196 protein-coding genes and 1 pseudogene (1 of these 197 cut by a window edge) are annotated in these 230,686 nt (G+C 34.9%); 112 read left to right on the top strand and 85 right to left on the bottom strand.

Annotation, left to right across the window (positions count from 1 at the left end; translation table 11 throughout):
- From AB674_RS08640 to AB674_RS08605, 8 genes are all read right to left on the bottom strand, one after another.
- On the bottom strand, nt 1-319 hold the 5' end (the start) of the coding sequence (locus tag AB674_RS08640) for a carboxypeptidase regulatory-like domain-containing protein (protein ID WP_047775673.1). Its footprint begins 1,166 nt before the window's first position; 319 of the gene's 1,485 nt are visible here — the first part of the coding sequence; the start codon lies at nt 317-319; its stop codon lies off the left edge, out of view.
- A 97-nt stretch (nt 320-416) separates the two neighbouring features.
- The gene (locus tag AB674_RS08635; RefSeq protein ID WP_047775671.1) at nt 417-1,796 is read right to left on the bottom strand and encodes a CsgG/HfaB family protein; all 1,380 of its coding nucleotides are present in this window, start codon (nt 1,794-1,796) and stop codon (nt 417-419) included.
- Between the two features lies 1 nt (nt 1,797).
- A complete protein-coding gene (locus tag AB674_RS08630; protein WP_047775799.1) occupies nt 1,798-2,205 on the bottom strand; it encodes a curli production assembly/transport component CsgF in 408 nt (135 codons plus the stop codon).
- Between the two features lie 16 nt (nt 2,206-2,221).
- Nucleotides 2,222-2,551 carry a curli production assembly/transport protein CsgE gene (locus tag AB674_RS08625; RefSeq protein WP_230005111.1) on the bottom strand — a complete coding sequence of 110 codons (330 nt, stop codon included), beginning with the start codon at nt 2,549-2,551 and terminating at the stop codon, nt 2,222-2,224.
- The gene (gene csgH, locus AB674_RS08620; protein WP_047775670.1) at nt 2,548-2,952 is read right to left on the bottom strand and encodes a curli-like amyloid fiber formation chaperone CsgH; all 405 of its coding nucleotides are present in this window, start codon (nt 2,950-2,952) and stop codon (nt 2,548-2,550) included. Before csgH ends, AB674_RS08625 begins: the two co-directional genes overlap by 4 nt.
- A gap of 2 nt (nt 2,953-2,954) precedes the next feature.
- Entirely contained in the window at nt 2,955-3,476 is a 522-nt protein-coding gene (locus AB674_RS08615) for a hypothetical protein (RefSeq protein WP_047775668.1), read from the bottom strand.
- Nucleotides 3,477-3,540: 64 nt separating this feature from the next.
- Nucleotides 3,541-4,389, bottom strand: a complete 849-nt coding sequence (locus AB674_RS08610; RefSeq protein WP_047775666.1) for a hypothetical protein — start codon at nt 4,387-4,389, stop codon at nt 3,541-3,543.
- Nucleotides 4,390-4,785: 396 nt separating this feature from the next.
- Nucleotides 4,786-6,975 carry a glutamine synthetase III gene (locus tag AB674_RS08605; protein WP_047775665.1) on the bottom strand — a complete coding sequence of 730 codons (2,190 nt, stop codon included), beginning with the start codon at nt 6,973-6,975 and terminating at the stop codon, nt 4,786-4,788.
- 428 nt (nt 6,976-7,403) lie between these two features.
- Between AB674_RS08605 and AB674_RS08600 the strand changes: the two genes are divergently transcribed.
- The 3 genes from AB674_RS08600 (at nt 7,404) to AB674_RS08590 (ending at nt 11,710) form a co-directional block, all read left to right on the top strand.
- Complete coding sequence (locus AB674_RS08600; protein ID WP_047775796.1) at nt 7,404-8,420, top strand: glutamine synthetase beta-grasp domain-containing protein; 1,017 nt, start codon at nt 7,404-7,406, stop codon at nt 8,418-8,420.
- A gap of 267 nt (nt 8,421-8,687) precedes the next feature.
- The gene (locus AB674_RS08595) at nt 8,688-9,653 is read left to right on the top strand and encodes a TerC family protein (RefSeq protein WP_047775663.1); all 966 of its coding nucleotides are present in this window, start codon (nt 8,688-8,690) and stop codon (nt 9,651-9,653) included.
- Nucleotides 9,654-9,847: 194 nt separating this feature from the next.
- On the top strand, nt 9,848-11,710 hold the full coding sequence (locus AB674_RS08590; RefSeq protein ID WP_047775661.1) for a T9SS type A sorting domain-containing protein: 1,863 nt from the start codon (nt 9,848-9,850) through the stop codon (nt 11,708-11,710).
- A gap of 46 nt (nt 11,711-11,756) precedes the next feature.
- Here AB674_RS08590 and AB674_RS08585 read toward each other — a convergent pair whose 3' ends face one another.
- The 3 genes from AB674_RS08585 to AB674_RS08575 all read right to left on the bottom strand — a co-directional run bounded on the left by AB674_RS08585 (nt 11,757) and on the right by AB674_RS08575 (nt 14,431).
- Entirely contained in the window at nt 11,757-12,272 is a 516-nt protein-coding gene (locus AB674_RS08585; protein WP_047775660.1) for a hypothetical protein, read from the bottom strand.
- A gap of 102 nt (nt 12,273-12,374) precedes the next feature.
- Nucleotides 12,375-13,244, bottom strand: a complete 870-nt coding sequence (locus tag AB674_RS08580) for an alpha/beta hydrolase (RefSeq protein WP_047775659.1) — start codon at nt 13,242-13,244, stop codon at nt 12,375-12,377.
- Between the two features lie 314 nt (nt 13,245-13,558).
- A complete protein-coding gene (locus AB674_RS08575; RefSeq protein ID WP_047775658.1) occupies nt 13,559-14,431 on the bottom strand; it encodes an AraC family transcriptional regulator in 873 nt (290 codons plus the stop codon).
- 908 nt (nt 14,432-15,339) lie between these two features.
- Here AB674_RS08575 and AB674_RS08570 point away from each other — a divergent pair.
- Nucleotides 15,340-15,747, top strand: a complete 408-nt coding sequence (locus tag AB674_RS08570) for a hypothetical protein (RefSeq protein WP_047775657.1) — start codon at nt 15,340-15,342, stop codon at nt 15,745-15,747.
- An 892-nt stretch (nt 15,748-16,639) separates the two neighbouring features.
- Nucleotides 16,640-17,026 carry a T9SS type A sorting domain-containing protein gene (locus tag AB674_RS08565; protein WP_047775656.1) on the top strand — a complete coding sequence of 129 codons (387 nt, stop codon included), beginning with the start codon at nt 16,640-16,642 and terminating at the stop codon, nt 17,024-17,026.
- Between the two features lie 64 nt (nt 17,027-17,090).
- On the opposite strand, the gene AB674_RS08560 is transcribed toward AB674_RS08565, so the two are convergent.
- The 8 genes from AB674_RS08560 to AB674_RS08525 all read right to left on the bottom strand — a co-directional run bounded on the left by AB674_RS08560 (nt 17,091) and on the right by AB674_RS08525 (nt 23,905).
- Complete coding sequence (locus tag AB674_RS08560) at nt 17,091-18,032, bottom strand: hypothetical protein (protein WP_047775655.1); 942 nt, start codon at nt 18,030-18,032, stop codon at nt 17,091-17,093.
- Between the two features lie 6 nt (nt 18,033-18,038).
- A complete protein-coding gene (locus AB674_RS08555; RefSeq protein WP_047775793.1) occupies nt 18,039-18,944 on the bottom strand; it encodes a DUF6175 family protein in 906 nt (301 codons plus the stop codon).
- 10 nt (nt 18,945-18,954) lie between these two features.
- Nucleotides 18,955-19,425, bottom strand: coding sequence for a hypothetical protein (locus tag AB674_RS08550; protein WP_047775654.1), 471 nt, complete (start codon nt 19,423-19,425; stop codon nt 18,955-18,957).
- A 7-nt stretch (nt 19,426-19,432) separates the two neighbouring features.
- Nucleotides 19,433-20,260 carry a hypothetical protein gene (locus AB674_RS08545; protein ID WP_047775653.1) on the bottom strand — a complete coding sequence of 276 codons (828 nt, stop codon included), beginning with the start codon at nt 20,258-20,260 and terminating at the stop codon, nt 19,433-19,435.
- 4 nt (nt 20,261-20,264) lie between these two features.
- Complete coding sequence (locus tag AB674_RS08540) at nt 20,265-20,855, bottom strand: hypothetical protein (protein WP_047775651.1); 591 nt, start codon at nt 20,853-20,855, stop codon at nt 20,265-20,267.
- A gap of 629 nt (nt 20,856-21,484) precedes the next feature.
- On the bottom strand, nt 21,485-22,315 hold the full coding sequence (locus AB674_RS08535; protein ID WP_047775650.1) for a Bro-N domain-containing protein: 831 nt from the start codon (nt 22,313-22,315) through the stop codon (nt 21,485-21,487).
- Between the two features lie 101 nt (nt 22,316-22,416).
- A complete protein-coding gene (locus AB674_RS08530) occupies nt 22,417-23,082 on the bottom strand; it encodes a hypothetical protein (RefSeq protein WP_047775649.1) in 666 nt (221 codons plus the stop codon).
- Between the two features lie 211 nt (nt 23,083-23,293).
- Entirely contained in the window at nt 23,294-23,905 is a 612-nt protein-coding gene (locus tag AB674_RS08525) for a murein L,D-transpeptidase catalytic domain-containing protein (protein WP_047775647.1), read from the bottom strand.
- 269 nt (nt 23,906-24,174) lie between these two features.
- On the opposite strand from AB674_RS08525, the gene AB674_RS08520 reads away from it, so the two are divergent.
- Nucleotides 24,175-24,561 (top strand): hypothetical protein, encoded by a 387-nt coding sequence (locus AB674_RS08520; RefSeq protein WP_047775645.1) that lies wholly within the window; start codon nt 24,175-24,177, stop codon nt 24,559-24,561.
- A 227-nt stretch (nt 24,562-24,788) separates the two neighbouring features.
- Here the strand turns inward: AB674_RS08520 and AB674_RS23065 are convergent.
- The 4 genes and pseudogenes from AB674_RS23065 to AB674_RS08505 all read right to left on the bottom strand — a co-directional run.
- Nucleotides 24,789-24,884, bottom strand: a pseudogene (locus AB674_RS23065) (transcriptional regulator); the annotation flags it as partial.
- A gap of 7 nt (nt 24,885-24,891) precedes the next feature.
- Nucleotides 24,892-26,094 (bottom strand): hypothetical protein, encoded by a 1,203-nt coding sequence (locus AB674_RS08515; protein WP_131701530.1) that lies wholly within the window; start codon nt 26,092-26,094, stop codon nt 24,892-24,894.
- A gap of 259 nt (nt 26,095-26,353) precedes the next feature.
- Nucleotides 26,354-27,949: a T9SS type A sorting domain-containing protein gene (locus tag AB674_RS08510; RefSeq protein WP_047775642.1), complete on the bottom strand. Its 1,596-nt coding sequence runs from the start codon at nt 27,947-27,949 to the stop codon at nt 26,354-26,356.
- A gap of 139 nt (nt 27,950-28,088) precedes the next feature.
- Nucleotides 28,089-31,529, bottom strand: a complete 3,441-nt coding sequence (locus tag AB674_RS08505; RefSeq protein WP_047775640.1) for a methylmalonyl-CoA mutase family protein — start codon at nt 31,527-31,529, stop codon at nt 28,089-28,091.
- A 291-nt stretch (nt 31,530-31,820) separates the two neighbouring features.
- Here AB674_RS08505 and AB674_RS08500 point away from each other — a divergent pair, with 291 nt between their 5' ends.
- The 5 genes from AB674_RS08500 to purU all read left to right on the top strand — a co-directional run bounded on the left by AB674_RS08500 (nt 31,821) and on the right by purU (nt 36,655).
- A complete protein-coding gene (locus AB674_RS08500; RefSeq protein WP_047775638.1) occupies nt 31,821-33,431 on the top strand; it encodes a murein L,D-transpeptidase in 1,611 nt (536 codons plus the stop codon).
- Between the two features lie 129 nt (nt 33,432-33,560).
- Nucleotides 33,561-33,980: a cytochrome c oxidase assembly factor Coa1 family protein gene (locus AB674_RS08495; RefSeq protein WP_047775792.1), complete on the top strand. Its 420-nt coding sequence runs from the start codon at nt 33,561-33,563 to the stop codon at nt 33,978-33,980.
- A gap of 25 nt (nt 33,981-34,005) precedes the next feature.
- Nucleotides 34,006-34,626 (top strand): hypothetical protein, encoded by a 621-nt coding sequence (locus AB674_RS08490; protein ID WP_047775637.1) that lies wholly within the window; start codon nt 34,006-34,008, stop codon nt 34,624-34,626.
- 318 nt (nt 34,627-34,944) lie between these two features.
- The gene (locus AB674_RS08485; protein WP_047775635.1) at nt 34,945-35,664 is read left to right on the top strand and encodes a DUF4197 domain-containing protein; all 720 of its coding nucleotides are present in this window, start codon (nt 34,945-34,947) and stop codon (nt 35,662-35,664) included.
- Between the two features lie 136 nt (nt 35,665-35,800).
- The gene (gene purU / locus AB674_RS08480) at nt 35,801-36,655 is read left to right on the top strand and encodes a formyltetrahydrofolate deformylase (protein WP_047775634.1); all 855 of its coding nucleotides are present in this window, start codon (nt 35,801-35,803) and stop codon (nt 36,653-36,655) included.
- Nucleotides 36,656-36,974: 319 nt separating this feature from the next.
- Here the strand turns inward: purU and katG are convergent, their stop codons facing one another.
- The 4 genes from katG to AB674_RS08460 all read right to left on the bottom strand — a co-directional run bounded on the left by katG (nt 36,975) and on the right by AB674_RS08460 (nt 43,908).
- The gene (katG, locus tag AB674_RS08475; protein ID WP_047775789.1) at nt 36,975-39,179 is read right to left on the bottom strand and encodes a catalase/peroxidase HPI; all 2,205 of its coding nucleotides are present in this window, start codon (nt 39,177-39,179) and stop codon (nt 36,975-36,977) included.
- A 626-nt stretch (nt 39,180-39,805) separates the two neighbouring features.
- Complete coding sequence (locus tag AB674_RS08470; RefSeq protein WP_047775633.1) at nt 39,806-40,606, bottom strand: ABC transporter substrate-binding protein; 801 nt, start codon at nt 40,604-40,606, stop codon at nt 39,806-39,808.
- 185 nt (nt 40,607-40,791) lie between these two features.
- Nucleotides 40,792-41,610: an orotidine-5'-phosphate decarboxylase gene (gene pyrF, locus AB674_RS08465; protein ID WP_047775788.1), complete on the bottom strand. Its 819-nt coding sequence runs from the start codon at nt 41,608-41,610 to the stop codon at nt 40,792-40,794.
- A 114-nt stretch (nt 41,611-41,724) separates the two neighbouring features.
- Nucleotides 41,725-43,908 (bottom strand): DUF5723 family protein, encoded by a 2,184-nt coding sequence (locus tag AB674_RS08460; protein ID WP_047775631.1) that lies wholly within the window; start codon nt 43,906-43,908, stop codon nt 41,725-41,727.
- A gap of 159 nt (nt 43,909-44,067) precedes the next feature.
- Here AB674_RS08460 and AB674_RS08455 point away from each other — a divergent pair, with 159 nt between their 5' ends.
- The 11 genes from AB674_RS08455 (at nt 44,068) to AB674_RS08410 (ending at nt 50,493) form a co-directional block, all read left to right on the top strand.
- Nucleotides 44,068-44,541 carry a Dps family protein gene (locus AB674_RS08455; protein ID WP_047775629.1) on the top strand — a complete coding sequence of 158 codons (474 nt, stop codon included), beginning with the start codon at nt 44,068-44,070 and terminating at the stop codon, nt 44,539-44,541.
- A gap of 106 nt (nt 44,542-44,647) precedes the next feature.
- A complete protein-coding gene (locus AB674_RS08450; protein ID WP_047775628.1) occupies nt 44,648-44,833 on the top strand; it encodes a CsbD family protein in 186 nt (61 codons plus the stop codon).
- Nucleotides 44,834-44,995: 162 nt separating this feature from the next.
- Nucleotides 44,996-45,547, top strand: coding sequence for a helix-turn-helix domain-containing protein (locus tag AB674_RS08445; protein WP_047775626.1), 552 nt, complete (start codon nt 44,996-44,998; stop codon nt 45,545-45,547).
- 21 nt (nt 45,548-45,568) lie between these two features.
- The gene (locus AB674_RS08440) at nt 45,569-46,018 is read left to right on the top strand and encodes a response regulator (protein ID WP_047775625.1); all 450 of its coding nucleotides are present in this window, start codon (nt 45,569-45,571) and stop codon (nt 46,016-46,018) included.
- Between the two features lie 9 nt (nt 46,019-46,027).
- The gene (locus tag AB674_RS08435) at nt 46,028-47,812 is read left to right on the top strand and encodes a CHASE3 domain-containing protein (protein ID WP_047775623.1); all 1,785 of its coding nucleotides are present in this window, start codon (nt 46,028-46,030) and stop codon (nt 47,810-47,812) included.
- Between the two features lie 133 nt (nt 47,813-47,945).
- A complete protein-coding gene (locus AB674_RS08430) occupies nt 47,946-48,515 on the top strand; it encodes a DUF4142 domain-containing protein (RefSeq protein WP_047775622.1) in 570 nt (189 codons plus the stop codon).
- Nucleotides 48,516-48,559: 44 nt separating this feature from the next.
- A complete protein-coding gene (locus tag AB674_RS08425; RefSeq protein ID WP_047775620.1) occupies nt 48,560-49,207 on the top strand; it encodes a porin family protein in 648 nt (215 codons plus the stop codon).
- Between the two features lie 37 nt (nt 49,208-49,244).
- A complete protein-coding gene (locus tag AB674_RS22540) occupies nt 49,245-49,397 on the top strand; it encodes a lmo0937 family membrane protein (RefSeq protein ID WP_117610295.1) in 153 nt (50 codons plus the stop codon).
- Nucleotides 49,398-49,433: 36 nt separating this feature from the next.
- Nucleotides 49,434-49,718 carry a YtxH domain-containing protein gene (locus AB674_RS08420; protein ID WP_047775618.1) on the top strand — a complete coding sequence of 95 codons (285 nt, stop codon included), beginning with the start codon at nt 49,434-49,436 and terminating at the stop codon, nt 49,716-49,718.
- 36 nt (nt 49,719-49,754) lie between these two features.
- On the top strand, nt 49,755-50,135 hold the full coding sequence (locus AB674_RS08415) for a hypothetical protein (protein ID WP_047775616.1): 381 nt from the start codon (nt 49,755-49,757) through the stop codon (nt 50,133-50,135).
- 22 nt (nt 50,136-50,157) lie between these two features.
- A complete protein-coding gene (locus AB674_RS08410) occupies nt 50,158-50,493 on the top strand; it encodes a hypothetical protein (protein WP_047775614.1) in 336 nt (111 codons plus the stop codon).
- Between the two features lie 833 nt (nt 50,494-51,326).
- Here the strand turns inward: AB674_RS08410 and prfA are convergent.
- Nucleotides 51,327-52,403 carry a peptide chain release factor 1 gene (gene prfA / locus AB674_RS08405; RefSeq protein ID WP_047775612.1) on the bottom strand — a complete coding sequence of 359 codons (1,077 nt, stop codon included), beginning with the start codon at nt 52,401-52,403 and terminating at the stop codon, nt 51,327-51,329.
- A 407-nt stretch (nt 52,404-52,810) separates the two neighbouring features.
- Here prfA and AB674_RS21850 point away from each other — a divergent pair, with 407 nt between their 5' ends.
- The 13 genes from AB674_RS21850 to AB674_RS08340 all read left to right on the top strand — a co-directional run bounded on the left by AB674_RS21850 (nt 52,811) and on the right by AB674_RS08340 (nt 64,775).
- The gene (locus AB674_RS21850) at nt 52,811-53,641 is read left to right on the top strand and encodes a hypothetical protein (protein WP_053004225.1); all 831 of its coding nucleotides are present in this window, start codon (nt 52,811-52,813) and stop codon (nt 53,639-53,641) included.
- Between the two features lie 318 nt (nt 53,642-53,959).
- Entirely contained in the window at nt 53,960-54,823 is an 864-nt protein-coding gene (locus tag AB674_RS21845) for a TIR domain-containing protein (RefSeq protein ID WP_053004224.1), read from the top strand.
- 124 nt (nt 54,824-54,947) lie between these two features.
- Nucleotides 54,948-56,042 (top strand): PIN domain-containing protein, encoded by a 1,095-nt coding sequence (locus tag AB674_RS08390; RefSeq protein ID WP_131701529.1) that lies wholly within the window; start codon nt 54,948-54,950, stop codon nt 56,040-56,042.
- 150 nt (nt 56,043-56,192) lie between these two features.
- The gene (locus AB674_RS08385) at nt 56,193-57,068 is read left to right on the top strand and encodes a hypothetical protein (RefSeq protein WP_047775608.1); all 876 of its coding nucleotides are present in this window, start codon (nt 56,193-56,195) and stop codon (nt 57,066-57,068) included.
- Nucleotides 57,069-57,092: 24 nt separating this feature from the next.
- Entirely contained in the window at nt 57,093-58,133 is a 1,041-nt protein-coding gene (locus AB674_RS08380) for a hypothetical protein (RefSeq protein WP_047775606.1), read from the top strand.
- A 206-nt stretch (nt 58,134-58,339) separates the two neighbouring features.
- A complete protein-coding gene (locus AB674_RS08375; protein ID WP_047775605.1) occupies nt 58,340-58,774 on the top strand; it encodes a RidA family protein in 435 nt (144 codons plus the stop codon).
- Nucleotides 58,775-59,084: 310 nt separating this feature from the next.
- Nucleotides 59,085-59,414: a hypothetical protein gene (locus AB674_RS08370; protein WP_047775603.1), complete on the top strand. Its 330-nt coding sequence runs from the start codon at nt 59,085-59,087 to the stop codon at nt 59,412-59,414.
- Nucleotides 59,415-59,587: 173 nt separating this feature from the next.
- Complete coding sequence (locus tag AB674_RS08365; RefSeq protein ID WP_047775601.1) at nt 59,588-60,022, top strand: hypothetical protein; 435 nt, start codon at nt 59,588-59,590, stop codon at nt 60,020-60,022.
- Nucleotides 60,023-60,257: 235 nt separating this feature from the next.
- Nucleotides 60,258-60,728, top strand: coding sequence for a hypothetical protein (locus AB674_RS08360; RefSeq protein WP_047775599.1), 471 nt, complete (start codon nt 60,258-60,260; stop codon nt 60,726-60,728).
- Nucleotides 60,729-60,753: 25 nt separating this feature from the next.
- Nucleotides 60,754-61,716, top strand: coding sequence for a S41 family peptidase (locus tag AB674_RS08355; protein WP_165579364.1), 963 nt, complete (start codon nt 60,754-60,756; stop codon nt 61,714-61,716).
- A gap of 497 nt (nt 61,717-62,213) precedes the next feature.
- Nucleotides 62,214-63,011, top strand: a complete 798-nt coding sequence (locus tag AB674_RS08350; protein WP_047775595.1) for a DUF5694 domain-containing protein — start codon at nt 62,214-62,216, stop codon at nt 63,009-63,011.
- A gap of 184 nt (nt 63,012-63,195) precedes the next feature.
- Nucleotides 63,196-63,903 carry a DUF6090 family protein gene (locus AB674_RS08345; RefSeq protein ID WP_047775593.1) on the top strand — a complete coding sequence of 236 codons (708 nt, stop codon included), beginning with the start codon at nt 63,196-63,198 and terminating at the stop codon, nt 63,901-63,903.
- Nucleotides 63,904-64,013: 110 nt separating this feature from the next.
- On the top strand, nt 64,014-64,775 hold the full coding sequence (locus AB674_RS08340) for a class I SAM-dependent methyltransferase (RefSeq protein ID WP_047775591.1): 762 nt from the start codon (nt 64,014-64,016) through the stop codon (nt 64,773-64,775).
- Between the two features lie 574 nt (nt 64,776-65,349).
- Here AB674_RS08340 and AB674_RS08335 read toward each other — a convergent pair.
- Nucleotides 65,350-65,655, bottom strand: a complete 306-nt coding sequence (locus AB674_RS08335; RefSeq protein ID WP_047775589.1) for a toxin-antitoxin system YwqK family antitoxin — start codon at nt 65,653-65,655, stop codon at nt 65,350-65,352.
- 102 nt (nt 65,656-65,757) lie between these two features.
- Nucleotides 65,758-66,024 (bottom strand): hypothetical protein, encoded by a 267-nt coding sequence (locus AB674_RS08330; protein ID WP_047775782.1) that lies wholly within the window; start codon nt 66,022-66,024, stop codon nt 65,758-65,760.
- A 161-nt stretch (nt 66,025-66,185) separates the two neighbouring features.
- Here AB674_RS08330 and AB674_RS08325 point away from each other — a divergent pair, with 161 nt between their 5' ends.
- Nucleotides 66,186-66,422 (top strand): helix-turn-helix domain-containing protein, encoded by a 237-nt coding sequence (locus tag AB674_RS08325; RefSeq protein ID WP_047775585.1) that lies wholly within the window; start codon nt 66,186-66,188, stop codon nt 66,420-66,422.
- 133 nt (nt 66,423-66,555) lie between these two features.
- Here AB674_RS08325 and AB674_RS08320 read toward each other — a convergent pair whose 3' ends face one another.
- Entirely contained in the window at nt 66,556-67,347 is a 792-nt protein-coding gene (locus AB674_RS08320; RefSeq protein WP_047775583.1) for a DUF5995 family protein, read from the bottom strand.
- Nucleotides 67,348-67,622: 275 nt separating this feature from the next.
- Between AB674_RS08320 and AB674_RS08315 the strand changes: the two genes are divergently transcribed.
- The 4 genes from AB674_RS08315 to AB674_RS08300 all read left to right on the top strand — a co-directional run bounded on the left by AB674_RS08315 (nt 67,623) and on the right by AB674_RS08300 (nt 73,029).
- Nucleotides 67,623-68,378: a helix-turn-helix domain-containing protein gene (locus AB674_RS08315; RefSeq protein ID WP_047775581.1), complete on the top strand. Its 756-nt coding sequence runs from the start codon at nt 67,623-67,625 to the stop codon at nt 68,376-68,378.
- Between the two features lie 60 nt (nt 68,379-68,438).
- Nucleotides 68,439-69,602, top strand: a complete 1,164-nt coding sequence (locus AB674_RS08310; RefSeq protein WP_047775579.1) for an FAD-dependent oxidoreductase — start codon at nt 68,439-68,441, stop codon at nt 69,600-69,602.
- A 239-nt stretch (nt 69,603-69,841) separates the two neighbouring features.
- The gene (locus AB674_RS08305) at nt 69,842-72,145 is read left to right on the top strand and encodes a type IA DNA topoisomerase (RefSeq protein WP_047775577.1); all 2,304 of its coding nucleotides are present in this window, start codon (nt 69,842-69,844) and stop codon (nt 72,143-72,145) included.
- A gap of 407 nt (nt 72,146-72,552) precedes the next feature.
- Nucleotides 72,553-73,029, top strand: coding sequence for a DUF6265 family protein (locus AB674_RS08300; protein ID WP_047775575.1), 477 nt, complete (start codon nt 72,553-72,555; stop codon nt 73,027-73,029).
- Between the two features lie 151 nt (nt 73,030-73,180).
- On the opposite strand, the gene AB674_RS08295 is transcribed toward AB674_RS08300, so the two are convergent.
- Nucleotides 73,181-74,344: an MFS transporter gene (locus tag AB674_RS08295; protein ID WP_047775573.1), complete on the bottom strand. Its 1,164-nt coding sequence runs from the start codon at nt 74,342-74,344 to the stop codon at nt 73,181-73,183.
- A 222-nt stretch (nt 74,345-74,566) separates the two neighbouring features.
- On the opposite strand from AB674_RS08295, the gene AB674_RS08290 reads away from it, so the two are divergent.
- The gene (locus AB674_RS08290; RefSeq protein WP_047775571.1) at nt 74,567-76,993 is read left to right on the top strand and encodes a TonB-dependent siderophore receptor; all 2,427 of its coding nucleotides are present in this window, start codon (nt 74,567-74,569) and stop codon (nt 76,991-76,993) included.
- An 83-nt stretch (nt 76,994-77,076) separates the two neighbouring features.
- Here AB674_RS08290 and AB674_RS08285 read toward each other — a convergent pair whose 3' ends face one another.
- On the bottom strand, nt 77,077-78,066 hold the full coding sequence (locus AB674_RS08285; protein WP_047775569.1) for an AraC family transcriptional regulator: 990 nt from the start codon (nt 78,064-78,066) through the stop codon (nt 77,077-77,079).
- A 229-nt stretch (nt 78,067-78,295) separates the two neighbouring features.
- On the opposite strand from AB674_RS08285, the gene AB674_RS08280 reads away from it, so the two are divergent.
- From AB674_RS08280 to AB674_RS08250, 7 genes are all read left to right on the top strand, one after another.
- A complete protein-coding gene (locus AB674_RS08280) occupies nt 78,296-80,668 on the top strand; it encodes a TonB-dependent receptor (RefSeq protein WP_240478071.1) in 2,373 nt (790 codons plus the stop codon).
- Nucleotides 80,669-80,744: 76 nt separating this feature from the next.
- Nucleotides 80,745-81,914 carry a PepSY-associated TM helix domain-containing protein gene (locus tag AB674_RS08275; protein WP_047775780.1) on the top strand — a complete coding sequence of 390 codons (1,170 nt, stop codon included), beginning with the start codon at nt 80,745-80,747 and terminating at the stop codon, nt 81,912-81,914.
- 7 nt (nt 81,915-81,921) lie between these two features.
- Nucleotides 81,922-83,025 (top strand): alpha/beta hydrolase, encoded by a 1,104-nt coding sequence (locus AB674_RS08270; RefSeq protein ID WP_053004222.1) that lies wholly within the window; start codon nt 81,922-81,924, stop codon nt 83,023-83,025.
- Between the two features lie 164 nt (nt 83,026-83,189).
- Nucleotides 83,190-85,562, top strand: coding sequence for a TonB-dependent receptor (locus tag AB674_RS08265; protein WP_047775564.1), 2,373 nt, complete (start codon nt 83,190-83,192; stop codon nt 85,560-85,562).
- A 76-nt stretch (nt 85,563-85,638) separates the two neighbouring features.
- Nucleotides 85,639-86,364: a DUF4198 domain-containing protein gene (locus AB674_RS08260; RefSeq protein ID WP_047775562.1), complete on the top strand. Its 726-nt coding sequence runs from the start codon at nt 85,639-85,641 to the stop codon at nt 86,362-86,364.
- A 293-nt stretch (nt 86,365-86,657) separates the two neighbouring features.
- Nucleotides 86,658-88,976 (top strand): TonB-dependent siderophore receptor, encoded by a 2,319-nt coding sequence (locus AB674_RS08255; protein WP_047775560.1) that lies wholly within the window; start codon nt 86,658-86,660, stop codon nt 88,974-88,976.
- A gap of 200 nt (nt 88,977-89,176) precedes the next feature.
- The gene (locus AB674_RS08250; protein WP_047775776.1) at nt 89,177-90,496 is read left to right on the top strand and encodes an APC family permease; all 1,320 of its coding nucleotides are present in this window, start codon (nt 89,177-89,179) and stop codon (nt 90,494-90,496) included.
- Between the two features lie 85 nt (nt 90,497-90,581).
- On the opposite strand, the gene AB674_RS08245 is transcribed toward AB674_RS08250, so the two are convergent.
- The gene (locus AB674_RS08245; protein ID WP_047775558.1) at nt 90,582-93,215 is read right to left on the bottom strand and encodes a valine--tRNA ligase; all 2,634 of its coding nucleotides are present in this window, start codon (nt 93,213-93,215) and stop codon (nt 90,582-90,584) included.
- A 232-nt stretch (nt 93,216-93,447) separates the two neighbouring features.
- Here AB674_RS08245 and AB674_RS08240 point away from each other — a divergent pair, with 232 nt between their 5' ends.
- A complete protein-coding gene (locus tag AB674_RS08240; RefSeq protein WP_047775556.1) occupies nt 93,448-93,828 on the top strand; it encodes a DUF1573 domain-containing protein in 381 nt (126 codons plus the stop codon).
- 82 nt (nt 93,829-93,910) lie between these two features.
- Here the strand turns inward: AB674_RS08240 and AB674_RS08235 are convergent, their stop codons facing one another.
- The 5 genes from AB674_RS08235 to AB674_RS08215 form a co-directional block, all read right to left on the bottom strand.
- Nucleotides 93,911-94,399, bottom strand: a complete 489-nt coding sequence (locus tag AB674_RS08235) for a hypothetical protein (protein WP_047775554.1) — start codon at nt 94,397-94,399, stop codon at nt 93,911-93,913.
- A 138-nt stretch (nt 94,400-94,537) separates the two neighbouring features.
- The gene (locus tag AB674_RS08230; protein WP_047775774.1) at nt 94,538-96,664 is read right to left on the bottom strand and encodes an OmpA family protein; all 2,127 of its coding nucleotides are present in this window, start codon (nt 96,662-96,664) and stop codon (nt 94,538-94,540) included.
- A gap of 10 nt (nt 96,665-96,674) precedes the next feature.
- The gene (locus AB674_RS08225; RefSeq protein WP_047775553.1) at nt 96,675-97,610 is read right to left on the bottom strand and encodes a type IX secretion system membrane protein PorP/SprF; all 936 of its coding nucleotides are present in this window, start codon (nt 97,608-97,610) and stop codon (nt 96,675-96,677) included.
- 32 nt (nt 97,611-97,642) lie between these two features.
- Nucleotides 97,643-100,273, bottom strand: coding sequence for a gliding motility-associated C-terminal domain-containing protein (locus tag AB674_RS08220; RefSeq protein ID WP_047775551.1), 2,631 nt, complete (start codon nt 100,271-100,273; stop codon nt 97,643-97,645).
- A gap of 139 nt (nt 100,274-100,412) precedes the next feature.
- Complete coding sequence (locus AB674_RS08215; protein WP_047775550.1) at nt 100,413-101,738, bottom strand: PDZ domain-containing protein; 1,326 nt, start codon at nt 101,736-101,738, stop codon at nt 100,413-100,415.
- Between the two features lie 123 nt (nt 101,739-101,861).
- On the opposite strand from AB674_RS08215, the gene AB674_RS08210 reads away from it, so the two are divergent.
- The 6 genes from AB674_RS08210 (at nt 101,862) to lgt (ending at nt 107,176) form a co-directional block, all read left to right on the top strand.
- A complete protein-coding gene (locus tag AB674_RS08210) occupies nt 101,862-103,061 on the top strand; it encodes a pyridoxal phosphate-dependent aminotransferase (protein WP_047775548.1) in 1,200 nt (399 codons plus the stop codon).
- 205 nt (nt 103,062-103,266) lie between these two features.
- On the top strand, nt 103,267-103,938 hold the full coding sequence (folE, locus tag AB674_RS08205; protein ID WP_047775547.1) for a GTP cyclohydrolase I FolE: 672 nt from the start codon (nt 103,267-103,269) through the stop codon (nt 103,936-103,938).
- A 71-nt stretch (nt 103,939-104,009) separates the two neighbouring features.
- Nucleotides 104,010-104,357: a four helix bundle protein gene (locus AB674_RS08200; RefSeq protein WP_047775545.1), complete on the top strand. Its 348-nt coding sequence runs from the start codon at nt 104,010-104,012 to the stop codon at nt 104,355-104,357.
- 83 nt (nt 104,358-104,440) lie between these two features.
- Nucleotides 104,441-105,916: a cysteine--tRNA ligase gene (gene cysS, locus AB674_RS08195; RefSeq protein WP_047775543.1), complete on the top strand. Its 1,476-nt coding sequence runs from the start codon at nt 104,441-104,443 to the stop codon at nt 105,914-105,916.
- Between the two features lie 21 nt (nt 105,917-105,937).
- Complete coding sequence (yidD, locus tag AB674_RS08190) at nt 105,938-106,177, top strand: membrane protein insertion efficiency factor YidD (RefSeq protein WP_047775542.1); 240 nt, start codon at nt 105,938-105,940, stop codon at nt 106,175-106,177.
- A 66-nt stretch (nt 106,178-106,243) separates the two neighbouring features.
- Entirely contained in the window at nt 106,244-107,176 is a 933-nt protein-coding gene (gene lgt, locus AB674_RS08185; RefSeq protein WP_047775540.1) for a prolipoprotein diacylglyceryl transferase, read from the top strand.
- 244 nt (nt 107,177-107,420) lie between these two features.
- On the opposite strand, the gene AB674_RS08180 is transcribed toward lgt, so the two are convergent.
- The 11 genes from AB674_RS08180 to AB674_RS08130 all read right to left on the bottom strand — a co-directional run bounded on the left by AB674_RS08180 (nt 107,421) and on the right by AB674_RS08130 (nt 128,253).
- Nucleotides 107,421-108,044, bottom strand: coding sequence for an acyloxyacyl hydrolase (locus AB674_RS08180; protein WP_047775539.1), 624 nt, complete (start codon nt 108,042-108,044; stop codon nt 107,421-107,423).
- Nucleotides 108,045-108,126: 82 nt separating this feature from the next.
- On the bottom strand, nt 108,127-111,102 hold the full coding sequence (gene secDF, locus AB674_RS08175) for a protein translocase subunit SecDF (RefSeq protein ID WP_047775538.1): 2,976 nt from the start codon (nt 111,100-111,102) through the stop codon (nt 108,127-108,129).
- Between the two features lie 227 nt (nt 111,103-111,329).
- Complete coding sequence (gene mdh, locus AB674_RS08170) at nt 111,330-112,265, bottom strand: malate dehydrogenase (protein WP_047775537.1); 936 nt, start codon at nt 112,263-112,265, stop codon at nt 111,330-111,332.
- Between the two features lie 111 nt (nt 112,266-112,376).
- On the bottom strand, nt 112,377-114,317 hold the full coding sequence (gyrB, locus tag AB674_RS08165) for a DNA topoisomerase (ATP-hydrolyzing) subunit B (protein WP_047775536.1): 1,941 nt from the start codon (nt 114,315-114,317) through the stop codon (nt 112,377-112,379).
- 304 nt (nt 114,318-114,621) lie between these two features.
- Entirely contained in the window at nt 114,622-117,354 is a 2,733-nt protein-coding gene (locus AB674_RS08160) for a M16 family metallopeptidase (protein WP_047775534.1), read from the bottom strand.
- A gap of 200 nt (nt 117,355-117,554) precedes the next feature.
- Nucleotides 117,555-119,171 (bottom strand): asparagine synthase B, encoded by a 1,617-nt coding sequence (asnB, locus tag AB674_RS08155; protein WP_047775533.1) that lies wholly within the window; start codon nt 119,169-119,171, stop codon nt 117,555-117,557.
- Nucleotides 119,172-119,412: 241 nt separating this feature from the next.
- The gene (gene asnB, locus AB674_RS08150; protein ID WP_047775528.1) at nt 119,413-121,089 is read right to left on the bottom strand and encodes an asparagine synthase B; all 1,677 of its coding nucleotides are present in this window, start codon (nt 121,087-121,089) and stop codon (nt 119,413-119,415) included.
- Between the two features lie 625 nt (nt 121,090-121,714).
- On the bottom strand, nt 121,715-122,164 hold the full coding sequence (locus AB674_RS08145) for a hypothetical protein (RefSeq protein ID WP_047775527.1): 450 nt from the start codon (nt 122,162-122,164) through the stop codon (nt 121,715-121,717).
- Nucleotides 122,165-122,373: 209 nt separating this feature from the next.
- Nucleotides 122,374-124,128, bottom strand: coding sequence for a TonB-dependent receptor (locus tag AB674_RS08140; protein WP_047775772.1), 1,755 nt, complete (start codon nt 124,126-124,128; stop codon nt 122,374-122,376).
- Nucleotides 124,129-124,249: 121 nt separating this feature from the next.
- A complete protein-coding gene (locus AB674_RS08135) occupies nt 124,250-125,113 on the bottom strand; it encodes a PhzF family phenazine biosynthesis protein (RefSeq protein WP_047775525.1) in 864 nt (287 codons plus the stop codon).
- A gap of 125 nt (nt 125,114-125,238) precedes the next feature.
- Nucleotides 125,239-128,253: a tetratricopeptide repeat protein gene (locus AB674_RS08130; protein WP_047775524.1), complete on the bottom strand. Its 3,015-nt coding sequence runs from the start codon at nt 128,251-128,253 to the stop codon at nt 125,239-125,241.
- 239 nt (nt 128,254-128,492) lie between these two features.
- On the opposite strand from AB674_RS08130, the gene AB674_RS08125 reads away from it, so the two are divergent.
- Nucleotides 128,493-129,176, top strand: a complete 684-nt coding sequence (locus tag AB674_RS08125; protein WP_047775522.1) for a cell division ATP-binding protein FtsE — start codon at nt 128,493-128,495, stop codon at nt 129,174-129,176.
- Nucleotides 129,176-130,057, top strand: coding sequence for a glycosyltransferase family 2 protein (locus AB674_RS08120; RefSeq protein ID WP_047775521.1), 882 nt, complete (start codon nt 129,176-129,178; stop codon nt 130,055-130,057). Before AB674_RS08125 ends, AB674_RS08120 begins: the two co-directional genes overlap by 1 nt.
- Here the strand turns inward: AB674_RS08120 and AB674_RS08115 are convergent.
- Both AB674_RS08115 and AB674_RS08110 read right to left on the bottom strand, forming a co-directional pair.
- Complete coding sequence (locus AB674_RS08115) at nt 130,054-131,145, bottom strand: glycosyltransferase family 4 protein (RefSeq protein WP_047775519.1); 1,092 nt, start codon at nt 131,143-131,145, stop codon at nt 130,054-130,056. The genes AB674_RS08120 and AB674_RS08115 overlap by 4 nt on opposite strands.
- Nucleotides 131,142-131,534: a sugar 3,4-ketoisomerase gene (locus AB674_RS08110; RefSeq protein WP_047775517.1), complete on the bottom strand. Its 393-nt coding sequence runs from the start codon at nt 131,532-131,534 to the stop codon at nt 131,142-131,144. Before AB674_RS08110 ends, AB674_RS08115 begins: the two co-directional genes overlap by 4 nt.
- A gap of 85 nt (nt 131,535-131,619) precedes the next feature.
- Between AB674_RS08110 and AB674_RS08105 the strand changes: the two genes are divergently transcribed.
- On the top strand, nt 131,620-132,531 hold the full coding sequence (locus AB674_RS08105; RefSeq protein WP_047775516.1) for a glycosyltransferase family 2 protein: 912 nt from the start codon (nt 131,620-131,622) through the stop codon (nt 132,529-132,531).
- A 92-nt stretch (nt 132,532-132,623) separates the two neighbouring features.
- On the opposite strand, the gene AB674_RS08100 is transcribed toward AB674_RS08105, so the two are convergent.
- Nucleotides 132,624-132,920: a hypothetical protein gene (locus tag AB674_RS08100; RefSeq protein WP_131701528.1), complete on the bottom strand. Its 297-nt coding sequence runs from the start codon at nt 132,918-132,920 to the stop codon at nt 132,624-132,626.
- On the opposite strand from AB674_RS08100, the gene AB674_RS08095 reads away from it, so the two are divergent.
- Entirely contained in the window at nt 132,921-133,109 is a 189-nt protein-coding gene (locus tag AB674_RS08095) for a hypothetical protein (protein ID WP_047775513.1), read from the top strand.
- A 172-nt stretch (nt 133,110-133,281) separates the two neighbouring features.
- Here the strand turns inward: AB674_RS08095 and AB674_RS08090 are convergent, their stop codons facing one another.
- The 8 genes from AB674_RS08090 to AB674_RS08055 all read right to left on the bottom strand — a co-directional run bounded on the left by AB674_RS08090 (nt 133,282) and on the right by AB674_RS08055 (nt 142,063).
- Nucleotides 133,282-133,686, bottom strand: coding sequence for a hypothetical protein (locus AB674_RS08090; protein ID WP_131701527.1), 405 nt, complete (start codon nt 133,684-133,686; stop codon nt 133,282-133,284).
- Between the two features lie 646 nt (nt 133,687-134,332).
- Nucleotides 134,333-135,778 (bottom strand): lipopolysaccharide biosynthesis protein, encoded by a 1,446-nt coding sequence (locus AB674_RS08085; RefSeq protein WP_047775510.1) that lies wholly within the window; start codon nt 135,776-135,778, stop codon nt 134,333-134,335.
- 103 nt (nt 135,779-135,881) lie between these two features.
- Nucleotides 135,882-137,198, bottom strand: a complete 1,317-nt coding sequence (locus AB674_RS08080; RefSeq protein WP_047775509.1) for a CDP-glycerol--glycerophosphate glycerophosphotransferase — start codon at nt 137,196-137,198, stop codon at nt 135,882-135,884.
- Nucleotides 137,199-137,214: 16 nt separating this feature from the next.
- On the bottom strand, nt 137,215-138,357 hold the full coding sequence (locus tag AB674_RS08075) for a DegT/DnrJ/EryC1/StrS family aminotransferase (RefSeq protein WP_047775508.1): 1,143 nt from the start codon (nt 138,355-138,357) through the stop codon (nt 137,215-137,217).
- Nucleotides 138,354-139,331 (bottom strand): hypothetical protein, encoded by a 978-nt coding sequence (locus tag AB674_RS08070; protein WP_047775507.1) that lies wholly within the window; start codon nt 139,329-139,331, stop codon nt 138,354-138,356. The genes AB674_RS08075 and AB674_RS08070 overlap by 4 nt, the downstream gene beginning before the upstream one ends.
- An 11-nt stretch (nt 139,332-139,342) precedes the next feature.
- Nucleotides 139,343-139,945 carry a trimeric intracellular cation channel family protein gene (locus tag AB674_RS08065; RefSeq protein ID WP_047775506.1) on the bottom strand — a complete coding sequence of 201 codons (603 nt, stop codon included), beginning with the start codon at nt 139,943-139,945 and terminating at the stop codon, nt 139,343-139,345.
- A 96-nt stretch (nt 139,946-140,041) separates the two neighbouring features.
- The gene (locus AB674_RS08060; protein WP_047775504.1) at nt 140,042-140,908 is read right to left on the bottom strand and encodes a hypothetical protein; all 867 of its coding nucleotides are present in this window, start codon (nt 140,906-140,908) and stop codon (nt 140,042-140,044) included.
- Nucleotides 140,909-141,319: 411 nt separating this feature from the next.
- Nucleotides 141,320-142,063 carry an RDD family protein gene (locus AB674_RS08055; RefSeq protein WP_047775503.1) on the bottom strand — a complete coding sequence of 248 codons (744 nt, stop codon included), beginning with the start codon at nt 142,061-142,063 and terminating at the stop codon, nt 141,320-141,322.
- A 20-nt stretch (nt 142,064-142,083) separates the two neighbouring features.
- On the opposite strand from AB674_RS08055, the gene AB674_RS08050 reads away from it, so the two are divergent.
- The 16 genes from AB674_RS08050 (at nt 142,084) to AB674_RS07970 (ending at nt 159,746) form a co-directional block, all read left to right on the top strand.
- Nucleotides 142,084-143,064 (top strand): stage II sporulation protein M, encoded by a 981-nt coding sequence (locus tag AB674_RS08050; protein WP_047775501.1) that lies wholly within the window; start codon nt 142,084-142,086, stop codon nt 143,062-143,064.
- 12 nt (nt 143,065-143,076) lie between these two features.
- On the top strand, nt 143,077-143,850 hold the full coding sequence (locus AB674_RS08045) for a hypothetical protein (RefSeq protein ID WP_047775499.1): 774 nt from the start codon (nt 143,077-143,079) through the stop codon (nt 143,848-143,850).
- The gene (locus AB674_RS08040) at nt 143,843-145,048 is read left to right on the top strand and encodes a DUF4350 domain-containing protein (protein ID WP_047775498.1); all 1,206 of its coding nucleotides are present in this window, start codon (nt 143,843-143,845) and stop codon (nt 145,046-145,048) included. Before AB674_RS08045 ends, AB674_RS08040 begins: the two co-directional genes overlap by 8 nt.
- A gap of 42 nt (nt 145,049-145,090) precedes the next feature.
- Nucleotides 145,091-146,104 carry an AAA family ATPase gene (locus tag AB674_RS08035; protein ID WP_047775496.1) on the top strand — a complete coding sequence of 338 codons (1,014 nt, stop codon included), beginning with the start codon at nt 145,091-145,093 and terminating at the stop codon, nt 146,102-146,104.
- Between the two features lie 114 nt (nt 146,105-146,218).
- Nucleotides 146,219-147,550, top strand: coding sequence for a DUF58 domain-containing protein (locus AB674_RS08030; protein WP_047775495.1), 1,332 nt, complete (start codon nt 146,219-146,221; stop codon nt 147,548-147,550).
- Nucleotides 147,551-147,608: 58 nt separating this feature from the next.
- The gene (locus AB674_RS22535; RefSeq protein WP_117610293.1) at nt 147,609-148,505 is read left to right on the top strand and encodes a hypothetical protein; all 897 of its coding nucleotides are present in this window, start codon (nt 147,609-147,611) and stop codon (nt 148,503-148,505) included.
- A gap of 62 nt (nt 148,506-148,567) precedes the next feature.
- The gene (locus AB674_RS08020; RefSeq protein ID WP_047775494.1) at nt 148,568-149,653 is read left to right on the top strand and encodes a phosphoglyceromutase; all 1,086 of its coding nucleotides are present in this window, start codon (nt 148,568-148,570) and stop codon (nt 149,651-149,653) included.
- Between the two features lie 302 nt (nt 149,654-149,955).
- Nucleotides 149,956-150,747, top strand: coding sequence for a TrmH family RNA methyltransferase (locus tag AB674_RS08015; RefSeq protein WP_047775492.1), 792 nt, complete (start codon nt 149,956-149,958; stop codon nt 150,745-150,747).
- Between the two features lie 19 nt (nt 150,748-150,766).
- The gene (locus AB674_RS08010; RefSeq protein WP_047775490.1) at nt 150,767-152,302 is read left to right on the top strand and encodes a serine hydrolase; all 1,536 of its coding nucleotides are present in this window, start codon (nt 150,767-150,769) and stop codon (nt 152,300-152,302) included.
- 350 nt (nt 152,303-152,652) lie between these two features.
- On the top strand, nt 152,653-154,872 hold the full coding sequence (locus AB674_RS08000) for a RelA/SpoT family protein (protein WP_047775487.1): 2,220 nt from the start codon (nt 152,653-152,655) through the stop codon (nt 154,870-154,872).
- A gap of 38 nt (nt 154,873-154,910) precedes the next feature.
- Nucleotides 154,911-155,453 (top strand): hypothetical protein, encoded by a 543-nt coding sequence (locus AB674_RS22120; RefSeq protein WP_082210612.1) that lies wholly within the window; start codon nt 154,911-154,913, stop codon nt 155,451-155,453.
- Between the two features lie 184 nt (nt 155,454-155,637).
- Nucleotides 155,638-156,096 (top strand): Fur family transcriptional regulator, encoded by a 459-nt coding sequence (locus AB674_RS07990; RefSeq protein WP_047775485.1) that lies wholly within the window; start codon nt 155,638-155,640, stop codon nt 156,094-156,096.
- A 92-nt stretch (nt 156,097-156,188) separates the two neighbouring features.
- On the top strand, nt 156,189-157,460 hold the full coding sequence (locus AB674_RS07985; RefSeq protein ID WP_047775483.1) for an adenylosuccinate synthase: 1,272 nt from the start codon (nt 156,189-156,191) through the stop codon (nt 157,458-157,460).
- A 57-nt stretch (nt 157,461-157,517) separates the two neighbouring features.
- Nucleotides 157,518-158,099 carry an NUDIX domain-containing protein gene (locus AB674_RS07980; protein ID WP_047775482.1) on the top strand — a complete coding sequence of 194 codons (582 nt, stop codon included), beginning with the start codon at nt 157,518-157,520 and terminating at the stop codon, nt 158,097-158,099.
- Nucleotides 158,100-158,226: 127 nt separating this feature from the next.
- Complete coding sequence (locus AB674_RS07975; protein ID WP_131701526.1) at nt 158,227-158,796, top strand: hypothetical protein; 570 nt, start codon at nt 158,227-158,229, stop codon at nt 158,794-158,796.
- 86 nt (nt 158,797-158,882) lie between these two features.
- Nucleotides 158,883-159,746, top strand: a complete 864-nt coding sequence (locus AB674_RS07970) for a L,D-transpeptidase (RefSeq protein ID WP_047775479.1) — start codon at nt 158,883-158,885, stop codon at nt 159,744-159,746.
- A 405-nt stretch (nt 159,747-160,151) separates the two neighbouring features.
- On the opposite strand, the gene guaB is transcribed toward AB674_RS07970, so the two are convergent.
- From guaB to AB674_RS07950, 4 genes are all read right to left on the bottom strand, one after another.
- Nucleotides 160,152-161,624: an IMP dehydrogenase gene (gene guaB, locus AB674_RS07965; protein WP_047775477.1), complete on the bottom strand. Its 1,473-nt coding sequence runs from the start codon at nt 161,622-161,624 to the stop codon at nt 160,152-160,154.
- Nucleotides 161,625-162,289: 665 nt separating this feature from the next.
- Nucleotides 162,290-163,690: a DUF5723 family protein gene (locus AB674_RS07960; protein ID WP_047775476.1), complete on the bottom strand. Its 1,401-nt coding sequence runs from the start codon at nt 163,688-163,690 to the stop codon at nt 162,290-162,292.
- On the bottom strand, nt 163,687-164,241 hold the full coding sequence (locus tag AB674_RS07955; RefSeq protein WP_047775474.1) for a hypothetical protein: 555 nt from the start codon (nt 164,239-164,241) through the stop codon (nt 163,687-163,689). Before AB674_RS07955 ends, AB674_RS07960 begins: the two co-directional genes overlap by 4 nt.
- 84 nt (nt 164,242-164,325) lie before the next feature.
- Nucleotides 164,326-165,192 carry a hydroxymethylglutaryl-CoA lyase gene (locus tag AB674_RS07950; RefSeq protein WP_047775472.1) on the bottom strand — a complete coding sequence of 289 codons (867 nt, stop codon included), beginning with the start codon at nt 165,190-165,192 and terminating at the stop codon, nt 164,326-164,328.
- 205 nt (nt 165,193-165,397) lie between these two features.
- Here AB674_RS07950 and AB674_RS07945 point away from each other — a divergent pair, with 205 nt between their 5' ends.
- Together AB674_RS07945 and AB674_RS07940 are read left to right on the top strand one after the other, a co-directional pair.
- Nucleotides 165,398-166,003, top strand: coding sequence for a hypothetical protein (locus AB674_RS07945; RefSeq protein WP_047775471.1), 606 nt, complete (start codon nt 165,398-165,400; stop codon nt 166,001-166,003).
- Nucleotides 166,004-166,007: 4 nt separating this feature from the next.
- A complete protein-coding gene (locus AB674_RS07940) occupies nt 166,008-166,724 on the top strand; it encodes a DUF3307 domain-containing protein (RefSeq protein WP_047775469.1) in 717 nt (238 codons plus the stop codon).
- Here AB674_RS07940 and AB674_RS07935 read toward each other — a convergent pair.
- The gene (locus AB674_RS07935) at nt 166,710-167,744 is read right to left on the bottom strand and encodes a quinone-dependent dihydroorotate dehydrogenase (RefSeq protein ID WP_047775467.1); all 1,035 of its coding nucleotides are present in this window, start codon (nt 167,742-167,744) and stop codon (nt 166,710-166,712) included. The genes AB674_RS07940 and AB674_RS07935 overlap by 15 nt on opposite strands.
- A gap of 193 nt (nt 167,745-167,937) precedes the next feature.
- On the opposite strand from AB674_RS07935, the gene AB674_RS07930 reads away from it, so the two are divergent.
- The 4 genes from AB674_RS07930 to AB674_RS07915 all read left to right on the top strand — a co-directional run bounded on the left by AB674_RS07930 (nt 167,938) and on the right by AB674_RS07915 (nt 172,241).
- Nucleotides 167,938-168,930 (top strand): DUF6515 family protein, encoded by a 993-nt coding sequence (locus AB674_RS07930; protein ID WP_047775465.1) that lies wholly within the window; start codon nt 167,938-167,940, stop codon nt 168,928-168,930.
- 190 nt (nt 168,931-169,120) lie between these two features.
- On the top strand, nt 169,121-170,257 hold the full coding sequence (locus AB674_RS07925; RefSeq protein ID WP_047775463.1) for a formylglycine-generating enzyme family protein: 1,137 nt from the start codon (nt 169,121-169,123) through the stop codon (nt 170,255-170,257).
- A gap of 118 nt (nt 170,258-170,375) precedes the next feature.
- Nucleotides 170,376-171,653 carry a peptidase T gene (gene pepT / locus AB674_RS07920; RefSeq protein WP_047775461.1) on the top strand — a complete coding sequence of 426 codons (1,278 nt, stop codon included), beginning with the start codon at nt 170,376-170,378 and terminating at the stop codon, nt 171,651-171,653.
- Nucleotides 171,654-172,241, top strand: coding sequence for a YdeI/OmpD-associated family protein (locus AB674_RS07915; protein WP_047775460.1), 588 nt, complete (start codon nt 171,654-171,656; stop codon nt 172,239-172,241).
- Between the two features lie 784 nt (nt 172,242-173,025).
- Here AB674_RS07915 and yajC read toward each other — a convergent pair.
- The 3 genes from yajC to AB674_RS07900 form a co-directional block, all read right to left on the bottom strand.
- A complete protein-coding gene (gene yajC / locus AB674_RS07910) occupies nt 173,026-173,301 on the bottom strand; it encodes a preprotein translocase subunit YajC (RefSeq protein WP_047775458.1) in 276 nt (91 codons plus the stop codon).
- A gap of 76 nt (nt 173,302-173,377) precedes the next feature.
- Nucleotides 173,378-174,289, bottom strand: coding sequence for a transcription antitermination factor NusB (gene nusB, locus AB674_RS07905; RefSeq protein ID WP_047775766.1), 912 nt, complete (start codon nt 174,287-174,289; stop codon nt 173,378-173,380).
- A gap of 504 nt (nt 174,290-174,793) precedes the next feature.
- Nucleotides 174,794-175,900 carry a Glu/Leu/Phe/Val family dehydrogenase gene (locus tag AB674_RS07900; RefSeq protein WP_047775457.1) on the bottom strand — a complete coding sequence of 369 codons (1,107 nt, stop codon included), beginning with the start codon at nt 175,898-175,900 and terminating at the stop codon, nt 174,794-174,796.
- Nucleotides 175,901-176,104: 204 nt separating this feature from the next.
- Here AB674_RS07900 and AB674_RS07895 point away from each other — a divergent pair, with 204 nt between their 5' ends.
- The 4 genes from AB674_RS07895 to AB674_RS07880 all read left to right on the top strand — a co-directional run bounded on the left by AB674_RS07895 (nt 176,105) and on the right by AB674_RS07880 (nt 179,822).
- Nucleotides 176,105-177,883, top strand: coding sequence for an ABC transporter ATP-binding protein (locus tag AB674_RS07895; RefSeq protein WP_047775455.1), 1,779 nt, complete (start codon nt 176,105-176,107; stop codon nt 177,881-177,883).
- Nucleotides 177,884-177,951: 68 nt separating this feature from the next.
- Complete coding sequence (locus AB674_RS07890; protein ID WP_029268690.1) at nt 177,952-178,320, top strand: PUR family DNA/RNA-binding protein; 369 nt, start codon at nt 177,952-177,954, stop codon at nt 178,318-178,320.
- A gap of 102 nt (nt 178,321-178,422) precedes the next feature.
- Nucleotides 178,423-179,247: an alpha/beta hydrolase gene (locus tag AB674_RS07885; protein ID WP_047775765.1), complete on the top strand. Its 825-nt coding sequence runs from the start codon at nt 178,423-178,425 to the stop codon at nt 179,245-179,247.
- Nucleotides 179,248-179,270: 23 nt separating this feature from the next.
- Entirely contained in the window at nt 179,271-179,822 is a 552-nt protein-coding gene (locus tag AB674_RS07880; RefSeq protein ID WP_047775453.1) for an RBBP9/YdeN family alpha/beta hydrolase, read from the top strand.
- Nucleotides 179,823-179,999: 177 nt separating this feature from the next.
- On the opposite strand, the gene AB674_RS07875 is transcribed toward AB674_RS07880, so the two are convergent.
- Entirely contained in the window at nt 180,000-180,335 is a 336-nt protein-coding gene (locus AB674_RS07875; protein ID WP_047775451.1) for a tRNA-binding protein, read from the bottom strand.
- 130 nt (nt 180,336-180,465) lie between these two features.
- On the opposite strand from AB674_RS07875, the gene AB674_RS07870 reads away from it, so the two are divergent.
- Nucleotides 180,466-181,365: an alpha/beta fold hydrolase gene (locus tag AB674_RS07870; protein ID WP_082210611.1), complete on the top strand. Its 900-nt coding sequence runs from the start codon at nt 180,466-180,468 to the stop codon at nt 181,363-181,365.
- A 59-nt stretch (nt 181,366-181,424) separates the two neighbouring features.
- Here AB674_RS07870 and AB674_RS07865 read toward each other — a convergent pair whose 3' ends face one another.
- A complete protein-coding gene (locus AB674_RS07865; protein ID WP_047775449.1) occupies nt 181,425-182,153 on the bottom strand; it encodes a hypothetical protein in 729 nt (242 codons plus the stop codon).
- Between the two features lie 248 nt (nt 182,154-182,401).
- Here AB674_RS07865 and AB674_RS07860 point away from each other — a divergent pair, with 248 nt between their 5' ends.
- Together AB674_RS07860 and AB674_RS07855 are read left to right on the top strand one after the other, a co-directional pair.
- On the top strand, nt 182,402-182,956 hold the full coding sequence (locus AB674_RS07860; protein WP_047775448.1) for a thioredoxin family protein: 555 nt from the start codon (nt 182,402-182,404) through the stop codon (nt 182,954-182,956).
- Nucleotides 182,957-183,334: 378 nt separating this feature from the next.
- A complete protein-coding gene (locus AB674_RS07855) occupies nt 183,335-183,715 on the top strand; it encodes a GreA/GreB family elongation factor (protein ID WP_047775446.1) in 381 nt (126 codons plus the stop codon).
- 92 nt (nt 183,716-183,807) lie between these two features.
- On the opposite strand, the gene AB674_RS07850 is transcribed toward AB674_RS07855, so the two are convergent.
- The 8 genes from AB674_RS07850 to AB674_RS07815 form a co-directional block, all read right to left on the bottom strand.
- Nucleotides 183,808-184,125 (bottom strand): c-type cytochrome, encoded by a 318-nt coding sequence (locus AB674_RS07850; protein ID WP_047775444.1) that lies wholly within the window; start codon nt 184,123-184,125, stop codon nt 183,808-183,810.
- Between the two features lie 100 nt (nt 184,126-184,225).
- On the bottom strand, nt 184,226-185,158 hold the full coding sequence (locus tag AB674_RS07845) for a peptidylprolyl isomerase (RefSeq protein WP_047775443.1): 933 nt from the start codon (nt 185,156-185,158) through the stop codon (nt 184,226-184,228).
- Nucleotides 185,159-185,219: 61 nt separating this feature from the next.
- Nucleotides 185,220-186,386: an MFS transporter gene (locus tag AB674_RS07840; RefSeq protein ID WP_047775440.1), complete on the bottom strand. Its 1,167-nt coding sequence runs from the start codon at nt 186,384-186,386 to the stop codon at nt 185,220-185,222.
- Nucleotides 186,387-186,755: 369 nt separating this feature from the next.
- The gene (locus tag AB674_RS07835; RefSeq protein ID WP_047775438.1) at nt 186,756-187,103 is read right to left on the bottom strand and encodes a cupin domain-containing protein; all 348 of its coding nucleotides are present in this window, start codon (nt 187,101-187,103) and stop codon (nt 186,756-186,758) included.
- A gap of 13 nt (nt 187,104-187,116) precedes the next feature.
- Nucleotides 187,117-187,659: an NADPH-dependent FMN reductase gene (locus tag AB674_RS07830; protein WP_047775435.1), complete on the bottom strand. Its 543-nt coding sequence runs from the start codon at nt 187,657-187,659 to the stop codon at nt 187,117-187,119.
- Between the two features lie 8 nt (nt 187,660-187,667).
- The gene (locus AB674_RS07825) at nt 187,668-188,366 is read right to left on the bottom strand and encodes an aspartate/glutamate racemase family protein (RefSeq protein ID WP_047775762.1); all 699 of its coding nucleotides are present in this window, start codon (nt 188,364-188,366) and stop codon (nt 187,668-187,670) included.
- A 37-nt stretch (nt 188,367-188,403) separates the two neighbouring features.
- Nucleotides 188,404-189,273, bottom strand: coding sequence for an archaemetzincin (locus tag AB674_RS07820; protein WP_047775434.1), 870 nt, complete (start codon nt 189,271-189,273; stop codon nt 188,404-188,406).
- Between the two features lie 168 nt (nt 189,274-189,441).
- Nucleotides 189,442-189,906 (bottom strand): nuclear transport factor 2 family protein, encoded by a 465-nt coding sequence (locus AB674_RS07815; RefSeq protein WP_047775760.1) that lies wholly within the window; start codon nt 189,904-189,906, stop codon nt 189,442-189,444.
- A gap of 196 nt (nt 189,907-190,102) precedes the next feature.
- On the opposite strand from AB674_RS07815, the gene trmD reads away from it, so the two are divergent.
- The 16 genes from trmD to uvrB all read left to right on the top strand — a co-directional run bounded on the left by trmD (nt 190,103) and on the right by uvrB (nt 208,727).
- On the top strand, nt 190,103-190,783 hold the full coding sequence (trmD, locus tag AB674_RS07810; RefSeq protein ID WP_047775433.1) for a tRNA (guanosine(37)-N1)-methyltransferase TrmD: 681 nt from the start codon (nt 190,103-190,105) through the stop codon (nt 190,781-190,783).
- Nucleotides 190,784-191,013: 230 nt separating this feature from the next.
- Entirely contained in the window at nt 191,014-191,385 is a 372-nt protein-coding gene (locus AB674_RS07805; RefSeq protein WP_131701525.1) for a hypothetical protein, read from the top strand.
- Nucleotides 191,386-191,647: 262 nt separating this feature from the next.
- Nucleotides 191,648-191,998, top strand: coding sequence for a 50S ribosomal protein L19 (gene rplS, locus AB674_RS07800; RefSeq protein ID WP_047775758.1), 351 nt, complete (start codon nt 191,648-191,650; stop codon nt 191,996-191,998).
- A 277-nt stretch (nt 191,999-192,275) separates the two neighbouring features.
- Nucleotides 192,276-194,501: an NADP-dependent isocitrate dehydrogenase gene (locus AB674_RS07795; RefSeq protein WP_047775430.1), complete on the top strand. Its 2,226-nt coding sequence runs from the start codon at nt 192,276-192,278 to the stop codon at nt 194,499-194,501.
- Nucleotides 194,502-194,633: 132 nt separating this feature from the next.
- Nucleotides 194,634-197,015, top strand: coding sequence for a TonB-dependent receptor (locus AB674_RS07790; protein ID WP_047775756.1), 2,382 nt, complete (start codon nt 194,634-194,636; stop codon nt 197,013-197,015).
- A gap of 37 nt (nt 197,016-197,052) precedes the next feature.
- The gene (locus tag AB674_RS07785) at nt 197,053-197,874 is read left to right on the top strand and encodes a DUF4249 domain-containing protein (RefSeq protein WP_047775428.1); all 822 of its coding nucleotides are present in this window, start codon (nt 197,053-197,055) and stop codon (nt 197,872-197,874) included.
- A gap of 11 nt (nt 197,875-197,885) precedes the next feature.
- Nucleotides 197,886-198,368, top strand: a complete 483-nt coding sequence (locus tag AB674_RS07780) for a GyrI-like domain-containing protein (RefSeq protein WP_047775426.1) — start codon at nt 197,886-197,888, stop codon at nt 198,366-198,368.
- A gap of 5 nt (nt 198,369-198,373) precedes the next feature.
- Complete coding sequence (locus tag AB674_RS07775; RefSeq protein ID WP_047775424.1) at nt 198,374-198,826, top strand: DinB family protein; 453 nt, start codon at nt 198,374-198,376, stop codon at nt 198,824-198,826.
- 100 nt (nt 198,827-198,926) lie between these two features.
- A complete protein-coding gene (locus AB674_RS07770; protein WP_047775423.1) occupies nt 198,927-199,385 on the top strand; it encodes a RidA family protein in 459 nt (152 codons plus the stop codon).
- A gap of 65 nt (nt 199,386-199,450) precedes the next feature.
- Complete coding sequence (locus AB674_RS07765) at nt 199,451-200,113, top strand: thiamine diphosphokinase (RefSeq protein ID WP_047775421.1); 663 nt, start codon at nt 199,451-199,453, stop codon at nt 200,111-200,113.
- A 449-nt stretch (nt 200,114-200,562) separates the two neighbouring features.
- Nucleotides 200,563-201,513, top strand: a complete 951-nt coding sequence (gene rlmF / locus AB674_RS07760) for a 23S rRNA (adenine(1618)-N(6))-methyltransferase RlmF (RefSeq protein ID WP_047775419.1) — start codon at nt 200,563-200,565, stop codon at nt 201,511-201,513.
- A gap of 57 nt (nt 201,514-201,570) precedes the next feature.
- Nucleotides 201,571-201,801: a hypothetical protein gene (locus AB674_RS07755; RefSeq protein WP_047775417.1), complete on the top strand. Its 231-nt coding sequence runs from the start codon at nt 201,571-201,573 to the stop codon at nt 201,799-201,801.
- Nucleotides 201,786-202,088 (top strand): type II toxin-antitoxin system RelE/ParE family toxin, encoded by a 303-nt coding sequence (locus AB674_RS07750; protein ID WP_047775416.1) that lies wholly within the window; start codon nt 201,786-201,788, stop codon nt 202,086-202,088. The genes AB674_RS07755 and AB674_RS07750 overlap by 16 nt, the downstream gene beginning before the upstream one ends.
- 79 nt (nt 202,089-202,167) lie before the next feature.
- Complete coding sequence (locus AB674_RS07745) at nt 202,168-203,130, top strand: alpha/beta fold hydrolase (protein ID WP_047775414.1); 963 nt, start codon at nt 202,168-202,170, stop codon at nt 203,128-203,130.
- A 350-nt stretch (nt 203,131-203,480) separates the two neighbouring features.
- Nucleotides 203,481-206,600, top strand: a complete 3,120-nt coding sequence (locus AB674_RS07740) for a TonB-dependent receptor (protein ID WP_082210610.1) — start codon at nt 203,481-203,483, stop codon at nt 206,598-206,600.
- Nucleotides 206,601-206,735: 135 nt separating this feature from the next.
- Nucleotides 206,736-208,727: an excinuclease ABC subunit UvrB gene (uvrB, locus tag AB674_RS07735; RefSeq protein WP_047775413.1), complete on the top strand. Its 1,992-nt coding sequence runs from the start codon at nt 206,736-206,738 to the stop codon at nt 208,725-208,727.
- On the opposite strand, the gene AB674_RS07730 is transcribed toward uvrB, so the two are convergent.
- The gene (locus tag AB674_RS07730; protein WP_047775411.1) at nt 208,724-209,125 is read right to left on the bottom strand and encodes a TerB family tellurite resistance protein; all 402 of its coding nucleotides are present in this window, start codon (nt 209,123-209,125) and stop codon (nt 208,724-208,726) included. The two genes, uvrB and AB674_RS07730, sit on opposite strands and share 4 nt — an antisense overlap.
- Nucleotides 209,126-209,181: 56 nt before the next feature.
- Between AB674_RS07730 and AB674_RS07725 the strand changes: the two genes are divergently transcribed.
- From AB674_RS07725 to AB674_RS07710, 4 genes are all read left to right on the top strand, one after another.
- Nucleotides 209,182-209,982 (top strand): alpha/beta hydrolase, encoded by an 801-nt coding sequence (locus AB674_RS07725; RefSeq protein WP_047775409.1) that lies wholly within the window; start codon nt 209,182-209,184, stop codon nt 209,980-209,982.
- Between the two features lie 13 nt (nt 209,983-209,995).
- Nucleotides 209,996-211,009, top strand: coding sequence for a dipeptide epimerase (locus AB674_RS07720; RefSeq protein ID WP_047775408.1), 1,014 nt, complete (start codon nt 209,996-209,998; stop codon nt 211,007-211,009).
- Between the two features lie 139 nt (nt 211,010-211,148).
- Entirely contained in the window at nt 211,149-212,186 is a 1,038-nt protein-coding gene (locus tag AB674_RS07715) for an aminotransferase class I/II-fold pyridoxal phosphate-dependent enzyme (protein ID WP_047775406.1), read from the top strand.
- 323 nt (nt 212,187-212,509) lie between these two features.
- A complete protein-coding gene (locus tag AB674_RS07710) occupies nt 212,510-212,974 on the top strand; it encodes a DUF1456 family protein (protein WP_047775405.1) in 465 nt (154 codons plus the stop codon).
- Between the two features lie 88 nt (nt 212,975-213,062).
- Here AB674_RS07710 and AB674_RS07705 read toward each other — a convergent pair whose 3' ends face one another.
- Nucleotides 213,063-213,767, bottom strand: a complete 705-nt coding sequence (locus AB674_RS07705; RefSeq protein WP_047775402.1) for a LytR/AlgR family response regulator transcription factor — start codon at nt 213,765-213,767, stop codon at nt 213,063-213,065.
- Between the two features lie 2 nt (nt 213,768-213,769).
- Complete coding sequence (locus AB674_RS07700; RefSeq protein WP_047775401.1) at nt 213,770-214,810, bottom strand: sensor histidine kinase; 1,041 nt, start codon at nt 214,808-214,810, stop codon at nt 213,770-213,772.
- Between the two features lie 220 nt (nt 214,811-215,030).
- On the opposite strand from AB674_RS07700, the gene AB674_RS07695 reads away from it, so the two are divergent.
- A complete protein-coding gene (locus AB674_RS07695) occupies nt 215,031-215,831 on the top strand; it encodes a DUF5694 domain-containing protein (RefSeq protein ID WP_047775400.1) in 801 nt (266 codons plus the stop codon).
- Nucleotides 215,832-216,186: 355 nt separating this feature from the next.
- On the opposite strand, the gene sucC is transcribed toward AB674_RS07695, so the two are convergent.
- A complete protein-coding gene (gene sucC / locus AB674_RS07690; protein WP_047775398.1) occupies nt 216,187-217,383 on the bottom strand; it encodes an ADP-forming succinate--CoA ligase subunit beta in 1,197 nt (398 codons plus the stop codon).
- A 414-nt stretch (nt 217,384-217,797) separates the two neighbouring features.
- On the opposite strand from sucC, the gene gltB reads away from it, so the two are divergent.
- A complete protein-coding gene (gltB, locus tag AB674_RS07685) occupies nt 217,798-222,315 on the top strand; it encodes a glutamate synthase large subunit (RefSeq protein ID WP_047775397.1) in 4,518 nt (1,505 codons plus the stop codon).
- A gap of 138 nt (nt 222,316-222,453) precedes the next feature.
- Nucleotides 222,454-223,908: a glutamate synthase subunit beta gene (locus tag AB674_RS07680; RefSeq protein WP_047775752.1), complete on the top strand. Its 1,455-nt coding sequence runs from the start codon at nt 222,454-222,456 to the stop codon at nt 223,906-223,908.
- A gap of 121 nt (nt 223,909-224,029) precedes the next feature.
- Here the strand turns inward: AB674_RS07680 and AB674_RS07675 are convergent, their stop codons facing one another.
- Nucleotides 224,030-226,582: a TonB-dependent receptor gene (locus AB674_RS07675; RefSeq protein WP_047775396.1), complete on the bottom strand. Its 2,553-nt coding sequence runs from the start codon at nt 226,580-226,582 to the stop codon at nt 224,030-224,032.
- A 274-nt stretch (nt 226,583-226,856) separates the two neighbouring features.
- Nucleotides 226,857-228,989, bottom strand: coding sequence for a TonB-dependent receptor (locus AB674_RS07670; RefSeq protein ID WP_047775394.1), 2,133 nt, complete (start codon nt 228,987-228,989; stop codon nt 226,857-226,859).
- A 133-nt stretch (nt 228,990-229,122) separates the two neighbouring features.
- On the opposite strand from AB674_RS07670, the gene lysA reads away from it, so the two are divergent.
- Nucleotides 229,123-230,403, top strand: a complete 1,281-nt coding sequence (lysA, locus tag AB674_RS07665; RefSeq protein ID WP_255663877.1) for a diaminopimelate decarboxylase — start codon at nt 229,123-229,125, stop codon at nt 230,401-230,403.
- Nucleotides 230,404-230,686 lie beyond the last annotated feature (283 nt).

Below are 230,686 nucleotides of genomic sequence, written 5' to 3'. Positions count from 1 at the left end.
GTTCGAATACAATTTCTGCCGCTTTATTAGCTCCAACCGTCACTGCTTCAAACTTGGCAATATACCCGTCTTTTTGAGCCTGAAAAGAATATTCACCCACTTTGACGTTTGGAATAGTAAATTTTCCATCAGCACCTGTAAATACAATACTGGAAGTTGGACTCGAAAATACTTTTACGTTTTCCATAGGGGTAAAAGTATCTGCTGAAACTACTCTTCCTGAAACCGTTCCAAACTGAGATTCGTCTATTTTTTCTTCACTGCATGCCGTCAAAAACAATAAAAAAAGTACGCTTGCTATTTTGTATAAATACTTCATTATTCATTTGTTTTTAAGTTTAAACTTCCTGCTGTCTCCTCCTTTATTTTAACGTATAGAGTACCCTCTTTTTTCGAATGCAACTCCATAGCTCCTTTTAGTTTTTCTTACTTGCTTTATTTTTATTTTTAGCAAAATAATAGGTCAGCCCTAATCCGAATTTATAATAGTAATCGTCTCGGGTTCCTGCTTTTATATAATCGACATTGTCGCTAAAATTTACATTTTGTTCTGCGAATACTTTTATTCCGATTCTTCTCGATGCTAAATATTCAAGACCTAAACCGTACTGAAATTTGCCGTAAACGTTTTCAAATTTTCGATTCATCGCATATCCGCCACCTCCGTAAACATAAGGCGTAAACCGGTCCCGGGGCAGTATAATCCATTCCAGATTAAGATCGAAGGTGATGTAACCAACGTCGAGTAAGTTTTTATTCGCAAGATTTACCACGTTTGTAGAAGCACTGATATCTAAACTGGGAGAAATAAAAAACTTCAACGCTCCTCTTCCAAAAGGTCTTACAACGGGATTGGCATAATCACCGTCCATTAATGTTCCTCCACCGGAAATTTCCATAGCAAATTTACTTCTGCGTTCTTCTAAAAGTCTTCCGTAAAGAGCCGTTGCTTCTGCCGTTTCTGTTTCTTTACTGTAGGCTTCTAACAAAGCATCTACTTTTTCTTTTGGTGCATCGGCCTGCCAGATATTGTCTTTAATCCCTTCTAAAACCAAAGATTCTACCGCTTTTTCTATCGCTTCTGTCACGGCCATATGAACGGGTTCATTAGTAGTATAACCGGTTTCTACTTCCAAAAGTCTTTTAAAATTCACATATCGAAATAAACTTTCATCAATTGCCTGCGATAAAATAGTTTTAGAAACATAAACTGATTTTAAAATTTTCCCATTAGAAGTTGAGATCATACGCAAATAAACCGTCACCCGATCCTGACGGTATTTAACCGAACCTCCGGCTCCAAAATAACGCGCCCCAAAACCTCCGGTAATAATATTCGAATCGTACGAAACGATACCGCCTTCCAATAAAACTCCGGCATACAGCAAAGGCGTTAATTGTGGTTCATTTGGATTTGCATTTTTAATATACTCCTGACGGGTTGCCCGAATTAGATTTCGTTCCTGAAGTAAGTTGCCTATATTCTCCCTTTCGATAGGAATAAACCATTTGGAATCTTCAAGTGCTTTAATCAAAATTGAAGTGGCGCCCTGAGTGACCGCTGTACTAAAACTGCTTCCGTTTTCCTGCGGTTTATATTGTCCGGTCTGGTCTCTGAACTTATAGACTCCTACTATGACTGGTTCTTTTGGCTTAGGCAATTCTTTTAATAAGGAGGTCGCAGGCGTGCTCTCACCTAAAGTAGCTTTTTCTACTCCTGTAGGCTGATTGAAATAGGCACCGCAACCGGTAAAAAGAATTCCGACTAGGATACATAAATAGTGATGCGATCTCATATTATTGATTTGGGATAATTACCTGAGTCTGCTCTCCTGTATTGGTATCTAAAATATTAAGTGTTAAACCATCTGCTGACGGGTAAACATCTATTGAAAAGCTCCCAAAAGTATAAGATCCTTCTTTGATTCCATCTGTACCAAATTGCTGTTTGTAGAGTGTACTGGAAATCTGACTCAATAATTGCGAATTTAAATTGGCTTTAAATCGCTCTAAATCGGTTTGTGGGGTGGCATCTACTGTTTTATCCTTTTGCTTATTTTGGGCTTCTGCACTACTTAAAAGCCATTGATAATTAAAGGTATCTCCTCCAAAAGCCGGATTGACAGGTTTATACACCAAGGCCTGGGCTCTTATAGACAGAGGGATCAGAAATACTACTATTGCGGTGGTTAAAATAAATTTCATATCGCTAATAATAAGGTTAATACTGAGTGAAATATTTGCTTTGTTTTTCTTTCTCTTTAAAATAGGCATAGGTCGCGTTTACAGATTCTTCTGCGACAGCATCTAAAAAATCATCATCGGGTCTGGCTAAAAATTCATAAATAACTTCATTATCAATAGTGATTGATATGGAGGTATTTCGTGCAAAACTATATTCTTCGCCTATTGTTACTATTTTTTCAGCATTTATTCCAATATCATTGTATCTGTAATAATAGCGATCGTAAAAATCCTTTCCTATTTTAGTTTTCGTATCGTCTGTAATGATACCTCTCAACTCAAACCCGTCTACAGGAAGAACTTTCACATCATCTTTTTTTTTTCATCCCCAATCACCACACGATCTTTTGCTATGATTTGTTTATTTTCATCATAAAACAATAACAAAACTATTACTTCATCATCGGGTTCCAGATTTACCTGGGCAGTAGACAATTTTTTAATTTCGCTTGGCTGGAGGGTAAAAATCCCTTCCTGAGAATTATTAGACTGATTATTACTTTTATTATTATTTTTTATAGCAGACAATCTATAACTGGCACTTCTAATTACTTCTGTGAGATTTTCAGCACTGGCGGTAATTTTTACGTTTCCTTCTATTTTTTCAATCTCTATTTTTGCCTTTATTTTATCCTGAGGAACCTGTCCATAGCATATCGCAGTAAAAACAAGTAATAAAAGGGTTATATGTCTGTATAAAAAATGCATACTTACTTATTTATAAGAATTAATGAAGCACCATTTCCGGTTTGGGTAATCTTCATGTTTTTTGACATGGAATTGGTTCCGATACTTTTAATATTTTGATTATCTCCATTCTGAATCATCTGCGTATTTACCTTATAATTGGTATGCAAAGTGAAGTCAGAAATAGCATTGTCATTCCCTTTTTGGATAATATTCTGCGTAATTGTTTTTGCATTTTTGTCTAAAAACAATTCGTTGTTATTCCCTTGCTGATTAACCGAAACTTTTACTTCTGTTGCTTTTAAATTGGCGTTTACGGTATTATAATCTCCAATCTGTTGGATCTGAACTCCCGATTGGATTCTTGCATATAAATCATTCTGCGCTTTTTTATCCAAAGAAGAAATCACACTCAGCGCCACTTCTTTTGTATTAAACACAGAAGAACTGTATGGTCTGAAATAAGGACTATCTTCTTTCTCCTGTGCATAAAATGCGGACGAAAAAAGCAAAAGCAAGACACTATTTAAAATGTAAGTTTTCATCTTTACTCTTTTAAAATTAAAAAATGAGATAGTCGTTCTACGACTATCTCATCTATTTTATTCCTTACATTCCTGATTGTGTCACCAAGATCGTATTTGAATTTCCTTTTGAGAAAGAAATACTACTGTGAGAAGCTCCTGTTTGAGTTACAGTTGCTTTGTTGTAATCTCCAATTTGTAGTGTGTTTTCAGTCAATTTAGTACCAGTTTGAGTACTTTTTGCTTCATTTTCATTTCCATATTGATAATGGTTGGAAACGTTTTTATCAGCTGCAGAAGTACCGGTTGGAGAAGTTTGAGTTTGCCAAGATTTGTTTTTAACTCCACCTTGACTAGCATAAGCTACATTGTTATCTCCATTTTGAGTTTGGGTTGCTTCGTTTTGGCTGTGAGGAGCAAACGGAACACTAACTGCTGCTGCATACCCTAATTGAGTAGCATTGAAAGGAAGTCCGGTTGGTTTTTCGTTTCCTGTTGTACCCTGATCTACGGTAGCTGAATTATAGTTTCCTGTTTGAGTTTGAGTTGCTTTATCCCATCCTCCAAGAGCTGAAGCCGGTGGTGCTATCTGATCTTGCCAGATAGTCGCGCCATTACTGTTTCCTGTTTGAGTTTGATACGCTTTGTTATCGTGATTACTTTGAGAAATAAATGCACCATTGTTGTCTCCTTTTTGTTTTACATCTGCCATATTACTTTTAGCATTGTAAACTCCCGGCATAATACCTTGATAAACTTCTGATTTATTGGTATTTCCTAATTGATCAATTGTAGAAGCATTCGTTTGTCCGTTTTGATTTACGATACCTTGGTCAGAGTTACCAACCTGATTCACAGAAGAAGTGTTTCCTTGAGCAAAAGCTGCTGCACCCACAAATAGCATCGCGGAGATGCTTAAAATTACTTTTTTCATAATAAATATATTTAATTGGTTATTAATACAACTTATTATGTAGGCTAAAGCGAATCTTGGGGTGAAATTCTTTAAGAATCTAACATCATTTGAAAACAAATTTTTGCACTTATTTTCTCTTTTCTGATTCAAAATTAAAAAAAGTTACCCAAACAAAAATCAAGTACAAATACCTATTTCACAATACATTAACGTCTTTTCGATGAAATGTAACACTATCTCGACGAACTACTATTTTTGTTATTTTAGGTCGTCAGAAATTAATTACTTATTGCAATTTCCTTACATTTAATCTAAAACATTTGTTAAAATTAAAAAATAATCGACTTAATTTTAACATAATCGCAAAAAAGCCTGTCTTTTTGAGACAGGCTTTAAATAAATGTTCAGCAAATGTTATTTTGTAAACAACAATTCTCTGTATTTCGTTAATGTCCAGCTTTCATCATCTACCAATAATTCTAATTTATCACAGTGATTACGAATATCTTCAAAATAAGGTTTTACTTTATCGCAGTAGGCTTCTGCCATTTTTTGCGCATCTGTTAACTGATTGGCTGTTTTTCTTTCGTTGGTCATCGCCTCAACTTTAGAATTAATTCCTTCAATGTGACCGGAGATTTCTTTAATCAAAACAATCTGCTCTTTTGCAATCGTTTCAAATTCTTTTCCGAAGATTTCTTTTAATCCTTTTACGTTTTCAATCAAGGTATTTTGATAACGAATTGCAGTAGGAATTACGTGGTTTCTTGAAATATCGCCCAAAACTCTTCCTTCAATCTGAATTTTTTTGGTGTATTCTTCCAATTCAATTTCGTAACGTGCTTCTGCTTCGATGTGATTTAAAATTCCCAATTCACTAAACAAATCCAATGCCTGCTTAGAGACTTTGGCTTTAATGGCTTCAGGTGTAGTTTTAAAATTACTTAAGCCTCTTTTTTTGGCTTCTTTTTCCCAGGCCTCGCTATAACCGTCCCCTTCAAAAAGTATTTTTTTAGACTGTTTGATGTATTCTCTTAAAACATTAAAAATAGCATCGTCTTTTTTCATGTCTTTTGAATCGATCAACGAATCTACTTCTTTTTTAAAGTCTATTAATTGTTTGGCAACAATAGCATTTAGTGTAGTCATCGCGTTCGAACAATTGGCAGTTGAACCCACCGCTCTGAACTCAAATTTATTTCCTGTAAAAGCAAATGGTGATGTTCGGTTTCTATCGGTATTGTCTAAAAGAACGTCCGGAATTTTCCCTACCACATTCAGTTTTAAATCGGTTTTTTCTTCCGGTGATAATTTACCAGTGGTTACACTTTCTAATTCGGATAATACCTTTGTCAATTGTGCTCCGATAAAAACAGAGATAATGGCCGGTGGTGCTTCATTGGCTCCTAATCTGTGGTCATTACTTGCTGTTGCGATTGAGGCTCTCAACAAAGTTTCATTATCATTTACCGCTTTAATAGTATTGATAAAGAAGGTTAAAAACTGCAAATTACTCATTGGCGTCTTACTCGGACTCAATAAGTTCACTCCCGTATCGGTTGCCAATGACCAGTTGTTGTGTTTTCCGGAACCGTTTACTCCTTTAAATGGCTTTTCGTGAAATAATACTTTAAAATCATGACGCTCTGCAACTTTTTGCATTACGTCCATCAATAAAGAGTTATGGTCTACGGCAAGATTGGTTTCTTCAAAAATAGGTGCTAACTCAAATTGGTTAGGTGCTACCTCATTGTGACGGGTTTTTACCGGAATTCCCAATAACATACATTCTTGCTCTAAATCTCTCATATAAGTTAAGGCACGAGTGGGGATAGAACCAAAATAATGATCGTCTAATTGTTGCCCTTTTGCCGAAGTATGTCCCAACAAAGTTCTTCCGGTCATCATTAAATCCGGACGGGAATTTGCCAATGCTTTATCTATAAGGAAGTATTCTTGTTCCCATCCTAAAGTAGCGGTTACTTTTTTGACATTTTTATCAAAATATTTACATACTTCTGTTGCAGCCTCATCCATAACAGACAACGCTCTTAACAATGGGATTTTATTATCTAAGGCTTCTCCTGTATAGGCTATAAAAACGGTTGGAATACATAAAGTGGTACCATATATAAAAGCGGGAGAAGTAGGATCCCAGGCAGTATACCCTCTGGCTTCAAATGTATTTCTGATTCCTCCGTTCGGAAAACTTGAGGCATCAGGTTCTTGTTGTACCAATTGTGCGCCTCCAAATTTTTCAACAGGATCACTGCCATCATAAGAAGTTTCAAAAAAAGCATCGTGTTTTTCTGCGGTTGTCCCCGTAAGTGGCTGAAACCAGTGTGTATAATGTGTTACTCCTTTGGCAAGTGCCCATTCTTTCATTCCCATGGCAATATAATCTGCCAGTTTTCTGTCTATTTTAGTTCCGTGCTGAACGGCGTCTCGTACACCTTTTAAAGCGTCTGAAGTTAAATATTGCTTCATTGCTTTCTCATTAAACACATTTGAACCAAAAATGTTAGACTTTCTGTCTATTTCCTCAAAATGTACCGGCTTTCTTGTAGAAGCTTCTTTTAAAGCTTGGAAACGTAATGTTGACATGTATATAATTTTAAAAATTCGTACTCATTTTCACTAAAAAAAAGAAAAACAAATATAACGAATTAAACCCCCTGTTTGAAACTTAAATCACAGAATTTTATCCAACGATTTATCAACAGAAAAAGCTTTTTACCAAGAATAATTAATTTGAATTGAATAAATATAACAAAACACCGCAGTATTCTTCATTAAACAAACATTTTTTCGCAATTCAGCAGACAGAAAATTCAATAAACAACCTCAATTTTTACGAATTTGCCTTTTTAAGCCTTTAAAAATGCTTTTTACAAAATACACCCCTATCAAAATTATGCTTTTCTAAAAAATTATAGTCATTCAAACAAAATAGCCCCCTAATTTTCAGGAGTAAAAAAATAAATATATCTTTGACCCAGCGAAAAAACAAAAAAACAAAAATTTATATTATTATGGCTAAAATTAAGTTAGAGTACATTTGGTTAGATGGATATGAACCAACTCAAAATCTAAGAAGTAAAACTAAAGTTGAAGAGCACGAAAATTTCAAAGGAACATTAGAAGAACTTGGAAACTGGTCATTTGATGGTTCGTCAACTAAACAAGCTGAGGGAGGTTCTTCAGATTGTCTTTTGGTTCCTGTTGCCATTTATCCAGATCCAACTCGTATTAATGGATACTTAGTTATGTCAGAAGTAATGTATGCTGACGGAAAGCCACACCCTTCTAACGGTAGAGCTACGATTGATGATGATAATGATGATTTTTGGTTTGGTTTTGAACAAGAGTATTTCATCATGGATACTAAAACTTTATTGCCATTAGGTTTCCCTGTTGGAGGTTATCCTGCTCCACAAGGTATGTACTACTGCTCTGTAGGTGGAAAAAACACACACGGAAGAAAATTAGTAGAAGAACATGCTGATTTATGTATTGCTGCGGGAATTAACTTTGAAGGTATTAACCAAGAGGTTGCTTGTGGACAATGGGAATTCCAATTATTCGCTAAAGGAGCTAAAAAAGCCGGTGACGAAATCTGGATTGCCAGATACTTACTGGATCGTTTGACTGAAAAATACGGTTACTATATCGAATACCACCCAAAACCACTTGGAGACACCGATTGGAATGGTTCTGGTATGCATGCTAACTTCTCTAACGAAGTTTTAAGAACATGTGGAGATCAGGCTACTTACGAAAGAATCTGTGAGGCTTTCAGACCTGTTACTGCTGAGCACATCGCGGTTTACGGAGCTTACAACGACTTACGTTTAACCGGTAAACACGAAACGGCTTCTATTCATGATTTCTCTTATGGAATTTCTGATAGAGGAGCTTCAATCAGAATCCCTTTAATTACAGTTCAAAAAGGCTGGAAAGGTTGGTTAGAAGACAGAAGACCTGCTTCAAATGGAGATCCATACAAAATCGCAGCAAGAATTATCAAAACTGTAAAATCAGCTTTGTAATTCATCGCTTAAATTATATTCAAAAGTGCCATCAAAATTGATGGCACTTTTTTTTTAGCCGCTTTTATTATCTAAACCTAACAGGTTTTAGAAACCTGTTAGGTTTTTAAAAACGATTCGTTGTCAGTTCGAGCGAAGTCAAGAACCTTTTCGTCTTAAACCTAACAGGTTTTAAAAACCTATTTGGTTTAATAAATAACTTTTGGATAATTACTTTTTAAGTTTAATATCAAAAACTATCTTTGTAAATCACTAATAAATAGCATCATGACAGTCTGGATTCTCTTCTTGTTAGCCGTAGTTTTTATTTTAGCTTTAGATTTAGGTGTTTTCAATAAAACACCACACATTATTAGTACTAAAGAAGCCAGCAAATGGACCCTGATCTGGGTAACGCTTTCTTTTCTGTTCTCCGGAGTAATATACTGGTTGTACACTACCGACTACATTTCAAATCCGGACAATCTGAAACCTGCTGTGGCTTCCATGAAATTCATCACAGGATATTTAATTGAGTTGTCCTTGAGTGTTGACAATATCTTTGTGATTGCTATTATTTTTGCTTCTTTCAAAATACCTCAAAAATACCAACACCGCGTTTTATTCTGGGGAATTTTGGGCGCGATCGTCTTCCGCGGACTAATGATTTTCTTTGGTGTACTATTAATTAATAAATTCACCTGGACGACTTATGTATTTGGTGCTTTCTTGCTTTTTACCGCCATCAAAATGTTATTCTCGGGTGAAGAGGAAGATTTCAACCCCAAAGATTCTTTCGTATACAAAACCTTAGGGAAGATTATTCCGATTACCTCACATATGGATCATGAGCGATTTTTCATCCTAACCGACAAAGGAAAAAAAGCCGCTACCCCCCTATTCGTTGCTTTGATCGTCATTGAAGTTATGGACGTACTTTTTGCCGTAGACAGTGTTCCGGCAATCCTGGCCATTACATCTGATCCCTTTTTAGTGTTTAGTTCTAATATTTTCGCGATTCTCGGATTGCGTTCAATGTACTTTTTCCTGGCCAATATGCTGGAAAAATTCAGTTATTTAGAATACAGTTTGGTGGCTATTTTAGCCTTTGTCGGATTAAAAATGCTGCTACACCATTATATCTACATTCCGGAATGGGCTTCTTTAGGGTTTATCGCACTCTCGCTTTTAGTTGGGATTTTGGTTTCTTTGAAGTATGGTAAAACCAAGGAGGCTGTAGAAAAAGAAAAATAAGCTTTACATCTCTATTTAAATATATACAAAAGGAAATCGCAATGATTTCCTTTTTTTATTTCTGAAAGTTTTTATTTTATCATAAAATATGATTTTAATCATAATAAACTTATTTACTATGTATTAATAGTAAGAAAAATAAACTATTTAGTTGTATTTTTACAACATTATTAATATCACACACCATATTTATTATGAAAAAAAATTACGCTTTTTTAGTCTTTCTTCTGCTTTCCTGTTCGTTTGCAGTGGCACAGAAGGTTACGCTTACGCCATTAGTCGTCAACGGCAAAAATGTAATCAGTACAAATCCAATAAATCTGGAATCCAAAAGCCAATCTAATGCATCCTTATCAGCAAAAATAGAATCTCCTGTCCCGGTCGGGGCTGAAGGTACTATCGCAATCTATTTCACAAAAGACCCTGCAATTAATCCTAAAGTTGTTTCAGGAGGACCTGAAAGAATTACAAGTTTTATACAAGGCAAAACTTCAACCAGTAATTTTGAGATTATTCTGAATTTAACCGATTTTAATACTACCGGAGGATATATATTCGCCCAATACAAAACGAATTCAGGTTTAACTTATAAAAGTAATAACGTATCTGTTGTAAAAGAAGGAACTCCACCTGTAACTCCGCCTGTAACCCCACCTGTGACTCCACCTGTTGTAAACTTAGAAAACACTATATGCTGCGATCAAATTGTAAGATACGGAGATAAACCAGCTCCAATTGTAGGATCTTATTTAGACCCCAAGATAGCTTATGGCGAATGGCACGATGTTACTGACGGTAAATCACCAAGCACAAGAAATTACATAGGGAATGATTCTGACTATAAAACTGAAAATAATATATTATTAGTCGATTATTTAATCAAAAATACAACCATAAAACGAAGATATGGTAATTATTATTTTGATAATATCAGCAATGCTGTTTACTTAACAATAATCCCATCACCAATAATAAATGAAATTTCTGTCCTTGAATCAGGGCCAAATAGTCAAGGATTTATAGAAATTATCGACACCAATCCAAAACTAATAGGTTCAGAAAGTGGCAGGGATGTTAATTTGAGTATTTTAAAAAATTCAAATCATATCCCACAAAGAGGAGATAGTTTTGACAATGTCGAACGATATGAATGGCAATATGCTGAAACAGACGAAAAAGATAGCTACCGTTATAAAAAATGGATCACGATCGAAAATGAAAACTCTTCATACTTAAATTTCTTTTACCCAAAAAACATTTCAAACGACACAAATAACTACTTTAGCATCAGAAGAATTTCAACGTACAAGGGCATTAGTAGGGTTAGCAATTTATTAAACGTAATACCCCGAAAAGTTAGTTTCAACAATATGATTTGTTGTGATCAAGTATTAGGTCAAGACGCATCGTTAAAAACAATTGAAAAACCTTCTACAATTACTGGCTCTACTCCATCAATTGAACACCTAAATCTTCCCGGCAAAAAACTTGAGCTTGCAAGCATTTCTTATCAATGGCAAAGTCAATCAATTAGCACTGGTAGACCAAACACATACGGTACTTGGTCAAACATTACTGGTGCAACATCTAAAGACTATCTTCCAAGTCCTTTAGAATTTAAAGTTGACCCCAGACGAGGATTAACAATTGAAACCACTTACAACTTCAGACGAGTTGCAACAATAAACTATGTAATTGAGAATATAGTCAATGGAGCCTTAACAAATGTTAGCACAAAATCTTACAGTAACGAAATAAATATGAAATCAGGACGAGTTTATGGTCCTGCAACATTAATTGCATATCCAAATCCTGCAAAATCAGTTATAAATATTGAAAACAAAGCTACCGATTATATTTTATCTAATACTAAAATAAGTATAACAAACACTATGGGGGCTATCGTAAATTCAAATAATTTTTCAATAATAAGCCCAAACTTAATAAGTATAGATGTTTCAAATTTAGCTATTGGAACATATTTTATCAATGTTGATCCTGGAACTGGCAGACGAGGCACAGGCATGGTCCAACTAACTTTTCTAAAAAGCAATTAAAAAAAAAGGAAATCTTACGATTTCCTTTTTTTTATATAAATTAAAATTAAAAATTAATTTTTTGAATTTCGCTTTCGTTTAATTTTGCTGCCTTCATCACTTCCAAATAACTATTTTTATTTACAGTTTTAGCTAACGTAGAAGGAATAACAACAACCCTAAAAGTTTGACTATTTATTAGACTTGGTTCTTCAGCCAAATTAAAAGAAGCTATTACTATAATATTAAAGTCTTCTTTACTGAAATCAAAGAAATAATCTGCAGTATCTCCATTATCAAAATTTATTGTTTTTGGTATTAACTGCCAAACTGGGGCACCAGAATTAGTTTGATCTGTCTTTCTATAAATCAAAACAGTTTCATCATTAAATAAAACAGGATTAAAATTAGCGCCAAATTGGTACTTGAAATTAGTAATCCTTGTTAAGTTCACATTATTAATTTGAAAAGCGGATGGTGCTAAACCATCATATCCATCTTGTCCCGGAGGCCCTTCAGGTCCTTCACAACTAGAAAACACAATTAATCCAACAACTGCAAATAAGGTAAGTATCTTTTTCATAATTTATATATTTTTAAGTTTCTATATATAAAGGTATTCCAAAAACCAAACCAAAAAAAACGATTGAGGGTATTTTACCTTAATATTTTTTGCTATTTCTCATTATTTCTTACTAACTACTTGATTTTTAAGTAGTATTTTATTAAAAAACAACACATGGTACGGCAATGAATTCTCCCAATAGTCCCAAGTGTGTGCTCCGGGGCGTTCGGTATAATCATGATCTACTTTATTGTAAACCAATCTGCGGTGTAATTCTCTATTGGGTTCAATCAGAAAATCGTTAACACCACAGTCTATAATTAAAGGTAGTTTATTGGCTTTTAGTTTATCTATCATCGCCAATACAGAATTCTGCTCGTACAATTCGGTATTACTGCTTTTATCACCAAAAACTGGCTGCATTAATTTTATCACCTGAGTAGAAGAATCTCTGTTGAGCATCGCGCTCATGTCTACTGCCCCACTCATGCTTCCGGCCGCACAAAACAAATCAGGATGTCTGCCGGAGAGATACAAAGCACCGTGTCCGCCCATAGAAAGCCCTGTAATGACACGACCATTTCTGTTGCTTATCGTCCGGTATGTTTTATCTACTTTCTGAATCACTTCCTGCGTGATAAAAGTCTCAAACTGACTTTCTTTATTCATAGGACTATCCAGATAGAAACTAAATGTTTCTCCTTCGGGCATTACAATAATCATATTGTATTGGTCCGACAAATTTTGGACTAGCTTTTTGTTCGGAGTATTTTTCAACCAGTCACTAAAATGACCGTAGGCACCATGCAATAAATACATAACGGGATAGGTCGACTTGCTTTTGGCATAGGTATTCGGCAATACAACCGCGGCTTTGTAGGTTTTGCCCATCGCTGTACTTGCAATTTGTAAAGTATCTACTTTTGCCGCATAACTCACTGAGGTGATGCCTATAAGAAATACTACTACTAGAGCTCTGATGTTTTTCATATTGGTGTTTTTTTTGATTAGGGATTGTAAATATAACTTTTTCCAGGTAAAAGATTATTTGTGTGCGTGTTTTTTAACCGCAAGGGTCGCAAAGGGTTAACGCAAAGTTCGCTGAGATTTTTTATTTTGGAAATGGTTGCTTTTTTTTAAACTACAAGGGTAGTAAAAGCATAATTTTAGCTCGTGGAATCGTAAAGTTTTTTCTCTGGCGAGCAGATTAAGCAGATTTATTTACCTTTTATCAACGCAACAAAAAAATCAGCCAAATCTGCCAAATCTGCGTGAAAAAAAAAATCAAGCACCTAAAAAAGTCTTTACTTGATAATTATCTTATGTTCATTACGGTACTGCGAGGCGCTTTTACCTGTATATTGCTTAAATGATTTGCTAAAGTGACTAAAGTTATTAAAACCACTTTCGTAGCAGACTTCATTTATGGTTATTGGTTTTTCCGCCAAAAGTTTTGAGGCATGAACCAAACGATATTCGTTTACAAATTCTGTAAATGTTTTGCTGGATATTTTCTTGAAATACCTGCAGAAAGAAGGCGTAGTCATACTCACTAAACTCGAAACTTCATCTATGGCAATCGATTCCTGGAAATGATCTTTAACGTAATTAAAAACCACATTTATCCGGTCACTGTCCTGCGCATTTAACTCAAGAGAGAAACCATTAGCATTAAGCACCGTATATTCCTCTGAAGATTCTAATTCATCCAAAATACTCAGGAGTGTTAATAAACGTTCGAAAGGAAGCTGATCCCCCATCATTTCTATCTTTTTGCCGATATTTTTTTTTGTATCCCCGCCAAATGCTATTCCAGCGTTGGCTTGGTTAATGACACTTAACACCTTTTTCATTTCGGGAGCGACAAAAAAATCATTCCCTAAAAATTCCGGTTTAAGATGAATCACGATTTCATTTTTATTTCCTGTTTGTTCATTAGTAAAACCACAATGAGGCATATTCGAACCGATTAAAAGCAAATCTCCATTTGTATAATACGAAATATGGCTCCCAATTTGCCTTTTTCCTGCTCCTCCGTTTATATAAACCAATTCAATTTCAGGATGATAATGCCATAAATGTGTTTTGCTATTGGTCTTTTCAGCATGTTTCGTATAGGTAAAAGAACTTCCGTATGAATTGGATATTATTTCAAGAGTCGGAACGATAGTCTTCATGCTAAGGATTTTAAAAAATAATAACAAATTTAACAAAAACGCCTAACATAATTCATATTTTAACCTATATCGGTTTCGTAAACAAGAATATAGTGCAAAAAATCAAAAATAGCTAAAACTGAATAATGACCTAAATAGTCATTTTTTTTGCATCTGATTTTTTATCACTACTTTTTTTTTACAAATCGTATTTAATCTGCCTATTTTATACAAATACGGTAATTTTTGTAAGAAAGTCGGAAGAAAAAACAAAACACTATATTCAATAAATAATTAAAAAATAATTACTCAATCAACCAAAACGCCTACAATACTTTAAATTTTAACCTATAACGGTTTCGTAAATGAGAATACAGCATACAAATCAGTCAATAGAGTTGTGCAAAAAAAATTAAAATCGAAGTACTTTAGCAATAGAAATACAAGCATGGTAACATGCTGGTAGAGTTTATACTGCATAGTATAAAACGAGGTTTGATAGTTAGTAAAGTTTAAAAACATTTAATTGTTTTTAAAAACAGCTCTTTGTGGTTACTGAGCTGTTTTTTTATGCCTTATTTGGATCAGCTTCAAAGATCAAAAAGGGACAAAGGTTAAAAAAGCAGACAAAGACTTGGTGGCTCTGCATTTTCCCGAACTACTATGTGACACAATAAAACGTCTTTTATTTCACTAGCACTTTTTTGTAAGAAGAACAGAAAAAGAAAAATCAATCCACCACACACAAACATTAAACAATAATATCATAATTAACAAAAACACCTAAAATAATTCAAATTTTAACCTATAACGGTTTCGTAAATGAGAATACAGCATCACAATTAGCCAATAGAGTTGTGAAAAATCATGTAAGACTGGAGTAATTTAGCACCATAGAATTAGAACTATTAATCTAAAAAACAACAGTCATGAAAAAGATTTTAAAATTAAGTTTAGTATGTGCAGTGCTTTTCACAGGAATGAGCTCTTATGCAATCGACGGGAATGAAGATTTTAATCTTCATGTATTAAAAGCAAACGGAAAACAAATTACGTTTGCATTGAATCAGGTTAAGAAAGCCCATCTGGCTATCTATGACAAAGAGAATACTCTTATTTATTCTGAAAATGCTTCGGGCACAGTTGGAATTTTGAGAACTTTTAACCTGGAAGAATTACCGCAAGGAACGTACTTCTTAGAAGTGGAAGATAATGCAAAAAAAGTAAGACATGAGATTACAATTACGGATGACACATCTGTTTTATCCCGAAAAGCACTTTCATCTGTTTACAAAACCGGTTTGTCTGCCAAAAACAGCAGCATAGCGGTACGTTAAAAAACATACCTATTATCTGGTATAAAAATGTTTTTATATTGTTAGTTATATAAAACGATTGTTTAAAAAACAGCTCCTTGTTAATCATTGAGCTGTTTTTTTATGCAGAACGTTATTGAATATTTCACAAGCCTTGTGTTTCATTTTTTAACTGCAAGGGGCGCGAAGTTTAATCATGGTATAGTAAATCCTTTTAAATTTTGCACCTATTTTTTTTCACACAGATTTAGCAGATTAGGCTGATCTGTTTACCTCTTATAAAAAATCTGTTCAATCTGCTAAATCTGCGTGAAAAAGAAAAACTTTGTAACTCTGAACCTCTAAGCCTGTTCCCAAAACCCTAACCCCTTGTACACTTAGCGTTCAACACAAATAAAAGCCTTTGCGGACTTTGCGATTAAACTTCCTAATCGCAAAACCCACAAAGGTTTCGCAAGAAATACAAAGGCCAATCTTAAATGAACTTTTATAACTTATATGGTTAAAAAAAATATCGCTGTTCTTTTTTGTATCCCGCCACAGATTAAAGGATTAAAACGATTCAATAATCTGTGCGAATCTTTCTAATCTGTGGCAGAAAATAATTCGTACCAATTCGATCAACGGAGCAGTTATTTTTGTCAGAAATTACATGATTTCAAAACATAATTCGTAGTGCTTTTTTTCATTTGAAAAATTATTCTTAATAATTTTTAAGATCCTGATTTGTACTGCATTAAAAAAAAGCACCTACAAAAACATCCGGAAATCCAGTAATGACGTACATAGTTCGTACAAAACACCGAAAGCGTTTTAATTCAGCACCTTATGTCTTTTAAAAAAATATTTTTTTTATATGAAATTCAATTTCTATTTGTAGTTTTGCGCGGTTCACGATTTAAATTTAAAAAAAATGACAAGATTTATCAAATTAGGCTTGGTTGTAGCCGTGTTTTTAACAACTGTGTTTACTTATGCAATTGATGGAAAAGGGGATTATATCTTGTATATAAAAACCGGAAATGGAAAGGTAGTAAGCTTTACTATAAACACCGTTGAGAAATCAAGTTTTTCAATCTTCGACGTAAATAATAATTTAGTCTATACAGGAACTTCTGCTACAGATGAATTAGAAATTTCAAAAACATTAAGTTTAGAAGCTTATCCAGCTGGAACTTATACCTTGGAAGTAACTGAAAATGGTAAAATCACAAAGCATGAAATTACGGTTTCAACAAAGAAAACAAAAACCGTTAAACTTGACGAATCTGTAAATAAAAGTCCAGCATTCCGTCGTTAATTTTTTGTCTCAAAAAGCAAAAGCAGCTCTTTACGGAGCTGCTTTTTTTGTTTACCACAGATTTTTATTTTACAATTACTGTATAATTAATGTCTGTTGTTTGACTTTTATAATAAGAAACAGCGATATCCTTAATGGCATTTACTCTTTGCTTTTCTAAACTAACTTCGTCGTTGTATTGTTTCATTTGAAAATCCCATTGTTTCTTTTCCTCCGCGTTCACTTTTGTTTCTACGGTTTTCGCCATAGTTTGTGACTCTTTAAAACAAGGGGAAGAAGGATCAATTTCAGCTAAAATATTCAACGCTCCAACATAATCGTTTGTTGCGATTGTTGTTCTCGCTAATTGCATTTGTTTCGCACAATTATTTTTCTGAAAACCTTTGTACGCTTCAATTGCTTTCACCTGAACTTGGCTATAGCAACTCACAGCGTCAGGAATTGACATCAGTAAACCTAAAGCTTGTTCATATTGCTGCGTTTTTACAAATCCATCCGATTTTTTAATAAGCTCAGTGCATTTGGTTTCGTAATATTGAAAAATTTTCTTTTTACTCTCCTCAATAAACTTTTTGTAGCCCGGATCGTTTGTTGCAATTTTAGAAATCGCATTGGTGATGGCCAATTCTTTACTACTTCCACTCCCTTTGATTGCTTTGGTAATAGTCGAAAACAAAATATTGCTGTCTACTTGTTTCACAAACAAACTAAAATCAATAGTAACAACTGTTATGTTTTGCATTCCGCCTTCCACAACATTAGTTTCGTTAACGGCAAATTTCGGATAAATCACAAAATTATTACCATAACCCGAATCCGACAAACCTGAACTTGTCACGATCTGAGAGATTTTTGTATCTAATTTTGAGAGTTGAGAATCGCCTAAATCCTCCATGTATTCAGGTACCACTACCGAAAGAGAAATTTTTCCGATATCATTGGTTGTTTGTGCTTTTGCCACTAATGAAAAAAGCCAAACAATTAGTATAAAGTAAATATTTTTCATCTCTATTTATTTAATTGTGATGTAAATCGTACTGCTTTTAACATCTTTTGCCGGTTGCAATCCTAATCCTTTGAAGAATTTAAAAAGCTCAAGCGCAAATTTATTTGGATTATAATTATTACCCGTTGCTTGATCCTTTAATGGGATTTTAACATCGTCAAGTATCATTTTCAAGTCAGTTGTTCCTTGAATATGATAGTTGTTTTTAAAGGCATTTTTTTCCATCCAGGCCTCGATTTGATCTGATAATGGTAAACCATCAGAACCAATTTCTGAAGCCATATTGTGCTGTGAACCTGCGTCAAAACTAATATCTACAATTACAGACTTACCATTATTTACAATGTCTGTAAATTTGGCTTGCATAACATTAAGAAAATCCTGAATACAACTTTCAACCGCTTTTGACGCTAATTTGTTGTAATCTTCAGTGTAAAATCTACCGCTTTCTCCAACTTTATTGGCCAATGAATTTCCGGTTGATGCTTCATAAGCCGTCAAAATTAACTTAACCGAATTTCCCGAACTTGTATTGTCAATAATAACTTCTGCCTGCACATAAACATCTGCACCGGACATTTGAATAATTTGCGACTTAATATCCGTTTGATTATCTGAAGTAAAAACGTGATTGTCTTTGGCAGCCTTTAATTTTGCAATAAAATCTACAGTTGTAAAACCTCTGCTGTCAAAACCTTCCTTTATTTTTGTTATGGCAATTCTTTTGTTTGGGTCATCTTCTAAAACAGTTCTCAAATCTTCCCCTTCTCTTGTATAAGGGATTACCATTATTTTAGGTTGAACTGTTACTACTTGCCCACCGCTATTTGTTGCAGGATTTTGACTAAATGCAAAATTTGTAACGCATAACGTTACAAATAAAACCATATAATTAATATATTTATATTTCATAAATTTTATTTTAAAATCCAAACTTGCGGATTATGTTGTTTTGTTCAAGGTCTGTTCGCAATGCCGCCAGATTGACTTTGACATCTAAAGTCAGACTTTTTGCACCTCCCTTTTGTTTTGCAAAATCGCTTACCGGAATACTCGACATAAAGAAAGTTTTATATCTTTTTTGAGTATAAAATTTTTCAAAATAGGTTTTATGCTTTTCTATCTCTTCTGACTCATTAGTTCCAACTAAGGCCGACTTCTGCTCTGATTCCGGAAGCCCTCTAAAAAGCAATACGTTAATCGCATTTTTTTCTGCTTCACTAATTGCTTCCATCTCATTTGAACCATTACCAATTGTTCGCATCGTAATCGTTCCTGCATTTCCTGAAACATAATTAACCTCAGAAGTTGGAAGTGTTTTTTGACTACAGCTATACGTGAATGAAATTAAAATCAGAAGAACTAAAACACCTATTCTTTTTAATAAAGTCATGTTGTACTTATTTTACGATTAGTTTACACGTCAATTTTTCTGCCGCATTAAATCTTGACAAAATTTCCTTTCCACCGTCAGAAACAGCACATTCAGAGAAATCATTTCCGGCCACTTTAACTACTTTTAATTCTCCGATCTGAGATGGATAAGGCTTACCGTCAATCAATTCGTTTTTTTCAACGATTAATTTGTCTCCTTCTTTAAAACCAAATTCTTTACCACCTGAAATTAAAACAACAGCTGCTGATTCTTTTTTTACGGTCAAGACTTTACTGATTTTAGTTGTTAAAGGAAAGGTTTTGATAAAATACTCGCTTAATTTAGGTTCAATAGACTTTAAAGCTTCGTTCACAGCACTTTCAGGTGATAACATCAACGGACTAACAGAGGTTTGAAAACTTTCTGCCTCAGTAGTTTGTCCTGTCTCTACTTCGTTTACTTTTAGCGTAAAAGCAACACTTGATTTGTAACCGTTTACAGTACCATCTGTATTTTTTATCGCGTAAACACTCATTTTTAGTATATTCCCAATAATCATATTTTGGGCAGCCAAAGCAACATCTTGTTTGGCTGTGTTTTTACTATCAAGAAAAGCTTCCGTTTTTTGAAACTCCAATTCCTCTTTTACTTTGTCATAACTTGTTCGGTCAACAACTGTAAAACGTCTTGTATTCGTAACAATCTGAACTACTTTTTCGGCAACTGCTCCCGAATATTTAGAATCGACTTCAGAAGTAAAAGCAGCAACACCTACAACCGGTTTCGTTGCTGCTTGTGAATAGCCCACAAGGCTATTCAAAAGCAGTACTAAAAGAAAATATAAATTTCTCATATAATTAATAGTTTCCTGATGATTTCAAAGTAGAAATTAAATTGTTTACCACTTTTAAGTTTAAGTTTAATTCCGGTAAAACCAAAGCCATTACATCTTTTGAAAAGTTTAATGATTTAGCTCCTTTTGGTGCTTGCATCATTCCGGCTCCTTTTAAATCTGTTGAAGCAGTAGCAACAGTTGCTGATGCCTCTGAAACTGTTTTGATTTGTGTAGCAATATTTAATCCTAAAGCATTAAGTTCATCTAAAGTTGGTTTTTTAACGGTTACATCTGCAACACCGTCAACAGATTCTCCAACTGTTCTTTTGTACATTTCAGGAATCAATACATTTAATTCTTTTGAAGAAGTTAACATTTGTGATGAATTTGCTGCAAGTCCATCAACGCTTGAGATACCTGAAGGTTTTGGTGCAGATAATTTTTCCAGTTTAGCTTTACGTTCTTCAGCATCTTTTGATTTCATTTCTGATTTCAAAACTTCACGTTCTGCTTTTAATTCATCTTTTGTTTTGGCCTGTGCAAAACAGTTTTGTTGCATTACTAAAATTAAACCTAGGCAAATTGCTGCTTTGTAAACTAATTTTGTTAACATAATTCTTTTGTTTTTTGTTTTGATTTCCTTACTCTTTAGGATTTTCAGTTACTCCCCGTTTATTTAAGTGGTGTCTGAACTCCACCCTTATTTTGGCTAAACTAGGTATTATCTTCGGAATTTTTTTACGGTTTTCCACATTCTGGCTGTTTTAAATTTTATTTTTTAATAAAACTTAACTTACCGCAACATAAACGACTATTTTTTTGAAAATAAGTGATCACTTTTATAAAGATCTGATTATCCGAAACTACCCATAACAAAGGGGCTCGAAGAGCTATTAGTGCGAGTTTAAGGTCTCTTAAAATTTTTTATTATCAATCGCACACTCTATCTAAGTAATCATTTGAAAAGAGCATTATATTTTGAAAATAAAAAAAACGAAAAAGTGATTCGTTTTACTTTGTACCATTGAAAAATGAGATTTCCTCTTTACAACGAAAACTATAATTTACTATAGACAGAAGGATTTGCTATAGTTAAATTATATATTGGAAAAATTATGGTCTTAAAAAAAAAACAAAAGCAGTTAAACTTGGCGAATCTGTAAATAAAAGTCCTGTATTTCATCGTTAGTTTTTTTGTTTTTCACCTCTAAAAAAGGGCTGTTCGTTTTGAACAACCCTTTTTTAGTTTCCTTTTAAATGACTCAAAGTATCTTTAGCATTTAATGTCGTTACTACTTTTCTTCCTGTTTTAGATTCCAATTCTGTTAAAGCAACTTTTGCAACATTACCGCCTTGTTTTGCAATTTCTTTACTTGAATCAAAATCCTCCGGCTGAACTGCAACTGAAATCTCTTTTGTTGAAGCTTCTGCCAGCATATTCAAAATCAATTCGGTATTAGTCATATTATCCCTCAAATTCTCTTTCTTTAATCCTTTAAAGGTTTTATATTCTTTAGTCGTTTTGCCGGACCATTCATTTGATATTATATCCGTTAAAATCGCGAATTGACCTCCCGATTTAATCCCGCGATGTTTCCATTCGTCTGTAAGTTCTTTTCTAATTTCGATACTTTTTAAACGCTGGTTGATCCAGCTTTCTGCGTATCCCATTTTTAAATATTGCTCTAAAGCCCGATCAATCGAAAGTTCAGGATCTTCCAATTCATCCAGCCTTTCTGCTCCGACCTGAGCGAGCCATAACTTAAAAGGTTCCGCTTTTGGCGACGGAACAGACTGAATTAATCGGAAAAGTTGTTCTGTATTGGCAACGTCAGCTAAGCGCATTTTACCATCAGCAGCTTTCATCTTCAAACTGTGACAATTCGTCACGGTTTCATTTCCTTCTTCTTTTAAACGCTGTTTTAATTTTCGCCAGTAAGCATTTGCATCAACACTTTCAGTTAATACACCAATAACATCAACGATAGAAAAATACCATTTCTCTTCCTCCTGGTTCCAAACGACTCTCACTTTCTTTTCTTCGAATAATTGAATGTTTTCTGAATGTTCCATAATCTGAATCTACAAAATTTTAATTCTCAAATTTAAGGTTATTTGTTGGCAATAACAATTAAATTGAAAGAAAAAACTTTCTTTTTTAAAACAATAGAGGATTAACGACTACTATTTACAATCGTAAATTGAATAAACAACAATCCACATACCACGATTAATAAATATATAAATCCCTTAATATCATTAATCTCTCTGTCTTCTTTCAGAATTAATTTTCTGAATTTTTCTGAAACTAAAACTAAAATCGAGCTAATCAAAACCAGACCAACAGCCAGGTTCATACCTATTCCAATTGGAAAACCTTCTGGCTTCTCTTGCAGAAAAAAAGGAACAATATCATATAAAAAAAGAAAATTCCAAGTCACAACAAAAAATAGAACAGCGCCTTTTTTTATTGGAAATCCTCGCTTGTTTTGTCTTTCTATAATTTCAAAATCATGTTCGCTTAGTTCTGAGTTTGAGTTTTCTAAAAACCCTGTTTTCTTAATTTCATTAAGTACCGTCTCTAGATTTTTAAAAGTCCAGAATATAACTTCTGAATTGTATTTTTCAACCCTGTGCTTAATTTTTATTCCATTTCCAATTATCGGAATCGAGGTATAGGCTTCTATAGAAATGATATCTTTTGGTAGAAAAACCAAATTCCCCACAATAGAAGCATTAATTTTTAAAACATCTTTATCAACATACAAATTAGCAAGGGGATAGCTTGCGTTTGCTTTACCTATTCTTGCTCCTCCGGTAAGGGTATATTTTTCGCTCATCAATTATTATTTTTATTTGTATCAATCTGTCGTTGGCGCGGGCACAATGTCACTAAGTTAAGATATTTTTTCACGCAGATTCTGCGGATTCTGCGGATTTTTTTTATTTTAATCTGCTAAAATCTGCGTGAGACTATTTTTGATAATCCATAATATAATGACATTGGGCACGAGCATCCCGCTCTTATACCGTTTATAGTGTCCGAAAAAATCAGTAATAAATATCTAAAATAATCTTTTTATCAGAAGCATCAATTAGCTTCTCGATTCGTTTATAAAACCTTTCATTGACCATTGGACAACCGTAACTGTTGCAAATCGGGGTATCTTGTTCCTCATACGGAACCTTACTATACTTATGCAAAACAATATTTCTTAAAAAGGCATTGTCATTTGTCTTGTCTAAACCATGTAATTTGTATGCCTTTCCGAAATCTCCGTTATAACTATACCCAATGTAATATTTTCCTAATGATGTAGAAAGTGAATTATTGACATTGCTAAATTTTAATTCTCCTTCAACTTTTGTTTCAGATCCCGAACCGTGAGCCACTAAACCTTTATCGATTACTTTATTATTTTGTAAATCATAAACAAAGAATCTGTTCTTTCCCGAACTAATTTTCATGTCGATAAAAAAGGCAGTTTTGTTACTGTATTTAGAATCACTCGCAACTAGTTTTTTTACTGCACTAACTCTTTTGGTAAATTTATCGTCAGCTTTTTTATCAAAAACTGTCTCTTCTTTAGGATTCTTTACAAATAATATTATACCAAATAGTACGATTATAAGAATTAGCAAAGAGAGGATTATTTTACGCATGATTTTATATTACAGAAGTCGAAATATACTATAAATTAACTTTATAAAAATAAAAAATTAGTCGCATAAACATTCTTCCCTTAAAAAAAATGTTCTGAAATTAACTGTAAATTATTTCTTATAACCGCTTTAAAAAATCGATAAAACGAAAAAAAATCAGCCAAAAAACAAGTTATACTACTGATTTAGATATATTTGTAAACATAAGAATACCAAAAAAAATATTCAATAAAAAATGAGAATCAAAACTACTATTTCAAATTAATACTATGCAAAAAAACCTTATTGTTTTACTGGTATTAATTGTATTTTCATTTCGTGCTGCTGCGCAAAATCAAACTGTTTATATCACGGATAAAGTAAGCGACAAATATGCTTATGTTGACGTCATAAAAACATATGAAAAAATCGCTGCAAAAGGCTATAAATCAATAGACTTATTTCAGAAATTAGGAGATTCATCTTATTCTCGCAATAAATTAGAAAAAGCTGCTGTGTGGTACGATCAATTATTTGCCATGACATCAGATTTAGAGGCTGAATATTATTACCGTTATGCAGAATCTCTAAGGTTTATTTGTCAAAATGAAAAAGCCGACGCTGTTATTAAAAAACTGCAAGGCAGATCTAAAACATCAATAAAAAAGAAGGTTTAATTTGTTTTTTTCAAATACGATTTCACGTTTAAAGCTTTTAAACCATATAAGTAATGTAAGTTCATATTATTTTAAGCATTTTCACTTTAATAAATTTAAATTACTTATTGGAATTATAACTTTTACTACCCCATAATTTTTGTCTAAAATTGGTACTTATTCAACATAACCAATAAAAAAACAGCTTTCTAAAAGCTGTCTTTATAAGTAAATCTCATTAGAGATTATTACTTTCCTTTTAGTAATTTTTCTAAATATTCGATTTTGTCTTCTTCAGATTGAAGCAAACGTTCGTAGAACTTTTTATTTTCTTCTACTGTCTCTTTTACCTCAATCAACTTCAGTAATAATTTTATACAATTCTTCGCAATAAGCAAATTTATCATTTTGTTGGTTTCTTTTACTTTCCTGCCCCGTTTCATAAACCGAAACCTGAAACCAATATAATACTCTAATAACCATATTCTGCGTTAAAGGATTTTTGTCGTCTGACTTCATCATCTTCAAATCTTTAATTTCAGATTTCCAAAACTTAAAATTAGCCTTACCCTTAGCCGATTTTAATTCCTGGTCAAAACGAAGCGAAAGTTTATCTAAAAGTTCATTTTCCAAAATATTTATCTTCTCCATTTTGGTGACTTCCTCCTTATATTCTCTGTTTTTTTTGATTTCGGCAATCTTAGCTCTTAGAAAATTGTCTTCATTGGTATTAAAAAAAGTAATGCCTTTTTCATAGGCATTCACCGAAGGGACCATTTCTTTATTGGTCTTTAAACTATCGGCGATTCGTACATCAGCATCATAAATTCTTTTAATAATGGTATCATTCTTTGGTCTTATATTTTTTCTATAAGCCTGAATTTCCAACCAGTCAAATGCGCGAAGCATTTCAGATTGTTTGGGCCAAACGTGCTCTTCATGAGAAATAAAAAGGGTGTTCACCATCTTTGCGTTATCCAGCCATTGTTTATTTCCTATCATTTCCTGATAATTCATATCCCGATCGCCAACCATGCCTACATAGGAGAATTTATTAGAAGGAGGTATAAACTTATCCATATTATTAAAAGAAGCACCACAAGCAATAACTCCTTGAAAAGCGCCCGTAGATATTCCGAAATAACTGGCCAATCTTGCACCACCCGAAAAACCTGCTATATAAAGTTGTGAAGTATCAATAGCATAAGTTTGCAATACATCCTCAAATAATCTATTGGCAACAGCGATATTATCTTGAATAGATCCATTTCTTAACGTATTAGAACATACCAAAATATAATGATACTCTTCTGCAGCCAGAATAAAGGGTTCAATCCCTATTTTGCCTCTCGCATCGGGTTCAAAAATAAAAACTAATGCCAATGGAGTTTTAGCATCGTATTTTTTAGGAAAATAGATGGCATACGATTCCGTTGGGGCACTTGCAATTTTCATCGAATCGATAATAACTCCCGTTGGTAACAATTGCTTCTCCTGAGTGTATCCAAAAACCGTAACAAAAAGAAACAGAATAGAATAGATAGTATTTTTCATAACACTAAAATAAAAAAAACCTCTCATTTCTGAGAAGTTTTCCAATATTAAAAAGATAACTATTTGAAGATAGTTCTTCTAAATGTTATTTAACACATAGAAACATAGTTACTCTCAACGGGTTGAAATAACTACATATTCCTTCTATACTGCCCGTCCACTTCAAACAACGCCGAAGTAATCTGACCTAAAGAACAAACTTTTGTAGCCTCCATTAAATGATCGAATTTTCGTTTTTTTATGAAAGCTTCATCTATTTCTAGTTTTTAATAATCTTTTTATTAATCAAAGTTCCATTCCTCTTTATTTGAGCGCTATAAATTCCTTTAGGTAACTTAGAAATATCAATTTGAGAAGAATTTGACAGGGTTTGAAGTAATCTACCATTTAAATCGAAAACACTTATATTTTCTATTTCATTACTATTCTCAACATTTAACTGCATGATATCAGATGATGGATTTGGGTAAAAACTAATTGAATGTTTTTTATCAAAATCAATTGTACTTAAATTATTAGCGTACTTCCAGAATTTAAAATTTTTAGAATAATATAAATTTTCCTTATAAACAAAAGGTTGTAGAATATTTTCTAAAGCACTAATATTTTGTACGGTTTGTGTACTAGAGTTGAAAATCCACCCTTTTCTGGCATCATTTTTATCTAGTCCTGAAAGAATAAAATATTCATTATTCTTTATTTTCATAATGGAACCAACCGCAACTTCATCAAAAAAATGAGGTGTTGTCAAATCTGTCGGTGCAGCTAATTGTTTAATATTTGAAACGGTATTATCAGTAAGATTTAATGATACTAATTCTGTACCTGCTGTTGCATTTGATGTGGTAAAAATCAGAGAATTATCTATCTTGACTAAGTTTGATGCAAAAAAATAATCGTTGGTATTTTTTTCATAAATGGTAGTAATGGTTTTATCTAATGTATTATATTTTAAAATTACTAAGTTATTACTAAAACCTGTGGCAGTAAAAAACATTAAATATAAGTCGTTATTTACCGCAATAATATCATCATATTGAACCAAATCACCCTGATTTCTAACCCTAGCAACATTTTTTGTGTTTTCGAGAGTTCCGTCTGTTTCAAACAAAAAATATCTGGTAGCAAAATACAGCTTCCCATTGGATTCAATAAATTGTGTTAGAATAGGAGTTCCCCCAGCCCCGTTATTAAAACCTGAACCATTACCATCATATTCCTCAGTTATCGGAAATGTACCCTCAGTTGTTCCATTGCTTCTCCATACTCTTGAATTATTAGTCCCAAATGGCTGAAATACAAATACAAAAGTGTTATTACAGCTTCCCTCAAAAGAAGGCCGATTCCAAATAGGTAGATTATCTTTTACTAAGACGGTCCCTACAGTTGTTCCGTCTGTTTTCCAAACCTCTAATTTATCATCTTCTTTTTTCAACAAAAAATAAATTAGATTCCCGACTGTCGTTAGTTTCGAAACTCTTCCGTTAATAAAATTAGTTACTTTCTCTGTCCCATTTTCAGTACCGTCTGTTTTCCATATTTCACCTAATGAATTTTCATCTTTTGATAGAAAGTAAAGCTTATTATTTAAAACTGAAGAACTTTGCTTTAACACACCAACTAATCCATTACCAATACCAGGATTAATATCCTTTAGTAAATTAGTATTTGATGTCGTTCCATCACTCTGCCAAACTTCTTTACCTGTACTCTCTTGATTACCTCCAAAAAAAATCTTATCATTAAATTGTACAAAGCCTCCTGGATGAGCTGAAGTAAAACTATAAATTTCTTGCTGTGCATGAGCTCCGATACACATAAAAGTTAAAAGTAGTAAGAGTAATTTTCTTTTCATTGATTTTTGATTTTAAAAATTTGATTCTATAGTAACACTAAAAAATTAGTACGTAAATATATACTAATAATTGAAAAGCATAAAAAAATAGAGGGTTAATTAAGAAACTAACCCTCTATTTTTCTATACTCTTTAATAACTACATATTCCTTCTATACTGCCCGCCCACTTCAAACAACGCCGAAGTAATCTGACCTAAAGAACAAACTTTTGTAGCCTCCATTAAATGATCGAATAAATTTTCGTTTTTAATGGCTGCTTCCTGTAGTTTGCTTAGATGCTCGTTTACTTTTGCTTCGTGAAACTGGTGTAAATTATCCAGCATTGTGATTTGATATTGTTTTTCCTCTTCGGTAGCGCGAATTACTTCTGCCGGAATAACGGTTGGTGAACCTTTTGAACTTAGGAAGGTGTTTACACCCACAATTGGGAAATCTCCGTTGTGTTTTAAGGTTTCGTAATACAAACTTTCTTCCTGAATTTTAGAACGTTGGTACATGGTTTCCATCGCACCTAAAACGCCTCCACGTTCTGTAATACGGTCGAATTCCTGTAAAACGGCTGCTTCCACTAAATCGGTTAATTCCTCGATGATGAACGAACCTTGAATCGGGTTTTCGTTTTTCGCTAAACCTAATTCTTTATTAATAATCAGCTGAATTGCCATAGCACGACGAACAGATTCTTCTGTTGGTGTTGTAATCGCTTCATCGTAAGCATTCGTATGCAACGAGTTACAGTTGTCGTAAATGGCATACAAAGCTTGCAATGTCGTACGGATATCATTGAAATCAATTTCCTGTGCGTGCAACGAACGTCCGGAAGTCTGAATGTGATATTTCAACATCTGCGCTCTTTCGTTTGCGCCGTATTTGTTTTTCATGGCTTTCGCCCAGATTTTACGCGCTACACGTCCGATTACAGCATATTCAGGATCAACTCCGTTAGAGAAGAAGAACGATAAATTCGGCCCAAAATCATTGATGTTCATTCCACGGCTCAAATAATATTCCACGTAAGTGAAACCATTTGAAAGCGTAAAAGCCAACTGCGTAATTGGATTGGCACCCGCTTCAGCAATATGATACCCTGAAATAGAAACTGAATAAAAGTTACGGACGTTTTTGGTAATAAAATATTCCTGAACGTCACCCATTAAACGCAAAGCAAATTCGGTAGAGAAAATACAGGTGTTTTGCGCCTGGTCTTCTTTTAGGATATCGGCCTGTACTGTTCCACGAACTTGTGACAGGGTTTTAACTTTGATTTCGTTGTATACTTCCAAAGGCAAAACCTGATCTCCGGTAACGCCTAAAAGCATTAATCCTAAACCATTATTTCCTTCCGGTAAATCGCCTTGGTATTTAGGACGCTCTACTCCTTTTCCTGCATATATTTTATTGATTTTAGCTTCAACTTCTTTTTCTAAAGCATTGGCTTTGATATAATGTTCGCATTGCTGATCGATCGCCGCGTTCATAAAAAAGCCTAATAGCATTGGCGCCGGTCCATTGATTGTCATACTTACCGAAGTCATCGCATGAACCAAATCGAAACCGGAATACAGTTTTTTAGCATCATCTAAACAACAGATCGAAACTCCTGCATTACCAATTTTTCCGTAAATATCGGGACGCAAATCAGGGTCATTTCCATATAAAGTCACACTGTCAAAAGCTGTCGAAAGCCTTTTTGCAGGCAATCCCGCACTTACATAGTGAAAACGTTTGTTGGTTCTTTCCGGTCCACCCTCGCCCGCAAACATTCTTGACGGATCTTCTCCCTCACGTTTAAACGGATACAATCCTGAAGCAAAAGGAAATTCTCCCGGAACATTTTCCTGCAAACTCCAACGCAAAATATCACCCCATGCCTCATATTTAGGCAAAGCAATTTTTGGAATTTGAAGGTGTGATAAACTCTCTGTATGTGTCGCGATTTTGATTTCTTTATCACGAACTTTAAACGAGTAAACCGGATTTTTGTATTTGTTTACTTTCTCGTCCCAATTCAGGATAATCTCCCAATTGTACGGATCTAAATCCATTTTTACTTTATCAAATTGATTGAGTAAAAGGTTTAAGAAAATACGGTTTTCGTCGTGTTCTGCAATTCCTGTTGGCAACACAGTAGCATCATCGATTCCCGCTTTATTGATTTGTGGAACTTTACCTGAAACAGATTCCAAAGTTTTAAAAATTCCGTATAATTTTTGCGCTACTTTTTGTTGTGAAAGTGCCGATTCATCATAACTTCTGTTGCTTTCTGCAATTTCAGATAAATAACGGGTTCTGTGTGGTGGAATCACGAAGATTTTCTCACTCATTTCACGTGTGATTTCAAAAGTCGAATGCAACTCTGAGGCTGTTTTTTCGACAATTTTATCCATAATCGCTTTGTAAAGCGTGTTCATTCCCGGATCATTAAACTGAGAAGCAATGGTTCCGAAAACCGGCATATCATCCGGATTTTTATCCCAAAGATTATGATTGCGCTGGTATTGTTTTTTTACATCACGAATCGCATCAAGCGCACCTCTTTTGTCAAATTTGTTTAAAGCAACTAAATCTGCAAAATCAAGCATGTCGATTTTCTCTAATTGTGTTGCAGCACCAAATTCAGGCGTCATCACATATAAAGAAACATCCGAATGGTCCATAATCTCGGTATCCGATTGTCCAATTCCAGAAGTTTCCAGAATAATCAAATCGTATTTTGCGGCTTTTAAAACCTGAATCGCTTCGGCTACATATTTAGACAATGCCAAATTAGACTGACGTGTCGCCAACGAACGCATATAAACACGAGGGTTATTAATGGCATTCATACGGATTCTGTCTCCTAAAAGTGCTCCTCCGGTTTTTCTTTTTGAAGGGTCAACTGATATTAATCCGATTGTTTTTTCAGGGAAATCAATTAGAAAACGACGTACTAATTCGTCAACCAAAGAGGACTTTCCTGCTCCACCCGTTCCCGTAATTCCTAAAACCGGAATCTTAGAATCGGCATTGTTTTCATGAATCTGATCAAAAACAGGTTTTGCAATTTCAGGGAAATTTTCTGCGGCAGAAATCAAACGTGCAATTGCGGTTGGATTTTTGCTTTCGATATGATCAATTTCTCCGTTTAGTTTATCTCCAATTGGAAAATCTGCTTGTTGCACCAAATCATTAATCATTCCTTGTAGTCCCAAAGAACGGCCATCATCCGGAGCATAGATTCTTGTAATTCCATATTCATGTAATTCTGAAATTTCACTTGGCAGAATTACACCTCCACCACCACCAAAAATCTTAATATGTCCTGCTCCTTTTTCGTGAAGCAAATCATACATATATTTAAAATATTCATTGTGTCCTCCTTGATAAGACGTCATTGCGATCGCATTGGCATCTTCCTGAATGGCGGTATTTACAACTTCTTCAACACTACGGTCGTGACCTAAATGAATCACCTCAACACCGGTTGACTGAATAATACGTCGCATAATATTGATCGCAGCGTCATGTCCGTCAAAAAGTGAAGCTGCAGTTACAATTCTTACTTTATTTTTAGGAATATATGGTATTTGTTGTTCCATTTTATGAATATGATAATTTTAGAGGAGCAATTTACAAATTATTTTAATATTTGATCACTTTGATAGCTTTATGTTAACAAAAAAAAATGTTTTTTTTTAATCGAGGGGTAACAATTTAAACTTTCTACGTATATAAGGTATATTAACCTACAGGACATGGTAATTTCGAAACATTTAAAAGAAATACAACAACTTGAAAAACAACATAATACATAATTTAGTAGTGTAGAAAAACCCCAAATTTTTACCACGACTTTTCAAACTTAAGTAGTAACGTAAAAATTTAATGCAATGAAAACAATATATCTCTTCACCATTATTCTATTCACTGGTTTAGTAACTTCTTCCTTTGATTTGAAAAAAAATGACCCTACAGAAAATAAGAAATCACAGGATCTTCATTCTGCCTTTTCAACTAATTCTGATCCTTTAGTAGATAATGAGGTACTAAATGACTTTTTTAAAAGATATACCGATTTAAAAAAATACCAAAACAAAGTGGTGGCCTTGTACAAAAACAGATCGTATGAATCGATTTGGTTTGAAGACAATAAAATCAATGAATTTGGCCAGTTGTTACACCAAAAATTAAAATCAACACATGAAGAAGGATTAGAAATTGAAATTCCTTACGAAAATGAAATTGATAAAATTTTCAACAAAAAAGCGAAAGAAAGACCTTCAAAATCCGATTCTGATCTGTTGTTAAGTGCTGCTTACATTATCTATATGAGCCAGGTTTATGAAGGACTAGATGCAGAAACGGTAAAAAAAACCGGTTGGCTTCTACCTAAAAAACAATTGTCTTATGAAACTTTATTAGATTCTCTTATTGTAAATCCTGCTTTACTAGAGAAAAATAACGAACTGCTTTTTGATCAGTATTATAAATTACAAGGTGCTCTGGAAAAATACAGACAGATCGAAAAAGACGGTACATGGACACCAATTGTAACAGAAACTCCTTATAAAGATTTACGTCCTGATGCTGTTTCGAATACAATTGCTCAGGTGAGAACACGATTGATGGTTATAGGGGATTTAAAACAGGATTCTAAAAGTAATGTGTATGACAGAGAACTGATGGATGCTGTAATGAAATACAAATTAAGAAACGGTTTTAAACCTAACTACATTCTGGCCGAAGAACATATTAAAGACATGAACACGCCTATTGCCGATAAAATCAAAATATTGACGGTTAATATGGAACGTTGCCGTTGGATTTCTCCAAAATTGATCAAAGACAAAGAATATATCATGGTTAATGTGCCTTCTTTTGAATTGGTATATGTGAAAAACGGAAAAACAGCCTTAGCATCCCGAGTTTTTGTCGGTTCAGCATTGACTAAAACATCAATCTTTAGTGGTAACATTGACCGAATTGTTTTCAGCCCATATTGGACTGTACCACAAAGTATTGTTGACAACGAATTAAAATTAAAAATGGCCGCTGATAAAAATTATCTGGCCGATCATAATATGGAAATGGTAAATGGTCAGGTGAGACAAAAACCGGGTCCTGAAAACTCTCTTGGACTGGTGAAATTTATTTTCCCTAACCCTGAAGATATTTATATGCACGACACACCGGCAAAAACGTTATTCGATTTTGAAAAAAGAACCTTCAGCCATGGTTGTATTAATGTAAAAGAAGCAAAAAATCTGGCTATCGCCATGCTTAAAGACTATCCTGAATGGACTACCGACAGAATAAACAAGGCTATGGAAGGGAAAGAAGAGACTACCTTTAAATTAGCAAACAAAGTACCTATTTACATTTGTTACTTTACTTCATGGGTGAATGAATCCGGGGAAATAAGCTTCTTTAGAGATGTTTATGAGAAAGATGATGATCTGAATAAAATTATGTATCAGGAATCTGTAGCATTTAACAACTAATATTTAAATTCAAAACTAACTGATTTTTAAATTTTTTAAACGGGGTAATTTTAAATTTGTTTAAAATTTTGGAAGAAAAAGAATATCTTTCAAATGTTAAACTTAAATTTAAAATTACCCTATTTTATTATGGAAGAAAATTACAATGAAGTTAAAAAAAATTGGTGGGACAGAAACTGGAAATGGTTTGTACCAACCGGCTGTTTAAGCCTTATCGTACTTTTTGGTTTGTTCATTGCCGGTATTTTTTTCGGAGTTACTTCAATGATGGAAGAATCAGAGGCTTATAAAAATGCAATGAATCAGGTTCGCCACAATGAAGTAGTAATTCAAAAATTAGGAAAACCTATCGAAATGGACGGACTACCTTCCGGCAGCATTCAAATAAATGGCAATTCTGAAAATTGTGATTTAGAAATTCCGATAAAAGGTCCAAAAGGTACGGGTACTTTGTTTGTAAGTGCCCAAAAAAGAGGAACCTGGGAATACCGTGAAATGGCTGTTTATATTAAAGCTACAGACGAAAAGATCGATTTACTAAAGAAGTAAAACTCAAATTTAAAACTCTTTACTAATGAACCTACGTGTCATTTTCTCCCTATTTCTTCTAATTTTAAGTCTTTCCGTTTTTTCTCAAACCAAAAATAAAAGTGCTTCAGCCACCAATAAAGAAGTTACCAATCCAGCATCGCAAGAGGATTATGTAACAGTATTGTGGCTGGACAAAAATCGCAATCTTCAACTCAACGATGAATTTATCAAAACAATAACAAACCAACAGCGTGCAGCATTAGGCTATATTGCAACTTCTATTGGTAACGAATGTTCTTGGGACGGGGATGAAAAACCGGACAAAAGTAATCTAAAATGTAAATTTCTATGGGCTCTTAATCTGGGTTACCAATGTTCTGAGACGCATTTGTCTTTTTTAAGAAAATGGTTTAAAGAGGATGCAGCTGTTTTGCAAAACCTACAATATTGCAGTAAAACGGAATCTTCAGAAAAAAATCAAGATTTTTTTATTGTATTAAAAATGGCTACCCTAAACAATACGATAAGAATTATTTACACTGCGGCTGGCTTTGACGAAAAAACACCTCAAAAATGGAGCTGGACGGAAGAATCTACCTATTCTTTTACAAAAAATGAAATTAAACAAATACACCGAAGAAATATCAATGGTGGTTTTAACTAAAATTATTTAAGAAAATAAACTCTTTTTTTCGATAAAACACCTCCAACCATTTTGCTTTACAATGGTTTAGAAAGATTTTTCTTATGATAACTACCAATCCTGAATTGGCATAAAAAACACATGCTCAAAAAACTAAAACGTATAATATAGCCCCGATAGCAGTGAAAATCCTTTTGTGTCGGAGTTCGACACAAAAGATTGCAACGGATAGCGGGACTAGTGTTAATTCTAAAACAAATTGTTTCTGCTCCTGCAATAAAATTGTGGCTTTATTTTTGAATAAGTAGTATTTTTGAAACTTATAAAAAATAAAATTTAATGAAAAAAATTATCCTTTTAATGTTCGTCTTTTCTCTTAGTTCTAATGCCCAAGTGAAAGACATTCTAAATAAACTTCCAAAATCATCTTCAAAAGTTCTAGGGGTTGGCGGTATTGATATCGCTTCCGGGTTAAAAGAAGCACTAAACAAAGGAATTACAGAACAAGTGAGTAAATTGACAGCCGTTGATGGTTTTTATAAAAATGAAGCGGTAAAAATTTTAATGCCCGAAGAACTTCAAAAAGTAGATGCTACTTTACGCAGATTCGGTTTAGGTTCTCTTGCTGATGAAGGTGTTAAAGTATTGAATCGTGCTGCCGAAGATGCGGTTAAAGAAGCGACTCCGATATTTGTTTCTGCAGTAAAAAACATATCGATTACAGATGCTAAAAACATACTACTTGGAAACGAAAGTGCCGCTACAACCTATCTTCAGGGAAGTACCACAAAAGACTTATACGGAAAATTTAATCCGGTGGTTAAAAGTTCATTCGAAAAGGTAGGTGCCGATTCAATCTGGACAAAAATCATTACTAAATACAACAAACTACCTTTAGTTAAAAAAGTAAATCCTGACTTAACTGATTATACAACGAATCAGGCTTTAGCCGGTGTTTTTAAAATGATTGCCGTAGAAGAAAAAGAGATTCGCGAAAATATCAAATCCAGAACAAGTCCTCTGTTACAAAAAGTTTTTGCGATGCAGGATGCTAAATAATTACTTTTAATCGCAAGGCTCTAAGTTACTGAGTGACTAAGAGTCTGAGATTTTAATTGTTTGAGAGCATAGTATAAACCTTTACAGACTTTATATTTAAATCTAAAACCAAAAAACTATAAACAACCCGGAAAAAATGCAAAAAATAACCATTCTGATTCACTGCAAAGACCAAAAAGGAATTATCGCCGCAGTAACTACTTTTATCGCAAAAGTAGATGGAAATATTATCTATATTGATCAACATGTTGACGTGGAGCAAAATGTTTTTTTTATGCGTCTGGAGTGTGAATTTACCAATCCTAATAGTAGTATTGAAGTCATAAAAAATGAATTCAGTCAAACGATTGCCACCGATTTTCAAATGTCGTGGGATTTGTACAATCAGGAGCAAAAACCCAGAATGGCACTCTTTGTTTCAAAATACGATCATTGCTTATTTGATATTTTGGGTCGTTACAGTGCAGATGAATTGAATGTTGAAATTCCTGTAATTATAAGCAACCATAATGATCTGCGATCGATAGCAGAGCGTTTTGACATTCCGTTTCATTGTGTTCCTTTTACAAAAGACAATAAGGAAGAAGGGGAAGCAAAACAAATTGAACTGTTAAACAAATATCAGATCAACTTTATTGTTTTGGCGCGCTATATGCAGATTATTACGCCTAAGCTGATTTCGCTTTATGAAAATAAAATAATCAATATCCATCATTCGTTTTTACCTGCTTTTCCGGGTGCAAAACCGTATCATTCGGCTTTTAAACGTGGTGTAAAAATTATTGGAGCGACAAGTCATTATGTAACCGAGGAGTTGGACGAGGGTCCAATTATAGAGCAGGATATTGCACCGGTATCGCATATCCATTCAGTTGAAGATTTTATAATGAAAGGACGTGATCTGGAACGAATTGTTCTGGCCCGTGCGATTAAACTTCATGCAGAAAGAAAGACAATGGTTTATAGCAATAAGACGGTGGTGTTTTCTTGAAAAAGGTACTGAGGGTCTGAGTTGCTAAGGTTCTAAGTTTTCTCTCTGAACCTTTAAAAAATAACAAACCCGACAGGTTTTTGAAACCTGTCGGGTTTTATTTTAAATTTCAACTTTGAATCTTTGTAACTAAACAATGGTGTTTTCTTAAAAAAGGTACTAAGGGTCTGAGTTGCTGAGGCACTAAGTTTTCTCTCTGAACCTTTAAAAAAATAACAAACCCGACAGGTTTTTGAAACCTGTCGGGTTTTATTTTAAATCAACTCTGAGTCTTTGCAACTAAACTTAGAACCTCAGCAACTCAGAATCTCCAAAAAAACTAAACCAAATCAAATCGATCTAAATTCATCACTTTGGTCCAGGCGGCAACAAAATCTTTTGCAAATTTTTCTTTCGAGTCGTTTGAACCATAAATTTCAGCTACGGCGCGAAGTTCTGAATTTGAACCAAAGATAAGATCGGCTCGGGATGCAGTCCATTTGGTTTCTCCGGTTGCACGATTACGTCCTTCGAATGTTTCTCCGGTTTCGTCTGTTGCTTTCCATGTTGTCGCTAGATCTAATAAGTTAACAAAGAAATCATTACTTAGTGTATCTGTATTTTTTGTAAAAACACCTTTTTTAGACCCGTCATAATTAGCATCTAAAACTCTAAGTCCACCAATCAAAACGGTCATTTCTGGAGCAGTCAGAGTCAATAATTGCGCTCTGTCCAGCAATAGTTCTTCTGTAATCGAATTATTATTGGCATTTTTATAGTTTCGGAACCCGTCAGCTTTGGGCTCTAATGCATTAAAGGAATGTACATCCGTTTGCTCTAAAGTAGCATCTCCTCTACCCGGTGCAAATGGAACTTCGAAATTAAAACCGGCGTTACCAACCGCTTTTTCAACTGCAGCAGAACCTCCCAATACAATTAAATCCGCTAAAGAAACCGATTTTCCTGAATTTTCAAATTGATTTTGTATCCCTTCTAAAACAGCCAATACCTTTTTTAATTGATTTGGATTGTTGACTTCCCAATTAATTTGAGGCTCAAAACGGATACGTGCACCATTAGCACCTCCACGTTTATCCGAACCACGGAATGTAGAAGCAGAAGCCCAGGCAGTAGAAACTAATTGCGCTATTGAAAGTCCGCTTGAAAGGATTTTATCTTTCAATACAGCTATATCATTTTGATTTAATTCACTTTTAGCCGCCGGAATCGGATCTTGCCAAATTAGTATTTCACTAGGAACTTCAGGCCCTAAATAACGAGCAATTGGTCCCATATCTCTATGCGTCAGCTTATACCATGCTCTGGCAAATGCATCCGCAAATTTGTCAAAATTTTCAAAGTAATCTCTTGAAATAGGCTCATAAACAGGATCCAATTTTAAGGCCATATCAGCCGTTGTCATCATTGGAGCGTGACGTTTGTTCGGATCGTGTGCATCTTCTACTGTAGTGGCAGCACTTTCATCAGAAGGTTTCCATTGGTGTGCTCCGGCAGGGCTTTTTGTTAATATCCAATCGTATTTGAATAATGTCTCGAAATAACCATTATCCCAAGTAGTAGGATTTGGTTTCCAGGCACCTTCGATACCACTTGTAATGGCATCACCTGCAATACCGGTACCATACGTACTTTTCCAGCCCTGTCCCATTTCTTCAATACTCGCACCTTCGGGAGCTGCTCCTACTAAAGCAGCATCACCAGCACCATGCGCTTTTCCGAAAGTATGACCACCGGCAACTAGTGCTACAGTTTCTGCGTCATCCATCGCCATACGGGCGAATGTTTCTCTGATATCTCTTCCTGAACCAAGTGGATCCGGATTACCGTCCGGGCCTTCAGGGTTTACATATATTAATCCCATTTGTACGGCAGCAAGTGGGTTCTCCAAATTTCGATCACCAGTATACCTGCTATTCGCTTTATCACTGGTAGCCAACCATTCTACTTCTGAACCCCAGTTTACATCTTTCTCAGATTCCCAAATATCTTCTCTTCCTCCTGCAAATCCAAATGTTTTAAATCCCATGGATTCCAAAGCACAGTTTCCTGTCAAAATCATCAAATCTGCCCAGGATATTTTATTGCCGTATTTTTGTTTAATTGGCCAAAGTAAAAAACGTGCTTTATCTAAATTACCATTGTCCGGCCAGCTATTTAGCGGAGCAAATCGTTGATTACCCGAACTTGCACCACCACGGCCGTCTGATATACGATATGTACCTGCACTATGCCACGCCATACGAATAAACAAAGGCCCATAATGACCATAATCTGCAGGCCACCAGTCTTGGGAGTTTGTCATTAGATCATAAATATCCTTTTTGATTTCATTTAGATCTAAACTTTTAAACGCAGCCGCATAGTCAAAATCCTCTCCTAATGGATTTGACAAATTAGAATGCTGACGCAATATATCAACGTTTAAGCGATTTGGCCACCAATCTTTATTAGATGTTCCTGACCCGGCCGTTTCTTTCACTTGTCCATTATGAAAAGGACATTTACTTTGATTTGATTCACTCATTTTGTTTGTTTTTTTTTGAGACAGCTGCCTGTTTTTTTGTGAAATGGTAATTTTTTCACAAAACCACATTACACTGATATTTAACGTTTTATCAAATATACAAACAAAAGCTTTCGATATTCATAAACAAAATTGATTGTTATTATATTTTAATAACCAAAAGTTATTTAACGCTACAGAAAGCTCAGAACAGTGTATTAAAAAATCTTAACTTATGTTCAACAAAGTAATAACAAAACCTTAACAGCAAACGATTCATATATGTCTGATCTTTGTAATGTAATAAACTGGTTATTTATTATTTTGGTTTTGGTTAGTTAAATGATGCCGGCGTCTTCGAGATGCCGGCATTCTTTTTTTGGTAGAAGTTTGAAATGTTTCAGGTTTCAGGTTTCAGGTTTCAAGTTTCAGGTTGCTTGACTTTGCTTATTTAACCGCAAAGTACGCGAGGAGTTACGCAAAGGCCGCAAAGTATTTATTAAAATCTTTGCGGCCTTTGCGTGAAAAACTTAGCGATCCTTGCGGTTAAACTTTAAACCTGAAACTTCAAACCTGAAACCTGAAACTTGAAACTTGAAACTTGAAACTTTAAACCTGAAACTTGAAACTTTTAAGCTTCAAACAGATTAATTCTTCAACCGTTCATGAAGTAACTTAAAGTATGGAAAGGCCTTTAATAATCTGCTACCATGCCACGAAAACATCTCACCGTCAACAAAAACAGTCTTGGCGTGATGAGTAAAACGTCCTATTTCGAAAGCATCTTCTTCTTTGAAAGGATAAGGTTCTGAGGAAAGAAAAACCAAATCGGGATCGCCTTCCAAACGCATTTTTTTGAGTTCGACTTCAGGATAACGTCCTTTGTCTTCGTAGATATTCTGAAAATGATTCAGTTTCAGTAATTCGTTTATATAGGTATCTTTTCCGGCCACCATGTGAGGATTCTTCCAAATAAAATAGGCCGCTTTCTTTACAGGGATGTCCTCAATGTATTTTCTGAAATCGCTCAAGGCGAAAGCCAGTTTGTTATTCCACTTTTGGGCTTCGGTTCGGCAATTAAAAATTTGACCGAAATCTAAAATCATTTGAAAATTGTCTTCCAAAGTAACAATGTTCGTAACCCAAACCGGGCAAATCTCACTTAATTGTGCCACAATTTCCGCCGTATTTTCTTCTTTATTACAAATGATAATATCGGGTTGTAATAGTTTTATTTTCTCGAAATGAATCTTCTTTGTTCCGCCAACTACTTTTTTGGTCGCTTTTAAATGATACGGATGTACACAAAACTTGGTTATCCCAATGATTTTTTCTTCTAAACCTAAATCGTATAATAATTCGGTTTGAGAAGGAACCAACGAAATAATACGTTTTGGAGCCGTTTCAAAGGTGTGTAAAGTTCCTAGCTGGTCGGGGAATTGTTTCAAAGGGGGGAGATTTGTTTTATTTGTTTCAGGTTTCAGGTTTCAGGTTTTCTTAACCGCAAAGGGCGCAAGGGCTACGCAAGGTTCGCAAAGGTTTTTTTATTGCGATCTTTGCTTAAAACTTTGCGAACCTTCCGGTTAAACTCACAAAGCCGATCCGACTGAGACCGAAAACCGAGACTGCAAACTTATTTATTATTAATAATCGATTCCATTTCCTGCTGTACCTTCAAAGCTTCTTCTCTTGCTTTTTCGGCAAAATCAGTTCCTTTTGAGGCGTAGATAATAGCTCTGGCAGAATTTACCAACAGACCGATTTTATCATTCATTCCGTATTTGCATACTTCAGATAAACTACCGCCTTGCGCACCAATTCCGGGAACTAACAAGAAACTATCCGGAACAATTTTTCTGATGTCTGCAAAGTATTCTGCTTTTGTAGCGCCCACCACGTACATTAGGTTTTCGCTATTTTTCCATGTTTTAGACGTTTCCAAAACTTGTTTGTACAACTCTTTTCCATTTGTAGTTAACGTTTGAAAGTCAAAAGCACCTTCATTTGACGTCAAGGCCAACATAATAGTATGTTTGTTTTCAAAAGCCAAAAAGGGCTCAACAGAATCTTTTCCCATATACGGTGCAACGGTCACACTGTCAAAATTTAAATCTTCGAAAAAAGCTTTGGCATACATGCTTGATGTATTTCCGATATCACCGCGTTTTGCATCGGCAATGGTAAAAATATCCGGATAATTGGCATTGATATAATTGATCGTTTTCTGAAGCGAAAGCCATCCTTTGATTCCATAGGCCTCAAAAAAAGCCGTATTGGGTTTATACCCTACCGTTAAATCGTGTGTTGCATCGATTATCGCTTTATTGAATTCGAAAATAGGATCTTCAGTTTCTAATAAATGAGGTGGAATCTTCGTTAAATCAGGATCTAATCCAACGCATAAAAATGATTTTTTCTGAAGAATTTGTTCGTGTAGTTGTTGTGTTGTCATTCTTGTTTTTTTAATCCTTCCAATTCGCAAGAAATAATTCTTTTTTAGAAGTATGCAAAAATAAAAAAAGCCACTCAATTAAGAATGGCTTTTTGGTATTATATTCAATTTGGCTTATAAATTGCCTAAATAAACAATTTCTGTTCTTCTGTTTTCAGCTCTTCCTACTGCGGTTTTATTTGATTTTACCGGTTTTGAAGATCCAAATCCCTGAGAAGTCAAATTAGCAGGATTTACTCCTTTACTAATTAAAAGATCCATAATTGCTTTGGCTCTGGCTTCCGATAATTTTTGATTGGCTTTAGCATTACCAACATTATCCGTATGACCGTTAATTGCAAATTTAGCATTTGGATAATTTTTCAGGATTTCTTTAATCGCGTCTAATCTTCCTGATGTTTCTCCTTTTCTGGCATCATTCAACGTTGCTTTACCTGTTGTAAAAAAGATCGATTTTGCTTCTACTTTTAATTGCTCTAATGTCGCTTTAGAAACTTCCGGACAACCTTTGTTTTCTTTTGGTCCCGCAATCAATGGGCAATTATCTTCATTATCCGGAATACCATCTTTATCCGCATCTAAAACCGGACAGCCTTTGTTTTCAACCAAACCAGGAACATCAACACAAGCATCATCTTTATCTAAAACGCCGTCTTTATCCGTATCTGGCCAAGGACATCCTTTGTTTTCTACAGGACCTGCCACTTTTGGACAAGCATCAACATTGTCTAATAAAGTATCGCCATCTGAATCTTTCCATGGACAACCTTTGTTTTCGATTGGGCCTTTCACATCCGGACAAGCATCATCTTTATCAAAAACGTTATCACCATCAGTATCCGGCCATGGGCAACCATTATTTTCTGCTGGTCCTGCTACTTTTCTACAAGCATCTTCTTTATCGATAACACCGTCTTCGTCTGTATCTTTAAATTTCTTTTGGTAAACCGGAATCTTCATACCCAAATGAAAATCGGCTCCTTTTGATTCTTTAGAAACTAAATTAGTCAACACAGATCCTGAACCAATAAAGAAAGCACCCACGCGAATTCCGGAACCAACCTGCATTCCGCTGTATTCCATCCAGGTAACCGGCATGTAAAAACTAAACCATCTGCTTTCGTAACGAGGAGTTAAGCTTACTCGGTCCGCGATTCCGTAACCGTTTAATTTATTAGCCGAAACCATATTGATATCTCCGTTCAAATTCAAATAGAATTTTCTGTACATATTCCAATCCACATCAGCATGAAGTGCGGTTGGCAAATTTGTTTTTGCTCCTTTTGAAGTTGATGTTTTCGTATAATGTTCGTTTAGAAAATCATATAAATTACTCATATCATCGATCATCTTTTCTGTCACAACACCAGTCACATTATACGTATCCTGTTTTGCGTTTCTATAATCTATAGATCCAATATCTGTAACAGACAATCCAAAGCGAAGTTTGTATTTGTTTAAATCTCTGAAATTATTATCAGCCGGTTTTGCATTACTCAAATCGTATTGCTCATAATCCGGTCTCCATTCGTAAACAAGTCCAAAATCAAAACCGAATCCTCTTGAACCGGAATCAAATTTGTAATCGTCATTGGCTTCAAAATCCTGACTTGCACCAATAGTAATTTCTCCCGTAGATGCCAGAACACCAGCTTGAGGATTAGTTGTATTTTCAACATACGCTACTTTTACATCTTTTCCTTGTACATAACCGTTTACACCACCTTGCAAATACTTAGCTGTTAAACCTCCTTTTAAGAAATGTTGGTTCTTTTGGTATAAAACTGCTGCATACGAAATTCCTAATTCAGCCCATGAGTTTGAAGCTGCATTTAGATTCCCGGCATCGAAGTTAAAATTACCTGACATGTCCAATCCGTCCTTAACCTGATCTACAAGGTATCCGTTAATATTTCTAACATTAGATACTGATCTGGCTCTTGTAAAAACAGCCAAAGTATGCTTCGGAGCGATATTAAACATAAAAGACGGCCCCATAATATCAAAATTGGCAAGGCCACTATTTGAGCCAGAAGGCGTCATTTTTGCTTGTTTATCAAAATCATAACCATCCTTGTAAACATCAAAAAGACGTACCCCGTACAAATCGTTTTGTACCGATCCGCTCACTGAGAATATATTGATATCGGTTTTAAAACGAGAATCAGCTATAGAAGCCGGGTTAAAAAGTACACTTTGTACACCAGCATAATTATCATGAAAATAACCGGAATAAGATTGGGCTTTGACTGTAAAAGAGGCGCTGAAAGTTAATAGAATAAGTATTTGTTTTTTCATTCAAATCGGGGTTTAAGTTAATTCGGCGGCAAAACTACAATAAAGGATTCATTCGGAGGTTACCAAAACATTGAATTCCTGTAACATCTTTGTCAAATTCTATAAAAAATAAAACAGCTCTTTATGCTAAATTTGGAATGAACCGAAAATCAAGCGATTATGATTCCAAATATTGGTATTACCACAAAAAATTTAAAGAAAAGCACGAATATATTAGCCACAATTTTATCTAATGAAATGACATTATATGTAAAAACCAGGAAATTTCACTGGAATATTTCAGGAAACAGCTTCATGGAATTGCATAAATTGTTTGAAGAACAGTATCGAATTTTAGAAAACAACATCGATGAAGTGGCAGAACGCATTAGTCAATTGGGTGAAAAAACAATTGGAACGATGCACGAATTTATCGAAAATTCAACCTTAAAAGAATCTCCCAAAGTATATGCTTCACAGAAACATATGTTACAGGAATTACTCGATAATCACGAACAACTGGTGACCGAATTCAGAGCTTTTATTCCGACTTTCGAAAATGACAATCACGATGTGGGTTCTGCCGATTTTATTACGGGATTATTACAACAACACGAAAAAATGGCCTGGATTCTTCGTCGTTATCAGGTTTAAAATACCATAACTGTGAATAATGTAACATTCCTAAAAATCGATGTAAGAGATAAACGATGATTAATTTGCAATTTTACAATACTATTAATCATTAAAGAAAACTATTATGAATACTACAGAAATAAAAGGAAACTGGAATGAGCTAAAAGGGAAACTGAAACAAAAATTTGCCGAACTGACAGATGATGACTTAATGTATGCTGAGGGAAAAGAAGAAGAAATGTATGGAAAACTTCAGCAAAAATTAGGCAAAACGAAGGAGGAATTTAAGCAAATGTTATCTGATTTATAAACCTTTTTTGGCCCAGAGAGAATACCGTCTGAATTTTAAACTTAGACGGTATTTTTTTCGTTACGACAAACCATAAATTTTCAAGCCCCAAAATCTTAATTAAATCTATAAGCCAACAGTAAGCATGAAAAAAATAATTATCTTTAACCCTATTTTAATCCTATGAAACTATTTATAAAGTTCGATATCAATGCGATTTGTTCCCTTTTTTTACAAGAAAAGCTGGACGAACAAAATATAGACTTTAGCACCCTGGGTTTTGGTGAAATTGAACTTACTAAAATGCTTGATGCAGAAGGACTTGAAAACTTAAAAAATTCACTAAGTCCATATGGGTTTGAAGTTGTTGAGAATCAAAAGAGTGTCTTGGTTCAGAAAATCAAAGATGCGATTATTGAACTGGTTTATGTAGATGATAACAACAACCTGAAAAGTTCTGTTTTTTTGGCGGAGAAATTAAATCATAGTTATGGCTATTTATCGAATGTGTTTTCGGAAGTAACCTATTCTTCGATTGAAAATTTCATCATTATACAAAAAATAGAAAGAGCCAAACAGTTGATGTTAGTCAATGAGATGAGTCTGACCGAAATTGCTTTTTTATTGAATTATTCGAGTGTTGCCCATTTGAGTACACAATTTAAAAACACTACCGGAATTACGCCATCGGCTTTTCAGAGGATTATAAAAAAGAGACGAGAAAATTTACAATAAAATACAAATACCATAAAATAAATGCAAAAAAACGCATTACACATTTTACTCGCTGATGACGATGAAGATGACAGACTTTTTTTTAAGGATGCCTTTGAAGAAGTAAGAGTTCAAACCGATGTAACCTTCGTTCATGATGGTCTTCAATTGATGGAACATTTGAAAACACCGGATATCAAAATACCTGATATTTTATTTCTGGATTTAAATATGCCGAAAAAAACGGGTAAAGAATGTTTGAAGGAAATCAAAAAAACCGAGCATCTTAAAAACATCATTATCGCTATATATTCTACTTCGTCTTCAGAAGAAGACATCGAAGATACCTTTATTGAAGGCGCTAATATTTACATCAAAAAACCAAGTGATTTTAGTACACTGAAAAAAATTATTAATGAAGTCGTTACTTTAAATTGGCACTACCACACCTCTGGTCTTAACCGTGATAATTTTTTGTTACGTCTAAAATAATAACATTCCATGAAATGGCTACCCAAGTTTAATTCTTCAAACTCATTGAGAGTTATTTTTGTAATTGCAGTTTTCATTCTGTTATTTCTTTCCTCTATTGCATACAAACACAACCAGGATCTAAACGAATCCAGTAAGCTGGTTATGCATACGTACGAAATAAACATTCAGCTGGAGCGGTTAATGTCGGCTATAAAAGATGCCGAAACCGGACAGCGCGGTTACATCATAACGCGCAATAATCGCTTCCTGAGCCCCTATCTTTATTCCCGGGACAAGGTAAATACTTCCTTTATTACCTTAAAAAAACTCACAGCAGATAATGCGAGGCAACAACAAAACCTTCGAAAACTATTTAAATTAATTATTCAGCGTTTTACTTCGTTCGAAAATTGTTTTAAATACAGTGATCCAAAAACATACGACAAAAGAAGACTCGACAATTATATGTTCGGAGGCCGAATTCTAATGGAGAACATTCGCTTTCAGGTAGATAAAATGAATGATATTGAAAAAGAGTATCTCCAAAAACGTTTGAAAATTTACGATGAGGAAATTTCTTTGGGGCCTGTTTTTTCGATCTCTTTATTCCTGACCGCTTTAACCTTCATCATACTGGCTTACAGACAAATCAGCCGGGACATACATCGTTTGATGGTCTACAACAAAAAACTCCTGATCTCGTCCCGTTTAATGGCAGAGTCTGAAATAACAGGTAAATTTAGCACCTGGCAATGGGACTTAGACACTCAAAAAATTGATTATTCCGACAATCAATATCGTTTACTGGGCGTTAAACCCAATTCATTTGTTCCCGAAAAAGAGACCTTTTTAGAATATGTCCATCCTGATGACAGAGACGCTATTGCAAATTCTATGGACGGTATTTTGAACAAAAAACAATTGCCGTTTATCTATTATAAAGTTTTACGTGCCGATCATGAAATCAGACATTTTAAATCGACCGGAAAACTACTGACGGATCAACAGGGCGGAAAAATTTTACTTGGAATTAATTTTGACATCACAGACGAGCATTTGCTAAATATAGAACTGCAAGAGCGAAATGACGAATTGGAAAAAAGCAACAAAGAGCTGGCTTCTTTTAACCATGTCGCCAGTCATGATTTGCAGGAACCGCTTCGAAAAATTCAAACGTTTATATCCAGAGTTTCTGATGCCGATAAAGCCGTTTTATCCGACAGCGCTAAAGAATACCTCAATAAAATTGAGGCCTCAGCCAAGAGAATGCGCGTTTTAATCGATGACTTACTATTGTTTTCAAGAACCAATACCACCAAAAAAGAGTTCATTAAAACCAATCTGAATGATATTTTTGAAAATGTCAAATCGGAACTAACAGAAGTTATTGACGAGAAAAAGGCAACGATCACCGTTTCTAAATTGCCTAAGCTATCTGTAATTCCTTACCAGATCGAACAGCTTTTTATTAATTTAATTGGAAATTCACTAAAATACAACCGTCCGGGTATTGCGCCTGAAATTCAGGTTGAAAGTGAAAAAGTAAACTCAGCCGACTATCATAATTTGTTAGATCCGAACGTCAAAAAGTACCACAAAATCACTTTTAAGGATAACGGAATGGGATTTGACCCGCAGTTTAAAGAAACTATTTTTGTGCTCTTTCAACGTTTACACTCCAAAACAGATTATCCCGGAACCGGAATTGGCTTAGCCATCTGTAAGAAAATAGCCGACAACCATAAAGGTTATATTATAGCCGACAGTACTCCCGACGAGGGCTCTTTATTTACTGTTTTTCTACCGGATTAAAACTCAAAAAACCGACCTATAAGACGTTATATAAGCCCATTATGGGAATTATATAACGTTTCTTTTTTATGCTGTAAAATAAAATAATCATTTCGGTGGCATCTTTGTAATGTAATACTTTATGAAGTTCTAAATGAAAGCAAAACCTGACGTAAAAGCATCTATTTTAAGAGTCTTTTTTTTATTGATTATGACCCTGTGCATTTCATCATGCAAAGAAAGTGATTCAATAGAAACGACTTTAAAAAATGAAGTTTTTATTAAAAGTGACAAAGAACATACTGAAGCTTATTTTCTAATTGCGACGGCAAATATTGGTAAGTCTATTATTTCTAAAAGTCAGATTGCCGAACAAAAGAGCTCACAAAGTAGTATCCGGGAAATCAGTAAAAGAATAGAAAGTCATCAGAATCTTTTGTTAGAAGACATAAACAAAATGGCCAATAACAGGCTTGTAATCGTTACCGATATAAACGCCAACAACACGCCAGGTTTACGAGAACTAATTGATAAAAATGACGTTGACTTTGATGAAACTTATCTGAATTCAATTGCAAAATTATTAGAACAGCAAATCAAGTTATTTGAATCCATTTCTAAAGATACAAACGACAGAGTGATTTTAAAATTTGTATTACAGTATCTACCGGAGAATTATCAGTTTTTAAGAGAAACTGCGCAAATCAGAGAACAAATAAACTAAACGCCTTTAATTAATCTATCTACTATTAACTAAATTATTTAACTATGAAAATGCAAACCAATTTTTTACTCGCCTTGACCCTTTTTTTAACAGCCTCATTTGGAATGCTGCACGCTCAGAACAATAATGTGAATACAGAGTTTGGTGTAAAAGGAGGATTCAACATGTCTAACTTATACAGCAACGACGCTGACGATGAGAATATATTGTACGGCTTTAATGCCGGTCTTTATGCAACATTACCCATTTCGGACTTTATCGCTATTCAGCCCGAGATTCTGTTTACCACAAAGGGTTCAAAACTAGACTACAATGACTTTTTCGGAACTGGAAGTGGAAGTGCGAAGTTTAAATTAAGCTATATCGAAGTTCCCTTGTTAGTACGCGTAAATATTACCAAAAATTTTAATGTTCATGCCGGTGGTTATGCTTCCTATCTGGTAAGCTCCAAAGTAAGCGGTGAAGGAGATATTAACTTTAACCAAGACATAGACACCGATGATCTGAACAAATTTGATGCTGGTCTGTCAGCAGGTGTAGGAGTTGATTTCAACCCTCTAAGTGTCGGATTACGTTACAATTATGGTCTTACTACAATTGGTAAAGAACGAACAGTAGCAGGAACAACCTATACTTTTCCTGATGCCAAAAACAGCAATTTGACTTTATACCTTTCGTATAAGTTAAATTAAAAACAATAACTGAATATTAACCCTAAATATAAAAGCCATGTCAAACTTACTATACACAGTAGCATTGATTTTAGTTATTCTTTGGGCCCTTGGATTTTTTGTTTACAGCCTGGGAAGTATTATTCATATTTTATTAGTCATTGCTATTATCGCTATTTTATTGAGGCTTATAAAAGGCCGTGAAGTTTAAAACAACACTAATTAATAATCCAATAAATCAAATATTATGAAAACGAGCACCACAGTTTTAGGAATTTTAGGAGCCGCAGCGGCGGGAGCATTTTTAGGAGTATTATTTGCACCGGATAAAGGATCAAATACAAGAAAAAAAATCTCAGATAAATCGAAAGATTACAAAGATAATTTAAAAAGCAAAGTTGATGATATCATGCACACCATCTCTTCAAACGGTAAAGAAATTATCGAAGAAGGTAAAGCAAGATTCAACGCTGCCAAAGAAGACTTCAACACCATTAAGGAGGAAGCAAAAACCGTAAAAACGAACTACTAGAAAAAGGGAATTTTTCAAACCATAAAACCAAATATAATGGAACCGAATGCAACAACAAACGAGAACCTTAATCTTTATGAAAAGGCTGAAAATTATACCAAAACGAGTTTTGAATTAATCAAACTCAAAACAGTGTCGTCATCTGCAGACGCGCTGTCAACCTTAACATCCAGAATAGCAGTTGGCGCTGTTGTTGCATTCTTTACCTTGTTCCTGAATATTGGACTTAGTTTATGGATTGGGAGCGAACTGGGACAGTATTATTACGGTTTCTTTATCATGGCACTGGTTTATCTGATTGCGGCCATCGTATTGCATAAAATGCAACACAAACTAATCAAGACTCCGATTGGGAATATGATTATTTCCAGTATTTTAAAAGATGAAAATACAGAAATCGATCCTGATTTAAAGTAACGTTAAATCAAAAAAGACTGTTATGGAAACTTATACTATTGATACCTTAAATCAGAGGATTCGACTACTCGAAAACCGACAGGACAGAGAATGGTGTGCCATAAAAGAGGAAATTGATGAAATCAGAGACAATCTGAAACCTCTTAACCTCATTCGGAATACCGTTGAAGAAATCAACGAAACAGTTGGTTTTAAAAGCAATTTAGCACAATCTGCGGTTAGCATCGCCATTGGTTATCTCGCCAAAAAATTCGTAGTCGGAAAAAGTGATTCAAAAATCAAAAATATCTTTGGTACACTCTTACAGTTTGCCGTAACCAATATCGTTTCTAAGCCGCACGAATCATCAAAGGAGTAATTGTCTAACTTAAATCTTATAGTATGGAAAAGTTCAATGAAGTACTTATAAAAAATGGTGTGCAACTCTACTCTAATCTATATAAATGTTTTGAATTTACGAGAGTATTTCTAGGCATCTAACGCACTTTATACGTTTCTTAAACAAACGGTTAATGAGTTAATACCTTCTTTATATATTTTTAAAGATTCTAAGGTACTGAGTTACTAAGAATCTAAGAATCTAAGAAAAAGCTTTCTGTTTTCTCATTTTGAGAAAATGTGAAGGCTTTTTCTTTGTTTTCCCGCGACGTAACCACAATCTTGTCATCCTGACGAAGGAAGGATGTCCGCAAAGCATTGAGGAATAGCAAACAGAAATCCGTGTTCACTTTTTAGCAAAAACAACCACAATCGTTTCCTTTCGACGTAAGGACAAATCACACACGCAAAGAACGCACTGTACGGAATATTGGATGCGATTTCTCTTTACGTCGAAATGAACAAGTGAAACAATACATTTTTCAGATTTTAGGTTACTAGTTTCAGGGTTGTCACAATTCTGTCATTTCAAATGAGAAATCACACAAGGCGCTTCGTTTCTATTTTCCACAATTTTGTCATACTGAGGAACGAAGTATCTTCACAAGTAATTCCGCACAGTAAAGCGCAACGGTATCGATTCAGCAAACAAAGATCCTTCGTTTCTCAGGATGACAAACTGTACGGAGTTTCTTGTGTGATTTCTCGACTTCGCTCGAAAGAACACAAATAACAAAAACAAAGGCCGTTTCACAAAGTGAAACAGCCTTTTCTATAAATCTTAGCATCTCAGTAACTCAGAACCTCAGCCCCTTAGAAAACCTCCGAAGCTTCCTTCAATTTCTCCATATTATTCACCAATTGCAGCTCAGCCACAATTTTCTGAATATCACCATTCATTATATTTCCTAAATCGTATAAAGTCAATCCAACTCTGTGATCCGTTACACGACCTTGTGCGTAGTTGTAAGTACGAATCTTAGCCGAACGGTCACCAGAACTTACCTGAGAAGTACGTTTTGTAGCATCCTCAGCCTCTTTCTTAGCCAATTCTTGTTCGTATAAACGAGAACGTAAAACCGTTAACGCTTTGTCTTTATTTTTATGTTGCGATTTCTGATCCTGACATTGCGCCACCAATCCGGTTGGAATGTGCGTTAAACGTACCGCAGATTTCGTAGTATTTACAGACTGTCCACCAGGTCCAGACGAACAGAAGAAATCTACACGAACATCGTTCATATCAATCTGTACATCAAACTCTTCCGCTTCCGGTAAAACCATAACGGTAGCTGCCGAGGTATGCACACGACCCTGAGTTTCCGTCTGAGGAACACGTTGTACACGGTGTACACCAGCTTCAAACTTCAAAGTTCCGTAAACATCTTCACCCGTAACCTCAAAAATAACCTCTTTAAAACCACCAGAAGTTCCTTCGTTCATATCTACAACCGAAGTTCTCCAACCTTGATTTTCACAGTATTTTGTATACATTCTGAACAAATCCCCTGCAAAGATACTCGCCTCATCTCCACCCGTACCAGCACGAATCTCAACCATCACGTTTTTAGCATCTTCAGGATCTTTAGGAATCAACATAAATTTAATTTCTTCCTCAAGTTCAGGCAGTCTTTCTTTTGCTTCATCCAATTGCATCTTGGCCATTTCGGTCATATCTGCATCACTTCCATCAGCAATAATTTCGTTTGCCTCTTCTATATTAGCCATCAACAGCACATATTCATCACGCTTTTCAGCCAATGCTTTCAAGTTTTTGTACTCTTGATTCAATTGCACATAACGTTTCTGATCCGAAATAACATCCGGCTGGATAATCAAATCCGAAATCTCGTCAAAACGTTGTTTTACTATTTGAAGTCTATCTAACATTTTATAATCCCTTTTATTTGGAGTGCAAAATTACGAAATTTTTGTTTATAGTTGTATGTTTCATGTTTCAAGTTTTTTAGAAGCCTATTCTCACTTAACATTAGGAGACTTATATTCTTTTTCAGGAGCTATTTCCTGCTATCCGCTGTATCTTTTTAGGCAGCAATTTTATGGTTGAATTAGACGATTTTGACTGCCTAAAAAGGATGCCGCTACTATCAGGGCTAGGGCAATTGTTTTCAGAAAAACTTCTATACTTTCCTATAAAACTCAGAACAAGAGGACATTATTTTAACAAAAAAGAATAAAAAGCAAACTTTATTCTGTCCGTATTTTCTGTATCAATTTATATATTTGATTCTTACCAAAAACCTGTTTTTTAATTATTTTTTCTAACGCTACTACTAATGAAAGAACTTACTAAAATCGGTCGTCTGTTTTATGGCATCGGCATTGTTGCTCTGGGTATACATCAAATTATTATCAAAGATTTTCGTTCCGAAATTTTATCTCCGTTTCCGGAATGGGCACATCACTATAACATCTTCCCTATTCTTACCGGAATAGCCTTAATACTGACAGGAATTATCATTTCAGGATTATTTAAAATCAAATTTGTTGACACCAAAAAAACGTGTCTCTATTTAGGATTTTGTTTTCTTGCCCTCCTACTAATTTCTCATCTTCCGTATATATTCATACTCAGTCCTAAAGTTTCAGGACCACAAATTTTGATTAGCGCCTTCGAAGAACTAGCCTATAGCGGTGGTGCGTTTGTCATGGCAGGCTCTTTTCCAACGAACGGTTCTAATAAAAACCAAACAAGCTCCTTTACCTCATTTTTAGAAAAACTAATCCCCTGCGGACGGATTTTTTATTCCCTTCTTATCCTATTATTTGGATGCAGTCATTTTCTTTTTGCTGACTTTATCGCTACCATGATCCCTAAATGGTTACCGGCACCAATGTTTTGGACTTATTTTACAGGTCTTGCTCTTATCTGTTCCGCCATTTCAATTATTTTCAAAATAGCGATCAGACCAATTGCCTTTCTTCTTGCAATTATGCTATTTCTTTTCTTCCTCCTCTTCCATGTACCTTATGCCATTGTAAATCCCTCAATAGAAGGCGGAAATGAAATTGTACGTGCTATTATTGCGTTGCTATTTTGTGGTATTGCGTTGGTGATTGCGGAGACGAATGGTTCTAAAAAGGCTGTTTTAGTTGAAGCAATATAAACTGAACTTATCACTGATTTGTGTGATTTATGGTTTTTCTACGAAGTTTTTCTATCTCGGTTATCATCGGGACTAGTATTTTTTGCCAGTCTTTTTTTTGCAAAATCAGGTATTTATACGTGGTGATTGGTTTGAATTTAAAGTCGATGTTTGTTTTTAGATTAAGATTTATGTATAAGTCAATTGTTATAAATGATTTTACATAAAACTTCAAAAAATAAAAATTTAATTTTTTCAAAGATAGCACTCCAATTTAGTAGTGATAAGTATGATATCTTAGGACTTATACACAAGTTAGCTATAATTTAAAAGAAACACATGACAAAAAGAAATACGACAAACCTAAATGAAAACAACTTGCCGACTGCTTTGGTTGTAGGACGAGAATATTTTAAAGAAGAATTAAACAAAAGAATTGTTCTTGGTGAAGAAATATATAATAGACAAATTCAAACAAATAGACAATTTGAACAGGCTCAACAAGATTACAATGATTGGAATGATTTTAATACAGAACTTCTTAAACAATCTTTCAATAAACCAAATAGTGAATACAAGCAAAGGTATGATTATCTAAATGAAAAATTTATTTATGTTTCCCAAACTCCAGCAGAAGAATTGAAAGAATTCTATGAAAATGTAAAAAACAAAGTAAGTAACTTAAAACAATTAGTCGCTAAATTATCATTAATAAAAACTGAAATCAATGAACCAGTTATTTCTAAAGGCACTTCAATAAATAGCAATAAAGTATTTATTGTACATGGCCATAATAATGAGGTTAAAGTTAATGTAGCAAGAACAATTGAAAAATTAGGCTTAGAAGCCGTAATTCTACATGAACAAGCAAATTCAGGGAAAACAATCATAGAAAAATTTGAAGAACATGCGGACGTAGCATTTGCAATTGTCTTATTAACCGATGATGACTTAGGGAAAAATAAAAAAGAAGATAACTTAAACAATAGAGCAAGACAAAACGTAATACTTGAATTAGGATATTTTATTGGCAAACTCACAAGGAATAAAGTTTGTCCTCTTTATGCTCCAGGAGTTGAATTACCAAGTGATCTACTTGGACTACTTTATCTTGAACTTGATGCGGAAGAAAGTTGGAAATTTAAGTTAGCAAAAGAACTAAAAGCCTCTGGACTTGAGTTTGACGTAAATAAAATATTGTAAATCTAAGATTAAATAACATTAGGCAAGTAAATTGTATACTATTAAAATCAGATTTCGAAATATCTGAACTTAGATAAACTGCGCCTAACAGACGTTGCCGCGTAGTTCTAAAAAAATAAAAGCTATGAAAGTCGTATTGGATTCAAATATACTAATTGCAGATTTTAATTTACAAACACCAAACTTTGCAGTACTTTTTGAAAGTTCAAGAAATAATAGAATTGATTTATTTATTCCACAGGTTGTGCTTGACGAAGTTTTAAATAAATATGAGCAACAAATTTCAAAAATGTATTCAGAAATTAGTATTCAACTTAGAAAATATAATAAACTCACTTCAAATTCTTTCGAAAATCCAATACAGTCTGATTCGATTCAAAATGCAGTTAATACATATAAAGATAAAATAAATAGTCTTTTTGAAGAAAATGCTATTACTATTTTACCATATCCTGATGTTGACCACGCAATATTAGCTCGAAAAGCAATGCTGAACAAAAAACCTTTTAACTCTAATGAGAAAGGTTATAGAGATAATCTAATATGGGAAAATATCAAAAAAATTATAACTGATGAGAATCCAGATGCAATAGTTAGTCCAGAACTTGTCTTTATAACGGGTAATTATAAAGACTTTTCAGGAAAAAGTAATGAACTCCATGAAGAATTATTAGAAGAACTCATACATGAAAACAAATCTGAAGATATCGTTTTGTATGAAAGCTTAGGAGAATTCAATGAAAAGGTTTCAAAGCTTTATTATCAAGAAGTATTCAAATTTAAAGAACGATTGGAAAATCAGGATTTTTGGGACTTTGACTTAAAAAGTGATATAGAAACATTTTTGTTTGAGGATTTTGTTGGTTCAGAATTACATAACTATAGGCATTTTGTGCCGTATGCAAACGATTCTCCTACTGTTGAAGCAATAAATGAAGAATTTGAACTTAACATAACTTCAGTAAAGCAAATTTCATCAACAGAATTTTTAATAGATGTTGATTTTGATTTAAGAACTCAGTTGAATTATTTCATTGATAAACATGATTATTGGAGTTCAGAAAATGATGATTATAGTGTTATTGATTTAGATTGGAATGACCATGTAGTTTTTGTTGAATCTGAAGTTCTAATACCAATTTCGATAAGCTTAATAATTGATGCTGAATTAAATTGTAAAAGTATTGAAATTAATAAGATTGACGATGATTTCGAATAAAAGAACTATACACAACATCCGTTACACGAAATTTGTTTTTTAGGCTTAATTTAAAGATCATTTTGTACTTGGGAAATTGTACCCCTTTAATCACAAACCTCGTGTAGCGTCACAACATTAGCATAATTTTAGGACTAAACAAACAACACAATGACATACAACTCTACTTGTGAAATAAAAAAAGACTTCCAAATTGATAGTGACGATCTGGAAATAATAAGAGAAGGCGTAAATGCAATACGGATTGACACACATCCAGATAAAACGAATGGCGAATTCCCAAGCGAAATTATCAAGGAACAATACTACAAAGCAAATAACGCAATCGAATATCTAGATAGCATTAAAAACAATCAGTCTCTTGTTATTGTTGAGAAAATGACTGACTTAATGAAAGTCATAACTGATCTAATTCCAATAAATAAACAAAATTCTCTTGAACAAAATCTCGACTCAAAAATTTCTTTCGCGATTTCTACATTTCAGTCAAAAATGTTCTTGCCTAAAATTTCGCTCACTGTAATTACAGCGATTGTTACATTTTTATTTCTATTTCCAGCACAAATTAAAGACAACCCAACACTATCGCACTTTATAAATCCCACAAGTTTATACTTTGTATCAGTATGGTTTTGTCTTTTGTTTTATTCAGGAATATTTTGGATGATGGCATTCAATAATGAAGAAAAGTCAAAAAAAAAATTAATGCTATTAAAAGTAGACTCCGTACAAAATCAAGTTTTTGAAAATTTTATTGCAAGACATTTAACTGATAATAAATTTATAAAAGACGAGTTAACACATTTTATTTACGAAAGCAGTATTGAAAATCGTTTAGGAGAACTAGATAGTTCAGAAGGATTGAGTTCAATAACAACTAGATTTTTTGGTTCGGAAATGATTACTATGGAAATTGCACAAAATATTGCAGAATTAATAATTTCAAGAGGAGAAAAAAACAAAGTGATTGAGAAACTTGCGATTAACGCTCTAAGCGATATTTATGAAATTAAAAACTACCGCTAACAGCCAACTTAAAAACCGAACAATATGGAAAATCTTTTATACTACCCTTATATCAATATGCCTAAAACTAATTGGACAGTGCGATCATTATTGTATTATGACCAAATTGGTTCAATAGTACCAATGGATTATTTCTACGACCCTAATAAATATGATCCATTTATGAGAGAACTCGTTCAAAAGGAACTTGTTATACCAATTAGTCCAATGGAACAGTTTAAAAAACCTTGGCAAATTTGTAAACAATTTACAGATTACATGAATACAGAGGAATTTAATCTCAAACAGAGAAAAAAGAGCTTTAAAAAAAAAGGTGGACAGAAAATATTTGAGTCAAAGTTTCAAGGAATCAGAATTCATACAAATAAATTTGACCACGAATTGCTTTATCAAATCGAACAAGCTGGTTTAGCAATTCGTGAGGACAATCACGAATGGTTTTGGGTTGAAAAGAAAACCGCTGGAGAACTTATGATGTTTTTAGCTTCTGTACTTGGAAAAAAAATAGATTTTTTACCCGCAACAGACCAAAAAATAAAAAGCAATCCCTTTTTTCTAACTAAGAAGCGTTTAGAAAAAACAAAAGAGAAGAGAGAAATAATTTTAGAAAGTCTTATACCGTTCCCAGAAGAAATCGACTTAACAAAACTTATTAAATTTAAAGAACAAAATTCGGAACTGCTTAAGCGCTTTAAAAATAGTGTAGAACTTATTGCTTTAAATTCAGACATCGAAGTTGGAAGCGATTTATTCAGAGAAAAGATTAAAGAATTAGAATTTGGCAAAGATGAGATTTCAATAAAGATGAATGAAAATAAAATGGGTAAAATATTTTTCGGTACCTTCTGCGGAATAAGCGGAGCAGTAATAGGTTTAGCCGCAGCTGGTACAACTGGTGCAATAATTGGTGGTTTACCATCATTTGCAAACGCAATTTATTCTGCTCTACAAATCGAACAAATAAAAGATGTTGACAACAATAAAGGTATGAAGTACATTGCTCTCGTTGACAAAGAAATAAGAAAGCCAACCACTCCCCTCATTCTGCGGAATGTTTCGCTTTAAATTTCGAATTAATCTGCGATATTCCGACTTCGCACACACTGCTATATTCCGCTACAGCTTTTTTCGCTCATTGGAACGGGTACGATGTCAGGAGACTTCGTACAGCAGAAGGTATTATCTTTTAGCAAAATAAAATACGCATTGCATCCTTTGATAATTAACAGAATAAAACCTTAAAACAAACTTCAATTAAAAACCAAACCATTATGAAATATTTCCTTTTACTATCTTTTCTATTAATTTTCACCAAAAACTTTGCACAAGAAGCTAAAATAAAAAAGGAAAAATGGCATTGGAACAATGAGGCAAAACAAGATACCGATATTGGTTATACTCAAGTTTTAAAAGTTGACAATGTTCTTTATATTTCCGGTGCTGTAACAACCGAATTAACTCCTGAAGGAATCACAGCTGTCTATAATGATTTAAAAGCATCCCTATCGAGTTATGGTGCCACATTTGAAAATGTTGTAAAAGAAAATTTATATACAACAGATATAGAGACAATGAAAAAATACAATAACGTTAGAAAAAAATTCTATAATGGTGACTTTCCTGCTGCTACATGGGTTCAAATAGTACAATTATACGTACCAAATGCAAAATTAGAAGTTGAATTGATTGCACATCTACCAAAATAATTTGATTCAATTGGGATTTCTGGGAACAGATAGGTTTCGCAAAATTCAGATTGAATACGAACTTATTTTCTTTCCTCATAAATGTCCTCAGCTTTGTTTTCTACTTGTAAAACTTACTTTGTCAGTGCGCTATTGCTTGGGTATGCATAGTGGGGGAAATTCATTTTGAAGAATATAAAACAGAAACTAATTTGGTCTAATATCGAAAACCGGACACTCTTTCTAAACAATAACTATAGAAAAATAAAAGTGGAGTTCAGAAACCACATAAATAAACGAGAATTAACTAAAGATTGTAAAAATTAAAATTATGGAAACAAAAATGGAAACACCTAAAAAAACAAGTAAAGCGAAAACAATCATTTCAGCAATAATTTTTATCGGAGTTATATGGTATTTTTTTGGAGGCGGAATGGATAAACAAGTTGCTAAAGATATGCAAAAAATAGAGAATCAAGTTGCTTTGGATGCTGAACAACAATATGAAATAGCAAAAAATGGAGGTGATAAAATGCAAACTTATGTACAAGCAAGTTTGGTTGCTGCAGCATATTTACAAGCAAAAGATGAAGTCAATTATAATAAATGGAAAGCTATAGAAAAAGAAGACGCTAAAAATGCGGGAATACCAACTGAATAAAACCAGTCAGCTGTGCGAAGTCTCCTGACTTCGCACACACTGCTATATTACACTACACCTTTTTTCGCTGATTGGAAGGGGTACGAAGTCGGGAGACTTCGCACAGCAGCGTTAAATAGCTTTATTAGTGTAACTATTCGTAAAAGGTACTTTTTAAAATCAAGATAAAAAATATGAAAAAACTTATTGGACTTTACGGAACTTCAAATGTCGGAAAATCTCAAACAATCAAATTGGTTTATAAAAAACTTCATGAAAAATTTCAAGGCTTTATCTTTCATGAAGACTTTGAACAAATAACCCACGAAAACGGAGATATTTCAGTTATCGTAAAAATAAATGGCAAAATAATTGGAATTGAAAGTCAAGGCGACCCAAATTCAAGAATATTTTTCTCACTACCAATATTTGCAAAATTAAAATGCGATATTATTTTATGCGCAACAAGAACAAGAGGCGGAACAGTTATTGAAGTTGAAAAACTAAATAATGAATATGAAATAATATGGATCAAGAAAAATTGGGAGCAAGAAAAAGCAAAACATGAAATTGAAAATGAGAAAATTGCAACTGACATTTTAAAAATAATTACAGAACAATTAAAATAAAAACTAATACCTGCACCAGCTTCTCAAAATGTTCTTTAAATATTGCAATCGCTATTCAAAGTCTCCTGACTTCGCACACACTGCTATATTCGGCTACAACTTTTTTGCTTATTGGAGCGGGTAAGAAATCGAGAAACTTCAGACCGCAGAGTAAAACTTATAATTTTGTATTCAACTGAAAAATAAATCTTAATTTAGCTTAACCCTACTAAGCAGCAAAACATCATGTGATACTATGAAAAAAACAGTAACCCTTATATTGGTCTTTATAATTTCGCAATATAAAATTACTGCTCAAAGTACTACCAAAACTCATGAATCATCAAATAATGAGGTACTCACAAGATGTTTTGAAGATATACCGGAAAACAAATACTTAGATTCTATTGGTTCATCACTTGCTAAAAAAAAGAAATTTTGTTATTTATGGACTTGCTTAACCCAATTATCAGAAGAAAATCCACAGCTTAATAAAGCAATTTACAATCGAATAAAAGATATCGCTGAAAAATTATACGCTGAAAATAAAGCCGTAATTATCACCGATAATTGCGAAAATTCTATCGAAGAAAAAAACGTTAATGGAAAACTTATTCAAATTATAAATACGGGGATTTGTCCGGGATGTATCAGATTCAAAGAATTCGAAAAAGGAATAGATCTATTCAATAATGAAATTAAATATTTATTTGGAATATCAAAATAACACTAAAAGAATAACCAAAAACCAAATGAAAAGAGTAACACTATTAAGCCTATTAGTTTTATTAACATTCACCACTAAAACTTTCTCCCAATCAAAACCGGATTCTTATTTAGAAAAAGCAATTGCTATAATGGAACAAAACTCGGTCAACAAAAAGAAAATAGATTGGGCAAAAATAAGAACTGAGGCCAAGCTTGAAAATAACAAATCGAATTCAATACAAGACACGTATCCAATTATTAAGAATATTTTGAATGAATTGGGTGACCAGCATTCGGGCTTTTATGAACCTCAAGTGGTGGAATTCTATTTAAAAAGATACAAGGACAGCGGTTTGCCTTTTCCTTATGCAAAAGACAGTATAATAAACGAAAAATATGCCTACATCACCATTCCTGCTATTGGAAATCTAAACCAGGAAGATTGGGAAGAATATGTGAGTTCTTTTTACAAAAAAATTAAAAAACTCGAAAAGATAAATCCAAAAGCCTGGATAATTGATGTAAGAGAAAATGATGGAGGAATGTTTTCGCCCATGTTTAAATCCATTTATCCTTTTTTAGACGCTGTAAATGTGGTGGGTTCAATAGATAATTCGGGAGAAATTGGCTACTATAGTAACACCAATTCGAACATCTATTTTAATAAAACTGTAATTGCGACCTTTCAAACACCGGATATAAAAATCAAAAAAAAGAACAAACCTATTTACATTTTAACGAGTAAAAAAACAGCGAGTTCGGGAGAATTTATTGTTGCCAGTTTCAAAGGACAAAAAAACGTAAAAATAATTGGCTGCAATACACAAGGATTAACTTCCGATAACTCAGAATTCAGACTTACCGATAATGCAATTTTAAAAATAACAACAGGTATTCTAATGGATCGAAACAAAACAGAATATCGTGAAATTGGAAAAGGAATTGCTCCGGATATTCAAGTTGAAACAACGGATTTAAAAAATTACATCGAAAAAATTACTAAATAATAATACTCGTGTTCCGCTCGTGAATACAGTTTAAATAAAGGCTAACATTAAAAAAAGTCACGAGCGGGGCACAATAGCTCAACGTCATTAAATTAAGGATTATCAAAAAAGTCTCATGCAGATTTTAGCGGGATAGAATAAAAAAAATCCGCAAAATCCGCAGAATCTGCATGAAAAAATTTTAAAACTTAATGACAGTACGTAAGATCTAGCCGGAAGAAATCTTATTGACTCACTTTACACAATACCATAGAAGAAATATGTTCGCAAAAATCCAAATGTTGAATATTTTTCAAACAGAATAAATTTAGAAGAAAAATATCTAGTAAAAAACAGTCCCTAACAGCCATTACAACTCAGCTGTGTTTTGTACTTGTAAAATTTGTGCATAATAGAAAAAACTCGCATCTTTGATTCCAAACCTCGTCTAGCGTCAGAACGTTAGCGGCTATTAATACCTCAACAACCAAAAAAACAACCAAAACAGAATAAAATCTATGAAACTATTACCGTTAATTTTTGCTTTAAATTTTGGACTTATCACATTCGGACAAACTCAGAAAACAAAAATTTTATTAATTGGAACTATCCATTTTGAAACCCCACATAAAGATAGTTTTGAACTAAAAGTAGACGATTTTTTTAATGCTAAGCGACAAAATGAATTAGAAGACCTAACAAATGTTCTATCTCAGACAAAAGCGACTAAAGTGATGATCGAAAGACCATTTGAAAATCAACGTTCCAGCGACAGTTTGTATCATTTATATTTAACCGATCATTATAAACTTACCGTTTCAGAAAGAGAACAAATTGGCTTTAGGTTAGCAAAAAAATTAAAACTAAATCAAGTAAACTGTATAGACAAATTTTATGGGTTACACGATAGCTTAATGGCTGCGACCGCAAAAGAAAATAATCAACTTTATATACTAAAAGATTTAGGGACCCAGGCAAATGCAATGCTAAACGATTATAATAATAAAGTAAAAAAAAGCACCATAACCGAAGTCATAAAATACGTAAATAAACCCGAAGAGTTAAAAAGAAATTTATCCATTTATCTAAAGTTTTTAGCAAAAATTGGTGGAGGTAAAAATTATGCAGGAGCACAATATGTATCAGAATGGTATTTAAGAAATCTTGCTATTTATTCAAATATTATAAATCAAGTTGAAACCTCGGACAAATATGTTATTTTAATTTTTGGACAAGGACACATTCCAATAATAAAACACTTTTTAGAAAACAATGATAACTTTGATGTTGTGGAACTTAAGGACGTATTAAAATAAAGTCGCGAAAAGCCCTTTTGAGCGAGTTACAATTTAGTAGAATTACTGTTTCTTATCCAGTTTTCGTTCAGCCGAAAACGGAGCGTATACGAATTCTCAGTCGTTTCAAAATAACAAAATGTTGTACGTCACTTTATAGCAACAGAAATAACGAATAAACATTTAAAATTACAAAACTACAAACATGCAAGACGAAATAATAAAACACACAAAAAAAATATACTCAGAGATGAACAATAAAAAACATTCCTTCAAAGAAAAAGTAAAAGAAATACTTACTGAAATTTTAATTATTGTATTTGCGGTTTCACTTTCAATATGGCTTCACTCTTGGAGCGAAGAAAAGCATCAACAGAAAGATGCACAAAAATTTTTAATGGGATTGAAAGGAGATTTACAAAATGACATTTCGAATCTGGAAAACACAAAAAAGTTATTAAGTAAAACGCAAAAACAAATAGATTTTGTTTTACATCTTACACCAAAAAAAATAGACAGTATTGAAGCGAATCATAAAGAGATTAATTCAGGTACAAATTTCATTAATACCTTAATAAATAATGGTAGCTATGAAGGCTTTAAATCTAGTGGAAAAATAAATACTATAGAAAATCAAAAGGTAAGAAATAAGATTTTGAGTTATTACCAGCAAACTATTCCACAAATAGCAATTGTCGAAGTTTCATACGAAAGACTTATTTCCAGATATGTAGATTTATTAATATCCGGAAAAGAAGATGAAGATATTAATACAACGGTATTGAAAAAGAAGACAAAAATTGTTTTATCGGGACTTAGTAAATTCACCCAATATAGTCAAGAACCTTATCAAAACGCAATTAAGGAAGCAAAAGAAATTATAAAAGAAATTGAAGCAGAAGAGGCTAAATAAAAAATGATATCTTTAGTCTTTTGTGCTATTTTTAATAAAATCATGCAGCAGTAGTCTAGTTTTATAAGACATATATACTAGTTAACATCAATTGTAAAACGACAAATAATATGGACATAGTAAAACATAATAAATTAGCTTGGGACAATTACGTTGACAAAAAAGACCGTTGGACAATTCCTGTTTCAGACCAAGAATTGGAAAACGTAAAAAACGGAAATTGGAGTATCGTTTTAACACCTAAAAAAGCGGTACCTAAAAATTGGTTTCCTACTTTAAAAGGTTTAAAAATATTAGGACTTGCCTCCGGTGGTGGACAGCAAGGCCCAATCCTTGCGACCTTGGGTGCAGACGTAACCATTTTTGACAATTCCGAAAAGCAATTACTACAAGACAAAACCCTAAGCGACAAATTCGACCTTGACATAAAAACTGTTCAAGGAGATATGAAGGACCTTTCTGTATTTGCAGACAATTCATTTGACTTAATTTTTAATCCTTGCTCCATACTCTTCGTTGACGATGTTTTGCCCGTTTGGAAAGAATGTTTTCGAGTTTTAAAACCCAACGGAATTTTAATGACGGGTTTAATGAATCCAATTTCGCTTCAGCTTGACGAAAAAAACTTGAAGTTAATTTACAAGCAACCCTTTTCAGACCTACATTCATTGCCGACAGAAGAATTAGAAGAGTTGAAAAAGAACAAGGAAGCATTACTATTTGGACACAGTTTGACAGACCAAATTGGTGGACAACTAGAAGCTGGTTTTACAATAACTGCAATGTTTGAAGACTCTTGGGGCGGAGAAAATAAAATCGACGAATTTTTACCTGCATTCATTGCGACAAGAGCTATAAAACCACAAGAGTGACAAAACAACTGCTGCTAACGGGCGTTCGACAAAAAAGCGGGTTATTGAATGAATTGTATAAAAATGCCCCGCTAGTAAACCAACTAAAACTGACTGTAGGACAAGGAATTAGCAAACAGCTACGTTGCAACGAAAAAAAGTTTTCTAAAAATTGAAATAAAAAACAGAAAAGATATGAATAGAAAAATCATAGCCTACTTTTTAATATTTGCAAGTTTAATTCTGCTCATTTTCAACATAACTGAATTGAACTTTGACAACTTAAAAGAAAATCGATACGCAAGTATTGTTTCAAATTTGTTATTAATACTAGCAATGATTTTCACAATTCGGGATATCAATAAAAAGAAAAATGTATAAAATTTCAAGTCCTGTATTTGATAGTGCATGTGCTTGAAAAATTTATGCTTCGGGAAAAAACTTGCATATTTAATCCTCAGTTCTTCCAATACTACGATCGTTGTGCGAAGTCTCCCGACTTCGCACAACAATACTATATTCCGCTACAACTTTTTTTTGCTTATTGGAGCGGCTACGAAGTTAGGAGACTTCGCACAACAGAATCATAAATAATTTAAGGTTGATATTCTTTACCAAAATTTATTTCTTTAATTAGAATTCCATGCTCATCCCATTCTTTATGTAATCCATATGGCCTATTATTACTTATAAAACCTTCTTCAATAATTCGCCCATTAGAATCATAAGATGCACTTCTTCCATGTCTACTTCCATTTAAAACGAGAAATTCACTAATTAAGACTCCTTTGTCATCATATTCCACAATAGTTCCTGTGAAAGGACTATTGTTATGGTAAAATAAAGTTCCTCCTCCATAATCGGGAGCCATAATTTCAATATTATCAAAATTTATAGTCATTTTTTTTTTAAATTATAACAGTTAGAAGATCAGTTCTTCAAAGTGTTCTTCCAATACTGCGATTGCTTTGCGAAGTCTCCCGACTTGGCACCGCAGAATCAATTACAAATGAAGTTTATTTAATTCATCCAACAACTCCATCTCATCCTCCGGTAGAAGCTGCAAAGCAAGTTCCAGTAAAGATATGACATCTATGTCAGAACTGTTTGACAAACATTCACCATCATTTTTAAGCATAAAGATACTTGCTTTAAGAAGATTTGAAGCTATTAGATTTAATTCCTCATAACCGGACACTTTTACTGGTACACTAAAGGAATTATTAATCGTATTCTCTTTTAACTTCGTGAAATAATTTGTCTTATTCATCAATTCTGAAAATTCTGTAACTGGCTTATTATTTTGTACTTCCATGATTAAATTAAATTATATTTCTACTAATTGAAAAACAAACATACAAAAAATCGGTTACAAACAACCGATTCTTTACAATCCCATAAAAACAATCTATTACTTGTAATTTCATTTCCATGAAAAGAACAAGAAAAACTGAAATTCCGGAAGTTGTAAAACAGCTCGGAATCAGAATAAAGGATATAATAGAAGACAATCAACTAAAACAAAGAGAGGTTGCTCATGAAGCTGAAATGGATGTAGAAAATCTAAGGAAATACATTAAAGGTTCACAAGAAATGAAGATAAGTACTCTATTTAAAATTGCTCAAGCTTTAAAAATAAGTCCAAGTGATTTTATTAAAGATTTATAAAAGACTAATAATTTCAATTCACCACCAGCGTCAGCATACCACTCGTAAACACAATAAAACATAAAAATAGTCACGAGCGGGACGCTCGCGCTAGCACAAGAAAACTTAAAAATCTTTCTGTTTTTTACTAAAATCAACCAGCAGCACAATCCACCTTTTTTAGCTGGACAATCTGCAAATCGATTATTTTCTGAGCCACAGTTCCTTTTTCAAACAAACGAATGAATTTGAAAATAGCACTAACAAAATACCCGGGGTTTGAAACCAATCGAGCGATTTCTGTGATTTTTTTATCTCTTAGTTGGATACAGGCTTCCGTTTGATTTTCGGGAAGTGCTACAAATTCGTTGGCAAATTTCCAGGCACCATCTCTGGCGACTTCCATACTAAAATCAATAAAGAAGTTGTCCATTTTGCCCGTCCATTTTAGTAAGATCGTCAGCGTTGGCCAAATTTTAATTAAACATTGTTCGACGTTTCCTACCAGACTGCTTAGAATACCGTTTATTTTATCAAAATCACCTTTTAAGTCTCCGATGTCATCTACTGTACTGACCTGAGCTGCGGCTACTCCTAAATCCAAATTCACATGGGCATTAATCCCAAGCAATAAGTGTTGAACCACTATGGGCCAAAATTTTTCTGCTTGTTGAAACGAAAATTCCCAACATTCGGATGGCTTTTCTTTGGCTTTATATTGGTAATAGGCCTTTATATAACGATTGGCAAAAATGACGTCGAGTTTCTCCATTCGCTCTCCGTTCTGAAAAGAATGATCTGCGATGCCTTCTTTTATTCGTACCGTAACTTCACGATACAACATAGTAAACAAACCTATAGCGCTTTGTTCTACTTTTGATATTTCTATTATCTCATCCAATAACTGAATGACCTCGTCTATAGTAGTGGCTTGTTTTATATTCATTGTAGTAGGTTGTGGTTAAATTAGCAACAACGAATATAATTCTTTTAATCTGTTAAAGCCTATTATTTTGAAGCAATTATCTTGTTATTTTTTCTACTTTTAATATTCAAATAATAACTAAATCCATTACATGTAATTGTTTTACAGCTTACCATACACCCGAAAATATTTCGTTGGTAACGCACTCCGGAAAAATGTATCTTCATAAAAAATTGGAATACCAGCAAAAGTTTTCCAACTTTACAGAACGGCACATTATTAAAAGAATAGACCATATGAACAACGACTTCTATTATAAATTCATTCTGCCGGACCAATCCATTAGCGATTTTGTAGAAAATATTGGAATGTTTCACAATCCGTCTGATAAAGCAAAAGAAGTTGTTCTAATGCCTGATGGAAGAGTTGATTTATTTTTTATGAAATCTCAATCAGACTCTTTTCATAGTACGCTTATCGGTCTGGAAACAGTACCGGAGCAGAGAACCATTCCTCCGCAGACTCTTGCCTTCAAAATTAGTTTTAAGCCGTTGGGAGTCGAATATATTTTACAAACTTCTATTGCTGCTTTTTTAAACAGTGCTCAAAATCTACCTCCGGATTTTTGGGAATTTAATGCCGCTGACTTGAAAGATTTTGATGCCTTTCATAAAAAAGCAGTACAAAAAATAACAGCCCTTTTACCAACTAAAATTGACGAAAGAAAACGCAAGCTGTTTGAACTGGTTTACACTTCAAACGGCGAAATAAAAGTCAAAGAACTTTCTGAAAAAATAGCCTGGAGCAGCAGAGAAATCAATCGCTATTTCAATAAACAGTTTGGACTTTCTTTAAACGCATTCTGTAAAATTTTACGTTTTAAAGCTTCCTTACAGCATATTGCGCAAGGCAAACTTTACCCCGAATTAAACTTCACGGATCAAACCCACTTTATCAAAGAGATCAAAAAATTCTCAGGTGTAGTGCCAAGTGAATTATTAAAAAATAAAGATGACCGATTTGTACTATTATCCGTTCTGAAACAGCAATAATTTTGTTCCGACCGAGGCCGATAAGCCAAACGGAATAAAATTAACGGAATACGATACAAAATGATACTACAAAATAAACAAGTCGCGATCATTGGCGGCGGTCCTGGCGGACTTACATTGGCAAGACTTTTACAATTGCAAAACGTAAATGTAAAAGTATACGAAAGAGATTTTAATAAAGAAGCACGAGTGCAGGGATCACCTCTGGATTTGCATGACGATTCAGGACTGGCAGCGATTAGAAAGGCCGGTTTATTGAACGAATTTAAAACCAATTTTCTTCCCGGTGCCGACAAAACACTGATTGTAAACGAACATGCTGAAATATTTTTCAGTGACCACGAAACAAATGGTCAGGAGGATTTTGGCGATGAACATTTTCGTCCTGAAATTGACCGGGGTTCATTAAGAAAAATATTGCTGGAATCTTTAGAACTGGAAACAGTAGTCTGGGACAGTCATTTTATGGCAATGGAAAAACAAAATGAAGGCTGGCTATTGCATTTCAAAAACGGTTTATCAATTTATGCCGATATTGTAATTGGTTCGGATGGTGCCAATTCAAAAATACGACCTTATATTACAGACATCAAAGCATTATATTCCGGTATAACAATGCTTGAAGGAAATATTTACGAATCCCAGAAAACAGCTCCTCATATTTCATCCTTACTGGATGGTGGAAAAATAATGGCATTTGGAGATTCCCAAAATCTATTACTTGGACAAAAAGGAGACGGAAATCTTGGTTTCTATGCCAGTTTTAAAACCAATGAAAACTGGTCAATAACCAGTGGATTGGACTTTTCTAACAAAACACAAATACTGGAATGGTTTAAAAAAGAATATCCGGAATGGAGCAGTGTCTGGTATGAATTATTTCAAAATGCCAGTGTACCATATATTCCTCGTCCTATTAATTACATGCCCTTAGATCAGACTTGGGAAACTTTGCCTAATGCCACCTTAATTGGCGACGCTGCCCATGTTATGCCACCCTTTGCAGGTGAGGGTGCTAATATGGCCATGCTGGATGCGCTGGAATTAAGTGAATGTTTAACCTCTGATCAACATGAAAATGTGCAGGAAGCGCTCTCTTTTTATGAAAAAAATATGCGCAAGAGAGCTGCAAAAGCAATACAAGAATCCCTTGAAAACGGCGAAAAAATGCACTCAAAAAACGCTTTAAAAACAATGTTAGACTTTTTCAAAGGAGAAAACTAAAAGCAAAGATGACTTTCACACCAACCTAAAGACAGTCCAAATACGAGAAACTTAGTGTATCTCTTCGAAAAAAAACTTTGTATCTAAGTCTCTTTAACGCAAAACAATAAATACTTTAAAGTCCAGCTCCTCACATGCCAAAAAACAAAAAAACTTACAGCCTTTGTGGCTTTATGGCAAAAAACTTCAATACCAATTTCTAAATCCCTAATTTTACCCCTTCAAATTAGAAGGAGAAAATGAAGGTCTGTATTGCTGAAAAACCAAGTGTAGCACGAGAAATCGCATCCGTTTTGGGTGCCAATACCAAACACGATGGCTATTACGAAGGCAATGGTTATGCGGTGACCTACACCTTTGGGCATTTATGTACCTTGAAAGAACCCAACGACTACAAACCACATTGGAAAAGCTGGGATTTGAACAATCTTCCGATGCTTCCCGAAAAATTCGAAACCAAAGTGGTACAGAATACGGGAATTCAGAAGCAGTTTAAAATCATAAAAACCTTATTTGACAAAGCCGAAGTAGTGATCAACTGCGGGGATGCCGGGCAAGAAGGAGAGCTCATTCAGCGTTGGGTGATGAATGAAGCCCATTATAAAGGTGAAGTACAACGTTTATGGATTTCGTCCCTAACAACCGAAGCTATAAAAGAAGGTTTTGAAAACTTAAAGCCATCAGCCAACTACGATAATTTATTCTACGCCGGATTTTCAAGAGCCATTGGTGACTGGTTATTGGGTATGAATGCGACCCGTTTGTATACCGTAAAACATGGTGGTTACAAACAAGTTTTATCTATTGGACGTGTGCAAACCCCAACACTGGCAATGGTTGTAGATCGTTTTAAAGAAATTGAAAACTTTAAACCTCAACCCTACTGGGAACTTCAGACTTTATACCGAGAAGTGCTTTTTAGCTATGAGGAAGGTCGCTTTTTGAAAAAAGAAGATGGGGAACATTTAGCGAATAAAGTAAAAGAAAGCGAATTCGAAATTGTTTCTGTTGAAAAAAAGAACGGAAATGAATACGCTCCCAAATTATTTGACTTAACAGGATTACAGGTTTTTTGCAATACAAAGTTTGGGTTTTCGGCAGATGAAACGCTGAAAATTGCCCAAACCTTATACGAACAAAAAGTAATCACCTATCCCAGAGTGGATACGACATTTTTACCGAATGATATTTACCCGAAAGTACAAGGCATACTGCAGAAACTAACGGATTATGCGGCACTAACTCAGCCCGTTTTAGAAAAGAAAATCAAAAAATCACCTAAGGTTTTTAATGATAAAAAAGTAACCGATCACCATGCGATTATTCCAACGGGGATTCAAAGCAATTTGCAATACAATCAGCAACAGGTCTATGATATTATTACCAAGCGTTTTATTGCCGTGTTTTATGATGATTGTTTGGTAGCCAATACGACAGTAATCGGAAAAGCTGCCGAGGTAACTTTTAGAACTACCGGAAAAGAAATCTTAAAAAAAGGATGGAAAATTGTTTTCGAAGATCCTAACGGTAAAGAAAAAGACCCCGATCTGTTACCTAGTTTTGTTGTGGGTGAAAAAGGGCCACACGAACCATCATTTCTGGAAAAAGAAACCAAACCACCCAATCAGTTTACGGAAGCAACTTTACTGCGCGCCATGGAAACCGCCGGAAAACAAGTTGATGATGAAGATTTACGCGAGCTGATGAAAGAAAATGGTATTGGTCGTCCGTCAACACGGGCAAATATTATTGAAACGCTTTTTAAACGTCAATACATCGTTCGAAATAAAAAACAGGTTTTACCAACGCCAACAGGGATTCAGCTTATAGAAACCATTCAAAATGAGTTGATAAAGTCGGCTGAACTTACCGGTTCTTGGGAAAAACAACTGAAAGATATTGAAAAAGGCACTTTTACCGCCGCCGCTTTTATTCGAAACATGAAACGCATGGTTGAAGCTTTGGTTTATGAAGTCCGAAGTGAAACCAAACATGCTAATATCTCGCATGTCGCCAATGTTCCCAAGCCAGTTGCTAAAGTAGAAAAAAAGAAAGCTGCCGGAATTGCGGCAGAAGTTTGTCCAAAGTGCAAAAAAGCGGCACTTATAAAAGGAAAAACAGCTTTTGGATGCAGTGAATACAAATCGGGTTGTGATTTTGTATTGCCTAATGTTTTTGCCGGAAAAAAAATAACCGAAAGCCAATATTTGAGATTGCTTCAAAAAGGCTCAACAGTAAACATAAAAGGTTTTAAAGATGATTCGGGAACGGTTGAGGGTTTAATTCGTTTTGAAGAGAACTTCAAACTCAAATTAGAACCAAAGAAAACACCATCAAAGCCGACATCAGAGACCACAGCAGATTCTTTGACATGTCCAAAATGTAAAAAAGGGACGATTCTAAAAGGAAAAACCGCTTATGGTTGTGGTGACTATAAATTGGGTTGTGATTTTAAAGTGACTTTTGATGATGTCAGAATCAAACTCGGAGACAATAAACCAACTAGAGAATTGGTTTATTCTATTTTGTCTGAAAGCGTTTAATACAAATAGTATTTTTTTGCCACAGATTAGAAGGATTAAAGTGATTTCTTTTCAACACTAATTACACTAATTTTCACGAATTGTTTCTTTGCTGTTGCGGGGAAAATCATTTTAATCCTGTAATCTGTGGCACTATTTACCCACCAATAATTTTAAAGCTTAATTCGTGCAATTCGTGACAGCCTTTTTCGTGCACTAATCTTACTCTAAACTGGAATCACAAGTTTTTCAACACTAATTACACGAATTTTCACGAATTGTTTTTATGCTGTTGCGCGTAAATTTTTTTTAATCCGTTCAATCTGTGGCATTCTTTTTCATGATTAATTCGTGTAAAATTATGCAATTCGCAGCAACCTTTTTTTTACTAACTTAGCTCATTAATCTAACACTAAATATCTCTAAATATGTTTCAGAAAATTACTCTTTTAGCGCTTGTTCTAGCCTCTGTTTCCTGCCAGAAAAAAGCAACTGTAGAAAAAGACAAAATCAAAGTAGCCGACTGGCTTATCGGAAACTGGGAGAATAAAAATCCGGATGGTGTACTTACCGAAAACTGGCAAAAACTAAACGACAGCACTTTTAGCGCTGCATCGTATTTTATAAAAGGAAAAGATACTATCCATTTTGAAAGCATCGTTTTGGCACAATTAGGCGAAACCTTAACGTACAAAGCAACTGTAAAAGGGCAAAATGACGGTAAAGCGGTTTCATTTCCTTCTACAATTTCAAACGAGAAACAATTGGTTTTTGAGAATCCGAAACACGATTATCCTCAAAAAATTACTTATACCAAAGGAGCCAATAATACTATGACGGCTGAGATTTCCGGGAAACTACAAGGAAAATTGACTACGGAAAGGTTTATTATGACTAAGAAGTAGCTCTTTTTTTTGTGAAATATTTTTTTCTGTACCATTGTCAACCTGAGCGAAGTCGAAGGCTTGTTAGATAAAAGGGGGGCTTCGACTTCGCTCAGCCTGACACATGGGGAAAGAAAACTTTGTGTCTTTGCAACTTTGTACCTCTGCATCTTTACTCCTCTTCCTCTCCGATCTTATTAACCATCAAAATCATAAGTCCGCCTAAAAGGGCCATTATCAAAAAAGCCCATTTCATACTTAGATATTCTGAGATAAAACCAACCATTGGCGGCACAAGTAAAAAACCGAGATAACCTATTGTTGATATTGAGGTTAAGGCTGATCCACTGCTTAATTTTGATGATCTTCCGGCGATACTAAATACCAACGGCACAACGCAGGAAACCCCTACTCCGATTAAAACATATCCAAAAATTGTTGGATAAATATAAGGTAACAAAAAGCAGATTAAAAATCCCACAGTGATAAAAACACCGCTATTTAATAAGATATTCTTAATCCCGAATTTTGTTACAGCATAATCTCCCAAGAAACGTCCTAAGGTAACAGCAATCATAAAAAACACAAATGCTGCGGTGGTTAATTTGGGAGAAGCGTGTAATATATTCTGGAAATAAATCCCGCTCCAGTCGTACATGGTGTTTTCGCAGGCCATGGAGACGAAGCAAATCATGGCAAACTTAATCAGGTTTTTTTCCGGCATAGAAAAGAATTTCTTTTTCTCCGGAACCGGTTCTGTATGAATACTCAGCGGGTAAAAACAAGCTGTAACGGCCAGCATCAAAATACTAACACCCAACAAATGCTGAGACGGATCGATGTGCTGCGTTACCATTACATAACCTAAACCCGCACCGGCAAATCCGGCAAGACTCCAAACCGCATGAAAACGCGTCATAATTGATTTTGGATACAGTTTTTGCACTTCAAGAGCTTGCGCATTAATCGATAAATTGAAAATATTCCGTGACGCTCCAAAAACTAAAAGTATAATAATTAGCTGCCACACAAAAGCGGCAAAACCCGGCAAGGCCAATACAAGGTTAAACATCACCGCTCCTAAAAGCATGATGTAACGACTGCTGTATTTGTTTAACAGTTTTCCTGTAAAGGGCATTGTCAGCATTAAACCAATCGGGAATGCAAATAAAACAGCTCCAAATTGGGCCTCGGTCAAATGTAATTGTGCTTTGATGTGTGGAATCCGGGACGCCCAGGAAGAATATCCAAATCCGGACAGGAAAAAAAATACGGTATTGGCCAGTCTGTATCCTTTAGGAGAATGGCGAAGTTTATCAAAATAGGCTTTTATCATCGATTGTATCTGCACTTAATTAAGTTGCAAAAATAAGACTTTTTTAATCCCTGCCTAATGCAGTTGTAAAGACGATTCTTACTTTAATTACTGCAAAATCAACATTTAACAATTTCATCACCAAATTTTAAAGAATTACAATTGTTAAAATAATATTAATTTTTAAATTTGCACAGTTTTTATTTATTCCAAATAAAGATATTTTAATTAATTTAAATAACCATGAATTATCTAAACCCCAGAGTGCAACAAATTCTTTTTGTTTTCTTCTTATTCTTATTTTCTATAACTACTATTTCTGCCCAACAATCTTTCGGAAGTATTAAAGGAACCATAACAACTTCTGACGGAGAAAAGGCAGAAGATGTTTATTTGAACTTAAAAAATTCAAAATACGCCACAACTTCTAACGAATATGGTGCATTTGAACTAAACCGAGTAAAATCGGGAAGTTATACTTTACAAATTTCATTGGCCGGTTATGAAAAACTGACACAAGAAATAACCGTTACCGAAAATCAGGTTACTACACTACAATTACAGTTAACGGTTTCTAACAAACAATTAAAAGAGGTTGTAATTACCAGTAATAAAGGAAAGGCTTTTCCAAAACAAAGTACTTACGTTTCAAAAATGCCATTGAAAAACATTGAGAATCCGCAAGTTTATAATGTTGTTTCTTCTGAAATAATGAAAGAGCAAGCCATTACCAATTATGAAGATGCCTTAAAAAATGTTCCCGGAATTCAAAAACTTTGGGAATCTACCGGACGTGGTGGTGATGGAGGATCTTACTATACTTTACGTGGTTTTGAAGTTCAGGCCAATGTTGTAAACGGATTGCCGGGCTTAACAAACGGAAGTCTTGATCCTGCCAATATAGAACGAATAGAAGTAATTAAAGGACCATCTGGAACTTTATTCGGAAGTTCCTTAGTTAGTTATGGTGGTCTTATTAATACCGTTACCAAAAAACCATTTGTTGGTTTCGCCGGCGAAGTTTCGTATACAAGCGGAAGTTTTGGACTAAACAGAGTAACGGCAGATGTCAATACAGCGCTGGACGATAACGACAACATTTTGTTTCGCATCAATACTTCGTATCAAACAGAAAACAGTTTTCAGGATGCGGGCTTTCGTACAGCTTTGTTCGTAGCTCCTTCCCTTTCTTATAAGGTAAATGATAAATTGTCTTTCCTTATCAACACCGAGTTTATGCAGGAAGAAAAAACAACTCCGTCCATGTTGTTTTTAGGAAGAGACCAGCAGCTGCAATTTGCAAACCTTGGGGAGTTAAATTACAACACCGATCTTTCTTTTTACAGCAATGATTTATCGATAAAAAATCCTCGTTTTAGTTTACAGGCACAGATGAATTATAAAATCTCTGATCAATGGACATCTCAAACGGTTTTATCACGAGGTTCTTCTAAATCAAACGGATACTACTCTTATATTTATGATAATGAAGATGGAAAAGGAGATTTTGCCTTCTGGATTAGCGACCAACAGTCGCAAACCAGTACAACAGACATACAACAGAATTTTGTAGGTGATTTTAAAATTGGAAACCTGCGCAATCGTATCGTGGCAGGTCTTGATTATTTTGAAAGAAATGTAACTTATGCAGGATCAGGATATGCAAAATTGTACAATATTACCGCACAAGGAGAAGTCAGACAATTTGATCCTTTAGCTCCAAATTACCTGACCAGAACATCGGTTGATAATGTTCTTTCTAAGGAAGCAGCGCAAAACTTTAACCAACAGGATGCGACCTATAGTGCTTATGCTTCAGACGTACTTAACATTACGCCAACTTTATTGGCAATGGCCAGTTTGAGAGTTGATTATTTTGACACAAAAGGCGACATCAAAAATGACAAAGACGATTACACCCAAACGGCTTTATCTCCAAAATTCGGATTATTGTATCAGCCTATTGAAGATAAACTAGCTGTATTTGCCAATTATATGAATGGTTTTAGAAATGTTGCCCCAGGCAGTACTACTGATGCTAACGGAGATATACAACCTAAAACTTTTGAACCTGAACATGCCAATCAATTAGAATTTGGAGTTAAAGCCAATCTTCTTTCTGACAAATTAAATGCAACTGTAAGTTTTTATGATATTAATGTTGCCAATTTAGTAGTAAGCTCCAATACATTCACTGTACAGGGAGGTGAAGCAAGAAGTAAAGGTTTTGAACTTGACTTGAATGCTGCTCCAATAAAAGGGTTAAGCATCATAGCAGGATATAGCTACAATGACAGTAAAATTACTAAAGGAAACGATGGTGATGTCTGGTTGGAAAATGGAAAAAGACCTTTCTGGGCCGGACCAAAAAACCTGATCAATCTTTGGGCTACTTACAAATTTGATTCCGGTACTCTTGAAGGATTTGGTTTAGGATTTGGAGGAAATTATGCGAGTGAAAATGCCATCTTGGACAGTCCAAAAACAGGGAAATTTGTACTTCCTGAATATACAGTTGTAAATAGTTCTGTTTTTTACAGCTCGACTAAATTCCGTGTGGCTTTAAACCTTAATAATATGGCCAACAAAGATTACTTTAACGGTGGCTGGTCTACCGTAAATCCACAAAAACCAAGAAATCTGGTAGCAAGCTTCTCGTATAAGTTTTAATCCATTTCAATTTAAATAAAAAGCCTCGAAATCCTATATACAATTAGTGATTTCGAGGCTTGTTTTTTTATTAAAGTTAAAAGCTATTGCTTCAATTTACTGGGCAAATAGCCGAATGTCTTTTTAAAAGCGACTGTGAAATGATGTTGATTTTTATATCCCAATTCTTCTGAAACGGCAGAAATCGGATAGTCTTTTTCGACCAACAATTGTTTGGCATATTCCATTCTCACCATTGTCAGATAATTAAAAACAGTGGTATTATAAACTAATTTAAAATACTTTTTAATTTTAAAATTATTCAACCCAACCTCAGCGGCAATACCTGCCAGCGTAAGTTTCTCTTTGAATTGTGTTTTTAAGATATTCTCGACTTCCAGAACTTTTGCATAATCACCGGCGCTTATTTCGACACTTACTGAAGTGTTTTCCTCTTCGTTAATTATCGTAAACAAATACGAAAGAATCTCTACTATTTTTGACTCTAAAAAGGCTTTTTTGATCGCTCCCGAATAAGAACATTGCAGAATATCTTCAATCAAAATATTTAGTTTTGGTGAAATACTTTTACTGGTTTCCCACATGGCGTATGAGGTCTGATTTGTTATTGCGTCTGCCAGCAATGGTATGGTAGTTTTTAAATTCGGATAAAATAACTTCTCTAAATACGCTTCCGTAAAAGTAATTTCCAACGTTCTTCTTCTTTTGGTTCTGTAGTTTAGAACCCCTTTTATTTTGGGTAAATAAAATAAATTATAATGCCCCTGCGGAATGTAAATTCCACGCTGGGATTTATCTTCAGGACAATATTCGTTATCTCCCTCCATTTCAATATGAAGTTTTACAAAAGAAAAATCATGTTCTACTTCAATCGCATACGAATCATTCTCCATTGTCAAATCTCTCGCAACCACGTGAATTCCGTTTAGCATAATATCAGTGATTACACCTTTGATTCCTTTGTTGTCAAAATTGATTTTTTTCTCAATAAGATCTTCTTTATTAAATCGAATAGGATCATTTACAACCACCACTTCTTTTTTGAAGATATCACTTCTCATCATTGTTTTCATTGGCCCTTTTTTATCCACTTTTTTATTGCGTAAGATAGCGCTTACATTCCTTACAGCCGTTGCAACTAACTGAGGCTAGGCAAGTTTCACAAAATCCCTTTTGCGTTTATATTAATCCTTTTTGCGTTTATTAAGTTTTTGTTAACACATTACTTTTGCGTAAAATTATCAATTTATAACTAATCTAAATAAGGATAAAATGTTTTTTATTAAAACCAAAGCAAAAAAAATGTTAAACAAGCTATTTTTAGGGGCAATACTGCTGTGTCTGTCAATAACGCAGACATTTGCACAACAAAACACCGGTTCGATAAAAGGAACTGTAATCACAGCTGATGATCAAAATGCGGTATCGGTAAATGTAATTATAGCTGAATTAAAAAAATCAGCAACTACAGACGAAAATGGTGTGTTCTTTTTTCACAAAGTACCGGCAGGAACGTATCAGATTGAAATTAATATGACGGGACATACACCATCAAAACAAGAAGTAACCGTAACCACAGGAGAAACTGCTACAGTTTCTTTTCAGCTTCAGTCTTCGTTAAAAGAATTAAACGAAGTTGTTGTAGTCTCTGCAGCTAAAAAATTCGCTGAAAAGAAAAGTGAATTTGTTGCAAGACTACCAATTAGTAATCTTGAGAATCCTCAGGTTTATACGGTAGTGCCAAAAGAACTTTTCCAGGAGCAAATTGCAGTTGATTTTAGAAGCGCATTAAATTCAGCACCGGGATTAAATAATGTAACGCAAAGTTTGGGATCAGGAGGAATTGGTCTGAGCATCAGAATGCGTGGTTTTAGTGGTGCATCTGCAGCAGGATCTATCCGTAACGGAATGAACACCAACTGGGTAACTTTAAGCGACCCTGTGAATCTGGAAAGCATTGAAGTAATAAAAGGACCATCTGCAACACTCTTCGGATCTGCTTTAACTACCTACGGAGGTCTTATCAACCGCGTAACCAAAAAACCATTTGAATTTACCAAAGGGGAAGTGAGCTACACTACCGGAAACTGGGCGTTAAGTCGAACAACTATAGATTTTAATACGCCTTTGAACGAAGAAAAAACAATGCTTTTTAGAGTAAATGCTGCTCTGGACAATCAAAAAACATGGCAAGATCAAGGAAAAAGTAACGCCTTTATAATTGCACCGTCATTTACCTATAAAGTAAGCGATAAATTAACTTTAGATTTTGATGCAGAATTGTACAAAGGAAGTCGTAACTCAAGCTGGATAGGTCTTGGATCCGGGAATCCAACTGCAAAAAATATAGATCAATTGAATTTTGATTTCAAAAAATCATATACAACAGACGATTTACAGTCGGAATCAAAAAACACTAATATTTACGCCAGAGCTACCTACCAATTGTCTGATAATTGGGTTTCACAGACCAATTTTTCAAATGCTTATACAGACAACAAGGCCAACTATTTGTTCCTCCTTTTTAATACCGCAGCCAATGGTGATGTAACGTTACAAAGAAGGCTAATGAACATCAATAGTGTTTTCAAAACAACACAATTGCAACAAAATTTTGTTGGAACATTTCATACCGGAAGTATAAAACACCGCGCATTGATCGGACTTGATTATACTTACATCAGTACCAACGATAACAGATGGGTCATTAATTCATACGATGCTGCGGCCGGAAATCCTGCATTGGCAATCAATGGAAATGCTGCCTTTATAAACATGGAAAAATACAAACAGCTGATTGCTGCCTTACCGGCTCCAAGTGTAGTTGGTATCCGAGATTTCAGAACGTTAAGCGGTTATGTATCGGATGTAATTAACTTTACGGACCGATTTATTGCAATGGCCAGTGTGCGTGTTGATCGTTACGAAAACAAAATTGCGAAATACAATCAGATTGCCGTTTCTCCAAAAATGGGTTTGATTTATCAGGTGGTTAAGGATAAAGTCTCTTTATTTGGAAATTATATGAACGGCTTTACCAATGTAGGTCCGGGAACTACAGCTGCAAATCCAACGGAATTAACAGAATTCAAACCAGAACAAGCCAACCAAATTGAAGGTGGTGTGAAGGTTGAATTGTTAGGAGGAAAACTAAACGGAACTTTAAGCTATTATGATATTGAAGTAAAAGATAAAGTCCGTACCGACCCTACTAACAACTTGTATTCTATTCAAGACGCTACCCAAAAAAGCAAAGGTTTTGAGGCAGATTTAATAGCAAATCCAATTAGAGGTTTACACATTATTTTAGGGTATGGCTACAACGAAAGTAAATTTACCAAAACAAACGCGGCAACTCAGGGAAAAAGACCTTATTCTACACCTGCCAATGTAGCAAACCTTTGGGTAAGTTATAAAATATTAGATGGTCAAGTAAAAGGACTTGGTTTTGGTTTTGGAGGTAATACACAAAGTGACACCTACATAAACGATACGAATACCTTTAAAGTAAACGGATATACGGTAATGGACGCCACTGTTTTTTACGAAAAGCAAAAAATCAGATTGGGCCTAAAACTAAATAACATTGCAAACAAAGAATATTGGACGTCTGATTACTGGGCTACTATGATGCCAACAAGACAATTAGTTGCTAATCTTACTTTCAAATTTTAATACCACTTAAATTAGTTTTTTTCCAAGCTGGCTTATCGTTCTCGAAATGCCGGCTTGGTTTTTATCGCTTTCTATTATGACCAACAATCCAATTAAAAGAACTGAAAAAAAAGTCAAACAAAAGAGCCAATGGAGCAAATTAAATCACTGGCTCCATTTATGGTTAGGACTAAGTTCGGGTATCATCGTTTTTATTGTTTCACTTACCGGAATATTATTTATTTTTTGTGATGATATTATAGACGGACTGGCTTCTGATGCTTTGTACGTTAAAGAAGTTAAAGAACAAAGACTAACTCCGGAAGAAATCCTAAAAGCTTTTAAAAAACAACATCCCGATCGAAAAGCGAGTTATTTTATTACGTATCGGGATCCAAAACGAAGTGTAAAACTTGCTTCTTCGACCAAAGAAAGAGATTTACAATTCTCATGGGTTGACCCTTATACAGGCAAAGTCTTAACTTCCGGCAAGGCTTACGATTTCTTTTATGTTGTGGCGCATGTTCACAGCGGTGAAATGCCCTTTGGAAAAACCGGAAATCTCATCGTAGAAATCTCCGTTTGGATATTCTTAATCGAACTGATTACAGGAATTATTCTCTGGTGGCCAAAAAAATGGAATCGCTCTACCAGACTTCAGAGTTTCACTATAAAGAAGAATGCCAGTTTCAAACGGCTGAATTATGATCTGCACAATGTACCCGGCTTCTATAATTTACTGCCCGCACTTCTCATTACCATTACCGGTCTGATCATTGTAAACAAAACTTTAAACAAAACAACGCACAAAATATTCGATGGTTTTCCTCGCTCCTATGCGGCAATGCGGGATATCAAACCGGAATACGACAGTACTAAAACATTTGCGGCATTAAATCCAATTGTAGAACGGCTGTTCTTAAAAGATGCAGCTGTAGAACAAGTCAAACTTTCTATCGCAGCAAAAGACAGTATTACAAGTCTCTCTGCTGTTGCCGCTAAAGACATTGGTCTGAAAGGCGTTCAAAACGGAAAAACATTCGCAATTAACCGCTACACCGGTCAGGAAATTGAAATTCCGGTAAAAGTGATGAACGGATTGTATATTGATGAAACAACCATGAACCTTCATATTGGCTTTTGGGCTGGATGGCTCGGAAAAATTTTCACGCTCCTTGTTGGTTTAGTCTGTATGTTTCTGCCTATAACAGGATTCTTGATTTGGTACGGCCGTCAAAATAAAAAGAAAAAAACTTCCCTTACTTAAATTAAAAATGAAAAAATTTCTCCTTCTCTTTCTCTTATTTTCGTTTACTGCTGTGTTTTCACAAGACAGTATTACTATTGGCAGTAAACACCGTATTTTTTCGAAAGCATTGAATGAAGAACGCACTTTTTGGATTTATCTGCCACCGGATTACAACAATTCTAAACTTGCTCCGGCAAAATATCCTGTTGTTTATTTGTTAGATGCCGAAAATAACTTCCATTCCTTTACCGGCCTTCAACAATCATTAGCCAAAGGACCTTATTCTATGACTCCGCAAATGATTGTAATAGGAATCACCAATACAAACCGCACAAGAGATTTAACTCCAACTGAAGCGAATCGTCAGGCCTTTTTTGATAAGACAAAAAAGCAGTTTCAACAAAGCGGCGGCAATAAAAATTTTATTACTTTTTTAGAAAAAGAACTCAGACCTTATATCGATACCAATTACAGAACTTCGGGTTACAATGTTTTAAACGGACACTCTTTTGGAGGCCTGACTGCCGTGAATATTCTACTGCACCACACCTCTTTATTTAATTCTTATGTTATCATTGACCCGAGTCTTTGGTGGGACAATGAAATTATGAACAAAAAAGCCGATTCTATTTTCAATAAAAAGGATTTTGCTAAAAGAAGTATTTATCTGGCTATGGCCAATAAAAAAAGCATCCCTCAGGATACTACAACCGATATGGCCCGAGGAATCAGGAAGTTTGAAAATTTGTTAAAAGTGAAAAAACCTAAAAATCTGCGATGGAATTTTAAATATTACGAAAACGAAGATCATGGAACTATCCCTATTCCGGCAGAATATGACGGTTTGCGTTTTATTTTTGAAGACCATCTGGTCCAGGTAAAAGAAGCGGTACAAGATCCCTCCTTAGTAGAACAACAATATGCGAAACTTTCTGAACAACTTGGTTTTTCCTTTACCCCTTCTGAAAGTTATCTGAACTGGATGGGAAATTATTGTTTAGGAATTGACAAAATAGATAACGCTGTTCGTTTTTTTAAAATGGCAACCCATTATTACCCATTAAGTACAACTGCCATAACAGTATTAAATCAAACAGTAGAAAAGCAAAAAACAAAGGATAAAAAATAACTTAAAGAATAAACTTACTTCTTCATTCTCTTAACATTAAAAAACCATTCAGTTATAAACTATTATTGATATTTAATCTAAATAAGACTTGTTGAACTAATATTATATTTTACATTTGCAATTATTTTTAACAAGTCTAAATAATAACCAACGAATTTTATAAAATGAATGAATTGAAGTATTGCAAAAAATTTATACTGGTCTTAAGTATTTTTATGCTTTCTATAGGGACATCTTTTGCACAACAGGGAGGAACTATAAACGGTAAAATTGAAACCAGCGATGGTAAAGCGGCAGAAGGAGTATCTGTCTCTATTAAAGGTACAAACAAAAACACAATTGCCAGAAACAATGGATTTTTTGAGTTAAAAAATGTCCCTGCTGGAACTCAGACCTTAATTGTTACATTAGTGGGTTACAATGACCTTCTACAGCAAGTAACTGTTAATGCAGGAGAAATTACTAATTTAAATTTAAAATTAGATTTATCGAATACCGAATTGAATCAGGTGGTGGTTTTGAGTAATAAAAGTGCTTTTAAAACCAATAGAATTTCATCTTCTCTTCGTTTGCAATCAGCCATTATTGAAATCCCGCAAAACATTCAGGTAATTACCGGAAAATTAATGCAGGATCAACAAATTTTTGACATGCTTGAAGGGGTTACCCGTAACGTGAGTGGGGCTACGAGAGTAGAACACTGGGATAATTATGCTAATATCACTATGAGAGGAAGTCAAGTTGCTGCTTTCAGAAATGGTATGAACGTAAGTACAACCTGGGGACCCTTGACCGAAGATATGAGCTTGGTAGAAAGAATAGAATTTGTAAAAGGACCGGCAGGTTTTATGCTTGCCAACGGAAACCCAAGCGGATTTTATAATGTTGTAACTAAAAAACCAAGTGGAAGAAACAAAGCAGAAGCGAGTTTATCTTACGGAAGTTTTGACATGTACAGAGGTACAATAGATCTGGACGGAAAATTGACCAAAGACGGAAAACTTTTATACCGTTTTAATGCGATGGGCGAAAAGAAAAACAGTTTCCGTGATTTTGATTTTAATGACCGTTATACTTTTGCTCCCGTTTTAAAATATTTAGCAACAGACAAAACCGCTATAACACTTGAATATACACAGCAATTTTCTAAAGTAAATGCCATTGGTAGTAATTATTTGTTTATGCAGAATGATTATCAGGAACTGCCAAGAAGTTCTACTACCTCAGAGCCAAATTTAGATGCAACAACAATGCTTGAGAGAAGTATCTTAGGGATTATCGAACACAAATTTGACGATAACTGGAAGGTAACTTTACAAGGATCCTATCTAAATTTCAAGCAACAAGGACTGTCTTTATGGCCTAGTGGCTTTGAAAAAAATAAAGTTGGAATCCTAAAAAGAGCCGGAAGTATTTGGGATGTTTTAGGAAAAACCTATATGATACAAGCTTTTGCAAATGGTACTTTCCAAACGGGACCTATTTCTCACAAAATATTGGGAGGAATAGACATGAGCAATAAAGCGTATTACCATGATTTCGGGCAATCTTTTGTTATGTCAGATTTGGACATCTACAATCCGATACATGGAACTCTTGCTGAATCTCCTGTTTTTGACAGAAGCAAAAGCATAAAAGAAAGAGGCACAGCATACAAGAATAGTTACACCGCAAGCTACGTACAAGATGAAATTGGTTTTTTTGAAAATTCACTTCGCTTGACATTAGCGGGAAGATTTACCTTACTACAAGCCTCTAATGATTATTCTGGCGGAACCTCTAATGAAAAATTTACTCCTCGTGTGGGATTGAGTTATTCTTTAGACAAAAACAATGCTTTTTATTTTGTACGTGATCAATCTTTTACAGAAAATTATGGAACAGATGTGAACGAAAAAAGTTTTAAACCACAAACGGGAACTAATTTAGAACTAGGTTATAAAAGAGACTGGTTCAACGGAAAATGGAATTCTGTTGTTGCGGCTTACCAAATTACGATGAACAATGTACTTACACCGGATTTAGAAAATCCATATAGTGGAACTAAACAAAATTTCAAAGAAAATGGTCAACAAAAAGTAAAAGGTGTTGAGGTCGATGTTAGAGGAGAAATCCTTAAAAACTTTGATGTTATCTTAAATTATGCCTTTACACAAGGTAAAATAACAAAAGATAGCCATGAAAATCTGATTGGAAATCAAATTCCGGGATCTACAAGACATATTCAAAACACTTGGTTAAACTATAGATTTGACAATGGTCTACTAAATGGATTTGGTGCATCATTAGGTTACCAATATCAGGTAAAAAGAGCTCCTTGGTTTATTTCAAATGGCAACAGTGGTACTTTACCGGATTATTTCCGTGTAGACGGAGGTCTGTCTTATCAAAATAAAAAAGTTTCAGTAAATCTTATTGTTAATAACATCTTTAACAAATACTTATACTCAGGAGGTTATTACGCCTATTCTGATATGTATTACCTACAAGCCGAAGCAGGAACCAACGCAAGGGTAACTGTTACTTATAAATTCTAATCCTAAAATAAGATCCCTTATTACTCAAAAGGTTTAAGGGATTTCTTTTAACTATTAATTTTAATCCTAATTTATTATGAAATCAAACACTTTAAAAACAATAACATTTTTATTTTTAATGTTCGTTGCTGCCCCTCAATTATTTGCTCACGCACTTTGGATTGATACTAAAGCTACCGGAACAAAAGGAAAAGCACAGGAAATTTCAATTTACTTTGGAGAATTCTCTGAAAACGATATTACAAAAGCAGATAAATGGTTTTCTGATTTAAAAGATTTCTCTTTGGTATTGATCAGTCCATCAAAAAAAGAAACTAAGTTAACGGCAAAAGCTTTAGACAACAGATACCAAGCCTTTTTTACCCCGGATGAAGACGGTGTTTATACCGTTGTGATGCACCATACCGTAAAAGATGTTTACGGTACAATGAAATTAGATTACAATTCAAGCGCAACAGTAGTAGTTGGAAACAAAACTGCCGGAAATAGTGCTACAGCAAACAAAAATACAATTAGTGTATTTTCTGAAAATGCCGATGTTGCTAAAAAAGATACCAAAATAGCAGGACTTGCTTTATTTGATGGTGCTATTGCAAAAGAGATCAAAATTAAAGTAATTGCTCCAAACGGTTGGGAAAAAGAGCTTTGGACGAATGACAAAGGAGAATTTTCATTCACTCCGATCTGGTCAGGAAATTACATGGTAGAATATGCACACACTGATAAAGCAGAAGGTGAGCATAACGGTAAAAAATACAATGAAATCTGGAAAATGGCTACTTACCAAATTACAGTAAAATAAAAACAACAAATACGAATAGCTATAATTCAAATACTTACAAAAATTCAATGAATTACTAGCTCGATTAAATATACATTTTCCTTAAAAACGAGACCTACTTAAAAAATAGGTCTCGTTTTTTATTTACAAGCAATTCCTTGTTCAATACTGCCGTAGATTAAAATAAAATAAGAATAACGTTAATAAATCCTAAGACTATCTTAAGACAACCTTAAGACAAATAAGTTTTAATAACGAAAGTCCAAGCCTACTTTTGCGCAAAATTATTTTTATTTATTCTAAATAAGTTACCAATGAAATATATTCTACTCTTCGGATTATCCATTCTAAGCTTAACCTCTTACGGTCAGCAATATACAAACAATGATAGTGGCAGTTCGATAAACGATACTGTTAAAAAAAGAAAAGGTGAAGAGCTTAAAAGCGTTATCATTACAACTAACAGAGAGCCTAAACCAGTTACCGCAGTTCGTTCGGGTTTAAAACCAATGGACAATCCACAAAGCATACAAGTGATCGGTTCTGAAGTAATCGAACAACAACAAGCCATTCGTTTGAGTGACGTTATAAAAAATGCCAATGGTGTTTATGTGAGCTCTGCTCGTGGTGGCGCACAAGAATCTTTCTTCTCAAGAGGATATGATATGTCTGCCAATAATATGTTTAAAAATGGATTCCGTTACAACTCGGGTTCTATTCCTGATGTTTCAGGTTTAGAGAAGGTGGAGTTTCTTAAAGGGGGTTCTGCGTTATTATTCGGAAATGTAGCTCCGGGTGGAATCTTAAACCTGGTTACTAAAACTCCATTATTTAAAGCAGGTGGTGAAATCTCCATGCAAATGGGAAGTTATGCTTTCTACAAGCCTTCTTTTGATTTTTATGGTCCGCTTAGTAAATCCGTTGCTTTTAGAATAAACGGTTCTTACGAAAACTCAGAAAGTTTCAGAGATGTTGTGAAAAACGAGCGTTTGTACATCAATCCGTCTTTACTTTTTGTGATCAATCCAAAAACACAAATTACTGTTCAGGGAGATTACCTGACAGCAGATTGGACTCCTGATTTCGGAACAGGAATTATAGGAAAAGAAATCCTTGATTTACCTCGTAATGCTTTTTACGGATCTCTTTGGTCTAATGGTACTACCAAATCAGCCAGTGCTTCGGTTTTATTGAACCATGATTTTAATAAAAACTGGAAACTTAATTTCAATAGTTCTTTCCAAAGTTACGATAGAGCTCAATTGTCAACAGCTCAATTATCTGGCTTAGAAACCTATGCAACTCCTGGTGATTGGAATAGAGGTTTGTCAAAAACTAAAAACCTAGAGCAAATACTTGGAGACCAATTGAGTTTACAAGGAAATTTCTATACCGGATCGGTAAAACACCAATTATATACGGGTGTCGATTGGGAAAACTCTTTCGCGACTGCTTATACCTATACATTTGACGAAAAATATGTTCAAACAGGTACAAAGAATGGACTACCAGTATATGGACCAACATTGTACGACACCATAAACTTATTTACGTTTGATCCTAATACTCAAAGAAAAGATATCCCTACTACAGACAGAGCAACTGCAATAAGCAAAACTGACACTAATCGTTTTGGGGTTTATTTTCAAGATTTAGTTTCGATTACAGAAAAATTCAAAGTACTGGCTGGTCTTCGTTGGTCTTGGCAGGAAACAGAAGTTAGTACCTATTCAGAAATATTAAATGCTGCTAAAACGGCTCAAGTTGTTGCTCCTGAAAACGCGACAGCTGTTGTTGCTCCTAAAAAATTAGACAATGCTTTTTCTCCAAAAGTGGGATTAATCTACCAACCAATAAAAGAAATCTCTTTATTTGGTAGCTACTCAAGCTCTTTTACACCAAACACCGGAACAACTGTTGACTCAAAACCAATCGCCCCTTCTATTATTGACCAATACGAAACAGGGATTAAAATGGACTTCTTACAAGGAATGTTGACTACAAATGTTACCGTTTACCAAATCACCAACAGTAACCTGGCGCAAACAGCAGAATTTGACGCAAACGGAGCTCTTAATGTAAATTCACAATTAAAAGTATTAGGTGGAGGAACAAGAAGTAAAGGTGTTGAAATTGATGTTACTGCAACGCCTCTTGAAGGACTTAATATAGTAGCCGGTTATAGTTACAATGACATGCGTTACACTAACACTTCAGGAACAAATGGAAGTTTTGTTGAAGGGGATCGTGTAGCAAGAACGCCACAGACTACAGCTAATTTAAGCTTCTTTTACAAACTAAATGACGGAATGTTTAAAGGTCTTTCATTCGGAGCTATCGGAAACTACATCGGGAATCGTTTAGGCGGATGGAATGATGATTATTTATGGACAGAGAATAAAACACCTGTAACAAACCCGAAAACATACAAGATAACCATTAGAGATCGTGATATTCCTTTAGAAGCATATACTACTATTGATGTATCTGCCGGTTATGAGTGGAGAAAATTCTCAATCTTATGTAAATTATCTAATGTTACAAACGAATTGAATTATACAGTTCACGAAAATTATAGCGTAAACCCAATCGCACCTCGTCAGATTATGACAAGCCTTAAATATAAGTTCTAAATTTTTTGAATTAGATTTTTAACTTCCAAAGCTTTTTCTGTACTCGATTTTGAGAAGCAGAAAAGGCTTTGGTCTTTTATAGCAATTAAAACATTTTAAAACACCAAAACCTCGTTTAGTCTTAGACGAGGTTTTTGGCTTTAACAAAAGATTATTTTTTTATTATAACTACTTTTGCTCACCAAACAAAACCATTACAAATGATAGATTCCAAAAAAAACCAATTAAAGAAAAGCTTAGGATTAAGTTTTAATATTGCCGTCTTAATTGGGGGAACCATTGGAGTCGGAATTTTACGAACTCCCGGCACAATCGCTTCCTTACTGGACAATTACTGGCTTATTATTATTTCGTGGCTCATTGGCGGATTGTATGTGCTTTTAGGGGCAAACTCTTATGCCGAACTGGCCACCATGCTTCCAAAAGCGGGAGGTTCCTACAATTATATCAAAAGAGCATTTGGGGACTATGCCGGTTTTTTATCGGGCTGGTTTGACTATATTACAAATGTAAGTCCACCTGCTTTTTACTGTATCGTAATCAGCGAATATATCATTATTTTATTTCCCGATCTGGCCAGTTATTCTACCGCGATTGCGATTTCGTTATTACTTGCCTTTGTACTGCTGCATTTAAGCGGTGTAAAAAACGGAAGTGCCATTCAGCAAATCACGAGTTTTCTAAAAGTGATTTGTTTCGTCTGTTTATTGGTTGCTTGTTTTATGTATTCGGGAGTAAAATTGCCTGCTATTCCAAAAGACAATTCGTTTTTTCAGATGGGACTTCTGCTTGGGTTTTTCAAATCACTCCAATTGATCATTGGAACTTATAATGGCTGGAATGGCGTTTGCTTTTTTGCAGAGGAAAATGACAATCCGGGTAAAGATATTCCGCGTTCGCTATACAGTGGCGTGTTATTGGTAATTGCCATTTATGTTTTATTGAATGTTGCTTTTTTCCATGTACTGCCGGTCGAAACTTTAGCAAAATCTAACTTGGCAGCCGCAGATGTAGCGAACATTATTTTCGGAAAAAACGGCGCTATCATCGTTACCGTTATTTCTATCTTTTCATTAATAAGTATTCTAAATGCCTTTATGATGATTCCGCCAAGAATCTTATACGGACTAAGCAGGGATGGATTTTTTGTTGACAAAGGAACAAACGTCAATAAAGGCGGAACTCCAATTGTAGCGCTTTTAGTTTCTTCTTTGTTCAGCTTAATTTTAATCTGTATTGGTTCTTTCCAAACCTTATTTTCGTTTGCGGCCTTTACCTCTATTATTGTTTGGGGACTAGCCTATCTTTCGTTACTGAAACTTAGAGCAAAAGAACCTGATTTACCAAGACCTTACCACTCCTTTTGGTATCCTTGGTCTACTATTATTGCTATTATTGTTTCACTGGCATTACTAATTGGTTTTATATACAGTGATCCGAAAAGTTTTGGAATTATTGTGGTTATCACCTTAATCTCCTATCCTTTGTTTTTGATTTTAAATCGAATAAAAAATAAATAAAAAAATAAACCCGACAGGTTTTTGAAACCTGTCGGGTTTGTATATTTAAAATCTAATTCTTACTTCAAACCGGTTAACCTCTTTGTTATTTCAAACCGGCTAAACTCTGCTCGATTGTAGCAATTTTTGCTAAGGCATCAGCTTCTTTTTGTCTTTCGTTAGCCAAAACTTTTTCCGGTGCACCGGCAACAAATTTTTCGTTTGCTAACTTAGATTGAACCGATTTTAAGAAACCTTGCGTATAAACTAACTCTGCATTTAATTTTGCAATTTCAGCTTCAACATCAATATTTCCTGTAATCGGAATAAAGTATTCGTTTGATTTTACACGGAAAGACAAAGCTCCGTCTACTTTATCAGAAACATATTCTAATGCTGTGATATTTCCTAATTTTGTTATTACAGTATCAAAATAAGTAGAAGCGTTATCGTTGTTTACCGCTTTCAATTCAATAGCATCTTTAAACGGAATGTTCTTGTCTTTACGAATCGTTCTGATTCCCGAGATTACTTCCATTGCATTTTCAAAATCAGCAATTAATTTTGCATCAAATGGCTTCAATTCCGGCCAGGTCGAAACAATTAAAGCTTCTTCCGATGTTCTTTCAGCAATTAAGTGCCAGATTTCCTCGGTAAGGAAAGGCATAAACGGATGAAGCAACTTTAAGTTACTTTCTAACATTTCGATAGCGCTGTCAAACGTCTTTTTATCGATTGGTTGTTGGTATGCCGGTTTAATCATTTCAAGAAACCAAGAACAGAAATCATCCCAAACCAATTTGTAAATGGCCATTAGAGAATCAGAAATTCTGTATTTTTCAAAGTTATCTTCAATGTCAACTAACGTTTGCTGCAATTTTGCTGCATACCACTCGATCGCTACTTTTGATGATTCCGGTTGTGGAATCGTTTCTGAAACTTCCCATCCTTTTATCAATTTAAAGGCATTCCAAATCTTGTTAGAGAATGCTTTTCCTTGATTACATAATTCTTCATCAAACATAATATCGTTTCCGGCAGAAGCACTTAAAAGCAATCCCACACGAACACCATCAGCACCAAATGTGTCGATTAAATCTAAAGGATCAGGAGAATTTCCTAATGATTTAGACATCTTACGACGTTGTTTGTCACGTACTAAACCGGTTAAATACACATTGGTAAATGGTTTTTCGCCAGCATATTCGTAACCTGCAATAATCATTCTCGCTACCCAGAAAAACAAAATATCCGGACCGGTTACTAAATCATTTGTTGGATAATAATATTTGTAATCTTCGCTTTCAGGATCCATTATTCCGCCAAAAACAGACATTGGCCAAAGCCAGGAAGAGAACCAGGTATCTAAAGCATCAACATCTTGTCTTAGATCTTTTGTTTCAAGTTTCAAGTTTGATGTTTTCTCTTTTGCTAATGCTAAAGCTTCTTCAATCGTTTCTGCTACTACGAAATCTTCTTTTCCGTCTCCGTAATAGTATGCCGGGATTTGTTGTCCCCACCATAGTTGACGAGAGATATTCCAATCACGAATATTGTTTAACCAATGTGCGTAAGTGTTTTCGAAACGTTTTGGGTGTAATTTAATATCGCCATCAACCAAAACAGATTGAATTGCCGGTTTTACTAAATCTTCCATTTTCAAGAACCATTGGTCTGATAATCTTGGTTCGATTACCGCTTTGGTTCTTTCTGAAGTTCCTACTTTATTTAAATGGATTTCGGTTTTTGCCAAAGCTCCAATTTCTTCCAGTTCTTTTGCGATTTCAGTACGAACAACAAAACGATCTTTTCCTTGATAATGTAATCCGAAGCTGTTTAATGTAGCATCTTCATTAAAAATATCAACGATTTCAAGGTTGTGTTTCTCTCCTAAGGTTTTATCGTTCATATCGTGCGCAGGAGTCACTTTTAGACAACCTGTTCCGAATTCAACATCTACATATTCATCTTCAATAATAGGAATTACTCTTCCACAGATCGGAACGATGGCGTTTTTACCTTTTAAATGGGTGAAACGTTCGTCATTTGGATTGATACAAATAGCAGTGTCTCCAAAAATAGTTTCCGGACGGGTTGTAGCGATCGTTAAGAAATCTTCTGAACCTTCAATTTTATAGTTTAAGAAAAATAATTTCCCTTGTTGTTCTTCGTAAATTACTTCCTCGTCAGACAAAGTAGTTTTGGCTTCCGGATCCCAGTTTACCATTCGGTATCCTCTGTAGATTAATCCTTTGTTGTACAAATCAACAAAAGAACGAATTACAGATGCAGACATATCGGGATCCATAGTAAATTTGGTACGTTCCCAATCGCAGGAAGCACCTAATTTTTTAAGCTGATCTAAGATTACCCCACCATATTTATCTGTCCATTCCCATGCGTGAGCCAGAAACTCTTCGCGTGTTAAATCATTTTTATTGATTCCTTCTGCTTTCAATTTAGCTACAACCTTTGCTTCTGTAGCAATCGATGCGTGATCCGTTCCGGGAACCCAACAAGCATTGAATCCTTTAAGACGCGCTCTTCTGATTAAAACGTCCTGAATGGTATTGTTCAGCATATGCCCCATATGCAAGACTCCTGTGACGTTTGGCGGCGGAATTACAATTGTATAAGGCGTTCTATGATCTGGTTCTGAATGAAAATAATTATTTTTCATCCAGTAATCATACCATTTATTCTCGATCGTTTTAGCGTCAAATTGTGCTGGAATTGTCATTGTATATTGGATATGTTATTTCTGTTTAATATTCATTGGTCCTGCTTGTTTTTTTGGCTCTAAAATAACCAATAAACACATTGACCTGTAAACTTTTAGACTTTGGTTTAATTTTTGTATTTATTATTGACAGCAAAAGTAAATAATTAAGTACACTATAAAAAGCGAAATAATAATTTGTGTATTAATTAAAAGAAAGTATATTTACTTACAACTCAAAAATAATTTCAAAATGAAAAATGTAGCCACTTTTATCGTAATCGCATTGTTTACCACAATTGGTTATACGCAAAACGGCCCAAAAATTGAATTTGCAGCCTCGGACAACACAATTGATTATGGAAAAATTTCTAAAGGTGATAATGGACTCCGCTCTTTTGAATTCACCAATACAGGAGATGCACCACTATTGATTACCGGCGCTGAATCTACCGTTAGCTCCATTATTGTTACCAAACCAGCCGCAGCAATTTTACCCGGTAAAAAAGGAAAAATTGATGTAAAATATAACATGGCTGTCGGCCCGATTCGTAAAACAATCACTGTTGAAACTAATGCCGTAAATTACCCTGATGGTAGAGTCGCCCTAAAAATTAAGGGAGAAGTTTTATAAAAAAATTAAAAGCTAAAAAATAATAAAAGCCGTTTCTTAAATTGAGAAACGGCTTTTTTTCTGCTTTTTTTTATTTAAATAACTACTTTGACTCTTCCACACAGGCTACAGTTGTAAATTTGTATTTAACGTTATCAAAATCGATAGGTTTATCTTTTACCAAATAAGTTACGCCCATCGTAGTCTGCATTGTTCCATTTCCTAAAATAAGCTGTTTGTCTCGTTTTAAAAGAGCCATCGGATTTTTGAATTTAATATTCTTGTTGGTCTTGTCACTAAACGTATAATCTACAAATAAGGTATCTCCATGAAATTCTCCTTTGATATCGCCAATCTTCTCTGCTGCCTGCGCAACCTTCATTACCATGTTACCCGTTATTTTACCATCTTTCAAAGTATTCAACTTTAAGTCAATAGTATCCTTTTCGTATATCGCTTTGTAACATTGAACACTTACAACTTTTTTAGCTTCAGTTTTGGCAGCTTCAATTGCTTTCCACTTTTCATCATTTTTACAGCTTTGGAATCCAATACAGGTTAAAAGCAGGCAGGATAAGGCTAGATTTCTCATAGTTAGATATTTAATTTCATGGTTATTTTATAAAATTAAATAAAAAACGTTCCAAAAAAAAGATTTCTAAATTAAATCTTAATTGATTTAACCCGATTTAAGAAACCGTATTGATTTTCAATCAAATAAGAAACTAAATTATAAATTCTTAATCACAAATTCGCTTCGTCTGTTTAATTCGTGCTGCTCTTCTGTGCAGGAATCATCAGTTTTACATTTTACAATTGGGATTGATTCTCCATAACCTTTAGCAAGTACTCTCTTGGGCTCAATTCCGGATTCTAATAAAAATTCTCTGGTCGAAGAAGCTCTTTTCTGAGATAATTCTTCATTAAATTTAGCATTTCCTCTCGAATCTGTATGGGAACCTATCTCAATAACCATCTCCGGATATTTTTTCATCAGGGCAACAACTCTGCCCAAAACTACTTTGGACTCTTTACGAATGTACCACATATTGTAATCAAAATAAATCGGATCGGTTTTTATAAGCAATCGGTCCTTTTCTTTTACAACATCTTTTTCTTGTTTTAAAATCTGGTCCTCTTTTTCCTTTTTCTTAATTTCTGCCGCTACAATTTCCTCAGCTTTTGCTTTTTTCTCAGCCTCTTTTAAAGCGATAACTGCCAACGCTTCTTTCTCTTTTTTCTGTTCCGTAAGTCGTTGTTCTTCTTTTCTTTTATTTTCGGCTATTTGTTGTTCTTCTAATTTAATAGCTTCTATGGATCGGAGCGTCATCGAAGCATCATTACTGGCATTTCTGGTTTTTCCCGATGTTACCGCTCTTGATTCGTTGGTGTATTTTTCTTTGAATGCCAGAACGATAAACGAACTTTCACAGCCAACTGTAAAACTAAACTTTCCATCCGCGGCAGTAGTAGCTGTACTTATTGTTTTTTTCTCTGAATCTTGCAACATTACCGTTGCATTTTCCAATACCTGTTTTGTATCAAAATCAGTAATGATTCCCGCAATAAACTGTTTACAATCTTCTACAATTAATTCTTTAGTTTCGGTAAATTGATAAATATCGTCACTCCCCTTTCCTCCTTCTCTGTTTGATGCAAAATAACCTTCTTTAGTTCCTGAAATCGTAAAAGAAAAATCATCTAAATTAGAGTTTAAAGGCAAACCGATATTTACCGGTTTTGAATAGTCATTCCCACTAATTTCTGAAACAAAAACATCCAGTGATCCATATCCTAAATGACCATCCGAAGAAAAATAGAGCTTATTATCTTCCGAAACAAAAGGAAACTGTTCTCTTTTGTTGGTATTAACAACAGGTCCAAGGTTTTTTGGAGTATCAAATGCTCCTTTATTGATATTCACCGAAAAAATATCAAAAGACCCTAATGTTCCCGGCATATCTGAAGAAAAATACAGCACTTTTTCATCCGCACTTAAAGCAGGATGTTCAACGGAATAATTCGGACTGTTAAACGGAAGTGCCGTTACGTTTGTCCATTTTCCCTCAACTAATTCGGCTTTAAAAATTTGAAGGTTTGAAATTTTCTGTTCGTTTTTTCTTTTCTTCCCGTTTTTTGAATTGTTACGGGTAAAATAAATGGTTTTGCCGTCTTTTGTAAAAACAGCATTCGATTCGTGCATTCCGGTTTTTAATTCATCTGCAAAATATTGTAACACTGCCTCTTTGGAATTACTGTTTTTTGTTGGTACTGCAACTAAATTTAAATAGGTTTCATTGTCCCATTTAAACTTTTTATCAAACAGACCCGGATTTAATTTAACCCCGGCAAAAACTAAATTGTCTTTGTACTCCACCGCCCCAAACTCGGAATTAGGGGTGTTTATTGCTAAATTTTTAATCTCAAATCGATTCCCGATGGCAGAGACATTTTCCAGTTCTTTTAATTCTTTCTCAAAATAAACAGCCTCTTCTGCATTGGCTGATTTGGCATAATATTCTCTTAGCGCAGCATTAGCCTGATCGTCACTGTTACTGGCTTTTAAAGTTTGTGCGTATCGGTAATAATATTCTCTGTCTAAATCTTTATTGTAGCTGTTTATTAAAAGTCTGTAATAACGCTGGGCTTTTATCAAATCATTGGTGTAATAATAAGAATCTGCCAAGTTTTTAATCACTTCCTGAGACGGTTTATCAACCGCTAGTTTTCCATATAATACGATAGCTTCACTGTAATACGTTTTATCAAAAAAACGTTTGGCTCTTACCAAATCCTGATCCTGGGCCTTTATAAACTGTATTGAAAATACGAATATAATAACGAGTAGTTTTTTCATATTTTTCATTTTAAAAGAATCTTGGTGATTTATCAAACCCTTTTCCTAATAAGTCCAAATCAAAAAGCAGCATAATTTCATGGGTACCTGAATTAAACTGTCCTAAATTAGAAAGCGTGTAGTCGTAAGCATAACCCACTCTAAGAGTTGGTGTAATATTTATGTTTGCCAAAATACTCACTGCATCATCTAATCGGTAAGCTGCTCCTAACTCAAACTTTTCATTGTATAAAATATTTAATGATAGATCTAAAGCAATCGGAGCTCCTTTAACAAATCTAGACATAAAGGCTGGCTTTAATTTTAACATGTCATTCATTTGAAAAACATATCCGGCCGTTAAAAAAGTATGAACATTTTCGGACCCGAAAGCATTTATTCCGGATCTTTCTTCAATATGTTTAGTCTTCAATAAACCGGGAGAAGATATTCCTACATATAAATTATCTCTGAAATAATAGGCGCCTACTCCTATATTAGGTTTGGATACATTAACGTCTTGAGCAAAAGCCAAATCAGTATTGACATTTCCGCTTTGCAGTAAGAAACCGTTAAAATTGGTTTGCAAGGACGTAAATCCGGCTTTTAATCCAAGTGAAAGTTTATTTTTTCCGCCTAAATTTAAGACATAGGCAAAATCAGCATAAAAATTATTTTCTTTTTTAGCGCCATCTCCAATATCATCAGAGATCAGCGACATTCCTACTTCTACTTTATCACTCACGGCTGTATGTCCAAAAAAGGTAAATGTTTTTGGAGCACCGATAGCTCCAACCCATTGTGTTCTGTACAAACCACCAACATTCAACATGGCAGGTGTACCTGTTGCATAAGCGGGGTTTACGACGCTCATATTATACATATAATGCGTATACTCCGGATCTTGCTGTGCTGAAACTGAGGTTATATAAAAGAGGAAACTTATAAAAAGTATTATTTTTTTCATTTGAAAATCATATTAAAGAACGCAAAAATCAATTATCTGTTTAAATAAAGACGTCCTTGTTTTGGTGGTTTGTTTCCTTTATTAAAATAGAGCACGTAAAAATAAACGCCGTTCGGTGCTATTCCGCTGCTAATGCCACTGGCTTCATAATTTAATCCGTCCCAACCCGGTTTATTCTTAAATCCTTTATACATTTCGTTTCCATATCTGTTGAAAATCTGAAGTGTATAACTCGGATACAAAAAGTCGATATCCTGAATTACAAAAGAATCATTTACACCATCTCCATTTGGCGAAAATCCATCAGGGATAAAAACATTTTCTAAAGAATCACATTTTGTTAAAAACACAACAACTTCAAGACTGTTCTCCGAAATACAACCTGTTGTACTTTCAAAATCGAACCCAAAATAATGTCCATTTTCAACCAGAGCCGTAGTTGATGGTACTACATTTCCATTGACACGAGCGTCATACCAAACGACCGATGAGGGTGAATTGGTTCGATTAGTCAAATCTGCAATCGTAGGCCTATCTAGTCCACAAAAACCTGCTCCCTCTGAATTTAACACCGGAGCTGCAGAATCATTTATCGTAACCGCAATCATCGTTGGTTCTGATGTACAACCGGCACTGGAAGTTTCCCTCACATAATAATTCTCTGATTTCAGAATGTATGTAGCTGCAAGTGGTGTAGTTGCGGTTTCAGAAATATACCATTTATATGGAGCTCCATTGGGTTGTAAATTGGCAATTGTCGGACCGTCAGCTTTACAAAAAGACTGAGGATTTGCCGATGGAGCAACAGGAATCGCATTTATCAAAAAAACATCTGACAAATTGGTTATATTGGTACCACAACCTGTTATATTATTAGTCAGTCTCGTAATCGAAACAGTATAGGTTCCCGGATTTGTCGCGGGACCGGAAGGAAGTACAAAACTTGCATTGCCACCCGATACAGGCAAACTAACGGTTAACGGTGTAGAAGTGGTGTTATCTGCTACAGTATACGATAATGAAATATCTGTTAAAGTTCCTAGTCCACTAACTTGAACAGAAACAGGCTCTCCAAAACAAACGTCCTTAATTTGCATTCTTACCGTTGCTGTGGCAGGTAATGGATTTATCAAAATGTCACCACTCAAATTAGCGGTATTGGCACATTGAGAAATCACATGACTGATATTTGTAATCGTTAGTACTGCAGTACCCGCATTGGAATTTAAAATAGCCGGAAGCGAAAAACTCGCATTGCCAGCCGTAAATGTAGCTCTTGCTATTTGTCCGGTGGCCGTATTGGCTCCCGTTAAATTATAAAGAAGATCATAGGTTCCGTCTGTAATTTTTATGGCATCTGAAATCTGCACTGTTGCACTCTCGTTCTGACACGTTATAATTGGTGTAATTTTGGCATCACTTAAATCCGGTATCGCATATACGACTAAGTCATCGGATAAATTATTGATAATATTGGTACATTTTCTGGAACTATTAAATGCAAAAATATCCAGAATACTTACGTTAAAACTTCCTACCTGTTGAAAAAACTTTGAATCTAATGGAAATATAAGAACTCCATTAGTAAAATTTGCTATTACCTCTACCGCTCCTCCATTTGGCCCCGACACCTTATATTGTACAAAATAGCTTCCATCGGGAATAGCGGCGTTTCCTTTTCTTATTGTAACGGAATAATTTGCCGTTGCAATCTCCGTTTCACAGATATCCGTATTAACTGTAAGAGTAGCTCCTGTAAAATCAAGCTTTTTTTCAAGCCTAAACCATACGATTGTCTCTTCTGGGTCGCAAATTGGTTTTGGAGATAAAACTCTATAGGTAAAGTAAAAATATCCTTCCCCAAATCGGTCGTATATTTTTTCCATATCTACAAAATGGTCGCCTGAAAAGGTTAATTCTCCTGTATTTATGCGGTTACTGTCACTCCAAGTTCCACCTGCGTCCTGATCTTTTAGCAATGTATAAAGATCAAAATTGGTATAAGCAGACAAACCATCACTTGCACACAAAGACAAACGTATTGGTTCTCCTGATTTCGGTGCCCTGACAACGGTTATAACAGCCGATGAAGATACAGCTGGACAGCTACCAATGGCGGGCATTGTATAGGTAAATTTATAATCTCCTTCAAAATCAGTAATATTAATTGAAGAATCAACATTTTTATTGGTCGTGTTATCGAACCATTGTCCATTATACTGTGGTCCTAAAAAGAGACCATTAAAGGCTTCAAAAAGATTAAAACTGCCGGTTGCGCTACACTGTGTTGAATTTGAGGTAATCCCCGAATAACCACCAATGGTTACCGTTACTGTGGCCGAATTATCTGTACAGCCAGCCCCGCCATTAACTGTATACGTATAATGGTAAATTCCGCTTTGGCGAATAAGATGTACATTTAAAACTCCTGTTGTCGCATTTAATCCCCCTGTCTCATCGTCATCTGACCATACTCCTCCCGCTGTTGGTGTTCCTCCCAATGCTGCATATAAATTAATCGATTGATTAGCAGGATTAGGAATATCACATACCGTAAGATTACCATCATTCCCCGCGCATTGTGCAAAAACTGAAGAAGGCATAAACGAGAAAAAGACAAAAAACAATATAAAATATAAGAATTTGATGTGATTTTTGAACATAGATTCTATTTTTAGACAAACATATGAAAATATTAATCCCTTGTAAATAAAAAACAAAATTTTCTTGTTAATTTTAACTTAAAATTGAAAAGATTAACATTCCTTAACCCCTAATATACCTACTTTATCGACAAACGACCTACAATTCGTCTTCAAGCTTAAATCTGAATTTCAAAATCAAACTATTTCGCTCTACTTCTAAAGTAATCCAAATATCATCTTCTGATTTTAAAAGCGCATTTATTTGTTGAAGCGAATATTTGTATGGCAATACACTATTGATACTCACAATAATATCTCCTTTCATCAAACCGCATTTTTCAGCAGCCGAAAACTTGCGGATGTTTACGATTTCAAAAACGGGCTTTAAACTAAATTTATACCTAAAATCATTTCCTTTTCTTGCATTTGCTTCCATCTCACCCAGAGATGATGTAACTTGAACCGTTTCTAAGTGAACAGTCTCCTGTACCCATTGCAAACCATTATGTTGAACGGTAATACCGCTTTTATTATAAGTGAACGGTTCCGAAAATTTGCTGTTTTTTTTCAGAAACAGCTTTTGATCTGCATAATCCAACACCACTGTAAATCTTTTTAAAACTTCACCCCCAAGAGAACCAATACGCCCGGGAACCATTTTTACATTCCGAACTGATGTTGAATCGGGAAAAGAAACAATTGGATTTTTGAATTCAAAATCAGCGATCGAAAATTTTGAAATTTTTGCCCTGTGTCCCTCAATGTCCCCACTGAAGCCTTTTCCTAAAAAATCAGGAAAGTTTTTTGTTGGCAATTTTATTTTATCATTTTCAAAAACCCAAAAAGCATCACTGTTGCCAATATCAATAAGCAGTTTAGCAGGAATATCCACACCGTCAACAACAGCCGTTGATTGTATATAAGGTTTGGATCGTTCAATTGTTATTGGAATTGTTTCAAATTTTTTCTCAAGTCTCTTTCTGGTCTTTTCGTTATTGAGATGTATAGTAACTTTCTTTTTTTGATAATTAATCTCAACTAAGTTGTTTTTAAAAAATTTATAGCCAATAATTCCATTTACGGGAATTCCGATATGTGAAGACAAATTAAATTCCTGATCGAGAATAATATAAAGCAATTGATTTATAGATTTCAAGCCATGGGTTTCTAAGACGTTGTTGGTCGATTTCAATCCTTCAATTTCTTCGTCACCTCCTAAACCTCTCAGTTTTATTTTTTCAACATTATTAAAATGAACTTCTTGTCTTTCGTCCATACTAAACAAGATGGTTTCTTCTACACCGGAATCCAGTAGAAAATTTAATTCTACTCCATTTACCTTTATAGGAATAAAAATAAGATTGTTGATCAATTTAAAAGGGATAGTAACCTTCGAGCGCTGGTTTTCTATCATAAAATCATTTTGAGCATTTAATAGAAAAGGTGTTAAAAGCCCAAAAAACAACACTATATATTTTTTCATTTATAATATTTTAGTATAAATTTAGTAAATATATTCATAATTGTTACATTTTCATAAGTCACTATAATGTTTACGTTAAATTCGAAAAAAAAATGCAAATTTGCACTTCAATACAAATAGCTCATGCCAACAATTTCGCAAAAAGGCATCAATATGCCCGAATCACCGATACGTAAACTTGCTCCTTATGCAGATATTGCAAAGCAAAAAGGACATAAAGTGTATCATTTAAACATTGGTCAACCGGATATCAAGACACCCGAAGTAGCCATCCAGGCGGTAAAAAATATTGACTTAACTATTATAGAATACAGCCCGTCTGCCGGCTATGAAAGTTATAGAAAAAAATTAGCACAGTTTTACCAACGCCAAAATGTAAATGTCAACTCTGAAGATATCATTATCACTACCGGTGGTTCTGAAGCCTTATTGTTTGCGTTGGCCACCATAACAGATCCGGGAGATGAGATTATCATTCCGGAACCTTTTTATGCAAATTATCATGCCTTTGCATCATCAACCAGTGCTACTGTGGTTCCTGTTATCTCGACTATCGAAACGGCATTTGCATTGCCAAGTATTGAAACGGTTGAAAAATTAATCACACCAAAAACAAAGGCCATCTTAATCTGTAATCCGGGGAATCCAACAGGATATCTATACTCCGAATCAGAAATTAAACAACTGGCCGGTTTGATTAAAAAATACGACTTATACTTAATCGCCGACGAGGTTTATCGTGAATTTCTGTACGATACAGATGATGTTCATTACTCGGTAATGAATTTAGATGACGTACAACAAAATGTAATTATGGTCGATTCTGTTTCTAAACGTTACAGTATGTGTGGCGCAAGAATTGGTTGTCTGGTTACCAAAAACAAAGAAGTTTTGGCAACTGTAATGAAATTTGCTCAAGCAAGACTAAGCCCTCCGACGATCGAACAGATTGCCTGTGAAGCTGCTATAGACACTCCTCAGAGTTATTTTGACGAGGTTATTTCAGAATACAAAGAGCGTCGTGATACTTTGATTACAGAATTAAACAAAATAGAAGGCGTAATTGTAACCAAACCTAAAGGTGCTTTTTACTGTATTGCTCAATTACCAATTGATAATGCTGATGATTTTGCACAATGGCTTTTGGAAAGTTATGATTTGAATGGAGAAACCGTAATGGTCGCTCCTGCCGCAGGTTTTTATTCTACTCCCGGAATGGGACTGAATCAGGTTAGAATTGCCTATGTCCTGAACAAAAAAGACTTAATTAGTGCCGTAAATGTTCTTAAAGAAGCTCTTTTAGTTTATAACAGTAGAAAATAATACCACTCCAATAACATCAATCGCAAAAGACAATAACAGCTTAAAGTTATTGTCTTTTGTATTTTAAATAAAGCGCTCTTTGATTTTAATTTAAACGATATCCAAAAAGTAGGCACTAAATAATAAAAACGATAGAAAAGGTTTGCTTTTTATTAATTATCTTTACCGCCTTAAAAAGATTTACCACATATAATAGTAGTTTTTAATGATAAATAACGAAGATTTTTTAGACGAAATGGGTGACAATCACTTTAGCAGTAATGCGCAAAACCCTCTTAGAAAGGACGCTTTTGACTTAAGTGACGATGAAAAAATAGAAAAAATAAAAAAAGATGTCGAAAACATTCTGCAAACGCTTGGAATGGATTTGACGGACGACAGCATAAAAGGTACTCCAAACCGAGTTGCTAAGATGTTTGTAAAAGAAATTTTTGGTGGTCTTAATCCTTCCAAACAACCAAAAGCTTCTACTTTTGATAATAATTACAAATACGGTGAAATGTTAGTTGAAAAAAACATTACCGTTTATTCTACCTGCGAACACCATTTATTACCCATCATCGGAAGAGCTCATGTTGCTTATATTTCGAGCGGAAGAGTTATTGGTTTATCTAAAATGAACCGAATTGTTGAATATTATGCCAAAAGACCTCAGGTTCAGGAACGTCTAACCATGCAAATTGTTCAGGAATTACAAAAAGCTCTTGGTACAGAAGATGTTGCCTGCGTGATCGATGCCAAACACCTTTGCGTTAATTCAAGAGGAATCAAAGATATCGAAAGCAGTACCGTAACCTCAGAATTTGGTGGAAAATTCAAAGATCCGCAAACCAAAAGAGAATTTCTTGATTACATAAAATTAGAAACTCAATTCTAGGTTAATTGTTGATTTGTTTAACTGTTTAACCGATTAAACAAATCAACAATTAAACGACTAAACTAAAACCAATGTACGTTTTTTCATTTGAAAAGTTAGAAGTTTGGCAAAACTCACGAATTTTTACTTTGGATATTTACAAATTAACTAGTAAATTTCCATCAAATGAATTATTTGGAATTACATCTCAAATAAGAAGAAGTACTTCGTCAATCGCTACCAACATTGCAGAAGGAACATCAAGAGATACAAGTAAAGAGAAAGCTCGTTTTTTGACAATTTCATACGCATCAGCAATGGAAACTTTAAATCATTTGATTCTTTCAAAAGATTTAGGTTACGTTTCGGAAGAAGAATATATTCAATGCCGCGAAAAACTTGAAAAAATTTGCAATCAGATAAATAATCTAAAAAAATAGTATCTTTCAAAAGAATAAAATTGACCAATCCGGATTAAACGAATTAACACTTTAACAGTTAAACGATTAAACAAAATAACATTATGCCTCTATACACAAGTCAACCTCTAAAAATATACAACTCACTTTCGGGTGAAAAAGAAAGTTTCAACCCTATTCATATAGGAAATGTTGGAATGTATGTTTGCGGACCTACGGTTTATAGCAATGTACATTTGGGCAATGTTAGAACCTTTATGTCTTTTGACATTATTTTCAGATATTTTTCACATCTGGAATACAAAGTGCGCTACGTAAGAAACATTACCGATGTTGGACATATTGTGGATGATGTGGATGAAGGTGAAGATAAAATTGCCAAAAAAGCACGTTTAGAGCAAGTTGAACCAATGGAAATTGTACAACGCTATACAGTAGATTTTCATGATATTTTAAGATCATTTAACTTTCTGCCGCCAAGCATTGAACCAACTGCTACAGGACACCTTATTGAGCAAATTGAAGTCATCAAAAAAATAATCGCTACCGGAATCGGATACGAATCTAACGGATCGGTTTATTTTGATGTTGTTAAATATAACGAAACCAAAAATTACGGCATATTAAGCGGCAGAAACATCGAAGATATGCTTGCTAATACACGTGATCTTGACGGGCAGTCTGACAAAAGAAACCCACAGGATTTTGCGCTTTGGAAAAAAGCAGAACCGGAACATGTCATGAGATGGCCGTCTCCATGGAGTGATGGTTTCCCAGGTTGGCATCTTGAATGTACAGCCATGAGCACCAAATATCTGGGCAATCATTTTGACATTCACGGAGGTGGAATGGATTTAAAATTCCCGCACCATGAATGTGAAATTGCACAAAATGAAGCTTGTACAGGTCACTCTCCGGTTAATTACTGGATGCATGCCAACATGCTTACCCTAAATGGTAAAAAAATGGCGAAATCAACCGGAAATAACATTTTACCGGGTGAAATACTAAGTGGAGACAACAACATTCTAAGTAAAGCCTTTTCGGCTTCTGTGACCCGTTTCTTTATGTTACAGGCGCATTACAGAAGTATTTTAGATTTTTCTGACGATGCTATTGTTGCCGCAGAAAAAGGGTATAAAAGATTAATGGAAGCCGTTAACGCTTTACCGGCAATCACTTCAAGCGCAACAAGTTCTATCGATATTACATCTTGGAAACAGTTGTGTTATGATGCCATGAATGATGATTTTAACACGCCTATCTTAATCGCACAACTATTTGAAGCTGTTCGTTACATCAACTTATTAAAAGAAGGAAAAGAAACTATTTCTAAAGACGATTTAGCAATCTTTATCGCTGCCATCAATGCTTTTGTTTTTGATGTTTTAGGTTTGATTGACGAAAAAGCAGAGGGTAATAATGACAAATTAGACGGTGTTGTAAATATGCTTATCGGAATGAGAAATCAGGCCAGAGCAGATAAAAACTTTGCCCTTTCTGACCAGATTCGTGACCAGTTAATCGAACTTGGCATTCAATTAAAAGACGGAAAAGAAGGCACCAGTTTTTCCTTGTAAACATTCAATTTCTAATAAACCATGAAAGTAATCACTCCATTTGTTTTATTAGTGCGTTTTTATCAAAATGCTATTTCGCCCTTTACACCGGCAAGTTGCAGATTTGAGCCAACCTGTTCCAGTTATATGATTCAGGCGCTGCAGATGCATGGATTATTTTATGGTGGTTACCTCGGAATTAAACGTATTTTGAGTTGTCATCCTTGGGGAAAAACCGGTTACGATCCTGTTCCCGAAAAGAAATGTTTGCACAAACATTAACTTTTAATAAAGACTTACTCTGTTATAAATATTTATTTTTACAACACAAAAAAAACAATTCAACATATGACACATGCCTTAAACATCATTTGGAATCCTTCAGAAGGAATCGATTTAGGATTTTTTATGATTCGTTATTACAGTTTAATGTTCGTAATCGCTTTTGGACTAGGATGGTACTTAATGAAAAAGATTTTCGAACGCGAAAACGAACCGATCGACAAATTAGATTCTTTATTTGTATGGACTGTTTTAGCCACTTTAATCGGTGCACGTTTAGGTCATGTTTTATTTTATGATTGGGAATATTTCAGAAATCATTTACTTGAAATCTTTCTGCCTTTTAGATTTGAACCAAAGTTTGAATTTACAGGATTCCAGGGATTAGCAAGTCACGGCGCTGCAATTGCCATCATTGTGGCCATGTATTATTTCAGCAAAGTAGTTTTAAAACGTCCTTTATTATGGATCTTAGACCGAGTTGTAATACCGGTTGCCAGTGGTGCAATTTTTGTTCGTTTAGGAAATTTTTTCAATTCTGAAATCATCGGACACGAGACTACTTCTCCATTTGGAATTCGTTTTCTTCACGATCAATTCAGCAAAGCAGAAGCTGTAAATGCGACCAGTATACAAAACCCTAAAGAAGCTTATAATGCTATCGTAGCAGATCCAAAATTTGCCGATTTGTTAGCACAAGTACCAGCAAAACACCCGACACAATTATATGAAGGCTTTTGTTATATTTTTGTGTTTGCAATCTTATTTTTCTTGTACTGGAAAACAAATGCAAGACTTAAATCAGGTTATCTGTTTGGACTATTTTTAGTATTATTATTTGTGGTTCGCTTTGTTGTTGAGTACGTAAAAGAAAGCCAAGGCGGAATCGAAGAAGAACTTGGTCTGTTCTCAACAGGACAATGGCTAAGTATTCCATTTATTATTGTTGGACTATACTTTATTATCAGAGCACAAAGAAATCCTTTAGCGACTTCTTAATTACAATAAAGTTAAAAATACAAGCGAGGCTGTTTCAATACAAATGAAACAGCCTCGCTTTTTTGTGTTTATAGGTTCAGGGGCAAAAGCTGGAAAACATTTAAACCATATAAGTGATGTAAGTTCATTTTAGATTTACTTTGCGACACTTACCGAAAAAGGATCAAGCGCCAAAAATTGTGCGGAAAATCATAAGGTAGAAAAATAAGCAACTTAATACTCATTGAAATCAAGTTCTAAAACTTTAATCCTTCCCAAGAGAATACGAAACTCCAAACTCAATATTTTTTGTATTATAGCCCGCATTTGAGCTTCCTAGACCTGCATTAGAAACATGCCTGATACTTGGACGCACATCAAAATGGAATCTTTGCGCCTTCACCGAAAAACCAAGCGCTAACACATCGGCAAAAGCAAATCCTTCAGACATACGCTCTGTTTCTGTGTCTGTGATCATCGGACCAATACTTCCTAAAAAATAAACGGAAAGACTTTTATTTATTGGCTTTCGGATCAAAAAACCAATGTTCAACACATATTCGTTAATGTTTTTTAATTTCGTATAGGCAGCACGTTTTTCCAAATAATCAGGCTCCTCCGGTTTAACAAAATAGAAATTCAGCAATTGGTGCGTTCCAAAATTAACTTCGGGCTGAACCAAAACTTCGTATTGAAAATGTTTTGCCTCTTTTAACCGGTAATACAATTGTGCCTTATAAAAATGATTGGTGAAAGTGTAATTCCTATTTTTTAATTCACTTCCAAAACCATAATTAAACCCGACCCTCAAATTACCCTCACGCTCTTGTCCACTCATCCTGAAGACAACTAAAAAAACCAACAAACCCAATAGTAAAGTTCTACTCATAAATTACATTTATAAATTTAAATATAGCACAAAAAAAAAGGATCCAACTTTCGTTGAATCCTTTTTTTTATATAAAACTTAATTATTCTGCTTTATTATGCTTGTCTTCGATATTGTGTTTGTCATCACTCGAAATAGTATCAACTAATACCGGTGTAGCAATAAATAGTGAAGAATAAGTTCCTACTACAATACCAACCAACATCGCGAAGATAAATCCTCTAATTGACTCTCCACCAAAAATAAACATCGTTAACAATACAATGATCATCATTAATGACGTATTCAATGTTCTTGACAATGTAGTATTAATAGAAGCGTTTACAATATCTTCAAAACTACCTTTACGGTTTCCGATGATGAACTCTCTAATTCTGTCAAATACAATTACAGTATCATTCATAGAGTAACCGATTACCGTAAGAATCGCAGCGATAAAGTGCTGATCCATTTCCATGTGGAATGGCATGAATTTATAACATAAAGAGTAGATTCCTAATACAAAGATAACGTCATGCGCAACAGCTGCAATCGCACCTAATGAATATTGCCATTTACGGAATGATACCATTAAGTATAAGAATATCGCTGCCATAGCACCTAAAACTGCCCAGTAAGAGTTCGTTTTAATATCCTCAGAGATAGAAGCTCCAACTTTAGAAGCTTGTAATACTCCTACTTTTTTACCATCGTAAGTGTTAGTAAATTTATCATAAGAAGTATTAGGATAGTATTTTGCTAACGCTTTGTATAAAATTTGATTTACTTCCTCATCAACCGCTACTCCATCTTGTTGGATTTTGTATTTAGTTGTGATTTTCAACTGATCGTCGTCTCCTAAAATTTTAGCTTCAACCGGAGTTCCGAAAGCAGCAGATAATTCATCTGAAACTACAGTAGCATCAATTGGTTTTTCAAATTTAACCTGGAAAGTTCTTCCTCCAACAAAATCAACACCTTCATCTAATCCGTTAACGAAAAAGATAGAAACCAAACTCACTACAACAACAATTGAAGAGAAGATGTAAGTGAATTTTTTAATTTTGATAAAATCAAAGTGGAAATTAGTAAACCAGTTTTTAGTAATATTAGTAGAGAAAGTTAAATCTCCTTTACCTGCAATGTTTCTATCAATAAAGATTCTCGCAATAAAGATTGACGTAAACATAGAAGTTACGATACCAATAAGTAATGTTAAAGCAAAACCTTTAATTGGTCCTGTTCCAAAAATAAACAAGATTGCTCCAGTTAAAACGTGCGTTACGTTTGCATCAATGATAGAACGCATTGCTCCGTGCCATCCGTAAGAAGCAACAACTGCTTCAGACAATGATTTACCTTCACGTAATTCTTCTTTTGCTCTTTCAAATATAATAATGTTCGCATCTACCGCCGTACCTAATGTTAATACGATACCAGCGATACCTGGTAATGTTAATACAAAACCAAAACTTGCCATAATTCCGAATAAGAAAAGTAAGTTTAATAATAAGGCAAGATTAGCATACCAACCTGCTTTACCATAATAGAATACCATCCATAAACAAACTAATAAAAATCCTAATACAGAAGAGATTGTTCCTGCATCAATTGCAGCCTGACCTAAAGATGGTCCTACAACAGTTGATTGAATAATATCTGCAGAAGCCGGTAATTTACCTGCATTTAATACGTTTGCTAAATCTTTAGTTTCAGCTACGTCAAAAGAACCTGTAATTTCAGATCTTCCACCTGCAATTGGACCACTAGTAACACCTGGCGCAGAATACACGATATTATCTAAAACAATAGCAATATAACTTTTTTGAGAAAAAGCTCTACCTGTTAATTCTTCCCAAACTTTAGCACCTTGGCTGTTCATTTGCATAGAAACAGCTGGCTTACCCATTTGGTCAAATGTATCTTTCGCATCTGTTACAAGACCACCGTTCATAGCTGGTACATTGTCTCTGTTTCCTTTTAAAGCGTATAATTCAACTACTTCAACATCTTTTGCTTTTGCATCTTTTATTGTAGTTGGTTTACTCCAAACAAATTTTGCATAATGTTGATCAGCAGCCAATAAAATTCTGATTTCCGGTCTTTTAAAATAAGCATTGATTGTTGCTGTATCTTTTGGAGCAAAATAACCTAAAACCGGTCCACCACCTTGTCCAACAATTTTGTCAAATAATGGGTCGTTTCCTTTTTTAGCTTTAGTTGAATCTTGTGTGTCAGTCAATAAAGCGTTCAATGAATCTTTAGCAACTGTTTTAGTTTCTGTTTTTTTGATTTCAGTCTTTTTTAAAGCTTCGTTAGTTGCTACTAAAAAGTTTCCGATTTCTTCAATCTTATACGTTTCCCAAAACTCTAATTGAGCTTTTCCACCTAATAATTTTTTAATTCTATCCACATCTTTAGCACCTGGAAGCTCTACTAAGATTCTTCCTGTAGCACCTAATTTTTGGATGTTTGGTTGTGTAACACCAAATTTATCGATACGCTCTCTCAATACTTTGTAAGCACTTTCGATAGACTCATCTACTTTTTTTCTAATTACTTTCTTAGCTTGAGCATCAGACATTTCAAAAGCAATTCCGCCTTCACCTTGCAAGTTTCTGTTAGCAAAGATTTCAGGAGAAGCTAATTTTGTTGTTCCGCTTGAATTTGCATCAAAAGCCTCAAAAAATTTATCTAAATAACTTTTGTTACCTTCTAAATTTGCAGTCGCATCAGCCAATGATTTATTAAATACCGGATTTTTAGAATTGTTGGCTAATCCTTTCAAAACATCTTTAATAGAAATTTGAAGAATAACGTTGATTCCTCCTTCTAAGTCAAGACCTTTATTGATTTGTTTGTTTTTTACTTCATCATAAGTAAAATCCGTAAATCCAAGATTCAGTACCTTTACTTTACCAATAGAATCTAAATATTTTAGCTCTTTATCAGGATTATCTCCTGCAAAAGCTTTGGCCTCACTTTTGACATTGCTTGCCACGTAAGTGAACGAAAGTTGGTAAATACTTACCAACGCAAATAGAATTGCGAAAAATTTAATAAGTCCTTTATTCTGCATTATTACTAAAAATTAATTAAGTTTTATTGTTTGTTTTTGTTTTAAAGTCCTATAGAATAAGCCCTGACATGATTTTTTTAAAACTAAAAAACTAGATCACGAATTACAACATTTTTTTTAAACCGAGCAAATATATAATTTACGAAAAGATTAACCAATTTATTTATTAATTAATCTCAAAAAAAAGACTGCAAAAGTGCAGCCTTATCTTTTTTTTATCAAAATCATTATACTAAAATCGATTTTAGAGCGTCATTCATCCCTCTAACTGCATCAGCACTTTTAGCAAATAAAGCTTTTTCTGCTTCGTTTAACTGGATATCCAAAATTTCTTCAATTCCATTTTTACCAATTATACAAGGTACTCCGATACAGATATCATTTTGCCCATATTCTCCTTCTACAAAAACAGAACAAGCAATCATTTTCTTCTGATCGTTTAAAATGCTATCCACAAGATACGCTACAGAAGCTCCCGGCGCATACCACGCTGAAGTTCCTAAAAGACCTGTAAGAGTTGCTCCTCCTACCATCGTATCTGCAGCCACTTTCGCTAACACTTCTTCAGAAAGAAATTCGCTAACCGGAATTCCGTTATAAGATGCCAAACGCGTTAAAGGAATCATAGTTGTATCACCATGACCACCTATAACCATAGCTGAAATATCATTTGCCGGTTTGTCTAAAGCCAAAGAAAGATACGTTCTGAAACGTGAACTATCTAAAGCTCCACCCATACCTATAATTCTGTTTTTTGGTAATCCGGTAGATTTTAAAGCCAAATAAGTCATTGTGTCCATTGGATTAGAAACCACAACAATAATTGTATTTGGTGAATGTTTTAATACATTCTCAGCAACTGTTTTTACAATCCCTGCATTTATGCCTATTAATTCTTCGCGGGTCATTCCTGGTTTTCTTGGAATTCCGGATGTAATTACTACTACATCACTCCCGGCAGTTTTAGAATAATCATTGGTTACACCTGAAACTTTGGTATTAAACCCTGTATTTGTAGCGCATTGCGTGATATCTAATGCCTTTCCTTCAGCAAAGCCTTCTTTAATATCCAACAATACTACTTCACTAGCAATTCCTCTATAAGAAATAACATCTGCACATGTAGCTCCAACATTTCCTGCTCCTACAATGGTAACTTTCATATTTTATACTTTATCGGTTATTAATTAATTTGTATGTCTTTAAATTGACAATTCGTTTAATCGTTTAGTAAATTTAAACAATTAAACGAATTGACCTATTAAACTTTTATTTTATGCGTCAATATTTGCATAAACAGCGTTTTTCTCGATAAACTCTCTACGTGGCGGTACTTCATCCCCCATTAACATAGAAAAAACTCGATCTGCTTCTGCAAGACTGTCGATTGTTACCTGACGTAAAGTTCTGAAACTTGGATCCATGGTTGTTTCCCATAATTGCTCCGCGTTCATCTCTCCAAGACCTTTATAACGTTGAATAGCAGCACTTCCTCCCATTCTTTCGTTGGCCTGATCACGTTGAACATCATTCCATGCGTATTCTTTCTTATTTCCTTTTTTAACTAAGTATAAAGGTGGTGCTGCGATATAAACGTGACCTTCTTCGATCAATTCTTTCATGAAACGGAAGAAGAACGTTAATATTAAGGTAGAAATGTGACTACCATCGACATCCGCATCACACATGATGATTACTTTGTGGTATCTTAGTTTTTCAAGATTTAATGCTTTACTATCTTCTGCTGTACCAACAGTAACTCCCAAAGCAGTAAAAATATTACGAATCTCTTCGTTTTCGAATACTTTATGATGCATCGCTTTCTCTACATTCAGAATCTTACCACGTAATGGTAAAATCGCCTGAAAGTTACGATCACGACCTTGTTTTGCTGTTCCACCAGCCGAATCTCCCTCGACAAGGTAAACCTCACATCTTGCAGGATCCTGCTCCGAACAATCTGATAATTTTCCCGGTAATCCACCGCCACCCATAACGGTTTTACGTTGCACCATTTCACGTGCTTTTTTAGCAGCGTGACGGGCTTGAGCAGCCAAAATTACTTTTTGGATAATTACTCTTGCATCATTTGGATTTTCTTCCAAATAATTCTCCAGCATTTCTCCAACGGCTTGAGAAACCGGAGAAACTACCTCTCTATTTCCAAGTTTGGTTTTGGTTTGTCCTTCGAATTGTGGTTCTGCAACTTTTACCGAAATAATAGCTGTTAATCCCTCACGGAAGTCATCTCCCGCAATTTCGAATTTCAATTTATCCAACATTCCGGAAGCATCTGCGTATTTTTTAAGGGTTCTTGTCAAACCACTTCTAAAACCTTGTAAATGCGTACCTCCTTCGTGAGTATTGATATTATTTACATAAGAAAATATATTCTCAGTATAACTTGTATTGTAAATTAAAGCCACCTCAACCGGAATTTCACCTTTATCGTGATCCATGCTGATTACGTGAGAAATAATTGGCTCACGGTTACCGTCTAAATAACGGATATATTCTTTCAAACCTTCTGTTGAATGAAAAACTTCACTTCTGAAATTCCCGTCTTTGTCAACTTCTCTTTTATCGGTGAAAGTAATGGTGATTCCTTTATTCAGGAAAGAAAGCTCACGCATACGAGCCGACAATGTATCATAAGAGAACTCTGTTGTCTGAGTAAAAATAGTATTATCAGGGTAAAAAGTCTGGCGTGTACCTCTCTTATCTGTCTCTCCGATTTGTTTTACCGGATACATTGATTTTCCTCTTTCATACTCCTGCTCATAGATTTTTCCTTCTCTGAATACAGTTGATTTCATATGAATCGAAAGGGCATTTACAACCGAAACACCAACTCCGTGCAAACCTCCTGAAACCTTATATGAATCTTTATCAAATTTACCTCCGGCACCAATTTTGGTCATTACAACCTCAAGTGCAGAAACTCCTTCTTTTTTGTGCAAATCGACCGGAATACCACGACCGTTATCTTCAACTGTTACCGAACCGTCTTCATTTATTGCAACACCAATGGTATCACAATGTCCTCCCATCGCCTCATCAATCGAGTTATCAACAACCTCATAAACCAAATGGTGTAGCCCTCGAACTCCTACATCTCCAATATACATCGATGGACGCATTCTTACGTGCTCCATTCCTTCTAATGCCTGAATACTATCTGCTGAATAATTGTTCTTCTTGATTTCTTCGCTCATATAATTTATTCTAAAAAATGTAATTATTGTCTAACACGCAAATATATAAAAACGCAAATTATATATCCGTTAAATTACGATTTAAAGCGTGTAAGTTATCAACACAATTGTGATAAATTCCAAAAAATAAATTCTAAATTCCAAAAAAGCAACCTCTTTTTATTAAAAAGGCAATTTTTTAAAATTCCAAATTCCAATTTTGAAATAGAAAATCCGAAACAGACATTTAAAATGTTGTTTCGGATTTTAAAAAATGTTTCAAATCCACCCAAAATTTGGAATTTGGAATTTGAGGTTTTGAAATTTATTTTTTAGTAAAGTCCCCTACATAAATAGAAGTCATTTTATCCAGACTGATATACTTTTTCAATACCGTATTTACTTCCTGAATTTTCAATGCTTTAACTTTGCTTTCTAAATCATCGTAATCTTCCAATGGGATTCCGTAAATAAGATGTGTATTCACAAGCCCCATCAAAGTATCATCGCTTCCTAATCTGGTTTTTCTTCCATTCTGCCAGCTTACTAAGTTTGTTTTCAATTCCTCCTCCGTAAATCCGTCTTTTAATGCTTTTGTGATTTCTTCTTTTGTAGCCGCTTCAACCGCTCCTTTTTTAGTTGGATTTAGAAAAGCATAATATTCCCAAAAAGCAACATCATTATCAACTGGTACATTGATAAATGAACCAGCTCCATAACTAATCCCTTCTTTTTCTCTTAATCGCATTGGGATTCTTGCCGTCAAAAAGCCACCACTTCCAATGATTTCATTCACCATAATAAAGGCTGGATAATCCGGACTTTTTCGATCCATTTTCAAGCTGATTTTTCCAGTTGCCACAGCATTTTCTTTATCCGGAGTAATATAGTCTTTATCTACTTTCTGACTATCAAAATAAGTTGGTTTGGCACGTTCGTATTTAGATTTCGAATTCCACTTTCCAAAAGTATTTTCAAGAATTTCGACTGTAGTTTTAGTATCCAAATCTCCAATAACACAACCTACCCCATTATTTGCTCCTAAAATGTTTTGGTAAAAGTCTACTAACTCGGATTGTTTTATCTTTTTAAACGCATCTATTTGTTCTTGAATTGTTGCCGTGTAGAAGATATTTCCTTTCGGGTATTTAGCCGTTAATCTTGAAATTTCATTAAAGGCTATCGCCTGAGGATCATTAAGATTGGATTCTAAGTAGGTATTGTACTCTGTAATTGTCTTTTGCAGCTCATTTTCAGGAAAGGTAGAATTAACCAGTAAATCACCTAATATCGCCATTACATCTTTAAAATTCTCTTTGTAGGTATTAATATTAACCGATAAAACCTGTTCTGAGAAACCAAAATTCACACTAGACTTCAATTGATCTAATTGATCTTGAATTTGCTCTTTTGTTCTGGTTTTAGTACCTGTTTTAAGCAATTGTGCCAAAATTCCACCAACATCTGCTTTACCCTCTAAATCCTTCTCATTACTTACATAGAATTTAAAACTCGCCTGAACCTTGCCTCCTTTTATTTCTTTTTTAACCAATCCGTATTTTGCACCATTACTTAATTTGCCTTCAACAAGATTTTGCTTTAAATTTTTTATGGATGCTTCAAATGGAGCGGCTTCTTTTTCGATCGCTTTTCCTTTGTAGTCTTTCGTTAAAGCAACCAATTGTTCGTCGGTATATTCTACCGCTTTCAGTCTTTGTTCGTCTTTTGACGGAATAAATATCCCTATTGTTCTGTTGTTACTTTTAAAGTATTTTTCTGCTACTCTTTGTATATCTTCCTTTGTCAGTTTTTCAACCGCATCTCTATAAATAAAACCAAGTCTGTAATCTCCTGCTCCAATAATTTCTGTCAGACCAACTGCAAACGAAATAGTATTGTTTTTTACACTTTCAATTTGTTTAATTAATTTTGCTTTAGCTCTGTTTACATCTTCATCTGTATATTTTGTAGTTGTAATTTTATCCAACTCTGCTCTTACGATATTTTCGGTCTCTTTAATATCTTTATCGTTTGGCACTGCAACTCCAAAATACATAAAACTTGCATCTTTTACGGTAGGCTGCCAAGTGTAGATACTTGAAACTTTACGCGTTTCTACCAAAGATTTATACAGATAACCTGATGGATCTGCCGTTAAAATTTCAGCCAACGCATCAATTGCAGCATAATCTTTATCTGCATATGGTGCGGTATGATACACTGCTCCTACATTTTTGCTTTCACCTGCTCTTTTTAGTTCTACAAATTTTTCTCCGTCCTGAGCCGGTTCGAGTGTGTAAGGCTTAGCCAAAACTCTTTTCGGTTTTGGGATCACAGCAAAATACTGTCCAATATATTCTAATGCTTTCTGCTCATCAAACTTACCTGCAATAACCAAAACTGCATTATCAGGCTGATAATACTTTTCGTAAAAAACTCTTAATGTATTTGCTTTTACACGTTCAATATCTTCTTTACTTCCAATAGTACTATTTCCGTAGTTATGCCATAAATAAGCTGTGGACAGGATTCTTTCTTGTAAAACTGCATCGGGATTATTTTCACCTATTTCAAATTCATTTCTAACAACAGAAAATTCTTTGTCTAAATCTGCTTGTAAAATTGTCGAATTAATCATTCGGTCGGCCTCCATCTCGAGACTCCATTTCAGGTTTGCATCACTGGAAGGAAAAACTTCATAATAATTGGTTCGGTCAAACCAGGTCGTTCCGTTTGCATTTCCTCCTTTATCGGAAAGCATTTTTTTTATGTCTCCCAAATTTTTAGTACTCTTAAAAAGCATGTGCTCCAACAAATGCGCCATTCCTTTTTCGCCGTATCCTTCATTAATCGACCCCACTTTGTAAACGATATTTACAATCATATTACTTTGTGAAGCGTCCGGAATTAAAAGAACCTTTAATCCGTTATTTAAAGCATATTCCTTTACCCCTTCTACATTTGTAATGTATTTAGGCTGTTCTTTTTTCTGAGCGTAAACAGAACTCATTACACCCAATGAGCAATACAAAATTCCCCCAAGCACTAATTTTTTCATATTTTATTCAATTATAAAGTAAACTATTCTTTTATGACTTTATCAAATATAGTGCTTTTCAAATACAAAATGAATAATTTAAAATCCACTTTAATAAAAAAATCCGAAACAAACAGTTAAAATGTCGTCTCGGATTTTCTGAAATTATCGAAATTCAATTGGGATTTGAATTTTATTTTCTACTCTATTAAATTTTAAAATTACACTGCTGCGCCGGAGTTTGTTGTTGCAACAGCTGCCTTTAAATGGGCTGCATTTGCACGCCCGCTTGGATCTTGATTTTCCTGCCATTTCGGTATCCATTTTCGAACGGTTTGCGCCGCACTAACCTGTGGATAATATTTATGAAAAATGGAACGGTACAAATAGGCTTCTTTGGTAGTAGGAGAATTATACGGAAACTCTGTATTTGCTCCCTCTAATTGCTGATCAGAAACCTGAGTCGCACAATATTCGATTAATTCATCAATCCAGTTATACCCCACACCATCCGAGAATTGTTCTTTTTGGCGCCATAAAATATCCGATGGCAAATAAGGCGTTTCCGGGGTATCAAATGCTTTTCTTAAGATGTATTTTTCGATTCCCTCGTATGTTTTAGGCTGTTTTTCTTCGGGTTTAATCAACATCGTAACATCCAGAAAGTTTCGGTCTAAAAACGGAATTCTTGTTTCTAAACCATTTGCCATTGTCGATTTATCGGCACGCAATAAATCGGCCGTAAATAATTTTTGGACTCTCTCGATACTTTCCTTTTGAAATTCTTCTGTTGATGGAGCATTTCTGAAATACAAATGTCCTCCAAAGATTTCATCAGCACCTTCTCCGGAAAGAATTGCTTTTACTCCTTTGTCGGCAATCGCTTTAGACAACAGGTACATAGGCACACTGGCTCTAACCGATATGATATCATAGGTTTCGATATGAAAAATTATTTTTTCTAAAAGTCCAATTCCTTCTGCCACTGAAAAATGGACTTCATGATGGTCTGTTCCCAGAAATTCAGCCGCTTTTCTGGCAGCAATAGCATCGGGTGCATTTGCATCTAAAGCAATTGAAAAAGTTTTCAGTTTTTTCCCTTTGTCGGCTTTCAGTCGGGAAGTAATGGCCGCAATTAAAGAAGAATCCAAACCACCGGAAAGCAATGCTCCAATAGGCACTTCACTCATCAAACGTTTACTCACCGCTGCTGTAAGACTTTCTCTGATCAAAGACAATTCAAGATCCTGACCTGCTTTTTCATAATCCTCATACTCCGGACGGTAATATTTTACAAAACCTGTTTTTGGAGTATAATAATGCCCCGGAGGGAAAGTTGAAAATGTTTTGCATTGATCTGCAATTGGTTTCATTTCTGAAGAAAAGTAAATTCTTCCTCTTTCGTCCAAACCATAATACAACGGTTTTACTCCCAATGGGTCTCTACCGGCAATATAATCATCACCATCAACGATTACGAAAGTCCAGTCACCATCTAATTTATTACAAAAATCATATCCATACTCTTCGTACAAATGCACGATCACTTCTGAGTCTGATTTTGTTCTGAAAGTGTGGTCTTTCAAAATTCCATTTCTTAATTCCTGGTAATTATAAATTTCACCATCGTGCACCATCCAGGCTTTATTAGTCCCCTGAATAGGTTGTTTCCCTGAATTAAGATCTATAATCGACAAACTCTCGTGACAAATAATGCTTCCATTTTCCATGATCTGATAACCTCTTTCATCAGGACCACGGTGCGACATTCTTTCAGAAAGCGCTCTAACGAGCTGGGGATCTTTTCCTTTACCGATAACAGCTAATATTCCGGACATACTATTCTTTTTTTTATTTCTAAATGTTATTCAAAGTAAACATAAACCTCATTTTATGCCACTTTCTAAATTAAACTTACATCACTCTCTTGAGTAATGTCAAATATAAAAAAGAAAGTTAAATAATTCCCAAATTATTATCTCAAGTAGCTGAAATAATACAATTTATTATCCTAAACCAAGAAAACGTCCTTACAATTAAGAACGTCTTTCCTGATACTAATTAATAAACAAAACCCCTTTATGCTTTAGCGTAGGCATCATCATGAACGCTGGCAACAGCTCTTCCTGATGGATCATTCATGTTTTTGAAAGCCTCATCCCACTCCAAAGCGATTTTGGTACTACAAGCTACACTGGCTTCCTGAGGTACGCATAATGCTGCTGCATCACTTGGGAAGTGTTCTGCAAAAATAGAACGGTAGTAATATTCTTCTTTTGAAGTTGGCGTCTGCAACGGAAATTTAAATCTGGCATTTGCCAATTGTTCATCTGAAACTTCTCTTGCTACTACTTCTTTCAAAGTATCAATCCAGCTGTATCCTACTCCATCAGAAAATTGTTCTTTTTGCCTCCACGCCACACTCTCCGGTAACATTTCTTCAAAAGCTTTACGAACCACCCATTTTTCCATTGGGTGTTCTTTGTTGATCATTTTATCTTGTGGGTTGATGCGCATGGCAACATCCATAAATTCTTTATCTAAAAATGGTACACGTCCTTCGATTCCCCAAGCTGCCAAACTTTTGTTGGCACGTAAACAATCGTACATATGTAGTTTCCCTAATTTGCGTACGTTTTCTTCGTGAAATTCTCTTGCGTTTGGTGCTTTATGAAAGTATAAATAACCTCCAAACAATTCATCAGCTCCTTCTCCCGAAAGGACCATTTTGATCCCCATTGATTTAATAACTCTCGCCATCAACCACATTGGAGTCGATGCTCGCACTGTAGTTACATCATACGTTTCCAGGTTATAAATCACATCACGAACTGCATCTAAGCCTTCCTGAATTGTAAACTTAATTTCATGGTGAATAGTTCCGATATGATCTGCAACAACTCTCGCAGCTGCCAAATCAGGTGAACCTTCCAGTCCAACTGAAAAAGAATGTAATTGTGGGTACCAGGCATCAGTAGTATCGTCTGACTCAATACGTTTTTGTGCATATTTTTTAGCTACTGCTGAAGTAATAGAAGAATCTAAACCTCCGGAAAGTAAAACTCCGTAAGGAACATCACTCATCAGTTGTCTGTGAACGGCTGCTTCCAATGCTTTTTTAATTTCAGGAATACTTGTTTCGTTGTCTTTTACCGCATCGTAGTCCGTCCAGTCTCTTTTGTACCATTGCACAAATTCACCGTCTTTACTAGTCATATAATGTCCCGGAGGAAACAATTCAATTTTTGTACAGTACCCTTCTAACGCTTTCAATTCTGATGCTACATAAAAAGTTCCATCCTGATCCCAACCAATGTATAACGGAATAATTCCCATATGATCACGAGCGATAAAGTACTCATCTTTGTCTACATCATAAATTGCAAATCCGAAGATTCCGTTCATTTCGTCAATAAAATGAGGGCCTTTTTCTTGATAAAGTGCTAAAATAACTTCGCAGTCACTTTCGGTTTGAAAGTCGTATTTTCCTTCAAATTGTTTGCGTAATTCTCTGTGGTTATAGATTTCACCGTTTGCTGCCAAAACCAATTTTTTATCTGCTGTAAACAAAGGTTGTTTCCCCGAAGCCGGATCTACAATTGCCAAACGCTCATGAGATAAAATTGCTTTATCGTTGCTATAAATACCACTCCAGTCCGGTCCACGGTGACGGATGATTTTAGACATTTCTAAAACTTGAGGTCTTAAACTTTCTGCTTTTTGCTTCAGATCAAAGGCACATACAATTCCACACATAACTATATCTTTTTATTTTATAAATTTTATTTTGATAAGGCAAAGATGCAGTAATGGTTACAATTGAAAAACACAAAAGCTAATTTCAGTTATAATTTAAAACCATAAAATCAATTTTACATATAAAATGTAAAATTTTAGTATAAAAAACAGGTTGGAACTTAAAAATTTTAATTTCAGGAGGAGAAACAATTTAAAACACAGCATTTTTTAGAAAAGTTCAAAACTATTTCCAGTGTATTTTATTTTTTGATGAGAAATCTACAAAAGGTAAAGAGTAAATATGTAGATTTTGGCCACTAGGTGTGTTAAAGTAGTTTCTTTACAAGTATTTGTCCTGCTTTGTCTGGCTGAGCGGAGTCGAAGCCCTTCTTCTTAAACAAGCCTTCGACTACGCTCAGGATGACAATAGTCTAAAAATAATGATCTTTAGTAAAATCTTTTTTAACCACAAATTGCATAAGAAATTTACGCAAGACACGCAAAAAAACTCAAATGAGCTTACATTACTTATATGTTTCAAAAAAAACACTTATCATAATTGTATCCTGTTCTTATACTTTGCAGCATTATTTGTGAAGATTTCTCATTCTTCGGAATTGACAAAAATTGCTAGTTAATACTATTACAAAACACTTTCAATAGTATAATGCGTTTTATTAATCTCAAATTCAAACCCTACTTTATTGCCCATTAAATGATTCCCCAAAGGAGATTGGGGTGAAAGCGCAATAACGTTTATACCGTCAATTGTAATTTTAGGAAGTGCTACACTGAGGTATAAATAAATTCCATTAGCCTTTACCAAACTCCCTAAAACTATATTTTCTGTACTTTTTGATGCTTCAATTTTATCTAAAACGGCTTTTTGGGTTATGGCTTCTTTTAGTTTATTCGTTAACTTCTCTTGCTCAATATGCATCATCGACAAAGCGGTTTCGTGTTTATCACCGGCTGATCCTTTTGCATCGTTTTTAGAATCTTCGGTCAAAGCCGAAATCATGTCTCTGAAAACATCAATGCGATCTTGAACCATTTGTAGATAATGGGAATATATTTTTTCTTTGAAAGTCATTTTTTTTTGAGGGGCTAAGTTACTGAGGTTCTAAGTTGCTGAGATTTTTGTTTAACCGCAAGGTACGCTAAGGTTTACGCAAAGATCGCAAATTAATCTCATTTTATTTCTAAAAAAAGTTAGCCACGAATTAACGAATAGCATTAAAAAACAATTCGTTAATTCGTGGCTAAAAAAAACTTCGCGCACCTTGCGGTTAAACCCTTTTCTTAAAAGTCGAATTTATAATTCCCTCCTCCTAAAACCTGGAAGCCCTGCACCGGATAATTTAGCCATTTTTCATAGGCCTGATTACCAATATTATTAAGTTTCAAGAAGAAAGTCAAACGTTCGCTGAACTTATACCCTACGTGAGCATTGGCATCAAAATAGCTTTTTAAAGTAACCGGAGTTGCAACGGGTGCAATAGTCAAATTGGTCTGCATGTCTTTACGATCTCCCACATAAAAAACATTTAAACCGGCGTACCATTGTTTTGTAATAGTAACATCCAGATTAGAACTCAATTTAACCGTTGGTAAATTCCATGCTTCTAATTGGCCGTCATTTTTGTAACTATTGAAAGTTCCATTGATTCCAAAACTAACATTCTCGGAAAAATCAGCTTTTAATTCTCCATAAAAACGGAATGTTCTCAGGTCCTGATATACCACTCCAAAAGAGTTTCCGTAAGCATAGTTTTCATTTGAAATAACTTCTGTATAGTCATTACTTTTGAACAAGGCTCTGTCTTTTTCATTCAAATAAGATCCTGTAATGTTGTAATTGATATTATTAGCCAATTTTCCTTTTAAACCTGCAAAAACAGTGTATTGATTGTTTGTAGGTTTCACAGCAAGCGTTGGCGATAAAAACGGATTTTCGGTCACAAAATCAGCATAGGAATTCTGATTTAGTCCACCATTTACTCCCGTATAAAAAATCATCAAATCACCCACTAATTTATAAGAGGCATTTACTTTTGGATACAGATAAAACTTGTTCCCACTGTTTTCAGAATCTAAACCATAAAATATTCCGGCTCCTAATTCCAAGGTCCAATCATTTTCCAGAATCACAAAACTAGGTTCAATTCCAAAATTGGTAAGGCTGTATTTTAAAGGCTTCGTATTATCACGGGCATAATTATTTTCAAACGAGCCGCTTACATGATCAATAATAACATTTGTATTTATAGATTGATCCATTACCTCTACTTTAAACGAAGGCTTTACATAAAACCGGTTTTCAGAAGAAGAAAAACTATCTGAGAAATTAGTAAACCTTGCTTTTACTTTGCTAAAAATGCCTTCATTAAATTCAATATTTCCACCTAAAGAAATAGTATTATAGGAGTGATTCGGATTCATTTTATTCACTAAATCAAAACGTTCACCCGGAAGCAATGTCGCACCGAATTCGGCAGGTAAACCGTACCAATTGTATATTTGATTCTGGTATCCTAAATCTACCGCCCAGGACATATCGCGATTGTCAACACCATACCCAACATTTAAGGCTGTGTCGTAAAATTCATCATTTAATTCTATATCCTTAATACCGCCCTGAGAAGAATGGTGGCGAAACATTCCGGTAATATAATCACTGTTGCCCAGATCCTGCGTTACAAACAATTCCCCATTTAGAGTTCCATAATTTCCAACTCCAACAGTGGCGTAATTACTGAATAAACGCTCTTGTTTTGATTTTTCAACCCCTTCTGCTTTTCCTTTTGAGGGTGTAAAAGTCGAAGCCACCGGAACCGATAAAATACTGTATTTGATCGTTTCCTTAGGTTGATTTCCTGAATCGTCAAGCGAAGGAGTTTCTTTTACTTTAAAGGCATCTGAAATAGTTGGTGAATAAGGTTTTACAACATTTACCGTTTCTGTCCCAATGCTCTCCTCTTTCTTCTGCGAAAAGGAAAGCTGAAAAGCAAACAGCATTATCAAAATGATGGATTTATTCTGGAAATTAATTTTCATATTTCTCTTATTGTGTAAAAGGTGTTTTGTAAAATGTAAAAGGTCTTTTTTAGGCATTTTACATTTCACTTTTCACAAATTACATTTTACATTATCTTATTTCTTAATTTATCTTTCTATTCTAAACTTCCCAATCACCCTTGGCGATAAACTGACTTTTGCCTCCAATTTGTATGGCAAAATTATCTTCTGTTAATGCTCCTTTAAAATAAATCTGCGACGGGCGGTTTATGTAATCCCCCTGCTGATTTATTGTTTCAATCTTAGCCGAGTGGTATTTTAAAAGAAAAGCCTGTAAACACGTACTGGCACTTCCGGTTGCAGCATCTTCAACCAATTGGTTGTGTTCTACGCATAACATTCTACTTATTATTTTTGCATCTTCCCAAACATAAAAATAAAGAGCCCTGTGATTTGTTTTGCAATTCTTTATCAGCCAATCGTTCATTTTATCTTTATCGAGAACCAAAGCTTTTAAGACTTCTGTATTTTTTAAAGGAACAATTACAAAAGCACTTCCAGTTGTCACTTCCTGAATTGGGTATTGCACATCAAAGTCATCACTTTTCAGATTACTGAAGGATAAAAAACCTTCCTTATCAAACACCTCTAAAAACTCCGGTTGAGCCGCTTTTAACCAAATCAAATCCTCTGTTTTATGAATCGGAATTTCACCAATCGGAACCTGAAGTGTAATTGCTTCAGGAGCATTTTGGAATATTTTATGTATCAACACCCAAGAAGTTCCAATAATTGGATGTCCCGCAAACTTCATTTCGTGTGCCGGCGTAAAAATTTTAATCTCTGCTTTATTGTTTTCAAAATCAAGCTTTGTAATAAAAGTGCTTTCAGCGAAATTTATCTCTTTGGCTATTTTTTGCATTTCTTCCGAACTAAGATTACCCGCCTCTAAAAAAACCGCCAACTGATTTCCGGCGTATTTTTTTTCAGCAAAAACATCAATAATATAAAATGGTAAGGTCATGTTTGTAAAATCTATTTTGTGAAATGTACTTTGTGAATTGTAAAATGTATTTTGTGAGTTGCAAAATGGAAAATATTTCACTTTTAACTTTTGACATCTCACATTCAACATTTCACCCAAAAAACCTATTTCGTAATTGATGAATTTGTTTTTGACTCCTCTAACTTAATAACACTTAGTTCTTTTTTAGCTTCCTCTACTACATCCGGATAATCGGTAAAATTGTTAATTACATTATCTAAAATATAAGTCGCCTGATAACTGTCTTTTAATCCGTAGAAATTTTCGGCCATCAAAACCAGACTCTTTGCTCCGTAATATTTATAAGCGGAGTAGCTTTTGGCTAATTTCTGAACGGAAACATTTGAGGCTTCAAATTTGCCTTCTTTCGTTTTAAAATAGGCATCATAATACAAGGCTTCGGCCGCTAATTCTCCTTTTGACGTTGCAGACAATTTTGCATACGCTGCTTTTGCTTTGTCCTGATCTCCGGTTTGCATGGCAGCACGTGCTACAATAATTTGTGCATCTGATTTTACATTGGCATCAGCTTTAGGATTTTGCAACACCTTATCTGCATAAATTACCGAATTATTATAATCTTTTTTATCATAATAACACTTCATTAAATTCGCCTGAGCGAAAGTTTTATTCTGAGGAAAGTCGGCTTCATCCTCTAAACGAACCAATACCGGAATTGCTTTGTCACAGTCTTTTGCTTTTAGGAAAATCTGAGACAATCGGCTTAACGACTGTTCTGTAAATTCATTTCTTGGCTGATCAATCACATATTGGTAATTGGCTACCGATTTACTTTCAGAACCTTCTGCATAATACAACTGTGCTACGTAAAAATTAGCCTCCACTGCATGAATCCCGGATGGAAATTTAGCAATGTAACCTGCAAGACCTGTAATAGCGGCTTTGCTGTTATTTTGACTGTATTGTTTAAAAGCTCCTTCGTAAGTATCGTTATCCAATTCTGCATCTGTAACCGCAACAAAGTCCAATGTTCGTACCCAAGTAGCATATTCATCTACTTTTCCTGAATCAACGTAGATTAATCTTGCTGTTGAAACCGCTTCTAAAGCTTCTGATGTTTTTGGAAATTCAGCCGCCACTTTTTTAAATTTAACTAAAGCCTGTTCGTCACGATCTGTATTGTAATAAATCAAACCTTGCTTCAGAATAGATTTTGAAGTAAACGAACCGTTTTTGTACTCGGAAATTAACTGATCGTACGTTTTAATCGCTGAATCATTCTTTTTCTGAGCTACATAAGTATTTCCCAATTCATACAAAACATCATCTCGGTACGATGATTTTTTGTACATCAGTAGGAAATTATTCAGTTCCTCTATTTTTTTGTCATTTTTAGACATAAAACCATACGAAAGTGCTTTTTGATATTGTGCATAATCGGCATCAACGCCTTTTGCATCAATTGCTTTTGCATAAGCTTCCATTGCAGGAGCATACTTTGCAGTTACAAATCGGCAATCTCCTAAGCGCAAATACGAATCATTCAAACGTACTTTGTCTTCTTTTGAATTGTCAATTTGTGCCTGAAAAGAATTTCCGGCCTGATCGTACTCTTTTAGTTTAAAATAAGCGTAAGCAATATTGTAGTTAATGTTTTTGTATTCTTCTGTCGTTTTAGCACCCGCCAAACCAGCAAATTGTTTGTAACTCAACAATGCTGATTGAAAATCGTCGGTAACATATTCTGATTCTGCCTTCCAGAAAGTCGCACGTGCTGTAAACTCAGGATTCTTTTGCTCTTTGACCGCATTATTGAACATCTTTAATGCTTCTGCATAATTCGATTCCGAATACAATTCCAGACCTCTGTAAAAAAGCACTTTTTGGTAAGCTAATTTATTTTCCGCAGATCTGTTTTTCTCTAATAAAACCAAGGCTTCTTTATAATTTTTAGAAGAGATATAAGAATCAACCAATAATTTTTCTACTTCCCCTTTACTGGAATTGTTTGGATATTTTTTCAAAAAATCAAGCAAAATTCCCGGAACCGTTTGATATGCATTCCCGATTTCATAGCTCAACTTAGCGTAATTCAAAGCGGCATCTTCCTGAATTTGAGTATTGAACTCCATTTCAGACGCATTTTTAAAAGCATTCAGAGCTTCTTGTTTTTTACCCGTATTCAGGTAACTTAAACCTAAATGGTAGTAGGCATTTTGCGCAACGAAATCTTTTCCTTCAATAATTTTATTAAATTGAGATATAGCACTTTCGTAGTTTTTTTGCTCGTAATAGGCATACCCTAACTGATAAAAATCGGTGTTGTTCCACTTTCCTTTTTTTCCTTTGTATTCTTCTAAAAACGGAATCGCTTTGTCGTATTGTTTTAGATTGAAATAACACTCTCCGATGATTTTATTCAATTCTGATTTTTCAATTTCATTTGATTTATTCATTGCTTTTTGCCCTAAATCAATTGCTTTTTGAAAATTTCCTAATTTAAAATTCATATCAGCCTGATAGTATGAAAGCTTTTCCTTGTACTTTTCTTCGCCTGAAACCTCATCAAAATATTTGGTTGCTTCTTTATAATCATCGCCTTCATAGGCCATAAATCCTAAGTAATATTTGGCCTGAGAACCAAACTCGGCGGAATTAACCACTTTATTAAAATACGTGGTGGCTTCCTTCTTCTTTTTAGCATTAAAATAGCTGTAGCCTTTTTGAAAATTAAACTTATCCAAATCAGACTTGCTCATGTAACTTTCATCAACTTTATCAAACCATTGTAACGCTTTTGGATAATTTCCCTGCTCAAAGAAAAAATGAGCAACTTCAATATAAGCCTGATTCTGCTTAGTACTGGTTGGATAATCGGTTACAAACTTTTCCATCAGCTCATCTGCATTTGGCTGATTGGTTCTAATGGCACAGTTGGCGATATAATAAGCACAATCGGACTGAACTTCTTCTGTCGTTGCATTGTTTTTTACATATTCAAAAATAGGTTTTGCCGAAGCATATTGTTTGTCTTTGTATAAAGCCAGTGCTTTGTCAAAATCCTTTAAATCGTAGGTATAAATAGCTGATTTTTGTGCCGAAACCGTCGTCGAAATAAGGATAATTTGGAATAAAAAGAACCAGGAAAGTCTACGCATTTTAGTTTTATTTAGTATTCAAATTTATCATTTTCTACCGTTTATAACGAAACGTTTCAATCTTTTATTATGATTCTTTTTTTTAATGGTGCTTATTTAACAGCTTATTAATCCTCAAAATATTGGTTCTCAAATGTTCTAAAACTATTATTTTTTATAACGTTTTCTTCAGAAATGATTAAAATTTATTTTGAATCCAACCGTTATCTTATTACTTTTACCATTCAAATCAATTTATTATGTCACAAACCGTACTGTCTCTTAAAGAAGTAACTATATATCAGGAAGGAAGAAAAATTTTATCTCATATTAATTTAGATGTCCAACATGGAGAATTCATCTACATTATTGGAAAAACGGGTTCCGGAAAAAGTAGCTTCATGAAAACTTTATACGGTGATTTGCCTTTAAGCGAAGGAGAAGGTCACATTGTTGAATTTGATTTGGCAGCTTTAAAAGAAAGCGAAATCCCTTTTTTGAGACGTAAAATCGGAATCGTATTTCAGGATTTCAAATTGCTACCGGACCGCTCTGTAAAAGACAATATGCTTTTCGTTCTAAAAGCAACGGGCTGGCATGAAAAAGAGGCAATGGAGCACAAAATTGATGAAGTTTTGGACAAAGTAGGAATGAAGGAATTTGTGAACAAAATGCCACACCAACTCTCGGGAGGTGAACAACAACGTGTTGCGATCGCAAGAGCTCTATTAAACGATCCTGAATTTATTCTGGCCGATGAACCAACCGGAAACCTTGATCCGCAAACAAGTTCTGAGGTTTTGGAGGTATTGAAAAAAATCAATGCTAACGGTAAAACGATTATCATGGCCACTCACGATTATGCTTTATTGATGAAATTCCCTTCGAAAACATTAAAATGTGAAGATGAGAGGATTTTTGAGGTGGTGCAACGCAGTGTGTAATGCTTTCTATCTTAATTCCGGTTTACAATTACAATGTTTTTACGCTGGTAGAAATACTAAACAAACAAACGCTGGAATGCGATATCGTCTTTGAAATTATCTGTCTGGATGATGCTTCTGAGTATTTTTTAGCTGAAAACAAAAAGATCAATCAATTTAAGAACGCGTCTTATTCGGTTTTAGAAAAAAATATCGGAAGAAGTGCTATTCGGAATTTACTGGCTCAAAAAGCAAGTTATGAAAACCTGCTTTTTCTCGATGCCGATACCATTCCTGCTTCTGAAAATTATATTTCAAATTATATTTCACAGATCAATAACGCCGAAAAAATTGTTTACGGTGGAATCCTCTACGAAGACATAAAACCTTCCAAAAATGAAATTCTACGTTGGATTTACGGCATAAAAAGAGAAGCTTTAAAGGTCTCCGATCGAAACAGCAACTCTTATCTTTCCTTTCTGACTTTAAATTTCCTGATCAAAAAAAGTGTTTTTTCAAAAGTTACTTTTAACGAAGACATCCCGAATCTGAGACACGAAGACACGCTCTTTTCGTTTGATTTAATGCAAAAACAGATTAAGATTGTACATTTTGAAAATCCTGTTTATCATTTAGGTTTAGAAAGCAGCGAAACCTTTCTGAGAAAATCGGAAGAAGCTGTTTTAGCCTTAAAAAACTTAATCGATTCTAACCTGATTTCAACGGAATATGTGAAGTTGTCTCATTATTTCCAAATTCTCAAAAAATCTCATCTAAGGCCTTTAACTGCTTTTGGATTCCGTCTTTTCAAACCTTTACTTAAAAGACAGCTGTTAGGAAAACATCCGTCTCTTTTTATTTTTGATCTTTATCGATTGGGGTATTATTGCAACGCCAATTAGGTATGTACAATTGCTTCGAATAAAACTTTCCATTGCTGCATGATGGTATCTAAATCATATTTTCCGATACTTTTTATTGCTTTCTGCCCCATTTCTATTCGCAAATTTTCATCTTCCATTAATAAAACTAATTTCTCCACAAAAGAGTCTTTATTACCCTCTTCAATAAGAAATCCATTTTCATTATTTTGTATGATTGCTTTGGGACCAACCGGGCAATCGTAAGCGATGCAAGGCAAACCGGTCGCCATTGCTTCCAGTAAAACCATTGGTAAGGCTTCATTTCTGGAAGTCATTGCCAATATAGACGCTTCTGTATATTTTTGCTGTATGTTTTGAACCGGCTTAAAAAAAGTTACTGTTTTGTCAATCTGCAACTTTTTGGCTAAGTCTTCTAATCCTAAACTTTTCTCTTGTTTTCCATAAATCTCCAAGGTCCAGTCCGGTTGCTTTTCCGCCACTGATTTCCATATTTGCAATAATCGGTCGATTCCTTTTTCATGCGAATGCCTAGCCACGGCAATAACTTTTTTTGCCTTTAAATCTGAAAAAGATTTTGTTTCAATCCATAACGGATTAGGAATAACAATACCATTTTTAAGCGACCATTCTCCCAGGCTTTCATTTGATAATGCTACAAAATAAAAAAATTGAGAAGCACAATAATTTCGATATCTATATTTGAATGTGTTAGTAAATCCAAAAAAACGAGAAGTCTTGTATTCATTAAATCTAGAACCGTGCGCCTCAAAAAGAACAGGGATTTTTGTATTTATCAGTAATGGAATTGAAAATGATTTTAAGGCAAAATCACAAACAATAATACAATCGGGCTGTATCATTTCTATATATTCCTCCAGTTCTTTTTTGTAGCGGAATAAATTGAGCACCTTATTACCTTTTAATACAATATCATAGAAATCAATTTGTTTGTTAAATTCAAAAAAAAGATTTTCATCTCCTCCGTTTTGAGTAATAACCGCTATTTTATAACCAAATTTCTCAATCAGGTAGTTGGTTTTTACGGCAAGTACTCTTTGCACTCCTCCTTCTTCATTTGCTCTTTGTGTAATATAGAGTAGCTTCATTTTTTTGATGTCAAAAATTCTTCGTAGTCCCTGATGTAATCGCTTTCTTCAAAAACTTCTGAAGCCAGAACAAGGCAAACTGCTCCAGAAGAGAAATTTTCGAGTTCACGCCATGTATTATTTTTAATCAGTAATCCTTTGTCGGGTTTATTTAAAACTACCTTTTTTTCTATTTCACCGTCTTTTAAAATCACATCAAAACTTCCTGAAATTGCGATTAAAATTTGCTGCAATTTTTTATGCGAATGACCGCCTCTCTTAGAAGAACTTGGAATATCATATAAATAATAAACTCTTTTGATTTCGAAAGGAATTGTATCATCTTCAATTACGGCAATATTTCCTAAAACATTTTCAATTTTCGGAAAATCAATCATAACTATATTCATAATCTTATTTCAATTTATATTTGTTAAGCAATATCACCATCGATTCCTTACTTTCGTATCAAATATATAACTCTTTAAAAACAATATGCAAGATAAATTAGTCGTCACCGTTATTTGCTTGTGTTACAACCATGAGAATTTTGTAACGGAGAGCTTATTTTCAGTAATTTATCAAAATTATGCATTTATTGAATTGATAATCGTAGACGACTGCAGCACCGATAATTCTAAAAAAACAATTGAAAAATGGCTTACAGACTATCCAAAAGCTAAATTTATCGCGAATGAAACCAACTTAGGGAACACAAAATCATTTAACAAAGCACTAAAATTAGCCAAAGGAGATTTTATTATAGATTTGGCTGCAGATGATATTTTAGCACCCAATTGCATTTCGTTGCAACTTGAAACTTTCAAGAAAAGTACTTTCACCAATCTGGGCGTCGTTTACGGAAATGCCGAGTTGATCACTGAAAAAGGCGAATTTGATTCTTATTATTTCCCTATAGATCAAGATCGCAAAACGATCCCAAAAAAGCAAACCGGTGACATTTATTGTAGTGTTCTCTCAGGTTTAGACAGTATTTGTTCTGTTTCTGCAATGACAAAAAAATCCGTTTATGATACGCTAAAAGGTTATGATGAAACACTTGCCTATGAGGATTTAGATTTTTGGATACGCTCCTCCCGTTTGTATGAATTTGATTTTATTGATGAAATTTTAATTAAAAAAAGAATTTCAGACAATTCATTAACCAACAGTTTTTATGACAATCGAAAACCAAGATTTCGAGAAATAAACTTGTCCACCTATAGAATTCTAAAAAAAGCCATTCATTTAAACAGAACAAAAAAAGAAGATCTAGCGATTCAAAAAAGAGTCCATCACGAAATTGTTCATACTTTTAAAATAAGGGATTATAGTTTATTTTGTAAAAATATAGGACTTCGATTTTGGTTGTTTTACAGGATAAACTTTAAAAAATACTCCGTTTAATTAATAGTCGAAAAATCTCAAAAGAAAATATTGTGATAATAAAACGCAGCAAGACTTTTATTGGTTCTTTAATCTTTTACTAAAAAAAGGCTCTAATTAAATTCCATATCCAAACATCGAACGGCATCCAATTTTACAAAATACAGCATTTGAAGCTCTAATAAATTTGAGTTTGGGTGAAATTTTTCTTCAAATTCTCCATTTTTAGCTCCATTAGCACCTCCTACTTGCACCTGAGACCTAGTTTCGTTGGCAATCATGTCAGATGTAAAAAGGCCACGAACTTCTTTTTTTATTTTAGTTACTGAACTATTAGTTATTTCAGGAACACCGTTTGGATCAGATAAACTAGATCGTATTAAATTTAGTTGTTCAATTCTATGTATCACATGATTCAATCCAGCAACTATAAAGCCTACTCCCTTGTAACCATAGAAGATAAAACTCTTGTGGAGCAAGTTAAATTGATTCAGGAACTTGAACCCGAAGAAAAAAACATGGTATTCAAAATGGTCGATACCTTTTTAACCCAAAAGAAATTTAAAGACTTCTTTGCTAAAAATATTGCATCTTTTTAAAACAAATTATCTCATTATTAAATAAACATATAAAACTTTATAAATTATAATAACAAAAAAAGTTACGCAAATTCAAGTAAATTTGCGCAACTTTCTATTTAAGAACCCATTTCTCAGCAATTACTTTTCAAGTAGTTACATTGATATTCTACAGAACAACTAATCCGAAATACTACCTATTCTCAAGAGATATAACCTCTATATTAACTTCTTGACCGTTCTTTAATTTTTCTTTGGTGAATGCTTCAGAAAAGTTAGCTGAACCATAAATATTGGGGCCATGAAGCATAAACTTATACCCTTTGGTCGGATTAATTTTAATTTTAATCGACCCTGAAGAATCTGTTACATATTCTCCAACTTTATTAAAACTCTTCATTAAATAACCATTCTCCTGTACGCTAACTTCGATAGTGTCAAAAATATTAACTCGGGACTTTCTGGTTTCACTATCAATTGAATTTATTTTTATAGTAATTTGATTTTCTAAATTATTTTTTTTGTTACAACTTAAAATTAAAAAAAACATCATCAGAATATATAATACTATTTTTGTTTTAAGGATGTTTGATTGCATAATCTGTTATATTTATGTGATTAATTAGTACTCCACTCCTATAATACTGTCCCGTTAAATTAACATTATTAACTACAGGCCATTGAAAACTCCCACTTACAGAACTACCCTGAAACGGATTGTCAGCGAATTCTAATCTATAAGCAAAATGTGCGCTATCTGTTGGATTTCTTTGATAATAATTAAATACCGCCCGTCACTGCTCCCTGCCAAAAATCACCTCCTGTCAACTCAGCACCTACACCACCACTTTAGGCACCAAATACTATTGTAGCAACAGCGCTTTTAGCAAATTTACCCACTCCGGCACTCCTGGCTGTTGCACCCAGACTACCGAAAAATCCTGCAGTCGCTCTGCTTAAGAAACCTACTCAACCGGATTGAATCATTTTCATAGCATCTTGTACCACAACATATACTGTTCCCAGCACCAAAAATTAGGCACTTCGAAAATTTGACACAAACACCTTCGTTGGCACCCGTTCTTGCGGCCGTAAAGCAACTTCCTATCGACTCCCGATACTGCTCCCTAAAAAGCTGATTTTAGGATTCCGGATAAAGTCACTTTTTTTAATTTCAATAAAATAGTGACTCCATAAAACATCGTACATACTAAATCGACACCAACTTTATCTCCAATAATCCCTCACCTTTTCTTCAACTTCAAAAACAATTGCCAAACCTCTTTTAGCTCCTCTAATTTCAATAACCAACAAATAAACAAATAGGTTATCGGTCCAAGAATAGCGCCTAAAAATAATTGTAAGACCAAATTCTCTATAAAGTAAATCATACTATATACTAAAATCGACATTCCTATCGTAGCAACAATAAAAGGCAGCGTGTCTTTTATTTGCCTAATTGCTCCATAACCATACAATTTTCCTGGCAAGTAAGCATTGAAGACAAAAAACAAAGCCGATGTAACAACATGCCCGATTACAATAGCTTTTACACCTAAAGGAATGGTAATAATCATAGCTAATACTGTGAAAGGCAGCTTAGACAAATCTACCTTTAGAAACAAATCAGAACGTCCGATTGCATTTAGTAAATTTAAATTTATGGCACTCATAGGAAGAAAAACACGTGAAAAAACGATCCATTGCAAAAGTGGAATTAAAGAAATCCATTTTTCGGTAAGAACTATTACAACAATTGGTTTGGCCAACAACGCGATGAGCGTCATTGGTGGGATAATCACAAAAGCAGACATTCGAATCATTCTGCTGTAAATAGAAACCAATTTCTCTTTATCATGTTGTACTATAGCAAGAATTGGAAATGTGGCCTGTTGCAGAATACTTGTAATTGTACCTGCCGCTATATCAGCAAAACTCTTTGCTCTGGTATAATACCCTAATGAAACCGTTGAGTAAAACTTACCTAAACAAATTGTATATACATTATTTAAAATCTGAGCATACAAACCAGCTGCTAGTAATTTTGAACCATAACCAAATAATGATTTAAATGATTTTCTTGAAAAAGCAATAGAAGGAACCCAATTACTAAAAAACCATAAAGACACAGACGAAGCAAAAGAACCAATCAATATTTGAACAACCAAAGACCAGACTTCATATCCATTTATAGCAGCCAGCACCCCACATACGCCTCCTGAAAGCATTCCGATTACATTACTTTTTGCTATAGATTTGAAATCAACTGCAATTGTTAATTTCGTTCGCTGAACGATTGCAAAAGCATTTATAAGCAGACTTAAACTCAGCATTCTCGCCAGATTTGTTAATTGAGGTTGTTCAAAAAAAGAGGCGATAAATGGTGCTGATAGAAATAACAGCAAATAAAAAAAACTACTTACAGCCAAATTGAAAACAAATAGGGTCGAAAAATCAACCTCTTTCCTGTCTTGACGTTGAATTAGTCCGATGTTCAATCCACTTTCAATAAAAGTTTGTGATAAAGCTATAAAAATGGTTAACATGCCTATTAAACCAAAATCTTCGGGAACCAAAATTCTGGCAAGTATGATACTCGCTATAAACTGTCCGAATTGAACAGCAAATTTATCCACCGCTGACCAAAAAATTCCTTTTGTTGCGGCTAATTTTATAGAAGTATTTTGCATTTAAGACAATTAAAATTTAGTTGTATTTAACTTTTTTCAATCCAATTATGACTTTTATCCTCATTATTACTTGGTTTAAAAAAAGTAAAAATACAGTTTTAAATTATGAAAAGATTTGACGCTCTAAATACTCCAATATATTTTCAGAAGCAGTCTTTCTATTTTTTGGAATTAAAATATTCTGAACAAAATTATCACGTTCTTCTTTCATCCAATCCTTTTCATTCAATACCACTTTTTCAATAAAATCGACTACCTGTTTCTTATTTCTGGACTGATAATGCGCCGCTACTGCTTTCTCCCCAAAAACATTCCAGTATTCCATAACCGATTCCTCTCTGACCATAAAAAGGGAAGGCTTTCCCGTGATCAAATATTCCCCCATAAATGAACCGCAATCGTGAATCAATGCATCTGAAGTTAAAAAAAGAGCTATATAATCACCATTGTCAAATTGGCCATTCTCTAAGCTTGACCATTTATTATAATAGTTGTCTGTTTTTTCTTTGCCCCAATTAACGTCTTGTTCTAATTTAACTCGTAACAGATGGTGTGGTTTAAATGCAATTTGTACTTTATCCTTATACTTTTCAGCCAACTCTAAAAAAAAGTCATGGTATTCTAAAAAATTTGCGACTCTATTCAACTCAGTCATTGAATGATGTGGCGCCCATATAATCTTTTTCAGCGCTAAATTTTTATTTTTCCAAACTGTATGATTTGGATTTTTATTGATTAATAACGGATCGAATCCCGGATAGCCTGTTACAATAGTATTTCTTCCTTTATTTCTTTGTTTTTGTAATGCGATTTCTTTATGAAGTGGGGTTTCGGCAAAAATTTTCCAAACAAGATTATGAAAATTTAAATTATAAACAAACTCAAAATCAACTGTCATAACGGCATAAGGTACATAACAAGTTAAGGTTCTTGAAAACTGTTTGATGTAATACCGATAATCCTGCAATCCTTCGTACGGATTGGTATAAAACACAAGGTCCGGTTCGAAACTTTTTTTTATATCCAAGTACTTTTTTGCTTCATTATCATAGGTTTTAATAACATCATAGCCTTTATTTTTAAAAGCTCTGAATGTTTTATCCATTTCAAACAGCATGTTTTCCACGCCATAATCTACCACAGGGCAAACGAATAGAAAAGGTTCAAATTTTGGATGCTTTAGCATTAAATCAAAAAGAACATCGTATTTCCAAACAGACTCATGGGTCAAAAAGAAGGCAACTTTTACTTTTTCTTTGCCTCTCACAAGCTGAAGTGCTTTTCGGTGCTTTTTAGGTGCTTGTTTGATTTCATACCAATCAAAAGCAGCTCTTAATTTGGTGAAATTATAAATCCTGATTAACGAAATCCATAGTATTTCAGGTACGAATTTTTTAATAAATAATTTTAATTGTGCCATTTTTATCCAATCAAAATTAATATTTATTTAAAACCTCAACAATAAAATCTACTTCCAACTCCGTTAAAACCGGGCTCATTGGCAAACTCAAAACTTCATCATGAATCTTCTCTGTAATTGGAAACGATAACTGATTCCAATTCGGGAATGCTTGCTGTTGATGTGGTGGAATTGGATAATGAATAACCGTCTGAATATTGTTTAGTATTAAATATTCTTGCAAATTTTCTCTATTTCCTGTTCGAATAACAAATAAATGAAACACATGATCATTCGATAAATCCCAAACGGGAAGTATTATTTTGCCATTTTTAATTTCTGTTAAATACCGTTTTGCAATAACACGACGTTTGTCATTGTCAAGATCTAAATTAGGCAGTTTTAAGTTCAAAAAAGCAGCTTGCAATTCGTCTAATCTTGAATTTACACCAATAAATTCATTGTAATATTTTTTTTCAGAACCGTAATTTCGCAGTGAAAACAGCACTTTTGCCAACGCTATATCATTTGTTGTAATGGCTCCACCATCTCCTAAAGCTCCCAAATTTTTCCCCGGATAAAAACTGTAGGCGACTGCTGAGTGTAGATTGTTGTTTTCAGATTGTAGATTGTTGTTTTGAGTATTTTGACTTTCGACTTTTGACTTTAAACTTCTTCCTGCTCCGTGAGACTGTGCTGCATCTTCAATAATTAGCAAATTATTCTCCCTTGCAATGCTGTTAATCTGATCCATTTCCGCTAATTGGCCGTACAAATGAACTGCTAAAATGGCCTTGGTTTTTGAAGTGATTTTTTCCGAAATTAAATCCGGATTTAGCGTATAGGTCTCTAATTTGGGTTCGACTAAAACCGGAACCAAATCGGCTTGTAAAATGGCTAAAACACTAGCAATATAGGTATTGGCGGGAACAATAACTTCGTCTCCTTTTCGGAGTTTCCCTAATTGAATATAGGCTTTAAAAATCAATGTCAAAGCATCCAGACCATTCCCCACTCCAATACAATATTCGGCATTACAATATTTAGCAAAAGCCTTTTCAAATGTCTCAGTTTCTTTCCCTAATACATACCAACCGTTATGAAAAACCGATTTCAGTTTTTCCTGAAAAGCAGCTTCGTACGGCTCGTTTATTTTTTTTAGATCTAAAAAAGAAATCATATCAAAACGTTATTTAGTAAGCTATAATTGGAAGTTTCAACTTCGTAAAAATCGTGAATTATGGTGCTGGCTCCGAAACTTTCCTTCCAATAGGACAATCCTTCATTTAGTTTTTTGCCCTGATTTTCATTTGAAATCCCGAAGTCAAAAAAACGCTTTTTAGCATATCTTTCTTGAATCAAATGTTGATATAAGAAATCTAAACTTCCTAAACGATCGTCTTGTTCCAACTTCGAAATATACTGGCAGTGTGCTACTGTTTCTGTTTCAAAAACAGTTGTTCCGCCTATGATTTTGCCTTCAAAATACACGTTAAACTGACGAATATTATCTGGAAAAAACACCTTTAACCGACTAATTTCTTCTAAGGAATGAACTGGTATTGTCTTGTGTTTTTTATCCAGATTGGGAATCAGAATTTCATTCCAGAACAATTCAAAATCGTTTTCTTCTTTGATATGCAACTGATTTGAAACTGCTTTCTGAAAACCTCTTTTTCTAATTTTTGAAACAGTATTTTTTTGCGACAAATCAATAACAGAAAGGGAGTCCCGACGGATTAATTTACCTTCAGCTACAAAGAAACAATATAAAATTTCTTCGGCGGGTTTTAAATGATAAATTGACGGTAGTATCTTAACAATTAATTTTTGAATTCCACTTTCATTCAAAAAAAACAAAACGGACTGAAAAACAGCAAGCACTGTGCTCAACTTGGTCTGATCCTTATAAACCAAACCTCCGTAAGTAAGGCCCTGATGCGAATACACCAAATCACCTTCTTTATTAGCCGGTAAAACCGCTAGTAACTTTTCATTTTTAAAAACAAGAAGCGAAAAATCTTCAAAACGATCCTGATGATACTGCATGAAATTACGATGAAATAAAAAAGTTGCATTTTTGGCCTTCGCAAGGAAGTCATTCCAAATTGCAAAATCATTTTGATCGTATTTTTTTACCGTATATTTTGTCATCCCTGATTTAACTATTTGTGATCAAATGCTTTCAGATACCATTTGTATTTTACCGCCATCAGCCTCACTATAATGATTACCAAAGAAGTTATCAAATACAAAAGATCATCCTCCAGATTCATTTTTTTTAGTATAAAGAAAACGGCTCCTCCTAAAATACAGATCGTAGCATAAATTTCTCTTCTGAAGATTGTTGGAATCTCCGTACATAAAATATCACGAATAACACCTCCAAAACAAGCTGTCATGGTGCCAAGAGCAATACAAATTATGGGATGTAAACCAATTGAAATTCCTTTTTCTAATCCAATTAAGGTAAAAACGCCCAACCCGATGGTATCAAAAAGAAACAAAGAAGTTCGTAGTCTGTCAAACTTTTTTCTGAAAAGAATGGCCAGAAAAAACCCGAAAGTAATAACGTAAACGTATTGCAGATCTTTCATCCATCCAACCGGGGTTCTGCCTATTAGAACATCACGCAGGGTTCCTCCTCCAACAGCCGTAACAAAAGCAATAATAAAGACCCCAAACGGGTCTAATTTTTTATGCATTGCTGTTAAAGCGCCGGACATAGCAAAGGCCATCGTACCGATCAGGTCTAATAAATGGAACATTTTTTATTTTTAGTTACTAAGATTCAAAGGTGCATAGGTACAAAGATTTGACTAAATTATTTTACTTTATTCCTTGTTTTTACAGCGAACTCGCCATTATTTTTTGGTATAAATCGGGCTTCTTTTCAATAAATACGAAACAGAATCGATCCAACTGTCTTTTATACTGAACAAAGGTTTTCTGGTTTGAGAATATATTTTTGTGTTGTTTTTATACATATCAAAATATACCGTGTAATAGTAATACGTCTGGGTATTGGTACTGGTTGTCCCAATATCGCTTGTTTTTACCTTTTTATTGTTATCGCTAATTTTAGCATTCCCACTATTATAGGCTACTGATGTTGCGCTTTCGGCCGTTGTAAAAGAAATTTTGGCAGCCACGATGTTGTCAACTCCAAGAATTTTTTGAAGGTCTTCAATCGGAGTCTCGTCGATGTTTTTATAATCAATTCCGGCTTTGTGCAACAAACTGTTTGTTGTTCGCAAATCCTGAACTGTCAGCGGGAAAATATTAGAGGACTTATCTAATAATTTGTTATAAAGATCGTTTTGAGCAAATTTAGACATCTCCTCAGAACTTTGCAGATTGTCTGCATTTACATAAGGAACGGGCAATACCGCAATGGTATTGGGCTTCATGTCGGCACTGGCTAGCGTTTGATTTGAGCTGTTGTTAGTATTAGTGCTACTTACCACATTACTGGTTGTAGAAACATCAAAGGTCTGAGAACGACCACTGGCAAAATCAATTCTGGCAATTTGGGAGATATCCAGTGAAATTTGCAACGTCTCACCCGGTAAAGAATATTCTACCGTTTTATCAGACATTTTTGCAATAGTACATTCAATAATCTGGTAGTCACGTTTTATTATTTTATCTAACTTTTTGCTTCCATTTTGAGCAAAACCTGCAATCGTAACCAATAACATAATTATCGCAAAAAACTTTGTAGTTTTCATAATCTTAATCATTTAAATTACCCTACTCTTATGGCTTTTCGGTGACTCCATTCAAAATACAGGTAACAATGTTACCTGCCTGATTAAATTGATAAGCGGTATTTGTCCGCTTATAATTGTTTCTATTTGATTAGTCAAAGTTATCAATTTAGAGGCTCGCAAAAAATGATATATGTCATACCTTTTGAATGCAATTAATTTCACCACATAGAGACATAGTCAACAAAACTTAAAAAAAGACGTTTCACTCCAAATAAATCACATAAGCCTATGCGAAAAAATTATGATTTTCTTAAAACACCTCAAAATAGCTTTTTACCACGAATTGGCGCGAATTTTTAAAGTTTGACTGTTATTATAATTCGTGTTAATTGGTGAAATTCGTGGCAACCCTTATTTTGTTCCCTGCCCCTACATATTCTGCGTGTAAAAATTATAATCTTTTAAAATTACCCTTAGAAAATCACGTTCATTGCCGGATTGATTTTTGATTCCGGTAACACTTTCAATTTTAGTAACCAATTTAGTAATGGTTTCATAGTCATTTTTAAGATCTGCTTTTTGAAATGTTTCCTTTATAATTCGCATATCATTATCAGACAATTTTATCACCAAAGGATAAGTCGGAATATAAGCGTCTCCGATCTCTTCGAGAATGGTATGACTTATATTAATTTTATTCTTTAAAGTAATAACAGCAGTTCCCGCCACCATGTCTCCTAAACGCTGTCCTTTTTTACTCGAAACTACAGCTACCAAAGCAATAACACCGCTAAAAATAGAAATATCTACAAGTCTGAAAAACCATCGCATCAAGTAGTCTCCAAAACCGGCCTGATAGCCATCAATTTTCACCACTTTTATCTTAACCAGCTTTTTTCCGATCGTTTGACCTTCAAAAATGCTTTCTAATGTGAGCGAATAAATGACAACCGGGAAATAAAGCAGCAAAAGGATCGATATTCTGGACCAGTTATCCATACCATCTAATGCCATATCTAAATGGAATGCGTAAAAAAATATCCCGTAAATGACTATGAGATAGGCAAATTTAATAATCAAATCGATAAAATAAGAGCCGATCCGCTCGCCGGCAGATGCTGCTATAAAATTTATTTTAACATTTTGCGTAGTATTTATTGATAATTCTGACATATTTTATATTTTAGCCCATAATGAGAGAGATCGCCTTCATAAAACAAAATAAAGAAAAATGGCTGGAATTTGAGCTAGCTATTTTCGGTAAAGCTAAAAAAAATCCTGATGAGTTAGCCAATTTGTACATTCAAATGATGAATGATTTGTCTTACGCTCAAACGTATTACCCAAAAAGCAAGACTGTCGTTTATCTAAATCATTTGGCTTCACAGATCTATCAAAAAATTTACAAAACCAAACGAGCTGAGAAAAACAGGTTTCTGGAATTTTTCAGAACCGAAGTGCCTTTGCTGGTGTACGAATACAGAAGATATCTCTTGTATTCATTTGTCTTATTTTTTATAACCGTGGGCATTGGTGTTATTTCGGCACGATACGACATTAATTTTGTTCGCTTAATTTTAGGGGACGGTTATGTAAACATGACTTTAGAAAACATTAAAAAAGGAGATCCTATGGCCGTTTATGCCTCTGGAAGTAATTGGGGAAGTTTTATTGGCATCACCATGAACAACCTTTATGTAGGAGCCAGATGTTATATTTACGGTCTTTTTGCAGGAATTGGCACTTTTTATATTGCCATGCAAAACTGCATTATGCTAGGAGCCTTTCAGTACTTTTTTTACGAACAAGGTGTTTTCTGGAAAAGTGTTCGTGGAATCTGGATTCATGGTTCTATGGAAATTTTTGCCATCGTAATCGAAACCGCTGCCGGATTTATTCTCGGAGCTTCGATATTGTTTCCAAAGACATTTTCCCGGGTAAATTCTTTTAAAATAGGTTTCAAAAACAGTTTCAAAATCTTCCTGAGCACCTTTCCTTTTACTATTGGCGCAGGATTCCTTGAAGGTTTTATCACCCGATATTCAATCGATATGCCCAACGTATTAAGCAGTTTTATCATACTCTTAACCTTAGGTATTATCTCTTTTTACTATTTGGTTTATCCTTTTATCGTACACAAAAAAACACAACAACTATCAGCCAAATTGATCTAATCAGTACCGATAATGAATAAAATTTTCTTTGTTTTATCTTTTCTTTTTTTCTTTAGCATCACAAATGCTCAAGATACCTTGGTGACTGTCGATCCGCCAAAAATTACCTCGGTAAAATATACGGAGAAAGATATCATAATCGATTCGGATGCGGTTGAGGCCAAAACTTTTCATACAGATTTCAAGAAAAAATATACTTCCTCAGATTTTGTATACGAATACAAAGCCCCTGAGAAAAATCTCTGGGATCATTTTAAAGAATGGCTGGCCAGTATTTTAAGAAATCTCTTCACTTTCAGCAACCCGCAGGCCGCATTAAATTTTGTGTCTATTTTATTGAAAGTACTCGCCGTACTGATTATTGTTTTTGTAATCTATCTGATCGTAAAAGCAATAATTAATAAAGAAGGTAAATGGATTTTCGGAAAAGATTCTCATAAAAAGACCATCTATTACTCTGAACTGGAGAAAAACATACATCTGTTAGATTTCAAAAAACTTATTCAGGAGAGTATCGAAAAAGGAGAAAGAAGAATCGCAATACGCTACTATTACCTTTGGTTATTAAAAGTTATGGCGCAAAACCATTATATCGAATGGGATATCGAAAAAACCAATTCCGATTATTTATACGAGCTTCAAAGCCCCGTTTATAAAGAAGAGTTCACTTATTTATCTTATTTGTACAACTATATTTGGTATGGCGAATTTGAAATTGATGAAACCACTTTCAAAAAAGCAGAAAACCGTTTTAAGAATTCAATAAAAACCTTTAGCAATGAATAAATCCGTAAAAATTTACATCGCTATTCTGGTTTTTGTTTTTGCTCTTATTGTAATAACCAGTGCCAATAAGCCCAAACCGATCGATTGGAGACCAACCTACTCTGTCAATGATAAAATTCCATACGGATTATATATTTTTGACAAAGAAATTGGTGGCTTACTAAAAAAGCAAAAAATTGAACGCATAGCTACTATAACTCCTTATGAGTTTTTAGATTCAAAATACATTCCCGATACCGTTTCCGGAAAATACAGCATTAAAGGTACTTTTTTCAATATAGCCGAATTTGGCGATATTGACGATCAGTCCATAACCGAGCTTTTTTACTTTGTATCTCATGGAAATAATGCTTTTTTGAGCATGAAAACGTTTCCCCAGTCGATATTAGACAGTTTGAAGATTGAGATAAACACCAACTTTCAAGCTGCGCCTAATGCAAAGGTCTGGATGGCTAACGCAAAAGTAAGTTCCAAAAAATACCTGCTTAAAGATGTTGGTATTGAAAATTATTTCACAAAAATAGATACGGCAACGACTACCATTTTAGGTTATCAGGGGAATCAAAAAGAAAAACATGTCAACTTTATAAAAGTCCCTTATTCGGGTGGCTATTTTTATTTGCACATGCAACCTGTTGCTTTTACCAACTACCATTTATTAAAAAAGGATCATTATCAGTATGCCGAAAATGTACTTTCGTATATGCCAAAAGGAAACATTTACTGGTATACCAAAGGACAAAACAGCGAATCCATTTCTGATTCGCCGTTGCGATACATTTTAAGTCAGCCCGCATTAAAATGGGCGTGGTACCTGTTGCTAATTGGAATCCTGATTTTTATTCTTTTTAATGCCAAACGAAAACAAAGAATCGTTCCAATCCTAAAACCGCTCCCTAACTTAACCGTTGATTTTACCAAAACTATCGGAAACTTATACTACCAGGAAGGCGATCATGATAACATTATCGATAAAAAAATCATTTATTTCCTCGAAAGAATACGAAATGAGTACCTAATCGACACCACAAAACTCGACGATACTTTTATCCAGAAACTGCATCACAAATCAGGAAAAGAGGAAAAAGACATCCGCGAACTTGTATTTTTGATCAACGAATACCGACGAAGTTATCACGGAAGTCTCGAAGAAGATTTAATTCGAATTAATAATGCCATCGAGAAGATTTTAAATTAATACTTTTAACAGAAATTCATTCAAAAGAAAACATACCACAACATGGACGATATAAATACAACAAAAACAGAAATTACAAACGAAAATGTAAATTTTGAAACCCGACTAAACCTAACGCCACTTTTAGACCACGTTAGCAGTATCAAAAAAGAGTTGGAAACAGTAATTGTAGGTCAGCATAAAATGATTGATCAGCTTTTGGTTGCTATACTATCAAACGGACATGTTTTGTTGGAAGGAGTTCCCGGAGTTGCTAAAACCATTACGGCAAAATTACTCTCAAAAACGTTAAACATTGGTTTCAGCCGAATCCAGTTTACACCAGATTTAATGCCTTCCGATATTTTAGGAACTTCGATTTTTAATCTGAAGAACTCTGAATTCGAATTTAAAAAAGGACCAATCTTCTCTAATTTAATTCTAATCGATGAGATTAACCGTGCTCCTGCCAAAACACAGGCTGCCCTTTTTGAAGTTATGGAGGAACGTCAGATTACCATTGATGGGTCTGCCTACAAATTAGAAACTCCCTTTTTGGTAATTGCCACACAAAACCCTATTGAGCAAGAAGGAACGTATCGTTTACCTGAAGCACAATTAGACCGTTTTTTATTCAAAATCACCATCGATTATCCAAAATTGGATGAAGAAATTCAAATCATTCAAAGAGAACATTTGCTACAAGATCACGGCAAACTGGAAGCGATAAAAACGATACTTTCTGCAGTAGAGATCAAAGCCTACCAAGCATTAATCAAACAAATCAGAGTAGAACAAAATCTATTGGAATACATTGCCAGAATCGTAGTAAACACGCGTGAAAATGCCTTCTTATACCTTGGAGCCTCTCCTCGTGCCTCAATCGCAATTCTGAATGCAGCCAAAGGTTATGCAGCCATTCGTGGTCGCGATTTTGTAACACCAGAAGATATTAAAGACGCAACTGTTCCAGTGCTGCAACACCGTGTTATCGTCTCACCGGAGCGCGAAATGGAAGGAATCACAAGCTCTGAAATCATCAAACAAATCATAGAAACCGTTGAAATTCCAAGATAAATGTTGCTTGTAAAATGTAAAAAGTAACACGAAACATCCTCAACGTGAAACCTGAAACAAAAAAAACCTGAAACAAAAAAACTTGAAACAAAAAAACCTGAAACCATTAAAAACGTGAAATTCATAAAAAGTCTATACATCAACAACTTCTTCTTCTATGTGCTTCTGGGTATTGTCGGACTGTTTTTTTGTGCTTTTATTTTTCCTACTTTATATAACGGTGTTTGGTTTATAGTTTTAGTTCTCACTACTTTTTTAGCATTAGACATTTTACTCCTGTATTTAGCCAAAACCGGTATTGAAGCATCGAGAAATACGCCCGAAAAACTTTCAAATGGCGATTTAAACCCAATACAAATTACAATCAAAAATCAATATACTTTTCCGATTTCGGCGAAGGTCATTGATGAAATTCCGTTTCAATTTCAAGTCCGTGATTTCAAAATTATAAAAAGCATAAAAGCCTCCGCTCAGGAAGAAATCGGATACGATTTGCGTCCGACGGAACGTGGCGAATACTATTTTGGAAATCTTAATATCTATGTTTCTTCCCCATTAAAATTAATCTCCCGAAGATTTACTTTTGATAAAGACCAAATGGTTCCAACCTATCCGTCTTATATTCAATTAAGAAAATACGATCTCTTTGCTATTTCGAACAACCTGTTTCAATACGGAATTAAAAAAATTCGCCGTATCGGACATACCATGGAATTTGAACAAATCAAAGAATACGTTCAGGGAGATGATCTGCGAACTATAAACTGGAAAGCCACAGCAAAGAAAAATGCCTTGATGGTAAATCAATTTCAGGACGAAAAATCACAATCAGTATATCTGGCAATTGACAAAGGACGTGTCATGCAAATGCCTTTTAACGGCTTAAGTTTATTGGACTATGCTATAAATTCGACTTTGGTTTTATCGAATGTAATTCTAAAGAAACAAGACAAAGCAGGAATTTTCGCCTTCTCTAAAAAAGTAGAAAACAGAGTTTTTGCCGAAAAAAGAGGCTCGCAAATGCAAAAGATCCTCGAGACTTTGTACAACATCAAAACCGATTTTTTTGAGAGTGATTACAGTCGTTTGTATGTTGACATCAAGAAAAACATCAACCAAAGAAGTTTGATCATTCTGTACACCAATTTTGAAACAATGGACGGTCTAAACAGGCAATTACCCTATTTAAAAGGAATTGCAAAAAGCCATTTATTAGTGGTAATTTTCTTCAGCAATACTGAACTGAATGAAATTATCCATAAAAAAACGGGTACGATTCAGGAAATATACGATAAGGTTATTGCTGAAAAATTCATGTTCGAAAAACGACTAATCGCCAACGAACTTAAAAAATACGGAATTCATTCGATACTTACACAACCCGAAAATCTGACTTTGGATGCTATTAATAAGTATCTGGAAATTAAGTCGAGAGGGATTTTGTAATTAGGTGAAATGTTTTTTGTGAAATCTAAAATGGTTACCGAATTTAAAATATAAAACTATGAAAAAAGTAATTTTGATTGTATTCTTTTTCACAAGCATTTTCTCAAATGCACAGGAAAAAGAAACAATAACAGTTCCAAAAGGAATTGTTTACAATTACTGCAGTCCTAAAGTTCTCGAAAATGCAAAAAAATTAATCACTAGTAATTTATCCAATAGCAACGATTATAAACTTCTACAAGAAAATATGATTGTTGGCCCAGAACTATGGAAAAGATACAAGGACAATAAAAACATTCAAAAACTACAGACAGGAAAAGTTCAATTTCATGTTAATAATTCAGTATTAGATGGACAAATGACTCATGACATCAATGACACCAAAATAATATGGGATGAATTCAAAAATGAAGTATCGCAAGGATATAAAATTCGAAAAGCAAATGAAGACGAATTAAAGTATTATTGGTCAGTTATATCATTTGACATTGACGAACCTTTATTAATCATAGAAACAAAAGAGCACAATTACATTTTAAATATCTTAAAAAAGAAACTAAAACTATTGTGGCTGGATGAAGCTCCTAAAAAAGATCAAAAACCAATTACTCAAGGAATGAAAGAAACCAAAATTGAAAAAGTTTTGTTGCTCAGTTCCGATGATGAAATAACCCAAAATAGTTCTGTTGAAGACATTACATTAATCATAGAAAAAACGCAAAAAATATTTAATGAATTGTTTCAAAATTCCGAAAAATCAGGAAAAATTATGATTCAGTTTGAATTAAAAAAAGATACGAATGAAATACAATTCGCCGTTAAAGATGATCTGGATTTAGATATAATGAAAGAATTTGAAAAAAGAATTAATAGCGAGCAATATCCAAATTCAAAAAAAGACCCTGTTAAACTTCAGTTACTTTGTAAAGTAAACTCGTTTGATGAAACGGAATAAATTGTTTTTGGGTTCATTAAAAATAAACTTTTATAATCTTGAATTTTTATAAATCAATAAATATGAAAAAATTACTTTTAATTCCATTCATTTTAATCAGCTTTTTGTCGAGCGCACAAAAAACAGAAAATATTATTATCATCACCACAGACGGTTTTAGGTGGCAGGAAGTCTTTAAAGGGATGGATACCGCAATTGCCAACGACAAAAAATTCAATCAGGGAGACAGTACCTACATCTACAAGAAATATTACAGTGCTGACAGCAATGAAAGCCGCAAAAAAATAATGCCCTTTTTCTGGTCCGAAATTGCTTCGAAAGGACAAATTTATGGCAATCGCGATTTCGGAAATAACGTTGACGTTTCCAATCCATACTGGTTTAGTTATCCCGGATACAGTGAGATTATGACTGGAAATGTAGATTTGCAGATCAATGCTAACTCTTACAAAGCCAATCCAAATGTAAATATTCTGGAGTTTTTAAATCAGCAGCCAAAGGAAAAAGGAAAAACGGTTGCTTTTGGTGCCTGGGATGCTTTTGACAGAATTCTAAACGAAAAAAGAAGCAACTTCCCTGTAATTTCGGCTTTTGATAAAGTAGGCGGAAAGAAGCCAACAGCAAATCATAAATTATTAAACGAAATGCGTGATAACTCGTTTAAGCCTTTTCATGAAGACGAATGCCTTGATGTTTTCACCCATTATGAAGCCTTAAACGAACTCAAAACCAACAAACCAAAAGTACTCTATATTGCTTACGGAGAAACCGATGAATGGGCTCATGCAGGTCATTACAAATCGTATCTGGATGCCGCAAACCAAGTTGATAAATGGATCAAAGAAATCTGGAATTTTGTACAAAACGATCCGCAATACAAAAACAAAACGACACTGCTTATTACGGTAGATCACGGTCGCGGGGACAAAACAAAAACACAATGGACCGATCACGGTAAAGATATTGAAGGAGCCTCACAAATCTGGTTTGCCGCAATGGGGCCTGAAATAGCGCCAAAAGGAGAAATCAAAACAGCAACGCAATTGTATCAAAAACAATTCGCACAAACCATTGCCAAAATCATGGGATATACTTTTACAGCACCCCATCCTGTAGAAAAAGAAATAACAGAATTGTTTAAAAATTAAGCAATCCGTAAGATATTTTTTTGCCACGAATTTCACGAATTCACACGAATTATAATAGTAGTCAAACTTTAAAAATTCGCGCCAATTCGTGAAATTCGTGGCAATCTTTTAAACCTTTTTCTAAACTCTGCAGCTTTACCTCTCTGAGCCTTTGCAGCTTTAAAAAAAAACTCAGAACCTTAGCAACTCAGTACCTCAGCACCTCAAAAAAAAACTCTGTCACTTTGCAACTCAACCCCTATACAACTTTAAAAAAAATCTCAGTACCTTAGCCCCTCAAAAACTTAGTTCCTTTAAAAAAAATGAAACAAATTACCTCAATACAAAATCCGTTTATCAAATCGCTTGTTTTACTTCAGGAAAAAGCAAAAGCCCGCAAACAAACCGGAACATTTTTGATTGAAGGCCTACGTGAAATTTCTATCGCCATAAAAGGAGGGTATGAAATTGAAACCGTTTTATTTTTACCCGAATTAGTAACGGAGAGTCAAATCAATAAAATTGTTACTTCACCGGTTCAACTTATTGAAATCAACAAAGAAGTCTATCAAAAATTGGCTTATCGCGATACTACAGAAGGCATTTTGGCAGTAGCCAAAACCAAATCAATGCAATTATCGGATTTAAAATTATCCGATAACCCCTTAATTTTAGTCGCCGAAGCTCCGGAAAAACCCGGAAATATAGGAGCTCTTTTACGTACCGCAGATGCTGCTAATTTGGATGCCGTTTTAATTGCCAATCCAAAAAGCGATTTATACAACCCTAATATTGTGCGTTCCAGTGTAGGTTGTTTGTTTACCAATCAAATTGCCACAGGAACTACCGCAGAAATTATCGCTTATTTGAAAGAAAAAAAGATTGATTTTTACTGCGCAACGTTGCAAAATTCGACCTCTTACCACACACAAAATTTCACAACTCCAACCGCTTTGGTTGTCGGAACAGAAGCCACAGGTCTGACACAGGACTGGCGTGATGCAGCTACACAAAATATCATTATACCAATGCAAGGCGAAATCGACAGTATGAACGTGTCTGTTGCGGCAGCCATTTTAATTTTCGAAGCCAAACGCCAAAGAGGATTTAACTAACACCAAATTTTAAATAATTATGAATTACAAAGTATCACTTTTAGCTTTATTATTTAGTTTTTCAGTTTCAGCACAAATCACCAATCAGGAGGTCGATGAATTGGTCAATCGAACGATAAAAGCCTTTGATGTCCCCGGAATTTCAGTTGCAATTGTAAAAGATGGAAAAGTAGTTCTGGCAAAAGGATATGGCGTAAAATCCGTTATAACCCAACAAAAAGTAGATGCCAACACCTTGTTTGGAATCGCTTCAAACAGTAAAGCCTTTACAAGTGCCGCACTGGCTATGTTGGTAGATGAAGGCAAAATAAAATGGGATGACAAAGTCGTAAAATACCTGCCGGATTTTAAAATGTCAATCGATTATGTAACGGAAGAATTTACAATCCGTGATTTACTAACCCACCGCAGCGGACTTGGACTTGGTGCCGGAGATTTAATGATCTGGCCTGATGGAAGTGATTTTACCGCTAAGGATATCATTCATAATTTACGCTATTTAAAACCGGTTTCCAGTTTTAGAACAAAATACGATTATGACAATTTAATGTACATCATTGCAGGTGAAATTGTGCATGTTGTAAGCGGTCAAAGCTGGGCAGAGTTTGTCGAAACCCGCATTATGAAACCGTTGGAAATGAACGAAAGTGTCGCTTCGATAAAACGCCTTAAAGATACTTCAAACGTAATTACGCCTCACGTTCCTGTTGATGGAAAGTTAAAAACAATCAAAAGATACGAAAACCAACTTTTCGACGGAGCAGCCGGAATTTATTCAAGTGTAAACGATTTGAGCAAATGGGCAATTTTACAAATCAACAACGGAAAATATGGTGATAAACAACTGTTTTCAGAAAAAGAGCACGACGAAATGTGGCAATTACAAACCATTATCCCTGCCAAAACAAGACCTCCTTACAATACTCATTTCTCAGGATACGGCTTAGGTTGGTTTTTGAATGATGTAAAAGGCTATAAACAAGTTTCTCACACCGGTGGTTTAGAAGGAAACGTAACACAAACCACTTTAATTCCGGAACTGGGTTTAGGAATTATTGTTTTAACCAATCAACAATCAGGAGCAGCGTTTAGCGCCATTACCAATACGATCAAAGACAGTTATTTAGGCATCAAACCCGAAGATTATGTAACGCTTTACAGCAACAGAGTAAAAGCCAACGAAGCATCTGCCGATAAAGTTACCGATGAAGTTTGGGCCACGGTTGCAAAAAACAAAAAAGACAAACTTAAAACAGATTTTAGTAAAATTACAGGAAGCTACCAGGACAATTGGTTTGGAAAAATCACTATTACAGAAAAAAAAGGAAAAGTATACTTTGCTTCTCAACGTTCCCCACAACTGGCAGGCGAAATCTTTTTCTATAAAGACGGCAACTATGTCGTAAAATGGAACAATGCATTTTTCCATGCCGACGCTCATCTCTTATTTAAATACGATGAAAGCGGAAAAGTAGCGAATCTAAAAATGCTCCCTATTTCTGAATTAACGGATTTCAGTTACGACTTCCAGGATTTAGATTTTACTAAGGAATAGTTTTCAGTCGCAGTTTTCAGTCTCAGTCTCAGTTCTGCGTTTTCAATTTAACTTTGAAAACGCAGAACTGAGATTTTTTTTTTTAATTCTTATCCCACGTTCTAAACCGGACTGAAAACTGAGACCGAGACCGAGACTGTCAGGCTGAGCGAAGTCGAAGCCCCCTATTAACCTCACAAGCCTTCGACTCCGCTCAGGGTGACAATCGTTTTCAAAAAAAAGCATTTCACACCTCTAAATTTCTGCATTATTCCCTTCAAAAAACTAAAATCTAAAATCTGAAATCAACACGCTATTCCCTTGCGTATGTTCTAACTTATTCTTATTTTTAGTACTTGAACTATGCCGTTATGATAGAAATAGATATTGAAAAAGAAAACAAAGCAATTGCCCAAGAATATAAAGAATTACTTCGGATTAGCTACCAGACTTTATCACCTACCGACAAAAAACTGATCCGAAAAGCTTTTGATGTAGCAGTTGATGCACATAAAGAGCAGCGACGCAAATCCGGTGAAGCCTATATCTTTCATCCTATTGCTGTTGCAAAAATTGTGGCCTCCGAAATTGGTTTGGGAGCGACCTCTATTGCTGCCGCTTTATTGCACGATGTTGTAGAAGATACCCCAATAACGGTGGAAGATATTGAGCGTCTATTTAATCCAAAAGTAGCGCAATTGGTTGAAGGACTAACCAAGATTTCGATGGTTCAAAGAGATTTGAATGCCTCAATGCAGGCAGAAAATTTCAGAAAAATGATTCTGACGCTTAACGATGACGTTCGCGTGATCTTGATCAAACTGGCAGATCGTTTGCACAACATGCAGACTATGGATTCCATGGCCGAATACAAACAAACCAAAATTGCCTCAGAAACCCTGTATATTTATGCGCCACTTGCCCACCGTTTAGGATTATACAACATCAAAACAAAACTGGAAGATTTAGGTTTAAAATATACCGAGCCGGCAGTTTACGAAGATATTGTCAGCAAAATAAGAGAAACCAAAGAAGAACAGGATGCTTACATCAAAGACATTTCTGATGTTTTGAAAAAATCTTTAGACGCCGAAAATGTGGATTACATTATTAAAGGCCGTCCAAAATCGATCTATTCGATCCGTCGAAAAATGCGTGCTCAAAATGTAAGTTTTGATGAAGTATACGACAAATTTGCCCTTAGAATAGTCTACAAATCAGATCCACACGATGAGAAATTTATCGCCTGGAAAATTTATTCTATCGTAACCGATCATTACAGACCCAGCCCAAGTCGTTTACGCGACTGGATTTCCTCTCCCAAATCAACAGGTTACGAAGCTCTGCACATTACCGTTATGGGACCAAAAGGCCGTTGGGTTGAAGTACAGGTTCGAAGTGAACGTATGGATGAAATTGCAGAAAAAGGATACGCAGCCCATTACAAATATAAAAATGGAGCCACAGAAGAAAGCGGATTAGATGTTTGGTTGAATTTGCTTCGCGAAGCTTTAGAAAATCAGGAGACAAATGCGGTTGATTTTGTGGAAGATTTCAAAATGAATTTATACTCAAAAGAAATCTTCATTTTTACTCCAAAAGGAGAAATAAAATCATTACCAAAAGGCGCCACTTCGCTTGATTTTGCTTTTAGTATTCACTCCGAAATTGGAATCAAAACCAGAGGAACACGTGTAAACGGACGTCTTGTTCCTTTAAATCACGAGTTAAAAAGTGGTGATCAGGTTGAAGTTATTACATCTGCAAATCAGAAACCAACGATAAACTGGCTGGAATATGTAACCACTTCCAGAGCAAAAACCAAGATTAAAAATGTTCTGAACGAGAACACTAAGAAAATCGGTGAAGAAGGAAAAGAATTACTTACCCGAAAACTGAAACATTTAAAAATAACCATCAACGAGCAGGTTATTAATGAATTAGTTAACTTTTTCAAACTAAAAACAAGTTTAGATTTATTTTACAGAGTTGGAATTGGCGCTATTGAGAATCAGCAATTGAAAGATTATGCTGCTCAAAAAAGCAACACCTTTATCAATTTCTTTAAAAATAAAATCAAAAGAAATAAAGATACCGCTGCCGACGACATTCATAAACCTGTTATAAGCAGCAATTATGATATGTTGGTTTTTGGAACCGAACATGACAAACTCGATTATAAACTTTCGCAATGTTGTAACCCGATTCCGGGGGATGATGTTTTTGGATTTGTAACCATAAACGAAGGAATTAAAGTCCACAAAAAGGACTGTCCAAATGCGATCGGAATGCAGTCAAATTACGCCTACCGTATCATGAGTGCCAAATGGATCGATTCGTCTCAGGAAGAATTCAAAGCCATTATCAACATTACCGGAATGGACGTTTTAGGACTTACAAACCAACTGACAAGAGTAATTTCGAACAATATGAGTGTCAATATTCAGAGTATTTCTTTGAGTACCGATGCCGGAATTTTCCACGGTCAGATTGCGGTGATTGTTCAAAACAACACCATTTTGAAGAAAATGATTAATGCCATTAAAAAAATTGACGGAGTCGACAAAGTAACTCGCGAATACCGAACCTAAACCGATACTCCTACTCTATTTATACTAAAATTATACTGATGAAAAATAATTCCTTAGAAATTCCGAAATTAAATTTTGACGCAAATGGAAGTCTCGTAATTGTCGCTTCTGAAACTTCCTCAAAACATGATTTTGACTTTTTTCAGGGAAAATCTATTATTCAAAACAGAAAATTAAAAAAAAGATTTGCCAATTGCACCGAATGGATTGAATTTCCCTCCACACAGGAAATGTACAAGATTCTAAACGGAATTGGTAATATTGATAATTTTCTCGCCACGTTTAATGGCGAACCTTTTGAAGGAATGACAGTTCGTTTGTTTAATCCCGCCACAAAATTGTGGAGTATTTATTGGTCCGATTCAACAACGGGGGTTTTAGACCAACCTGTAATCGGTTCCTTTGAAGACAATGTAGGTCACTTTTTTTCAGAAGATACTTTTGAAGGCCGAAACGTAATTCAGGTATTCCGTTGGGATGCCCGCGATAAAAAAAAGCCAATCTGGAGCCAGGCCATGAGTGACGATAAAGGCAAAACATGGGAATGGAACTGGTTTATGTTTATGACAAAAACCAACTAAAAATTTTGTTAGTATTATCTCAAATAAAAATAAATATGTTAATAAAGCGAACTTAAACCGGTAAAAAAAAGTAACGCAAAACCCTTAAACAAGAGCTTTTGCCACACATAAACTCCGATTTGAAAGTTAAACTTTAAACCTGAAACTTTTATTCATTAAAATAAAAAATTATCTTTGCCAGATTATGACACTAATTTCAACTGACAATTCTAAAAATCAAGAAATTGTAAAAAATGTTTTTACGATGTATCTTGAGCAAAAAGGGCATCGCAAAACTCCTGAGCGTTATGCTATACTTCAGGAAATTTACGATAGCGAAGAGCACTTTGATATAGAAAATCTTTATATCAAAATGAAGAACAAAAACTATCGTGTGAGTAGAGCAACTTTATACAACACGATCGAGTTATTGTTGGACTGCGCTTTGGTTAGAAAACATCAATTTGGACAAAATCAGGCTTACTATGAGAAGTCTTATTTTGATAAGCAACACGATCACATTATCATGACTGATTCCGGTGAAGTGATCGAATTTTGTGATCCAAGAATTCAAACCATCAAAAAAACAATCGAAGAAATCTTTGACATCGAGATCACCAATCACTCTTTGTATTTCTACGGGAATAAAAAACAAAAACAATAGTCCGAAAGGAATTATTTTAAAAATAAAAGAAGAAAATTAACTACATTAATCAGTAGGGCAATTTAAATTGTCTCAACGCAAATTAAAACAGAATGACCGTAGACTTATTACTAGGATTACAATGGGGAGATGAAGGTAAAGGAAAAATTGTTGACGTTCTTACCTCTAATTATGATATTATTGCACGTTTTCAAGGAGGACCAAATGCAGGACATACATTAGAATTTGACGGAATCAAACATGTATTAAGAACCATTCCTTCCGGGATTTTTCATAAAAAATCAGTAAACATCATTGGAAATGGTGTTGTAATAGATCCGGTAGTTTTTCAAAAAGAAATCGAAGGTTTAGCAAAATTTAATCTTGATATTAAATCTAAATTGATCATTTCAAGAAAAGCACATTTAATTTTACCAACACACCGTTTGTTAGATGCCGCTTCAGAAGCATCAAAAGGAAAAGCAAAAATCGGTTCTACACTTAAAGGAATTGGCCCAACTTATATGGACAAAACCGGTAGAAACGGATTGCGTGTTGGAGATATCGAATTAGAAGATTTCAAAGAAAGATACAGAGCATTAGCAGACAAACATGAAGCAATGATTGCTTTTTATGATGTTGCGATCCAATATAACTTAGACGAACTTGAAAAAGAGTTTTTCGAAGCTATTGAAGAATTAAAAAAATTAGACTTTATTGACAGTGAAGAATACATGTACCAAGCTCAAAAAGCAGGTAAATCTATTCTATGCGAAGGAGCTCAAGGTTCTTTGTTAGATGTTGATTTCGGAACTTATCCTTTCGTAACATCTTCAAACACTACTGCAGCCGGAGCTTGTACTGGTTTAGGAATTGCTCCTAACAAAATCAAAGAAGTATACGGAATCTTCAAAGCTTACGTTACACGTGTAGGTAGCGGTCCATTCCCAACAGAACTTTTTGACGAAGTTGGTGCCACTATGGCAAGAGTTGGTAACGAATTTGGTTCTGTAACAGGAAGACAAAGACGTTGTGGATGGTTAGACTTAGTAGCTTTAAAATATGCTGTTCAGGTAAATGGTGTAACTCAATTAATGATGATGAAAGGCGATGTTCTTTCAGGATTTGAGACCTTAAAAGTGTGTACGGAGTACAACTACAAAGGAGAAAATATTTCTCACTTTCCTTACAACATCGAGCCGGAAAATGTAACTCCGGTTTACAAAGAATTCAAAGGATGGCAAGCTGACTTAACTGGAATGACAACTTACGATCAATTGCCAATTGAGCTAAAAGAATATATCGAATTTATTGAAGCAGAAGTTGGAGTGCCAATCAAAATTGTATCGGTTGGACCAGACAGAAAGCAAACAATAACGAAATAATTAATACTAAACGCTCTGATCATCAGAGCGTTTTTTTTATGCAAAACATTTTCTCCTATGACAAATCCTAAAATTAAAATAACCGAAACTAAATTATTATCAGACAATTGGTATACTTTAAACAAAGTAACTTTTGATTATCAATTAGGAAATAACGAAACAGAATCCCACATCCGTGAAGTCTACGATCGCGGGAACGGAGCTGCCATTTTACTTTATAACAGAACAAAGAAAACGGTAGTGCTAACGAGACAATTCCGCATGCCAACTTTCCTTAACGGAAATAAGACCGGAATGATGATCGAAGTTTGCGCCGGACTTTTGGATCAGGAAAATGCAGAAGCAGCCATCCTTCGCGAAACCGAAGAAGAAACCGGATACCGATTAAGCAAAGTAGAAAAAGTGATAGAAACCTACATGTCACCGGGTTCAGTTACGGAAATATTATACCTTTTTATCGGTGAATATGACGAAACCATGAAAGCAAACGAAGGTGGCGGATTGGATCACGAACAGGAAAATATCGAAGTTTTGGAATATACTTTTGATGAAGCTTACAAAATGATAGAATCCGGTGAAATTTTGGATGCCAAAACGATTCTTTTGCTACAACATGCTAAGATAAAAGGGTTGATTTAGTATTTAAACCTATTTATTTAACACATAGAGACATAAATCTAGAGCTAACATTTTATATATTATGGTTTTCCTGCAAGGTCAGAAAAAGACCTTGCAGGAGACAACACACACATTAAATACTATTTTTATGAATCAAAAAACCGAAATCAATATTTGGCAAGAATTTACCAAAGAAACCGGAGGTGCTTTTAAAAAAGGACATTCTTCTATTTCTGATTCAACAACAATTGAATATAAAAACTGGACAATAACATTCGATAATTTTACGATTTGGTCCGGCAAATACAGCTCAGAAATGACAAGAGTCGTAACTCCAATTACTTTTGCCTCTCCATTTAGGTTTGAAATTTACAGAGAGGGATTTCTTCGTAAAATTGAAAATTTTCTTGGAGCACAAGATATAAAAATTGGACATCCTCAATTCGATAAAGCTTTTACCATTAAAAGTGATAATGAGTTCAAAGTAAAAACGCTGTTACGAAATAAAGAAATTCGAAATAAAATCGAATCTCAAAAAGATGTCAATATTCTAATCTCAGATCAAAAGGGAATCTGGGAAGAAAAATTAACCGAAGGCAACTATGAACTATCATATTATACAGACGGCAAAATTAATGATTTAGAAATCCTAAAATCCCTAGTTACTCTTTTCAAAATAATATTGGATGAATTATATCAAATGAATTCAATTCACTAAAAATGCAAATCAAATAAACTATTTCAGGAATTGTGTAATTAATTCCGGCATTAAAAACAGAACTTTAGTACTCTAAAATATTCTGTATGAAAAAGTTACACAACACCCCATTCGTTCTGATTTTAATCCTCTTGATTTTATTTTCTTGTAAAAACGAACGCACTACCAAAACTACAATTAAAGAGAAGAAAACGATAACATATAAAAAGCCTGAATCTTCAGTTTCCTACCACTTTGAAAACACCAAAGAATGGCTAAAAACAAACAAGGCCGACAGCAGTAAGTTAAGTATTGCTTGCGCCGTAAACCGAACTGACAAGGCCAACCTTACCAAAATGGACTCTATTATTGTCCCAACTGATTTTAGCGGTGACTTGGTTTATTACCTCCCTTTTCCATTGCATGTTGCTTCTTTAGAAAACGTCTCAAAAGTCCTGATTTTCTCTTATCCGACTCAAACATTTGCCGCTTATGAAAACGGCGAATTGGTTTATACCGGTCCAACCAATATGGGAAGAAAAAAAGACCCAACACCAACCGGTTTATTTTTCACCAATTGGAAAGCAGAAAAAACAACCAGTACTTTTAATGATGAATGGGACTTAAAATGGAATTTTAATATCGAAAATAAACTGGGCGTTGGTTTTCATCAATACGAATTACCGGGTTATCCTGCGTCTCATTCTTGCTTAAGACTTCTTGAAAAGGATGCTAAATACCTATACAAATGGGCAGACGAATGGATTTTGAAAGACAGCGAAAATGTAAAAGTAAAAGGAACTCCGGTTATTGTTTTTGGCAATTATCCGTTTGACGGACCAAAACCCTGGTTCGAATTGGTCAATGATCCGAAAGCATTGACAATTTCGGAGTCAGATATAGACAAACAAGTTGAACCTTTCCTAAAAAGTATTTTAGACAATCAAAAAGTTCGAGAAACTGCTCAATAATTTTTTTTCTAGGAGAATTGTATTTTTTTAAAGTTTGAACATTGATTTCTAACAAAGTCGCAGCGTCGCAAAGTTTTTTATTACTTTTCATAAAACCCTGTTATTTCATGATCATCCTCAAAAGGTAATCATAAATTTGTCATTTCGAAGCATGAGAAATCACACACGCAGCTCACGCCCAGTTTGTCATTCTGAGGAACGAAGAATCTTCGTTCGCTGAATCAATTGTCTTGAGCTTTACTTTGCGGAGTTTCTTGTGAAGATTCTTCGTTCCTCAGAATGACAAAGTTATGGAAAAGGTTTGCGGAGTTTCTTGTGTGATTTCTCATGCTTCGAAATGACAAAAAAAAAAGGCTGTTTCACGAATCGCGAAACAGCCTTTATATCTCTATAAAAAAACTCTAATTATCTAGAATAATTTGGAGCTTCTTTAGTAATAGTAACATTATGCGGGTGACTTTCTGTGATTCCGCTAGAAGTGATTCTAACAAAACGTCCAGTCTCTTGCAAAGTTGGAATATCTTTTGATCCACAGTATCCCATTCCGGCGCGAAGACCACCAATGAACTGAAGCATACTTTCGTTTAATTCTCCTTTGTAAGGAACACGACCAACAATTCCTTCCGGAACTAATTTTTTAACGTCGTCTTCAACATCCTGGAAATAACGATCTTTAGATCCACCTTGCATGGCTTCAACAGAACCCATTCCACGGTAAGATTTGAATTTTCTTCCTTCGAAAATGATTGTTTCTCCCGGAGATTCTTTTGTTCCTGCTAATAATGAACCTAACATTACACAGTCAGCTCCGGCAGCGATAGCTTTAGGAATATCTCCTGTATAACGAATTCCACCATCTGCAATTACCGGAACTCCTGTTCCTTTTATAGCTGCTGCTACTTCAAGAACCGCAGAGAACTGAGGAAAACCAACACCGGCAACGATACGAGTTGTACAGATAGAACCAGGTCCGATTCCAACTTTTACACCATCTGCACCATTTTCTACTAAATATTTAGCCGCTTCGGGAGTTGCGATGTTACCTACAATTACATCAATATTTGGGAATTTTGTTTTTACTTCTTTCAATACATTCACAACACCTTCTGTATGTCCGTGAGCGGTATCGATGATAATAGCGTCTACTCCTGCAGCAACTAAAGCTTCTGCTCTTTGAACAGCATCTCCTGTAACTCCAATTGCAGCAGCTACTCTTAAACGTCCAAAAACGTCTTTGTTTGCGATTGGTTTTTGAGTTAGTTTGGTAATATCTCTAAAAGTTATCAAACCAACTAATTCGTATTTATCATTTACAACCGGTAATTTTTCGATTTTGTGGCCTTGTAAAACTACTTCTGCCTGCTCTAATGAAGTTCCTTCTGCAACGGTAACCAAGTTTGTGCTTGTCATTACCTCAACAATAGGCTTGGCACCATTTTTCTCAAAACGCAAATCACGGTTTGTAACGATCCCTTTTAAAATTTTATTCTCATCAACAATTGGGATTCCACCAATTCCGAATTCTTTCATTGCATTTTTTGCATCTGCAATTGTTGAAGTCAACGGTAAAGTTACCGGATCGATAATCATACCTGCCTCAGCACGTTTTACTTTTCTAACCTTTGCAGCTTGCTGCTCAATCGTCATATTTTTATGCAAAACACCAATTCCGCCTTCCTGCGCCATAGCGATTGCCATTGCACTTTCGGTAACGGTATCCATAGCAGCTGATACTATTGGAACGTTTAATGTAATGTTTCTTGAAAATTTTGATTTGATGCTCACTTCGCGTGGAAGCACATTCGAGTAGTTAGGTACTAATAATACATCGTCATAAGTTAAACCTTCGCCGATAATCTTGGAGTTGTGTGCTATCATGTTGCAATTTCTAGTTGAATTGCGTGCAAATGTAGTGAATAAATTGGAAACTTGTTCACTAACTTATTCATAAAATTTAATTTACAAGAAAGAACTTACAAATAAAAAGCGCTTGATTCTGCATTATAACACCGCTAATGCTAGCGTACAGAATGGCACAAAGACGAGATAAATAACTTATTTTTTTGAACCATATAAGTAATGTAAGCTCATTTAAATTTTGCTTTCTTTAAAATGAACTAAAAAAACTCGTATTCAAACCAATTAAAACAAGCTATTATATGAATTTACATTACTTATGGTGACTTGATTTTTTAAACCATATAAGTAATGTAAGTTCATTTAAATTTTGCTTTCTTTAAAATGAACTAAAAAAACTAGCATTCGCACCAATTAAGCCAAGCTATTATATGAACTTATATCACTTATATAGTTTAATATAGCATTATAACATTCTAATTTCTTCAATCATGGCGATTGTAAAGAATAGCACATAACCAAAAATAGGTCACTTAAATTTTTGAACCATATAAGTAACATAAGTTCATTTAAATTTTGCTTTTTTCTAAAATGAACTAAAAAAACTCCTATTCGCACCAATTAAGCCAAGCTATTATATGAACTTATATCACTTATATGTTTAAAACACATCACAGTAAAACACATCATTCATCACTATCCTGAAAAACAAAATTAAATCCGAATTGAAATGCCAGACTTTTGGCTTTTGTAACATCTTTATATTCCAAAACATTATTGACAAGGGCATAAAGATTAAATTTTCCGATAGTTCCGGAAAGCCCTAAACCGATATTTTTCTTAGAAAAAGTATCAAATGTATATGTAACTTTTGCATCCAGTTTTTCAAAAATACTACGCTGATAAAAAGCGGTAAAAGCAGCAAAAGGGGCTTTTGGCATTGACATCACAAACAACTGACCTCCCACGGCGTTTACATATTTTCTCCCCACGCTTCCTTTACAATTACAATCTTCATCTGAGCGGGATTCTCCAAACGAATATTGCGTAGAGGAGTAAAATTTAACCGGTCTCCAGGTGGTGTATTTCGAATAAAGTGTATCGCGTGGAATGGCTTTTTTGAACTCATCAAAAGCATTTTCAGGGTCATTAGTACCCGAAAAAATAGGATTTACACCATCATACTTGTAAAATCCTTTGTACGTATAAGTTTGAACATCCTTGGATTGTTTAATAAAACCGACATCCACAACACTCGCTGTAAATTGAAGATTTTCTTTAAAATAATACGTAAGTCCGGCATCGAAACCGAGGCCTAAACTTCCGTCAAGAAAGGTATTACGGGCAAGATCGCTTGCTATATTTCCATTATAATCGTCTTCTCTAAAACTAGCAATTCCGGCAGTTCTGATTTCGACGTTGGAGGAAATAGCCTGATTGTAAAAATTGGGTGTTCCCGCATTTTGTCCGGTGTAAATATAACCCGAATTCTTTGTCGCTGTTATGTTGGCACCACTTGAATAAATTTTAGCACGACCACCAAGAACTAACTTCTCACTTACCTTTTTATGAAATCCGATGTGAAAAACAGAAAGTACTTCTGCTTTAAGATTTAAATCTCCTAAATTGAATGATTTTCCAATATGATCCCGATTTCCATCTAATGCCAAAACAGCTACATCTTTGGGAAAATACATCAAGAAATCAAATTCCTGATACACTCCAAACGAAACATACGATTTACTGTCCCTGTCTCCTACTCTAAAACCTCCTGAGAATACTTCGAGCTGTTGATTGATATGTGTTTTATCCGTATTCGATGATCGGTTTACGATGCTTCGAACTTTATCATTAAAATCAACTCCATTATCAGCGAATAAATCATAGGCCGAAAAGCTCTTTGATCCTATATTAGCAGAAACTCCGGACAATAACGGAACTCCAAAATAAAATTTGTATGACACATCAGCACCCGGATTTACAAGTGATGATTGCGGAATAGAAGTGAAATTATACAGTACTTCTTTGTTCTGAGAAAAAGAGGAAAACTGAAAAAGCATTATTAAAATTAACCCTATCTTCTTCATTCTATTTCCATATAAACTGTTGCACCTGATCTCAATTTTAAACTTCCCGGACTATTTTCATTTAAAGGTGGCCCAGCGTCCATTTGTAATACAAAGCCAGCTTTAGTTGTTTGCTTTAACAATGCTAATCTTTGATTTTCAAACACTTCTGTAGGGTACTTTATTACATTTGAACTCCCTGAGTAAGCAGGAACTAAAAGTGTTATCGTTTCCAGCGTTTTGTTATCCTCACTAATAAGCAATAATTTTACCGTGAAAGCTCTGTTTATCGTATTTTCAATTTCAAAATCAAACTCAGCTTTCACCACATCATCCCGTAAAAACTTTTCCTTAAAAACATCAAACTCCTGTACATCAGATGTAATTATTTGCTCAACTCCATTATCAACAAATTGATTCGCGGGCACATTAAAATAAGCCAAATTACCGACCAAGACTGGTTGCAACTTAAAGTCATCAACTTGATCAAAATTTAAATCACTTGAACAGGAAACGAAGAATAAAGAAAAAATAATAAATGGAAGTATTTTATTTTGAAAGTACAATTTCATGACTACCTGATAATTAGATTTAAAGAACTCCAAATTGAGAGTTACTGATTATTATTTTCTATGTCAAACAAAAATACTTCATTTTTAATGATATTTCCCAAACAATTTTGACGCTTCATTATAAGCACTTTCAAAACTTAAAGAATTTAGTTCTGTTCTTTTTTTGTTTGCGGTAAAATAAGAAATCAACTTTTCGGTAGGCATATTTCCGGTTAGTTTATCAGTAGCCATCGGACACCCGCCAAACCCCTGAATAGCACCATCAAAGCGGATGCAACCTGCTTTATACGCGGCATCTATTTTCTCAAACCAACTATCGGGCGTCGTATGCAAATGCGCTCCGAATTCTATTTGTGGGTATTTCGGAATTAAATTCGAAAAAAGATACGTAATCACTTCCGGTGTAGAACTTCCGACCGTATCGGAAAGCGATAAGATTTTCACTCCCATTTTAGACAACTTTTCCGTCCACTCTCCCACTATTTCAACATTCCACGGATCACCATACGGATTTCCGAAACCCATAGAAAGGTAGGTTACTACTTCTTTGTTTTTTTTATCGGCAATTTCAAGAATTTCTGATAACGTAACTAAAGATTCTGCGATAGTTTTATGTGTATTTCGCATCTGAAAATTCTCTGATATAGAAAAAGGAAAACCCAGATACTGAATCGGTTCGTGCTCTGAAGCTGAAATGGCGCCTTGCGTATTTGCAATTATAGCCAAAAGCTTACTGGTTGTTTGAGATAAATCAAGCTGAGCCAACACTTCTACCGTATCCTGCATTTGCGGAATCGCTTTTGGAGATACAAAACTTCCAAAATCAATGGTATCAAATCCTACTCTAAGCAAAGCTTGTATATAGGAAACCTTATTTTGAGTCGGAATAAAATCCTTGATACCTTGCATAGCATCACGTGGACATTCGATAATCTTAATTTCTTTATTCAAAGCTTATTCTTTTATGAAGGCTAAGTTAGTTTCTTTTTTAAAGAAATAAAAACTATAATTTTCTTTAATGCTAAAATTACATGATTGTGTAATATTTGAAGATGTTACACAATAACGTAACAATACAAAATGTTACACAAAAACGTAACATTTAAAAATATTGCGTACTTTTGTAATACTATTATTATTTATTATATTTGAATCTATGACTAGTGTAATCACAGGAGACTTAATTGACTCCAGAAAACAGAAATCAAAAGATTGGGTAGAAGGTTTAAAAAAGATCCTGTCTTTATTTGGCGAGGCGCCCCTGCAATGGGAAGTATACAGAGGAGACGAATTTCAAATCGAAATAAAGAACCCTGAAGACGCTTTATTGTCGGCGATTTTAGTAAAAGCACATTTGAAATCTATCAAACTCGATGCGAGAATGAGCATTGGTTTTGGCGACAAAACGCATGCTGCTGAAAAAATATCTGAAAGCAATGGCTCTGCTTTCATCCATTCGGGGGAACTTTTTGAGACTTTAAAGAAACAAAAAGTGACTTTAGCGATACAAACAGGCAACCCGCTAATCGACGAAAAAATGAATCTGATGCTTCAGTTAGCCCTTACTTTTATGGACAACTGGCCAGCACAATCTGCCGAATTTGTAGCTATTGCAATAGAAAACCCTAGTTTATCTCAAGAAGAATTAGCACCGAAGTTAGGCATCAAAAGAGCTGCTGTGAGTCGCAGACAAAAACGTGCCCAATTTGATTTGATACTAAGTCTGGATCGTTATTTTAGAAAACAAATAAACACTTTATAGTCTTATGCTTTTATTTATAAAATTACTTTTAGCCCACCTATTAGGCGATTTTATAGGCCAGCCCAATTCATGGGTAGCCGATAAAGAAGCTAAAAAACATAAAAGTATTTATTTATATCTTCATATTCTTCTTCACGGAGTTTTGACTGCAATTCTTGTCGGAGAAATTCAATTTATACCCTATGCCGTTTTTATTACCATTTCACACGGAATAATTGATCTGATCAAACTGCATTTTCAAAAAAATAAAACAAAACGCACCTGGTTTATAGTAGACCAAATTCTGCATGTTTTAGTCTTAATCGGAGTTGTTTTTCTCTATCAAAACAAATCAATCGACATCAGCTGGTTTGGCAATCAGTTTTGGATTTTAATCACAGGAATTTTATTGGTCACAAAACCAACTTCCATTTTTATCAAGATAATTATTTCCATCTGGAGCCCTGAAAGTAGCAATGCGCATAGCGATAATTCACTGGCTAAAGCCGGAAACTATATTGGTATATTAGAGCGTCTGTTTGTTTTCTGTTTTATACTGACGGGTCACTTTGAAGCCATTGGATTTTTATTGGCTGCAAAATCGGTTTTTAGATTTGGTGATCTAAAAGAAGCCAAAGACAGAAAACTTACCGAATATGTTCTAATTGGTACTTTACTGAGTTTTGGCACCGCAATCCTCACCGGACTTATCGTGCAGGCATTACTTTTACAATTGCTTTAAAATCTTTTTATTGATGGCTTTTATCAAGGCCGGACCTTCATAAATAAAACCGGTATACAATTGTACCAGACTTGCTCCTGCATTTAACTTTTCGATGGCATCATCCGCAGAGTGAATACCTCCTACTCCAATAATAGGGAATGCTTTATTACTTTTCTCAGAAAGAAAACGAATAACCTCTGTAGAACGCTTAGTTAAAGGCTTCCCTGACAAACCACCCATTTCTGTTTGATTCGCAGCTTGCAATCCGTCACGTGAGATTGTAGTATTGGTAGCAATTACGCCCGCAATCTGAGTTGTTTTCACAATATCAATAATATCCAATAACTGCTCATCTGTTAAATCCGGAGCAATTTTCAAAAGAATAGGTTTTACTTTTTGACTGCTTGTTTTTTGCTTTTCTATATTTCTGTCCTGCAACGTCTGCAACAAAGCTGTTAATGGCTCTTTGTCTTGCAGCGCTCTTAAATTTGGAGTATTTGGAGAACTTACATTCACCACAAAATAATCAACATGATCAAATAAGGCATCAAAGCAAATAATGTAATCGTCTACCGCGTTTTCGTTTGGAGTGACTTTATTTTTACCAATATTACCTCCTATTAAAACATTTGAATTCTTTTTTAAATGTTCTACAGCTTCCAGAACTCCTCCGTTATTGAATCCCATTCGATTGATAATCGCCAGATCTTCTTTTAAGCGAAACAAACGTTTTTTAGGATTTCCTTCCTGACCCACTGGGGTAACGGTTCCAATTTCAACAAAACCGAATCCAAAATCAGAAAGTTCTTTATACAATTTAGCATCTTTATCAAATCCTGCTGCAAGTCCTACGGGGTTTTTAAATTTAATTCCAAAAACTTCTCTCTCCAGACGATTGTCTTTTACTTCGTAAACGGATTTAATTATTGACGAAACTCCTGGTATTTTTGAAATGAATTTAACGAAAGAGAAAGTGAAGTAATGTACTTCTTCCGGATCAAACCAAAAAAGTATCGGACGAATTATCAATTTATACATAGTGTGTTGTTGTTGTTGTTTTTTCGGTGGCAAATTTAATTATAATACTTGAAAGTGTCCCTATGATAGTTTAATACTGCTACAAAAATTTACTTAAAAACCGGAATTAAATGCACTTGTTCGTTAAAATCAGTTTAATTTTTAAATATTTATACGTTTTTTTTTATAATTTAGTGAACCTAAAACACTGAAGATGAAAAATATAAAAAATGCAATTAAAAAGTTGGCAGTCCAATGCTTGATAGGCTCTTTTTTTCTAATTTCACTTGACGGTATGGCACAACGTCATGGAGGCGGTGGAGGACATGTCGGCGGCGGTGCACATCGCGCGGGCGGAGCTACTCAGGCCAGACCTACACCAAAAGCAAGACCGGCAAACACAACAAGACCAACAAGGCCAGCTGCAGGGAACAAAACCTCCACAATCAACAGATCTGGCAACACTAACAACAAAGTAACCAGACCCAATAATTCCGGAACAAAAATTGGAGACAATAAAGTAACCAATAACAGAGGGAATGCTACAACAAACAGAAACAAAACCGGTAACAGAAACAACATTAGCGGTAATACTGTTAATAAAAACAGAAACAATGTAAACATAAATGTAAACAACAGCGTTCACGTTCGTAACAATCGTAATACAGTTGTAAGAAGAAACAATGTTGCTTATGGTCGTCCTGCATACCGATATGGCGGATACCGATACAATTGTTACCACCCTTATTTCTACCATCCGTACAGACCTTTTTATTGGGGACCAGTTTGGCATCCATGGGGATTCTTTATTACCTCTTTGGCCGTTACAGCAATTGTTGTTAGCGTAGAAAGCACACAATACCACTATGACCAAGGGGTTTGGTACCAATCATCAAGCGGAGGTTACACTGCCGTACCAGCTCCGGTTGGAGGAACGGTAAACAATATTCCGAGTGGCGCCCAGACGGTCAATACAGGAACGGTCAACAATTATTATTACGGCGGAACCTATTATGAAAAAGACGGCAGCAATTATAAAGTAGTAGCACCAACAGCAGGAACAATAGTTGAAAGCCTGCCTGAAGGTGGTGAAGAAGTTACCGTTGGTGATGTAAAATACATCAAATTTGGTGAAACCTACTATCAACCCGTACAAGTTGACGGTAAAGACAAATACGAAGTAGCTCTTGTTGAGGAAGATAAATAGATCCTTCTGATGAAAAAATAAAATAATTCAGATAAAAACTATTTACTCTATAGAAACAGTAGAATTTTTATATATTTGAAATGAAATTAGATAACCTTATTAAACAAATTGTATTTAATAAGGTTATTTTTTTACATCATAGGCATTATTACCCTATACAACAATACCATTCAAACCAAAATCACCCAAAATGAAAACTAAAACTTATTGGATTTTTGCCATACTCACCATCTCCATTATTACTCTTGCTTTCGGTTATACCACTTTTAAAAGTCCGAAAGAAAAACTGGCTGCCGTAGATTGTGCTGAAACTCCAAATACTACAGCCGAATCTGATTTTAAACCAACCATTGCAAACAAAACTCCTGCCCCCTCTAAAGCACCGAAAGGAATGGTTTGGATTCCCGGTGGAGAATTTTCGATGGGCAGTAATGTTGAAGATGAAAGTTTGTGCAGCATAAAAGGCGTAACAAAAGACGCTGCTCCTATTCACCGCGTTTATGTAGACGGTTATTTTATGGATAAAACCGAAGTCACCAACGAAGAATATGCAAAATTTGTAAAAGCCACCGGATATGTAACTGTTGCGGAACAGAAACCAACTAAAGAAGAATTTCCAACGGCAGCCGAAGAAGATCTAATAACAGGATCTGTTATATTTACTCCGACACCAGCCGCAGTTAATCTGAACAACTTTTTACAATGGTGGTCCTATGTTGGCGGTGCCGACTGGAAACATCCTGAAGGCCCTCAAAGCAGCATTAAAGGAAAAGAAAAATATCCTGTAGTTCACATTACCTATGAAGATGCTGCTGCCTATGCAAAATGGGCCGGCAAAAGATTACCTACTGAAGCGGAATGGGAATTTGCTGCCCGTGGCGGTAAAACCGGAAACTTATACGCCTGGGGAAATACATTAAAACCAAATGGAAAATTTCAAGCCAATATATATCAGGGGCACTTTCCAATCAAAGACGGAGACACCGGTGAAGATGGTTTTAAAGGAATTGCACCAACTGCACAATTTGAACCAAATACCTATGGCCTCTATGACATAGGCGGAAACGTATGGGAATGGGTCAACGATTGGTATAGTGTAGACTACTACCAAACGTTAGCCGGAGATGGAAAAATCACCAAAAACCCACAAGGGCCAAAAGCTTACAATGACCCGAGCGATCCAACAGAGAAAAAAAGGGTACATCGAGGCGGATCCTTTTTATGCACCGATCAGTATTGCACGCGCTATATGGTCGGCACAAGAGGAAAGGGAGAAATCAGATCTGCAGCCAATCATCTTGGCTTTAGATGCGTAAAAAGCATCTGAAAATAAAACACAACAAAAGGGTTCTACAAAACAGAATCCTTTTTTATTTGAATTTAGATATTAAGAGCTACAATTTTACAGCTAAGAAAAATGTCTATATTTGCTAAAAAATAAAAAAATGCAACATATTATTGATCGTTTTATAAGTTATGTAACAATTGATACAGAATCTGATCCAAATTCAAAAACAACTCCAAGTACAGAAAAACAATGGAACCTTGCCAATAAATTAGTCGAAGAACTAAAAACAATTGGTTTAGAAGACGTTACAATAGACGACAAAGCATACATCATGGCTACTTTGCCAAGCAATGTGGATCATGAAGTCCCTACAATTGGATTTATTTCACATTTTGACACTTCACCGGATTTTAGCGGAGCAAACGTAAAACCACAAATTGTTGAAAATTACGACGGAAAAGACATTGTTCTGAATGCCGAAAAAAACATCATTTTATCACCTGACTATTTCAAAGATTTATTACAATATAAAGGGCAAACGATCATCACAACTGACGGAACAACGCTATTAGGTGCCGATGATAAAGCCGGAATTACTGAGATTGTTTCAGCAATGGAGTATCTGGTACAGCACCCTGAAATTAAACACGGTAAAATCAGAATTGGATTTACCCCTGACGAAGAAATTGGTCGCGGTGCGCATCATTTTGACGTAGAGAAATTCGGAGCAAAATGGGCTTACACGATGGACGGAAGTCAGATTGGCGAATTAGAATACGAAAACTTTAACGCTGCAGGCGCCAAAATTACTTTTAAAGGAAAAAGTGTTCATCCGGGTTATGCAAAAGGAAAAATGATCAATTCAATGCTGATTGCAAATGATTTTATCAATGAACTTCCAAAAGGAGAAACACCACAACAAACTAAAGGATACGAAGGCTTCTTTCACGTTCATCATATCGCAGGACATATTGAAGAAACCGTTTTAGAGCTTATCATTCGCGATCACAACAAGAAAAAATTCGAAAAACGAAAAGAGTTAGTCGAAAAAATTGCGAAGAAAATTAATAAAAAATTCGCCAAAAAGTTCGGCGAAGACATTGTAACTATTGAAGTAAAAGACCAATATTACAATATGAAAGAAAAAGTACTTCCCGTAAAACATATCGTTGACATAGCCGAAAAAGCAATGAGGGAATTAGACATAAAACCGATCATAAAACCTATTCGTGGGGGAACTGACGGTTCACAACTATCTTATATGGGATTACCATGTCCTAATATTTTTGCCGGCGGTCATAACTTTCACGGAAAATATGAATATGTTCCCGCAGAAAGCATCCAAAAAGCAACTAATGTCATTGTAAAAATTGCAGAGTTAACAGCAGTACCGGGAATTTTTGATGCACCTGAAAAACCTAAAAAAAGAAAATAATTGGAACCAGCATCCGATAAAAAACACGTTTGGGACAAAGTCAATAATTGGGAGGAAGAATTACTTCTTCTTCAATCAATTATTGACAAAACCGAACTGATTGAAACCGTAAAATGGGGCGGCCCGGTTTATGTTTACAATAAAAAAAATGTTATCGGAATTGGGGGTTTTAAGGATTATTTTACCATTTGGTTCTTCAATGGCGTTTTCTTGAAAGACGAGAAAAAGAAACTCATCAACGCCCAGGAAGACAAAACAAAATCATTACGTCAATGGCGTTTTACCTCTAAAGAAGAGGTAAACGAAAAAGAAGTTCTGGAATATATTCTGGAGGCTATTGAAAACGAAAAACAGGGAAAAGTCATCAAACCAACAAAAAAAGAAACAATCGTTTCTGAGTTGCTGGAAAAAGAAATGAGTCAGAATCCGGCTTTAGCAAAAGCTTTTCAGGCTTTTTCTCCTTACAAACAATATGAGTTTTTAGAATATATTGAAACTGCCAAACAGGAAAAAACAAAACTTTCAAGAATCGAAAAGATAATCCCGATGGTTTTAGGGCATATTGGGTTGAATGATAAATACAGGTAGTTAAATTCCAAATTCCAATATTTTTAAATTCCAAATTCCAATATTTTTAAATTCCAAATTCCAATTGTTTGGGAACTGGGTGTTGTTGTTTACTCATTTCTACTTGAGAAAAAAGAATGATAACTAAAGTCTCCTACTGATTTTCCAGATTAAATTTGCTTAACACAACTTTTACTTTAAACAAAAAGTCAAACACACGCAGTTTGTGGAATATTGGATGCGATTTCTCGTACCTCGAAAGGAACAAATGTGGCGTGTTATTTTTCTAACTTACACTTTTACTTGATTCCGTGTCATTTCGACGAAGGAGAAATCACACCAGGAATTCCGCATAGTGAGCGACCATTCTTTGTCTAGTTACGCGTGTGATTTCTCGTACCTCGAAAGGAACAAATGTGGCCTGTTATTTTTCTAACTTACACTTTTACTTGATTCCGTGTCATTTCGACGAAGGAGAAATCACACGCGTAACTCCGCATACAAAATCGCCAATCTTTGTCGAATATTGGATGCGATTTCTCCTTCGTCGAAATGACAAAAAAAAAGGACTGAAATTCTAATACTAAAATTCCAAATTCCAAACTTCCCCCAAATGTCACCCTGAGCGAAGTCGAAGGCTTATCCCCGAAATCGCCAATATTTGCCGAGTTTCGTGTATGATTTCTCGTGTCTTCAAATGACAAAGTCATAGCAAATACTAGTTTTTAGTCATAAAAAATCCCAAATTCCAGTATTACAACTTTGGAATTTGGGATTTTAAAAATTTTGGAATTTTAAAAAAAAACTATGCTTTTTTGTTCAAAGCAGCGCTCATTTCCATAGAAATTGCAGAACGCTCTAATTTTAATTTCCCTGACATTGTTTCAATGATTACGGTAGTTTCTGCAAGTTCAACTACTTTACCGTGAAAACCACTTTTTGTAATTATTTTGTCACCTACTTTTAGGCTGCTTTCAAATTCTTTTTCGTTTTTTGCTCTTTTTTGTTGTGGTCTGATCATAAAGAAATAGATTACCACAAACATTAATAGAAATGGCGCAAATTGAGTTAATTGTCCCATAATTTAAATTCTTTTTTGTTTATTATTAATATTCTTTTTGGAATTTGAAATTCTAGTTTTTGAAAATTACTTTCAATTACATCAAACCTCTACCAACTTTAATCATCTTTTTGTTAGCTTCCAGCTCTTTAACTAAATTATCTAAAATTCCGTTGATAAAAATACTACTTTTTGGTGTAGAATACTCTTTGGCAATTTCTAAATATTCGTTAAGAGTTACTTTTACAGGAATTGAAGGGAATTTTAAAAACTCACAAATTGCCATTTTTAAAATAATAGTATCAATTTCAGCAATACGATCACTGTCCCAGTTTGGTGTTTTATCATCGTATTCTTTTGCAAAAATCGACTCATTTAAAACGGTTCTTCTGAACAAATCTTTTGCAAAATCTTTATCCTCTACATCTTTGTACAATTTTGGCACTCTAAAATCGTCCGGATCTTGCGTTTTAATCGCTTTCAATTGCTTGATAATATGCGTATTTACAACCGGAATATCATCAACCCATGTTAATTTATCGTCTTCCAGATATTCATACAATTTATCATTCGGAACAATAACATCAGCGAACAAATCAATTACAAATTGTCTGTCTTCTTCAAAAGTATTGGTCGAATTGCTCATGTATTTAGCATACAATTCGCTTGATTTAATATCATTTAAAAGCAATAAAATATAATCATCATTTAATGACCAGTTATTGATTTTACGATTTTCTAAAGCGATACTAAGTGAATTACTTTCGGCAAGTAGTTGAAAAATTTTATTATTGATAAATTTTTCATTCGGATTACGTTCTGCAGCAGTTGCAAGATGTTTTTTACTTGAAAGATGTAAAAAAACTGACTCTTTTTTACAAATTTCTATCAACGAAGAAAGCATTATAAGGTATAAGTCCTGAATATTATCTATGCTATAAAAAAGAAATTTCTCTTCTTTTTCCATATTATCAGAACCGCTTTGATGCATTGCATAAATGGATTGCATTACTTTAACGCGTATGTGTCTTCTATTTACCACCTTGTAAGAACATTTTAAAATTAGGGTGCAAAAATAAGAATTAAACAGGTTATAATGAAATTTAATCCAATAAAAAACACAATTCGTAATCAATTAAGTTTTAGTCGTAGGGGGAAAGTCGCAGTTTTCAGTCTCAGTCATCGTTTTCAGTCTTACTCGCGGCCTTTAAAATGTACTGATAAATAAAGGAAAGTCGCGGTTTTCAGTCGCAGTTTACAGAATCTATCAATAATCTGAGTTCGATCCTTAAGTATCTGATTTTCACATATTCTATTTTTCCTGCGAAGTCATTTTTTGATCTTGCAAGGGCAAAACATAAATCATGATACCTACAAGGCCAAAAAAAGACCTTGCAGAATCTGTTATTTAAACTTTAGTGAATAAAAAAAGTCTCAGTTCCCAGTCACAGTCTTCAGCGTATACTGAGAACCGGGACTGAAAACTGAGACTCTAAAGACTAAGTCTTAAAAACTACTTCTTAGCGTTCTCGATTTTTCTTTGATCGATACGATTCTGAGCAATTGTAAGTGCTGCTTTATGTGTAGTCATTCCGTTTTTCACAGCGTAATCGATAATTTCTAAAGTTGTATTGTAGATATTTTCGGTTTTACTCATGATTTCGGCTTTACCGTAGTGCTCTAATTCAGCGTAAACATTGATAATTCCACCCGCGTTGATTAAGAAATCCGGTGCATATAAAATACCTCTTTCCTGTAATCTTGCTCCGTGTACATTCTCATCTGCTAACTGATTGTTAGCTGCTCCAGCAATAACTTTAGCTTTTATTTTGTTTACAGTATCGTCGTTGATGGTTGCTCCCATTGCACATGGTGCATAAATATCAACATCAGCAGTATATAAATCTTCTCCGGTATAAATTGTAGCATTGTATTTTGAAGCTACCTGATACAATTTTTCTTCGTTGATATCGGTAATAGTCACTTGTGCGCCTTCTTTAGTCAAATACTCAACCAAAGTTTCACCCACGTGTCCAATTCCTTGAACCAAAACTTTTTTACCATCTAAAACATCAGAACCAAACTGACTTTTTGCAGCCGCTTTCATTCCTAAATAAACACCGTAAGCTGTTACAGGAGAAGGATTTCCTGAACCACCTCTTTCTTCAGAGATTCCGGTAACATAAGGTGTTACATCTCTAACGGTATCCATATCTTTAGTCTCCATTCCAACATCTTCAGCTGTAATATATCTACCACCTAAAGAGTGAACAAATTCGCCAAACTTACGCATTAACTCAGGAGTTTTTTGCGTTTTGGCATCACCAATAATTACTGCTTTTCCCCCACCAATATTCAGTCCGGTAATTGCAGATTTATAAGTCATACCTCTTGAAAGACGCAAAACATCGTTTAAAGCTTCCCATTCAGTATTATAATTCCACATTCTAGTACCTCCTAAAGCTGGTCCCATAACTGAATTATGAATACCAATAATTGCTTTTAAACCTGTATCTTTGTCATTGCAAAATACAATTTGTTCGTGATCGTTAAAAGATAACTGACCAAAAACAGGATCCATTTTTTGAAGTTCCTTTCCAGTTGTGAAAGTTGCATCCATAGCGCTACTATTTATTTGTTAAAATTATGAATTTGTCAAAAAGACATCTCAAACATAAACAAAAAATACACATGTGCTATTTTTTTGTCTTTAGAATAACAAATTAACAATCAATTTATTGTGAACAAATTGCGTTTTCTATTGCTTTTTATTTAAAGCAATTCACAAAACCAATATCATTTTAACATTGAATATCTTAAAAAAATGAAAGAATTACGCTATTTAAACAAATACTTCATCAAATATAAATATAGTTTCTCTTTAGGAATTTTAATCACCATAATCGCACAAATTTTTTCATTATTCACTCCAAAGCTAATTAGCAGGTCATTAAGTGCTATTGAAAAGTTCGACAAATTACCAAAAGCCGATCAGGTATCGAAAACAATTATCGCTTCGTACCATCAGGATTTGATTCATAATGTACTGCTAATCATAGCTACTACCATTGTTGCGGGCTTCCTGACCTTCTTAATGCGTCAGACTTTAATCGTAATGTCACGTCATATTGAATTTGATCTAAAGAATGAAGTCTTTAAACAATATGAAAATCTCTCGCAAAATTTCTACAAACAAAACAGAACCGGAGATTTAATGAACCGAATCAGCGAAGACGTATCAAAAGTACGTATGTACGTGGGCCCTGCCGTTATGTATACGATTAATACATTCATCCGTTTTGCCATTGTGATTATCTATATGTATAGTGTATCTCCCTTACTGACTTTGTATACGATTTTGCCATTACCTATACTCTCTTATTGCATTTTCAAACTAAGTTCAGCCATCAATAAAAAAAGTACCATATTCCAGCAATATTTATCTAAAGTTTCTAGTTTCTCTCAGGAAATCTTTTCAGGAATACGAGTAATAAAGGCTTATTCTTTAGAAAATCAACATCAAAACAACATGATTGCTCTTGCTGACGAAAGCAAGAAAAAGAGCTTAGATCTAGCCAAAGTACAATCCCTTTTTGGCCCCCTAATGATTGCTTTAATCGGAATCAGTAACTTGGTGGTGATTTATTTTGGTGGTGTTATGTACATTAATGGTACTATTCAAAGCATCGGAACTATCGCTGAGTTTATCTTATATGTAAACATGTTAACCTGGCCTGTTGCTTCATTAGGATGGGTTTCTTCTATGGTTCAGGAAGCCGAAGCTTCGCAAAAACGTCTAAATGAATTTTTGAAAATTGAACCGGAAATCAAAAACAACAATCAAAATCCATCCGATATTCAAGGCTCCATTTCTTTTGAAAACGTGAGTTACACCTATGAAGACACCAATATTGAGGCACTTAAAAATGTAACTTTCACAGTAAAAAAAGGAGAAACTTTAGCTATTTTAGGAAAAACCGGTTCCGGGAAGTCAACAATATTATCACTCATTTCACGTTTATATGATGTTACGCAAGGAAAAATCACAATTGACCAACATGAAATAAGTACTTTAAATTTAAATGATTTAAGAAACAACATTGGAATTGTTCCTCAGGATGCTTTTTTATTTTCAGATACTATTAAAAACAATATCAAATTTGGAAATCAGAATGCCACAGACGAAGAAGTTATTAAAGCTGCACAAAACGCTGTTGTTCACGACAATATCATTGCTTTCAACAAACAATATGACACTGTATTAGGAGAAAGAGGTATCACCCTTTCGGGCGGACAAAAGCAACGGGTTTCAATTGCGAGAGCGATTATTAAAAATCCGGCTATTTTACTTTTTGACGATTGCTTATCTGCAGTCGACACAGAGACAGAAGAGACGATTTTGAACAATTTGTTCGAAATTTGTAAAGATAAAACGACAATAATTGTCAGTCATCGGGTTTCTTCAGCGAAAAATGCCGACAAAATTATCATCCTTGAGGACGGTAAAATCATCCAACAAGGCTCTCATAATCAATTAATAAATCAGGAGGGTTATTATTCTTCGTTATATTTGAAACAACTTTCGGAAAAAGAATTACTTTAATTGTTGTGTAATCGATAATTTTTTATGATTTTTGAGTACTATTAATTCCAAAAATGATAGAACGTATTATGAGAGAAAATGACATGTTAGAAAAAGAAGAGATTTTTTCTAAAGTATTACGAGCAGGGAGAAGAACTTATTTCTTTGATGTGAGAGCGACAAAGGCTGACGATTATTATATCACAATTACCGAAAGCAAAAAATTTACTGAAGAAGATGGTTCATTTCACTTTAAAAAACACAAAATCTACTTGTACAAAGAAGATTTTAGTGCTTTCGCTGAAATACTTGAAGAGATGACTTCGTATGTCTTGAACCACAAAGGCGAAGAAGTAATTTCTGAAAGACACCAAAAAGATTTTAAAAAAGAGTACGGTTCTGATAAACCTGAAGGACAGAGATCTAGCTTTACTGATATTGATTTCGACGATATTTAGTCCTAAAAATAGCTTTTTAAAAAGTACGAGTCCAACATGTCCTGCATTTTGGACTTTTTTTATACCTTTAAATTATCGCTTCCTTTTCCAAAACCCGCAACAATGAAAAAAAAACTGCTACTTCTCTATTTCTTCTTTACTGCAAGTATCCTTTTTGCTCAAAAAACGGAGTATGAAATAAAATCCAATATTCAGTATTACGATTCTGCAACAAATAAAAATGACAATTACATTAACCAACGTTGCGTATTAGACATATATTATCCTAAAAACAAAAAGGGCTTCGCAACGATTCTTTGGTTTCATGGCGGGGGCCTAAGCGGAGGGCATATGGAAATTCCGGAAGCTCTGAAAAACAAAGGTTTTGCCATTGTAGGTATCAATTACAGATTATCGCCAAAAGTAAAAGCGGCTAAATGTATAGAAGATAGCGCAGCTGCCGTTGCCTGGGCTTTTAATAATATTGCAGATTATGGAGGTGATCCGGAACTGATTTTTGTTTCCGGACATTCCGCTGGAGGCTACCTGACTTCAATGATTGGTCTGGATAAAAAATGGTTACAAAAAGAAGGCATTGATGCCAATAAAATTGCAGGACTTATCCCTTTTAGTGGTCAGTGCATTACTCATTTTGAGATCAGAAAAGAAAATGGAATTCAAAATACACAAGCAACTATCGATAATTACGCACCAATTTATCATGTTCGCTCCGACGCTCCACCAATCTTACTAATAACCGGAGATCGTGAAATGGAAATGTTGGGTCGTTATGAAGAAAACGCTTATATGGCCCGTATGATGAAACTTGTAGGACACAAACAGACCAAACTTTTTGAGTTAAACGGTTATGGTCACGGAATGACTGAACCGGGCTTCCCATTACTCTTAAATGAAGTTAACCGAATTATAAAACAACGCGAAAAATAACCTTTAAAAACAAATCCACGGCAATGGAAACAAATTTATTAATACTACCCGGACTAGGAAACTCAGGCGAAAAACATTGGCAAACTTTCTGGCATGAAAAATTCAAAAACTCCAAACGAATTGTTCAGGACAATTGGGATGAGCCTATTCGTACCGAATGGATCGAAAGATTAAACGAAGAAATCGCTAAACTAAACAGTCCAACCATTCTTGTAGCGCACAGCTTAGCCGTTTCATTGGTATTGCATTGGGCCGCTTCAAATCACAACAAAAATATTGTCGGCGCACTCTTAGTAGCTCCCGCAGATGTAGACTCTCCCGAGCATACTCCGGAATGCATCAGAAACTTTTCTCCAATACCAACTATAAAATTACCTTTCCCGTCTATTGTTGTAGCCAGCGAAAATGATCCTTACGCCTCCTTTGAGCGAAAAAAATACTTTGCCCAAATGTGGGGAAGTAAACTTGTCAACGTAGGGCAAAAAGGCCACATCAATTCGGACTCTGATTTAAAATACTGGGAAGAAGGACAGTTAATTTTACAACAATTAGTTGCGAAAATTAGTACTATTTAGTCTCAGTTTTCAGTCTCAGTCACAGTCTCGAAAAGCGGAATTGTGATTGCGAAATGTAGCCTGTAAGATGTAAAATGAAAAGCGTGTAATCTAAACTGAATACTGCGACTGAGACCGTGACTGAACACTGAGACTGTGACTGAACACTGTGACTGAGACTCAGACCGTGACTAAAAACTAACCAATCCGCAAGCCATTTTCGATTTTAAAATCGGGAGCCAGTAAGATCACATCACCCTCATCTCCTACGGCACCAAGAACCAGGCATTCACTATTGAACTTCCCTATTTGTTTTTTAGGAAAATTAACCACGGCTACAATCTGTCTGTTAAGCAACTCTTCTTTTGTATATCGTTTGGTAATTTGTGCCGATGATTTTCTGAGGCCAATTTCGGCACCAAAATCAATTGTAAGCTGATAGGCCGGTTTTCGGGCTTCGGGAAAATCATTTACACCGATTATGGTTCCTACTCGCATATCGGTTCTTTCAAATTCACTCCAGGTTAAATCCATTTTTATATCGTCTTTATTTACAAACCTAAAAATTTTGTAATTATTGACAGCAATTCTATAACTTTTTTTTACACTTCATTTTTAATTTTACTAATCAAATTAGTATTGCCAACATTAAAAAATACGAAAAATGGAAAATAGTTTTATAAATACCTTCACTTCTTTTAGAGATACCGATCCTGATCTTGATGTAAAAGCACGAAACACTGATAAATACATACAAACTGCTCAAAACGTAAAACTATATGTAAGGGACTATGGCAAAGGGAAACCGGTCATTTTAATTCATGGCTGGCCACTGTCTAATGAGATGTGGGAATACCAAATTGATTTTTTGGTTCAGAACAACTTCAGAGTAATTGCCTATGACCGACGTGGATTTGGAAAATCTTCACAACCTTGGGATGGCTACGATTTTGACACTTTAACAGATGACCTCAACGAAATAATCGAACAACTTCAATTGGGCGATTTTACACTGATTGGGTTTTCTATGGGCGGCGGAGAAGTCGTACGTTACTTTAGCCGACATGACGGAAGAGGCGCTACTAAAGCGGTTCTAATCTCCTCAATTATCCCTTTTCTGTCAAAAACGGAAGATAATCCTGATGGACGTCCAAAAGAAAAAGCCGATGCCACTGCTGCTGCTATCAAGGAAGACCGAATTGGTTTTCTGGATAATTTCGGAAAGACATTTTTTGGCGTAAATGTGATCAACAAACCGGTAAGCAACGCTTTGTTAGAATACTATCGAATGCTTTGCTCCTTTGCTTCGCCACGAGCCACTTTGAAATGTGCTGAATCGCTTACGAATACCGATTTTAGGAGTGAGTTAGATACTATAAAAGTTCCAACACTACTCATTCATGGAACAGATGATAAAACCGTACCGATTGACCTAACATCAAAAAAAGCAGCGGAATCAATAGCAAACAGCACTTTCGTTACCTATGAAGGCGCACCACACGGATTGTTTTATACCGAAAGACAAAAACTAAACAATGATTTACTGAATTTCTTAAATTCGTAAACCAACCCCAGAATATCCAAAAAGCTCTTTCATAGGACTCTTTGGATATTTTATTTCTTTTAATCTTTTAAATTATATTCTGCATTAATTTCGGCTACAACTTTCTCTGACTTACTAATACACAAATCGTAGACCTCTACTACTGAAGGATCTTCAAGGAAAAAGCAAATATTTCGACCTTCACTTCTATGGGTTAAAATAGCACTTATATTAGAAACCGAATCGGATGATTTTTTAAAGTTCTTGATATAATAATTAAAAAACATATCTTTTTTGCCCAAGTAGACACCTGATACTGTTTGCAATATTTTATATTGTTCCTGATATAAATCCATAATATCATTTTGCAGGATCAAGTTATCAATATCACCCATCTTTCCGGATGATTTAAATCCTTCAAATCTCCCATCATTTGGCAAAAGCAAAATCTTCAAAAAAATTGATCCTTGGTACTTTTTTAACGAATCGGCATTCACATCCTGATTTGGTTTTACATTTGCCAAATAATGAAATGCTGCCCTTTCTTTCAAACTGCCTTCTTTATCCTCTTTCATTTCTGATATGTCCTTTTTTAAATCAACCTTTAGCCCTAATAAAAATTGTTTAACTTCCATCTCTTTATGATGCAATATACTTTTTTCATGAAACCAAATAGAGAGCATAACAGCAAAAACAATTATTAAGATTTCAACAACTATTTTCTTCAATTTCTCCCATAAACTATATTTTTTACTATTCCAGCTGCTATAAGCATTACTTAAGTGTTTTATTGTTTCTAATTCCTGCATTTTAAATCCTTTACTATCTTACTATTATCTCTATGTACTTTATTTCTTTAGTACCACAATTCAAATTTAAGTAAAAATCTTACTTTATTAAAATAAAATCAAGTAATTTGTAATCAAATATATGTTAAAAATAAAATTAACGATTTTACCAAAAGCAGAAGCTTTGTGCGATACTTCCTTAATATTGGATTCTCTATTTTTTTAAACAGAATTTTAGCCTTATTTTTGAATAATCAATTCTCTATAAAATGGCAAAAACTCCTTCAAATATGTTACCTCTTGGAACTATTGCTCCAAACTTCAAACTAAAAGATACAAATTCAAATAATATGTATTCTTTTGACGAACTAAAGGGAACAAAAGGCACTTTGGTTATATTTATGTGCAATCATTGCCCTTTTGTACTGCATGTTATCCCCGAAATTATCATGATCGCTAATGATTATCGCGTTCAAGGAATTGGAGTAATTGCGATTTCCAGCAATGATATTGAAAAATATCCTCAGGACGCTCCGGAACTCATGACGGAATTTGCTTTTCAACACAAAATAGATTTTCCTTATTTATTCGACGAAACGCAGGAAGTTGCAAAAGCTTTTGATGCTGCCTGTACTCCCGATTTTTATCTGTTTGATGCCAGCGACCGTTTGTTTTATCGTGGGCAATTGGACGATTCAAGACCTAATAACGGAATTCCACTAAGCGGGAGCGACTTACGAAGTGCTATAGATGCGTTAATCTATAACCGAACTTTAAAAGATTTGCAGAAACCAAGTATTGGTTGCAACATCAAATGGAAATAACCGTCCTGACTTTTCAAAAAGTTTAAGTATCTTTACGAATTCACCCAAACAATCACTCATGGCGAGTATTATAGTATCAACCGTTTCTATACTACTGTTTTCTTTCAGGAGAAAACCGCTTGCCGTTGCATTTATTTCACATAGTAAGGCCTTTATTAATTAGGCCTCCGTCTACTTCAATTTCTTCTTTCAGGCGGAGGATTTACCTTTTTTTTTTAATTTGTTTTATTTGAAAGAAGCTTTCTTCTGTCAAATAATCCCGTTTCAATCAACATCCCATTTACAATCATTTACTTCTAGTCACAATCTGTATATTTTATACATGTTGAGAACCGGAACCATTACTTTTTTTTCAAATAAATAAACAATAATAACACCATGAAACCAATCCCTATTTTCAGCTCCACAGATTATCAATTACTCCGAGAATTGATTTTAAAAAGTAAAAATGCTATTAATGCAAAAGAAATCGGTCAGCTTTCTCATGAATTAGACCGTGCGATTATCAGCAAAGACAGCACACTTGATCCTTTAGTGATCCGAATCAATTCATTTGTCACTATTGAAGATGTAAAAGCCAAGAAGCAAATGAAAATTCAAATTGTACTACCTTCATTGGCCGATGTAAAAGCGGGGAAAATTTCTATCCTGGCTCCTTTAAGTGTGGCCATAATTGGATTTAAAGAAAATGATGAAGTCGATTGGGAGCTACCTGCCGGAATAAAATCTTTAAAAATAATTGCAGTGAGCAATACTTAATCTTTTAAACACCTCTTTTATGCAGGTGTTTTTTTATGTCTGGCAGGGAATAAAAAAAAGCATCCCGATTACAGCATGCTTTTTTAAGTCGTTTACAATTGTGAATTAATATAATTCGTAATAGAAGCCATTTGCGTACCGTCTAAATGTGCTTTTTTACCCATTCTCACTAAGATTGGAGTCCATTCTTCCTGTGTAAATTTTTTAGGTTCGTACAATTTATGGCATTTTGCACAATTGTTTGAATACAAGTTTTGACCTTCTGCCAACTCAGGCGTCAATGTTACCCCCTTAGCAGTTTCAGTTGGTGGTACGGCTGGCTCAGTCGCAGCAACCGGAGCTGACTTTTGAGTACCGCAAGAAGCCAAAAGCAGGGCTACCGCAGCAAAGGTTAAAAGTGTTGATTTCATTAGCTTTGTTTTTTAAGTAAATATAAAAAAATCCCATTCGTAAATGAATGGGATTTATTATTTAGACAGTATTTAAATTAGAACAAAGCGGTCTAATTTCTTATTTTACTTCCATTAATTCAACGTCAAAAATCAAAGTTGCGTTTGCCGGAATAACTCCTCCTGCACCTGCAGATCCGTATGCTAAATGAGAAGGAATAACAAAACGAGCTTTGTCTCCAACTTGTAATAAAGCAATACCTTCATCCCAACCTTCGATAACCTGACCTTGACCTAATCTGAATTCGATTGGTTTTTTACGTGGGTAAGAAGAATCAAAAACTTTTCCTGTTTCTAAAGAACCTTCGTAATGTACCGCAACTGTTTTACCAGCTTCAGCTCTTTTACCATCTCCTTTTTGAATCATTTTGTAACGTAAACCACTTTCTGTTTTATCAAAACCAGCAGCAAGTTCTTCCATTTTAGCTTCAGCAGCCGCTTTTTCATTTGCTTCACGTTTAGCACGAGAACCTTCAAAAGTTCTGAAAGCTTCAATAGCATTCCATTTTTGAGCTTCTTCTCCAACTCTTACAATTTCTAAAGTTTCAAGAGCATCTCCCTGAGCAATTGCATCAACGATATCTTGTCCTTCAATTACGTGACCAAAAACAGTATGTTTTCCGTCTAACCAAGAAGTTGGAACGTGAGTGATGTAAAATTGAGATCCGTTTGTTCCTGCTCCTGCATTAGCCATAGCCAAAACTCCCGGACGATCGTGTTTCAAACTTGGGTGAAATTCATCATCAAATTTGTAACCAGGACCACCTGTTCCAGTTCCCTGAGGACAACCTCCCTGAACCATAAAATCAGGAATTACACGGTGAAATGATAATCCATCGTAATATTTATTCCCTTGTGGTTTGATTTTATTTTCTAAATTTCCTTCTGCCAATCCTACGAAGTTACCAACTGTACCTGGCGTTAAATCGTGAGTCAATTTTACTAAAATTGAACCTTTGCTAGTATTGAATTTAGCGTATATTCCGTTTTCCATTGTTATTATTTTTAATTTTGATTGCAAATTTACAAATTAATTCTATATCAACTTGTGCTTTCTATTTTTTCGATTTTGATTTATAAGTAACTCCATAAACTACCAATGCCAGTAGGGCCAGAACAGCACATCCTATGGTCACAGCATGCCATCCGCCTAATTTCCACAATAACAATCCGTAAGCCGATCCTGCCGCAGTTCCCAAGAAACTAAACGACATAAATACGGTATTTAATCTGTTTCTCGCTTCAGGCAAAAGCGAATAAACGCGGGTTTGATTTGAAATGTGAACGCCCTGAATCCCGATATCAATAAAAACAATTCCGATCACAATTCCGATTACACTTTCTATTGAAAAATAGAAAACCATAAAACTGATCAACATCAACAAACAACCGTAACCCACTGCAACTCTAGGATTTCCTTTGTCTCCCATTTTACCAACCAAAGGTGCTGCTAAAGCTCCTGACGCTCCGACAATTCCAAAAAGTCCTATTGTAGCACTATTAAAATTAAAAGGTTCCCCCGAAAGCAATAACACCATTGTGGTCCAGAATGCTCCAAATTGAGCGAAACAAAACACATTGATTAGAGTAGCTTCCCGTAAAACCGGTTGTGTCTTTATCAGTGTAAACAGTGATTTAATTAATTGACCGTAAGAACCCTCAAATTGAGGTTTATTGACCGGTAATTTCTTCTGAATGGCAAAAAATATCAAAGTACAAATTCCTGCTGCAATCCAAAACATCGATCTCCATCCGAAAAGCTGGCCAATGAATCCGCTTAATGTTCGGGAAAGCAAAATACCAAGTAGTAATCCGCTCATAATTGTTCCAACTACTTTTCCGCGCTGTTCAGGAGCAGTTAAAGAAGCTGCTAGAGGCAAAATAAGCTGTGGCACTATCGAAGTGATTCCGATAAGCAGTGATGCTATTTGCAGAACAAAAAAGTTTGTAGACGTCGCAGCAATAATCAAAGCAATTACCGTAGCAAAAGTCGTCATTAAAATTTGCTTTTTCCGTTCGATTTTATCCCCTAGCGGTACCATAAAAAACAGTCCGATCGCATAACCTGCCTGAGTCAGATAGGTAATGGTTCCGGCACTTGCTTCGGGAATTTTAAATTCGTTGGCGATTAAAACAATCAAGGGTTGGCAGTAATACAGGTTTGCAACTATCAGTCCGGTGCAAGCTGCCATGAATAAGACATTCGTTTTAGATAAATTCATTTTGCAAAAATACTATTCTAATTTCAACCTAAACTTTAAAAAAATTATAATTTTTTGGGTACATTTTTCTTGAAGGGCAAAGGTTCGGAGGTACAAAGGTTCAGCGTTTCTTTGAATCTTTTTTTCAAACCTTTATCCCCTTGTATTTTTTTTAAAAGCTCAATCTCTATGTCAGGCTGAGCGGAGTCGAAGCCCTTTTTGCCTAACCAGCCTTCGACTACGCTCAGGGTGACAATAGTTCATAAAAGAACGTTTAATTGATATTTATAAGGCGTTTTTAACGAGACAAACAGAGTAGTCGCAGCGTCACAAAGTTTTTTTTTCACTTTTCAAACCTCTGAGCCTTTATACCTCAGAACCTTTGAACTTTTAAACCAAAAAATCTTCCCGCATTGGACTAAAAACATCTGTCAGAAGCCCACTTTCTAAACAAACAACACCGTGAATGGCATGAGGAGGAATATAAAAACTGTCTCCTTCTTTTAAAGTCTGCGTGACACCATTAATCGTAACATCAAATTTACCACTTGCAATATAGGTAACCTGCGAATGATAGTGTTCGTGCAAAACGCCAACTCCACCTTTTTCAAAATGAACATTCACCAACATGACTTTATCATCGTAAGCCAGAATTTTACGCTTGATCCCTTCCCCTACTACTTCCCACTCTATTTCATCGCCTTTTATAAACGTTTTACTCGATCCGAAACTTTGCATATTTGTTTTATTTTTAATTGAATTGTTTCATTTGTTTTTCAAAATTCCTGATGAATCCTACAAGATCCTGTAACGTTTTTTCATCCGTAATATTTCCATCCAAATCTAATTTGCCTCTTATTCCCTGTATCAAAAGTTGAGTTTCCTCATTAAATTTAGCTTCAATAGTTTTCATTATTAACTCTAATTGCTCATGGCCTTTTTCTCCGGACGCAGAAGCTGTGATCAAACCTACATTTTTATTTGAAAACAGCGTAGTAGAAACACACCATTCTAAGGCATTTTTCAAACTTCCGGGCAAACTAAAAACATACTCGGGAGTACAAATTATGACCCCACTTGCAGTCTCAATTTTATTTCTGAAAGCCTGTACTTCTTCGGGTGGATTTTCGGTATCCAGATCCGGATTAAAATGAGGAATACGTTCTAAGTCTTCGAATATTTCTACCGCAAAATCACTGCTTATGTTTTCCGAAATGAATTTCAGAATTTTAAAGTTACTCGAGTTCTTTCTCGTACTTCCTGAAATAGCCATTATGATTTTCTGCTCGCCCATTGCCTTTATTATTCTGCCGAAACAGCAAATTCTACCGCCGCTTCCGAATGAATTTTTGTCGTATCAAAAACCGGAACCGGAACGTCTTCCTGACTAATCAGCATGGGGATTTCGGTACAACCCAAAATTATTCCCTCTGCTCCGTTTTCAATTAATTTTTCAATAATTGAGAGATAGGCTCTCTTGGTTTGTTCTTTTATTATTCCTCGTCCTAATTCTTCTTTTAAGGTTTGCTGCACAAAATCTCTTTCTTCCTGAAGAAATGGAACAATGGCTTCAATGTGATTTTCTGCCAGTTTTTTGAAGTAAAAATCCATTTCCATAGTGAATTTCGTTCCCAACAAACCGACTTTTTTTAATCCTTGTTTTTTTATTGCATTTGCTGTGGCGGTCACTACATGTACAAATGGCAAATTAATCTCCTGCTCCAGTCTATCTGAAACCGCATGAGCTGTATTGGCACACAAAACAATGGCATCGGCACCACTTTTTTCGAGGTTTTTGCAGGCATTTAAAAGCAAATCAAAAGTGGCATCCCAATTTCCGTTGGTGTTATTTCTTTGAAAATCATCGAAATTCACCGAGTAAATAATACATTCGGCGAAATTAAGTCCACCTAACTTTTCGTTGATGCCTTCGTTGATAAATCGGTAATAATCAATTGTCGAAATCCAACTGATTCCGCCCACAAGTCCTATTTTTTTCATAGTTGTATTTTTCAATTCTAAGGTTTTATTTTGGTTATTAAAATCGAGTACTCGCAAGATCGCTTTTCATTAACTGCAATTCACGCATCAAATTATTTCGTTTAAAATAAGCTGCGAGTTCATTCAATCTTTTTTTGTTATCGTATTTTAAACCGGAATTTATTTTTTTCTGACAGTTTGAGCACAATCGGATAGAATGTTCATCTGTCTCCGGTATACTATTTGTTCCATTCATCGCGCAATTGGCCTCAATACAATGGGCTAATCCAAACATGTGCCCGAGTTCGTGTGAACTTACTTTCAACAATCGCGATAAACACAGATTAAAATTGGCTTCTGTTAATTTTTCATCCTGTAATCTATAAATGGAACTTACTCCTATTTTCTGTGTGTAAGATGCTAATCCAAAAACGTAATTCCAACTAGAGGAAGGAAATAAATCCAGTTCTGTCAATCCCATTACAGCAATTCGGTTTAAAGGCTTATCCTTTTTTAAAACACTGTCTAAAATATAACCTGCCAACAGCTGCTCCTGCTCTTCTCTTCCTATTCTTCTGGCATGATCAGGAATAATATTATTTGAAGCGGTTTCTAAAATTTTGGTATCCAATTGAAAATAGATTTGCAGATATTCCCTCGTCAATTCAATTTGTTTGGTTTGCAAAGCCGTAAAACTGCCAATTGGTTTTAGATAAATAATATTCGCCTCTTTGGTTGGAATAATGTGTTTTGATTTCATGAATTTTTCAAAACTCTGCCCTTTTTCGTCACGATCATACAACCAGTCGCCGGGCGCAGGTGGAGCAAGCGCAACATCATTCTCTTTTATATCTTCGAAATAGGCATTCTCTTTATTTGAATTACAGGAATAAAAAAGTACAATAACTAAAAGAAAAAGTTTTCTCATATAGGCTTTGATGTAAGGTTAAAGGATTGGAAATAGATTTACGGTTTATTTTTATAGCATTAAAGAAATAAAATAATTTTAAATTGACTGTTACCTGGCTGTTATGAATCATAAAAGCGCTTCCGGAATTCTATTCCGGGTCTTGGAATTCAAAAAGTAAATCTAGCTTTATTTATCAGAATTTGAATCATCAAAGTTGTCAAAATAGGTAAAATCCTGTGTTATTTTTCCTTTATCGATTGTAAAAATCTTGCAGATTGGTAGTTTAAATTTTGTGCTATCAGCAGCGGTACCTGTTGAGACTAGTTCTACAATTATATGTTGTTCATCTGAGGGATAAATTTTGACAATTTCACTATGCAAATCGGCAAACAGGGTATTTAGCTTATTGTATTTAGTAATGGTTTGTCTCCGGGTTTGAATAGTCATCTCCGGTCCGAATGACGGGTCCTTAAAATCTGCTATTGGCGAATACAGTGTTGCCAGCTCGTTCCATTGGTGGTTATTGTAATATTCGAAATATTGTTGTACTATTTTCTCCTTCTTTGACGGATCCAAATTGGGTGTTTTTACCTGATCCTTGCAAGAACATACTGTAAAAATTATACTGAAAAGCAGCGCTACATTTTTCATACTAAAAGGATTATTTTTAAGTCCGATGAACTTCTTCCTATTTAAATTAAAAATACTAAAAAACATCCGATAAATCTTTATGTCATTAAATGTTTGGCTATTTTATTTCAACCATAAATCTTCAATTTTTAAATCTTTAAAAATTCGCTACTTTTTACTTTGTATCTTTGCCGCACAGAACTATTGAAGAAAAGAAATGCGAATTGATATTATAACGATTTTGCCGGAATTATTAAGAAGTCCGTTTGAGGCTTCTATTATGAAACGTGCTATTGACAAAGGTTTGGTCGAGGTACATTTTCATAATTTGCGCGATTATACGACAAACAAACAAAAAAGTGTCGACGATTATCCGTTTGGCGGTGGTGCCGGAATGGTGATGACGGTTCAACCCATTGATGCCTGCATCACACATTTGAAAAACGAACGTGAATACGACGACATCATCTATATGTCTCCGGATGGTGAAACTTTAAACCAAAAAATGGCCAATACCATGTCGATGTATGAAAACATCATCATTTTATGCGGTCATTATAAAGGGGTTGATCAAAGGGTTCGCGATCATTTTATTACAAGAGAAATCTCTATTGGTGATTATGTTTTATCGGGTGGAGAATTAGGTGCTTTGGTTTTATCCGATGCTTTGATCCGATTAATTCCGGGTGTTTTAAGTGACGAAACCTCTGCATTAACAGATAGTTTTCAAGACAATTTACTTTCGGGTCCGATCTATACTCGTCCCGCAGATTATAAAGGATGGAAAGTCCCGGAGGTTTTAACCAGTGGACATTTTGCCAAAATTGATAAATGGCGTGAGGATATGGCGTATGAGCATACTAAGAACAGACGTCCGGATTTGTTGGAGGAGAAATAGGTTTCACGTTTCAGGTTTCACGTTTCAGGTTTGAGTCTCAATCCTTGTCTCAGTTTACAGAATAAAAAATACAAATGTCACGCTGAGCGAAGTCGAAGCGCTTCGCTCAGCGTGACATTAAATTAGTACTAAGCACCCGGACTAAAAAACTTCAAAATAATTACTTGTACGTTTTTAGCTTTTTTCATACATTTATAAGATTGAATTACAGCAATTTAAAAAATAAAACTATGAAAAACGCACTACTAAAACTTACTTTTTGCCTTGTGTTTCTAATTTCAGCTACAGGTTTTGCACAGGCTTTAAACAAAAAGTCCTTAACCTCTGAATTAGGTAAAACAGAAGGAATTTCTTTAGATGCCAAACAGAAAAGCAGTTTTGACAAAGCCAATAATGACCTTGTTACCGGATTATTTGACATTGACAAAAAGAAACTCCCACAAGCAGACCGGGACAGTAAAATAGATGGTTTGTTTGACAAAAGAGATAAAAGCTTATCTTCTTCATTAGGAGCGGACAAATACACCGATGTGAAGAAAAAAACAGATAAAAACATCAAACAACTGAAACGAAAAGTTAAATTAGCCAAGCTCGTTCTGTAATTATCAATCAGAAAATTTCTTTGGTCGAAACGTTTGAGAACTAGTTTACAGTTTCAGTTCTCAGTCTCAGTTCTCAGTCTCAGTACGAAAACCAAAATTAGCAACTGACAGTCAGAATCTTACTTCTGAAAAACACTTAAAATTACAGACAATAAAAAAGTTGCAAATTAAAACTAAAGTTGTATTTTTGCAGCCGAATTAGACTAACCTCTGGCGAGATCCGTGAATGTTACTCTATAAAAAAACCATAATTAAAATTATCATGGCAGATTTAATGAAATTCGTTCAAACCGAATTAGTTGCTAAAAAAGATTTCCCTGTTTTCGGAGCTGGAGACACTATTACCGTTTTCTACGAAATTAAAGAGGGTGAAAAAACAAGAACTCAGTTTTTTAAAGGAGTTGTTATTCAAAGAAGAGGTTCTGGTAACACAGAAACTTTTACTATTCGTAAAATGTCAGGAGCTATTGGAGTTGAGCGTATCTTCCCAGTAAACTTACCAGCTTTACAAAAAATTGAAATCAACAAAAAAGGAGCTGTACGTAGAGCTAGAATTTTCTACTTCAGACAACTTACTGGTAAAAAAGCTAAGATTAGAGATAAAAGAAGATAATCATTTATCTTTTTGTCATAAAAAATCCGTTTCATATTATTTGAAACGGGTTTTTTTTATGCCTTCTTTTCAAATTAATAAAACCGTAATTTTTTAATATCAAAACGATCAATTTGATAATTTAAAGACTTCGAAATAACAATCTGATAATTTGTTTAATTCTCCTTAAAACGCAACCGTTTTCGGAGTGTTTTTATTATATTTGCTCCGCTCATTTTGAGCCGACTATACCTTTTAATTACCATTTCGCGGTAATACGATTATAAAAAAAAAGAAAATGACACAAAATTCAAAAATTTTTTACACCTTAACTGATGAGGCGCCATTGTTAGCGACTTACTCTTTTTTACCTATTGTTCAAGCGTTTACCGCAACGGCTGGTATTGCAATTGAAACAAGAGACATTTCGTTAGCAGGCAGAATTTTATCTAATTTTCCTGAGGTTTTGACAGATGCTCAAAAAACGGTTGATGCTTTGGCTGAACTTGGTCAATTGGCAACACAACCGGAAGCCAATATTATCAAATTACCAAACGTTTCTGCTTCAGTACCGCAATTAAAAGCGGCGATTACTGAATTGCAGTCACACGGTTATAACATTCCAAATTATCCGGAAGAGCCTCAAAACGATGCTGAAAAAGAAATCAAAGCTAAATATGCTAAAGTTTTAGGTTCTGCTGTAAATCCTGTTTTACGTGAAGGAAACTCTGACCGTAGAGCGCCAAGAGCGGTAAAAAACTTCGCGAAAGCAAATCCTCATTCCATGGGTGCGTGGTCTGCTGATTCTAAAACCAAAGTAGCTTCTATGCCAAATGGTGATTTCTACGGAAGCGAAAAATCACTTACTGTTACAGAAGCAAATGATGTAAAAATCGAATTTGTTGCTAAAGACGGCTCAACTACGGTTCTTAAAGCCAGTACTCCTTTAAAAGCAGGTGAGATTATTGACAGTTCTGTATTACACTTAAATGCTTTAAAAAGTTTTGTTGCTGAAACTATCGCAGAGGCAAAAAAAGAAGGTGTTTTGCTTTCTGTTCACTTAAAAGCTACGATGATGAAAGTTTCAGATCCAATTATCTTTGGCGCTATCGTTGAAGTTTATTTTGCTGATCTTTTCAAAAAATACGCAACTTTATTCAATGAATTAAACATCGACACCAGAAATGGTTTGGGTGATATTTACGCTAAAATTGCAGGAAGACCTGAGCAAGCTGAAGTAGAAGCTGCTATTGACGCTGCGATCGCTAACGGTCCTGCATTAGCAATGGTAAATTCTGATAAAGGAATTACCAACCTGCATGTTCCTTCTGACGTTATTGTTGATGCTTCTATGCCGGCAATGATTCGTACTTCAGGACAGATGTACAATAAAGAAGGAAAACAACAAGATACTATCGCTATTATTCCGGATCGTTCTTATGCCGGAATTTATACTGCAACTATTGATTTCTGTAAAAAACATGGTGCTTTTGATCCTAAAACAATGGGAAGTGTTCCTAACGTAGGTTTAATGGCTCAAAAAGCAGAAGAGTACGGATCTCACGATAAAACTTTCCAAATGAAAGAAGAAGGTGTTGTTCGTGTAGTTGATAAAAACGGAACTGTTTTGATGGAACAAAGTGTTGAAGCAAATGACATTTTCAGAATGTGTCAGGCTAAAGACGCTCCAATTCAGGACTGGGTTAAACTAGCGGTAAACAGAGCTCGTTTATCTGATACTCCGGCTGTTTTCTGGTTAGACGAAAACAGAGCGCATGACAGAGAATTGATCGTAAAAGTTCAAAAATATCTTAAAGACTACAATACTGTAAACTTAGACATCCGTATTTTAAATCCGGTTGCTGCTACAGAATTTACTTTAGACAGAATTATCAAAGGATTAGATACAATCTCTGTAACAGGAAACGTTTTACGTGATTACTTAACGGACTTATTCCCAATTTTAGAATTAGGAACTTCTGCTAAAATGCTTTCTATCGTTCCGTTAATGAACGGTGGTGGATTGTTCGAAACCGGTGCAGGGGGTTCTGCTCCTAAACACGTTGAGCAATTTACAGAAGAAGGTTATTTACGTTGGGATTCATTAGGAGAGTTTTTAGCACTTGGAGCTTCATTAGAGCACTTAGGTCAGACTTTAGACAATTCTAAGGCGCTTGTTTTATCTGAAACTTTAGATCAGGCAAACGACAAATTCTTGGCAAATGATAAATCTCCGGCACGTAAAGTAGGTCAAATTGACAACCGTGGTTCTCATTTTTACCTTGCTTTCTATTGGGCACAGGCATTAGCTGCTCAAAATAAAGATGCTGAATTAAAAGCGATTTTCACTCCAATTGCAGCTCAATTTGAAGCAAACGAAGCTAAAATTGATGCAGAGTTAATCAGTGCTCAGGGGAAACCTCAAACACTTGGCGGATACTATCAGCCAACTCCTGAATTAGTAAGCAAAGCAATGCGTCCGAGCGCTACATTCAATGCAATTCTTGCTGAAATAAAATCATAAGCAGTTTTTATTATATTGCTATTAAAGAAGACAACCTCAAACGGTTGTCTTTTTTTATTAACTCATATTTAACAATCGTTCGACACTATATTTTAATAAGAATTGTTAACTATGTATATCAAAACCACGACAATGATTCCAAAAAAAATTAACATTTTTATTCTTCTTGTTCTAACAACTCTCACTTCATTTTCTCAAGAAAAATTCACATTAAGCGGTACCATAAATGACTTTAAAAATAATGAAACCTTAATCGGGGTAAACATTTATATTCCTTCCTTAAAAATCGGAACTACAACAAATGAATACGGTTTTTATTCCTTAACTATTCCCTCCGGTAAACACGAAATCGAAATCAGTTATGTGGGCTATCAAACCATTCAAAAAACAATTGACTTAAATCAAAACACTAAAACTAATTTTTCGCTACAGGAAGGTGGTGAAGAACTTCAAGAAGTTGTAATTACGGATAACAAAGGTAAGATCAACATCAAATCGCCTGAAATGAGCACCAATAAACTTTCGATTTCAACCATCAAAAAAATGCCGGTTGTTATGGGTGAAGTCGATGTTTTGAAATCGATTTTGTTACTTCCGGGTGTTACCAATGCCGGTGAAGGTGCTTCGGGATTTAATGTCAGAGGTGGTGGAGCAGATCAGAATTTAATTTTGTTAGATGAAGCCACTATATTTAACTCTTCGCACGTATTTGGATTCTTTTCGGTTTTCAATCCCGATGCTATTAAAGATTTAAAACTATACAAAGGCGGAATTCCGGCACGATACGGCGGAAGAGCCTCCTCTGTCCTCGATATTTACCAAAAAGACGGAAGCAGTAAAGGTTTTCATATGAATGGCGGAATCGGATTGATTTCGAGCAGATTGCTGGCAGAAGGTCCACTGGTAAAAGACAAAGGTTCATTTTTGATTGGAGGAAGAGCTTCTTACGCCCATCTGTTTTTAAAATTATCTGAAGACCAAAAAGATAATGCTGCCTATTTTTATGATTTGAATACTAAATTGAGTTATAAATTAAATGACAACAACAGCTTGTATTTATCTGGGTATTTTGGTCGCGATGTTTTTAGTATTAATAAAAGTTTCTCGAATACTTACGGAAATACAACTTTAAATCTTCGTTGGAATCATCTGTTTTCCAGTAAAGTATTCTCCAATTTATCTTTAATTTACAGTGATTATTACTACGGTCTTGATTTAGATTTGGTAGGTTTCAAATGGGATTCTGGAATTAAAAACTACAACATCAAATACGATTTCAAACATTATATTTCAGATAAGTTCAAATTGAATTATGGTATAAACGGAATTTACTACGGATTTAATCCCGGAACGATCAAACCGACCGGAACTACTTCAGGAATTAATCCCGATCAATTAGACAAAAAATATGCTTTTGAACCTGCTGTTTATATCGATGCCGAAAGTCAGTTTTCAAAAAGAATTACCGTTTCTTACGGATTGCGTTACAGCTTATTTTATCGTTTAGGCGAATCTACTATTAATTATTATGACAACGACAGTCCGGTTGTTTTTGACTCTAATACGCAGATTTATAAAAAGGGAACTCCAATCTCAACGAAGTTTTATGGCAAAAATAAGGTTATTCAGAGTTACGATAATCTGGAGCCAAGATTCGCAATTTCTTATCAATTAAACGATGATGAGGCCTTAAAAGCCAGTTACAACAGAATGGCGCAATACCTTCAATTGATTTCGAATACCTCATCACCCACTCCGCTTGACGTCTGGATGCCTAGTGACAATTACATCAAACCTCAAATCGCCGATCAGGTTGCCTTGGGTTATTTTAGAAACATCAACAACGGAGCTTACTCGCTTGAAGTTGAAGCGTATTATAAAAAAGTTCAAAACCGTTTAGACTATATTGATGGTGCCGATCTGATTGCCAATGATGCTATTGAACAGGTCATTCTAAACGGACGCATGAGATCGTATGGTCTAGAACTAATGCTTAAAAAAAATGAAGGCAAATTTAACGGATGGGTTTCTTATACCCTCTCCAAATCAGAACAACAAACACCGGGAAGAACTCCGGAAGAAACCGGAATAAACGATGGTCGCTGGTACAACTCTGTTTATGATAAAACACATAATTTAGCGATTACATCGGCTTATAATTTAAACGAAAAATGGTCTTTTGGTGCTAACTTTACTTTACAATCCGGACAGCCTGTTACCTATCCGAATGCGCAATACGAATATTTAGGAATAACGGTACCAAGCTACGGATTGAGAAATGAAAATCGTCTACCTGCTTACCATCACCTGGATATCTCGGCAACTTTGACACCAAGAAAAAACAAAGACAGAAACTGGAAGGGAGAATGGGTTTTTAGTATTTACAATCTATATAATCGCCAAAATGCGGCCTCTATTAACTTCCGTCAAAATGTGGACACCGGTGCAAACGAAGCGGTGAAAACCTCCATTTTTGGGATGGTACCGGCAGTAAGTTACAATTTCAAATTTTAAAAATTATTTTCTTCCAAAGAAAAACAAAAGATAAACCATGAAAAAAGCAAGTTTTTTAATCGTACTTTTTATATCCCTTTTCTTCACAAGCTGTGAAGAAGTTGTTGATGTAGAATTGGATACCGCACCTCCAAAACTAGTAATCGAAGCGGCTATAACCTGGCAAAAAGGAACCTCCGGGAATCAACAAATTATAAAACTAACCACTACAACGGGTTATTTTCAAAACGTAATTCCAACGGTTTCGGGTGCTGTTGTGTCTATAAAAAATAGCAAAAATGAACAATTCAATTTTATAGAAAGCCCTAAAAAAGGTCAATATGTTTGTACCACTTTCAAACCTGAAATTGAGGAAAATTATACTTTGACAGTGGTTAGTGGCGGAAATACGTATACGGCAAGTGAGATTTTAAAATCAGTAGCTCCGATCACTCGACTGGAACAAAACAACGAAGGCGGTATTACCCGAAAAGATATTGAAGTAAAAGCTTTTTATACAGATCCTGGCGATGCAGAAAATTATTATCTATTTAAATACACCTATTCCAGCAAAGTAACGTCTACCTTTTATGCTTCCGAAGATAAATTTTACCAAGGAAATGAAATTTTCAGCAGCTCGGATGATGATGAGTTAAAACCCGGAGATCAAGTTGAAATTATCCATTACGGAATCTCAAAATCGTACTATAATTATATGAATATTTTAGTGAGCATTGCCGGAAATAATAGCGGAGGCCCTTTTCAAGCTCCTCCTGCGACAGTAAAAGGAAACATCATTAATACAACCGATAAACCGAATTATCCTTTGGGTTATTTTTCTCTTACCGAAACGGATTCAAAAAAATATACTATCGAATAACACCCAGACAAATGGAAGCCAGAATTGAAATTGCAGCAGAAAAGAAACTCATCGGAAAATACATTGCCATGTCTTTCCTGGACAATAAAACCTTTCAGTTGTGGTCGTCTTTCATGCCGCATCACAAAGAAATAAAAAACAAAATTGGAACTGATTTGTATTCGTTGGAAGTTTTCCCCGTCGGTTATTTTAATGAATTTGACCCCAAAAATGATTTTGAGAAATGGGCAGCGGTTGAAGTTTCTAATTTCAGTGAAATACCGTCAGGAATGGAAGATCTCGTCATTCCTTCCGGATTATATGCTGTTTTTATTCATGAAGGAGAAAATACGAAAGCCCATAAAACCTATCATTCTATATTTGTAGAGTGGTTACCAAACTCGACTTACACGGTTGACGATCGCCCGCATTTTGCCATAATGGGAGAAAAGTACAAAAAAGACGATCCGAATTCGGAAGAAGAAATCTGGATTCCAATAAAAAATAAAATTTAGAAACCATGTCAATCAAAACACTACAATCACTTTTTGAACGGGATCTTACTAAATTGAAACTCGAAATTGAATCGTATCAGGATGAATCTAAAATTTGGGTCATCGATAAAAACATTCTAAATTCAGGTGGAAATCTTTGTTTGCATCTTATTGGAAACATCAATCATTTTATCGGTGCGCAAATTGGCAAAACCGATTACATTAGAAATCGGGAGTTAGAATTTTCGCAAAAAGACGTACCAAGAACTGTATTGGTTCAAAAAATTGAGGACACCTTAGCTGTAGTAAATCAAACTCTTGACACGCTGGACGAAGCTGATTTAGAAACCATTTACCCGCTAATTGTTTTTGAAAAAGAAATGACAACGGACTTTTTTCTGGTGCATCTTGCGACGCATTTAGCGTATCATCTAGGGCAAATCAATTACCACAGAAGATTGCTGGATACAGCGAAATAAAAAAAGATTTCGAAAAAAAATCTAAACCCTCAACCTATGTAAATGTTTTAAAAATTAGAATTAAGTAACCTTTGTCCTTCACAATTCTAATTTTTAAAACATGAAACATTTACTTTCAATCTTATTCTTTATTTGCGGCTTATCTGCTGAAGCACAAACTTTCAAAAATCCTGAATCTCTATTTGATCCAACACCTTATGGTTTCAGTCATGCCTCTTCCGTAAAAGCAAATGGTAACCTCGTTTACATTTCGGGGCAAAGTGGCGGTCTAGGCAAGGAACATCTTTTGAGTTCCGATTTCAGAGAGCAAGTTCAAGTTGCCTTGAAAAATCTCACAACGGTTCTGGACAGTTACCATTTAAAACCGGAAAATGTCATGAAAGTGACCCTTCTGATCGTCGATCATTCTTCAGAAAAATTAAAAATATGGGAAGAAGAAATTCGCCAAACATGGAAAAACAAACCCTTTCCTGCCAGTACCCTAATTCCCGTTACCAAACTGGCAATTGACGGAATGTTAATTGAAGTAGATGCCGTTGCTTTCCAACCAATAAAATAAATTGGTACCCAGTCAAAGCCTATAACTTTCGTACATTTGCAGCACATTTCAAATCAAAACGCTAAATGTCTTCACACCATATCGTACGCGACGACCAGGAACCGGCTTTAATCATTGCTAACGGAGCAGCTTGCCATCCGGAATTATTAGGACAACTGCTCGAATGGTCTCCATTGGTTATCGTGCTGGATTCTGCCATCGAAAGAGTTATTGAGTTAGGCATAAAAGTCGATGTCCTTTTAGGCGATTTTGATCGTGGTTTTGATCCTGAAATTTACAAAACCACTCAATATCCGATTGAGATTGTACACACCCCCGATCAAAACAAAACCGATTTAGAAAAAGCTTTTGACTATTTAATTGATCGAAAAATACCTGCTGCAAACGTTGTTTGGGCCACCGGAAAACGTGCCGATCATACGATAACCAACTTAACCAATATTGTTCGCTATCGAAATTTGCTTAAAATTGTCATTCTCGACGATCATTCTAAGATATTTCTGCTTCCGAATAAATTTGAAAAATGGTACACGGCCAAAACACCCATTTCATTAATTCCGATTGGAGTTGTAAATGGTATTTTCTCCACTAATCTGAAATATCCATTAGAAAACGATACGCTTACAATTGGTTACAGAACCGGCAGCAGTAATTCTGTTGCAAAAGACGGGTTGGTTACGATTACACATTCCGACGGTGATTTATTGCTAATGGAATGTATGGATTAATTCCCTCTAAACCAGACAGTTTGTATTTCACTGTTCTATTTAACTGCAAGGGTCGCAAGGTTTTATTATAGCATCACAACTCTATTTTAATTTAACACCTATTTTTTTGCACGCAGATTTAGCAGATTGCGCAGATTTTTTTTATAAGAGGCAAAGATCAGCCTAATCTGCTAAATCTGCGTGCAAAAGAAAATATTTGCGAACCTATACTTTATTTTAATCGTAAAGTTTAGTTATAGCTTTGCGAACCTTGCAGTTAAATTTCCTAACCACAAAGTCTGCAAAAAGAAAACAAATGGCCCGAAAAGCTTTAAAAAGTGGCTCTCTACGCCATTATAAAGAAAACCTTTTCACAAAACTGACACTATTCTGTCAAGGCTAGGACAATCCTTTTCATAAGAGCATCTTCACAAAAAAGGAATGACTATCTTTGCACCCAAATTCACAAAATGAAAGCAATAGACAATTCCGAAAAAAACAATTTACATCCTAGAAATCTGCATCGCTCCCGATATGATTTCGAACTTCTTATTACCAATTGTCCGGAATTAAAAAAGTACGTGGCCGTAAATGTTCACGGAGTAGAAACTATTGATTTCAGTGATCCAAAGGCTGTAAAAGCACTTAATAAAGCACTATTACAAACCTACTACGACATTCAGAATTGGGACATTCCTTCTGATTATCTTTGTCCTCCAATTCCGGGACGTACCGATTATATTCACTATCTGGCTGATTTATTAGCAGAAACGAATAACGGAATCATTCCTGAAGGAAATTCTGTTTTAGGTTTAGATATCGGAACGGGAGCAAATTGCATCTATCCGATATTAGGGAACGCTATTTACGATTGGAGTTTTGTAGGAACTGATATTGACTTAAAGGCAATTCAAAACTGCAGTAAAATTATCGAAGCCAATCCAAAACTTATTGACGCGATAAGTTTACAGCAACAAACGGAATCCCGTTTTATATTCAAAAACATCGTCACACCGGAAGATCGTTTTACATTCACCATTTGCAATCCTCCTTTTCATGCTTCTGCCGAAGATGCCAATCAAAGCACCGTTAGAAAAGTTTCAAATTTAAATCCGAAAGAAAAGAAGAAAACAAATCCTGTTTTAAACTTTGGAGGTCAAAATGCAGAATTATGGTGCGATGGCGGCGAAATAGGTTTTGTCACGCAGATGATTTACGAGAGTGCTAAATACCCGATGCAATGTTTATGGTTTACTACTTTGGTTTCTAAAAGAGATAATCTTTCCAGTATTTACAGAACTTTAAACAAGGTAAATGCTGCTGCCATAAAAACAATAGATATGGCTCAAGGCCAAAAAACAAGTCGTATTATAGCATGGACTTTTTTGACTGAGGCGCAACAAAAGGCTTTTAAAATTTAAGAATCTAAAATCTTTTTTTCTGTTTTTGTTTCGTAACTTCGGGTAAATTATAGTATTATGAACACTATTGAACTTAAAAACATTTTGATTTCGGAAATCGAAAAGATTGATGATGCCTCTTTTTTATCTGCTCTAAAAACCATCCTGGACAGTCGGAATACTGCAATAAAAAATTATTCGGAACAATATAATAACGAACTAAAAGTAGCAGAAGAAGAAATTCGAAGCGGAAATTTTTATTCTCATGAAGAAGTTAAGGATAAAATAGAGCAATGGAAAAAGAAATAATCTGGTCAAAAACTGCCCAAGATCAACTTAAAAAAATCTATTTTTATTTGGTAAAAGAGTCCAAAACCCAGAGTATTCCAAATAAGATAATTGATGCCATTTACAATTCGACTACAGTTCTTAGTACAAATTGGGAAATCTACGAATTAGATGAAATGAAACTTTCGAACAAAGGCAATTATCGTGCTTTTGAAATCTACAGTTATCGAATTTCCTATAAAATCAATCCACAATCTATTTACATTTTAAGAATTCGGCACACTAGCAGAACTCCTAAAACCTTATAATTATGATAGTTTAAAATAAAATTCTAATACGATAATCCATTCCATCAGCGTAACTTTATAGGATATTGAATTTTTCATTATGCTAAAACTATCTCTACAATTTGCGTTATTATTTTTATTGGCCGGCTGTGCTTCTTCCAAAAAAATAAAATTTGATGATTATATTTTTCAAACAAAAACGGAAAAGGGCGCTTACATCAACTCCTACGACAAAGCTTTAAAACTTTGGGATGTTCCCTATACGGAAGAAAATATCCAAACTGATTTTGGAATTGCTCATATTATAGTAGCCGGACCCAAAAATGGAAAAGATTTGGTTTTGCTACACGGCATGGATGCCAGTTCTACCATGTGGTATCCAAATATAAAAACTTTAGTAAAAACACATCGTGTCTATGCCATCGACTTTCTGATGGAACCCGGCAAATCAACTTTAACGACAAAAGCGCTTTCATCAGAAGAGATAGTGATTTGGTACAATCAGATTTTCAATTATTATAAATTAAAAAACTTTGATATTGTGGCCGCTTCACGTGGAGGCTGGACGGCAACACTATTAGCTACTCAAAAAGAAAATTCAATTGATAAAATAGTTTTATTAAGTCCTGCACAAACGTTTAAATCTATTGATAAAATGAGAAAAACGACTTCTGCCTTACTGCTTAAGCTGTTCCCAAACGAAAAAAGATTCACTAAAACACTAAACACCTTTGCTACACATCCCGAAAACATAAATCCTGCTTATAAAAGACAATTTTATCTGGCGAATAAATATGCCAAATCGAATTCAAATATGCTCAATATGCGACCTTTTTCGGATGACGAATTGAAGTCGATTCAAAATCCGGTTTTAGTTTTAATTGGAGATCATGACGTTATCAATTCTGATGAAAGTTTAAAACGTGCACAGAAATATTTAGTTAATAGCAAGACCAAAATCATCAAAGATGCCGGACATTTCTTAAGTACTGATCAGCCTAAAGTTGTAAATGAGGCTGTTACTGACTTTTTAAATGATAAAAAACCTACTTCAAATCTCTAAAAAAAAATATTTTTAGCAACATAAAATAGAAATATGTGTCAATAGTCTAAAAATCAATCGTTTTCTTATACTAAGCAAGAATTTCAATACGAAATTACATACTTTTACAAATACAGTATAAACTTTTTAGAAGTTCGCTAAATAGAGCGAAGTATACCACCTCAATCTGCTGTAGATTAAATCAGTCACGAATTAGAAAAGTGACAATTACAATATTAGGTCGGAGACTTATTGAATAAAAATTCCAAAACAAATTCAAATCCAAAAATAATTTATAGTAGTCCCATCTTCTATTTAAAATTATTTTTTTGCTTTCATATTAATTAACCAAACTAATATAAACCAAGATTATGAAAAAGAATTTATTCAAAAACCAACTGTTTTTACGACTCAAAAAAGCGTCGCTCACATCATTTGTACTCGCTATTATTTTAGCAAACAGCAACAATCTTAACGCTAGTGAGACTTCGAAAAACGGAAAAAACACCATTCTAACAAATCAAAACAAAGAGATTGATCTGGTCAGAGGAAAAGTTGTTGATGACACAGGATCATCTTTACCGGGAGTTACGGTATTGGTAGTAGGTACCAAAAAAGGAGCCGTTACAGATATTGACGGAAACTATACTATTGAAGCCAAAGTTGGTGACGTACTACAATTTTCGTACGTAGGTTTACAAACCAAAACCGTAACAGTTGACGGACCAATCGTAAATGTTACGCTATCGGGAGGTAGTGGCGAAACGTTGGAGAATATCGTTATTATTGGATCACGTAATCCTACCCGAACTGTTACAGAATCAGCCGTTCCTATAGATGTTATTGCAATGAAAGATATTGCTACACAAGGTGCACAAACCAATCTGAATCAGATTTTGAACATGGTGGCGCCTTCCTTTACCTCCAATACCCAAACAGTAGCCGATGGAACGGATCACCTTGATCCGGCACAATTAAGAGGTTTAGGCCCCGATCAGGTATTGGTTTTAGTAAACGGTAAAAGAAGACATACCTCCTCTTTAGTCAACATAAACGGAACACCGGGAAGAGGGTCTGTAGGAACCGATTTGAATGCAATTCCTGCTTTCGCTCTCGAAAAAATAGAAGTACTTCGAGATGGAGCTTCCGCTCAATATGGTTCAGACGCTATTGCGGGAGTGATTAACCTTAACATAAAAAAAGACACCAAAAAATTAGATGTCAATCTCTTTTCAGGAAGTAATTTTTCGAGAAATGCAAACGATCACAGAGGTGGAAATGATGGAAACCATTACCAAATGGATCTTAATTACGGAACTAATTTAGGCAAAGAAAAAAGTTTTATTAACCTGACAGGAAGCTTACAACTAAGAGATGCTACAAGCAGAGCTGATGATGCCGCAGGTACGATCTATAATGCTTATAATGCGATTGAACAAAGAGCTTCTGAAGACGGAATAAACATAAATTCTATGTTTGGAAATATTACCAATACTCCAAATTCTGCTCAGATTATAAACTTAATAAAAGGTTATGCTCCAGAGGTAAGTTATTTTACTCCAACACAACAAACCGCTATCACTAATGCCACAACAATTTCGCAATTGCAAACGGCATTAAATTTTGATGCCACAGACGGAGAGTTGGCTTACAGAAAGCTGGAGAGAAAAAACTTTAACATGAGAGTAGGTCAATCTGCATTTAAAAGTGTTCAGTTCTTTTTGAATGCTGCTTACCCTATTAATGATAAATTAGAAGTTTATGTTTTTGGAGGAACCAGTTACAGAGAAGGGGAATCTGCCGGTTTTTTCAGAAGACCGAATCAGTCCAGATCGTACACCGGTTTATACTTAAATGGTTTCTTACCCGAAATCCATTCTACCATTAATGATATTTCTGCCGCGACGGGACTTAGAGGTACCATTTTTAAAGATTGGCATTTTGATTTGAGTAACACCTACGGTCGAAATGCTTTTGATTATAATATAGAAAATACGGTAAATGCTACACTAAGGGAAGGCTCTCCTACTGAGTTTGATGCGGGAGGCTTACGTTTTGCTCAAAATACGACAAACTTTGATATGAGCAAAAAAATCAATACCCTAAACATCGCTTTTGGTGCCGAGTATCGCTACGAACTGTACGGTATCAATGCCGGAGTTCCCGATTCTTATAGTCAATACGACATTAATGGAAATGTAGTAACCGGTACGACACCTGCCAACATAAGAGTTACCGATTTCTATGGCGCAGCCAGACCTGGTGGAGCGCAGGTTTTCCCTGGATACAGAGCAGAAAATGCAAAAGATGAAAAAAGAAACAGTGTTGCCGTTTATACCGATTTAGAGCTAGATGTAACCGAAAAATGGTTGTTAAACGGAGCTGTTCGTTTTGAAAATTATTCCGATTTTGGAAGCACTACTAATTTTAAAATCGCAACCCGTTATAAACTTACAGACAACATCAATTTACGTGGTGCTTTCTCAACAGGATTTAGAGCTCCATCTTTACATCAGATTTATTACGAATCGACTGCAACACAATTTACAGGTGGAGTTCCTTTTGAAGTAGGAACTTTTAGCAACGATTCCAGAATAGCACAATTACTTGGAATTCCGAAACTAAAACAAGAAGAGTCAACCAGTGTAAGTGCCGGATTTACTGCGAAAATTCCAGCAGCCAACATTACAATAACGGCAGACGCTTACTATATAAAAATTGATGACAGGGTGGTACTTACCGATCAATTTACCCCAACACCTCTCACCCAGTCTCTGTACGATGCAGCAGGTGCGAATGCGGCAACTTTTTTTGCCAATGCAATTGACACCGAATCCAAAGGAATTGATGTCGTAATTACCAACAAACTAAACTTAAATGAAAATCTGACTTTAAAAAATGATTTATCAGGTACTTTTTCAAAAACACGCAAAGTAGGAAACATCAATGCATCACCAATACTAGAAGCTGCAGGACAGGTAAACACTTATTTTTCAGAGTCTTCAAGAGTTTATTTGGAAGAAGCAGTACCAAGAGTAAAAGTAAACTTGACGAACAGCCTTACCTACAAAAAATTCGATTTCTTTTTAAGAAACGTGTATTTTGGAGAAGTAACAGATCCAAACGTTGCTGATGTAAACGGTGATGGCTTGGTAGGTGCCACTATCGTAAATGGTAAAGCAGTAGAAAACGAACACCCGGTTTGGGGAGGAAGAGTGATTACTGATATGTCAGTAGGTTTTAAAATTAGTCCTATTACTAAAATTATAATTGGTGCAAACAATGTTTTTGATATTTATCCGGACAAAAACCTGGGCCCACAAACGGCAAGAAGAGCTAATGGTGTTGATGCAAATGGAAATGTAACCTATGCAGCAGCTCCGACTTCTATCGATTTATCCAATCAAAATCAATTTGTGTATTCCAGAAATGTATCGCAGTTTGGTCAAAACGGACGCTTTGTTTTTGCCAGATTAAGCTTTAGTTTCTAAATCATTCCTGATTTTTTACTTATTCAGAAAAGTCGTTAACATTAGTTTGTTAACGGCTTTTTTTTGAATTCTACTTTGAGCCAAAAAAAGAAATCAAACTCGTATATTTGTAAATAAGAACTTTTATTATACGAAATGGATTTTAAAGTAGTTTCCGATTATAGTCCAAAAGGCGATCAGCCGCAAGCCATTCAAAAACTCACACAAGGAGTTGTTGATGGCGAAAAATATCAAACTTTATTAGGAGTTACAGGTTCAGGAAAAACGTTTACTGTAGCCAATGTTATTCAGGAAGTGCAGAGGCCTACTTTGGTTTTAGCGCATAACAAAACTTTGGCCGCTCAGTTGTATTCCGAATTCAAGCAATTTTTCCCTGATAATGCGGTTGAATATTTCGTTTCTTATTACGACTATTACCAACCCGAAGCTTTTATGCCCGTAACCGGGGTTTTCATTGAAAAAGATTTATCTATCAATGAAGAACTGGAAAAAATGCGTTTGAGCACTACCTCTTCCCTACTTTCAGGTCGACGAGATATTTTGGTTGTGGCATCCGTTTCTTGTTTATACGGTATCGGAAATCCGGTTGAATTCCAGAAAAACGTAATTGCAATAGAAAAAGATCAAGTTATTTCCCGAACCAAATTATTGCATAGTTTGGTTCAAAGTTTATATGCCAGAACTGAAGCCGATTTTACACCCGGAACTTTCAGAATCAAGGGTGACACTGTTGAAGTTTATCCGAGTTATGCTGATGATGCTTTTAGAATTCACTTTTTCGGAGACGAAATCGAAGAAATAGAATCTTTCGATGCCAAGACTTCTCAAGTAATAGAGAAATTCAATAAACTGACAATTTATCCGGCTAACATGTTTGTGACTTCTCCGGATGTTTTACAAGGTGCTATCTGGGAAATTCAACAAGATTTAGTAAAACAAGTCGATTATTTTAAGGAAATCGGAAAACATCTGGAAGCAAAACGTTTGGAAGAACGTACCAATTTTGACTTAGAAATGATTCGGGAATTGGGTTATTGCTCGGGAATTGAGAATTATTCGCGTTATCTTGACGGAAGAGATGCCGGAACAAGACCTTTCTGTTTACTGGATTATTTTCCAGACGACTATCTGATGGTAGTGGACGAAAGTCACGTAACGGTTTCGCAAGTTCATGCCATGTACGGAGGCGACAGAAGCCGTAAAGAAAATTTGGTAGAATACGGTTTTCGATTACCAGCTGCAATGGACAACAGACCTTTGAAATTCGAAGAGTTTGAAGCCATGCAAAATCAGGTCATTTATGTTTCTGCAACTCCCGCCGATTATGAGTTACAAAAATGTGATGGTGTTTATGTAGAACAAGTTATTCGTCCGACAGGATTGTTGGACCCTATTATAGAAATTCGTCCAAGTTTGAACCAGATTGATGATTTAATCGAAGAAATTCAGGTGCGTTGTGAATTAGACGAAAGAGTTTTGGTCACTACTTTAACCAAAAGAATGGCCGAAGAATTGGCGAAATATTTAACCAAAGTGAATATTCGTTGTCGTTACATTCACTCCGATGTTGACACTTTGGAACGTATCGAAATCATGCAGGATTTGCGAAAAGGTATTTTTGATGTTTTAATTGGAGTTAACTTACTTCGTGAAGGATTGGATTTACCTGAAGTTTCCCTGGTTGCCATCCTTGACGCTGATAAAGAAGGATTCCTGCGCAGTCACAGATCGTTGACACAAACTATTGGTCGTGCGGCAAGAAATCTAAATGGTAAAGCCATTATGTATGCGGATAAAATCACTGCCAGTATGCAAAAAACAATTGACGAAACCAACTATAGAAGAACCAAACAGATCAATTTTAATACTGAAAACAACATTATACCACAGGCACTAAAGAAAAAAATCGAAAGTGCTTTTACGAAAAATCCATTGGTTGAATATGAATTAGGTCATACTCTGACTACTGCAGCAGAACCTAATACGGCTTATATGTCTAAGGCTGATTTAGAAAAAATGATTCGCGAGAAACGAAAATCAATGGAAAAAGCAGCCAAAGATCTGGACTTTTTACAAGCAGCCAAATTGCGTGACGATATCAAAAAACTACAGGAACAATTGCCTTAATTGTGTTGTTCCTGAAAAACTTTTAGCAACACTTTAGGATCAATCAAAGCGTTTGGTGCTTTTTGCATCAGATCTAAAATTCGTTTTGTTGCAATTGGATTCAAACCCATCTCAATTGCGATCTGTTGTATTGCTGATGCTTCCTTTTCGTGCAAAACGCCATCACAATGCATAATCAAAGCCAGTCTGTAAAATTGCTGAATACGCTGAAACTCCGATTTTATGGCTAACGGTGAAGTTTCCTGATGAAATAAATCCTGAAATTCTTTTTTATCGATATTCAATTCCTGCGCTACCAGCCACAAAAACTCCAATTCGCGTTTGTGCAACTGACCATCAACTGTTGAGAACGCAATCATTTCTAAAAGTAAACTTCTCTTTTGTTCTTCGGTATTCATCAATTTATTATTTTTAGCTAAATTATTGTTTTTAAATCTAAAACACAAAAAAACACATGATTCGGCTATTCTTCTTTTTCGTTTTCCTTGGGACAATCTTTAGCAGTACTGCGCAAGAAAGCACGGCATCAAAAAATGTTTCGACTTTCACTATTGAAGCTCCTCAGCTAAAAACCACCAAAAAAATATGGATTTATTTACCTGAAAATTATTCCACCTCAATAAAGAAAAAGTATCCTGTATTCTACATGCATGATGCTCAAAATTTGTTTGACTCCAAAACTTCCTACGCAGGAGAATGGAATGTCGACGAAAAACTGGACAGCCTAAAAGCTCAAGTGATTGTTGTTGGAATTGAACATGGAAATGACAAACGAACAGATGAGCTAACGCCTTATAAAAATGAAAAGTATGGAGGCGGAAATGCCGATAATTACCTTGAGTTTATCGTTAAAACCCTAAAACCATATATCGATAAAAACTACAGAACCAAGCCCGATGTTAAAAACACCACTATTATGGGAAGCTCCCTTGGTGGATTGGTTTCGTATTATGCGGCATTCCAATATCCGAAGGTGTTTGGGAAAGCAGGCGTTTTTTCACCTTCCTTTTGGTTTTCGAACGATATTTACACTTTAACAGAAAAAGCACCTAAAATAAAGACCAAATTTTACTTTTTGTGCGGTGACAACGAAGATGACGATATGGTAAAAGATATGACTAAAATGGAGCGGTTGCTGGACAAAAACCGTTGCTACTGTCTGCATCTTACGCGATCAAAAATTGTGAAAGGCGGCCAGCATAATGAAAAACTCTGGCGGGATAATTTTGTGACCGCTTTTTTATGGTTGAATTAAAAAAACACAGCATATGGAATTGATTTTAAGAGCATACGATCTAAAACTAAAACACACCTTTACCATCTCCAGAGAGTCAATTGATTTTCAGCCTTCGTTGATCGTTGAATTAAAAAGTGATGGTTTTTCGGGTTTTGGAGAAGCAACTTCGAATCCGTATTACAAAACGACAGTTCCTGTAATGATAGCGGATTTAGAAAAAATAAGAGCTGTTATCGAAGCCACAGAAAACGAAACTCCCGAAGTATTTTGGGCAAAAATATATCCTTATCTAAAACAGGATATGTTTGCTTTATGTGCTTTAGATTTGGCTTACACGGATTTGTACGCCCGTAAAAAAGACAAAAAACTGTATGACTTATGGGGGTATTCGATCGACAAAAACCCAATGACAGATTACACAATAGGGATTGCTTCTATCGAAAAAATGGTCGCCAAAATGCAAGAACTTCCATGGCCAATTTATAAAATTAAACTGGGAACTAAAGAAGATATTGCCATCGTAAAAGAACTTAGAAAACACACCGACGCCATTTTCAGAATCGATGCCAACTGCGATTGGGACGTCGACGAAACCATCAATAATTCGATCGAATTAAAAAAATTGGGGGTTGAATTTCTCGAACAACCCATAAAAGCCGATAATTGGGAGGGCCACCGAGAGATTTTCAAACACTCAGCCTTGCCCGTAATTGCAGATGAAAGCTGTATCCTTGAAGAAGATGTTGCAAAATGTCACCATCATTTTCACGGAGTAAATGTCAAATTGGTAAAATGCGGCGGACTAACTCCGGGGAAACGCATGATTGAAGAAGCCAAAAGACTAGGTCTAAAAACAATGGTAGGCTGTATGACCGAATCTACAGTGGGAATTTCGGCCATTGCTCATTTATTGCCGCAATTGGATTATGTTGATATGGATGGGGCATTGCTTTTAGCACAAGATATTGCCACTGGAGTAACCATAAAAGATGGTATTATCAGCTATTCTGAGCTCAATGGAACAGGTGTAAAGTTAATTCGTTGAACATACTAATTTAACACATAGTTTTTATTGATTTATAAAAAGGCGTTTCACTTGTTTGGAAGACACATAGCTGTATGTTCGAAAGAAGTATGTTTTTTTTACTAAATCGCTCAAGAAATCAACTAAAATATAAAGTTTAATGAAAGTCAATCAATTTCCGGATCGAATTATTGAGATAGACCAAGAATCGTATTTGTATTTTGGCGGAACAGCTTATCTGGGTTTATCTGTCCACAAGGCTTTTCAGGACTTGGTAATTAAAAACATTCTGAAATGGGGAACTACCTACGGAAGTTCCAGAAATGCAAACGTTAAACTCACCGCTTATGATAACGGTGAACTTTTTTTGGCAAAACATATTAAAGCTGAAGCTGCCGTAACAGTCTCTTCGGGAATGCTGGCCGGAAAAATTGTAATCGATGAATTGAATAAAGAAACGGATTGTTATTTTCATTTCCCGGATGCACACCCTGCAATTAAAGCCAATAACAGCCTTCCAGTTTTTATTGATGCTAAAATCAATCCGAGATTAGTAGATGCAACGCTGGAGCGCATTACGATTCTTACGGATGCAGTTCCTTCTTATCAAACAAAAGCGATTGATTTATCGATTTTAAAAGAAATTCCAAATCATAAAGCCATTACTTTGGTTGTCGACGAATCGCATTCTCTCGGCATTTTAGGTAAAAATGGCTCGGGAATTTACTCTGAAATACAACTTCCGATTAAACGCAAAATTTTGGTTTCTTCTTCAGGAAAGGCTTTTGGTTTGACGGGAGGAGTTATTGCGGGTGATTTAGCATTCATCAATCAAATAAAAAAACTGGACACGTTTATTTCAGCCGCCGGTATGAATCCTGCTTTTGTACAAACGCTGGCGGAAGCTGCTGGAATTTATCAAAGTCAGCATGAAAAACTTTTAGACAATCTGAGTTATATTGATTCCAAACTCTTTAAAAACGAAACGATAAAGTTTAATAAAACCTATCCTTTATTATACATCGAGATTGACCGGATAACGGAAATTCTTAAGGAAAATAAAATTATAATCGCCAATTTCAAATATCAGGAAAACGCTAAAGACATCAATCGCATTGTGATTACAGCGAATCATTTGAGATCAGATTTAGACCGGATAATTAATGTTCTAAACGAATACAACTCGGATTCAGAGTAAAAAGAGTTTAACACGAATTGCACTAATTATCACTAATTACGTTGCGCTTACAATTTAATTCGTGATAATTCGTGTAATTCGTGGCAAAAAAATAATAAGTCTAATTCAATAGCGCAGATCAAATAATTAACGTTTTAAACGACTATAATTTGGACTCAAAGTAAAAAGGGTTTGACACGAATTACACTAATTTTCATTAATTGCGTTACGATTAAAATATAATTCGTGGAAAATCGTGCAATTCTTGTCAAAAAATCATAAGCCCAATTCAATAAATTGCAATCTGATTGTTTTTAAAACGTACCTTTGTAAAAAATTAAACAATGACGAACAACGATATCCTAAAAAAACTTCGTGTAGCTTTAATGCTGCGTGATGACCAAATAGTTGAGATTTTAGAATTAGTAGATTTTAGAATTTCAAAATCAGAATTAGGTGCTTTTTTTAGAGCCGAAGATCATGAGAATTACATGGAATGTGGTGATCAGGTTTTGCGTAACTTCTTAAACGGATTGGTAATTCATTTAAGAGGAACGAAAGAAAATCCGAAAAATCCAAACGACGTTTTAGCGAAACATAAAGCTGAAATTCCAAAGAAAGAAAATACTAAAGACAGACCGGAATTTAAGGCTGCCCCGAAAGACAGTGAAAGAGCAAGAGGTGATCAAAAACCTTCAAAAACCGGAGCTGCTAAAAAGCCTTTCAAGAAAAACAATACCAAAACTACTCCTAAAGTACAGGTGGTAGAGAAAGTAATTTACAAAAACGGGAAGAATAAAAATTCTTAGATTTGTGAGCTGTGAAATGTGTTTCTTTTTGCGTTTTACAGATGATTTCAAAAAAAAAAAAATCCATTCGTTGACGAATGGATTTTTTTTATATTTTGTTTTCTTCTATTTTCTCAAAAAAGGCTTCTTTAAAAGTCGCTCCAATTGGCAATTCTTTACCATTCATGAAAACCGAAAAACTATCCGTAGATTCAATGTGTTTTAAAGCTACGACATAGGATTTATGGATTTGGATAAAGTCATTTCCTGGCAGTGATTCCACTACATTTTTTAGAGAAGAATGGGTAATAATCTGCTCCTTCGAAGTATGAATACAAACGTAATTCTGCAAACTTTCGACATATAAAATATCGTTCAGAAGTACTTTTTGGAACTTATTTTTTCCATCAGTTTTTACAAATATAAATTCTTTCTGATTATTTGGTACAATTTCTGTTTTAACCTCAGCATTGAGTTTTGAAACGGCTTGATAAAAACGTTCAAAAGCGATTGGTTTCAGTAAATAATCTACAGCATTTAATTCAAAACCTTCTAATGCAAAATCGGGATATGCGGTTGTAAAAATAACCTTCACCTCCTTGGAAATAATTTTGGAAAGCTGCAATCCAGTGAGTTGCGGCATTTGAATATCCAGAAAAACAACATCTACTTTATTGGAATTCAGAAATTCTAATGCTTTTAAAGAGTCATTAAAAATTCCTGCTTCCTCCAAAAAAGAAACTTTCTCCACATAATTTTTAAGAATTCGTGTTGCAGGTGGTTCGTCATCAACAATTATACACTTAAAAGCCATAACTATTTTTTTAAAGGGATTTTCAGATACACTTTAAAGGTATCATTATTTACTGTTTTTTCGAGTATAAATTTGTCTTTATAAGCATATTCTAACCGTTTCATCAGATTATCAAATCCAATTCCTGTCGAATAATAATTTTCTCCTTCAATGCTATAATTAAAGGTTTCAATTTCTAAAAAATCTTCTTTTATTGCAATCGAAATTATTGCGCTTTTTTCAGGATCATTTAATTTCCCATGCTTGAAAACATTTTCAATAAAATGAATTAACACAGATGGTAAAATCTTCTCAATTGTATATTCACCGTTGACAGAGAATTTCAAATACAACTGATCTTCAAATCTTTTTTGCTGCAAATGAATGTAGTTTTTAATGAACTGCACTTCTTTTGAAAGCAAAACTTCTTCTTTATCCGTCTCTGTGATAACATAACGAAGCAAATCCGACAACACCAAAACATCTGAAGCCATTTCGTCATCTTTTCCGATTAACTGGCTGTAAAATGAATTTAGTGTATTAAACAAAAAATGCGGACTAATTTGGGATTTCAGTATTTGAAATTCGGCTTTTTTATTTTCCAAAAGTAATTCTTGGTTTTGTTTCTGTGTCTCCTGAAACTGCCAGAACAAATAACTAAAAAAACTTAAAATCACTGCCGGTGAACCAAAGAAAAAATTGTCTCTGATGTAAAACCCTACTTCTCTTGATTCTTCTACATAATTATGAATCCCGGTAATTTCAAAAATAATTATTTCCTGAAACACATACCGAACTCCTGCAAAAAGAAGCAAGGAAACCGGAATAGTCAACAAATAAAAAACGAATCTTTTTTTGTTTAAAAACCAAGGGCAAAAAGCATAGAAATTTAGAATATAAATAGCAAAAATCGCCAACAACTGACTGAATGAGAATAAGAAAAGTATCTTATCGAATATAAAAGTTTCGTCTTTCTTGCCGACACCAATACCCCAGAGGTAAAAAGTAACAAACAAACCCAAAAACAAAACAATATGATAATAGAAAGGGACTTTTAGTTTCATAACAACTTTTTAATAGCTCCAAAAATACAATTATACCTTTTAACGAAGCTATTATTTATATGGAACTGCCACTTCTAATGACGAACCTCTAAAAACGTTATATGACTTTTTTGTGACCTCAATTCGACTAGTTGGTAATTCAGAAGAACGTGTTCATCAAAAATTAAAAAACAAGCTGTACTTCCCGCCTACTTTTGCATAGAATTTAAACCAAACCATCATGCAAAAAATCATTTTATTAGCCATTTTTCTTTCATTGAATCTTATTACGGCTCAACCAAAAAAGAAACAAATCTTATTAATCGGAACCTTTCATTTTGAAAACCCGGGTCTTGATGTAGCAAAAATCAAGACATTTGATGTAATGAGCGAAAAAAGCCAAAAGGAATTGGAAAACATCACCAATAAAATTAAAGAATTTGGTCCGGATAAAATTTTCGTCGAATGGGGCTACCAAAAACAGGACAAACTGGATAAATTCTATGCTCTAAACACGGACAGTTTACTTCATAAAAAAGCGGATGAAAGAGTACAACTAGCCTTAAGAGCAGCTAAAAAACTAGGTCATAAAAAATTATTTGCCATTGATTATAATCAAACTCGTTTTCCTTACGATAGTTTAACCAAAGGTATGAAAGAAGCCAATCAACTAGATTTATTAAAAAGCAATGACGAGGACATGAAACTTTTCGAGCAATCGCAAAACGAAAAAATGAAAAAATATAATCTAACGGAACTTTTAATAGACTATAACTCAAACCAATCAAACAAAGAAAATGTGGAATGGTATCTTGGCACCGCAAACAGGGCTGGGAAAAACGATAATTTCGTAGGTGCTTTTTTGGTTTCTGAATGGTATAAAAGAAATCTTTATATGTATTCCTTAATTCAAAAACTAACAGAAAGTAAAGATGATAAAATAATGGTCTTACTTGGAGCGGGACATACTGCTATGATTCGCGAGTTTATAAAATACGACCCTAATTTTGAAATTGTAGAACTGGCTACGATTCTGAAATAACAGACAGCGGGGGCTTTTAACCGCAAAGTGCGCAAGGATTTTATTTTTATTTTGAACGCAAGGTTCGCAAGGCTATATCAATCATCATGGCTTTGTGGGCTTTGCGTTTTTATCGTAGAGATGCACTGCTGTGCATCTCTACATTACATATATAACATAAAAAAAACCATTCGCAGAACGAATGGTTTTCCTGTTTTTATCGATATTGTTGCCGTGGAGATGCACTGCTGTGCATCTCAACATTACATATATAACATAAAAAAACCATTCGCAGAACGAATGGTTTTTCTATTTTTATCGATATTGTTGCCGTGGAGATGCACTGCTGTGCATCTCTACAACGCACGATATTGTATTATTTAGATAATGCAGCTTTAACTTGGTCAGCAGCTTCTTGGAATTGAACAGCTGATAAGATTGGCATACCTGAATTGTCAATTAATTCTTTTGCAATTTCAGCATTTGTTCCTTGCAAACGAACGATAATTGGCACATTGATAGCATCACCCATATTTTTGTAAGCGTCAACAACTCCTTGCGCCACACGGTCACAACGAACGATTCCACCAAAAATATTGATCAAAATTGCTTTTACGTTTGGATCTTTTAAGATAATACGGAAAGCAGTTTCAACACGTTTTGCATCTGCAGTTCCACCAACGTCTAAGAAGTTAGCAGGCTCAAATCCAGCGTATTTAATTAAATCCATAGTTGCCATTGCAAGACCAGCTCCGTTTACCATACATCCAACTGTACCGTCAAGATCTACGTAATTTAAACCTACTTCTTTAGCTTCTACTTCAATTGGATTCTCCTCACGGATATCACGCATTTCAGCATATTTAGGTTGTCTGTATAAAGCATTATCATCGATATTTACTTTAGCATCAACAGCCATAATTTTGTTGTCAGATGTTTTTAAAACCGGGTTGATTTCAAACATAGAAGCATCAGAACCAATGTAAGCATTGTATAAAGCATCAATGAATTTAATCATTTCTTTAAAAGCATTTCCAGAAAGACCTAAATTAAAGGCAATTCTTCTTGCTTGAAAACCTTGTAATCCAACATTAGGATCAACTTCTTCAGTAAAGATTAAGTGAGGTGTGTGCTCAGCAACTTCTTCAATATCCATTCCACCTTCAGTAGAATACATAATCATGTTACGACCTGTAGCTCTATTTAATAAAACAGAAACATAAAATTCAGACGTTTCACTTTCACCAGGATAGTATACATCTTCTGCTACTAAAATTTTGTTTACTTTTTTACCTTCAGCAGAAGTTTGAGGTGTAATCAATTGCATTCCGATAATTTGTTCTGCAATCTCTTCAACTTGTTGTAAGTTCTTAGCTAGTTTCACTCCACCACCTTTTCCACGGCCACCTGCGTGAATTTGCGCTTTAATCACGTGCCATCCTGTACCAGTTTCGGCAGTTAATTGTTTTGCAGCAGCTACAGCTTCAACTGCATTGTTAGCCACAATTCCGCGTTGAATGCGTACTCCGTAACTCGCTAAAATTTCTTTTCCTTGATATTCGTGTATGTTCATAATATAGAATTTGTCTGGTTCTGAATTTATTTCAGAATAAAAGTGCGACAAAAATAGCAAAATTCAACTGAATAGTAAAATCTTTTTCAATTAAAAATGTCTCAAATTTATATTAAGGAGTTATTCCTTTTTAAAGCAAATTAATCGTTAAACAATTGCTTATAAATTGTGAAGAGAAAAATACTATATCGTTTGAGTTTTAACAAAAATACCAACGGTATCAATAGCTTAGCGACGATTTTTCTTAAAATATCTTAAAGCCGATTATGATTTTGATAATTCGCAATGCTTTAAATAATAATATTGACATTTTAGAACCCTTTTTCTAATATTACAACAAAAATGTAAGTCAAACAACTAATTCAATGAATTATATTTAACGAAATCTTTATTTTTGTAGAAAAAATATCAAGAATGAGAGTTAAAGAACAAGGGCTTTATTTGCCTGAATTTGAACACGACAATTGTGGTGCAGGATTTATTTGTAATTTGAATGGTATTAAATCTAATGACATCATTCACAAAGCATTGGATATCTTAATAAAATTAGAACACCGTGGTGCCGTTAGTTCTGATGGAAGAACCGGAGACGGAGCCGGAATTTTATTTGACATCCCACATGATTTTTTTAAGAAAGTATGTGATTTTGAAATCCCTGAAACACGTGAGTATGCAGTAGGAATGGTTTTTTTGCCAAAAAGTAAAAACCAGGTTTCTTTTTGCATGAATGCGTTCGAAGCAACTATTAAAGATCAAAATTTAAAGATCTTAGGTTGGAGAGATGTACCCGTTGACGTTGAAAATTTAGGGCAGATTGCCGCAGAAAAAGAACCAACCGTTAAACAGGTTTTTGTTAGCAAAAACAATCAGGATTTAACGGAACAAGAATTTAATGCAAAACTTTTTGCAGCTAGAAAAATTGCCGAACATGCGATAAGAGGCTCTAAAACCTCCGAAAGTCATATGTTTTATTTTACTAGCCTATCGACCACTACTATAATATATAAAGGTCTCTTGATGCCGGAAGACATCAGCCGCTATTATATTGACTTGAAAGATCCCGACTTGGTGACACGTTTAGCGTTAGTACACCAACGTTTCTCTACCAATACTTTTCCTTCCTGGGATTTGGCACAACCCTTCAGATACATGTGTCATAACGGGGAGATCAATACCCTTCGCGGAAATGTGAGCAGAATGCGCGCCCGTGAAGAACTAATGGAAAGCAAAATTTTTGGTGATGATATCAAAAAATTATTCCCGATTATCTTAGAAGGAAAATCAGATTCTGCTTCGATGGATATGGTTGTTGAACTTTTATTAATGACCGGTCGTTCCTTACCAGAAGCCATGATGATGGTCGTTCCTGAAGCTTGGGAAAAACACCAGTCCATGTCGGAGGAAAAGAAAGCTTTCTACGAATACAACGCTTGTATCATGGAACCTTGGGACGGTCCAGCTTCTATTCCGTTTACTGATGGAAATGTAATTGGAGCATTACTGGACAGAAATGGTTTGCGTCCTTCCCGTTATACTTTGACAAAAAGTGGTTTCGTAATCATGTCATCAGAAATTGGTGTTCTTGATATCGAGGCGGAAGACGTAATTCAGCACGGTCGTTTAGAACCGGGGAAAATGTTCCTGGTTGACATGAATGAAGGTCGTATCATTGAAGATGAAGAGATCAAAAAAGCCATCGTAACCAAACGTCCTTACAAAGAATGGGTTGAGGCTAACTTGCTTCCTTTGTCTAAAGTTCCTTATACCAACAACCCTACTCCGGTTGAGAAATTGGATTTCCAGACCAGACAACGTTTGTTTGGTTATACGATCGAGGATTTAAAAACAATTATCAACCCAATGGGATCAGATGGCGCTGAAGCGATCAGTTCTATGGGTAACGATACTCCTCTGGCCGTTTTATCAGATCAGCCACAATTATTATACAACTATTTCAAACAATTGTTTGCTCAGGTTACCAACCCACCTTTGGATGGTATTCGTGAGGAGATTATTACCGACATTAGTTTAGCCATTGGTGGTGATTTTAATATTTTTGATATTGAAGCAAAACAATGCAAAAAATTAAAAATCCAAAATCCTGTTATCTCTAACGAGGATTTAGATAAAATTAAAAATATAGATCACGAAGATTTCAAATCGTCGACTATTTCTACCTTATATAAGATCGAAAAAGGAGTTAACGGTTTAGAGCGTGCTTTAGAAAAATGCGTTCAGGCTACTTACAAAGCGGTTTCTGAAGGCCATAACATCATCATTCTTTCTGACAGAGGTGTTAGCGAGCAATTAGCTCCGATCCCGATGCTATTGGCTTGCTCTTACATTCACCATTCTTTAAACATTTTGAAAGTTCGTTCTAAATTCGGAATCATAATCGAATCTGCAGAACCACGCGAACCGCATCATTTTGCTTTATTGTTTGGATATGGAGCCAGTGCAATCAATCCGTACATGGTGAATGAGATTATTCACGATCAGGTAAACCAAGGTTTTATTACCAAAGTCAAAGCTGATTATGCGATTATCAACTATAACAAAGCGATTGCAAAAGGGATTTTAAAAATCATGAATAAAATTGGAATCTCTACTTTACATTCGTACAGAGCGGCTCAGATTTTTGAGATTTTAGGTTTAAATAAAACATTCTCTACGAAATATTTCCCTTACACTCCTTCCAGAATTGAAGGAATTGGTCTGATGGAAATTGAAAAAGAAGTAAAGAAAAGATTCCAGAAAGCATTTCCAAATTCAAAAATCGCCAACTTATTGCCTTTAGAAATTGGAGGTATTTACAGATGGAGAAGATCGGGAGAGAAACACATGTTCAATCCGACTACGATTTCTAAATTACAACAAGCCGTTCGTTTGAACAGTCCGGAAAGCTATAAAGAATACTCCGATATGGTCAACGAGCAAAGTGAAAACTTAATGACCATCAGAGGTTTATTCGAATTCAATAATTTAGATCCGATTTCTATTGATGAAGTAGAACCTTGGACTGAAATTGTAAAAAAATTCAAAACCGGAGCAATGTCTTACGGATCGATCAGTAGAGAAGCGCATGAAAACTTAGCTATTGCAATGAACCGAATTGGCGGAAAAAGTAATTCTGGAGAAGGTGGAGAAGATCCAAAACGTTTCCAAAAAGAAATCAACGGTGATTCCAGAAACAGTGCGATCAAACAAGTCGCTTCAGGAAGATTTGGTGTTTCGATCAATTATTTGACCAACGCTAAAGAAATCCAAATTAAAATGGCTCAGGGTGCTAAACCTGGTGAGGGTGGACAGTTACCAGGAGAAAAAGTAGTGCCTTGGATTGCAGAAACCAGAAACTCTACCCCTTATGTAGGTCTGATTTCGCCACCGCCGCACCACGATATTTATTCTATTGAAGATTTATCGCAATTGATTTATGACTTAAAAAATGCCAATCGTGAAGCTCGTATCAACGTAAAACTAGTTTCTGAAGTGGGTGTTGGAACCATCGCTGCCGGTGTAGCCAAAGCCAAAGCAGATGTTATTTTAATCTCAGGTTACGACGGAGGAACAGGTGCAGCACCATTGACTTCTTTACAACATACCGGTATTCCGTGGGAACTTGGTTTGGCCGAAGCACAACAGACTTTAATCTTAAATGACTTAAGAAGCCGTGTGGTTTTAGAGTGTGACGGACAGTTAAAAACAGGTCGTGACGTAGCTATTGCAGCATTATTGGGTGCCGAAGAGTTTGGTTTTGCTACTGCTCCATTAGTAGCCTCAGGTTGTATCATGATGAGAGCTTGTCACTTAAATACTTGTCCGGTTGGTATTGCCACTCAGGATCCAGAATTGAGAAAAAATTTCAAAGGAACTCCGGAGCACGTAATCAACTTCATGTATTTTATTGCTGAAGAGTTAAGAGAAATCATGGCACAATTAGGTTTCAGAACCTTAAAAGAAATGGTAGGGCAGTCGCAAAAATTAAATGTCAATAAAGCGATCAAACACTACAAAGCAAATGGTTTAGATTTATCGTCCATTTTATACAAACCGGAAAAAGCCAAAACGGTTCCAAATCACAATACGACAGAACAAGATCACAACCTTGAAAACGTATTGGATTTCGAAATCATCAAAGAGGCAATTCCGTCTATTTACAGAAAAGAAAAAACAAGAGTTACCTTTAAAATTAAAAATACAGACCGTTCTGTAGGTGCCATTTTGAGTAATGAAATCTCAAAAATATATGGCGCACAAGGTTTACCCGATGACACTATTTTAGTTGATTTTGAAGGTTCTGCCGGACAAAGTTTTGGTGCATTTGCAACAAACGGATTGTCATTTAAAATTCACGGAAACTGTAATGATTATTTAGGAAAAGGACTTTCGGGAGGAAAATTAATTATCAAAGTACCTCCTACTGCGACTTTCAAACCTGAAGAAAACATCATTATTGGTAACGTTGCCCTTTATGGCGCTATTACCGGAGAGGCTTACATCAATGGTATGGCCGGAGAGCGTTTTTGTGTGAGAAATTCCGGAGCAACTGCGGTTGTAGAAGGAATTGGAGATCACGGATGCGAGTATATGACGGGTGGTACAGTCGTAGTTTTAGGAAAAACAGGCCGAAACTTCGCAGCAGGTATGAGCGGCGGTGTGGCTTATGTTTACGATCCAAAGCAGCAATTTGATTCGAAATCCTGCAACATGGAAATGGTCGCTTTTGACCCAATCGAAACTGCCGATATCACAAAACTAAGACGACTGATTAAAAACCATTCTTTGTACACCAACAGTCCATTAGCCAAAAGAATTTTAGCAGATTGGGAGAATCAACAAAACCACTTCGTAAAAGTAATGCCAACTGATTACAAAAAAGCATTACAAAGAATTGCAGAAGAAAAGAAAATAGAAGAATTAATAGCAGATTAGATGATTTTAGAATTCAGATTTTAGATTATTTCAAATTTGACCACACCGCTTTGCTAGTCTTGCGGTTAAAAAGTTTGGAATTTGGAATTTAAAAAATTGGAATTTGGAATTCAAAAATTGGAATTTAAAGAAAAAGTCATGGGTAAAATAGGCGGATTTAAAGAATATAGAAGAGCCGACGAAAGTAATATTGAAGTTATAGAACGTGTTAGCAACTATAATGAATTTACGATTCCGTTAGCAAAAGAGCAAATAAAAGAACAAGGTTCGAGATGTATGGATTGTGGTATTCCTTTTTGCCACAGCGCCTGTCCGTTAGGAAATTTAATTCCTGATTTTAACGACATGGTGCATCAGGAAGAATGGCAAAGTGCCTTAGATATTTTACAATCGACTAATAACTTTCCAGAGTTTACAGGTCGTTTATGCCCTGCTCCGTGTGAGAAATCATGTGTATTGGGAATCATAAAAGAGCCTGTTGCAATTGAAAATATTGAAAAAAACATCATCGAAAGAGGTTTCGCAGAAGGCTGGATCAAACCACAGACTCCTAAAAAAAGAACCGGAAAAACGGTAGCCGTTATTGGTTCGGGTCCTGCAGGTTTGGCAGCAGCACAACAATTAAACAGAGCCGGACATACGGTAACTGTTTTTGAAAGAGACAACGCTATTGGAGGTTTATTACGTTACGGGATTCCGAATTTTAAATTAGAAAAAGGAATCATCGACAGACGTGTAGCGATCCTTGAAGCAGAAGGAATCACTTTTAAAACCAATGTCAATGTTGGCGTAAACTTTAGCGTAGACGAACTAAATGCTTTTGATTCTATCGTTTTGTGCGGCGGAGCAACCGAAAGAAGAAGTTTGCCTACTAAAGGAATCGAAAGTAAAGGCGTTGTTCAGGCAATGGATTTCCTGACGCAGCAAACCAAAGTATTGTTCGGAGAATCAATTCCGGATCAGGTAATGGCAACTGGTAAAGATGTTATTGTGATTGGTGGTGGAGATACCGGTTCAGATTGTATTGGAACTTCTAACCGACACGGTGCCAAATCGGTTACCAATTTCGAAATTTTACCAAAACCACCCGTTGGAAGAAGCGAAACAACTCCTTGGCCTTTCTGGCCGTTGCAATTAAAAACTTCCTCTTCTCACGAAGAAGGCTGTAACAGAAACTGGTTAATCAACACCAAAGAATTCTTAGCAAACGAAAAAGGAGAATTGGTTGGATTAAAAACAGTCGAAGTACAATGGAAAATGACGCCGGGACAAAGACCTGAATTAATCGAAAAAGAAGGTTCAGAAAAAATCTGGCCTTGCGATTTGGCTTTATTGGCCTTAGGTTTTACAGGCCCAGAGAAAACATTAAGTGAACAATTAGGCCTTGAAATTGACATGAGAAGCAATTATAAAGCTAAAAATTATCAAACCAATGTTCCTCATATTTTCACTGCCGGAGATATGCGTCGCGGACAATCTTTAATTGTTTGGGCTATTTCTGAAGGTCGTGAAGCAGCAAGAGAGGTAGATTTATTCCTAATGGGTTCTACTAATTTACCAACCAAAGGAAATGGTGATTTACCAAGTTTATAAATGATAAACAAATCTTTTTTATAAAACGAAACCCCCTTTTTTCAAAATTAAAAAAGGGGGTTTGTTATTTAATATCGGAAATTGATCCTAAAAAAATGCTATTTCTAAGCTGTGACGCTTCTTAGAACTTAACTTCCATACCTAAACGGATTGTTCTTCCGGGTACCGGCATTGTGATAACTGTACCTACATCATAAGTATAACGGTCAGTTACATTGCCTATGTTCAAATTCATAATAAAATTATCATTAAAACGATACATTCCATACACATCCAAAATATAATCTGCCGGAATGGTCGTAGCAACAGAAGAAGCACCTGTCCCTTCTAACCAGTCTTTAGGATTTTCTTTCAAACTGTGCCATCTTAATCTACTTCCAACGGTTAGTTTTTTATCCTCTGTACTTCCTCCAATTTCAGCCATAAAAGATTGTTTTGGCGGGATTCTTGCCGGTAAAAGACTCCAGGCAAAACCAAGTGAATTGGTTGGATTTGTTCCATCCTGAGCACCCAAAATATTAGAAGTTACTACCGCATCTCTATACAAAATAGCAGAAGCATTTAAAAAGAATTGACGGGAAATATACCCCATTGCCAATTCCAATCCTTTTAATTTAAAACGATCATAATTTAAAAATATAAAATCATAATCCGGCATCATGGTTGCCGCTGAAATATATCCTCTTGTATTATTCTGAAAAACAGTGGCACCAAAATTAAAGTGATCATCCTCCAAAAGCAGGTTGTCAAAATTACTTTCAAACCCTAGCTCAATAGTGGTTGTTCCTTCAGCTCTTAAAGGGTATTTTTCATTATAACTAAAAGTCTGAATTGATTCTGTCGATTCATACAAACTTGGGTTACGGTACGTATTAGACGCTTTTGCGAATAGGTTAAGTTGTTGGATTGGTGTATAAATCACTTTTCCGCCAATGTTCAATTTGGCATCGTATTTCAAGTCTCTATCGGCATTGTAATCGGATACTTTTGTTTCATGCACTCTCATATTGGCCTGAAACAAAAACTTATTTACTACTAAGTCTCCCGCTACAAATGCGCTGTATTCCTCTCTCTTACCATTACGCGAAGATCCCGTTCTGCCCTCAGGCACATCTTTTGGAACTATTTTTTCTATCTGTGTATTGATACCGTATTGCAGCGTAAGTGGAATTCCGGAAAACTTGGTTTGATTTGAAATCAATGCCCCTTTTCTATCATTTGTAAAACGATGTAAATACTGATCTCCATTGCCCGCACCCGGCGTTTGAATTAAACCGTTGCGTTGAAAAAAATTAGCCTCATTAGCAAATACCGAAACATTTAAATGAACCAAATCATTAGGGTTAAAGGTGTAATTTACGGTATAGTTATTCAATTCAGCAGTACCCAATGCCCATTGCGGCACACTTTCTACATCATCCGGAAGATCCTTAAAATTTTTGTCATTGTTGTTTTTATACCAATAAGCCGCTAATACTTCACCTGCTTTTTGTTTGTGGTAACGGTAATTAAACTCCACACGGTGGTGTGGTGCAATATTCCAGCCTAATTTCGCTAGGGCGGACTGACTTTGGTAACTGGTATTTACTACCTCTTCTCCGGGTTGTATTACCGGTTTTTTATATTTATCACTATTTTCAGGGTCAAAAGTATCATAGTAAACAGGATCGTAACCATATCGGTCAGCACCGTTTTCTCCTGCAAAATAATTCCCTTGTGTATGCACATTATAAGCAACAAGTGCGTCAAATTTTTTGTCCTTGAAAGCTATTGCAGCTGTAGCACTTCCGTTATTAATTCGGTCACGTTTAGAATTGTCCTGCAAAATATAATATACCTGATCATCCTCATCCTTTGGAATAGTAGGAAGCTGGCTGTTATTAAAAATATTCCCTTTTATATATACTCCAAACTTCTTATTGCCCGATACTACATCTTCAGCGTCGATTGTTTCCATTTCAACAAATCCGCCGGTAGCACCAATGGCGTTAGGATTAGTACTTGAGCCTTTGTCTACTTTGATTTTTTTAACCAAATCCATATCGATATACGTTCTGTCGCTAGACCCCATATACCCTCTGAAGGTCTGTGCAGATTGTAAACTTCCATCTACCATAATAGGCACTCGGCCGTCTCCTTGCAAACCACGGATACCAATATCCAAAGCACCGGCTTCGTTTCGTATGTTGTTTACGGAAATACCCGGAATACCGTTCAAAACATCTCCATTGGCAGTACCTCTGTTTCTATTGATTTCGTTTTTCCCTATTTCTATACTCCCTGATGTTTTTTTTGATCCTGTAACAACGACTTCTTTCAATTTTTTCGCTTCTACACTCAATTGCAGATCTAACGTTGTGGTTTCGTTTTTCTTAATTTGAAATTTGTGTGTAACGATTTTATAGTTCAACATCGAAACATGTAAAGTATACTCCCCTTCTTCTAAATTTTCAAACTGATAAAAACCATCTCCATCCGTAATACGATGTTTCTTTAACTCATTAATATAGACCGAAACTGAGCCCGCTGGTGCTCCGTCGCTTGTTGTTATGTGACCGCTTAGTGTGCCTTTATCTTTTTCATTTCCTCCTTCATTTTCATTCTCTGCCGCCGAGGCGATCATAAATGAAGTCATGAAGCAGGCTCCAATTATTGTTTTTAGCAATTTTTTCATTCTTTAGTTTTAGTTGTGTTTAATTTGTATTCGTAATTATAGGGTATTATAAATTTTACAGACCTTAGTTTTTATGCTATGAATCTCAATCTGTATTTGTCTTTATTTTCTTAAAAAAATCCTGTTATTTTTTCAAAAAAGACAGTAAGAAACTACCCCGGAACTGAGCTCCGAGGTAGTAAGTCTAAAAAGTTGTTTATTGTATTGGTAAAATCTCAGGTTTTCAAACTGCCCTGATTCAAAACAGTATTTTGAAGATTAAACCTGAAAGAAATTAAAAGTTGTATTGAACTTGTACGGTAGCACGTCTTCCCGGGGCGTTAACAAAGTCTTTGTCTCTCGCTTGCCACCATGCCATATTTGGAGAATAATCTTTATTGAATAAATTCTCAACCCCTAATCCTAATTTTAATGCTTTGCCAATAAGATAAGAACTGCTTAAATTAAAAACAGTATATTTTTTTACAGGCCCTTCGTTAACACTATACAAATTTGTTGTTGGGTTAGGATCAAATCGGTTTCTTTCAAAATTATGCAGACTGCTTAATTCTACATCTAATTTTTTTGTTGGACGTACTTGAATATAAGTTGTAAGTTTTGGAGCCATTATACGAGAACCGTTAATGTACTTTTCGTATGTTCCGTTATTATCATTATCCACTTTACCTTCTAGCCAAGCGAAAGCTCCTCCGAAACTTAAAACCTCCAATGGTTTCAAATTTATGACTGCCTCATATCCCCAAATATTCTCCGGAGCACGCTGCATCGCAAAAGAACCATTTGGCAATTGAACAGAGGTCGCTCCCAGTTTTGAAGTACTCCAAAAACTCGTCAGCTCATAGTTGATCCATTTTTTAATAGTTCCCGCCACACCCATTTCGTAATTATTTACGATGATCGGATCAGTTGGTAATTTTGAAATAACACTTTCTGTAGAAGTTCTCAAAATACGCCCTACTTCATTGATCGAAAAAGACTGAGAGTAACTGGTAAAGACATTTACCTCCGGCATAATATTATATCGTAAACCAATATTGCTCACAAAAGCATTATATTCTAAATCACCCCCTTGTACAAAAATACTATTGTTGTAGGTATTGTTTTTAGCATTAAGTACTGGTAGTGTATAAAAATCATCTGCTTTAACTTTGATGTTTTCGTATCGCGCTCCCGCTTTCAAAGTAAACTTTTCCCAGGCATCAAATTTAATTAAGACGAATGGTGCCGTATTTTGCATTTTCATTTGTGGAGTCCAGAAACGCCCATCTTCTAATTTTTGAACAGTCTCATCCTGAAGAATATCTACTCCATAAATCAAATCTGCTTTATAAGTATCATTTGAAAAAAGACGGGAATCAAAATTCATCCTAAGTCCTAATTTCTTTGAAGCCACATTGGACTGTCCGCCATTTAAAAACTGATCTCTGTCATACCCGTAGACCGTTCTGAAATCCTGTGAGTAGATGTTTACATTTAATGCTGTATTATTCCAAATCTCTGAATTGGTATAAGAAAGTCTAAAATTATGATTTCTCGGCGTTCCCTCCGGAGTTCCTAATCTCCTTTCAGACTCAACTCCAATAGTAGGAATCTCGCCCCACTTACCAATCTTAACATCCTGATCTAAAAAAGACCTTGAAGCATAACCAATATACGAAAACTCAAATCTTTGTTTGTCGGTTAATTGATAGCCAATTTTTAATAATCCATTATAGGTGTTTAAATTAGATAAACTGTAAAAAGGAGAAGTATTTACCGAATTGGCATCTTTTATTACTCCTGTTCTTTCTTTAGTAAACCCGACAACATAATCAAATCGCTCTATCTTTCCTGTAAAAGAAAGCGATGCTCTGTATCCAAATGATTCTGCAAACGTTTTGGGTTGTGATATAAGACCTAATTGTGCAGAACCTGAAAATGGCCTTTCCTTATGGTTTTTCTTTGTAATATAATTGATAATCCCTCCATCGGCTCCATTACCGTAAATGGATGTTGCTCCTTTAATTACTTCGACTCTTTCAACAGAAAAAGGATCAATGACCTGTAAATCTCTTCCTCCGTTTCGCAGTGGCGTAGATTGAGGCACTCCGTCAATCATAACCAAAAAAGGTCTTCCTCTTAAAGTCTGCCCGTAGTTTGAAGTTTGATTTCCGGCAGTAGCTAAACTTGGAACCGTATATTGTAGAATATTACTAATATTTGAATTAATTATAGTCTGGCTTTGAATTTTCTTCTCTCCTACTATAGTAATCGAAGAAACAACTTCTTTTATGCTCTCTTTTTTCCGGCTTGCCGTTACAATAATATCATCTAAATTATTTGTCGCTAAACTGTCTTTCGTCTTTTCTTGAGCAAATCCTATTGAAACTATAAGGTTCAATAGGCAAAATGTAGTAATTTTTTTCATAAATAATGATTAAAATGCAATTTTTGGGCAAATATAATCTTTATTTATTCTAAATAAGAAGTATTTATATCGAAAAGTTACATTTTATTCAATTGTTGGTTTTATAACAAATTGTTATGATTTGTTATTTTTCATTTTAAAATTTGTCAATCCCCAAAAGAGTAATAAGTTTGCCAAAAATAGTTTACAAATGCAAGCAAAAGATCTACTGCAGTTAGCAGACCAATTTGGAAGTCCATTATACGTTTATGATGCCGAGAAGATTCAGTCTCAGTACAATCGATTAACTAAAGCTTTCTCTAAGGTAGAAAACTTAAGAGTTAATTATGCTATGAAAGCATTGTCTAACGTTGCCATTCTCCAGTTATTAAAAAACATGGGATCTGGCTTGGATACCGTATCCATTCAAGAGGTTTTATTAGGGCTTCATGCCGGTTATGACCCTGAAAAAATCTTTTTTACACCAAACGGAGTTTCTTTGGAAGAAATCGAAGAAGTTGCCGCAATGGGTGTACAAATCAATATCGACAATTTATCTATTCTGGAGCAATTCGGAACAAAACATCCTCATATACCAGTATGTATTCGTATCAATCCACACGTAATGGCGGGAGGAAATGCTAATATTTCTGTAGGACACATTGATAGTAAATTCGGAATTTCTGTACATCAGATACCCCATATATTGCGAATTGTTGAAAACACAAAAATGCACATTGTAGGTATTCACATGCACACCGGTTCTGATATTTTAGATATCGAAGTATTCTTGTATGCTGCCGAAATTTTGTTCGATACTGCAAAACACTTCAAAGAATTAGAGTTCTTAGACTTCGGAAGCGGTTTCAAAGTACCTTACAAAAAAGATGATATCGAAACAGACATCGAAGAATTGGGTAAAAAATTATCCAAAAGATTCAACACTTTCTGTGCTGAATATGGCAAAGATTTAACCTTGATTTTCGAACCTGGTAAATTCTTAGTGAGTGAAGCCGGATTCTTCCTGGCCAAAGTTAACGTAGTAAAACAAACAACGTCAACCGTTTTCGCCGGAATCGATAGTGGTTTCAATCACTTAATTCGTCCAATGTTTTATGGTTCTTCACATCATATTGAGAACATCTCCAACACAAAAGGGAAAGAACGTTTCTACTCTGTAGTAGGATACATTTGCGAGACCGATACTTTTGCAAACAACCGCAGAATCCACGAAATTACCGAAGGTGATATTCTTGCTTTCAGAAACGCAGGAGCGTATTGTTTCTCAATGGCTTCCAACTACAACTCCAGATACAAACCTGCTGAGGTATTGTGGATGAACGGTCAGGGAATCTTAATCCGTGAGCGCGAAACCTTCGAAGATTTGCTTAAAAATCAAATTTCGTTACCACAAGAAGCCGCGGTAACGGCTTAAAATAAAAAAATATCATGCTAAAAATCCCGTTTCTTAATTGAGACGGGATTTTTTATTGTAGATTTTAGAGTTCAGATTTTAGATTTACAACCGTCTGTCAGGCTGAGCGAAGTCGAAGCCCTCCACGTCAATTCGTGCAATTCGTTTCGAAAATCTCTTTACATATAAGCACGCAGATTAAGCAGATTAAACAGATTTTCACTGATCTTTTCTTCTACCCTCTTTTGTCAGGCTGAGCGAAGTCGAAGCCCCATTTTTGTGTCCTTTCGACGAAGGAGAAATC

This window comes from Flavobacterium sp. ABG (assembly GCF_001027725.1).
In the GTDB taxonomy this organism is placed as follows: Bacteria; Bacteroidota; Bacteroidia; order Flavobacteriales; family Flavobacteriaceae; genus Flavobacterium; species Flavobacterium cupriresistens.
Note: the sequence above shows the minus strand (reverse complement) of the source record. Positions and strands in the feature narration are given on the sequence as shown.

What these genes read in the sequence shown, in the direction of transcription:
- AB674_RS08370 (WP_047775603.1), top strand. Translation starts at nt 59,085, where the DNA reads ATGGAAACAAAAATGGAAACACCTAAAAAAACAAGTAAAGCGAAAACA.
- AB674_RS07960 (WP_047775476.1), bottom strand. Translation starts at nt 163,690, where the DNA reads ATGAAGAAGATAGGGTTAATTTTAATAATGCTTTTTCAGTTTTCCTCT.
- AB674_RS08495 (WP_047775792.1), top strand. Translation starts at nt 33,561, where the DNA reads ATGGAAGAAAATTACAATGAAGTTAAAAAAAATTGGTGGGACAGAAAC.
- AB674_RS08310 (WP_047775579.1), top strand. Translation starts at nt 68,439, where the DNA reads ATGATACTACAAAATAAACAAGTCGCGATCATTGGCGGCGGTCCTGGC.
- AB674_RS07885 (WP_047775765.1), top strand. Translation starts at nt 178,423, where the DNA reads ATGAAAAAAAAACTGCTACTTCTCTATTTCTTCTTTACTGCAAGTATC.
- AB674_RS07925 (WP_047775463.1), top strand. Translation starts at nt 169,121, where the DNA reads ATGAAAACTAAAACTTATTGGATTTTTGCCATACTCACCATCTCCATT.
- katG (WP_047775789.1), bottom strand. Translation starts at nt 39,179, where the DNA reads ATGAGTGAATCAAATCAAAGTAAATGTCCTTTTCATAATGGACAAGTG.
- gyrB (WP_047775536.1), bottom strand. Translation starts at nt 114,317, where the DNA reads ATGAGCGAAGAAATCAAGAAGAACAATTATTCAGCAGATAGTATTCAG.
- csgH (WP_047775670.1), bottom strand. Translation starts at nt 2,952, where the DNA reads ATGCATTTTTTATACAGACATATAACCCTTTTATTACTTGTTTTTACT.
- AB674_RS21845 (WP_053004224.1), top strand. Translation starts at nt 53,960, where the DNA reads ATGACAAAAAGAAATACGACAAACCTAAATGAAAACAACTTGCCGACT.
- AB674_RS08595 (WP_047775663.1), top strand. Translation starts at nt 8,688, where the DNA reads ATGACAGTCTGGATTCTCTTCTTGTTAGCCGTAGTTTTTATTTTAGCT.
- AB674_RS07955 (WP_047775474.1), bottom strand. Translation starts at nt 164,241, where the DNA reads ATGAAATTGTACTTTCAAAATAAAATACTTCCATTTATTATTTTTTCT.
- AB674_RS07890 (WP_029268690.1), top strand. Translation starts at nt 177,952, where the DNA reads ATGAGAGAAAATGACATGTTAGAAAAAGAAGAGATTTTTTCTAAAGTA.
- AB674_RS07860 (WP_047775448.1), top strand. Translation starts at nt 182,402, where the DNA reads ATGGCAAAAACTCCTTCAAATATGTTACCTCTTGGAACTATTGCTCCA.
- AB674_RS08200 (WP_047775545.1), top strand. Translation starts at nt 104,010, where the DNA reads ATGTACGTTTTTTCATTTGAAAAGTTAGAAGTTTGGCAAAACTCACGA.
- AB674_RS22120 (WP_082210612.1), top strand. Translation starts at nt 154,911, where the DNA reads ATGAAAAATAATTCCTTAGAAATTCCGAAATTAAATTTTGACGCAAAT.
- AB674_RS07940 (WP_047775469.1), top strand. Translation starts at nt 166,008, where the DNA reads ATGCTTTTATTTATAAAATTACTTTTAGCCCACCTATTAGGCGATTTT.
- AB674_RS08375 (WP_047775605.1), top strand. Translation starts at nt 58,340, where the DNA reads ATGAAATATTTCCTTTTACTATCTTTTCTATTAATTTTCACCAAAAAC.
- AB674_RS08230 (WP_047775774.1), bottom strand. Translation starts at nt 96,664, where the DNA reads ATGAAAAAACTACTCGTTATTATATTCGTATTTTCAATACAGTTTATA.
- AB674_RS08325 (WP_047775585.1), top strand. Translation starts at nt 66,186, where the DNA reads ATGAAAAGAACAAGAAAAACTGAAATTCCGGAAGTTGTAAAACAGCTC.
- AB674_RS08040 (WP_047775498.1), top strand. Translation starts at nt 143,843, where the DNA reads ATGAATAAATCCGTAAAAATTTACATCGCTATTCTGGTTTTTGTTTTT.
- secDF (WP_047775538.1), bottom strand. Translation starts at nt 111,102, where the DNA reads ATGCAGAATAAAGGACTTATTAAATTTTTCGCAATTCTATTTGCGTTG.
- AB674_RS07770 (WP_047775423.1), top strand. Translation starts at nt 198,927, where the DNA reads ATGAAACATTTACTTTCAATCTTATTCTTTATTTGCGGCTTATCTGCT.
- AB674_RS08350 (WP_047775595.1), top strand. Translation starts at nt 62,214, where the DNA reads ATGAAACTATTACCGTTAATTTTTGCTTTAAATTTTGGACTTATCACA.
- AB674_RS08590 (WP_047775661.1), top strand. Translation starts at nt 9,848, where the DNA reads ATGAAAAAAAATTACGCTTTTTTAGTCTTTCTTCTGCTTTCCTGTTCG.
- AB674_RS08130 (WP_047775524.1), bottom strand. Translation starts at nt 128,253, where the DNA reads ATGCGTAGACTTTCCTGGTTCTTTTTATTCCAAATTATCCTTATTTCG.
- AB674_RS08240 (WP_047775556.1), top strand. Translation starts at nt 93,448, where the DNA reads ATGAAAAATGTAGCCACTTTTATCGTAATCGCATTGTTTACCACAATT.
- cysS (WP_047775543.1), top strand. Translation starts at nt 104,441, where the DNA reads ATGCCTCTATACACAAGTCAACCTCTAAAAATATACAACTCACTTTCG.
- AB674_RS07875 (WP_047775451.1), bottom strand. Translation starts at nt 180,335, where the DNA reads ATGGATTTAACCTGGAGTGAATTTGAAAGAACCGATATGCGAGTAGGA.
- AB674_RS08610 (WP_047775666.1), bottom strand. Translation starts at nt 4,389, where the DNA reads ATGAAAAAAGTAATTTTAAGCATCTCCGCGATGCTATTTGTGGGTGCA.
- AB674_RS08385 (WP_047775608.1), top strand. Translation starts at nt 56,193, where the DNA reads ATGACATACAACTCTACTTGTGAAATAAAAAAAGACTTCCAAATTGAT.
- AB674_RS07835 (WP_047775438.1), bottom strand. Translation starts at nt 187,103, where the DNA reads ATGCAAAGTTTCGGATCGAGTAAAACGTTTATAAAAGGCGATGAAATA.
- AB674_RS08070 (WP_047775507.1), bottom strand. Translation starts at nt 139,331, where the DNA reads ATGACAAAATATACGGTAAAAAAATACGATCAAAATGATTTTGCAATT.
- AB674_RS08445 (WP_047775626.1), top strand. Translation starts at nt 44,996, where the DNA reads ATGAAACTATTTATAAAGTTCGATATCAATGCGATTTGTTCCCTTTTT.
- AB674_RS08415 (WP_047775616.1), top strand. Translation starts at nt 49,755, where the DNA reads ATGGAACCGAATGCAACAACAAACGAGAACCTTAATCTTTATGAAAAG.
- AB674_RS08490 (WP_047775637.1), top strand. Translation starts at nt 34,006, where the DNA reads ATGAACCTACGTGTCATTTTCTCCCTATTTCTTCTAATTTTAAGTCTT.
- AB674_RS08000 (WP_047775487.1), top strand. Translation starts at nt 152,653, where the DNA reads ATGATAGAAATAGATATTGAAAAAGAAAACAAAGCAATTGCCCAAGAA.
- AB674_RS07895 (WP_047775455.1), top strand. Translation starts at nt 176,105, where the DNA reads ATGAAAGAATTACGCTATTTAAACAAATACTTCATCAAATATAAATAT.
- AB674_RS08340 (WP_047775591.1), top strand. Translation starts at nt 64,014, where the DNA reads ATGGACATAGTAAAACATAATAAATTAGCTTGGGACAATTACGTTGAC.
- AB674_RS08280 (WP_240478071.1), top strand. Translation starts at nt 78,296, where the DNA reads ATGTTAAACAAGCTATTTTTAGGGGCAATACTGCTGTGTCTGTCAATA.
- rplS (WP_047775758.1), top strand. Translation starts at nt 191,648, where the DNA reads ATGGCAGATTTAATGAAATTCGTTCAAACCGAATTAGTTGCTAAAAAA.
- AB674_RS08460 (WP_047775631.1), bottom strand. Translation starts at nt 43,908, where the DNA reads ATGAAAAAACAAATACTTATTCTATTAACTTTCAGCGCCTCTTTTACA.
- AB674_RS22540 (WP_117610295.1), top strand. Translation starts at nt 49,245, where the DNA reads ATGTCAAACTTACTATACACAGTAGCATTGATTTTAGTTATTCTTTGG.
- AB674_RS08105 (WP_047775516.1), top strand. Translation starts at nt 131,620, where the DNA reads ATGCAAGATAAATTAGTCGTCACCGTTATTTGCTTGTGTTACAACCAT.
- AB674_RS08550 (WP_047775654.1), bottom strand. Translation starts at nt 19,425, where the DNA reads ATGACTTTATTAAAAAGAATAGGTGTTTTAGTTCTTCTGATTTTAATT.
- AB674_RS07855 (WP_047775446.1), top strand. Translation starts at nt 183,335, where the DNA reads ATGAAACCAATCCCTATTTTCAGCTCCACAGATTATCAATTACTCCGA.
- AB674_RS07775 (WP_047775424.1), top strand. Translation starts at nt 198,374, where the DNA reads ATGTCAATCAAAACACTACAATCACTTTTTGAACGGGATCTTACTAAA.
- AB674_RS08135 (WP_047775525.1), bottom strand. Translation starts at nt 125,113, where the DNA reads ATGACCTTACCATTTTATATTATTGATGTTTTTGCTGAAAAAAAATAC.
- AB674_RS08585 (WP_047775660.1), bottom strand. Translation starts at nt 12,272, where the DNA reads ATGAAAAAGATACTTACCTTATTTGCAGTTGTTGGATTAATTGTGTTT.
- AB674_RS08015 (WP_047775492.1), top strand. Translation starts at nt 149,956, where the DNA reads ATGAAACAAATTACCTCAATACAAAATCCGTTTATCAAATCGCTTGTT.
- AB674_RS08545 (WP_047775653.1), bottom strand. Translation starts at nt 20,260, where the DNA reads ATGAGAAATTTATATTTTCTTTTAGTACTGCTTTTGAATAGCCTTGTG.
- AB674_RS08430 (WP_047775622.1), top strand. Translation starts at nt 47,946, where the DNA reads ATGAAAGCAAAACCTGACGTAAAAGCATCTATTTTAAGAGTCTTTTTT.
- AB674_RS07725 (WP_047775409.1), top strand. Translation starts at nt 209,182, where the DNA reads ATGATTCGGCTATTCTTCTTTTTCGTTTTCCTTGGGACAATCTTTAGC.
- AB674_RS08455 (WP_047775629.1), top strand. Translation starts at nt 44,068, where the DNA reads ATGATTCCAAATATTGGTATTACCACAAAAAATTTAAAGAAAAGCACG.
- AB674_RS08360 (WP_047775599.1), top strand. Translation starts at nt 60,258, where the DNA reads ATGAAAAAAACAGTAACCCTTATATTGGTCTTTATAATTTCGCAATAT.
- AB674_RS07990 (WP_047775485.1), top strand. Translation starts at nt 155,638, where the DNA reads ATGACACTAATTTCAACTGACAATTCTAAAAATCAAGAAATTGTAAAA.
- AB674_RS08220 (WP_047775551.1), bottom strand. Translation starts at nt 100,273, where the DNA reads ATGTTCAAAAATCACATCAAATTCTTATATTTTATATTGTTTTTTGTC.
- purU (WP_047775634.1), top strand. Translation starts at nt 35,801, where the DNA reads ATGCAAAAAATAACCATTCTGATTCACTGCAAAGACCAAAAAGGAATT.
- AB674_RS07790 (WP_047775756.1), top strand. Translation starts at nt 194,634, where the DNA reads ATGATTCCAAAAAAAATTAACATTTTTATTCTTCTTGTTCTAACAACT.
- AB674_RS08530 (WP_047775649.1), bottom strand. Translation starts at nt 23,082, where the DNA reads ATGAGCGAAAAATATACCCTTACCGGAGGAGCAAGAATAGGTAAAGCA.
- AB674_RS08410 (WP_047775614.1), top strand. Translation starts at nt 50,158, where the DNA reads ATGGAAACTTATACTATTGATACCTTAAATCAGAGGATTCGACTACTC.
- AB674_RS08520 (WP_047775645.1), top strand. Translation starts at nt 24,175, where the DNA reads ATGCAAAAAAACCTTATTGTTTTACTGGTATTAATTGTATTTTCATTT.
- AB674_RS08330 (WP_047775782.1), bottom strand. Translation starts at nt 66,024, where the DNA reads ATGAATAAGACAAATTATTTCACGAAGTTAAAAGAGAATACGATTAAT.
- AB674_RS08085 (WP_047775510.1), bottom strand. Translation starts at nt 135,778, where the DNA reads ATGCAAAATACTTCTATAAAATTAGCCGCAACAAAAGGAATTTTTTGG.
- AB674_RS08390 (WP_131701529.1), top strand. Translation starts at nt 54,948, where the DNA reads ATGAAAGTCGTATTGGATTCAAATATACTAATTGCAGATTTTAATTTA.
- rlmF (WP_047775419.1), top strand. Translation starts at nt 200,563, where the DNA reads ATGAAAGCAATAGACAATTCCGAAAAAAACAATTTACATCCTAGAAAT.
- AB674_RS08600 (WP_047775796.1), top strand. Translation starts at nt 7,404, where the DNA reads ATGGCTAAAATTAAGTTAGAGTACATTTGGTTAGATGGATATGAACCA.
- AB674_RS08305 (WP_047775577.1), top strand. Translation starts at nt 69,842, where the DNA reads ATGAAGGTCTGTATTGCTGAAAAACCAAGTGTAGCACGAGAAATCGCA.
- AB674_RS08345 (WP_047775593.1), top strand. Translation starts at nt 63,196, where the DNA reads ATGCAAGACGAAATAATAAAACACACAAAAAAAATATACTCAGAGATG.
- AB674_RS08090 (WP_131701527.1), bottom strand. Translation starts at nt 133,686, where the DNA reads ATGCAATCAAACATCCTTAAAACAAAAATAGTATTATATATTCTGATG.
- lgt (WP_047775540.1), top strand. Translation starts at nt 106,244, where the DNA reads ATGACACATGCCTTAAACATCATTTGGAATCCTTCAGAAGGAATCGAT.
- AB674_RS08635 (WP_047775671.1), bottom strand. Translation starts at nt 1,796, where the DNA reads ATGAGATCGCATCACTATTTATGTATCCTAGTCGGAATTCTTTTTACC.
- AB674_RS08560 (WP_047775655.1), bottom strand. Translation starts at nt 18,032, where the DNA reads ATGAAAAATATTTACTTTATACTAATTGTTTGGCTTTTTTCATTAGTG.
- AB674_RS07745 (WP_047775414.1), top strand. Translation starts at nt 202,168, where the DNA reads ATGCTAAAACTATCTCTACAATTTGCGTTATTATTTTTATTGGCCGGC.
- AB674_RS08505 (WP_047775640.1), bottom strand. Translation starts at nt 31,529, where the DNA reads ATGGAACAACAAATACCATATATTCCTAAAAATAAAGTAAGAATTGTA.
- AB674_RS08110 (WP_047775517.1), bottom strand. Translation starts at nt 131,534, where the DNA reads ATGAATATAGTTATGATTGATTTTCCGAAAATTGAAAATGTTTTAGGA.
- AB674_RS08245 (WP_047775558.1), bottom strand. Translation starts at nt 93,215, where the DNA reads ATGACAATTCCAGCACAATTTGACGCTAAAACGATCGAGAATAAATGG.
- AB674_RS08510 (WP_047775642.1), bottom strand. Translation starts at nt 27,949, where the DNA reads ATGAAAAGAAAATTACTCTTACTACTTTTAACTTTTATGTGTATCGGA.
- AB674_RS08540 (WP_047775651.1), bottom strand. Translation starts at nt 20,855, where the DNA reads ATGTTAACAAAATTAGTTTACAAAGCAGCAATTTGCCTAGGTTTAATT.
- AB674_RS08365 (WP_047775601.1), top strand. Translation starts at nt 59,588, where the DNA reads ATGAAAAAACTTATTGGACTTTACGGAACTTCAAATGTCGGAAAATCT.
- AB674_RS07815 (WP_047775760.1), bottom strand. Translation starts at nt 189,906, where the DNA reads ATGAAAAATGTAGCGCTGCTTTTCAGTATAATTTTTACAGTATGTTCT.
- AB674_RS07670 (WP_047775394.1), bottom strand. Translation starts at nt 228,989, where the DNA reads ATGAAAAAAATTACTACATTTTGCCTATTGAACCTTATAGTTTCAATA.
- AB674_RS07755 (WP_047775417.1), top strand. Translation starts at nt 201,571, where the DNA reads ATGAACACTATTGAACTTAAAAACATTTTGATTTCGGAAATCGAAAAG.
- AB674_RS07930 (WP_047775465.1), top strand. Translation starts at nt 167,938, where the DNA reads ATGAAAAATATAAAAAATGCAATTAAAAAGTTGGCAGTCCAATGCTTG.
- AB674_RS08050 (WP_047775501.1), top strand. Translation starts at nt 142,084, where the DNA reads ATGAGAGAGATCGCCTTCATAAAACAAAATAAAGAAAAATGGCTGGAA.
- AB674_RS08380 (WP_047775606.1), top strand. Translation starts at nt 57,093, where the DNA reads ATGGAAAATCTTTTATACTACCCTTATATCAATATGCCTAAAACTAAT.
- AB674_RS07880 (WP_047775453.1), top strand. Translation starts at nt 179,271, where the DNA reads ATGGAAACAAATTTATTAATACTACCCGGACTAGGAAACTCAGGCGAA.
- uvrB (WP_047775413.1), top strand. Translation starts at nt 206,736, where the DNA reads ATGGATTTTAAAGTAGTTTCCGATTATAGTCCAAAAGGCGATCAGCCG.
- AB674_RS07780 (WP_047775426.1), top strand. Translation starts at nt 197,886, where the DNA reads ATGGAAGCCAGAATTGAAATTGCAGCAGAAAAGAAACTCATCGGAAAA.
- AB674_RS08035 (WP_047775496.1), top strand. Translation starts at nt 145,091, where the DNA reads ATGGACGATATAAATACAACAAAAACAGAAATTACAAACGAAAATGTA.
- AB674_RS08045 (WP_047775499.1), top strand. Translation starts at nt 143,077, where the DNA reads ATGAATAAAATTTTCTTTGTTTTATCTTTTCTTTTTTTCTTTAGCATC.
- AB674_RS07935 (WP_047775467.1), bottom strand. Translation starts at nt 167,744, where the DNA reads ATGTATAAATTGATAATTCGTCCGATACTTTTTTGGTTTGATCCGGAA.
- AB674_RS08420 (WP_047775618.1), top strand. Translation starts at nt 49,434, where the DNA reads ATGAAAACGAGCACCACAGTTTTAGGAATTTTAGGAGCCGCAGCGGCG.
- asnB (WP_047775528.1), bottom strand. Translation starts at nt 121,089, where the DNA reads ATGTGTGGAATTGTATGTGCCTTTGATCTGAAGCAAAAAGCAGAAAGT.
- AB674_RS08060 (WP_047775504.1), bottom strand. Translation starts at nt 140,908, where the DNA reads ATGAAAACTACAAAGTTTTTTGCGATAATTATGTTATTGGTTACGATT.
- AB674_RS08440 (WP_047775625.1), top strand. Translation starts at nt 45,569, where the DNA reads ATGCAAAAAAACGCATTACACATTTTACTCGCTGATGACGATGAAGAT.
- AB674_RS08235 (WP_047775554.1), bottom strand. Translation starts at nt 94,399, where the DNA reads ATGAGAAATCTAGCCTTATCCTGCCTGCTTTTAACCTGTATTGGATTC.
- AB674_RS08575 (WP_047775658.1), bottom strand. Translation starts at nt 14,431, where the DNA reads ATGAAGACTATCGTTCCGACTCTTGAAATAATATCCAATTCATACGGA.
- AB674_RS08605 (WP_047775665.1), bottom strand. Translation starts at nt 6,975, where the DNA reads ATGTCAACATTACGTTTCCAAGCTTTAAAAGAAGCTTCTACAAGAAAG.
- yidD (WP_047775542.1), top strand. Translation starts at nt 105,938, where the DNA reads ATGAAAGTAATCACTCCATTTGTTTTATTAGTGCGTTTTTATCAAAAT.
- AB674_RS07720 (WP_047775408.1), top strand. Translation starts at nt 209,996, where the DNA reads ATGGAATTGATTTTAAGAGCATACGATCTAAAACTAAAACACACCTTT.
- AB674_RS08260 (WP_047775562.1), top strand. Translation starts at nt 85,639, where the DNA reads ATGAAATCAAACACTTTAAAAACAATAACATTTTTATTTTTAATGTTC.
- AB674_RS08515 (WP_131701530.1), bottom strand. Translation starts at nt 26,094, where the DNA reads ATGAAAAATACTATCTATTCTATTCTGTTTCTTTTTGTTACGGTTTTT.
- AB674_RS07730 (WP_047775411.1), bottom strand. Translation starts at nt 209,125, where the DNA reads ATGAATACCGAAGAACAAAAGAGAAGTTTACTTTTAGAAATGATTGCG.
- AB674_RS08020 (WP_047775494.1), top strand. Translation starts at nt 148,568, where the DNA reads ATGAAAAAATTACTTTTAATTCCATTCATTTTAATCAGCTTTTTGTCG.
- AB674_RS08075 (WP_047775508.1), bottom strand. Translation starts at nt 138,357, where the DNA reads ATGATTTCTTTTTTAGATCTAAAAAAAATAAACGAGCCGTACGAAGCT.
- AB674_RS08315 (WP_047775581.1), top strand. Translation starts at nt 67,623, where the DNA reads ATGAACAACGACTTCTATTATAAATTCATTCTGCCGGACCAATCCATT.
- AB674_RS07795 (WP_047775430.1), top strand. Translation starts at nt 192,276, where the DNA reads ATGACACAAAATTCAAAAATTTTTTACACCTTAACTGATGAGGCGCCA.
- AB674_RS08225 (WP_047775553.1), bottom strand. Translation starts at nt 97,610, where the DNA reads ATGAAAAAAATAATACTTTTTATAAGTTTCCTCTTTTATATAACCTCA.
- AB674_RS07845 (WP_047775443.1), bottom strand. Translation starts at nt 185,158, where the DNA reads ATGGAAAACGGAATATACGCTAAATTCAATACTAGCAAAGGTTCAATT.
- AB674_RS08180 (WP_047775539.1), bottom strand. Translation starts at nt 108,044, where the DNA reads ATGAGTAGAACTTTACTATTGGGTTTGTTGGTTTTTTTAGTTGTCTTC.
- AB674_RS08125 (WP_047775522.1), top strand. Translation starts at nt 128,493, where the DNA reads ATGTCACAAACCGTACTGTCTCTTAAAGAAGTAACTATATATCAGGAA.
- AB674_RS07715 (WP_047775406.1), top strand. Translation starts at nt 211,149, where the DNA reads ATGAAAGTCAATCAATTTCCGGATCGAATTATTGAGATAGACCAAGAA.
- AB674_RS08275 (WP_047775780.1), top strand. Translation starts at nt 80,745, where the DNA reads ATGACCAACAATCCAATTAAAAGAACTGAAAAAAAAGTCAAACAAAAG.
- AB674_RS07870 (WP_082210611.1), top strand. Translation starts at nt 180,466, where the DNA reads ATGGAAAATAGTTTTATAAATACCTTCACTTCTTTTAGAGATACCGAT.
- AB674_RS08065 (WP_047775506.1), bottom strand. Translation starts at nt 139,945, where the DNA reads ATGTTCCATTTATTAGACCTGATCGGTACGATGGCCTTTGCTATGTCC.
- AB674_RS07740 (WP_082210610.1), top strand. Translation starts at nt 203,481, where the DNA reads ATGAAAAAGAATTTATTCAAAAACCAACTGTTTTTACGACTCAAAAAA.
- AB674_RS07850 (WP_047775444.1), bottom strand. Translation starts at nt 184,125, where the DNA reads ATGAAATCAACACTTTTAACCTTTGCTGCGGTAGCCCTGCTTTTGGCT.
- pepT (WP_047775461.1), top strand. Translation starts at nt 170,376, where the DNA reads ATGCAACATATTATTGATCGTTTTATAAGTTATGTAACAATTGATACA.
- AB674_RS08210 (WP_047775548.1), top strand. Translation starts at nt 101,862, where the DNA reads ATGCCAACAATTTCGCAAAAAGGCATCAATATGCCCGAATCACCGATA.
- AB674_RS08570 (WP_047775657.1), top strand. Translation starts at nt 15,340, where the DNA reads ATGAAAAAGATTTTAAAATTAAGTTTAGTATGTGCAGTGCTTTTCACA.
- AB674_RS07945 (WP_047775471.1), top strand. Translation starts at nt 165,398, where the DNA reads ATGACTAGTGTAATCACAGGAGACTTAATTGACTCCAGAAAACAGAAA.
- AB674_RS08335 (WP_047775589.1), bottom strand. Translation starts at nt 65,655, where the DNA reads ATGACTATAAATTTTGATAATATTGAAATTATGGCTCCCGATTATGGA.
- trmD (WP_047775433.1), top strand. Translation starts at nt 190,103, where the DNA reads ATGCGAATTGATATTATAACGATTTTGCCGGAATTATTAAGAAGTCCG.
- AB674_RS08080 (WP_047775509.1), bottom strand. Translation starts at nt 137,198, where the DNA reads ATGGCACAATTAAAATTATTTATTAAAAAATTCGTACCTGAAATACTA.
- AB674_RS07830 (WP_047775435.1), bottom strand. Translation starts at nt 187,659, where the DNA reads ATGGGCGAGCAGAAAATCATAATGGCTATTTCAGGAAGTACGAGAAAG.
- AB674_RS07975 (WP_131701526.1), top strand. Translation starts at nt 158,227, where the DNA reads ATGAATCAAAAAACCGAAATCAATATTTGGCAAGAATTTACCAAAGAA.
- AB674_RS08425 (WP_047775620.1), top strand. Translation starts at nt 48,560, where the DNA reads ATGAAAATGCAAACCAATTTTTTACTCGCCTTGACCCTTTTTTTAACA.
- AB674_RS08140 (WP_047775772.1), bottom strand. Translation starts at nt 124,128, where the DNA reads ATGAAAATTAATTTCCAGAATAAATCCATCATTTTGATAATGCTGTTT.
- AB674_RS07970 (WP_047775479.1), top strand. Translation starts at nt 158,883, where the DNA reads ATGAAAAAGTTACACAACACCCCATTCGTTCTGATTTTAATCCTCTTG.
- AB674_RS07820 (WP_047775434.1), bottom strand. Translation starts at nt 189,273, where the DNA reads ATGAGAAAACTTTTTCTTTTAGTTATTGTACTTTTTTATTCCTGTAAT.
- AB674_RS08435 (WP_047775623.1), top strand. Translation starts at nt 46,028, where the DNA reads ATGAAATGGCTACCCAAGTTTAATTCTTCAAACTCATTGAGAGTTATT.
- AB674_RS08145 (WP_047775527.1), bottom strand. Translation starts at nt 122,164, where the DNA reads ATGACTTTCAAAGAAAAAATATATTCCCATTATCTACAAATGGTTCAA.
- guaB (WP_047775477.1), bottom strand. Translation starts at nt 161,624, where the DNA reads ATGATAGCACACAACTCCAAGATTATCGGCGAAGGTTTAACTTATGAC.
- asnB (WP_047775533.1), bottom strand. Translation starts at nt 119,171, where the DNA reads ATGTCCGGAATATTAGCTGTTATCGGTAAAGGAAAAGATCCCCAGCTC.
- AB674_RS08160 (WP_047775534.1), bottom strand. Translation starts at nt 117,354, where the DNA reads ATGAAAAAATTAGTGCTTGGGGGAATTTTGTATTGCTCATTGGGTGTA.
- AB674_RS08115 (WP_047775519.1), bottom strand. Translation starts at nt 131,145, where the DNA reads ATGAAGCTACTCTATATTACACAAAGAGCAAATGAAGAAGGAGGAGTG.
- AB674_RS08215 (WP_047775550.1), bottom strand. Translation starts at nt 101,738, where the DNA reads ATGAAAAAATATATAGTGTTGTTTTTTGGGCTTTTAACACCTTTTCTA.
- AB674_RS07765 (WP_047775421.1), top strand. Translation starts at nt 199,451, where the DNA reads ATGTCTTCACACCATATCGTACGCGACGACCAGGAACCGGCTTTAATC.
- AB674_RS08295 (WP_047775573.1), bottom strand. Translation starts at nt 74,344, where the DNA reads ATGATAAAAGCCTATTTTGATAAACTTCGCCATTCTCCTAAAGGATAC.
- AB674_RS08010 (WP_047775490.1), top strand. Translation starts at nt 150,767, where the DNA reads ATGAATTACAAAGTATCACTTTTAGCTTTATTATTTAGTTTTTCAGTT.
- prfA (WP_047775612.1), bottom strand. Translation starts at nt 52,403, where the DNA reads ATGTTAGATAGACTTCAAATAGTAAAACAACGTTTTGACGAGATTTCG.
- AB674_RS07675 (WP_047775396.1), bottom strand. Translation starts at nt 226,582, where the DNA reads ATGAAAAAATTGCTAAAAACAATAATTGGAGCCTGCTTCATGACTTCA.
- mdh (WP_047775537.1), bottom strand. Translation starts at nt 112,265, where the DNA reads ATGAAAGTTACCATTGTAGGAGCAGGAAATGTTGGAGCTACATGTGCA.
- AB674_RS07805 (WP_131701525.1), top strand. Translation starts at nt 191,014, where the DNA reads ATGAAAAACGCACTACTAAAACTTACTTTTTGCCTTGTGTTTCTAATT.
- AB674_RS07865 (WP_047775449.1), bottom strand. Translation starts at nt 182,153, where the DNA reads ATGCAGGAATTAGAAACAATAAAACACTTAAGTAATGCTTATAGCAGC.
- AB674_RS07900 (WP_047775457.1), bottom strand. Translation starts at nt 175,900, where the DNA reads ATGGATGCAACTTTCACAACTGGAAAGGAACTTCAAAAAATGGATCCT.
- AB674_RS07825 (WP_047775762.1), bottom strand. Translation starts at nt 188,366, where the DNA reads ATGAAAAAAATAGGACTTGTGGGCGGAATCAGTTGGATTTCGACAATT.
- AB674_RS08525 (WP_047775647.1), bottom strand. Translation starts at nt 23,905, where the DNA reads ATGCGTAAAATAATCCTCTCTTTGCTAATTCTTATAATCGTACTATTT.
- AB674_RS07980 (WP_047775482.1), top strand. Translation starts at nt 157,518, where the DNA reads ATGACAAATCCTAAAATTAAAATAACCGAAACTAAATTATTATCAGAC.
- AB674_RS08500 (WP_047775638.1), top strand. Translation starts at nt 31,821, where the DNA reads ATGAAAACAATATATCTCTTCACCATTATTCTATTCACTGGTTTAGTA.
- AB674_RS08300 (WP_047775575.1), top strand. Translation starts at nt 72,553, where the DNA reads ATGTTTCAGAAAATTACTCTTTTAGCGCTTGTTCTAGCCTCTGTTTCC.
- AB674_RS07785 (WP_047775428.1), top strand. Translation starts at nt 197,053, where the DNA reads ATGAAAAAAGCAAGTTTTTTAATCGTACTTTTTATATCCCTTTTCTTC.
- AB674_RS08265 (WP_047775564.1), top strand. Translation starts at nt 83,190, where the DNA reads ATGAATGAATTGAAGTATTGCAAAAAATTTATACTGGTCTTAAGTATT.
- pyrF (WP_047775788.1), bottom strand. Translation starts at nt 41,610, where the DNA reads ATGACAACACAACAACTACACGAACAAATTCTTCAGAAAAAATCATTT.
- AB674_RS07840 (WP_047775440.1), bottom strand. Translation starts at nt 186,386, where the DNA reads ATGAATTTATCTAAAACGAATGTCTTATTCATGGCAGCTTGCACCGGA.
- yajC (WP_047775458.1), bottom strand. Translation starts at nt 173,301, where the DNA reads ATGGGACAATTAACTCAATTTGCGCCATTTCTATTAATGTTTGTGGTA.
- AB674_RS08450 (WP_047775628.1), top strand. Translation starts at nt 44,648, where the DNA reads ATGAATACTACAGAAATAAAAGGAAACTGGAATGAGCTAAAAGGGAAA.
- AB674_RS07680 (WP_047775752.1), top strand. Translation starts at nt 222,454, where the DNA reads ATGGGTAAAATAGGCGGATTTAAAGAATATAGAAGAGCCGACGAAAGT.
- AB674_RS08320 (WP_047775583.1), bottom strand. Translation starts at nt 67,347, where the DNA reads ATGAATATAAAACAAGCCACTACTATAGACGAGGTCATTCAGTTATTG.
- AB674_RS08250 (WP_047775776.1), top strand. Translation starts at nt 89,177, where the DNA reads ATGATAGATTCCAAAAAAAACCAATTAAAGAAAAGCTTAGGATTAAGT.
- AB674_RS08535 (WP_047775650.1), bottom strand. Translation starts at nt 22,315, where the DNA reads ATGGAACATTCAGAAAACATTCAATTATTCGAAGAAAAGAAAGTGAGA.
- AB674_RS08630 (WP_047775799.1), bottom strand. Translation starts at nt 2,205, where the DNA reads ATGAAATTTATTTTAACCACCGCAATAGTAGTATTTCTGATCCCTCTG.
- AB674_RS08255 (WP_047775560.1), top strand. Translation starts at nt 86,658, where the DNA reads ATGAAATATATTCTACTCTTCGGATTATCCATTCTAAGCTTAACCTCT.
- AB674_RS08095 (WP_047775513.1), top strand. Translation starts at nt 132,921, where the DNA reads ATGATTCAATCCAGCAACTATAAAGCCTACTCCCTTGTAACCATAGAA.
- AB674_RS08290 (WP_047775571.1), top strand. Translation starts at nt 74,567, where the DNA reads ATGAATTATCTAAACCCCAGAGTGCAACAAATTCTTTTTGTTTTCTTC.
- AB674_RS08270 (WP_053004222.1), top strand. Translation starts at nt 81,922, where the DNA reads ATGAAAAAATTTCTCCTTCTCTTTCTCTTATTTTCGTTTACTGCTGTG.
- AB674_RS21850 (WP_053004225.1), top strand. Translation starts at nt 52,811, where the DNA reads ATGAAAGAACTTACTAAAATCGGTCGTCTGTTTTATGGCATCGGCATT.
- AB674_RS07985 (WP_047775483.1), top strand. Translation starts at nt 156,189, where the DNA reads ATGACCGTAGACTTATTACTAGGATTACAATGGGGAGATGAAGGTAAA.
- sucC (WP_047775398.1), bottom strand. Translation starts at nt 217,383, where the DNA reads ATGAACATACACGAATATCAAGGAAAAGAAATTTTAGCGAGTTACGGA.
- AB674_RS07705 (WP_047775402.1), bottom strand. Translation starts at nt 213,767, where the DNA reads ATGGCTTTTAAGTGTATAATTGTTGATGACGAACCACCTGCAACACGA.
- AB674_RS08485 (WP_047775635.1), top strand. Translation starts at nt 34,945, where the DNA reads ATGAAAAAAATTATCCTTTTAATGTTCGTCTTTTCTCTTAGTTCTAAT.
- AB674_RS08355 (WP_165579364.1), top strand. Translation starts at nt 60,754, where the DNA reads ATGAAAAGAGTAACACTATTAAGCCTATTAGTTTTATTAACATTCACC.
- AB674_RS08120 (WP_047775521.1), top strand. Translation starts at nt 129,176, where the DNA reads ATGCTTTCTATCTTAATTCCGGTTTACAATTACAATGTTTTTACGCTG.
- AB674_RS08565 (WP_047775656.1), top strand. Translation starts at nt 16,640, where the DNA reads ATGACAAGATTTATCAAATTAGGCTTGGTTGTAGCCGTGTTTTTAACA.
- folE (WP_047775547.1), top strand. Translation starts at nt 103,267, where the DNA reads ATGATAAATAACGAAGATTTTTTAGACGAAATGGGTGACAATCACTTT.
- AB674_RS07750 (WP_047775416.1), top strand. Translation starts at nt 201,786, where the DNA reads ATGGAAAAAGAAATAATCTGGTCAAAAACTGCCCAAGATCAACTTAAA.
- AB674_RS08615 (WP_047775668.1), bottom strand. Translation starts at nt 3,476, where the DNA reads ATGAAAACTTACATTTTAAATAGTGTCTTGCTTTTGCTTTTTTCGTCC.
- AB674_RS07710 (WP_047775405.1), top strand. Translation starts at nt 212,510, where the DNA reads ATGACGAACAACGATATCCTAAAAAAACTTCGTGTAGCTTTAATGCTG.
- AB674_RS08580 (WP_047775659.1), bottom strand. Translation starts at nt 13,244, where the DNA reads ATGAAAAACATCAGAGCTCTAGTAGTAGTATTTCTTATAGGCATCACC.
- AB674_RS07700 (WP_047775401.1), bottom strand. Translation starts at nt 214,810, where the DNA reads ATGAAACTAAAAGTCCCTTTCTATTATCATATTGTTTTGTTTTTGGGT.
- AB674_RS07695 (WP_047775400.1), top strand. Translation starts at nt 215,031, where the DNA reads ATGCAAAAAATCATTTTATTAGCCATTTTTCTTTCATTGAATCTTATT.
- AB674_RS08555 (WP_047775793.1), bottom strand. Translation starts at nt 18,944, where the DNA reads ATGAAATATAAATATATTAATTATATGGTTTTATTTGTAACGTTATGC.
- AB674_RS08055 (WP_047775503.1), bottom strand. Translation starts at nt 142,063, where the DNA reads ATGTCAGAATTATCAATAAATACTACGCAAAATGTTAAAATAAATTTT.
- nusB (WP_047775766.1), bottom strand. Translation starts at nt 174,289, where the DNA reads ATGCAATCCATTTATGCAATGCATCAAAGCGGTTCTGATAATATGGAA.
- AB674_RS08285 (WP_047775569.1), bottom strand. Translation starts at nt 78,066, where the DNA reads ATGAAAACAATGATGAGAAGTGATATCTTCAAAAAAGAAGTGGTGGTT.
- AB674_RS22535 (WP_117610293.1), top strand. Translation starts at nt 147,609, where the DNA reads ATGAAAAAAGTAATTTTGATTGTATTCTTTTTCACAAGCATTTTCTCA.
- gltB (WP_047775397.1), top strand. Translation starts at nt 217,798, where the DNA reads ATGAGAGTTAAAGAACAAGGGCTTTATTTGCCTGAATTTGAACACGAC.